The 187,278-nt window shown below is 66.8% G+C and carries 177 protein-coding genes, 1 tRNA gene and 4 pseudogenes (1 of these 182 cut by a window edge); 108 read left to right on the forward strand and 74 right to left on the reverse strand.

The features are described from left to right. From yegS to FM069_RS09995, 3 genes are all read left to right on the forward strand, one after another. Positions 1-66, forward strand: the final stretch of a protein-coding gene (yegS, locus tag FM069_RS09985; protein ID WP_143488152.1) for a lipid kinase YegS. Its footprint begins 843 nt before the window's first position; only the last 66 of its 909 coding nucleotides appear in the window; its start codon lies beyond the left edge, outside the window; it ends in the stop codon at positions 64-66. Between the two features lie 127 nt (positions 67-193). Then, positions 194-1,123, forward strand: coding sequence for a chemotaxis protein CheV (locus tag FM069_RS09990; RefSeq protein ID WP_143488153.1), 930 nt, complete (start codon positions 194-196; stop codon positions 1,121-1,123). A 75-nt stretch (positions 1,124-1,198) separates the two neighbouring features. Beyond that, positions 1,199-2,002 carry an MOSC domain-containing protein gene (locus FM069_RS09995; protein ID WP_143488154.1) on the forward strand — a complete coding sequence of 268 codons (804 nt, stop codon included), beginning with the start codon at positions 1,199-1,201 and terminating at the stop codon, positions 2,000-2,002. A 147-nt stretch (positions 2,003-2,149) separates the two neighbouring features. Here the strand turns inward: FM069_RS09995 and FM069_RS10000 are convergent, their stop codons facing one another. Continuing rightward, positions 2,150-4,075: a transglycosylase SLT domain-containing protein gene (locus FM069_RS10000; protein ID WP_143488155.1), complete on the reverse strand. Its 1,926-nt coding sequence runs from the start codon at positions 4,073-4,075 to the stop codon at positions 2,150-2,152. 171 nt (positions 4,076-4,246) lie between these two features. Here FM069_RS10000 and FM069_RS10005 point away from each other — a divergent pair, with 171 nt between their 5' ends. Further along, entirely contained in the window at positions 4,247-6,166 is a 1,920-nt protein-coding gene (locus FM069_RS10005; RefSeq protein WP_143488156.1) for an ATP-binding cassette domain-containing protein, read from the forward strand. A 13-nt stretch (positions 6,167-6,179) separates the two neighbouring features. After that, a complete protein-coding gene (locus FM069_RS10010; protein ID WP_143488157.1) occupies positions 6,180-6,866 on the forward strand; it encodes a DUF6901 family protein in 687 nt (228 codons plus the stop codon). Between the two features lie 39 nt (positions 6,867-6,905). Here FM069_RS10010 and FM069_RS10015 read toward each other — a convergent pair whose 3' ends face one another. After that, positions 6,906-7,346, reverse strand: coding sequence for a universal stress protein (locus tag FM069_RS10015; protein ID WP_143488158.1), 441 nt, complete (start codon positions 7,344-7,346; stop codon positions 6,906-6,908). An 83-nt stretch (positions 7,347-7,429) separates the two neighbouring features. Here FM069_RS10015 and FM069_RS10020 point away from each other — a divergent pair, with 83 nt between their 5' ends. Then, positions 7,430-7,867 (forward strand): hypothetical protein, encoded by a 438-nt coding sequence (locus FM069_RS10020; RefSeq protein ID WP_143488159.1) that lies wholly within the window; start codon positions 7,430-7,432, stop codon positions 7,865-7,867. Positions 7,868-7,884: 17 nt separating this feature from the next. On the opposite strand, the gene FM069_RS10025 is transcribed toward FM069_RS10020, so the two are convergent. After that, positions 7,885-8,688 carry a hypothetical protein gene (locus FM069_RS10025; RefSeq protein WP_143488160.1) on the reverse strand — a complete coding sequence of 268 codons (804 nt, stop codon included), beginning with the start codon at positions 8,686-8,688 and terminating at the stop codon, positions 7,885-7,887. 431 nt (positions 8,689-9,119) lie between these two features. Here FM069_RS10025 and fadB point away from each other — a divergent pair, with 431 nt between their 5' ends. The 6 genes from fadB to FM069_RS10055 all read left to right on the forward strand — a co-directional run bounded on the left by fadB (position 9,120) and on the right by FM069_RS10055 (position 16,544). Next, positions 9,120-11,267, forward strand: coding sequence for a fatty acid oxidation complex subunit alpha FadB (gene fadB, locus FM069_RS10030; protein WP_143488161.1), 2,148 nt, complete (start codon positions 9,120-9,122; stop codon positions 11,265-11,267). Positions 11,268-11,285: 18 nt separating this feature from the next. Further along, positions 11,286-12,461, forward strand: a complete 1,176-nt coding sequence (gene fadA / locus FM069_RS10035) for an acetyl-CoA C-acyltransferase FadA (protein ID WP_143488162.1) — start codon at positions 11,286-11,288, stop codon at positions 12,459-12,461. A gap of 95 nt (positions 12,462-12,556) precedes the next feature. Then, positions 12,557-12,793 carry a DUF1653 domain-containing protein gene (locus FM069_RS10040; protein WP_143488163.1) on the forward strand — a complete coding sequence of 79 codons (237 nt, stop codon included), beginning with the start codon at positions 12,557-12,559 and terminating at the stop codon, positions 12,791-12,793. A 118-nt stretch (positions 12,794-12,911) separates the two neighbouring features. Beyond that, complete coding sequence (gene topA, locus FM069_RS10045) at positions 12,912-15,521, forward strand: type I DNA topoisomerase (protein ID WP_143488164.1); 2,610 nt, start codon at positions 12,912-12,914, stop codon at positions 15,519-15,521. 113 nt (positions 15,522-15,634) lie between these two features. Beyond that, positions 15,635-16,159 (forward strand): DUF6586 family protein, encoded by a 525-nt coding sequence (locus FM069_RS10050; protein WP_143488165.1) that lies wholly within the window; start codon positions 15,635-15,637, stop codon positions 16,157-16,159. 151 nt (positions 16,160-16,310) lie between these two features. Further along, entirely contained in the window at positions 16,311-16,544 is a 234-nt protein-coding gene (locus tag FM069_RS10055) for a hypothetical protein (protein ID WP_143488166.1), read from the forward strand. A gap of 20 nt (positions 16,545-16,564) precedes the next feature. Here FM069_RS10055 and sulA read toward each other — a convergent pair whose 3' ends face one another. Both sulA and lexA read right to left on the reverse strand, forming a co-directional pair. Further along, positions 16,565-17,041, reverse strand: a complete 477-nt coding sequence (sulA, locus tag FM069_RS10060) for an SOS-induced cell division inhibitor SulA (protein ID WP_143488167.1) — start codon at positions 17,039-17,041, stop codon at positions 16,565-16,567. Positions 17,042-17,049: 8 nt separating this feature from the next. Continuing rightward, positions 17,050-17,658, reverse strand: a complete 609-nt coding sequence (lexA, locus tag FM069_RS10065) for a transcriptional repressor LexA (protein WP_143488168.1) — start codon at positions 17,656-17,658, stop codon at positions 17,050-17,052. Positions 17,659-17,890: 232 nt separating this feature from the next. On the opposite strand from lexA, the gene FM069_RS10070 reads away from it, so the two are divergent. The 3 genes from FM069_RS10070 (at position 17,891) to FM069_RS10080 (ending at position 20,494) form a co-directional block, all read left to right on the forward strand. Beyond that, the gene (locus tag FM069_RS10070; protein ID WP_143488169.1) at positions 17,891-18,598 is read left to right on the forward strand and encodes a TetR/AcrR family transcriptional regulator; all 708 of its coding nucleotides are present in this window, start codon (positions 17,891-17,893) and stop codon (positions 18,596-18,598) included. A 145-nt stretch (positions 18,599-18,743) separates the two neighbouring features. After that, entirely contained in the window at positions 18,744-19,748 is a 1,005-nt protein-coding gene (gene nagZ / locus FM069_RS10075) for a beta-N-acetylhexosaminidase (RefSeq protein WP_143488170.1), read from the forward strand. Between the two features lie 8 nt (positions 19,749-19,756). Further along, entirely contained in the window at positions 19,757-20,494 is a 738-nt protein-coding gene (locus tag FM069_RS10080; RefSeq protein ID WP_143488171.1) for an S-methyl-5'-thioinosine phosphorylase, read from the forward strand. A gap of 1 nt (position 20,495) precedes the next feature. On the opposite strand, the gene FM069_RS10085 is transcribed toward FM069_RS10080, so the two are convergent. From FM069_RS10085 to mfd, 3 genes are all read right to left on the reverse strand, one after another. Beyond that, complete coding sequence (locus tag FM069_RS10085; RefSeq protein ID WP_143488172.1) at positions 20,496-23,102, reverse strand: DEAD/DEAH box helicase; 2,607 nt, start codon at positions 23,100-23,102, stop codon at positions 20,496-20,498. 19 nt (positions 23,103-23,121) lie between these two features. Continuing rightward, the gene (locus tag FM069_RS10090) at positions 23,122-23,631 is read right to left on the reverse strand and encodes a CsiV family protein (RefSeq protein ID WP_143488173.1); all 510 of its coding nucleotides are present in this window, start codon (positions 23,629-23,631) and stop codon (positions 23,122-23,124) included. Positions 23,632-23,708: 77 nt separating this feature from the next. Beyond that, positions 23,709-27,149 carry a transcription-repair coupling factor gene (gene mfd / locus FM069_RS10095; protein WP_143488174.1) on the reverse strand — a complete coding sequence of 1,147 codons (3,441 nt, stop codon included), beginning with the start codon at positions 27,147-27,149 and terminating at the stop codon, positions 23,709-23,711. Between the two features lie 153 nt (positions 27,150-27,302). On the opposite strand from mfd, the gene FM069_RS10100 reads away from it, so the two are divergent. From FM069_RS10100 to sthA, 4 genes are all read left to right on the forward strand, one after another. Further along, a complete protein-coding gene (locus FM069_RS10100; protein WP_143488175.1) occupies positions 27,303-28,751 on the forward strand; it encodes a glyceraldehyde-3-phosphate dehydrogenase in 1,449 nt (482 codons plus the stop codon). Positions 28,752-28,845: 94 nt separating this feature from the next. Continuing rightward, positions 28,846-30,237 (forward strand): amino acid permease, encoded by a 1,392-nt coding sequence (locus FM069_RS10105; protein WP_143488176.1) that lies wholly within the window; start codon positions 28,846-28,848, stop codon positions 30,235-30,237. Positions 30,238-30,258: 21 nt separating this feature from the next. Then, the gene (locus FM069_RS10110) at positions 30,259-31,281 is read left to right on the forward strand and encodes an FAD:protein FMN transferase (protein WP_143488177.1); all 1,023 of its coding nucleotides are present in this window, start codon (positions 30,259-30,261) and stop codon (positions 31,279-31,281) included. A 160-nt stretch (positions 31,282-31,441) separates the two neighbouring features. Next, complete coding sequence (sthA, locus tag FM069_RS10115; protein WP_143488178.1) at positions 31,442-32,836, forward strand: Si-specific NAD(P)(+) transhydrogenase; 1,395 nt, start codon at positions 31,442-31,444, stop codon at positions 32,834-32,836. Between the two features lie 36 nt (positions 32,837-32,872). On the opposite strand, the gene FM069_RS10120 is transcribed toward sthA, so the two are convergent. Beyond that, complete coding sequence (locus FM069_RS10120) at positions 32,873-33,595, reverse strand: glycerophosphodiester phosphodiesterase (protein WP_143488179.1); 723 nt, start codon at positions 33,593-33,595, stop codon at positions 32,873-32,875. A 160-nt stretch (positions 33,596-33,755) separates the two neighbouring features. On the opposite strand from FM069_RS10120, the gene FM069_RS10125 reads away from it, so the two are divergent. Further along, positions 33,756-36,017: a hypothetical protein gene (locus FM069_RS10125; protein ID WP_143488180.1), complete on the forward strand. Its 2,262-nt coding sequence runs from the start codon at positions 33,756-33,758 to the stop codon at positions 36,015-36,017. Positions 36,018-36,023: 6 nt separating this feature from the next. Here the strand turns inward: FM069_RS10125 and FM069_RS10130 are convergent, their stop codons facing one another. Both FM069_RS10130 and FM069_RS10135 read right to left on the reverse strand, forming a co-directional pair. Continuing rightward, positions 36,024-36,314, reverse strand: a complete 291-nt coding sequence (locus FM069_RS10130; protein WP_143488181.1) for a phosphodiesterase — start codon at positions 36,312-36,314, stop codon at positions 36,024-36,026. Positions 36,315-36,425: 111 nt separating this feature from the next. Then, entirely contained in the window at positions 36,426-37,010 is a 585-nt protein-coding gene (locus tag FM069_RS10135; protein WP_143488182.1) for a PilZ domain-containing protein, read from the reverse strand. Between the two features lie 94 nt (positions 37,011-37,104). Between FM069_RS10135 and FM069_RS10140 the strand changes: the two genes are divergently transcribed. The 11 genes from FM069_RS10140 (at position 37,105) to murB (ending at position 47,305) form a co-directional block, all read left to right on the forward strand. Further along, on the forward strand, positions 37,105-38,358 hold the full coding sequence (locus FM069_RS10140) for a lipoprotein-releasing ABC transporter permease subunit (RefSeq protein WP_143488183.1): 1,254 nt from the start codon (positions 37,105-37,107) through the stop codon (positions 38,356-38,358). Next, positions 38,351-39,034, forward strand: a complete 684-nt coding sequence (gene lolD, locus FM069_RS10145; RefSeq protein WP_143488184.1) for a lipoprotein-releasing ABC transporter ATP-binding protein LolD — start codon at positions 38,351-38,353, stop codon at positions 39,032-39,034. Before FM069_RS10140 ends, lolD begins: the two co-directional genes overlap by 8 nt. Further along, a complete protein-coding gene (locus FM069_RS10150) occupies positions 39,034-40,278 on the forward strand; it encodes a lipoprotein-releasing ABC transporter permease subunit (RefSeq protein WP_143488185.1) in 1,245 nt (414 codons plus the stop codon). Before lolD ends, FM069_RS10150 begins: the two co-directional genes overlap by 1 nt. 141 nt (positions 40,279-40,419) lie before the next feature. Beyond that, positions 40,420-42,639, forward strand: a complete 2,220-nt coding sequence (locus tag FM069_RS10155) for a DNA internalization-related competence protein ComEC/Rec2 (protein WP_143488186.1) — start codon at positions 40,420-40,422, stop codon at positions 42,637-42,639. A gap of 72 nt (positions 42,640-42,711) precedes the next feature. Then, a complete protein-coding gene (locus FM069_RS10160) occupies positions 42,712-43,392 on the forward strand; it encodes a MotA/TolQ/ExbB proton channel family protein (protein WP_178106710.1) in 681 nt (226 codons plus the stop codon). Beyond that, a complete protein-coding gene (locus FM069_RS10165; protein WP_143488188.1) occupies positions 43,389-43,826 on the forward strand; it encodes an ExbD/TolR family protein in 438 nt (145 codons plus the stop codon). The genes FM069_RS10160 and FM069_RS10165 overlap by 4 nt, the downstream gene beginning before the upstream one ends. A gap of 2 nt (positions 43,827-43,828) precedes the next feature. Then, positions 43,829-44,833: a tetraacyldisaccharide 4'-kinase gene (gene lpxK, locus FM069_RS10170; RefSeq protein ID WP_143488189.1), complete on the forward strand. Its 1,005-nt coding sequence runs from the start codon at positions 43,829-43,831 to the stop codon at positions 44,831-44,833. A gap of 38 nt (positions 44,834-44,871) precedes the next feature. Further along, positions 44,872-45,060, forward strand: a complete 189-nt coding sequence (locus FM069_RS10175; protein ID WP_143488190.1) for a Trm112 family protein — start codon at positions 44,872-44,874, stop codon at positions 45,058-45,060. Further along, entirely contained in the window at positions 45,057-45,821 is a 765-nt protein-coding gene (gene kdsB, locus FM069_RS10180; protein ID WP_143488191.1) for a 3-deoxy-manno-octulosonate cytidylyltransferase, read from the forward strand. The genes FM069_RS10175 and kdsB overlap by 4 nt, the downstream gene beginning before the upstream one ends. Before the next feature lie 3 nt (positions 45,822-45,824). Then, a complete protein-coding gene (locus tag FM069_RS10185; RefSeq protein WP_178106711.1) occupies positions 45,825-46,289 on the forward strand; it encodes a low molecular weight protein-tyrosine-phosphatase in 465 nt (154 codons plus the stop codon). Then, a complete protein-coding gene (murB, locus tag FM069_RS10190) occupies positions 46,286-47,305 on the forward strand; it encodes a UDP-N-acetylmuramate dehydrogenase (RefSeq protein WP_143488192.1) in 1,020 nt (339 codons plus the stop codon). Before FM069_RS10185 ends, murB begins: the two co-directional genes overlap by 4 nt. A gap of 192 nt (positions 47,306-47,497) precedes the next feature. On the opposite strand, the gene rne is transcribed toward murB, so the two are convergent. Next, entirely contained in the window at positions 47,498-50,746 is a 3,249-nt protein-coding gene (rne, locus tag FM069_RS10195) for a ribonuclease E (protein WP_178106712.1), read from the reverse strand. Between the two features lie 560 nt (positions 50,747-51,306). Here rne and rluC point away from each other — a divergent pair. From rluC to sppA, 3 genes are read left to right on the forward strand one after another with little or no spacing between them, the layout of a single operon-like run. After that, entirely contained in the window at positions 51,307-52,263 is a 957-nt protein-coding gene (rluC, locus tag FM069_RS10200) for a 23S rRNA pseudouridine(955/2504/2580) synthase RluC (RefSeq protein WP_143488194.1), read from the forward strand. Further along, positions 52,253-52,948: an HAD-IA family hydrolase gene (locus tag FM069_RS10205; RefSeq protein WP_233282017.1), complete on the forward strand. Its 696-nt coding sequence runs from the start codon at positions 52,253-52,255 to the stop codon at positions 52,946-52,948. Before rluC ends, FM069_RS10205 begins: the two co-directional genes overlap by 11 nt. Continuing rightward, on the forward strand, positions 52,938-53,918 hold the full coding sequence (sppA, locus tag FM069_RS10210) for a signal peptide peptidase SppA (RefSeq protein WP_143488196.1): 981 nt from the start codon (positions 52,938-52,940) through the stop codon (positions 53,916-53,918). Before FM069_RS10205 ends, sppA begins: the two co-directional genes overlap by 11 nt. A 3-nt stretch (positions 53,919-53,921) precedes the next feature. Here sppA and FM069_RS10215 read toward each other — a convergent pair whose 3' ends face one another. After that, positions 53,922-54,500 (reverse strand): Maf family protein, encoded by a 579-nt coding sequence (locus tag FM069_RS10215; protein ID WP_143488197.1) that lies wholly within the window; start codon positions 54,498-54,500, stop codon positions 53,922-53,924. Positions 54,501-54,610: 110 nt separating this feature from the next. Between FM069_RS10215 and FM069_RS10220 the strand changes: the two genes are divergently transcribed. The 13 genes from FM069_RS10220 (at position 54,611) to FM069_RS10280 (ending at position 64,788) form a co-directional block, all read left to right on the forward strand. Further along, positions 54,611-55,138, forward strand: coding sequence for a YceD family protein (locus tag FM069_RS10220; RefSeq protein WP_143488198.1), 528 nt, complete (start codon positions 54,611-54,613; stop codon positions 55,136-55,138). A gap of 13 nt (positions 55,139-55,151) precedes the next feature. Then, positions 55,152-55,334 (forward strand): 50S ribosomal protein L32, encoded by a 183-nt coding sequence (gene rpmF, locus FM069_RS10225; RefSeq protein WP_143488199.1) that lies wholly within the window; start codon positions 55,152-55,154, stop codon positions 55,332-55,334. Between the two features lie 2 nt (positions 55,335-55,336). After that, a complete protein-coding gene (gene plsX, locus FM069_RS10230) occupies positions 55,337-56,356 on the forward strand; it encodes a phosphate acyltransferase PlsX (RefSeq protein WP_143488200.1) in 1,020 nt (339 codons plus the stop codon). A gap of 90 nt (positions 56,357-56,446) precedes the next feature. Further along, the gene (gene fabD, locus FM069_RS10235; protein WP_143488201.1) at positions 56,447-57,385 is read left to right on the forward strand and encodes an ACP S-malonyltransferase; all 939 of its coding nucleotides are present in this window, start codon (positions 56,447-56,449) and stop codon (positions 57,383-57,385) included. 14 nt (positions 57,386-57,399) lie between these two features. Continuing rightward, the gene (fabG, locus tag FM069_RS10240; RefSeq protein WP_143488202.1) at positions 57,400-58,143 is read left to right on the forward strand and encodes a 3-oxoacyl-ACP reductase FabG; all 744 of its coding nucleotides are present in this window, start codon (positions 57,400-57,402) and stop codon (positions 58,141-58,143) included. 182 nt (positions 58,144-58,325) lie between these two features. Next, the gene (gene acpP, locus FM069_RS10245) at positions 58,326-58,562 is read left to right on the forward strand and encodes an acyl carrier protein (protein ID WP_003283670.1); all 237 of its coding nucleotides are present in this window, start codon (positions 58,326-58,328) and stop codon (positions 58,560-58,562) included. A gap of 232 nt (positions 58,563-58,794) precedes the next feature. Beyond that, a complete protein-coding gene (fabF, locus tag FM069_RS10250) occupies positions 58,795-60,039 on the forward strand; it encodes a beta-ketoacyl-ACP synthase II (protein WP_143488203.1) in 1,245 nt (414 codons plus the stop codon). Next, on the forward strand, positions 60,039-60,851 hold the full coding sequence (gene pabC, locus FM069_RS10255; protein ID WP_143488204.1) for an aminodeoxychorismate lyase: 813 nt from the start codon (positions 60,039-60,041) through the stop codon (positions 60,849-60,851). The genes fabF and pabC overlap by 1 nt, the downstream gene beginning before the upstream one ends. Positions 60,852-60,855: 4 nt before the next feature. After that, positions 60,856-61,965: an endolytic transglycosylase MltG gene (gene mltG / locus FM069_RS10260; RefSeq protein ID WP_178106716.1), complete on the forward strand. Its 1,110-nt coding sequence runs from the start codon at positions 60,856-60,858 to the stop codon at positions 61,963-61,965. After that, positions 61,962-62,594, forward strand: coding sequence for a dTMP kinase (gene tmk / locus FM069_RS10265; RefSeq protein ID WP_143488205.1), 633 nt, complete (start codon positions 61,962-61,964; stop codon positions 62,592-62,594). The genes mltG and tmk overlap by 4 nt, the downstream gene beginning before the upstream one ends. Then, complete coding sequence (locus FM069_RS10270) at positions 62,587-63,573, forward strand: DNA polymerase III subunit delta' (RefSeq protein WP_143488206.1); 987 nt, start codon at positions 62,587-62,589, stop codon at positions 63,571-63,573. The genes tmk and FM069_RS10270 overlap by 8 nt, the downstream gene beginning before the upstream one ends. A gap of 35 nt (positions 63,574-63,608) precedes the next feature. Further along, a complete protein-coding gene (locus FM069_RS10275; protein ID WP_143488207.1) occupies positions 63,609-63,965 on the forward strand; it encodes a PilZ domain-containing protein in 357 nt (118 codons plus the stop codon). 43 nt (positions 63,966-64,008) lie between these two features. After that, a complete protein-coding gene (locus FM069_RS10280) occupies positions 64,009-64,788 on the forward strand; it encodes a TatD family hydrolase (RefSeq protein WP_143488208.1) in 780 nt (259 codons plus the stop codon). A gap of 74 nt (positions 64,789-64,862) precedes the next feature. Here FM069_RS10280 and FM069_RS10285 read toward each other — a convergent pair whose 3' ends face one another. Further along, positions 64,863-65,996 (reverse strand): aminotransferase class V-fold PLP-dependent enzyme, encoded by a 1,134-nt coding sequence (locus FM069_RS10285; RefSeq protein ID WP_143488209.1) that lies wholly within the window; start codon positions 65,994-65,996, stop codon positions 64,863-64,865. Positions 65,997-66,070: 74 nt separating this feature from the next. On the opposite strand from FM069_RS10285, the gene FM069_RS10290 reads away from it, so the two are divergent. The 4 genes from FM069_RS10290 to FM069_RS10305 all read left to right on the forward strand — a co-directional run bounded on the left by FM069_RS10290 (position 66,071) and on the right by FM069_RS10305 (position 69,017). Continuing rightward, positions 66,071-66,709 carry a TetR/AcrR family transcriptional regulator gene (locus tag FM069_RS10290; RefSeq protein ID WP_143488210.1) on the forward strand — a complete coding sequence of 213 codons (639 nt, stop codon included), beginning with the start codon at positions 66,071-66,073 and terminating at the stop codon, positions 66,707-66,709. 85 nt (positions 66,710-66,794) lie between these two features. Next, positions 66,795-67,763 carry a GTP 3',8-cyclase MoaA gene (locus tag FM069_RS10295; RefSeq protein WP_143488211.1) on the forward strand — a complete coding sequence of 323 codons (969 nt, stop codon included), beginning with the start codon at positions 66,795-66,797 and terminating at the stop codon, positions 67,761-67,763. A gap of 78 nt (positions 67,764-67,841) precedes the next feature. After that, a complete protein-coding gene (locus tag FM069_RS10300) occupies positions 67,842-68,444 on the forward strand; it encodes a DUF4823 domain-containing protein (RefSeq protein ID WP_143488331.1) in 603 nt (200 codons plus the stop codon). 9 nt (positions 68,445-68,453) lie between these two features. After that, the gene (locus tag FM069_RS10305; RefSeq protein ID WP_143488212.1) at positions 68,454-69,017 is read left to right on the forward strand and encodes a DUF1285 domain-containing protein; all 564 of its coding nucleotides are present in this window, start codon (positions 68,454-68,456) and stop codon (positions 69,015-69,017) included. Positions 69,018-69,199: 182 nt separating this feature from the next. On the opposite strand, the gene FM069_RS10310 is transcribed toward FM069_RS10305, so the two are convergent. Beyond that, positions 69,200-70,852 (reverse strand): electron transfer flavoprotein-ubiquinone oxidoreductase, encoded by a 1,653-nt coding sequence (locus tag FM069_RS10310; protein ID WP_143488213.1) that lies wholly within the window; start codon positions 70,850-70,852, stop codon positions 69,200-69,202. 324 nt (positions 70,853-71,176) lie between these two features. Between FM069_RS10310 and FM069_RS10315 the strand changes: the two genes are divergently transcribed. The 5 genes from FM069_RS10315 to FM069_RS10335 all read left to right on the forward strand — a co-directional run bounded on the left by FM069_RS10315 (position 71,177) and on the right by FM069_RS10335 (position 75,045). Next, a complete protein-coding gene (locus tag FM069_RS10315) occupies positions 71,177-71,926 on the forward strand; it encodes an electron transfer flavoprotein subunit beta/FixA family protein (protein WP_143488214.1) in 750 nt (249 codons plus the stop codon). Continuing rightward, positions 71,927-72,856, forward strand: coding sequence for an electron transfer flavoprotein subunit alpha/FixB family protein (locus FM069_RS10320; protein ID WP_143488215.1), 930 nt, complete (start codon positions 71,927-71,929; stop codon positions 72,854-72,856). 195 nt (positions 72,857-73,051) lie between these two features. Then, entirely contained in the window at positions 73,052-73,879 is an 828-nt protein-coding gene (locus FM069_RS10325) for a substrate-binding periplasmic protein (protein ID WP_143488216.1), read from the forward strand. Between the two features lie 9 nt (positions 73,880-73,888). Continuing rightward, positions 73,889-74,245 (forward strand): DUF4398 domain-containing protein, encoded by a 357-nt coding sequence (locus FM069_RS10330; RefSeq protein WP_143488217.1) that lies wholly within the window; start codon positions 73,889-73,891, stop codon positions 74,243-74,245. Further along, positions 74,242-75,045 (forward strand): OmpA family protein, encoded by an 804-nt coding sequence (locus FM069_RS10335; protein ID WP_143488218.1) that lies wholly within the window; start codon positions 74,242-74,244, stop codon positions 75,043-75,045. Before FM069_RS10330 ends, FM069_RS10335 begins: the two co-directional genes overlap by 4 nt. A gap of 36 nt (positions 75,046-75,081) precedes the next feature. On the opposite strand, the gene FM069_RS10340 is transcribed toward FM069_RS10335, so the two are convergent. Together FM069_RS10340 and FM069_RS10345 are read right to left on the reverse strand one after the other, a co-directional pair. After that, positions 75,082-75,492, reverse strand: a complete 411-nt coding sequence (locus FM069_RS10340) for a PA2817 family protein (RefSeq protein WP_143488219.1) — start codon at positions 75,490-75,492, stop codon at positions 75,082-75,084. Between the two features lie 71 nt (positions 75,493-75,563). After that, on the reverse strand, positions 75,564-78,011 hold the full coding sequence (locus tag FM069_RS10345; protein ID WP_143488220.1) for an acyl-CoA dehydrogenase: 2,448 nt from the start codon (positions 78,009-78,011) through the stop codon (positions 75,564-75,566). A gap of 409 nt (positions 78,012-78,420) precedes the next feature. Here FM069_RS10345 and FM069_RS10350 point away from each other — a divergent pair, with 409 nt between their 5' ends. The 3 genes from FM069_RS10350 (at position 78,421) to FM069_RS10360 (ending at position 80,813) form a co-directional block, all read left to right on the forward strand. Then, on the forward strand, positions 78,421-79,041 hold the full coding sequence (locus FM069_RS10350; RefSeq protein WP_143488221.1) for a glutathione S-transferase family protein: 621 nt from the start codon (positions 78,421-78,423) through the stop codon (positions 79,039-79,041). Between the two features lie 66 nt (positions 79,042-79,107). Further along, a complete protein-coding gene (locus FM069_RS10355) occupies positions 79,108-80,040 on the forward strand; it encodes an ABC transporter ATP-binding protein (RefSeq protein ID WP_143488222.1) in 933 nt (310 codons plus the stop codon). After that, complete coding sequence (locus FM069_RS10360; protein WP_143488223.1) at positions 80,037-80,813, forward strand: ABC transporter permease; 777 nt, start codon at positions 80,037-80,039, stop codon at positions 80,811-80,813. The genes FM069_RS10355 and FM069_RS10360 overlap by 4 nt, the downstream gene beginning before the upstream one ends. Here FM069_RS10360 and FM069_RS10365 read toward each other — a convergent pair. Further along, complete coding sequence (locus tag FM069_RS10365) at positions 80,788-82,170, reverse strand: heavy metal sensor histidine kinase (protein ID WP_143488224.1); 1,383 nt, start codon at positions 82,168-82,170, stop codon at positions 80,788-80,790. The two genes, FM069_RS10360 and FM069_RS10365, sit on opposite strands and share 26 nt — an antisense overlap. Further along, complete coding sequence (locus FM069_RS10370) at positions 82,167-82,847, reverse strand: heavy metal response regulator transcription factor (protein ID WP_143488225.1); 681 nt, start codon at positions 82,845-82,847, stop codon at positions 82,167-82,169. Before FM069_RS10370 ends, FM069_RS10365 begins: the two co-directional genes overlap by 4 nt. Positions 82,848-83,034: 187 nt before the next feature. Here FM069_RS10370 and FM069_RS10375 point away from each other — a divergent pair, with 187 nt between their 5' ends. Next, the gene (locus tag FM069_RS10375; RefSeq protein WP_233282023.1) at positions 83,035-83,535 is read left to right on the forward strand and encodes a cupredoxin domain-containing protein; all 501 of its coding nucleotides are present in this window, start codon (positions 83,035-83,037) and stop codon (positions 83,533-83,535) included. 84 nt (positions 83,536-83,619) lie between these two features. Then, positions 83,620-84,453, forward strand: a complete 834-nt coding sequence (queF, locus tag FM069_RS10380) for an NADPH-dependent 7-cyano-7-deazaguanine reductase QueF (RefSeq protein WP_143488227.1) — start codon at positions 83,620-83,622, stop codon at positions 84,451-84,453. 34 nt (positions 84,454-84,487) lie between these two features. On the opposite strand, the gene FM069_RS10385 is transcribed toward queF, so the two are convergent. The 5 genes and pseudogenes from FM069_RS10385 to FM069_RS10400 form a co-directional block, all read right to left on the reverse strand. Further along, positions 84,488-85,084: an NADPH-dependent FMN reductase gene (locus FM069_RS10385; RefSeq protein WP_143488228.1), complete on the reverse strand. Its 597-nt coding sequence runs from the start codon at positions 85,082-85,084 to the stop codon at positions 84,488-84,490. A 154-nt stretch (positions 85,085-85,238) separates the two neighbouring features. Further along, positions 85,239-85,463 carry a hypothetical protein gene (locus FM069_RS10390; protein ID WP_143488229.1) on the reverse strand — a complete coding sequence of 75 codons (225 nt, stop codon included), beginning with the start codon at positions 85,461-85,463 and terminating at the stop codon, positions 85,239-85,241. 95 nt (positions 85,464-85,558) lie between these two features. Next, positions 85,559-86,443: a methyl-accepting chemotaxis protein gene (locus FM069_RS22290; protein WP_407681575.1), complete on the reverse strand. Its 885-nt coding sequence runs from the start codon at positions 86,441-86,443 to the stop codon at positions 85,559-85,561. Continuing rightward, positions 86,426-87,040, reverse strand: a pseudogene (locus FM069_RS22295) (HAMP domain-containing protein); the annotation flags it as partial. The pseudogene FM069_RS22295 and the gene FM069_RS22290, both read right to left, overlap by 18 nt. Before the next feature lie 134 nt (positions 87,041-87,174). Beyond that, a complete protein-coding gene (locus tag FM069_RS10400; RefSeq protein ID WP_143488231.1) occupies positions 87,175-88,008 on the reverse strand; it encodes a TatD family hydrolase in 834 nt (277 codons plus the stop codon). Between the two features lie 247 nt (positions 88,009-88,255). On the opposite strand from FM069_RS10400, the gene FM069_RS10405 reads away from it, so the two are divergent. Both FM069_RS10405 and FM069_RS10410 read left to right on the forward strand, forming a co-directional pair. Further along, entirely contained in the window at positions 88,256-89,677 is a 1,422-nt protein-coding gene (locus tag FM069_RS10405) for an MltF family protein (protein ID WP_143488232.1), read from the forward strand. A 93-nt stretch (positions 89,678-89,770) separates the two neighbouring features. Beyond that, positions 89,771-90,205 (forward strand): DoxX family protein, encoded by a 435-nt coding sequence (locus FM069_RS10410; RefSeq protein WP_143488233.1) that lies wholly within the window; start codon positions 89,771-89,773, stop codon positions 90,203-90,205. A gap of 37 nt (positions 90,206-90,242) precedes the next feature. On the opposite strand, the gene FM069_RS10415 is transcribed toward FM069_RS10410, so the two are convergent. Then, positions 90,243-91,283 (reverse strand): lipase secretion chaperone, encoded by a 1,041-nt coding sequence (locus FM069_RS10415; RefSeq protein ID WP_143488234.1) that lies wholly within the window; start codon positions 91,281-91,283, stop codon positions 90,243-90,245. A gap of 48 nt (positions 91,284-91,331) precedes the next feature. After that, a complete protein-coding gene (locus FM069_RS10420) occupies positions 91,332-92,279 on the reverse strand; it encodes a triacylglycerol lipase (RefSeq protein ID WP_143488235.1) in 948 nt (315 codons plus the stop codon). Positions 92,280-92,829: 550 nt separating this feature from the next. Here FM069_RS10420 and FM069_RS10425 point away from each other — a divergent pair. Then, positions 92,830-93,138, forward strand: a complete 309-nt coding sequence (locus tag FM069_RS10425; RefSeq protein WP_143488236.1) for a class I SAM-dependent methyltransferase — start codon at positions 92,830-92,832, stop codon at positions 93,136-93,138. A 15-nt stretch (positions 93,139-93,153) separates the two neighbouring features. On the opposite strand, the gene greB is transcribed toward FM069_RS10425, so the two are convergent. Genes greB through FM069_RS10440 form a run of 3 tightly spaced genes read right to left on the reverse strand, consistent with a single transcriptional unit; the run spans position 93,154 to position 96,873 of the window. Further along, complete coding sequence (greB, locus tag FM069_RS10430; protein WP_143488237.1) at positions 93,154-93,651, reverse strand: transcription elongation factor GreB; 498 nt, start codon at positions 93,649-93,651, stop codon at positions 93,154-93,156. A gap of 34 nt (positions 93,652-93,685) precedes the next feature. Continuing rightward, a complete protein-coding gene (locus FM069_RS10435) occupies positions 93,686-96,190 on the reverse strand; it encodes an ABC transporter permease (protein ID WP_143488238.1) in 2,505 nt (834 codons plus the stop codon). Continuing rightward, a complete protein-coding gene (locus tag FM069_RS10440; protein WP_143488239.1) occupies positions 96,187-96,873 on the reverse strand; it encodes an ABC transporter ATP-binding protein in 687 nt (228 codons plus the stop codon). The genes FM069_RS10435 and FM069_RS10440 overlap by 4 nt, the downstream gene beginning before the upstream one ends. 10 nt (positions 96,874-96,883) lie before the next feature. On the opposite strand from FM069_RS10440, the gene FM069_RS10445 reads away from it, so the two are divergent. From FM069_RS10445 to FM069_RS10455, 3 genes are all read left to right on the forward strand, one after another. Further along, positions 96,884-97,492 (forward strand): arylesterase, encoded by a 609-nt coding sequence (locus FM069_RS10445; RefSeq protein WP_143488240.1) that lies wholly within the window; start codon positions 96,884-96,886, stop codon positions 97,490-97,492. Positions 97,493-97,644: 152 nt separating this feature from the next. Next, positions 97,645-97,926 carry a hypothetical protein gene (locus FM069_RS10450; RefSeq protein ID WP_143488241.1) on the forward strand — a complete coding sequence of 94 codons (282 nt, stop codon included), beginning with the start codon at positions 97,645-97,647 and terminating at the stop codon, positions 97,924-97,926. Between the two features lie 70 nt (positions 97,927-97,996). Further along, positions 97,997-98,968, forward strand: a complete 972-nt coding sequence (locus FM069_RS10455) for a L,D-transpeptidase family protein (protein ID WP_143488242.1) — start codon at positions 97,997-97,999, stop codon at positions 98,966-98,968. 62 nt (positions 98,969-99,030) lie between these two features. Here the strand turns inward: FM069_RS10455 and oprI are convergent, their stop codons facing one another. Next, positions 99,031-99,282 carry an outer membrane lipoprotei OprI gene (oprI, locus tag FM069_RS10460; protein WP_143488243.1) on the reverse strand — a complete coding sequence of 84 codons (252 nt, stop codon included), beginning with the start codon at positions 99,280-99,282 and terminating at the stop codon, positions 99,031-99,033. 342 nt (positions 99,283-99,624) lie between these two features. Here oprI and FM069_RS10465 point away from each other — a divergent pair, with 342 nt between their 5' ends. Both FM069_RS10465 and FM069_RS10470 read left to right on the forward strand, forming a co-directional pair. After that, positions 99,625-100,893, forward strand: coding sequence for a hypothetical protein (locus FM069_RS10465; RefSeq protein WP_143488244.1), 1,269 nt, complete (start codon positions 99,625-99,627; stop codon positions 100,891-100,893). Between the two features lie 17 nt (positions 100,894-100,910). Next, a complete protein-coding gene (locus FM069_RS10470; RefSeq protein ID WP_143488245.1) occupies positions 100,911-101,195 on the forward strand; it encodes a GNAT family N-acetyltransferase in 285 nt (94 codons plus the stop codon). 64 nt (positions 101,196-101,259) lie between these two features. Here FM069_RS10470 and FM069_RS10475 read toward each other — a convergent pair whose 3' ends face one another. Then, positions 101,260-102,336 carry a 3-deoxy-7-phosphoheptulonate synthase gene (locus FM069_RS10475; RefSeq protein WP_143488246.1) on the reverse strand — a complete coding sequence of 359 codons (1,077 nt, stop codon included), beginning with the start codon at positions 102,334-102,336 and terminating at the stop codon, positions 101,260-101,262. A 224-nt stretch (positions 102,337-102,560) separates the two neighbouring features. Here FM069_RS10475 and FM069_RS10480 point away from each other — a divergent pair, with 224 nt between their 5' ends. The 3 genes from FM069_RS10480 to cysB all read left to right on the forward strand — a co-directional run bounded on the left by FM069_RS10480 (position 102,561) and on the right by cysB (position 104,693). Continuing rightward, positions 102,561-102,926, forward strand: a complete 366-nt coding sequence (locus FM069_RS10480; protein WP_143488247.1) for a thioredoxin family protein — start codon at positions 102,561-102,563, stop codon at positions 102,924-102,926. 180 nt (positions 102,927-103,106) lie between these two features. After that, the gene (locus tag FM069_RS10485) at positions 103,107-103,607 is read left to right on the forward strand and encodes a universal stress protein (RefSeq protein ID WP_143488248.1); all 501 of its coding nucleotides are present in this window, start codon (positions 103,107-103,109) and stop codon (positions 103,605-103,607) included. A gap of 111 nt (positions 103,608-103,718) precedes the next feature. Continuing rightward, complete coding sequence (gene cysB / locus FM069_RS10490; RefSeq protein ID WP_143488249.1) at positions 103,719-104,693, forward strand: HTH-type transcriptional regulator CysB; 975 nt, start codon at positions 103,719-103,721, stop codon at positions 104,691-104,693. 13 nt (positions 104,694-104,706) lie between these two features. On the opposite strand, the gene FM069_RS10495 is transcribed toward cysB, so the two are convergent. Together FM069_RS10495 and pabB are read right to left on the reverse strand one after the other, a co-directional pair. After that, the gene (locus tag FM069_RS10495; RefSeq protein ID WP_143488250.1) at positions 104,707-105,441 is read right to left on the reverse strand and encodes a phosphoadenylyl-sulfate reductase; all 735 of its coding nucleotides are present in this window, start codon (positions 105,439-105,441) and stop codon (positions 104,707-104,709) included. Positions 105,442-105,575: 134 nt separating this feature from the next. Further along, a complete protein-coding gene (gene pabB / locus FM069_RS10500) occupies positions 105,576-106,919 on the reverse strand; it encodes an aminodeoxychorismate synthase component I (protein ID WP_143488251.1) in 1,344 nt (447 codons plus the stop codon). 163 nt (positions 106,920-107,082) lie between these two features. Between pabB and FM069_RS10505 the strand changes: the two genes are divergently transcribed. After that, the gene (locus FM069_RS10505) at positions 107,083-109,770 is read left to right on the forward strand and encodes a LuxR C-terminal-related transcriptional regulator (protein WP_233282018.1); all 2,688 of its coding nucleotides are present in this window, start codon (positions 107,083-107,085) and stop codon (positions 109,768-109,770) included. Further along, a complete protein-coding gene (locus tag FM069_RS10510; RefSeq protein WP_143488252.1) occupies positions 109,767-112,466 on the forward strand; it encodes a LuxR C-terminal-related transcriptional regulator in 2,700 nt (899 codons plus the stop codon). The genes FM069_RS10505 and FM069_RS10510 overlap by 4 nt, the downstream gene beginning before the upstream one ends. Before the next feature lie 36 nt (positions 112,467-112,502). Here FM069_RS10510 and FM069_RS10515 read toward each other — a convergent pair whose 3' ends face one another. After that, the gene (locus FM069_RS10515; protein WP_143488253.1) at positions 112,503-113,000 is read right to left on the reverse strand and encodes a DUF934 domain-containing protein; all 498 of its coding nucleotides are present in this window, start codon (positions 112,998-113,000) and stop codon (positions 112,503-112,505) included. Then, positions 112,984-114,642, reverse strand: a complete 1,659-nt coding sequence (locus FM069_RS10520; protein WP_143488254.1) for a nitrite/sulfite reductase — start codon at positions 114,640-114,642, stop codon at positions 112,984-112,986. The genes FM069_RS10515 and FM069_RS10520 overlap by 17 nt, the downstream gene beginning before the upstream one ends. 240 nt (positions 114,643-114,882) lie before the next feature. On the opposite strand from FM069_RS10520, the gene FM069_RS22065 reads away from it, so the two are divergent. Beyond that, a complete protein-coding gene (locus tag FM069_RS22065) occupies positions 114,883-115,005 on the forward strand; it encodes a hypothetical protein (protein WP_267904181.1) in 123 nt (40 codons plus the stop codon). Positions 115,006-115,043: 38 nt separating this feature from the next. Here FM069_RS22065 and FM069_RS10525 read toward each other — a convergent pair whose 3' ends face one another. Then, positions 115,044-115,265: a DUF2970 domain-containing protein gene (locus FM069_RS10525; RefSeq protein WP_143488255.1), complete on the reverse strand. Its 222-nt coding sequence runs from the start codon at positions 115,263-115,265 to the stop codon at positions 115,044-115,046. Between the two features lie 73 nt (positions 115,266-115,338). Then, complete coding sequence (locus FM069_RS10530; protein ID WP_143488256.1) at positions 115,339-116,100, reverse strand: SDR family oxidoreductase; 762 nt, start codon at positions 116,098-116,100, stop codon at positions 115,339-115,341. Between the two features lie 229 nt (positions 116,101-116,329). Between FM069_RS10530 and FM069_RS10535 the strand changes: the two genes are divergently transcribed. Next, positions 116,330-117,337: an NADP-dependent oxidoreductase gene (locus FM069_RS10535; RefSeq protein ID WP_143488257.1), complete on the forward strand. Its 1,008-nt coding sequence runs from the start codon at positions 116,330-116,332 to the stop codon at positions 117,335-117,337. Between the two features lie 36 nt (positions 117,338-117,373). On the opposite strand, the gene pyrF is transcribed toward FM069_RS10535, so the two are convergent. Further along, a complete protein-coding gene (pyrF, locus tag FM069_RS10540) occupies positions 117,374-118,072 on the reverse strand; it encodes an orotidine-5'-phosphate decarboxylase (RefSeq protein ID WP_143488258.1) in 699 nt (232 codons plus the stop codon). A gap of 257 nt (positions 118,073-118,329) precedes the next feature. Between pyrF and eat the strand changes: the two genes are divergently transcribed. From eat to FM069_RS10560, 4 genes are read left to right on the forward strand one after another with little or no spacing between them, the layout of a single operon-like run. Beyond that, complete coding sequence (eat, locus tag FM069_RS10545) at positions 118,330-119,694, forward strand: ethanolamine permease (RefSeq protein ID WP_143488259.1); 1,365 nt, start codon at positions 118,330-118,332, stop codon at positions 119,692-119,694. Positions 119,695-119,709: 15 nt separating this feature from the next. After that, a complete protein-coding gene (locus FM069_RS10550; protein WP_143488260.1) occupies positions 119,710-121,104 on the forward strand; it encodes an ethanolamine ammonia-lyase subunit EutB in 1,395 nt (464 codons plus the stop codon). Beyond that, positions 121,101-121,919, forward strand: a complete 819-nt coding sequence (gene eutC, locus FM069_RS10555) for an ethanolamine ammonia-lyase subunit EutC (protein WP_143488261.1) — start codon at positions 121,101-121,103, stop codon at positions 121,917-121,919. Before FM069_RS10550 ends, eutC begins: the two co-directional genes overlap by 4 nt. A 44-nt stretch (positions 121,920-121,963) precedes the next feature. Beyond that, a complete protein-coding gene (locus tag FM069_RS10560; protein ID WP_143488262.1) occupies positions 121,964-122,131 on the forward strand; it encodes a DUF2897 family protein in 168 nt (55 codons plus the stop codon). 76 nt (positions 122,132-122,207) lie between these two features. Here the strand turns inward: FM069_RS10560 and FM069_RS10565 are convergent, their stop codons facing one another. Further along, the gene (locus FM069_RS10565; protein WP_143488263.1) at positions 122,208-122,933 is read right to left on the reverse strand and encodes a sulfite exporter TauE/SafE family protein; all 726 of its coding nucleotides are present in this window, start codon (positions 122,931-122,933) and stop codon (positions 122,208-122,210) included. A gap of 123 nt (positions 122,934-123,056) precedes the next feature. Between FM069_RS10565 and FM069_RS10570 the strand changes: the two genes are divergently transcribed. Continuing rightward, positions 123,057-123,950, forward strand: a complete 894-nt coding sequence (locus tag FM069_RS10570; RefSeq protein ID WP_143488264.1) for a LysR substrate-binding domain-containing protein — start codon at positions 123,057-123,059, stop codon at positions 123,948-123,950. Positions 123,951-124,100: 150 nt separating this feature from the next. Here the strand turns inward: FM069_RS10570 and FM069_RS10575 are convergent, their stop codons facing one another. Both FM069_RS10575 and FM069_RS10580 read right to left on the reverse strand, forming a co-directional pair. Next, the gene (locus FM069_RS10575) at positions 124,101-124,334 is read right to left on the reverse strand and encodes a hypothetical protein (protein WP_143488265.1); all 234 of its coding nucleotides are present in this window, start codon (positions 124,332-124,334) and stop codon (positions 124,101-124,103) included. A 1-nt stretch (position 124,335) separates the two neighbouring features. Then, positions 124,336-125,391: an RNA methyltransferase gene (locus FM069_RS10580; RefSeq protein WP_143488266.1), complete on the reverse strand. Its 1,056-nt coding sequence runs from the start codon at positions 125,389-125,391 to the stop codon at positions 124,336-124,338. 662 nt (positions 125,392-126,053) lie between these two features. On the opposite strand from FM069_RS10580, the gene FM069_RS10585 reads away from it, so the two are divergent. From FM069_RS10585 to FM069_RS10595, 3 genes are read left to right on the forward strand one after another with little or no spacing between them, the layout of a single operon-like run. Beyond that, positions 126,054-127,313: a DUF6531 domain-containing protein gene (locus tag FM069_RS10585; protein ID WP_178106713.1), complete on the forward strand. Its 1,260-nt coding sequence runs from the start codon at positions 126,054-126,056 to the stop codon at positions 127,311-127,313. Between the two features lie 14 nt (positions 127,314-127,327). After that, positions 127,328-130,114 (forward strand): RHS repeat-associated core domain-containing protein, encoded by a 2,787-nt coding sequence (locus FM069_RS10590; protein WP_143488268.1) that lies wholly within the window; start codon positions 127,328-127,330, stop codon positions 130,112-130,114. A gap of 7 nt (positions 130,115-130,121) precedes the next feature. Then, positions 130,122-130,352 (forward strand): hypothetical protein, encoded by a 231-nt coding sequence (locus FM069_RS10595; RefSeq protein ID WP_143488269.1) that lies wholly within the window; start codon positions 130,122-130,124, stop codon positions 130,350-130,352. 814 nt (positions 130,353-131,166) lie between these two features. Here the strand turns inward: FM069_RS10595 and metH are convergent. The 14 genes from metH to FM069_RS10675 form a co-directional block, all read right to left on the reverse strand. Further along, a complete protein-coding gene (gene metH / locus FM069_RS10605; protein WP_143488270.1) occupies positions 131,167-134,859 on the reverse strand; it encodes a methionine synthase in 3,693 nt (1,230 codons plus the stop codon). Positions 134,860-135,028: 169 nt separating this feature from the next. Continuing rightward, positions 135,029-135,343 (reverse strand): RebB family R body protein, encoded by a 315-nt coding sequence (locus FM069_RS10610; protein WP_143488271.1) that lies wholly within the window; start codon positions 135,341-135,343, stop codon positions 135,029-135,031. Between the two features lie 34 nt (positions 135,344-135,377). After that, the gene (locus FM069_RS10615; RefSeq protein WP_143488272.1) at positions 135,378-135,701 is read right to left on the reverse strand and encodes a RebB family R body protein; all 324 of its coding nucleotides are present in this window, start codon (positions 135,699-135,701) and stop codon (positions 135,378-135,380) included. A gap of 572 nt (positions 135,702-136,273) precedes the next feature. Continuing rightward, positions 136,274-136,822: a hypothetical protein gene (locus FM069_RS10620; protein ID WP_143488273.1), complete on the reverse strand. Its 549-nt coding sequence runs from the start codon at positions 136,820-136,822 to the stop codon at positions 136,274-136,276. Between the two features lie 84 nt (positions 136,823-136,906). Further along, a complete protein-coding gene (locus tag FM069_RS10625; RefSeq protein ID WP_143488274.1) occupies positions 136,907-137,119 on the reverse strand; it encodes a hypothetical protein in 213 nt (70 codons plus the stop codon). A gap of 38 nt (positions 137,120-137,157) precedes the next feature. Beyond that, positions 137,158-137,358 (reverse strand): hypothetical protein, encoded by a 201-nt coding sequence (locus tag FM069_RS10630; protein WP_143488275.1) that lies wholly within the window; start codon positions 137,356-137,358, stop codon positions 137,158-137,160. Next, complete coding sequence (locus FM069_RS10635) at positions 137,351-139,528, reverse strand: hypothetical protein (protein ID WP_143488276.1); 2,178 nt, start codon at positions 139,526-139,528, stop codon at positions 137,351-137,353. Before FM069_RS10635 ends, FM069_RS10630 begins: the two co-directional genes overlap by 8 nt. Positions 139,529-139,622: 94 nt before the next feature. After that, complete coding sequence (locus tag FM069_RS10640) at positions 139,623-140,006, reverse strand: hypothetical protein (RefSeq protein WP_143488277.1); 384 nt, start codon at positions 140,004-140,006, stop codon at positions 139,623-139,625. Between the two features lie 40 nt (positions 140,007-140,046). After that, the gene (locus FM069_RS21850) at positions 140,047-140,790 is read right to left on the reverse strand and encodes a hypothetical protein (protein WP_233282019.1); all 744 of its coding nucleotides are present in this window, start codon (positions 140,788-140,790) and stop codon (positions 140,047-140,049) included. A 43-nt stretch (positions 140,791-140,833) separates the two neighbouring features. Further along, positions 140,834-141,070, reverse strand: a complete 237-nt coding sequence (locus FM069_RS10655; protein ID WP_143488278.1) for a RebB family R body protein — start codon at positions 141,068-141,070, stop codon at positions 140,834-140,836. Between the two features lie 101 nt (positions 141,071-141,171). After that, positions 141,172-141,726, reverse strand: a complete 555-nt coding sequence (locus FM069_RS10660; RefSeq protein ID WP_143488279.1) for an RNA polymerase sigma factor — start codon at positions 141,724-141,726, stop codon at positions 141,172-141,174. An 83-nt stretch (positions 141,727-141,809) separates the two neighbouring features. Then, positions 141,810-142,520 (reverse strand): Crp/Fnr family transcriptional regulator, encoded by a 711-nt coding sequence (locus FM069_RS10665; RefSeq protein WP_143488280.1) that lies wholly within the window; start codon positions 142,518-142,520, stop codon positions 141,810-141,812. 279 nt (positions 142,521-142,799) lie between these two features. Further along, a complete protein-coding gene (locus FM069_RS10670) occupies positions 142,800-143,969 on the reverse strand; it encodes an MFS transporter (RefSeq protein ID WP_143488281.1) in 1,170 nt (389 codons plus the stop codon). 90 nt (positions 143,970-144,059) lie between these two features. Continuing rightward, the gene (locus FM069_RS10675) at positions 144,060-145,052 is read right to left on the reverse strand and encodes a GlxA family transcriptional regulator (protein ID WP_143488334.1); all 993 of its coding nucleotides are present in this window, start codon (positions 145,050-145,052) and stop codon (positions 144,060-144,062) included. A 231-nt stretch (positions 145,053-145,283) separates the two neighbouring features. Here FM069_RS10675 and FM069_RS10680 point away from each other — a divergent pair, with 231 nt between their 5' ends. The 4 genes from FM069_RS10680 (at position 145,284) to nfuA (ending at position 148,185) form a co-directional block, all read left to right on the forward strand. Continuing rightward, on the forward strand, positions 145,284-145,475 hold the full coding sequence (locus FM069_RS10680) for a hypothetical protein (protein WP_143488282.1): 192 nt from the start codon (positions 145,284-145,286) through the stop codon (positions 145,473-145,475). Positions 145,476-145,568: 93 nt separating this feature from the next. Continuing rightward, positions 145,569-145,988 (forward strand): hypothetical protein, encoded by a 420-nt coding sequence (locus tag FM069_RS10685; protein ID WP_143488283.1) that lies wholly within the window; start codon positions 145,569-145,571, stop codon positions 145,986-145,988. 522 nt (positions 145,989-146,510) lie between these two features. After that, positions 146,511-147,533: an acyltransferase family protein gene (locus tag FM069_RS10690; protein ID WP_143488284.1), complete on the forward strand. Its 1,023-nt coding sequence runs from the start codon at positions 146,511-146,513 to the stop codon at positions 147,531-147,533. A 70-nt stretch (positions 147,534-147,603) separates the two neighbouring features. Continuing rightward, a complete protein-coding gene (gene nfuA / locus FM069_RS10695) occupies positions 147,604-148,185 on the forward strand; it encodes a Fe-S biogenesis protein NfuA (RefSeq protein WP_143488285.1) in 582 nt (193 codons plus the stop codon). A gap of 51 nt (positions 148,186-148,236) precedes the next feature. On the opposite strand, the gene queD is transcribed toward nfuA, so the two are convergent. After that, positions 148,237-148,605 carry a 6-carboxytetrahydropterin synthase QueD gene (queD, locus tag FM069_RS10700; RefSeq protein WP_143488286.1) on the reverse strand — a complete coding sequence of 123 codons (369 nt, stop codon included), beginning with the start codon at positions 148,603-148,605 and terminating at the stop codon, positions 148,237-148,239. A 147-nt stretch (positions 148,606-148,752) separates the two neighbouring features. Further along, entirely contained in the window at positions 148,753-150,288 is a 1,536-nt protein-coding gene (gene norR / locus FM069_RS10705; protein WP_143488287.1) for a nitric oxide reductase transcriptional regulator NorR, read from the reverse strand. Positions 150,289-150,444: 156 nt separating this feature from the next. On the opposite strand from norR, the gene hmpA reads away from it, so the two are divergent. From hmpA to FM069_RS10720, 3 genes are read left to right on the forward strand one after another with little or no spacing between them, the layout of a single operon-like run. Continuing rightward, positions 150,445-151,623, forward strand: a complete 1,179-nt coding sequence (gene hmpA, locus FM069_RS10710; RefSeq protein WP_143488288.1) for an NO-inducible flavohemoprotein — start codon at positions 150,445-150,447, stop codon at positions 151,621-151,623. A gap of 5 nt (positions 151,624-151,628) precedes the next feature. Continuing rightward, positions 151,629-151,892 carry a transmembrane sensor/regulator PpyR gene (locus FM069_RS10715; protein WP_143488289.1) on the forward strand — a complete coding sequence of 88 codons (264 nt, stop codon included), beginning with the start codon at positions 151,629-151,631 and terminating at the stop codon, positions 151,890-151,892. After that, positions 151,879-153,069: an NnrS family protein gene (locus tag FM069_RS10720; protein WP_143488290.1), complete on the forward strand. Its 1,191-nt coding sequence runs from the start codon at positions 151,879-151,881 to the stop codon at positions 153,067-153,069. The genes FM069_RS10715 and FM069_RS10720 overlap by 14 nt, the downstream gene beginning before the upstream one ends. A gap of 13 nt (positions 153,070-153,082) precedes the next feature. Here the strand turns inward: FM069_RS10720 and FM069_RS10725 are convergent. Beyond that, a pseudogene (locus tag FM069_RS10725) lies at positions 153,083-154,161 on the reverse strand (patatin-like phospholipase family protein). 153 nt (positions 154,162-154,314) lie between these two features. Here FM069_RS10725 and FM069_RS10730 point away from each other — a divergent pair. The 4 genes from FM069_RS10730 to FM069_RS10745 are packed head-to-tail and all read left to right on the forward strand — an operon-like array spanning position 154,315 to position 156,936. After that, positions 154,315-154,620: a PepSY domain-containing protein gene (locus tag FM069_RS10730; RefSeq protein WP_143488291.1), complete on the forward strand. Its 306-nt coding sequence runs from the start codon at positions 154,315-154,317 to the stop codon at positions 154,618-154,620. Then, on the forward strand, positions 154,620-154,931 hold the full coding sequence (locus tag FM069_RS10735; protein ID WP_143488292.1) for a PepSY domain-containing protein: 312 nt from the start codon (positions 154,620-154,622) through the stop codon (positions 154,929-154,931). The genes FM069_RS10730 and FM069_RS10735 overlap by 1 nt, the downstream gene beginning before the upstream one ends. Beyond that, positions 154,931-155,599, forward strand: coding sequence for a response regulator transcription factor (locus tag FM069_RS10740; RefSeq protein WP_143488293.1), 669 nt, complete (start codon positions 154,931-154,933; stop codon positions 155,597-155,599). The genes FM069_RS10735 and FM069_RS10740 overlap by 1 nt, the downstream gene beginning before the upstream one ends. Beyond that, entirely contained in the window at positions 155,596-156,936 is a 1,341-nt protein-coding gene (locus FM069_RS10745; RefSeq protein WP_143488294.1) for a sensor histidine kinase, read from the forward strand. Before FM069_RS10740 ends, FM069_RS10745 begins: the two co-directional genes overlap by 4 nt. A 22-nt stretch (positions 156,937-156,958) precedes the next feature. On the opposite strand, the gene FM069_RS10750 is transcribed toward FM069_RS10745, so the two are convergent. Together FM069_RS10750 and FM069_RS10755 are read right to left on the reverse strand one after the other, a co-directional pair. Continuing rightward, positions 156,959-157,222 carry a DUF4404 family protein gene (locus FM069_RS10750; protein WP_143488295.1) on the reverse strand — a complete coding sequence of 88 codons (264 nt, stop codon included), beginning with the start codon at positions 157,220-157,222 and terminating at the stop codon, positions 156,959-156,961. A 103-nt stretch (positions 157,223-157,325) separates the two neighbouring features. Next, positions 157,326-158,054: an HAD family phosphatase gene (locus FM069_RS10755; RefSeq protein ID WP_143488296.1), complete on the reverse strand. Its 729-nt coding sequence runs from the start codon at positions 158,052-158,054 to the stop codon at positions 157,326-157,328. Positions 158,055-158,200: 146 nt separating this feature from the next. Here FM069_RS10755 and FM069_RS10760 point away from each other — a divergent pair, with 146 nt between their 5' ends. Beyond that, complete coding sequence (locus tag FM069_RS10760) at positions 158,201-158,902, forward strand: MlaA family lipoprotein (protein ID WP_143488297.1); 702 nt, start codon at positions 158,201-158,203, stop codon at positions 158,900-158,902. Between the two features lie 62 nt (positions 158,903-158,964). On the opposite strand, the gene FM069_RS10765 is transcribed toward FM069_RS10760, so the two are convergent. Then, the gene (locus FM069_RS10765) at positions 158,965-159,264 is read right to left on the reverse strand and encodes a PilZ domain-containing protein (RefSeq protein WP_143488298.1); all 300 of its coding nucleotides are present in this window, start codon (positions 159,262-159,264) and stop codon (positions 158,965-158,967) included. 217 nt (positions 159,265-159,481) lie between these two features. On the opposite strand from FM069_RS10765, the gene rssB reads away from it, so the two are divergent. Beyond that, positions 159,482-160,666 (forward strand): two-component system response regulator RssB, encoded by a 1,185-nt coding sequence (gene rssB / locus FM069_RS10770; protein WP_143488299.1) that lies wholly within the window; start codon positions 159,482-159,484, stop codon positions 160,664-160,666. Continuing rightward, complete coding sequence (gene rssC / locus FM069_RS10775; protein ID WP_143488300.1) at positions 160,663-161,145, forward strand: anti-sigma factor antagonist RssC; 483 nt, start codon at positions 160,663-160,665, stop codon at positions 161,143-161,145. The genes rssB and rssC overlap by 4 nt, the downstream gene beginning before the upstream one ends. A 66-nt stretch (positions 161,146-161,211) precedes the next feature. Here the strand turns inward: rssC and tal are convergent, their stop codons facing one another. Further along, the gene (tal, locus tag FM069_RS10780; protein ID WP_143488301.1) at positions 161,212-162,138 is read right to left on the reverse strand and encodes a transaldolase; all 927 of its coding nucleotides are present in this window, start codon (positions 162,136-162,138) and stop codon (positions 161,212-161,214) included. Positions 162,139-162,428: 290 nt separating this feature from the next. Between tal and dusA the strand changes: the two genes are divergently transcribed. Together dusA and pvdP are read left to right on the forward strand one after the other, a co-directional pair. Further along, positions 162,429-163,433 (forward strand): tRNA dihydrouridine(20/20a) synthase DusA, encoded by a 1,005-nt coding sequence (dusA, locus tag FM069_RS10785; protein ID WP_143488302.1) that lies wholly within the window; start codon positions 162,429-162,431, stop codon positions 163,431-163,433. 121 nt (positions 163,434-163,554) lie between these two features. Continuing rightward, the gene (gene pvdP, locus FM069_RS10790; RefSeq protein ID WP_143488303.1) at positions 163,555-165,171 is read left to right on the forward strand and encodes a pyoverdine maturation tyrosinase PvdP; all 1,617 of its coding nucleotides are present in this window, start codon (positions 163,555-163,557) and stop codon (positions 165,169-165,171) included. A gap of 10 nt (positions 165,172-165,181) precedes the next feature. Here pvdP and FM069_RS10795 read toward each other — a convergent pair whose 3' ends face one another. The 4 genes from FM069_RS10795 to FM069_RS10810 all read right to left on the reverse strand — a co-directional run bounded on the left by FM069_RS10795 (position 165,182) and on the right by FM069_RS10810 (position 170,845). After that, positions 165,182-166,591: an efflux transporter outer membrane subunit gene (locus tag FM069_RS10795; protein ID WP_143488304.1), complete on the reverse strand. Its 1,410-nt coding sequence runs from the start codon at positions 166,589-166,591 to the stop codon at positions 165,182-165,184. Between the two features lie 8 nt (positions 166,592-166,599). Then, positions 166,600-168,582 (reverse strand): MacB family efflux pump subunit, encoded by a 1,983-nt coding sequence (locus tag FM069_RS10800; protein ID WP_143488305.1) that lies wholly within the window; start codon positions 168,580-168,582, stop codon positions 166,600-166,602. Continuing rightward, on the reverse strand, positions 168,582-169,733 hold the full coding sequence (locus tag FM069_RS10805; RefSeq protein ID WP_143488306.1) for an efflux RND transporter periplasmic adaptor subunit: 1,152 nt from the start codon (positions 169,731-169,733) through the stop codon (positions 168,582-168,584). Before FM069_RS10805 ends, FM069_RS10800 begins: the two co-directional genes overlap by 1 nt. 119 nt (positions 169,734-169,852) lie before the next feature. After that, a complete protein-coding gene (locus tag FM069_RS10810) occupies positions 169,853-170,845 on the reverse strand; it encodes a FecR family protein (RefSeq protein ID WP_143488307.1) in 993 nt (330 codons plus the stop codon). Between FM069_RS10810 and FM069_RS10815 the strand changes: the two genes are divergently transcribed. The 4 genes from FM069_RS10815 to FM069_RS10830 all read left to right on the forward strand — a co-directional run bounded on the left by FM069_RS10815 (position 170,844) and on the right by FM069_RS10830 (position 176,062). Further along, positions 170,844-171,503: a sigma-70 family RNA polymerase sigma factor gene (locus FM069_RS10815; protein ID WP_143488308.1), complete on the forward strand. Its 660-nt coding sequence runs from the start codon at positions 170,844-170,846 to the stop codon at positions 171,501-171,503. The two genes, FM069_RS10810 and FM069_RS10815, sit on opposite strands and share 2 nt — an antisense overlap. Positions 171,504-171,617: 114 nt before the next feature. Then, positions 171,618-172,955: a lysine N(6)-hydroxylase/L-ornithine N(5)-oxygenase family protein gene (locus tag FM069_RS10820; RefSeq protein ID WP_143488309.1), complete on the forward strand. Its 1,338-nt coding sequence runs from the start codon at positions 171,618-171,620 to the stop codon at positions 172,953-172,955. Between the two features lie 66 nt (positions 172,956-173,021). Continuing rightward, a complete protein-coding gene (pvdQ, locus tag FM069_RS10825; RefSeq protein ID WP_233282020.1) occupies positions 173,022-175,325 on the forward strand; it encodes a bifunctional acylase PvdQ in 2,304 nt (767 codons plus the stop codon). A 62-nt stretch (positions 175,326-175,387) separates the two neighbouring features. After that, the gene (locus FM069_RS10830) at positions 175,388-176,062 is read left to right on the forward strand and encodes a hypothetical protein (protein WP_325063567.1); all 675 of its coding nucleotides are present in this window, start codon (positions 175,388-175,390) and stop codon (positions 176,060-176,062) included. Between the two features lie 38 nt (positions 176,063-176,100). Here the strand turns inward: FM069_RS10830 and FM069_RS10835 are convergent, their stop codons facing one another. Continuing rightward, a complete protein-coding gene (locus tag FM069_RS10835; RefSeq protein WP_143488310.1) occupies positions 176,101-177,384 on the reverse strand; it encodes an NAD(P)/FAD-dependent oxidoreductase in 1,284 nt (427 codons plus the stop codon). A 180-nt stretch (positions 177,385-177,564) separates the two neighbouring features. On the opposite strand from FM069_RS10835, the gene FM069_RS10840 reads away from it, so the two are divergent. After that, positions 177,565-177,641: transfer RNA gene (locus FM069_RS10840), tRNA-Val, on the forward strand. A 662-nt stretch (positions 177,642-178,303) separates the two neighbouring features. On the opposite strand, the gene FM069_RS21855 is transcribed toward FM069_RS10840, so the two are convergent. The 5 genes and pseudogenes from FM069_RS21855 to FM069_RS10860 all read right to left on the reverse strand — a co-directional run bounded on the left by FM069_RS21855 (position 178,304) and on the right by FM069_RS10860 (position 181,983). Continuing rightward, positions 178,304-178,582 carry a hypothetical protein gene (locus FM069_RS21855; RefSeq protein WP_233282021.1) on the reverse strand — a complete coding sequence of 93 codons (279 nt, stop codon included), beginning with the start codon at positions 178,580-178,582 and terminating at the stop codon, positions 178,304-178,306. A gap of 342 nt (positions 178,583-178,924) precedes the next feature. Then, on the reverse strand, positions 178,925-179,653 hold the full coding sequence (locus FM069_RS10850; RefSeq protein WP_218570292.1) for a haloacid dehalogenase type II: 729 nt from the start codon (positions 179,651-179,653) through the stop codon (positions 178,925-178,927). A 227-nt stretch (positions 179,654-179,880) separates the two neighbouring features. Beyond that, a complete protein-coding gene (locus FM069_RS22300) occupies positions 179,881-180,312 on the reverse strand; it encodes a methyl-accepting chemotaxis protein (RefSeq protein ID WP_407681576.1) in 432 nt (143 codons plus the stop codon). 108 nt (positions 180,313-180,420) lie between these two features. Further along, positions 180,421-181,197, reverse strand: a pseudogene (locus FM069_RS22305) (PAS domain-containing protein); the annotation flags it as partial. A gap of 147 nt (positions 181,198-181,344) precedes the next feature. Further along, complete coding sequence (locus FM069_RS10860; RefSeq protein ID WP_143488313.1) at positions 181,345-181,983, reverse strand: hypothetical protein; 639 nt, start codon at positions 181,981-181,983, stop codon at positions 181,345-181,347. A 505-nt stretch (positions 181,984-182,488) separates the two neighbouring features. Between FM069_RS10860 and FM069_RS10865 the strand changes: the two genes are divergently transcribed. Further along, a complete protein-coding gene (locus tag FM069_RS10865; RefSeq protein WP_233282022.1) occupies positions 182,489-184,810 on the forward strand; it encodes a TonB-dependent siderophore receptor in 2,322 nt (773 codons plus the stop codon). Positions 184,811-184,887: 77 nt separating this feature from the next. Here the strand turns inward: FM069_RS10865 and FM069_RS10870 are convergent, their stop codons facing one another. Beyond that, positions 184,888-185,394, reverse strand: a complete 507-nt coding sequence (locus FM069_RS10870) for a GNAT family N-acetyltransferase (RefSeq protein WP_143488315.1) — start codon at positions 185,392-185,394, stop codon at positions 184,888-184,890. A gap of 314 nt (positions 185,395-185,708) precedes the next feature. Between FM069_RS10870 and FM069_RS10875 the strand changes: the two genes are divergently transcribed. Together FM069_RS10875 and FM069_RS10880 are read left to right on the forward strand one after the other, a co-directional pair. Next, complete coding sequence (locus FM069_RS10875) at positions 185,709-186,263, forward strand: putative glycolipid-binding domain-containing protein (RefSeq protein ID WP_143488316.1); 555 nt, start codon at positions 185,709-185,711, stop codon at positions 186,261-186,263. Positions 186,264-186,428: 165 nt separating this feature from the next. Then, complete coding sequence (locus FM069_RS10880) at positions 186,429-187,040, forward strand: hypothetical protein (protein ID WP_143488317.1); 612 nt, start codon at positions 186,429-186,431, stop codon at positions 187,038-187,040. A gap of 54 nt (positions 187,041-187,094) precedes the next feature. On the opposite strand, the pseudogene FM069_RS10885 reads toward FM069_RS10880, so the two are convergent. Beyond that, positions 187,095-187,278, reverse strand: a pseudogene (locus FM069_RS10885) (threonine ammonia-lyase, biosynthetic); the annotation flags it as partial.

The raw sequence follows: 187,278 nt of genomic DNA on the forward strand, positions 1-187,278 counted from the left end.
CGTTTCGCCGTGCGCACCGGGGCGCTGCGCATGCACCTGCCGCCCGGTTCGCCGCTGCTCGGCTGACGCCTGTGGCGGCTGGTGCCGGCCGGAACCCTGGGGCATGATGGCGAAGCGGGCAGGGCCGGGGCGACCGCCGACCGTGGATTTTCACCGGCCTGGGCTAGACTCGTGGAAACGACAGGAGCAGACGATGGCCGGCATTCTCGACAGCGTTGACCAAAGAACCCAGCTGGTGGGTGAGAACCGGCTGGAAATCCTCATGTTCCGCCTCACCGGTCGCCAACTGTTCGCGATCAACGTGTTCAAGGTCCAGGAAGTCCTGCAGTTGCCCAAACTGACCCTGATCCCGCAGCGCCATCCGGTGGTGTGCGGGGTGGTCAACCTGCGTGGCCAGACCCTGCCGGTGATCGACCTGTCCCAGGCCATCGGCATGCGTCCGCTGGTGCCGGACCAGAACAGCACCATCATCGTCACCGAGTACAACCGGTCGATCCAGGCGTTCCTGGTGGGGGGCGTGGACCGCATCCTCAACCTCAACTGGGAAGCCATCCTGCCGCCCCCGGGCGGTGCAGGCCGCCAGCACTACCTGACCGCCATCACCAAGGTGGACGACCAGATCGTCGAAGTCATCGACGTGGAGAAGGTCCTGGCGGAAATCGTGCCCATGAGCACCCGGGTTTCCGAGGACCGCCTGAGCGACCCGGTGCTGGAGCGGGCCCGTGGGCGCGAGGTGCTGCTGGTGGACGACTCCAGCGTAGCCATCTCCCAGCTGCGCGATACCCTCACCCAGCTGGGCATGAAGCTGCACGTGGCCAGCGACGGCCTCAAGGCGCTGAACCTGCTGAAGAAGTGGGCCGATACTGGCGAAGTGATGACCGACAAGCTGCTGATGATCTTCACCGACGCGGAAATGCCGGAAATGGACGGCTACCGGCTGACCACCGAGATCCGCCAGGACCCCCGCCTGCGGGGCCTCTACGTGGTCATGCACACGTCCCTGTCGGGCAGCTTCAACGATGCCATGGTGAAGAAGGTGGGCTGCGACAACTTCCTCTCCAAGTTCCAGCCCGACAAGCTGGTGGACGTGGTGCGCCAGCGCCTGCAGCTCGACATTACCTGATCCCCGGTGCCGCCGAGACCGGCGGCACCCGCCTGGGGTAGCATGGCGAGGTCCGTGTCCGACGAGTAGCCCGCCGTGCCCCGAGTCTCCGCGCTGTACCGCTATCCCCTCAAATCCGCCATCGGCGAACGCCTGCCGGCCGTCGAGCTGGACGCGCTCGGCGTGGCGGGCGACCGCCGCTGGATGCTGGTGGACGAAGCCAGCGGGCGCTTCCTCACCCAGCGGGCGTTCGCCGTCATGGCCCACTTGCTGGCGCGCTGGAACGAGAGCGGCGGGCTGCGCTTGTCGGCACCGGGCCTACCCGATCTAGACGTGCCGCTGCCCTCCGCGGATGCCGAGCTGCGTGGCGTGCAGATCTGGACCGACATGGTGCGCGTTTCGGATGCCGGCGATGCTGCGGCCGAGTGGCTCAGCCCCTTCATCGGCAAGCGTTGCCGGCTGGTGTACATGCCGCCGGAGCGGGCCCGGATCGTCAAGGACGCCCTGGGCCCCGAGGAGAAGGTCGCCTTTCCCGACGGCTTCCCGCTGCTGCTGATCGGCCAGGCCTCCCTGGATGACCTCCAGGCACGCGTGGGGCGTCCGCTGGACATGCGCCGCTTCCGTCCCAACCTGGTGGTGGAGGGGGCGGCGGCCTTCGCCGAGGACGGCTGGACGCGCATCCGCATCGGCGATCAGGTGTTCCGCGTGGCCGGCGGCTGTTCCCGCTGCATCCTCACCACCATCGACCCGGACCTGGGCGAGCGCAGCACCGACCGCGAGCCCCTCACGACCCTGAAGACCTACCGCGAACGGGACGGCCAGGTGTACTTCGGCCAGAACCTCGTCCACGAAGGCCGCGGGCGTATCGAAGTGGGCATGCCGGTGGAAATCCTCGATTGATCACGGAGCTTGGTGGGCGGCGACCGGCGTTTGCAGGTGGCTCACTGTCCTGCCCGCCCGGGTGGGTACAGCCCGGACGATTCCGGCCAGACCGAACAGCCGAAGGAATGGGCAGGACCGTTGCGTCCTGCCCAGTCTTTACACGCGTCAGATGTCGTCGAAGAAGCGTTCGTGCCAGTCCACGATGGGCTGGGGCGCGTTGAGCTTCTGCCCGTAGATCACCGCGTAGGACAGCACGTTCTGCACGTACTGGCGGGTCTCGTCGAAGGGAATGTTCTCCACCCAGACGTCGAACGCCAGGTGATTCGCGCCCTTCAGCCACTGACGCACCCGCCCGGGCCCGGCGTTGTAGGCGGCGGAGGCGAGCACCCGGTTGCCGTTGAACTGGGCATGGACCTGGCTCAGGTAGGCGGCGCCCAGCTGGATGTTCAGGTCCGGGTCGATGGCCTGCTGCGGCGACGCCAGGGGAATGCTGAACTTGCGCGCGGTGTCCTTGGCGGTACCCGGCATCAGCTGCATCAGGCCCATGGCGCCCACCGGGGAGCGGGCATCGTCCATGAACGCGCTTTCCTGGCGGGTGATGGCGAACACCCAGCTGGAGTGCAGCCCGCGCACCTTGGCCTGCTGCACCAGGCTCGCGCGGTGGGCGATGGGGAAGCGGATGTCCAGGTCGTCCCAGTACTGGGCCTGGCTGATGGTGCGGATGGCCGGGAAATACCACTGCAGGTCATAGGCCAGCTTCGCCTGGGCGACCATCTCGTCGCGGCTGAACAGCCGGCTGACGTGGTACCACTCGCGCCGGCCGTTGACGATCTCGCCGCGGTCGTGGAATTCCAGGGCACGGCGGATGCCGGGGGTGTTGCGCACCTTCTGTACCACCCGCGGGTCCAGGGCCAGGGGTTTGTTGTTCAGGCTATAGGGGGTCTGGATGCGGTCGGCGGCGAGGAAGCCGTAGAAGTCCCGCTCCTTGGCCACCGGCTGGAACAGCGCCTGGGCTTCCGCGCTCTGCGGTTGCGCCAGCTGCAGGCTGCGGGCGCGCCAGTAGCGCCAGCGGTTGGTGTCGGCCAGGGACGGCGGCATCTGGGTGGTCAGGCGGTATACCTCGTCCCACCGGCCCAGGCGCATCAACAGCCGGGCGCGCCACTCGGAGACGGTGTCGTCCCGCAGCTCCGGGTCGTACTGGGTCATGATTGACAGCGCGCGCGGGTCGAATTTCTTCGCCAGGGTCAGGCCCACCTCGCGGGCGATGGACACCTTCTCTTCCTTGGAGAAGGGCAGGCGGGTCGCGTACTGGTTCAGCAGTTGCAGCGCCTGCTCCGGGTCCTGCCGCGCCAGGCGACGAAGGCCGAGCCCGACCACGTCGGCCATGGCCCGGTCGGCCGGGGTGAAGAGACCCGGCTGGTTGAGCATCTGCGGTTTCTGCGCCACGTCCACCAGCAGCTTGCCCTGGTTGGCGAGGGTGGGCATGCCTTTCGCCAGCTGAGTGGCGAGGCCGTAGTTACGGGCCTCGGCGGCGAGCTTGGCGCGCTGCCAGCGCTTCTCTTCGGTGAGCTGGCCGTCGGCGCTCCACAGACCGAACAGGCCTTCGCAGGCGTCGGGTTGGGACTTGCCCACCAGCCAGAGCTTCTCGGCGGTCTGGTAGCCCTCGGCTTTCAGGCCGTGCTGCAGCTGGTACTGGCCGTACAGGCAGTCCAGCTCGGTAAAGTTGAGCTTGGGATCGTAGTAGGTGACGAAGGTCTTCCAGTCGCCGCGGTCGGCCAGCCAGCGCAGCCAGCGCAATTTCATCCAGCCCGCCTGGGGCAGGTCGCCGTGCTGGGCGAGGAACGCCTCGATCTCCTGGTTGCTGGCGGATTTCAGACGGGCGGTCAGCTCGTCGTAGGCCAGGTAGGGCTCCAGGGGGTAATCGCTCAGGGCATTGGCGTAACGCCGGTAGGGTTCGCCGTCGCCCTTGGCCAGGGCACGCTTGGCCTCGTCGTACATCTGGCGCTGCTGGGCCAGGCTGGCGGCCTGGGCGCCGCCGAGGGAAAACAGGGAAAGGAACAGGCAGGAGAACAGAAACAGACGACCGCGCATGACACTTCCGCAAGAAAAAGAAGCTGGAGGACTGGGCACATCGGCGCCCCGGACAGCTAGCTTAGCCGCTGGCCAGGGGTGGCGAAACCCACGGCTGCATCGGGGAAAAAAGGCCAGCATGCCACAGGTGCATGCCGGTAGAATGCGCCGCAGTTTTTTCCGGAGGTGCCCATGGCCCTGCTCAAGTTCACCGACGTCGCCCTGGCCTATGGCACCACACCCTTGCTGGACGGCGTTTCCTGGCAGATCGACCGCGGCGAGCGAGTCTGCGTGATCGGCCGCAACGGCACTGGCAAGTCGAGCCTGCTGCGCCTGGTGAAGGGCGAGCAGATGCCCGACGACGGCGAGATCTGGCGGGCGCCCGGGCTGAAGATCGGCGAGCTGCCCCAGGAACTGCCGCCGGCGGACGAGCGTACCGTGTTCGACGTGGTGGCCGAGGGGCTGGCCGGCGTCGGCGAGCTGCTCGCGCGCTACCACCACCTCAGCCAGCACATCCACGACCAGGCCGACCTGGATGCGCTCACCCATGTCCAGCAGGAACTGGAAGCCCGCGATGGCTGGCGCCTGCAGCAATTGGTGGACAGCACCCTGAGTCGCCTGCAGCTTCCGGCGGACAAGACCCTCGCCGAACTCTCCGGCGGCTGGCGGCGGCGGGTCCTGCTGGCCCAGGCCCTGGTATCGGAGCCGGACCTGCTGCTGCTGGACGAGCCCACCAACCACCTGGACATCGGCGCCATCGCCTGGCTGGAAGAGGCGCTGCTGGGCTACAACGGTGCCGTGCTGTTCATCACCCACGACCGCTCCTTCCTGCAGAACCTGGCGACCCGCATCCTCGAACTGGATCGCGGCCACCTGATCGACTGGAACGGCGACTACGCCAGCTTCCTCGTGCACAAGGAGCAGCAACTGGCGGCGGAAGAGACCGCCAACGCGCTGTTCGACAAGAAGCTGGCCCAGGAGGAGGTGTGGATCCGCCAGGGCATCAAGGCCCGCCGTACCCGCAACGAAGGCCGCGTGCGCGCCCTCAAGGCGATGCGCAGCGAACGCAGCGAGCGACGCGAGCGCCAGGGCAAGGCCAGCTTCCAGCTGGAAACGGCGGACAAGTCCGGCAAGCAGGTGATCGTCGCCGAGCACGTCGACTATGCTCATCCGGGCGGCCAGCCATTGATCCAGGATTTCTCCCTGGTGCTGCAACGGGGCGACCGCATCGGCCTGCTGGGGGCCAACGGGACCGGCAAGACCACGCTGCTCAAGCTGCTGCTGGGTGACCTGCAACCTACCCGCGGCACCATCGCGGTGGGCACCAAGCTGGAAGTGGCCTACTTCGACCAGCTGCGTCAGCAGCTGGACCCTGAGAAGACGGTGATCGACAACCTCGCGGAGGGCCGCGATTTCATCGAGATCGACGGGCAGAACCGCCACGTGCTGAGCTACCTGGGCGACTTCCTGTTCAGCCCGCAGCGGGCACGGACCCCGGTCAAGGCGCTGTCCGGTGGCGAGCGGGCGCGGTTGCTGCTGGCCCGGCTGTTCAGCAAGCCGGCCAACCTGCTGGTGCTGGACGAACCCACCAACGACCTGGACGTGGAAACCCTGGAGTTGCTGGAGGAAGTCTTGCTGGGCTTCCAGGGCACCGTACTGATGGTCAGCCACGACCGGGCGTTCCTCGACAACGTGGTCACCAGCACCCTGGTGTTCGAGGGGGAAGGCCGGGTCCGCGAATACGTCGGTGGCTACCAGGACTGGCTGCGCCAGGGCGGTTCGCCACGCCTGCTGGGTGTGGGCGACGCCAAGCCGCCACGGGGCGAGGCCCAGGCCGGCGCCCCGGCGGCCAGCGAGGCGCCCGCGCCGGCCGTGGCGAAACCGGAGGTGGCGAAGAAGAAACTCAGCTACAAGCTGCAGCGCGAACTGGACGCCTTGCCGGAGCAGATCGACGCGTTGGAGCGGGACCTGGCGGCGGTCCAGGCGGAGACCGCCGACCCGGCGTTCTACCAGCGGCCGGCGGCGGAAACCACGGCGGCCCTGGCGCGCCTGGAGACGCTGCAGCAGGAGCTGGACCGGTTACTGGAGCGCTGGGCCGAACTGGACGGTTGAGGGCGAGCTGAGCATGGCTATCGAATACCGCATCACCCTGGATGACGATCACGAGTTCAGCTATCGCATCGAGATCGACCGGGAATACGACGAGGAACGGGCCGCCATCGCGCCCAAGTGGACGCGGTTGGACTACCACCAGTGCAGCAACTGCCCGCTGAGCGTGGCGACCCATCCCAACTGCCCGGCGGCGGTGGACCTGCATCGGGTGATCGAGGATTTCCACGGCCTGCCGGCCTTCAAGAAGGCGGTGGTCTGGGTGCGCACCCCGGAACGGGAGTACGTGAAGACCGTGGGCCTGGAGGAGGGCCTGCGGGCGCTGCTGGGGGTGATCATGGCCACCAGCGCCTGCCCGATGCTGGGCAAGCTCAAGCCCATGGCCCAGCAGCACCTGCCGTTCGCCAGCAACCGGGAATTCATCCTGCGCACCGTATCCATCTACCTGGCGCGGCAGTACTTCAACATGCGCGAAGGGCGCCATGCGGACTGGGAACTGAAAGGGCTGGTGCGGCTGTTCCAGCAATTGCAGCTGGTCAACCAGGCGTTCTGGCAACGCATCCACGACACCTGCGAGGGCGATTCCAACCTCAAGGCGTTCCTTACCTTCTTCTCCATGGCCTCCAGCATGACCTATTCCCTGGAAACGCAACTGCAGAAGATCCGGCCACTGGTGATGAGCGCCGGCGAAGGCTTCGACTGACGGGGAAGGCCGCCGGCAGGCCGGCGGCGGCGTAACGGCTTACTCGGCTTTCTTCAGGCGCACGGCCAGCACGTCGCAGGGCGCGCCGTGCAGCAGGTCGTTGGCGGTGGAGCCCAGCAGCAGGGCCAGGCCGTGGCGGCCATGGCTGCCTACCACCACCAGGTCGCAGCGCTGCTCGGCGGCAAGCCGGTGGATTTCCTGGCGCGGCTGGCCGTAGGCCAGGTGGCGCTGGTCGGGTTGCAGCTCGGGGTAACGCGAGGCGAAGGTGTCTAGGCGTTCCCGGGCCTGTTCGAATTGCTGCTGCTGCAGCATCGACAGGTCCATCGGCACGTCACCGCCGAAGGCCATGGCCATGGGCTCGACGATGTGCACCAGGGACAGCTTGGCGTTGTTGGCCCGGGCCAGGGACTGGGCGCGCTCGATCACCGGGTGACAGTCTTCGGTGAGATCGACGGCGATCAGGATGTGCTGGTAGGTCATGGGGGTGTTCTCCTGAAGGACGGGGGAGGGGTACATGGCCGTGGGGCCATGGAAAACGGATTCGATGGCAGCAGGATAACCAAATGAGCATGGGCTGGGTGTTGCTGTTCGTTGCGCTGGCGCTGAGCCCGCTGGTCTGGCTCGTGCCGTCGCGCCGGCAGCGGGGCAGCATGGAGGTGCGCCTGCAGGCTCGTCGCCTTGGGCTGGCCATGCAACTCGTGCCCCAGGCGTGGCCGTTCTGGCTGGAGCGCGAGCTGCCCGGCAGTTGCCCGCAGTACCACCGGCCTCGCCTGCGTGGCCACGTCGACGCCTGGTGTTATTGGCAACTGGCCGAGGGGACCTGGCTCAACCAGTGGCGCGAGCCCTGCGAGGACCCGCGCCTGGTGGAGCATCTCGCCCGCCTGCCGGCCGACGTGTACAAGGCCGAAGCCACGCCGCAGATGGTCGCCCTGTGCTGGGGCGAGCGGGGAGGCGAGGAGGCCTTGCAGCGCGTGGACGCCTTCCTGCGCGCCCTGGCCTGACGCCAGCAGCGCTGCGTTCACTTGGCCATCGCCGCGTACTGGCCGGCGAGCGTCTCCAGCCCCTCGACGATCTGCCCCGCATAGCTGTTCACCACCATGGGTGCGCTGTTCTCGTCATGGTTGCGCAAGGTGGGCTGCAGGTAGCGCCAGGTGGTTTCCACGCGCTGCAGGGCCTGGCGGGTGGCATCGGTGTTCTCCGTCGCCTGGGCCAGGGCGTGCAGGCGCTTGTCGAACTCGTCCACCTGGCGATCCAGCAGGTCACTGCCTTTACCGCTGGCCCCGCCGCCCACCGAGGCGTTGCGTGCCGCATAGGCGGTGGCGATGTCGGCCATGAACAGGCCCAGGTCTCGGGCGCGCTGGGTCAGGGGTGGGACCTGCCAGGCCGCGTCCTGCTCGATCTTCAGGTAGAGGGCGTCCGCTTGTTGGCGCAGGCGGCGCTGCCGGGACACCGTGTCGGTGACCGGCTGCGGGTCGGTGAACCCCTGGCTGCGGTAGGTCTGCACCAGGGTGGTCAGATGGCTGGCATAGTCCTGCCAGGCCTGCCGCAGCGGGTCGACCAGGGCCCGCGAGCCGTCGCCCGGCAGCTCCCCCAGCTGATCCAGGGCCGTGGATGCGGCCTTGGTGGAGTCATCCAGCGCCTGGGCGTAGCGCCGATCCCCCTCCATTCCGCTGAACAGGTAGAAGTCGGTCAGGCTCTGCTGGCTGGCGACGCGCATCCGCTGCAACGCGGCGAGGCTCGCGGACGGGTCGGCCGCCGATGCCGGCGGGCAGCAGAGGCCGAGGGTCAGGCTCAACAACAGGACCGGCAGGTGGCGCGTCATGGGCATCTCCGGGAACCCGTGCAGGGTTTCGTTGTTGTTATCCTCAGGACGGGCCGATTCCGTCCATTGGAAAAATCGACTGTAGCGTCGGGTCGCCGGTTTATCCAGGCAGGGCCGGGCGGTCGCTAGAGTCTGGCGACCGCAGCGACTGCGACGACGCGTCGCGGTGGTTTCCGGCACGTGGTGCGCCGCGCCAGTCGCTTTCAGTGCAATTGACAATCGCACGCTTTTCCCCGAAGGTGTGCGGACCCCAATCAAACGGGCGTATGAATTGAGCGTTTGCTCCCTGGCAAGCGCCGTCACGACCCGATTTACCGCGTCGGCGGGTATGCCGTACGGATTGCGCCAAAGCCCACGGCACGTGCCTTGGGCGGCTCGCCGAAGGTGTCCGATGTGAAACTGTCCAGCTTCCATACCGTGGAGATCAGTTGATGATTTACGAAGGTAAAGCCATCACGGTTAAAGCTCTTGAGGGCGGCATCGTCGAATTGAATTTCGACCTCAAGGGTGAGTCCGTCAACAAATTCAACCGTTTGACCTTGAACGAACTGCGTCAGGCAGTGGACACGATCAAGGCCGACGGTTCGATCAAAGGCGTGATCGTCACCAGTGGCAAAGACGTGTTCATCGTCGGCGCCGACATCACCGAGTTCGTCGACAACTTCAAGCTCCCCGACGAAGAACTGGTGGCCGGCAACCTCGAAGCCAACAAGATCTTCAGCGATTTCGAAGACCTGGGCGTGCCCACCGTGGCGGCCATCAACGGCATCGCCCTGGGCGGTGGCCTGGAGATGTGCCTGGCCGCGGATTACCGCGTCGCCTCGGAAACCGCCAAGATCGGCCTGCCGGAAGTCAAGCTGGGCATCTACCCGGGCTTCGGCGGCACCGTGCGCCTGCCGCGCCTGATCGGTACCGACAACGCCATCGAGTGGATCGCCTCCGGCAAGGAGAACAGCGCCGCCGATGCCCTGAAGGTCAGCGCCGTCGATGCGGTGGTGAAGCCCGAGCTGCTCAAGGACGCCGCGCTGGACCTGGTCAAGCGCGCCATTTCCGGCGAGCTGGACTACAAGGCCAAGCGTCAGCCCAAGCTGGAGAAACTCAAGCTCAACGCCATCGAGCAGATGATGGCCTTCGAGACCGCCAAGGGCTTCGTCGCCGGCCAGGCTGGCCCGAACTACCCGGCCCCGGTCGAAGCCATCAAGAGCATCCAGAAAGCCGCCAGCTTCGGCCGTGACAAGGCCCTCGAAGTCGAGGCCACCGGTTTCGTCAAGCTGGCCAAGACCCCGGTCGCGGCAAGCCTGATCGGCCTGTTCCTCAACGACCAGGAACTGAAGAAGAAGGCCAAGGACTACGACAAGCAGGCCAAGGACGTGAAAATGGCGGCCGTGCTGGGCGCCGGCATCATGGGCGGCGGCATCGCCTACCAGTCCGCCGTCAAGGGCACGCCGATCCTGATGAAGGACATCCGCGAGGAAGCCATCGAACTGGGCCTCGGCGAAGCCTCCAAGCTGCTCGGCAAGCGCGTCGAGAAAGGTCGCCTGACCCCGGCGAAGATGGCCGAGGCCCTCAACGCCATCCGCCCGACCCTGTCCTACGGCGACTTCGCCAACGTCGACATCGTCGTCGAGGCGGTGGTGGAGAACCCGAAGATCAAGCAATCGGTCCTGGCCGAGGTGGAAGGTGCGGTGAAGGAAGACGCGATCCTCGCGTCCAACACCTCCACCATCTCCATCAGCCTGCTGGCCCAGGCGCTCAAGCGTCCGCAGAACTTCGTCGGCATGCACTTCTTCAACCCGGTGCACATGATGCCGCTGGTGGAAGTGATCCGTGGCGAGAAGTCCGGTGAGACCGCTGTCGCCACCACCGTTGCCTACGCCAAGAAGATGGGCAAGACCCCGATCGTGGTCAACGATTGCCCGGGCTTCCTGGTCAACCGCGTGCTGTTCCCGTACTTCGGCGGCTTCGCCAGGCTGGTCAGCGCCGGCGTGGACTTCGTCCGCATCGACAAGGTGATGGAGAAGTTCGGCTGGCCCATGGGCCCGGCCTACCTGATGGACGTAGTCGGCATCGACACCGGTCACCATGGTCGCGACGTGATGGCCGAGGGTTTCCCGGACCGCATGAAGGACGACCGCAAGTCCGCCATCGACGCCCTGTACGAGGCCAAGCGCCTGGGCCAGAAGAACGGCAAGGGCTTCTACGTCTACGAGACCGACAAGCGCGGCAAGCCGAAGAAGATCTTCGACGAGTCGGTGCTCGAAGTGCTCGCCCCGATCGTGTACGAGAAGCGTGAGGTGACCGACGAGGACATCATCAACTTCATGATGATTCCGCTGTGCCTGGAGACCGTACGCTGCCTGGAAGACGGCATCGTCGACAGCGCCGCCGAGGCCGACATGGGCCTGATCTACGGCATCGGCTTCCCGCCCTTCCGCGGGGGTGCACTGCGCTACATCGACAGCATCGGCGTGGCCGAATTCGTCGCCCTGGCGGACAAGTACGCCGACCTCGGCCCGCTGTACCACCCGACCGAGAAACTGCGCGAAATGGCCAAGAACGGCCAGAAGTTCTTCGGTTAATCGAGCGAGAGTGAAGATATGAGTCTGAATCCGAGAGACGCCGTCATTGTCGACTTCGGCCGTACCCCGATGGGTCGTTCCAAGGGTGGCATGCACCGCAACACCCGCGCCGAAGACATGTCCGCGCACCTGATCAGCAAGCTGCTGGAGCGTAACGAGAAGGTCAATCCGGCCGAAGTGGAAGACGTGATCTGGGGCTGCGTGAACCAGACCCTGGAGCAGGGCTGGAACATCGCCCGCATGGCGTCGCTGCTGACCCAGATCCCCCACACCAGCGCCGGCCAGACGGTCAGCCGCCTGTGCGGTTCGTCCATGAGCGCGCTGCACACCGCGGTGCAGGCCATCCAGACCGGCAACGGCGACGTCTTCGTCGTCGGCGGCGTGGAGCACATGGGCCACGTCGGCATGATGCACGGCGTCGACCCGAACCCGCACCTGTCGCTGTACGCTGCCAAGGCCTCCGGGATGATGGGCCTGACCGCCGAGATGCTCGGCAAGATGCACGGCATTACCCGCGAAGCCCAGGACCAGTTCGGTGTGCGTTCGCACCAGCTGGCCCACAAGGCCACCGTTGAAGGCAAGTTCAAGGATGAGATCATCCCGATGCAAGGCTACGACGAGAACGGCTTCCTGAAGGTGTTCGACTACGACGAGACCATTCGTCCCGAGACCACCCTGGAAGGCCTGGCCTCCCTGAAGCCGGCGTTCAACCCCAAGGGCGGTACCGTGACCGCGGGCACGTCCTCGCAGATCACCGACGGCGCCTCCTGCATGATCGTCATGTCCGCCCAGCGCGCCCAGGACCTGGGTATCCAGCCCATGGCGCGGGTACGGGCCATGGCGGTGGCGGGCGTCGACCCGGCGATCATGGGCTACGGCCCGGTGCCGGCCACCCAGAAAGCGCTGAAACGCGCGGGTCTGACCATCGAAGATATCGACTTCTTCGAGCTCAACGAAGCGTTCGCCGCCCAGGCCCTGCCGGTCCTCAAGGACCTCAAGGTACTGGACAAGATGGACCAGAAGGTCAACCTGCACGGCGGCGCCATCGCCCTGGGTCACCCGTTCGGCTGTTCCGGTGCGCGGATTTCCGGCACTCTGCTCAACGTGATGAAACAGAACGGCGGTAACCTGGGCGTGGCCACCATGTGCGTGGGCCTCGGCCAGGGCATCACCACCGTGTTCGAGCGCGTCTGAGGAACACCGCCGCGGCGTCGCAAGGCGCCGTGACGGCAGAGCCGGGGCCCAGTGCCCCGGCTTTCGTTTTTTCGCGAAACAGCCGAGGAGGGAACATGACCGTGCAACCGGGACTCTATCGTCATTACAAAGGCCGCCAGTACCGGGTGTTCGGCGTGGCCCAGCACTCGGAGAACGGCGAGCAGGTCGTGGTGTACCAGGCGCTGTATGGCGATTTCGGTCTCTGGGTGAGGCCGCTCGAGATGTTCGCCAGCACCGTGGAAGTGGAGGGCGAGGTGATCGCTCGCTTCGCCCTGCTGAGCGAGGAACCCGATCCCTTCCCGCGGGCCTGATCTCCTTTCTCCCGAGGCGGCGCCCTTGACCTGCCGGGAGTCGCCACTATATATAGCGGTGCCGCGCCAGGCGGCTCCCGCCTCTTTCTCCTCTTCGCATTCAGGAATCTTCTGATCCATGGGCAAATCGCTGGTCATCGTGGAATCCCCGGCCAAGGCCAAGACCATCAACAAGTACCTGGGCAACCAGTACGTGGTGAAGTCGAGCATCGGCCATATCCGCGATCTGCCCACCAGCGGATCCGCCAGCGCCGCCAAGGAACCGGCCAAGCGTGGCAAGGCCGCGGCCGCCGAAGCGCCCGCGCTGTCGCCCAAGGAAAAGGCCAAGCGCCAGCTGTTCGCTCGCATGGGCGTCGATCCCGAGCATGGCTGGAAGGCCAAGTACGAGATCCTGCCGGGCAAGGAAAAGGTGATCGACGAATTGCGCCGCCTGGCCAAAGAAGCCGACACCATCTACCTCGCGACCGACTTGGACCGCGAGGGGGAAGCCATTGCCTGGCACCTGCGCGAGTCCATCGGTGGCGACGAGAGCCGCTACCGGCGCGTGGTCTTCAACGAGATCACCAAGAAGGCCATTCAGGATGCCTTCTCCCAGCCGGGCGAGCTGGACATCAACCGGGTCAACGCCCAGCAGGCGCGGCGTTTCCTCGACCGCGTGGTGGGCTACATGGTGTCCCCGCTGCTCTGGCAAAAGATCGCCCGGGGCCTGTCCGCCGGCCGGGTGCAATCGGTGGCGGTGAAACTGGTGGTGGAGCGCGAGCGGGAAATCCGCGCGTTCGTCCCGGAGGAATACTGGGAGATCCACGCCGACCTGGGCACCGCCAAGGGGGCCAACGTGCGCTTCGAGGTCGCCCGGCAGAACGGCGAGGCCTTCAGGCCGCTGAACGAGGCCCAGGCCATGGCGGCGCTGGCGATCCTCAAGGCCTCCAGCTATAGCGTCGTCAAGCGCGAGGACAAGCCCACCAGCAGCCGTCCTTCCGCCCCGTTCATCACCTCCACCCTGCAGCAGGCCGCCAGCAACCGCCTGGGCTTCGGGGTGAAGAAAACCATGATGATGGCCCAGCGCTTGTACGAGGCCGGCTACATCACCTACATGCGTACCGACTCCACCAATTTGTCCGCCGATGCGCTGGCCATGGCCCGCAGCTTCATCGAGGACGAGTTCGGCAAGCAGTACCTGCCGGCTAAGGCCAACGTCTATTCCAGCAAGGAAGGGGCCCAGGAGGCCCACGAGGCGATCCGTCCTTCCGACGTCAACCTGCGTCCGGCCCAGCTCTCGGGCATGGAGCGGGATGCGGAGCGCCTGTATGAGCTGATCTGGCGCCAGTTCGTCGCCTGCCAGATGCCGCCGGCGGAATACCTGTCCACCAGCGTCACCGTGAAGGCCAGCGAGTTCGAGCTGCGTGCCAAGGGCCGCATCCTCAAGTTCGATGGCTACACCCGCGTGCTGCCGCAACAGAGCAAGCCTGGCGAAGATGCGGTGCTGCCGGATATGAAGGAAGGCGAGGGACTCGACCTGCTCAAGCTCGACCCGTCCCAGCATTTCACCAAGCCGCCGGCGCGCTTCTCCGAGGCCAGCCTGGTCAAGGAGCTGGAAAAACGTGGCATCGGCCGCCCGTCGACCTACGCGGCGATCATCTCCACCATCCAGGAGCGCGGCTACGTCACGGTGCAGAACCGCCGTTTCTATGCCGAGAAGATGGGTGACATCGTCACCGACCGGCTGAACGAGAGCTTCGCCAACCTGATGGACTACGGCTTCACCGCCGGCATGGAAGAGAACCTGGACGACGTGGCCCAGGGCGAGCGTGACTGGAAGCACCTGCTGGACGAGTTCTACGGCGACTTCAAGAAGAAGCTGGAAGTCGCCGAGGTGTCGGAAAAGGGCATGCGCGCCAACCAGCCAACCCTGACCGATATCCCCTGCCGCGAGTGCGGCCGGCCGATGATGATCCGTACCGCCTCCACTGGAGTGTTCCTCGGCTGTTCCGGTTATGCGCTGCCCCCCAAGGAGCGCTGCAAGGCCACCATCAACCTCATTCCCGGCGACGAAATCGCCGCGGATGACGAGGGCGAGTCGGAGTCGCGGGTGCTGCGCAGCAAGCACCGCTGCCCGAAATGCGGCACTGCCATGGACGCCTACCTGCTGGACGAGACCCGCAAGCTGCATATCTGCGGCAACAACCCGGACTGCTCCGGCTACGAGATCGAGCAGGGCCAGTACCGCATCAAGGGCTACGAAGGCCCGAGCCTGGAGTGCGACAAGTGCGGTAGCGAAATGCAGTTGAAGACCGGCCGCTTCGGCAAGTTCTTCGGCTGCACCAACCCGGCCTGCAAGAACACCCGTAAGCTGCTGCGCAACGGCGAGGCGGCACCGCCGAAGATGGACGCGGTGAAGATGCCGGAGCTGAAGTGCGAGAAGGTCAATGACACCTATGTGCTGCGTGACGGCGCGTCCGGCCTGTTCCTGGCTGCCAGCCAGTTCCCGAAGAACCGCGAGACCCGGGCGCCCCTGGTGAGCGAATTGATCCCCCACAAGGACGAGATCGATCCGAAGTACCACTACTTGCTGGATGCACCGCAAAAAGACCCTGAGGGCCGGCCTGCAGTCATCCGCTTCAGCCGCAAGACCAAGGAGCAGTACGTGCAGTCCGAGGTGGAGGGCAAGCCCTCCGGCTGGCGGGCCTTCTACGACGGTGGCCGCTGGAAGATCGAAGACAAGCGCTGAGTTTCGGTTGTTCCACCGGCGAGTCGCCCCGTGCGGCTTGCCGGTTCGACTCGACGCCGATGGCCTTGGCGCGCTAGGGTGCTTCGCCGGACCCAACGGGAGGAGTCGCCGCCATGGCCAACGAGCTGTATACCCGCACCAACCAGAAGCTGTACTTCGCCGGACTGGCCCTGGAGGCTTGGCGCAAGGCGGAACAGGGGCGTCCCATGAACGCCCAGGCACTGATCCAGGCCGAGCGCGAAGTGGCGCTGTTCCACCTGTACGGCGCCGTGCTGGGGTTGTGTCATGAAATCACCGGGTACTACCGCTTACCGCAGGCAAACGTCCTGCAGGTGGAGGCGTTGCTGACCGCTGAGGTGCTGATCGCCGCGCCTAACCCGGAATTGGCGGAACTGGTGGAGCTGGCCCAGCATAGCGAAACCTGGCTGGCGCAGTTGCTGGCTGCCTACCGCGGCTTGTTTCTGCCACCCCGCGAGACGAAACCGGCCAAGTCTGCGCCTGCGGATGAGCAGAGTGGGTTGATCGAGGCGGTCGCCCTCGACGAATCGGCCGACCCTGGTCACGTCGAACTGGAAGCCTGGCGGCAGTCTCTCAAGGCCTTGGCGCTACGCTACCGCGCGGCTCTGTCCGAATGCTGATGATCCGCTGACGACAAGGCGTGTTTTCCATCGTCATTCCTGCCTGTCTGACCCCCATGGACGGGCGCCGGGCGGGCTAGGGGCCGCGTAGCGCTGCTGCTACAATGCGCGCCCTTGCAAGGTGCCGTTCCCGCGTGGAGAAGAAGTCCGAATGCCAACGTCTTTCCTGGAAATCGTCGAATTGCCCGACGGGCGCATCATCCTGCGTCGCGCCGAGGACGAGGAAGTGCTCGTGACCCTGGATTTCTCCGCTGACGCCAAGGCATTTCTCCAGGGCCACCACGTGGAAGTGGCCAAGGCCATGTTCAACGTTGGTGTGCAAATGGCGGGGCGTCTGTCGGACGACGACCTGGAGCAGGACTACGAACCCCGGGTCCTCCACTGACCCAACGCGTTCGGTCCGGCTTATCGAAGTCGGACGTTGAGGCTCTGCGAGCGGCCCAGGCGAGCCGCCTGGACCAGTTCCTGGCGGGCCAGGCGATCCAGCGGGTCAAGCCAGCTCACCACGGTATGGCTGCGGCCCAGTCGCAGCGCCTCACAGGCCAGCTGCAGCGCCGTCTGGTTGCCCCGCGGGTTCAGCATGAGGATGCGCTCGCGGTTGGCACCGGCACGGCGCAGCCAGTCCTGGGTCTGCCCCGCGGGCGGCGCGATGAGGGTGAGCCAGCGAGCATCCTGGTCTTCGCTGAGGGCGCGGAGGATCGGCGCCAGCAGGTGCTGGCAGTTCCCGGCGCTGCCTCGCAGGGAGACTTCGCTGAAGGTTTCGCCCTCGTCCAGCCATTCATCCGGCAGCGTATCCGGCGACAGCGAGGTCACCGGCTGGCTGAACAGTGCTTCCTGGAACAGCGACAACTGGCCCCGGTCCAGGGACTGCGGAAACTGCATACGGCCTCCTAGCGGCGGATCACGCCGACACTCAAACCTTCGATCACCAGGTCCTGCTCGCGCAGGTCAACCTCGATGGGCGCGAATTCCGGGTTCTCGGCGATCAGCCAGACTTTTTCGCCTTCGCGCTTGAAGCGCTTGACCGTCACCTCGTCATCGAGGCGGGCCACCACGATCTGGCCGTTCCGTGCTTCCCGGGTAACGTGCACCGCGAGCAGGTCGCCGTCGAGAATGCCCACGTCCTTCATGCTCATGCCGCGTACGCGCAACAGGTAGTCGGCTTTCGGATGGAAGAAGGTGGGATTGATTCGGCAGGATTCCTCGATGTGTTGCTGCGCCAGGATAGGGGCACCGGCAGCGACGCGGCCGATGACCGGCAGGCCGTCGCTCTCGCCACCCGGCTCGAAACCGGGAATGCGGATGCCCCGGGAGGCGCCCGGGGTCATCTCGATGGCGCCCTTGCGAGCCAGGGCCTTGAGGTGTTCCTCGGCGGCATTGGGTGACTTGAAGCCGAGCGCCTGGGCAATTTCCGCCCGGGTAGGCGGGAAGCCGTTATCTTCCAGGCTGCGCTTGATGAACTCCAGGATTTCGGCCTGGCGGGGCGTGAGTTTCTGCATGGCGGCGCTCTGTCTTTTTATACAGTGGCTGGGATTATATACAGGAGAAGCTCCTGCGCAATGCCCGGATCGACCGACGGAGGGGTGACCGCCGGGGAAGCACGGTGGTGCATGGGGCGGCTTTGGTTTACAAGGGGTGTGACCGTTGCGTCGAAACATGAGGCATGAGACTTGACAAAACTGCAGCCTGAAACGTATGTTTCAAACAAGTGTTTGTCTGGTGGCTCTCCCCATGGCTCAATCGGAAACCGTCGAGCGTATCCTCGACGCGGCGGAACAATTATTCGCGGAGAAAGGTTTCGCGGAAACGTCACTGCGCCTGATCACGAGCAAGGCGGGAGTCAACCTGGCAGCAGTGAACTACCACTTCGGCTCGAAGAAAGCGCTGATCCAGGCGGTCTTTTCTCGCTTCCTCGGGCCGTTCTGCCAGAGCTTGGAGCGTGAGCTGGACCGCCGCCAGGGCAAGGGCGAGACTAGGGCCTCCCTGGAAGAACTGCTGGAAATCCTGGTGGAACAGGCCCTGGCGGTGAAACCCCGTAGCGGCAACGACCTGTCTATCTTCATGCGCCTGCTGGGCCTGGCGTTCAGCCAGAGCCAGGGCCACCTGCGCAAATACCTGGAAGAAGTCTACGGCAAGGTGTTCCGCCGCTACATGCTGCTGGTCCACGAGGCCGCGCCGCGTCTGCCGCCCCTGGAACTGTTCTGGCGTGTGCACTTCATGTTGGGGGCCGCGGCGTTCAGCATGTCCGGGATCAAGGCGCTGCGGGCCATGGCCGAGACCGATTTCGGCGTGAATACCTCCATCGAGCAGGTCATGCGCATGATGGTGCCGTTCCTCGCGGCCGGCATGCGCGCCGAGACCGGCGTCGTCGACGAGAGCCTCGTCAGCGCCGCCTTCAAGCCCCGCAGCAAGGCGCCAGCCGCCCCCGCCAAAGCCTGACCATGGGCGTGTCCGCCGGCATCGGCTAAGCTAGCCCGCCGGAACGGCCGCCGCGCTCCGCGCCGATGCCCGGCGCCGTTTCCTTTACTGCAGCCTCGGCCCGTCCGCCCGGTCGGGCCGTTTCGTTTGTCGAGGATTCGTCTGTATGAGCGTACAAGGCTCCCTGATGCTGGATGTGGCGGGCACCTGGCTGACCGCCGAGGATCGCCAGATCCTGCGCCAGCCGGAAGTGGCCGGCTTGATCGTCTTTGCCCGCAACATCGAGCATCCCCGGCAGGTGCGTGAGCTGTGCGATTCCATCCGCGCCGTGCGACCTGACCTGCTGCTGGCGGTGGATCAGGAGGGCGGCCGCGTGCAGCGCCTGCGCCAGGATGTCCTGCGCCTGCCGGCCATGGGCGAGCTGTCAGCCCAGCCCAGGGCCGAGGGTCTCGCCGAGCACTGCGGCTGGCTGATGGCGACGGAGGTGCTGGCGGTGGGGCTCGACTTCAGCTTCGCCCCGGTGCTCGACCTGAACCATGGCCGCAGTGGCGTGATCGGCACCCGGGCGTTCGACGGCGATCCGCAGCGGGTGGTGGACCTGGCCGGCGCGTTCGTCCGCGGCATGCAGGCCGCCGGCATGGGGGCCACCGGCAAGCATTTCCCTGGTCATGGCTGGGCCGAGGCCGATTCCCACGTGGCGATTCCGTCCGACGAGCGCACCTTGGAGGCGATCCGCGCCGCCGACATGCTGCCCTTCGCCCGGCTTGCCGGGGCGCTGGACGGCGTGATGCCGGCCCACGTCATCTACCCGGCGGTGGACGCCCGTCCCGCCGGCTTCTCCCGGCGCTGGCTGCAGGACATCCTGCGCGGCGAGCTGGGCTTCGACGGGGTCATCTTCAGCGATGACCTGTCCATGGCCGGTGCCCACGTGGTGGGCGATGCCGGCGAGCGCATCGAGGCGGCGCTCGCCGCCGGTTGCGACATGGGCTTGGTCTGCAACGACCGCGGCGCGGCGGAGCTGGCCCTGAGCCGGTTGCAGCACCTGCGGGCCACGCCGCCCGCCCGCCTGGCGCGGATGCGCCGGCGGGCCTTTCCCGGTAGCGAATACCGCAGCGATCCCCGCTGGTCGACCGCCGTCGCCGCGTTGCGCGACGCCCATCTGCTCGTTTGAGGTAGCCCATGACTGTCTACGCCATCATCGGCGGCACCGGCCTGACCCAGTTGGAAGGCCTGGAAATGAAAGCCCTGCTGAGCCCGGACACGCCGTTCGGCGCGCCCTCGGCGGGCATCGCCCGGGGTGTCTTCGCCGGGCGCGAAGTGCTGTTCCTCGCCCGCCACGGCCATCCCCATCGGATTCCGCCGCATCAGGTGAACTACCGCGCCAACCTGTGGGCGCTTAAGGAGGCGGGGGCCGAGGCCATCGTCGCGGTGAACGCCGTCGGCGGCATCCAGGCCGACATGGGCACCGGCCACCTGACGGTGCCGCACCAGTTGATCGACTACACCCACGGGCGCATCGGCACCTTCCACGAAGGCGAGCTGGACCACGTGACCCACATCGATTTTTCCCACCCTTACGACGACGCGCTGCGCGGGCGCCTGCTGGACGCGCTGCGGGCCTGCCGCTTTGCCCACAGCGACCATGGCGTGTATGGCTGCACCCAAGGACCGCGCCTGGAGACCGTGGCGGAGATCGCCCGGATGGAGCGCGATGGTTGCGACATCGTCGGCATGACCGGGATGCCGGAGGCGGCTCTGGCCCGGGAACTGGGCCTGCCCTATGCGTGCCTGGCACTGGTGGTGAACCCGGCGGCCGGCAAGAGCAGCGGGATCATCACCATGGCCGAGATCGAGGCCGCCCTGGCCGAGGGCATTGGCCGCATCCGCGAGGTCCTGACCTACCTGCTGGCGGCTTGACTCAGGCGCGGGGCAACGGGGCGAGGAGGGCGTCGATGTCCTCGTCCCGCAGTTGCCAGTCGCCCTCGTTCTTGCCTTCCAGGATGCTCGCGGCCAGCGCGGCCTTGTCCCGTTGCAGCGCCTGGATCTTTTCCTCGACGGTGCCCCGGGCGATTAGCTTGTAGACGAATACCGGCTTGTCCTGGCCGATCCGGTAGGCGCGGTCGGTGGCCTGGTTCTCCGCGGCCGGGTTCCACCAGGGGTCGTAGTGGATCACGCTGTCCGCGGCGGTGAGGTTGAGGCCGACGCCGCCGGCCTTCAGGCTGATCAGGAACACCGGCACCTCACCACGCTGGAAGCGTTCCACCGGTTCGCGGCGGTCGCGGGTGGAGCCAGTGAGTAGCACGTAGCCGATGTCGCGGCGCTGCAGCTCCTCCTCGATCAGCGCCAGCATCGAGGTGAACTGGGAGAACAGCAGCACCCGGCGGCCCTCGGCGAGCATTTCCCCCAGCAGGCGCATCAGGCTGCCCAGCTTGCCGGCCGGCTCGGCGTTGCCGCGGGCGGCCGTGGCCGCCCCGGGCTCGGCGAGGCGCAGGTCGCAGCACACCTGCCGCAGCTTCAGCAGGGCGTCGAGGATGACGATGCGGCTGCGGGCCAGGCCCTTGCGGTCGATCTCCTCGCGGATCTTGCGATCCATGGCCAGGCGCACGGTCTCGTAGAGATCGCGCTGGGCATCGCTCAGCTCCACCCAGTGGACGATCTCGGTCTTCGGCGGCAGCTCGCTGGCCACCTGCTCCTTGCGCCGGCGCAGGACGAAGGGCCGGATGCGGCCGTTGAGATGGGCCAGGCGCAGGGCGTCGCCGTGCCGCTCGATGGGCGTGCGGTAGTCCCGGGCGAAGCGCTTGGCGTCGCCGAGCCAGCCAGGCATGAGGAAGGTGAACAGCGACCAGAGCTCCCCCAAGTGGTTTTCCAGGGGCGTGCCGGACAGGCACAGGCGCTGCTCCGCCTGCAGGCGCACCACGGCCTGGAACGCCTTGCTGGCGGGATTCTTGATGTACTGCGCCTCGTCCAGGACCAGCACCGAGAAGGCTCGCCCCGCCAGGACGTCGGCGTCCCGTGGCAGCAGGGCGTAGGTGCTCAGCAGCAGGTCATGGTCGTCGATCCGCGGGAGCAGCTTGCGCCGTTGCGGGCCGTGCAGGGACAGTACCCGCAGCGACGGGGCGAAGCGCGCGGCCTCGTCCTGCCAGTTGGGGATCAGGCTGGTGGGCACGATCACCAGGGCCGGCCGGGCCAGGCGGCCGGCCTGCTTCTCGCCCAACAGGTGGGCGAGGGTCTGCAGGGTCTTGCCCAGGCCCATGTCGTCCGCGAGGATGCCGCCCACCTTCAGCTCCCGCAGGGTCTGCATCCAGCGCAGGCCCTGCAACTGGTAGGGGCGCAGGTTCGCCTGCAGGCCCTCGGGCGCGGCTACCGGGCGTGCCTGGAATTCCCGCAGGCGGCGGGCGAAGTCGCGCTGGCGCTCGCCACCCTGCCAGTCCAGGGCCAGCCCATCGAGGGCCGCCAGGCGCGCGGCATCGGGGGCCGCCAGGCGCAGCGCGTCGCCTTCGATCTGCTCGCGCAGGTAGAGTTCGCCGAGGGTCGCCAGCACCGGTTTGAGGCGGCCGAATGGCAACGCCACCTGTAAGGGGCGGCCTTCCACGCCGGTGACGTCCAGTTGCAGGCGCAGTGGCTCATCGTCGGGGTGGCGTTGCAGCTGGGCCGGGGCGAGCAGTTCGGGATAGCGGCGGATCAGGCGCAGCAGCACCGGCAGCAGGCTGATCCGTCGGCCCTCGACGATGATGCCCAGCTCGAGGTCGAACCAGTCGTGCTGGGGGGCCTCGTCCAGGTGGGCGTACCAGTTCTCCACGGTGCTCAGGTCGAACTGGAAGCCGGGGCGGATATCGATCCGCCAGCCGGCTTCCCGCAGGCCCGGCAGGTCGCGCTGGACGAACGCCTGCCAGTCGGCATCGCCGGGCAGCTCGAACATCTCCGCGGAGTCCTTGGGCAGGGCACCGCTCTGCCGCAGCGCCGGACGGAAGCCCAGGCCCAGCAGCGTCTCGCGCAGCGCCTGCTCGGCCTGGGGCTGGCGCCGCAGGGTGCTCACCTGCAGGCCGACGCGGCGCTCCGGCCCATGCACCTGGCGTTCGCCATAGCGGAACGACAGCCCGGCGCGGTGCTGGGGCTGGGTGAGCATGCGCCGGCTGCGGGCGTCGTAGTAGGTATGGGGGTGGCTGCCCAGGGCCAGGCAGGGCTGCGGCGCGCCCGCCTGGGGCGGCGTGGCCGGAGGCGCGGAGCGGGCATCCTCTTCCGGCGGCGCCAGGCTTTCCAGGTGCAGCAGCACCGCCGCGCAGTGCTTGCAGTTGTAGGCGACCGGGCAGGTGCAGGTCGCATTGACCGTATCGCCCATCAGCAGGATGTTCTGCCTGTAGAGGCGCTCCTGGCTGCTTCGGCAGTGGGCGAGGACCTGGCGCTCGCCCAGGGAATCCAGCCCTACCCGGCGCTCGTCGGCGTAGGCCTGGGCGCGGGCCAGGCTGCGGGCGTCGAAGGCCGCGCGCCAGGGCACGTGGGCAAGCAGGTCGTGGAACGAGGGCACGAACGTGGCCACCGACGCCCTAGAGGGGCGAGACCTTGATCAGCAGGCCCAGGCTGCCCTGGTCCAGGTACGTCAGCTCCCCGGGCTGCAGGCGCACCTCCTGGCGAAAGCGTTCGCTGGCAGTGAGCAGGCCGTTGGCATCGAAGCGATTGACCCACAGCCGGACCCTTGCCGGGATGGGACGCCCGTCATCCAGTTCAAGGTTGCCCTCCACGGGGAAGTGACCAAGGCGCTGTTCACCGCCGTCCAGCGCCACCCGCGCGCCCTGCTTCCAGGCCTTGTGCAGCAGTACCCGGTAGCCCTTGGCCGGCTGCAGGCGAGCCACCGCCTCGTCGAGGCGGGTGGGCAACTGGTTGGCGGGCGAGGGCGGCAGTGCGCCGGCGGCCCAGTCGTCCGGTGCCGCCGGGTGATCGACCGCCTCCTGGCCGGCCTGGCGGAACAGCACCAGTTCCACCTGGTAGGCGCCCTCGGCGAAGGCGCCGGTGGCCAGCAGTGAGGCGGACAGCACGAGGAAACGGGCGAGGCGCATGGGACTCCTTCAGCGAGATGCCCGGTGGCCCGGGCGGGCGCCGGGCGCCGCAGGCGCGAGGCCTGCGGCGGACCGGTTCAGGCGGCTTTCACCGCCAGGCGTTCCAGCAACGCCTCGAGGGTGTTGAAGCGTTCTTCGGCGCGTTCCATGGGGACCTGGAATTTGAACAGCGTAGCGCCTTCGAACTTGTAGCGTTTCGGCTGGCTCTGGATCAGTTTGATCAGCACCAGTGGGTCCACCTGGGTGTCGGCGGCGAACTCGATGCGCCCACCCTGGGGGCCGGCGTCGATCTTGCGGATGCCGAGCACCTCGGCGCGCAGCTTGAGCAGGGTCAGGCGGATGAGGCTTTTGGTGGGCTCGGGCAGCAGGCCGAAGCGGTCGATCATTTCCACCTGCAATTCCTTGAGGGCCTCTTCGTCCGCCGCCGAGGCGATGCGCTTGTAGAGGATCAGCCGGGCATGCACGTCCGGCAGGTAGTCCTCGGGGATCAGCGCCGGCAGGCGCAGGTTGATCTCCGGCCCCCCGCCCAGGGGTTGCTCCAGGTTCGGCTGCTCGCCCTTGCGGATGGCCTTGACCGCCCGCTCCAGCATTTCCATGTAGAGGGTGAAACCCACCGCCTGGATCTGCCCGCTCTGGCCGTCGCCCAGCAGTTCGCCGGCGCCGCGGATCTCCAGGTCATGGGTGGCCAGGACGAAACCGGCGCCCAGGTCCTGGGCGTTGGCGATGGCTTCCAGGCGCTTCTCGGCGTCCGGGGTCATCTGCTTGCGCGGTGGCGTGAGCAGGTAGGCGTAGGCTTGGTGGTGACTGCGCCCGACCCGGCCGCGCAACTGGTGCAACTGGGCCAGGCCGAACTTGTCGGCGCGTTCGATGAGGATGGTGTTGGCACTGGGCACGTCGATGCCGGTCTCGATGATGGTAGAGGCCACCAGCACGTTGAAGCGCTTGTGGTAGAAGTCGCTCATCACCCGTTCCAGGTCACGCTCGTTCATCTGCCCGTGGCCGATGCCGATGCGCGCCTCGGGGACCAGTTCGGCCAGGTCGGCGGCGCACTTCTCGATGGTCTTCACGTCGTTGTGCAGGTAGTACACCTGCCCGCCACGCAGCAGCTCCCGCAGCAGCGCCTCCTTGATCACGGCGTTCTGCTGCTCCATGACGAAGGTGCGGACCGACAGGCGGCGCGCCGGCGGCGTGGCGATGATGGACAGGTCGCGCATGCCGGAGACCGCCATGTTCAGGGTGCGCGGGATGGGCGTGGCGGTGAGGGTGAGGATGTCCACCTCGCTGCGCAGCGCCTTGAGCTGTTCCTTCTGGCGCACGCCGAACCGGTGTTCCTCGTCGATGATCACCAGGCCGAGGTTGTGGAAGCGCACGTCGCCCTGGAGCAGCTTGTGGGTGCCGATGACGATGTCCAGCTTGCCTTCGCCGAGTTTTTCCACGGCGTCGTCCACTTCCCGGGCGGTCTTGAAGCGGCTCATCACCTCGACCTTCACCGGCCAGTCGGCGAAGCGGTCGCGGAAGCTGTTGTAGTGCTGCTGGGCCAGCAGGGTGGTGGGCACCAGCACCGCCACCTGGCGGCCGCTATGGACCGCGACGAAGGCGGCGCGCATGGCCACCTCGGTCTTGCCGAAGCCCACGTCGCCGCACACCAGGCGGTCCATCGGCCGCGGCGCCAGCATGTCGGCCAGCACCGCGTCGATGGCGGTCTGCTGGTCGGGCGTTTCCTCGAACGGGAAGCCGGCGCAGAAAGTGGCGTAGTCGGCCTTTGGGTCGGTGAAGGCGAAGCCTTCCCGGGCGGCGCGGCGGGCATAGATGTCCAGCAGCTCGGCGGCCACGTCGCGGACCTGCTCGGCGGCCTTGCGCTTGGCCTTCTGCCACTGCTCGGAGCCGAGCCGATGCAGCGGCGCCAGGGCATCGTCGCTGCCGGTGTAGCGGGCGATCAGGTGCAGGCTCGCCACCGGGACGTAGAGCTTGGCCTCGTCGGCGTACTGCAGGGCGAGGAACTCGGCGGCCTGGCCGTCGAACTCCATGGTCACCAGCCCCAGGTAGCGGCCGACGCCATGGTCGATGTGAACCACTGGCGCGCCTTCGCGCAGCTCGGTGAGGTTCTTGATGACGTTGTCGCCGCCGTCACGGGTCTTCTCCCGGCGTCGGCGTTGCATCACCCGCTGGCCGAACAGCGGGCTTTCCGCCACCAGCGCCAGGCCGTCCAGCAGCAGGCCCTGGTCGAGGGGGGCCACGCAGATGCCCAGGCGCTGGTCGCCGTCGACGAAGGCCGGCCAGCCGGACACCTCGGTGGGCTTCAGCTTGAGCCGGGCCAGCAGTTCCAGCAGCACCTCGCGGCGACCGGCGGTCTCCGCGGTGAACAGTACCCGGCCGTCATAGCCGTCGAGGAACCGGCGCAGGGCACCCAGGGGCTCGCTGGCCTTGGCCTCGATGGCCAGTTCCGGCAGCGGACGGGCGTCGAAGCGCTCGCGGCCGATGCCGGTCTCCACATCCTCGGCGCTGGCCACCACCCGCGGCCAGCCCTTGAGCCGGGCGAAGCAGTCCTCCACCGGCAGGAACAGCTCGGCGGGTGGCAGGATCGGCCGCTCCAGGTCGCCGCGGCGGTCCTCGTAGCGGTTGCGCACGTCGTTCCAGAACTGTTCGGCGGCCTGCTCGATGCCCGGCAGGGAGAACACCTGTGTGTCCTCCGGCAGGTAGTCGAAGAGGGTCGCGGTTTCCTCGAAGAACAGCGGCAGGTAGTACTCGATGCCCGCCGGGGTGATGCCGCTGGCCAGGTCCTGGTAGATCGGGCAGCGGCGGAAATCCACGTCGAAGCGCTCGCGGAAGCGGCCGCGGAAGTCCGTCACCGCCTTCTTGTCCAGGGGGAATTCCCTGGCCGGCAGCAGGCGGATCGATTCCACCTTGTCCACCGAGCGCTGGGTCTCCGGGTCGAAGGTGCGCAGGGTCTCGATCTCTTCGTCGAAGAGGTCGATCCGGTAAGGCACCTTGCTGCCCATGGGGAAGATGTCGATGAGCGCGCCGCGCACGGCGAACTCCCCGTGCTCGTACACCGTGTCGACGCACCGGTAGCCGCCGGCCTCCAGGCGCGAGCGGGTAGCGGCGACGTCCAGCTTCTGGCCCACGTCCAGCACCAGGCTGCCGCCCAGCAGGAAGCGGGTCGGTGCCAGCCGGTGTAGGGCCGTGGCGATGGGGACTACCAGCACCCCGTGGCGCAGCTCCGGCAGCCGGTAGAGGCTGGCGATGCGCTGGGAAACGATGTCCTGGTGGGGGGAGAACAGGTCGTAGGGCAGCGTCTCCCAGTCCGGGAAGTGCAGCACCGGAAGCTCGGGGGCGAAGAAGCCGAGTTCCTGTTCCAGGCGCTCGGCGCTCTGGCTGTCGGTGGTCAGAAGCAGGGTGAAGCGGCGGGCGGCGCTGGCGGCCTCGGCGATCGCCAGGCTGAGCGCAGCGCCCGGCAGGTTACCCCAGTGTTGTTTGCCGGCCGCGGCGGGCAGGCTCGGAAGGCGCAATACGGGCACGGGCAGGCGGGACTCCGGTCGATTCGAGCGCGTCGATTGTAACGATCGGAGTGCGCCGCTGTCAGTGTCTCGTCCGCTGCAGATTGCCGGCGAATGCGTGCGCCGTCATAATGTAGCCCCTTTTTTCAGCCCCTACATGTGGAAGGTACTGCCGTGACCCAGAAGCCCGACCAGTGTCTTGGTGAATGGATCGATCGTGAAGCCCTCGCCGAGGCGATGATTCCCCTGATCGGTCAGCTCTACCGCAACAACAACGTGGTGACCTCGATCTTCGGCCGCAGCCTGATCAACCGGTCGGTCATCTCGATCCTCAAGGCACACCGTTTCGCACGTCACCGCATGGGCGACGACACCGAGCTGTCGGTGCACGACTCCTTCCAGATCCTCAAGGCCATGAGCGAGTTGAAGCTCGGCACCGCCTCGGTGGACCTGGGCAAGCTGGTGGCCAAGTTCAAGCGTGAAGGGGAAGGGCGCGGGCTCGAGCAGTTCGTCCGCGAAGAACTGGCGGACGTGGCCGGCAAGCAGAGCGACGTCAAGCGCAAGGGCACCGACGTGGTGCTCTATGGTTTCGGCCGCATCGGCCGCCTGCTGGCGCGCATCCTGGTGGAGAAGACCGGTGGCGGCGACGGCCTGCGCCTGCGCGCCATCGTCGTGCGCAAGGGCGCCGACAATGACCTGGTGAAGCGCGCCAGCCTGCTGCGCCGTGACTCGGTCCACGGTCCGTTCGACGGCACCATCGTGGTGGACGAGGCCAACAATACCCTCACCATCAACGGCAACCTGGTGCAGGTCATCTACTCCAACGACCCGGCCAGCGTCGACTACACCCAATACGGCATCGAGCACGCGCTGCTGGTGGACAACACCGGCAAGTGGCGCGACGCCGACGGCCTGGCCCAGCACCTGAAGTGCCCGGGTGTGAACCGCGTGGTGCTGACCGCACCCGGCAAGGGCAAGTTGAAGAACATCGTCCATGGCATCAACCATGGCGAGATCACCGACGACGACAAGATCATCTCCGCGGCGTCCTGCACCACCAACGCCATCGTTCCGGTGCTCAAGGCGGTGAACGACAAGTACGGCATCGTCAACGGCCACGTCGAGACCGTCCACTCCTACACCAACGACCAGAACCTGATCGACAACTTCCACAAGGGCGATCGCCGTGGCCGCAGTGCCGCGCTGAACATGGTGATCACCGAGACCGGCGCCGCCACTGCCGCCGCCAAGGCCCTGCCGGAACTGGCCGGCAAGCTGACCGGCAACGCCATCCGCGTGCCGACGCCCAACGTCTCCATGGCGATCCTCAACCTGAACCTGGAGAAGGCCACCAGCCGCGAGGAAATCAACGATTACCTGCGCCACATGGCCATGCACTCCGACCTGCACAAGCAGATCGACTACGTGAACTCCCAGGAAGTGGTGTCCACCGACTTCGTCGGCTCGCGCCACGCCGGTGTGGTGGACGCCGAGGCGACCATCGTCAACGACAACCGCGCCGTGCTGTACGTGTGGTACGACAACGAGTTCGGCTACAGCTGCCAGGTCGTGCGCGTGATGGAAGACATGGCTGGGGTTAACCCGCCGGCATTCCCGCGCTAAGCTGCGCGCACCAGGGAAAACGGGGGCTTCGGCTCCCGTTTTTCATTCCACGAGACACTCGCAGTCCCACCTCATTCTTCCGGGGAGCCCTCGAATGGATGGACACGCTTTGCAATCGGGTCCGCTGACGCGCGGCCTGAAAAATCGCCATATCCAGCTGATCGCTTTCGGGGGCGCCATCGGTACGGGGCTGTTTCTCGGGTCCGCCGGGGTGCTCAAGTCCGCCGGGCCGTCGATGATCCTCGGCTACGCCATCACCGGCCTGATCGCCTTCCTGATCATGCGCCAGTTGGGCGAGATGATCGTGGAAGAGCCGGTGGCCGGCTCCGTCAGCCACTTCGCCCACCGCTACTGGGGCGGTTACGCCGGCTTCCTGTCCGGCTGGAACTACTGGGTCCTATACGTGCTGGTGGGCATGGCCGAGCTGACCGCGGCGGGCAAGTACGTGCAGTTCTGGCTGCCCGAGGTGCCCACCTGGGCGACAGCGGCGGCGTTCTTCGTGGTGATCAACCTGATCAACCTCAGCAACGTGAAGGTCTTCGGCGAGGCGGAGTTCTGGTTCGCCCTGGTGAAAGTAGTGGCGATCATCGCCATGATCCTGCTGGGCGCCTACCTGCTGGTGAGCGGCAACGGCGGCGAGCAGGCGGCGGTGAGCAACCTGTGGAGCCACGGCGGCTTCTTCCCCAATGGCTTGGAAGGCCTGGTGATGGTCCTGGCGATCATCATGTTCTCCTTCGGCGGGCTGGAACTGGTGGGCATCACCGCCGCCGAGGCGGCCGAGCCGCGCAAGGTGATCCCCAAGGCCATCAACCAGGTGATCTATCGCATCCTGATCTTCTACATCGGCGCCCTCAGCGTGCTGCTGATGCTCTACCCGTGGGACAAGCTGCTGGAAACCCTGGGCGCCGCCGGCGACCCGTACAGCGGCAGCCCGTTCGTGCAGATCTTCTCGCTGATCGGCAGCGACACCGCCGCCCACGTCCTGAACTTCGTGGTGCTGACCGCCGCCTTGTCGGTCTACAACAGCGGCGTCTACTGCAACAGCCGGATGCTCTACGGCCTGGCGGAGCAGGGCGATGCGCCCAAGGTCATGTCCAAGGTGGACCGCCGCGGTGTGCCGGTGATGGCCATCGGCGTGTCCGCGCTGATCACCCTGCTGTGCGTGGTGGTGAACTACCTGGCGCCCCGGGAAGCCCTGGAGCTGCTGATGGCCCTGGTGGTGGCGGCGCTGATGATCAACTGGGCGATGATCAGCCTGTCGCACCTGAAATTCCGTCGCGCCCTGGTCAGCCAGGGCATCGAGCCGGGCTTCAAGGCGTTCTGGTCGCCCTTCACCAACTACCTGTGCCTGGCCTTCGTGGTGTTCATTCTCGGCACCATGCTGCTGATCCCCGGCATCAACGTGTCGGTCTATGCGATCCCGGTCTGGCTGCTGTTCATTTATGGCTGCTACCGGGTGCGCTGCGCCCGCGCACGCCGGGCCTGACGGGCCGGGCAGGGCGCGTCGATGACCGCGGGGCGCCGACGCCCGTTCGCCATCGGCGCCCTGGCCGTGGGGCTGTCGCTCCTGGCCGGCTGCGGGCCGGCCCTGGAGCGGCTGGAAGGCCCCACCATGGGCAGCCGCTATTCGATCCAGTATGTGGCGGTGGCAGGCGCGCCCTCCCGGGACGCCGTGCAGCACCAGGTGGACGACCTGCTGGCGGAAATCGACCGCGATTTCTCCACCTACCGCGGTGATTCCGCCGTCTCGCGCTTCAACGCTGCGTCGGCTGGCGCCTGCCTGGAGATGCCCGGCCCTGTGCTGCATCTGGTGCGGGTCGGCGAGGCGCTGTCCCGTGCCAGCGACGGGGCCTTCGACCTCACGGTGGGGCCGCTGCTGGACCTCTGGGGCTTCGGGCCCCAGTCCCGGGACGAGCGGGTGCCCAGCCAGGAAGAGCGCGTGGCGGTCGCCCAGCGGATCGGCTACCCACACCTGCACATCGACGGCAAGACGCTGTGCAAGGATGCAGCGACCCAGTTGGACTTCAATGCCATCGCCGCCGGCTACGCGGTAGACCGGATGGCCGCCCGCTTCGAGGCCCTGGGCATCCACGACTACCTGGTGGAAATCACCGGCGAGCTTAAGGCCAGCGGCCGGCGACCGGACGGCGGTCCCTGGCGGGTGGCCATCGAGGCGCCCCGCAGCGACCGGCGCGAGGCCGAGCGGGTGCTGGCGCTGGCGGGCTACGGCGTCTCCACCTCCGGTGACTACCGGCACTACTTCGAGCGCGATGGCCAGCGCTATTCCCACACCCTGGACCCCCGCAGCGGGGCGCCCATCGCCCACGGGCTGGCCTCGGTGACGGTGGTGGATCGTTCCGCCCTGCAGGCCGATGGCCTGTCTACCCTGCTGATGGTGCTGGGCCCGGAGCAGGGCCTGGCCTTCGCCGAGCGCCAGGGCATCGCCGCGTTGTTCGTCAGCCATCGCGGCGAGGGGTTCGTGGAACGGGCCAGCACGGCTTTCGAGGCCTTGCCCAGGGCCGAACCGTGAGCGAACCAGGGGCGGCTTTTGGCCATGTAGTGGACGCGACGCTCGCCTACGCCGGCGCCAGGCGCTAATGTGCAGCGCTTTGCCGCGAGGCTAAGCTGCGAAGAGCGAGGGCGCCGAGCGGCCAGGCCCGCGGCGGCGCCGTAACGAAGGGGAGAGACAGATGGCGGTCTACAACTACGATGTGGTGGTGCTGGGCTCGGGCCCGGCCGGCGAAGGTGCGGCGATGAACGCCGCCAAGGCCGGACGCAAGGTGGCGGTGGTGGACAGCCGGCGCGTGGTCGGCGGCAACTGCACGCACCTGGGCACCATCCCGTCGAAGGCCTTGCGCCACTCGGTGCGGCAGATCATGCAGTTCAACACCAACCCGATCTTCCGCCAGATCGGCGAACCGCGCTGGTTCTCCTTCCCCGACGTGCTCAAGAGCGCCGAGAAGGTCATCGCCAAGCAGGTCACGTCCCGCACCGGCTACTACGCCCGCAACCGCATCGACACCTTCTTCGGCACCGGCAGCTTCGCCGACGAGCAGACCGTCGAAGTGGTCTGCCTGAACGGCGCGGTGGAGCGTCTGGTGGCCAAGCAGATCATCATCGCCACCGGCTCGCGTCCCTACCGGCCGGCGGACATCGACTTCAGCCACCCGCGGGTCTACGACAGCGACACCATCCTCACCCTCAGCCACACGCCGCGCCGGCTGATCATCTACGGCGCCGGAGTGATTGGTAGCGAATACGCTTCCATCTTCAGCGGGCTCGGGGTGCTAGTGGACCTGATCGACACCCGCGACCAGTTGCTCAGCTTCCTCGACGCGGAAATCTCCCAGGCCCTGAGCTACCACTTCAGCAACAACAACGTGCTGGTGCGCCACAACGAGGAGTACGAGCGGGTCGAGGGCCTGGACAACGGGGTGATCCTGCACCTGAAGTCCGGCAAGAAGATCAAGGCCGACGCCTTGCTCTGGTGCAACGGCCGGACCGGCAACACCGACCGGCTGGGGCTGGAAAACATCGGCATCAAGGTCAACAGCCGCGGGCAGATCGACGTGGATCAGACCTACTGCACCGGGGTTTCCAACATCTACGCGGCGGGCGACGTGATCGGCTGGCCGAGCCTGGCCAGCGCCGCCTACGACCAGGGCCGCTCGGCGGCCGGCAGCATCGTCGACAATGGCAGCTGGCGCTTCGTCGACGACGTGCCCACTGGCATCTACACCATTCCGGAGATCAGCTCCATCGGCAAGAACGAGCGGGAGCTGACCCAGGCCAAGGTGCCCTACGAAGTGGGCAAGGCGTTCTTCAAGGGCATGGCCCGGGCGCAGATTTCCAGCGAGCCGGTGGGCATGCTGAAGATCCTCTTCCACCGCGAGACGCTGCAGGTGCTGGGCGTGCACTGCTTCGGCTACCAGGCCTCGGAGATCGTGCACATCGGCCAGGCGATCATGAACCAGCCGGGCGAGGCGAATACCCTCAAGTATTTCGTCAACACCACCTTCAACTACCCGACCATGGCGGAAGCCTATCGGGTGGCGGCGTTCGACGGCCTCAACCGGCTTTTTTGAGCGGCTCCGGCCGGTGGCCTGAGCCGGCCGGAGGCATCAGCGATTCCCGAGGGTGGCGGTGGCCAAACCGGGAAAGTCTGTGATCAGGCTATCCACACCGAAATCGGCGAGCCGGCGCATCAGGGCCGGCTCGTTCACCGTCCACACCGACACGTGCAGCCCCTGCTTCTGGGCCTTGGCCAGGCGCTCGGGCGTGCATAGCGTCCAGTTCAGCGCCAGCAACCCGCAGCCGTAGTGGTCGGCCACCTTCAACGGGTCCAGCCAGGCGTACTCGGCCACCAGGCCACGCTGCAGGTGCGGCGCCTCCCGTTGCAAAGCCCGCAGCACTTCCCGCGAACTCGACGTGACGCAGACCTTGTCGGCCAGGCCGTGGCGCTCCACCAGCGCGGCGATGGCGGTCACCGTGCGGGCGGCGCGCACCCGCGAAGCGCTCTTCACCTCCAGTTGCCAGTGCTCGAACGGGCAGCGCTCGAACAGCTCCTCCAGCCGCGGGATCGGGCAGGGCTGCAAGGCGCCGGGACCGCCGAGGCGGGCGTCGTAGGTGACCAGGTTGACGGCGTCATGCTCCACCACCTTGCCACGGCGGCCGGTGGTGCGTTTCAGGGTGGGGTCGTGGATCACCATCAGCTCGCCGTCGCGGGACAGGTGCAGGTCCAGCTCGCAGCGACGGACCCCATGTTCCAGGCAGCGCTGGAAGCTGGCGAGCGTATTCTCCGGGACTTCGCCTTTGGCGCCGCGATGGCCATAGATCAGGGTCATGCCGATTCCTCGAGGGTGAGAAGATCGCAGTCTGCATAAAAACGCGACGGGCGTGTAGCGCCCGCCCGGTCAATTGTGGGCGAAGCCGTGGCGAAGGCATACTCCTGCGATTTTCCCCGCGCCGGCCTGACAGGGCGCGTGGTGCCATCGAGGACCCTGGATGTACCGTTTTCTGCTGTTCAGCATCGCCTGCCTCGCCGCGCTGCCGGGGTGCTCCCCGGACGTGCCGGAGGCCGATCACCCAGCCATCGGCTTCATCGATACGCCGGCGTCCGGGCAATTCACCCAGGGCCGCGTGGAGCTGGTGGGCTGGGCGGTGGACACGGATGGCCTGCAGGCGGTGGAAATCCTGGTCAACGGGCGCGACCTGTACGTCGCCCAGACCGGCCTGGAGCGGACGGACGTGGCGGCGGCGCGCCCTGACCTGAAGGATGGCCTGCACGCCGGCTTCCGTTTCTCCGCGGACCTGACAAAGACCCTGTCCGGCCAGGACACCCTGGAGGTCCGGACACTCGACCGACACGGGCATCGCACCACCCTGGCGACCCTGGCCTACACGGGAACGCCCCCTTCGCCCTGGGCGGAGCTGGCCGCGCGCCATCCTGAGTGGAAGGACGACCCGTTCTACCTGGCGGTGGGCACCAGCGGCCTGACCGATGCGCAGCTGGAGGACTTCAAGGCGGAATATGCCGGCCTGGACGGTGCCACCGTGCGCTTCGGCCTGCGGGTGCCGATCCTCTACATGCGCACCACCCTGGGCGCAGCGGCGGACTGGACGTTCGATCCGGCGTTCGATGTGAGCACCCGCCAGGACGACAAGGTGGTCGCGGAAGACGCCCTGAACCCGGTCATCGCCCTGGCCATCGCCCACCGCGTACCCATCCTCTTCACCCTCAACGGTGGCGTCTGGGCCGATGCCCGGGCCACGGCCCCGGCCTGGGACCTGAACGATCACCTGGAAGAGGATCGGGCCAACTGCCAGTGGAGCGAGAAGGGCGAGGTGTTCCCGGACGACTACCTGAAGAACCTGCCCGGCTCGGAAAGCTCGCCGGAGCTGGCCAATTCCCTGACCCTGAACGTCCATGCCGACACGGTGCGTGCCTACAAACGCCGCAACCTGCAGGCGGCGGCGCGGATCATCCAGCGCTTCGCCCAGGCGCATCCCGAGCTGTTCATCGGTGTCAACCTCGACCCCGACGTTTACCTCAACCCGTTCTTCTCGCGGAAGGCTTGGTTCGACTACAACCCGGGCGCCGTGCAGCAGTTCCGCGAGTGGCTGAGCGCCAGCGGCCCGTACGCCGAGGGCGGACCCCTGGCCGCCTACCGGCGTGCGCCGATCACCCTGGAACAGGCATCCGCCCTGGCCGGCAGGCCGTTCGCCGACTGGACCCAGGTCGCTGCGCCGCTACCCACCGAGCAGTTCTGGAAAGATCCCTGGTTCGGCCTCTGGGAGCAGTTCCGTCGCCACCTAGTGGCGCTGCACTACGAGGACCTGGCCCGCTGGGTTGCGGAGACCGGGATCGATCGGGCGAAAATCTTCTCCTCCCAGGGCTTCAACCCGACCCGGCAGGCCGACACCGCGATGCCGGTCTTCATCGACAGCCCGACCAAGCCCTACGACACCGCGGGGGTCAGCATCGAGGGGGCCAAGCCCACCCATGGGCACCTGGGGGCAATTCTCTACGGCGACAGTGCCCGGGATGCCATTCCCATGGAGAACGGCGGCACCCTGTTCGCCACCCTGCAGGCGTTCGACCCCGACTGGGGCATTCCGGAATTCAACCTGGCCGACCTGGATCGCCCACAGCAGGTCGTCGATGCGGACACCGCCTACCGGGCGCTGCTGGGCATCGCCAACAACGGCGTACGGTTTCTCTCGCCCATGGCCTGGAACGGCTCCAACGGGCTGTTCCAGGGGCAACCCGGGTTCGTCGCCTACACCTCCTGGCGGCACACGCCCCAGGAAACGGTGTTCAAGGACCTGGCCATCCAGCGCCAGGGCCTGCCTCGCTCGGCCAAGTTGTGGCCGTTCGGCCTGCGCCTCAACGATGCGCTGGATGGCTGGCAGGGCGAGGCCGGCACACGGGTGACGGCGGGAAGAGGGGCCTTGCAGGCGACCCCGGGCGGTGGCGCGGCGACCCTGCTGTCGCCGCCCCTGGTGCTGGATCCACAACGGCCGCAGCTGCTGGTGCTCGCGGTGGAAGGAGCGCCTGGCGGGTCGCAGGTGGAAGTGGCGTGGCTGGGGGAGGGCGAAGCGCGCCAGACCCTGCTGCCCCCCACGGCGCTCGACGGATTCCCCCGCAGCGCGGCCGGCTATGCCCTGGCGCTGCCAGCCACCGGTTCCCGGGCCGGCCGGCTGTGGATCCGCGTCGAGAGCCAGGCGACCCTGGTCATTGACCGGGTCGCCCTGATTCCCCGCTGAGATCCTCTAGCGGCTGGCGGGGGCGGCCGGCTGGTGGTGCACCACGCTGTCGATCACCCGCCCGCTCTCGAAATACACGGAGAACGTCCGGTAATCCCAGCGGGTGATGGGCGGTCGGCCTACGGGCGGATGTTCCTCGTCCGCCAGGCCGAAGCGCGACAGCACCGCCTTCTGGCTTTCGCCGCGCGCCGGCACGGACACGTTCGGACTGCCTTGCTGGCCTACGGGGATCGCCAGGGTATCGGCATGGGCGGGGAGGGCGGCCCAGAGGGCAGCGAGCAGGAGCAGGCGGGGCATGGCGACTCCGAAGGAAGGGCATTCAACGGTGGACGGGCCGGCAGGATAGCCAGCCGCCGGCGGGAGATGCTGTGACGTGCTGCAGAGTTCTGCGGCCGGGCGTACCAGGCGTCAGGCATCGCCGACGATGCGCTCCCGGGCCATGCGCCGTTCCAGGGCCTGTTTCTGCATGATGTGGCGGGCCAGCAGCTGGCGCTGGGCATCGGTGACGGACTCGAACTCGGTGCCGATCTCGTACAGCCCGTTGTCGCTCGGCTGGCTGTGGATCACCCGGGCACGCAGCAGCAACCCCAGGGCTTGGGGCATCAGCACCATCTTCAAGCCGAGGTGTGCGCCTACTGTCAGCGGCTGCGGGTGATTGAAGCTGATGCCCCCCTCCGACAGCGACACCTGCCGCGGCAGGCCGATCTCCCGCAGCAGGCTCTGGGCCATGGCCTGCCCGATCAGGTCGATGCGCTTGTTCATCACCTTGAAGTAGCTGGCCAGGGTACGGTCGCGTTCGCCGATGTGGCGCAACAGGTGCTGGGATTCGAAGTCCAGCAGGTGCAGATCGCTCAGCAGGTTGAACAACGGCGAGGCGTCGTGAAGCGCCTCGCTGCCCAGCGCCTCGGCGCCGCTCAAGGGGGTGATTTCCAGTGCGATCGTATCCTCGATGCGATAGTATTCGCGGCGGTCATCCGCGTCTCGTGTCGACATGGCGAACCCAAGGCAGCAGTCACTGGTCCGAGTGTAGACGCTGCCGGTCGAGCGCCGCTACAAGGCGTCCTATCCTTTTCACATAGCTCCCGACATGTTCAGACCCTTGCCTGCATTCCTTGGCACGCGCTACACGCGGGCCAAACGCCGCAACCATTTCGTTTCCTTCATCTCCCTCACCTCGGTCATCGGCCTCGCCCTCGGCGTGGTGGTGATGATCGTTGTGCTTTCCGTGATGAACGGCTTCGATCACGAAATGCGCACCAACGTCCTGGGCATCGTGCCCCAGGCCAGCATCCAGGGCGAGCAGCCCATCGATGACTGGAAGAAAGCCGCCGAACCCATGGCCCGCCATCCCCAGGTGCTGGCCATCGCCCCCTTCACCCAGATGCAGGGGTTGCTGACCAACAACGGCAAGGTCCAGAAGATCCTCATCGACGCCATCGACCCGGCCCTGGAGCCAACGGTCTCCACCCTCGGCAACGCCTTCCACAAGGAGGGTGCCCAAGGTTCCCTGGAGGCGCTGCAACCGGGGCGCTTCGGCATCGTCATCGGTAACCGGGCGGCGGAGAAACTGGGCGTTGGCCTCGGCGACAAGGTTACCTTCGTCGCGCCGGAGGTCTCGGTGACCCCGGCGGGCATGTTCCCGCGGATGAAGCGCTTCACCGTGGTGGGCATCTTCCACGTCGGTGCCGGCGAGATCGACGGCTACATGGCCCTGACTCACCTGGACGATGCCGCCCGCCTCCTGCGCTGGAAGCCGGGCCAGGTCCAGGGGCTGCGGTTGAAGCTGGCCGACCTGTTCGAGGCGCCGCGGGTGGCCTGGGAACTGGCCAAGACCGGTAACTACTACGCCCGCGACTGGACCCGTACCCACGGCAACCTCTACCAGGCGATCCGCATGGAGAAGGCCATGATCGGCCTGCTCCTGCTGCTGATCGTCGCGGTGGCGGCGTTCAACATCATTTCCACCCTGGTGATGGTGGTGAACGACAAGAAGGCCGACATCGCCATCCTGCGCACCCTGGGCGCCACCCCGCGGCAGATCATGGCCACCTTCATGGTGCAGGGCACCATCATCGGCGTGGTGGGTACCCTGATCGGGGCACTGCTGGGCATCCTCGCGGCGCTCAACGTCAGCCGGGCGATCAGCCTGCTGGAGACGCTGATCGGCCACAAGTTCCTCGACGCCGAGGTGTACTTCATCGACTACCTGCCGTCCCAGGTGATGGCCGAAGACGTGCTGCAGGTATGCGGCGCCGCCCTGCTTCTGAGTTTCCTCGCCACCCTTTACCCGGCCTGGCGTGCCGCGCGCACCCAGCCCGCGGAGGCACTACGTTATGAATGACAAGGCCGTTCTGAGCTGCCGCGACCTCGGCAAGCGCTATGAGGAGGGGCCGCAATCGGTGGAAGTGCTGTCCGCCGTGGCGCTCGAACTGTTCCCGGGCGAGCGCGTCGCCATCGTCGGCAGTTCCGGCTCCGGCAAGAGCACGCTGCTGAACCTGCTGGGCGGGCTCGACACGCCCAGCCACGGCAGCGTCTGGCTGGCGGGCGAGGAGCTGTCCGCCCTCAACGAGCGGGCCCGCGGCCTGCTGCGCAACCGCGCCCTGGGGTTCGTCTACCAGTTCCACCACCTGCTGCCCGAGTTCACCGCCCTGGAGAACGTCTGCATGCCGCTGCTGATCGGCACCACGCCGATCCCCGAGGCACGCCAGCGGGCCACCGCCCTGCTGCAGCGGGTCGGCCTCGGGCACCGGCTGGAGCACAAGCCGGCGGAGCTGTCCGGTGGCGAGCGCCAGCGGGTGGCGATCGCCCGGGCGCTGGTGAACAACCCGGCCCTGGTGCTGCTGGACGAACCCACCGGCAACCTCGATCAGCACACCGCCCATGGCATCCAGGAATTGATGCTGGAGCTGAGCGCCTCGTCGCGCACCGCATTCATGGTGGTGACCCATGACCTGCAACTGGCGCAGCAGATGGACCGTGTGCTGCGCCTGGAAGAAGGCCGGTTGGTAGCGGCGTGATGTTCAGACCTCTCTCGATTTTCATCGGTACCCGCTACACCCGCGCCAAGCGGCGGAACCACTTCATTTCCTTCATTTCCCTCACCTCGATGATCGGCCTCGCCCTGGGCGTGCTGGCGATGATCGTGGTGCTCTCGGTCATGAACGGCTTCCAGCGGGAAATGAGCGTGCGGGTCCTCGGCATGGTGCCCCACGCCACTCTGTGGGCCGACCAGCCCCTGGACGACTGGCGCCAGACTGCCGCGGTCGCCCTGAAACACCCGGAGGTGGTGGGCGCGGCGCCGTTCGCCGAGCTGGAGGGCATGCTCTCCTACAAAGGCACCATGCAGCCGATCCAGGTGCACGGCATCGACCCCCGGGAAGAGCCGAAGGTGTCCATCGTCGGCCAGCACATGGTCCAGGGCAGCCTGGAGGCCCTGCGGCCCGGCGAGTTCGGCGTGGTCATCGGCGAGATCACCGCGCGTCGCTTCCACCTCAATACCGGCGACAAGCTGACCCTGATCGTCCCCGAGGCGAGCACCGCCCCCGGCGGCATCACCCCGCGCATGCAGCGCCTGAACGTGGTGGGCATCTTCAAGGTGGGCGCCGAGCTGGACGGTTCCCTGGGGCTGATCCACTACGCCGATGCCTCGGCCCTGCAGCGCCTGCAACCGGGCCAGGTGCAGGGCGTGCGCATCGCCCTCAAGGACCTCTACCAGTCGCCGAAGGTGGCCGGGCAGATCGCCGGCGAACTGGGGGCGGGTTTCCATGCGGAAGACTGGACCCGGACCCAGGGCAGCCTGTTCAGCGCCATGAAGATGGAAAAGACCATGATCGGCCTGCTGCTGATGCTGATCATCGCGGTGGCGGCGTTCAACATCATCGCCACGCTGATCATGGTGGTGTCGGACAAGCGCGCCGACATCGCGATCCTGCGCACCTTCGGCGCCACCCCGGGGCAGATCATGGGGGTGTTCATGGTGCAGGGGTCGGTGATCGGTGCGGTGGGAACGCTGATCGGCGGCGTGCTGGGCGTCATCGCCGCCCTCAACGTCAGCAGCCTGGTGGGCTGGATCGAGCGCATCACCCACCGGCAGATACTCACCTCCGACGTCTACTTCGTGAATTACCTGCCGTCCGAGCTGCAGGCCGGCGACGTGCTGCTGATCTGCGGCGTGGCGCTGCTGCTGAGCTTCCTCGCCACCCTCTATCCCGCCTGGCGCGCAGCCAGCACTCAGCCCGCCGAATCGCTGCGTTACGAATGACGACCCGTCCGGGCGGTTGAGACCGCCCGGGGCTGATCGGGGCCCATCGCGGGCGCGGGGCGCCGATGGCGTCTACGCTGTGCGGCGGGTGGCGCAGGACGCGCCGCCTCCCCGGAACGGATTCCAGGAAATTCTTCGCCGATGCGTATCGCGCTACTCGGGCTCGCCCTGGGGCTGCTGCTCCTGCGCGCCCTCCCGCTTCTGCCGCCCCGCTGGGTGCTGCTGACCCTCGCCCTGCTCGCACTGCCGTTGCTCCTGACGCGCCTGCACCCCCTGGGCTTTGCCCTGCTGGGGTTCGCCTGGGCCTGTCATTCCGCGCAGATGGCCGTGGACGACCGGCTGGACCGGTCTCTCGATGGCCGGGTCGTCTGGCTGGAAGGGCGGGTGGTCGGGCTGCCCGAGCCCCAGGACGGTTCGCTGCGTTTCCAGCTGGAGCAGGCCCACTCCCGACGCGGCGTCTTGCCCGCCCGCCTGCGGCTGTCCTGGCAGGGCGCGCCGGACATGCGCGCCGGCGAGCGATGGCGCCTGGCGGTGAAACTCAAGCGGCCGCGCGGGCTGGTGAACCCCCAGGCATTCGATTACGAGGCCTGGCTGCTGGCCCGGCGCATCGGGGCCACCGGCAGCGTGAAGACGGGGGAGCGGCTCGAAGCGGCCACCGGTATCGCCGCCTGGCGCGACCAACTGCGTACGGCCCTGCTGGCGACGCCGGCCCAAGGCCGGGCCGGGACCATCGCCGCCCTGGTGCTGGGGGATGGCTCGGGCCTGGAGGCCAGCGACTGGCGCCTGCTGCAGGACACCGGCACGGTGCACCTGCTGGTGATCTCCGGCCAGCACATCGTCATGCTCGCCGGCCTGCTGTATGCCGCGGTGGCCTGGCTGGCCCGTCGCGGGCTCTGGCCCCGGGGCTGGCCGTGGTTGCCCTGGGCCTGCGCCGTGGCGTTCGCCGGGGCCCTGGGCTATGGCCTGCTGGCGGGGTTCGACGTACCGGTACGGCGGGCCTGCATGATGGTCGGCGTGGTGCTGGTCTGGCGCCTGCGCTTCCGCCATCTGGGCGTCTGGACGCCCCTGCTGATGGCGATGTGCGCCGTGCTGCTGGCGGAGCCGCTGGCCAGCCTGCAGCCGGGCTTCTGGCTGTCGTTCGCCGCCGTAGGGTTGCTGGCCTGGACCTTCGCTGGCCGCCTGGGAGCCTGGAATCCCTGGCGCACCTGGTGGCGTGCGCAGTGGCTGCTGGCGCTGGGGCTGTTCCCGCTGCTGGCGGGGCTGGGCCTGCCCCTGAGCCTCAGCGGCCCACTGGCGAACCTGCTGGCGGTGCCTTGGGTGAGCGCGGTGAGCGTACCCTTGAGCCTGGCCGGCACGCTGCTGCTGGGCATTCCTTACCTGGGAGATGGCCTGTGCTGGCTCGCGGGCGGTTCACTGGTGGCCCTGTTCGCCGTGCTGGAATGCATCGCCGCCTGGTTGCCCGCCTGGATTCCGGTGGCATTTCCGCTCTGGAGCGGTGTACTGGCGGGCCTGGGCGCGCTGGTGCTGCTGCTTCCCGCGGGCGTGCCCGTGCGCCTGCTGGGCAGCTTCCTGGTGCTGCCGATCCTGTTCCCGATGCTGGATCGACCAGCCCCCGGGCGGGCCGAGGTGTGGATGCTGGACGTGGGGCAGGGGTTGTCGGTGCTGGTGCGCACCCGTGACCACGTACTGCTCTACGACGCCGCGGCCCGCCATGGCGAGTTCGACCTGGGCGAAAAGGTGGTGGTGCCCTCGTTGCGTGCCCTGGGTGTCGCGCAACTGGACCTCATGCTGCTCAGCCACGCCGACAACGACCATGCCGGCGGCGCCCTGGCGGTGAAGAAGGCCCTGGGCACGGGGCGGGTGATCAGCGGCGACGTCGCGGGCCTGCCGGCTCGACTGGGAGCCAAGCCGTGCGTCGCCTCCGACTGGGAATGGGATGGAGTGCGCTTTGCCACCTGGCGTTGGAGCGCGGCGCGCAATGGCAACGAAGGCTCCTGCGTACTGAGCGTCGAGGCCAACGGCGAGCGGCTGCTGCTCACCGGCGACATGGGCCGCGCCGCCGAGGCGGCCTGGCGGGCCGAGCATGAGGAACCCGTCGACTGGCTGCTGGCGCCCCATCACGGCAGCCGCAGTTCTTCATCGGCCGCGTTCGTTCAGGCGACCCGGCCGAGAGCCGTGCTCATCTCCCGGGGCTGGGGCAATGCCTTTGGCCATCCCCACCCGGAGGTGGTGCAGCGCTATCGCACCGCCGGCGCGCTGCTGTACGACAGCGCCGAGACGGGCGCCGTGCGGATTCGCCTGGGGGCGTTCGACGAGCCGCTGAAACTGCGCGATCACGCACGTTTCTGGCGGGAAAAATGAGAACCGGGGCGGTCGGCGGGGGCACCTCCCTATGCTAGAGTGGCGCCACTTTTTTCAAGGGGATTCGCCACTGTGTGGGAGCTGGTCAAAGCGGGCGGCTGGATGATGCTGCCGATCATTCTGAGTTCCATCGCGGCTCTGGGGATCATCGCCGAGCGTCTCTGGACGCTGCGGGCGAATCGGGTCGCGCCTCCCCATCTGCTCGGCCAGGTCTGGCTGTGGATCAAGGAGAAGCAGCTCAACAGCCAGAAGCTCAAGGAACTGCGCCTGTCCTCGCCCCTGGGTGAAGTCCTCGCCGCCGGCCTGGCCAATTCCAAGCATGGCCGGGACGTGATGAAGGAGTGCATCGAGGAAGCCGCGGCCCGGGTCATCCATGAGCTGGAGCGCTACCTCAACACTCTCGGTACCATCGCCGCGATGACACCCCTGATGGGATTGCTGGGCACCGTGTTCGGCATGATCCAGATCTTCAGTTCCTTCACCGGATCGGGGTTGACCAATGCCGGCTCCCTCGCCGGTGGCATTTCTACTGCACTCATCACCACCGCCGCCGGCCTGATCGTGGCGATTCCCGCGCTGTTCTTCCATCGCTTCCTGGTACGCCGGGTGGACGAGCTGGTGGTGAGCATGGAACAGGAAGCCATCAAGTTGGTGGAAGTGGTGCAGGGCGACCGCGACGTCGACCTGAGCGAGTTCCGGGTCGAAGCCAAGGAAACCCGCAAGGACGCCCGCAAAGAGGGTCGGAAAGCGTGAAGTTCCGCCGAAGCTCGCGGATGCGGGAACACGTCGAGATCAACCTGGCGTCACTGATCGACGTGGTGTTCATCCTGCTGCTGTTCTTCGTCGTCACCACCACCTTCACCCGGGAAACCCAGCTCAAGGTGGACCTGCCGGAAGCCGCCAGTGGCACGCCGACCCAGGACACCGAGCTGAAGCAGCTGGAAGTGACCATCAGCGCCGACGGCACCTACGCGCTGAACGGCCAGGTCCTGCTGAAGAGCGACCTGGACAGCCTTATGGCGGCGCTGCAGAAGGAGTCCTCCGGGGACAATAGCCTGCCGCTGACCATCAGCGCCGACGGCAAGACCCCGCACCAGGCGGTCATCACCGCCATGGACGCCGCCGGCAAGCTGGGCTTCGCCCACCTGCGCATCACCACCGTCGAACCGCAACCGGCCAAGCCCTGACGGTGTCCCTCGCCGATCGGTTGCTAGCCGCCTGGTACCGGGGGCATCCCGCCCTGGCGGCGTTGCGCCCGCTGGAGGCTCTCTATCGGCGAGTCGTCGAGGGCAAGCGCCAGGCCTATCTCCAGGGCCGGCGCAGCGCCTACCGGGCACCGGTGCCGGTGCTGGTGGTGGGCAACGTCACCGTCGGCGGGACCGGCAAGACCCCGCTGATCCTCTGGCTGATCGAACACTGCCGGGCGAAAGGGCTGCGCGTCGGTGTGGTCAGCCGCGGCTATGGCGCCAAGCCGCCCCACGTACCCTGGCGGGTGGAATCGGACCAGCCGGCCCACGAGGCGGGCGACGAGCCCCTGCTCATCGTCCGCCGCAGCGGCGTGCCACTGGTGATCGACCCCGACCGCAGCCGGGCCGTGCAGGCCCTGCTGGACAGCGAGACCCTGGACCTGGTGCTCAGCGACGACGGCCTGCAGCACTATCGCCTGGCGCGGGACCTGGAACTGGTGCTGATCGACGCCGCCCGCGGCCTCGGCAACGGCCGCTGCCTGCCGGCCGGCCCGTTGCGGGAGCCGGCCGAGCGGCTGGCAAGCGTGGACGCCGTGCTCTACAACGGCGCCGCCGACGATCCTGCCGGCGGCTACGGGGTCCGGCTGCGGCCGACCGCCCTGGTCAACGTGCGCAGCGGCGAACGGGCGCCCCTGACCCGCTTCCCGTCCGGCCAGACCTTCCATGCGGTGGCCGGGATCGGCAATCCCCAGCGTTTCTTCGCCACCCTCGAAGCGCTAAACTGGCGGCCGATTCCGCACCCGTTCGCCGACCATGCTCGCTACAGCGTCGACGCGCTGGCCTTCAGCCCGCCGCTGCCCCTGGTGATGACCGAGAAGGACGCGGTGAAGTGCAGGGCCTTCGCCGGGCACGACTGGTGGTACCTGGCGGTGGATGCCGAGCCTTCCGCCGCCTTCGTCGCCTGGCTGGATGTGCAACTGACCCGTTTGCTGCCCGGCCGCCTCTGACGCCCCGGGCGACCGTTCCAACGCCCGAGGACTCCGTGATGGACCCGAAACTGCTCGATATTCTCGCCTGCCCACTGACCAAAGGGCCGCTGATCCTCAGCGAGGACAAGACCGAACTGATCAGCCGCGGCGCCGGCCTGGCGTTTCCCATTCGCGATGGCATCCCGGTGATGCTGGAAAGCGAAGCCCGCAGCCTGACCACCGACGAGCGCCTGGAGAAACGATGAGCATCGATTTCACCGTGGTGATCCCGGCCCGCCATGCCTCCAGCCGCCTGCCCGGCAAGCCGCTGCAGGACATCGCCGGCAAGCCCATGGTGCAGCACGTCTGGGAGCAGGCGCGCCGCAGCGGTGCCCGCCGCGTGGTGGTCGCCACCGACGACCCGCGCATCGTAGACGCCTGCCAGGCATTCGGCGCAGAGGCGCTGATGACCCGGGTCGAGCACGCCTCCGGCACCGACCGCCTGGCCGAAGTGGCCACCCAACTGGGCCTCGACGACCGCGCCATCGTGGTCAACGTGCAGGGGGACGAGCCGATGATTCCGCCGTCGATCATCGACCAGGTGGCGGCCAACCTGGCGGCCCACCCGGAGGCGGGCATCGCCACGTTGGCCGAGCCGCTGGAAGACGTCGCGGCGCTGTTCAATCCCAACGTGGTCAAGGTCATCCATGACCTGAACGGGCTGGCCCTGACCTTCAGCCGTGCGCCATTACCCTGGGCGCGGGATGCCTTTGCCCGCGACCGCGACCAGTTGCCCGCCGGGATACCGTATCGTCGGCACATCGGCATCTATGCCTATCGGGCCGGTTTCCTTCACGATTTCGTCGCCTGGGGCCCGTGCTGGCTGGAGGGCACCGAATCCCTCGAGCAACTGCGTGCCCTCTGGCACGGCGTGCGCATCCATGTGGCCGATGCGCTGGAGGCGCCGCCCACCGGAGTCGACACGCCGGAAGACCTGGAACGGGTCCGCCAGCTGTTGGGGGGCTGAGCCGTGCGCGTGCTGTTCGTCTGCATGGGCAACATCTGCCGCTCGCCCACTGCCGAGGGAATCTTCCGTCACCGCCTGCAACGGGCCGGGCTGGCGGAGCGGGTCCAGGTGGATTCCGCCGGGACGGGCGACTGGCACGTGGGCAAGGCCCCCGATGCGCGCGCGTTGTGGGCGGCCGCCGGGCGTGGTTATGACCTGGCGAGCCTGCGGGCGCGCCAGGTGGTTGCGGAGGATTTCTCCCGGTTCGACCTGATCCTGGCCATGGACCACGACAACCTGTATCACCTGGACCGTCTGTTCCCTGGGGAGGACAAGGCCGGCGTGGACCTGTTCCTGCGCCGCTACGCCCTCGACGTGGAAGAGGTGCCGGACCCGTACTACGGGGGCGAAGCGGGCTTCGAGCGGGTGCTGGACCTCTTGGAGCAGGGCTGCGATGCCCTGCTCGCGGACGTGGAGCGCCGCCTGTGAGCCTGCAGGTGCGGGAGGGGGTTTCCCTGGCGCCCTACAACACCTTCGGCATCGACGTGCGTGCCCGTGGCTTTGCCGAGGCTCAGGGGGAGGAGGACGTTCGCGCTGCCCTGGCTGAGGCCGCCGCGCGGCGCCTGCCGCTGCTGGTGCTGGGCGGCGGCAGCAACCTGCTGCTCAGCCGAGACGTCGAAGCCCTGGTGCTGAAGATGTCCAGCCGCGGCGTGCGGGTGCTGGAGGATGATGGCCGGCGCGCCATCCTGGAAGCGGAGGCCGGCGAGCCCTGGCATCCCTTCGTGCTGGATACCCTGGCGCGAGGTTTCGCCGGCCTGGAAAACCTCAGCCTGATTCCGGGCACGGTGGGTGCCGCGCCGGTGCAGAACATCGGTGCCTACGGCGTGGAGCTGAAGGACGTATTCGCCGGCCTGACGGCCCTGGATCGGCGCAACGGCGAACTCGTCACTTTCGACCGCGAGGCCTGCTCCTTCGGTTACCGCGACAGCCTGTTCAAGCAGGAGCCGGATCGCTGGGTGATCCTCCGGGTCCGCTTCGCCCTGGACCGCCAGGCGCCCCCGCACCTGGACTACGGCCCGCTACGCCAGCGCCTGGCGGAGAGCGGTATCGATACTCCGAGCGCCGTGGATGTCAGCCGGGCGGTGTGTGCCATCCGCCAGGAAAAGCTGCCCGACCCCGCCCAACTCGGCAATGCCGGCAGTTTCTTCAAGAACCCCGTGGTGGATGCCGACAGCGCCAACGCGCTTCGCGCGCGTTACACCGATCTGGTGGCCTATCCGTTGGCCGATGGCCAAGTGAAGCTGGCCGCCGGCTGGCTGATCGAGCGAGCCGGCTGGAAGGGGTTTCGTGAGGGGGACGCCGGTGTCCACCAGCAGCAGGCCTTGGTGCTGGTGAACCATGGTACGGCCAGTGGCGCCGAGATCCTGGCTCTCGCCCGGCGTATCCAGGGCGACATCCTGGCGCGCTTCGGCGTGACCCTGGAGATGGAGCCGAATCTGCTCTGAACGAGGCAGGCTCGCGCCAGACACGCGCGCGGCATTGCGATGAAACGAAGAAGGCGCCATGGGCGCCTTTTTCTTTGCCGAGATGCCAAGCCTGGCCATGTGCGAGCAAAGGCCTCGACCGGAACTCCCAGCCGAGGATTACCGCAGACAAAAAAAGGGCGCCCGGAGGCGCCCTTTTTTCTTCGGCTCGAATCAAGTGTGCGACGTGTCGTCCGCACCATCGGCCTTCTTCTCGCGCGCCTTGGCGTCATCCGCCTCGGCATCGTCCTGCGCGGCGGTTTGCGCCTTTACCTGCTCCAAGGCGCTCACGGCGTCCGGATGGGGCAGCAGGACCGGTTCCTCGGGATTGGCCGGCTGGATCGCCGGACGTTCCACTTTGGTCGGTTCATTGGCCGGTGCGGCCGGGGTTTCGACCTCGGCGACTTCGGCCACCACCGGGGCGGGGGCCTCGGTTTCGACGCGCGGCTCGTCGGCGGTGAAGGTCACGGCCGATACGCTCTCGTAGGGCACGCTGGCCGCTTCCGGACGAATGTTCGACGCTGGCGCATCCTGCGGGGCCTCGGTCTCGGTCTCGCGAGCCAGGCGCTCGGCTTCCCGCTGACGGCGACGCACTTCGCGCGGATCGTTGGGCGCGCGGCCGCCGGCAGACGCGGAGGCCGGAGCCGCTTGCGCGGGTTCGTCGGCGACAGCGGTATCAGCGGGCACCAGTGCCACGTCCGCGGTAACCGGCTCCTGGGCTTCCACGGCACCGGCGGGTGCCGGGGCCTCGGCCAGAGTCTGCGGCGCTTCTACTGGTTCCACCGCATCCGGGACGCGCTGGAGGGCTTCCTCGGCAGGGGCGGCGTCGGTCGCATCGGCTACGTCGGTCACCGGGGCGACGGACTCTGCCTGGGGCTCGGTCGCGGGCTGTGTATCGCTGGCGGCGGCTACGTCGCTCAAAGCGTTGGCTGCGGTGGCGGCGAAGACGGTGCCGGCGCTTTCCTCGGCGGTTTCCGGGAATTCGCCACCGACTTCACGCTGACGCTCGCGACGGTTGCTGCGACGACGCTGGCCACGGGAGCGGCGACGGGGACGCTCGTCATCGCTGCCTTCCGAGAAATCGTCATCCAGCAACTCTTCCTGGTCGGTCATTTCCTCGTCGCTGATCGTAGCCTGCGGGGCACGCGGCGGACGCTCTGCCCGCGGCGGACGCTCGCGGTCGTTGCGCTCGCGACGGCCTTCGGCCTGCTCGCCGGCTTCGCGGGGCTGACGTTCTTCGCGCGGCTCGCGTGGTTCACGCGGCTCGCGGGCCGGGCGCTCTTCACGCGGTTCACGGGCGGAACGGTCTTCGCGGGGGGCGCGTTCCTCGCGCGGCTGGCGCTCTTCCCGAGGCTGGCGTTCTTCACGCGGCTCGCGCGGTTCACGGGCCTGGCGTTCCTCGCGAGGCTGACGCTCCTCACGCGGGGCGCGCTCTTCGCGAGGCAGGCGCTCGGCGCGCTCGCGGCGTGGCTCCTGGCCTTCGCGGGCCTCACGGGCTTCGCGTGGCTGGCGTTCTTCGCGCGGCTCGCGGGATTGCCGCTCCTCGCGGGAACCGCGCTCTTCGCGGGGCTTGCGCTCGTCACGGCCGCCTTCGCGGCGGCGGTTCTGCTGGCGACCGCTGCGACGCTCTTCGCTGCGCGGCGTGCGCTCGGCGGCAGCCGGTTTCTCGGCAACCGGCGGGACTTCTTCTTCCTTGCCGGCGAACAGCCCGACCAGGGACTTCACCAGGCCCTTGAGCAGGCTCGGGGCCGGCTGGGCGTGGTGATGTACCGGCGGGGCGACGGGTGCGGCCGCTGGTGCCTCGGCGCTCTGTACGGGCGGGGCAGGGCGGTCCTGGGCCACCGACTTGACCGCGGCTTCCTGGCGAACCAGGGTGCGGGTCGCGCTGACCGGCTGGACTTCCTCATGCTCCTCGTGGGCCATCTCGTAGCTGGAGAGGCCGGCCAGCACTTCCGGGCTGTCGTCGCGCAGGCGCTGGACTTCGAAGTGCGGGGTTTCCAGATGGTCGTCGGGCAGGATGAAGATGCGCGCACGGGTGCGCAGCTCGATCTTGGTGATGGCGTTGCGCTTTTCGTTGAGCAGGAAGGCGGCCACCTGGAAGGGCACGCGTGCGCGGACTTCCGCGGTGCGGTCCTTGAGGGCCTCTTCCTCGATCAGGCGCAGGATCGCCAGGGACAGGGATTCCACGTCGCGGATGATGCCCTGGCCGTTGCAACGCGGGCAGACGATGCCGCTGGTCTCGCCCAGGGACGGACGTAGGCGCTGGCGGGACATCTCCAGCAGGCCGAAACGGGAAATACGGCCCACCTGGACGCGGGCGCGGTCGGCCTCGAGGGCTTCACGGACTTTCTCTTCCACGGCGCGCTGGTTCTTCGCCGGGGTCATGTCGATGAAGTCGATGACGATCAGGCCGCCGATGTCGCGCAGGCGCAGCTGGCGGGCGATTTCCTCGGCCGCTTCCAGGTTGGTCTGCAGGGCGGTTTCTTCGATGTCGCCACCCTTGGTGGCGCGCGCCGAGTTGATGTCGATGGACACCAGGGCCTCGGTCGGGTCGATGACGATGGAGCCGCCGGACGGCAGCTTCACTTCGCGCTGGAAGGCGGTCTCGATCTGGCTCTCGATCTGGAAGCGATTGAACAGCGGAACGCTGTCCTGGTAGAGCTTGATCTTGTTCTGGTACTGCGGCATCACCTGGCGGATGAAGCTCAGGGCTTCTTCCTGGGCCTCGACGCTGTCCACCAGCACTTCGCCGATGTCCTGGCGCAGGTAGTCGCGGATGGCGCGGATGATGACGTTGGATTCCTGGTAGATCAGGAACGGAGCGGAACGGTCCTGGGACGCTTCCTTGACGGCGGTCCACAGTTGGAGCAGGTAGTCCAGGTCCCACTGCAGCTCTTCGCTGCTGCGGCCCAGGCCGGCGGTGCGGACGATCAGGCCCATGTCGGCCGGGGCGTCCAGGCCGTTCAGCGCTTCACGCAGTTCGTTGCGCTCTTCGCCTTCGATGCGACGAGAAATGCCCCCCGCGCGCGGGTTGTTGGGCATCAGGACCAGGTAACGGCCGGCGAGGCTGATGAAGGTGGTCAGGGCTGCGCCCTTGTTGCCACGTTCTTCCTTCTCGACCTGGACGATGACTTCCTGGCCTTCGCTCAGGACTTCCTTGATGTTGACCCGGCCTTCGGGGTTCTTCTTGAAGTATTCCCGGGAGATTTCCTTCAGCGGCAGGAAGCCGTGGCGATCGGCGCCGAAGTCGACGAAGGCGGCTTCGAGGCTGGGCTCGACGCGGGTGATGCGGCCTTTATAGATGTTGGCCTTCTTCTGCTCGCGGGCACCGGATTCGATGTCCAGGTCGTACAGGCGTTGGCCGTCGACCAGTGCTACACGCAACTCTTCGGGCTGAGTCGCGTTAATCAGCATTCTCTTCATGTGATACCAAATGGTTTCCGGGGCTGCCGGAGACGACGTTCGGCACACACGACTCTCACGGTTGGTGTCGGGCGCGCGTCAGGGGCGGTCGGGCCGCCTCTGGGTCTAGCGATCGCCGGCCAGAAGGGCCGACGACGCGACAGCGTTTCCTGGTCGCTGGTGTGGCAACAAAAGCGCTTGGTTCAGGAGGAGGAATCAGCCGACGACAGCGGACGAAATGAAGCGTCTGTAAAAGCCTGTGCTACGCAGTCCGACGGCTGTGCATCTCCACCCTACACGTAATCCTTGAAAATCGGGTGCCGCTCGCAGAATCCGGAGCGGGTTGCATTTACCGTAATCGACCCTGGGGCAGATCACGCGTCATGGCTCAAGGCTTTGTTTTCGGAGCGCTCCAGGCGATGCGCTGGAGGTCGCGTCGGACGGCCTGACGTCCTCAATGATTGCAGGTGGCCGGAATGCAACGTGAGGCATCCGCTGGCCTGGCCGCTTTTGGCGGCGTTGCGAATATAGCAGCAATCATTAAGTGCTTCAATTCAATAAAAAATTGTTATGATGTCGCGATGACGACTCCCGCCCCCTCGACCTCGGCCGTTCAACTGCTTGAGGTCGCGCCGGAATACGCCGGCCAACGCATCGACAATTTCCTCCGCACCCAGCTCAAGGGTGCTCCCAAGACCCTAATCTACCGCATCCTGCGCAAGGGCGAGGTGCGGGTGAACAAGGGGCGCATCAAGCCGGATTACAAACTGCAGGCGGGCGACATCATACGCGTCCCGCCGCTGCGCCTGGCGGAGCGCGACGAGCCGGCACCGCTGGCCCAGGGGCTGCTGGAGCGCCTGGAGGCGGCCATCGTCCATGAAGACAAGGCGCTGATCGTCATCAACAAACCGGCCGGCCTGGCTGTGCACGGAGGCAGCGGCTTGAGCTTCGGCGTGATCGAGGCTTTCCGCCAGCTGCGGCCGGACGCCAAGGACCTGGAGCTGGTGCATCGCCTCGATCGGGACACCTCCGGCCTGCTGATGATCGCCAAGAAGCGCAGCATGCTGCGGCACCTGCACGAGGCACTGCGGGGCGACGGGGTGGATAAGCGCTACCAAGCCCTGGTGCGCGGCAGCTGGCCGACCTCGAAGAAGCAGGTCAGCGCTCCCTTGCTGAAGAACAACCTGCGTTCCGGCGAGCGCATGGTGGAGGTCAACCCGGAGGGCAAGGAGGCGCTGACGCTGTTTCGTGTGCTGCGCCGCTTCGGCGAGTTCGCCACCCTGGTGGAGGCGAGCCCGGTGACCGGCCGCACCCACCAGATCCGGGTCCACGCCAAGCACGCCGGCCACGCCATCGCCGGCGATCCGAAGTACGGCGATGAAGAGTTTTCCCGGGAAATCCGCGAGCTGGGCGGCAAGCGTCTGTTTCTCCACGCCTATGCCTTGCGGATCGGCATGCCGGACGGCAGCACGCTGAGCCTGGAGGCGCCGGTGGATGCCCTGTGGTCCGACACCCTGGAGCGCCTGGGTGCAGCCTGACTACCAACTGCTGATCTTCGACTGGGACGGTACGCTGGTGGATTCCATCGGGCGCATCGTCGAGGCCATGCGGGTCGCGGCGCTCGGCTGCGGTCTGCCAGATCGCAGCGAAATGGCGATCAAGGGCATCATCGGGCTGGGGTTGCCCGAGGCGATCCTCTCCCTGTATCCCGAACTCGACCTGGTGGCGCTGGAGCGCTTCCGGGGGCGTTATGTCGACCACTACCTGTCCCTGGAAACTGAGCCCTCGCCGTTCTTTCCTGGCGTGGTGGATGCGCTGGATGATTTCCGCCGGCGGGGCTACCGCCTCGCAGTGGCCACCGGCAAGAGTCGCCGCGGCCTGCAGCGAGTGTTGCAGGCGCATGGCTGGCTGGATTATTTCGATGTCACCCGTTGCGCCGATGAAACGGCCAGCAAGCCAGACCCGCTGATGCTGCAGGAGATACTCATGCATTGCGACGTGCCACCGGCGCGGGCGCTGATGGTGGGCGATTCTCCGTTCGACCTGCGCATGGCTCGCCATGCCGGCATGGACGCGGTGGCGGTGGGGTATGGCGCGCAGCCCCTGACGGTGCTGTGCGAGGAATCGCCGCGGCTGGCGATCCAGTATTTCGATGACCTGCGCGCCTGGCTGGCCGGGCGTGCGATCACGCAACCTGCAGAGGTGAACGAGCATGGCGGATGAGTGGAAGACACCGGCAGCGGGCAGCCCCGACGAGCGGAGCTGGCGGCTGCTGGAAAAGGCGCTGCTGGCCAGCGTGCAGGAACAGCGCCGCTCCCGGCGCTGGGGCATCTTCTTCAAGGTGCTGACGTTTCTATACCTGTTCATCATGCTGGCGTTGTTCACGCCTGCGCTTGATCTGAAGAAAAGCGCCTCTCGCTCGGAGAGCCATACGGCTCTGGTGGAAGTGCGCGGCATGATCGCCGACAAGGAGGCCGCCAGCGCCGACAATATCGTCGGCAGCCTGCGCGCCGCCTTCGATGACCCGAAAACAAAAGGGGTGATCCTGCGGATCAACAGCCCGGGTGGCAGCCCGGTGCAGTCGGGCTACATCTATGACGAGATTCGCCGGCTGCGGGGCGAGCACAAAGACATCAAGGTCTACGCGGTGATCGCCGACCTGGGGGCTTCCGGTGCCTACTACATCGCCAGCGCCGCCGATGAGATCTACGCGGACAAGGCGAGCCTGGTGGGCTCCATCGGTGTCACCGCTGCCAGCTTCGGGTTCGTCGAGACCATGAACAAGCTCGGTGTGGAACGGCGCGTCTATACCTCCGGCGAGCACAAGGCCTTCCTCGATCCATTCCAGCCCCAGAAGGAAGACGAGACCCGTTTCTGGCAGGGCGTGCTGGAGACCACTCACAAGCAGTTCATCGATAGCGTGAAGAAAGGGCGGGGTGATCGACTCAAGGTGGACGGCCATCCCGAACTCTTCTCCGGCCTCATCTGGACCGGCGAGCAGGCGGTTGCGCTGGGGCTCGTGGACAAGCTGGGCAGCACCAGCTACGTCGCCCGTGAGGTCATCGGCGAGAAGGAAATCGTGGACTACACCGTTCAGGACTCGCCCATCGACCGGTTCGCCAAGCGCCTGGGGGCCAGTGTCTCCGAGCACGCAGCGTTGTGGCTGGGCTTCCAGGGGCCCTCGCTGCGTTGAGTCTTAGGGGATCGCCACGCCTTCCTTTATAAGCATGTCCACCAGCCTGATCAGGGGCAGCCCGATCAGGCTGGTGGCGTCAGGGCCTTCGGTGGCGCGGAACAGGCTCACGCCGAGCCCCTCGGCCTTGAAGCTGCCAGCGCAGTCGTAGGGCGTTTCCGCGTGCAGGTAGCGGGTGATGGCGTCGTCGCTCAAGGCTCGGAAATGGACCGTGAACGGCACGCAGTCCACCTGGCAGTCGCCACGCTCGCCGTTGAACAGCGCAAGCCCGGTCAGGAAGCTCACGCTGCCGCCGCTGGCTGCTTTCAGCTGGGCATGGGCGCGTTCGAAGTCGTGGGGCTTGCCGAGGATCCGGTCGCCGTTCACCGCGACCTGGTCCGAACCGATGATCAGGTAGTGCGGGTACCGGCTCGCCAACGCCATGGCTTTCTCCCGGGCCAGGCGCCTGACCAGGGCCTCGGGCGTTTCGCCGGGTCGGTGGCTCTCGTCGATCTCCGGGGCATCCCACTGGAAGGGGAGGCGCAGGCGCTGGAGCAGTTCGCGGCGGTAGGGCGAGCTGGAGGCGAGGAGGATCGGTTGCATAACGGTATTTCCGTCGAGATCGGGCGCTCATTCTAGAAGCGTCAGCCGCGTATCCGACAGGGTGGAAATTGTTTTGACAGGGGGAGGGGTGCTCCCTAGAATACCGCGCCATGTTGAATGGGCCGATTCCACCTCACGTTGACCCGCGCAAGCTGGCCGATCGTGGCGCCACCCTCGAGGGTTCGGTGCCGCTTTCGAACCTGGCGCGCCTGTGCGATCCGCTCGCGGATGACGCAGGCGCTGTGCGGGTAAAACTGCTATTCGATCGCGACGAACGACGCTCCGTGGTCATCCACAGCGAGCTGGACGCCGAGGTCAAGATGGTTTGCCAGCGTTGCCTGGAGTTGGTCAGCCTGCCCCTTCACAGCGAAACCGTGTATGCGGTCGTGAAAGAAGGCGCGGACACCCAGTCGCTCCCCAAGAGCTACGAGGTGCTCGAAGTGGGCGAAGACCCCCTGGATGTGATGACGCTGGTCGAAGACGAGCTATTGCTCGCTCTGCCCATCGTCCCGACCCATGATCCCGATGTTTGCCAGCAGCCGGCGGTTAAAGACGAGCCGCAGTCCAGCGAAGACGAGGTTCCGCGGTCCAACCCGTTCAGCGTACTGGCGCAGTTAAAGCGTGACCCAAACGTTTAGGAGTTAATCGATTATGGCTGTTCAGCAGAACAAAAAATCCCGCTCTGCCCGCGACATGCGTCGCTCCCACGACGCTCTCGAGGGCAACGCCCTCTCCGTGGAAAAGAGCACCGGTGAAGTGCACCTGCGCCACCATGTTTCCCCGGACGGTTTCTACCGGGGTCGCAAGGTGATCGACAAGGGCGCCGACGAGTAATCTTGTCCGCTCCGATCATCGCGATCGACGCAATGGGCGGGGACTTCGGTCCCCGTTGCATTGTCCCCGCCAGCCTCTCCTGCCTGGCTGAAATCCCCTCGCTCCAACTGATCCTCGTGGGTCAGGCTCCCCTCCTCGAATCCCTTATCGCCTGCGAGAAGATCGCATTCGACCGTTCGCGGCTGCATGTCCAGCATGCCAGCGAGCAGATCGCCATGGACGATCGGCCGGCCCAGGTGCTCCGCGGCAAGCCCGATGCATCCATGCGTATCGCCCTCGACCTGGTCCGCCAGGGTGTCGCCCAGGCGTGTGTCAGTGCGGGTAACACCGGGGCGTTGATGGCCTTGTCCCGGCATATCCTGAAGACCCTGCCGGGTGTCGATCGACCGGCCATGGTGCGGGCCGTGCCCACCTCCCGGGGGCCGTGCCACCTGTTGGACCTGGGGGCCAACGTCGATTGCACTGCCGAGCACCTTTACCAGTTTGCCGTGATGGGTGCCGTAGCCGCCGAGGCGCTGGGAACCGAGTCGCCGCGGGTCGCGTTGCTCAACGTGGGGACCGAGGAAATCAAGGGTAACCAAGTGGTGAAGCAGGCGGCAGCGCTCTTGCAGCAGGCGCTTGGCTTGAACTACGTGGGCTTCGTCGAGGGGGATGGCGTCTACCGCGGCGATGCTGACGTGGTGGTGTGCGACGGCTTCGTGGGCAATGTCCTGCTCAAGGCCAGCGAGGGGCTGGTCACCATGGTTTCCTCGCGGATCGAGACCGCTTTTGCCCGAAACCCGATCACCCGCCTGGCTGGCGTGCTGGCACTGCCCGTTCTGCGCCGTTTCAGTCAGGAGATTGCGCCTGCCCGCCACAATGGCGCCAGTTTCCTCGGTCTGCAGGGGATCGTGGTGAAGAGCCACGGGTCGGCAGGCCGCGAAGGCTGGCAGAGCGCGATCCAGCGGGCCTATGCCGAAGTCAGCGAAGACCTGCCTCGGCGCCTGAGCGGGCGGCTCGAGGTTCTGCTGCGGCAGATGTGACCATCGGTCGTAGCCGGCCATCCAAGCATTCAGTTCGACGCCTGGCCACCAGGCGCCGTTTCTCCCGATCGACTGGATAAGGGAACCCTCATGTCCGCATCCCTCGCATTCGTCTTCCCCGGCCAGGGCTCGCAATCCCTCGGCATGCTGGCCGAGCAAGCAGCCCAGTACCCCGGCATCCTGGACACCTTCGGTGAAGCCTCGGACGCCCTCGGTTACGACCTCTGGGCCCTGATCCAGCAGGGGCCCGAAGAGCGCCTGAACCAGACTGACAAGACCCAGCCGGCGATCCTGGCGGCGTCCATCGCACTGTGGCGTCTCTGGCAAGCCGAGGGCGGTGCGCAGCCGGCCTATGTCGCCGGCCACAGCCTGGGTGAATATTCCGCGCTGGTGGCCGCGGGCAGCGTGCCTTTCGCTACCGCGGTGAAGCTGGTCGAGCGCCGCGGGCAACTGATGCAGGAAGCCGTGCCGGCCGGGCAGGGCGGCATGGCAGCGATCCTCGGCCTCGAGGATGCGGACGTACTGGCTGCCTGCGCCGAAGCGGAGCAGGGCGAAGTAGTCAGCGCAGTCAACTTCAATGCCCCGGGTCAGGTGGTGATCGCTGGTAGCGCGGCAGCGGTGACTCGCGCCATCGAGGCCTGCAATGCCCGCGGCGCCCGTCGCGCCATGCCGCTGCCGGTGAGCGTTCCGTCCCATTGCGCACTGATGCGCCCGGCGGCCGAGCGCTTCGCCGAAGCGCTGGAGCGTGTGGACTGGCAAGCGCCGAACATCCCGTTGGTGCAGAACGTGAGTGCCCAGGCGGTGAGTGACGTAGCGGAGTTGCAGCGCAACCTGCTGGCCCAGCTCTACAGCCCGGTACGCTGGACCGAGAGCGTGGTCCGGCTTTCCGAACTGGGCGCGACCCAGGTGGTGGAGTGCGGTCCCGGCAAGGTGCTGAGTGGTCTCAACAAGCGCTGCGTGAAAGGCATCGGCCTCTTCAATCTCGATACCCCCGACGCCTTCGCCGCCGCCCGTGCGGCGCTGGCCTGAACAAGGAGAATTCCATGTCCCTGCAAGATAAGGTGGCGCTGGTCACTGGCGCCAGCCGCGGCATCGGCCAGGCCATCGCGCTGGAACTCGGGCGCCAGGGCGCCATCGTCATCGGTACGGCCACCTCGGAAGGTGGCGCGGCACGCATCGCCGAGACGCTCCAGGCGAACGGAATCCAGGGCAGCGGGCTGATGCTCGATGTCTGCAGCGATGAGTCCGTGGCCGCGGTTCTGGAGCAGGTTCAGCAGCGCCACGGCTCGCCAGCCATCCTAGTCAATAACGCCGGCATCACCCGCGACAATCTGATGCTGCGGATGAAGGACGATGAGTGGTTCGATGTCATCGACACCAACCTGAACAGCCTGTATCGGCTGTCCAAGGCGGTCCTGCGGGGCATGACCAAGGCGCGCTGGGGTCGCATCGTCAACATCGGCTCCGTGGTCGGGGCCATGGGCAATGCCGGTCAGGCCAACTACGCGGCCGCCAAGGCCGGTCTTGAAGGGTTCAGCCGGGCGCTGGCCCGCGAAGTGGGCTCTCGGGCGATCACCGTGAACGCCGTGGCGCCGGGTTTCATCGACACCGACATGACCCGCGAACTGCCCGAAGCCCAGCGCGACGCGCTGCTCACCCAGATCCCGCTGGGTCGTCTCGGCCAGGCCGAGGAGATCGCCCGGGTCGTGGCGTTTCTCGCTTCGGATGGCGCAGCCTACGTCACAGGGGCTACTATCCCTGTGAACGGCGGTATGTACATGAGCTGAATGTGACGAATCCCTGCGGGGGGCTGTCTCAAGGGCTATCTGATCGGTTGAGAACGTGCAACGGGGTTCGGATGGCGGCGAGAGGCTTCCCTCGTGGGTGCCGTTCAGCTTGAAATGCAGAAATCCCTTTCTATACACTGCAGCCCAGCTGCACGGATTTTCCATAGGAGTGAAAACAAGGTATGAGCACCATCGAAGAGCGCGTCAAGAAAATCGTCGCTGAACAACTGGGCGTCAAGGAAGAAGAAGTCACCAACAGCGCTTCCTTCGTCGAGGATCTGGGTGCCGATTCGCTTGACACCGTTGAGCTGGTGATGGCCCTGGAAGAGGAATTCGAGACCGAGATCCCGGACGAGCAAGCAGAGAAGATCACCACCGTTCAGGAAGCCATCGATTACATCAACGCGCACGCGCAATAAGTTGTAATCGTCGCTTTCCGACGCGCAAAAACCGCACGACTCCCATGAGCCGTGCGGTTTTTCTTTAATGGGCCTGTTCATCGTCCCCCGAGCGCTCATCGTCTCGTCCGGGCCAGGGCGGGCAGGCGACGGCACCCTGTCCGTCGCGCCCACGTTCGTCATTCGCGCAGCGCGCGTAGCCGAACGGATGATGGATACCGTAAACGCTTTTTGAGGAATGAAGGAGATCGCTGTGTCGCGTAGACGCGTCGTGGTCACCGGTTTGGGGATGTTGTCGCCGCTGGGTACCGATGTATCGAGCAGCTGGCAGGGGATTCTCGCCGGTCGCAGTGGCATCGCTCCGATCGAGCACATGGACCTTTCCGCCTATGCCACCCGCTTCGGGGGCTCGGTGAAGGGGTTCGATGTCGAGCAATACCTCTCGCTCAAGGAAGCCCGCAAGCTGGACCTGTTCATCCAGTACGGGCTCGCTGCCAGCTTCCAGGCGGTTCGGGATTCCGGACTGGAAATCACCGATGCCAACCGCGAACGCGTCGGCGTGGTGATGGGGTCGGGCATCGGTGGCCTGACCAACATCGAGAACAACTGCCGTGCGCTGATCGAGCAGGGGCCGCGGCGTATCTCGCCGTTCTTCGTGCCCGGCTCCATCATCAACATGGTGTCCGGCTTCCTGTCGATTCACCTGGGCGCCCAGGGTCCGAACTATGCCCTGGCCACCGCCTGTACCACTGGCAGCCATAGCATCGGCATGGCGGCGCGCAACATCGCTTACGACGAGGCGGACGTGATGATCGCCGGCGGGTCGGAAATGGCCGCTTGTGGACTGGGTCTGGGCGGCTTCGGCGCGGCCCGCGCGCTGTCCACCCGAAACGACGATCCCCAGCGCGCCAGCCGGCCCTGGGACAAGGAACGCGACGGCTTCGTGCTTTCCGACGGCGCTGGCGCGCTGGTGCTGGAAGAACTGGAGCATGCCCGGGCCCGCGGCGCGACCATCTATGCCGAGCTGATCGGCTTCGGCATGAGTGGCGACGCCTTCCACATGACCTCACCGCCGGAAGACGGTGCCGGTGCGGCCCAGTGCATGCGCAACGCGCTGCGCGACGCCGGCCTGAACGCCGACCAGGTCCACTACGTGAACGCCCATGGCACGTCCACCCAGGCCGGCGATTTGGCTGAAGTGGCCGCGTTGAAGAGCGTCTTCGGCGATCATGCCTATCGGCTGTCGGTCAGCTCGACCAAGTCCATGACCGGTCACCTGCTGGGTGCGGCCGGCGCAGTGGAAGCGATCTTCAGCATCCTGGCGATCCGCGATCAGGTGGCGCCGCCCACCATCAACCTGTTCGAGCCGGACGACGGCTGCGATCTGGACTTCGTGCCGCACCAGGCCAAGTCGATGCCCATCGACGTGGTGCTGTCCAACTCGTTTGGCTTCGGAGGGACCAACGGGTCGCTGGTGTTCCGCCGGTTCGCCGGCTGATGCTCGCCTGGGTCGACGGCCTGCAGGCGACCGGCCTGTCCTTGAACGATCGCGGGCTGACCTACGGCGATGGCCTGTTCGAGACCATCGCCGTGCGTAACGCGGAGCCGCGCCTGCTGGCACGGCACCTGGCGCGGCTCGAGGGCGGTTGTCGGCGCCTGGCCATTCCCCTGGACAGCGACGAGGTCGCACGAGAAATCCGTGCCTTCTCGGCGGTCCTGGGCCACGGCGTAGCCAAGCTGATCGTGACCCGGGGCGAGGGGCAGCGGGGCTATGCCGCGCCCCGGCCCGCGCGGCCGGTGCGCATCCTGCAGGGTAGCGCCGCTGCCGCTTATCCGGCGGGCCATACCCAGGAAGGCGTCGCGCTATTCCCTTGCCGCACCCGCCTTGCCGAGCAGCCTGCGCTCGCCGGCCTCAAGCACCTCAACCGCCTGGAGCAGGTCCTCGCCCGCAACGAGTGGCAAGGGGAGGAAGTGGAGGGCCTGATGCGTGATTGCAGCGGGCGAGTGATCGAGGGCGTCTACAGCAATCTGTTCCTGGTGCGGGACGAGGTCTTGATGACCGCCGACCTGTCGCGTTGCGGCGTCGCCGGGGTGATGCGGGCGGAGCTGCTGCACCAGGCGGAAGGCCTCGGATGGCCGGTGCAGGTCTGCGACATCGCCTACGACGAGCTGCTGCGGGCCGACGAAGTCTTCCTCTGCAACAGCCAATACGGCATCTGGCCGGTACGGGCGCTCGATGGACATCATTGGCCGGTCGGCCCGCTGACCCGTAAACTGCAGGCCATTGTCCGGGATCGGGTGGACGGCTGACGTGGTGATACGCAAATTTCTGGCGCTGGTGGAAGTGCTGCTGGTCCTCGCCGGGCTGGCCGTGGCGGCCGGTGGGTGGTGGCAGCGCCAGGCACTGCAGCAGCCGCTGGCGGTCGAGCAGGAACGCCTGATCGAGGTACCCGCCGGCTCGACCCCCGGGGGAATTCTCAACCGCCTGGAAGAGGAGGGCGTCCTGCACGACGCCTTTCTGCTGCGCCTGTACTGGCGCTTCAACCTGGCTGGCCAGGCGTTGCACAGCGGCGAATACCGCCTGACCCCCGGTATGCAAGCGTCCGGCCTTCTCGATCTGTGGCGACGCGGAGACGTCGTCCAGTACGCCGTGACCCTGGTGGACGGCTGGACCTTCCGCCAGGTGCGGGCGGCCCTGGCGAAGCAGGCCAAGCTGGAGCAGACCCTGTCGGGTCTGACCGATGACGAGGCGATGGCGCGCCTGGGCCAGCCAGGTGTGCACCCGGAAGGGCGTTTCTACCCCGATACCTACAATTTCGTCCGTGGCACCCGCGACGTCGACCTGCTCAAGCAGGCGCGCCAGCGCCTGGACAAGGTGCTGGACGAGGAATGGCAGGCGCGGGCGGACAGTCTGCCGTACCGCGATGCCTACGACGCGCTGATCATGGCGTCCCTGGTAGAGAAGGAAACCGGCATGCCCGCCGAGCGTCAGCAGATCGCCGGTGTCTTCGTGCGTCGCCTGCAGCGCGGCATGCTGTTGCAGACCGACCCCACGGTGATCTATGGCCTGGGTGAGCGCTACAACGGCAAGCTCACCCGCGCTCACCTGCGCGAGCCCACCTCCTACAACACCTACGTCATCGCCGGATTGCCGCCGACGCCCATCGCCATGGTCAGCCGCGATGCGATCCATGCCGCGCTGCACCCCGACGCGGGCAGCAGCCTGTATTTCGTCGCCCGCGGCGATGGCAGCCATGCCTTTTCCGACAGCCTGGATGCCCACAACCAGGCGGTGCGCGACTACCAGCTCAAGCGCCGTGCCGACTACCGGTCCAGCCCGGAACCGCTGCCCCGGTCCAAAGACGGCGCGCCGACGGAACCCTCGTCGCCCATCCCCGAATCCGACCCGAGGAGCGCCCAGTGAGCGGCCTGTTCATCACCCTGGAAGGCCCCGAAGGCGCTGGCAAGAGCACCAACCGCGACTACCTGGCGGAGCGTCTGCGCACCCATGGCGTGGATTGCGTACTGACCCGCGAGCCCGGCGGTACGCCGCTGGCGGAGCGGGTCCGCGAACTGTTACTGGCACCCTCCGACGAAACCATGGCGGCCGATACCGAACTGCTGCTGGTCTTCGCCGCCCGCGCCCAGCATCTCGCCCAGGTCATCCGCCCGGCCCTGGCGCGGGGCGCGGTGGTCCTTTGCGACCGCTTCACCGATGCCACCTACGCCTACCAGGGCGGGGGGCGCGGCCTGGACAGGGCGCGCATCGCCCAGCTGGAAACGTTCGTCCAGGCCGACCTGCGTCCCGACCTGACCCTGGTGTTCGACCTGCCGGTGGAAATCGGCCTGAGCCGGGCCGCGGCCCGCGGGCGTCTGGATCGGTTCGAGCAAGAGGCGGCGACATTCTTCGAGGCGGTTCGCCGCACCTACTTGCAGCGGGCCGCCGCCGAGCCGGGTCGTTACCGAATCCTGGACGCCGCCCAGCCCCTGGATCAGGTGCAGGCCGCCCTCGATGCGTTGCTGCCGGACCTGCTGGAGGGCTGCCGTGGCTGAACATTATCCCTGGCAGGCCTCCCTCTGGCAGCAGCTCGCCAGGCGCAGCCGTCATGCCCATGCCTACCTGCTCCATGGCCCGGCGGGAATCGGCAAACGTGCCCTGGCCGACCGCTTGATGGCCCGGTTGCTGTGCCAGCGTCCCGAGGGGAACGAGGCCTGCGGCCAATGCAAGGGATGCCAGCTGCTGGCCGCGGGTACCCATCCCGATCACTTCCTGCTGGAGCCGGAAGAAGCGGACAAGCCCATCAAGGTGGACCAGGTCCGCGAACTGGTGGAATTCGTGGTGCAGACGGCCCAACTGGGTGGGCGCAAGGTGCTGCTGCTGGAGCCCGCCGAGGCCATGAACCTGAATGCCGCCAATGCCTTGCTCAAGAGCCTGGAGGAGCCGTCCGGGGACACGGTGATGCTGCTGGTCAGCCACCAGCCCAGCCGGTTGCTGCCGACCATTCGCAGCCGCTGCATGCAGCAGGCCTGCCCACGGCCGGATCGCGCGGCCAGTCTCGACTGGCTGGCGCGCGCTTTGCCCCAGGCATCGCCCGACGAGCGCGAGACGCTGCTGGCTCTCGCGGGTGGCTCGCCGTTGACGGCGCTGCGCCTGCAGGAGCAGGGCGTCCAGGCGCAGCGGGCGAAGGTGGTGGAGGACGTGAAGAAACTGCTGAAGCAGCAGGCTACCCCGAGCCAGCTGGCCGAGGGCTGGAATGCCGTCCCGCTGCTGCTGCTGTTCGACTGGTTCTGCGACTGGGCCCAGGCGCTGCTGCGCTACCGGCTGACCGGCGACGAGACGCAGCTGGGGCTGGCCGACATGCGCAAGGTGGTGCAGTACCTGGCGGACAAGAGCCGGCCGGAACGCATCCTGGCAATCCAGGACTGGCTGCTGCTGCAACGCCAGAAGATCCTCGGCAAGGCCAACCTCAACCGTGTCCTGCTTCTCGAAGCCCTGCTGGTGCAGTGGGCAAGCCTGCCGGGACCGGGCTAGAATCCGCCCCATCGAGAGCCAGCCAGGAAAGCCGCATGAGCCTCCCCCCGAACTTGGGTCCGCGTAACGGAATTCTGTCCCTGACCATCAAGGACAAGTCCGTGCTCTATGCCGCCTACATGCCGTTCGTGAAGAACGGCGGACTGTTCATCCCCACCAACAAGAGCTACAAGCTGGGCGACGAGGTCTTCATGTTGCTCAACTTGATGGATGAGCCGGAGAAGATCCCGGTGGCTGGCAAGGTGGTGTGGATCACCCCCAAGGGCGCCCAGGGCAACCGGGCGGCCGGCATTGGCGTCCAGTTCAACGATGGCGACGCCAGCGCGCGCAACAAGATCGAGACCTATCTGGCCGGTGCGCTGAAGTCCGATCGCCCCACCCATACCATGTGATCCACCGGGCGCCTCCGCCCGGTACCGCCAGACGAGACACGCCATGCTGGTCGATTCCCATTGCCACCTCGATCGCCTCGACCTCGCCAGCCATGGCGGTTCGCTGGAGGCGGCGCTCGACGCGGCCCGTGCCCGGGGCGTGGGGCATTTCCTCTGCATCGGTGTCAGTGCCGACAATGCTGCGGCAGTCAAGGCGCTGGCGGACACCCATGCCGACGTTCACTGCTCCGTCGGGGTACATCCGCTGGACCTGGAGCCCGGGCATGACCTGGCGCTGGACTGGTTGCTGAACGAGCTGGACCACCCGCGGGTGGTGGCCATCGGCGAGACTGGCCTGGACTATCACTACGAGCCCGACGCCGCGGTGCGCCAGCAGGAGGCGTTTCGCCTGCACCTGCAGGCGGCGCGGGTGACCGGCAAGCCGGTGATCGTGCACACCCGCGAAGCCCGTGCCGACACTCTGGCGCTGCTGCGCGAGGCCGACTTGCCCCAGGCGGGGGTGCTGCACTGTTTCACCGAGGACTGGGAAATGGCCAAGGCCGCCCTTGACCTGGGGTTCTACATCTCCCTGTCCGGCATCGTGACGTTCCGCAATGCGGACGCCCTGCGAGAGGTGGCGCGCCAGGTGCCGGCCGATCGGCTGCTGGTGGAGACCGATTCTCCTTACCTGGCGCCCGTTCCGCACCGCGGCAAGCCCAACCTGCCGCAGTACGTCCGCGAGGTGGCGGAATTCCTCGCCGCCCAGCGTGGCGTGTCCTACGAGGAACTGGCCGCCACCACCACGGCCAATTTCTATCGGCTGTTCCCGCTGGCCCAAGGCTGATCCGCCGGCGTTCGCGTCGCTCACGCTTTGGAGCCAAGTGCGCCTTTCGCGAGGAACTGCGGGCCGACTCCGGATCAGCGACCCGCCAGCTGGCGAATGTGGCCCAGGGTATTTTCCAGGACGCTGTCCGGCGTATAGAAATGGGGCGATAGGCGAATCCCGCCGCCGCGCTGGGCGCACACCACCTGCCGGTCTTTCAACTGCTCGAACAGCCTCCCGGTGTCCACACCCTCCAGGTCGAACGTGACGATGCCCGCTCGGCGAGTGGGCGAAGTGGGGCTGTGCAGGCGTATGCCTGGCAGCGATCCCAAGGCCTCCAGCAACCAGTCCACGCGATTCTCCAACTGCCCGGCCACCGTGGGCAGGCCGGTTTCCTCCAGCAGCGACAGGCTGGCATCCAGAGCCACCGCGCCGAGCATGTTGGGGCTGCCGCATTCGAATCGCCGGGCCGTGGCGGCGGGTTGCCAGTCGGGCCGGGTGTAGTCGCCGGCATGCTCCAGCATGTGCCAGCCGTACTCGTGGAGGGTCAGCTGTTCACGCAGGTCGGCGCGGCAGTAGAAGACCCCGAGCCCTTCGGGGCCGAGCATCCACTTGTGCCCATCGGCCATGGCGAATGCGCAGTCATAGCGCTGGACATCGAAGGGCAGGGCGCCCAGGTGCTGGATGGCGTCCACGCAGAAAAGCACGCCACGGGTGCGACAGCCCGCCCCCAGGCGCTCCAGGTCGAGCCGCAAGCCGCTGGCGTACTGCACCGCGCTGATGGCCAGCAACCGGGTACGCGGCCCGCAGGCGTGCAGCAGGCCTGCCTCTGGGTTTTCGTTGTCGAGGCTCACTGGGATCACCTCGACCCCCAGGGGCCGCAGGGCTTCCCACACCACCCGGTTGGAAGGGAATTCCTGGTCGCTGATCACCACCTGGTCGCCCGGCTTCCAGTCCAGGCCGAAGGCCACGAAGGACAAGGCTTCCGAGGTGTTCTTGACCAGCGCCAGGTCGGCGCTGTCCGGGGCGTTCAGCAGGCGGCCCAGGCGTTCCCTCAGGCGTTGCTCGATGCGCAACCAGTCCGGGTAATCGCGGGCGCCGTGCTGGACGTTCTGCTCGGCGAAGGCGGCCACGGCCCGTGCGGTACGCCGTGGCCAGGGCGCCACCGCCGCGTGATTGAGGTAACACAGCCCCGTGTCTTGGGGAAATTCGTCGCTCAGCGGGCTCATAATCGGATGATCCGTGCAATTTATCGCTGGTTTGGCATAATACGCGGCTTGATTTTCGACCCCGTACTCCTTCTATGCAGAAAGAACCCCGTAAGGTCCGTGAGTTTCGTCGCCGCGAGCAGGAAATCCTCGATACCGCGCTCAAGCTGTTCCTGGAGCAGGGCGAGGACAGCGTAACCGTTGAGATGATCGCCGACGCGGTGGGGATCGGCAAAGGCACGATCTACAAGCACTTCAAGTCGAAGGCAGAGGTGTACCTGCGGCTGATGCTCGACTACGAGCGGGACCTGAATGCGCTGCTGCACTCGTCGGACGTCGATCGCGACAAGGAAGCCCTGTCCCGGGCGTATTTCGAGTTCCGCATGCGCGATCCCCAGCGCTACCGCCTGTTCGACCGCCTGGAAGAGAAGGTGGTGAAGGGCAACCAGGTGCCGGAACTGGTGGACCAGTTGCACAAGATCCGCGCCTCCAACTTCGAGCGCCTGACCCAGTTGATCGAAGGGCGGATCTCCGAAGGCAAGCTGGAAGACGTACCTCCGTACTTTCACTACTGCGCGGCCTGGGCGCTGGTGCATGGCGCGGTGGCGCTCTACCACTCGCCGTTCTGGAGCAACGTGCTGGAGGATCAGGAAGGGTTCTTCCAGTTCCTCATGGACATTGGCGTGCGCATGGGCAATAAGCGCAAGCGCGACGGCGACGCCCCGGGCAACTGACCGCTGGTGTCGCGAACCGGTGGTGCGCCTGGGCGCTGCGCATCGCCGGCCTATATACTCCGTCTCTGTCCCGACGGAGCTTCCCATGATCGTTGATCGCCAGGGGCGGCGATTCCGCAACCTGCGGATCAGCCTGACCGCCGCCTGCAACTATGCCTGCACCTACTGCGTACCCAACGGCAAGCGCCTGGTGGCGGCCCAGGACGAATTGTCCGCGGACGCCATGGCCCGCGCGGTGGCGTACCTGGTGGAGGCCGCGGGCATCGAGCGCCTGCGGATCACCGGGGGCGAGCCGCTGGTGAGTCCACGCCTGGAACCTTTCCTCGAGGCGATCGGCCGGCTACCCCTGGAGGACATCGGCCTCACCACCAACGGCCAGCTGCTGGCGCGCAAGCTGCCGGCGCTCCAGGCCGCCGGCATCCGTCGGCTGAACGTCTCCCTGGATACCCTCGATCCCGACGCCTTCCGCCGCATCGCCCGGGGCGGCGACCTGGACACCGTGCTGGCGGGCCTCGACGCGGCTCGGGCGGCTGGCTTTCGCATCAAGCTGAACATGGTGCCGCTGCGCCAGGAGAACCTCGACCAGGTACTGCCGCTGCTGGACTACTGCCTGGCGCGGGGCTACGAGCTGCGCTTCATCGAGCTGATGCGCATGGGTCACCTCGCCCGGGCAGGCACCGATTTCCAGCAGCAATTCGTCAGCCTGGGCGACCTGCTGGCGCTGATCGGCGACCATCATCCCTTCGTCCAGGCCGAGGCCCCGCTGGATGCCACGGCCCTTCGTTACGAGATCCCGGGTCGTGGCCACTTCGGCATCATCGCCAACGAAAGCGTGCCGTTCTGCCGGACCTGTTCCCGGCTGCGGCTGTCGTCCACCGGTTGGTTGCACGGCTGCCTGTCGTCGGGCAACCGTCATTACATCGGCGATCTCCTGGACAAGCCTCGCCACCAGGCGCTGCCGGCCCTGCAACGGCTGCTGGTGAAGGCGCTGGGCGACAAGCAGGATCTGGCCTTTTCAGGGGGCGCGACGGTAATGAAGATCATCGGCGGCTAGCAAATGCGTCCCGCTGGCGCGGAAGCTGCAATGACCCGGCACGCGTCGTTTTTCCGTCATTCCGTGGGAGGTCCCGTGATCCGAGCACTCATCCTGTCGCTGGCCATCGTGGGCCTGGTAGGCTGCATGAAGGTCAGCGATCTCGCCGAGGGTACCCGCTACCAGCTCAGCGACGCCGGTTTCCTGGATCACAGCAGCACCTACCGCGCCAGCAACTGGCGCCTGCAGGCCGATTCCTTCATTTATATCGCCCAGGGCCACTTCGTCCCGCCCGGCAAGGCCTATCCGCGGCCCAACGTGGTGGCCGAGGAAGCCTTCAAGGGCTTCGTCGAATACTTTCCCCTGGTGCGCCGGGCCAGTGGGCCGGTCGGCCTGGAAGAGGCCATGTCCCAGGCGCGCGCGGTAGGCGCGCACTACCTGCTCTATTCCCGCTTCGCCTACGCGGATGACCGCATCGGCAACGAGGACGAGTGGGCGGACGAGGAAGCCGTGGATCGCTTGGGAACCGACCGCAGCGTGATCCAACTAATGCTTATCGAAACCGGAACCCGCTACCTGGTGGATACCGCGAGAATCCGCAGCCGCGGCGGTTTCCTGACGTTCTATGATGCCAAGCCCGAAGATCTCATCGGTGCGCCGTTGCAGGAGTATGCGCGGCACCTGCTTGGCCTTACCGACTGAGGACCCTGCATGAGCCGTGACGCCAGACCCGATGACCTGCTGGCCCATCTGCCCAAGGACAAGAAAGGCGCGCCGCCGGTCCATCTGTGGAACCCGCCGTTCTGCGGCGATATCGACATGCGCATCGCCCGCGACGGCACCTGGTACTACCTGGGCACGCCGATCGGACGCAAGCCCATGGTGCGCCTGTTCTCCGGAATCCTCCGCTGCGATGGCGACGCCTATTTCCTGGTCACGCCGGTAGAGAAGGTCGGCATCCGGGTAGACGATGCACCGTTCGTGGTCGTTTCCCTGCGGGTCGAGGGAGAGGGCGAGTCCCAAGTGCTGCACTTCACCACCCAGGTGGATGACGACGTGGTGGCCGGCCCCGAGCATCCGTTGCGGTTTGAGCTGGACCCTGTGAGCCAGGAGCCGTCGCCCTATGTCAACGTGCGGGCGAACCTCGAGGCGCTGATCCATCGCAACGTCTTCTACCAGTTGGTGGAACTGGCAGTGCCTCGGGACATCGACGGACAGACGTGGCTCGGCGTCTGGAGCGGGGGTGCGTTCTATCCCATCGGTCCCCAGGACTAGGTTCTGTACGAAAAGTGCCTGCGCTCAGTGATGCTGCGTTAAAAACAGACTCAGACTGCTCATTTACAGCACGTAAACGCCGCTTCTTCGCCTGTTTTTGCCTTGCCTGACCTTCGCTCGACGACTTTTCGTACAGAACCTAGAAAGAAGAAAGGCTCCCGAAGGAGCCTTTTTCACGTCGCTTACATATTGGGGTAGTTCGGACCGCCGGTGCCTTCGGGCGCCGTCCAGGTGATGTTCTGCGCCGGGTCCTTGATGTCGCAGGTCTTGCAGTGGACGCAGTTCTGGGCGTTGATCTGGAAGCGCTTGCTGCCGTCGTCGTTGCTCACCACCTCGTATACACCCGCCGGGCAGTAACGCTGGGCCGGCTCGTCATACAGCGGCAGGTTCTGGGCGATGGGGATGCTCGGGTCGGTGAGCTTGAGGTGACAAGGCTGGTCTTCTTCGTGGTTGGTGTTGGAGAGGAACACCGAGCTGAGCTTGTCGAAGCTGAGCTTGCCGTCCGGCTTCGGGTAATTGATCTTCGGCGCTTCCGAGGCCTTCTTCAGGCTGGCGTGGTCCATCCGCGTGTCGTGCAACGTGAACGGCAGCTTGCTGCCCAGCAGGTTGTACTCGACGAAGCTGAAGGCAGGGCCGAGCAGCGGGCCGAACTTGTGCATCGCCGGGCCGAAGTTGCGGTTCTGGTACAGCTCCTCGTACAGCCAGCTGGCCTTGAAGCCATCCACGTAGTGGTTCAGCTCATCGCCTTCGCGGCCCTCAGCCAATGCCTGAGCGATGGCCTCCGCCGCCAGCATGCCGGACTTCATTGCAGTGTGGCTGCCCTTGATCTTGGCCGCGTTCAGGGTGCCGAGGTCGCAGCCGATCAGCGCGCCGCCGGGGAAGACCATCTTCGGCAGGGAGTTGAAGCCACCCTTGACCAGGGCGCGGGCGCCGTAGGAAATGCGCTTGCCGCCTTCCAGGTACTGCTTGATCACCGGGTGGTGCTTGTAGCGCTGGAACTCGTCGAAGGGGGAGAGGTGCGGGTTGCTGTAGGCGAGGTCGACGATCAGGCCCACTACTACCTGGTTGTCTTCCAGGTGATAGAGGAACGAGCCACCCGGGTTCTCCTTGTCCAGCGGCCAGCCGGAGGTGTGGATCACCAGGCCCTGCTCGTGCTTGGCTGGGTCGATTTCCCACAGTTCCTTGAGGCCGATGCCGTAGTGCTGGGGATCGGCATCGGCTGCCAGGTCGTAGCGCTTGCCCAGCTGCTTGCCGATGTGGCCGCGGCAGCCTTCGGCGAACAGGGTGTACTTGCCACGCAGTTCCATGCCGGGGGTGTACACGCCTTCTTTCGGGTTGCCGTTATGGTCGACGCCGAGGTCGCCGGTGACGATCCCGCGCACCACGCCGTTCTCGTCGATCAGGGCTTCCTGGGCGGCGAACCCGGGGTAGATTTCGACCCCGAGGCTCTCGGCCTGCTGCGCCAGCCAGCGGCACAGGTTGCCGAGGGAGATGATGTAGTTGCCCTCGTTATGCATCGGCTTGGGCACGAAGAAGTTGGGCACCTTGGACGCGTGCTCGGCGTTGCGCAGCAGGTAGATGTCGTCGCGCTTGACCGGCGTGTTCAGCGGCGCGCCGAGTTCTTTCCAGTCGGGGAACAATTCGTTCAGGGCACGCGGTTCGAAGACGGCGCCGGACAGGATGTGGGCACCGACCTCGGAGCCTTTTTCCACCACACAGACACTGATTTCCTGACCAGCCTCGGCGGCTTTCTGCTTCAGTCGGCACGCGGCGGACAGGCCGGAGGGGCCGGCGCCGACGATGACGACGTCGAATTCCATAAACTCGCGTTCCACAGACAATCTCCTACTCAAGGCTCATCGGTACTTTTATGATTGGCAGAGCTAGGCTTTATCAGACCCGGGTGGGGCATTATATGCATACCTTCCCGGTGATCCAATACAAACGTTTGTTTGAAATCCCCTGAAGCCTGATACCATCGCGGTTTCGAGGCCGTTCCCGCGCCCATCCCGATGTATTGACCGGAATAGGTGTTGCGGTCAAGATACGGGCGGTTTTGCCCTCGCCGTATAACGCCGACCGTTGGTTTCCAACCGACACCCGCCAGCCCCGCCTGGCCCAGGCGACAATCCTATTCACCGGAGAGTAACGAGGAATCCATGAAGGTTCTTGTAGCTGTCAAACGAGTGGTCGACTACAACGTCAAGGTTCGCGTCAAGGCGGACAACTCCGGCGTTGACCTCGCAAACGTCAAGATGTCGATGAACCCCTTCTGCGAAATCGCCGTGGAAGAAGCCGTCCGCCTGAAAGAGAAGGGCGCGGCCAGCGAGATCGTCGTCGTCTCCATCGGACCGAGCGCCGCTCAGGAACAGCTGCGTACCGCCCTGGCCCTCGGCGCGGACCGCGCGATCCTGGTGGATACCGCCGAAGAGCTGGGTTCCCTGGCCGTGGCCAAGCTGCTCAAGGCTGTGGTGGACAAGGAGCAGCCGCAACTGGTCATCCTCGGCAAGCAGGCCATCGACAGCGACAACAACCAGACTGGCCAGATGCTCGGCGCCCTGACCGGCTACGCCCAGGGGACCTTCGCCTCCAAGGTGGAGATCGCCGGCGACAAGGCCAACGTGACCCGCGAGATCGACGGCGGCCTGCAGACCGTTTCGCTGACCCTGCCGGCGATCGTCACCACCGACCTGCGCCTGAACGAGCCGCGCTACGCGTCGCTGCCGAACATCATGAAGGCCAAGAAGAAGCCGCTGGAGACCGTCACTCCGGACGCGCTGGGCGTTTCCGTCGCATCCACCGTGAAGACCCTGAAGGTCGAGGCACCGGCTGCCCGCAGCGCCGGCGTCAAGGTCAAGTCCGTGGCTGAACTGGTCGAGAAACTGAAGAACGAGGCGAAGGTAATCTAAATGACTATCTTGGTTGTTGCTGAACACACGAACGCCGCCCTGGCGCCTGCCACCCTGAACGCCGTCGCCGCGGCGCAGAAGATCGGTGGCGACATTCATGTGCTGGTCGCCGGTCAGGGCGTCGGCGCCGCCGCCGAAGCCGCCAGCAAGATCGCCGGCGTATCCAAGGTGCTGGTCGCCGACAACGCCGCCTTCGCCCACCAGCTGCCGGAGAACGTCGCTCCACTGGTCGCCGAGTTGGGCAAGGGCTACAGCCACATCCTGGCCGCCGCAACCACCAACGGCAAGAACGTGCTGCCGCGTGTTGCTGCCCAGCTGGACGTCGACCAGATCTCCGAGATCATCGCTGTCGAGAGCGCCGATACCTTCAAGCGCCCGATCTATGCCGGTAACGCCATCGCCACCGTGCAATCCAGCGCTTCGGTGAAGGTCATCACCGTGCGTACCACCGGTTTCGACCCGGTCGCCGCCGAAGGCGGCTCGGCTGCCGTCGAAGCGGTGAGCACCGGTTCCGACGCGGGCAAGTCGTCCTTCGTCGGCGAAGAGCTGGCCAAGTCCGACCGTCCCGAACTGACCGCTGCCAAGATCGTCATTTCCGGCGGCCGCGGCATGCAGAACGGCGACAACTTCAAGCACCTCTACGCCCTGGCCGACAAGCTGGGCGCGGCGGTGGGCGCGTCCCGCGCCGCCGTGGATGCCGGCTTCGTGCCCAACGACATGCAGGTCGGCCAGACCGGCAAGATCGTCGCGCCGCAGCTGTACATCGCGGTCGGTATCTCCGGTGCGATCCAGCACCTGGCGGGGATGAAGGACTCGAAGGTGATCGTCGCGATCAACAAGGACGAAGAGGCTCCGATCTTCCAGGTGGCCGACTACGGCCTGGTGGGCGACCTGTTCGAGATCCTGCCGGAACTGACCAACCAGGTCTGATCCGTTCGCCGGTCTCTGAAAAACCCGCTCTCGAGCGGGTTTTTTTATGGGCCGGTGGGCGCTGTCGCAGCCGTCTGCGTCATTGGCCGGCTGCGGCGGATGACCTCGTTGTCATGAGGTCGGGGAATTGGCATAAGCTAGCATGTGAAGAAAAGGGACCGCAGTCGCGACCCTCACGACAGGCGAGAAGTAAGCATGCGCGCTAGCTCTTCACGGAAACGGTCCCTCGTCCTGCTGGTTCTTGGCCTCCTTCCGGTACTGGCGGTGGCAGCGGAGCGATGTGAGCGCATCGTCGCTACCGGCAATCCCGAGTATCCGCCCTACCTCTGGCGCGACCCGCACAACCCCCAGCAACTGATCGGCGCCAATGCCGACCTGCTCGCGCGCATCGCCTCGGAAATCGGGGTGCGCATCGACGTGATCTATACCGGTCCGTGGTCCCGGGCCCAGGAGGAAGTGCGTAACGGTCGAATCGATCTGGTGGCCGGCGCCTTTCTCACCCTGCCGCGTCTGGAGACCATGGATTTCGTCCACCCCGCGATGTTCGTCACGCCCAGCGTCGTATGGGTCCGCTATGGTTCGTCGTTCGCCTACAGCACCTGGCGCGACCTGCGCGGGCATCTGGGCGGTACCCTGGTGAACAACAGCTTCGGTCAGGAATTCGATCGCTACGCCAAGGACAACTTGACCCTGGAGACCGTGCCGAGCCTGACCCAGGCCTACCAGAAGCTGATGCTGGAGCGCACCGAGTACGTGCTCTACGAGCTCTACCCGGGCCTGGCCCTGGCGGAGTCCATGGGCATGACGGATGCAGTGCAGCCGCTGGAGCCGCCCATTTCCAGCGAAGGCCTGTACCTGGCACTGTCCCAGCGCTCCGCCTGTAACGAGCCGTGGCTGCGCGGACAGTTGGCGAAAAAGATGACAGAATTGACCGCCGCCGGGGTGCCGGAAACCCTTCTGCAGCGCAACCTCGAGCGGTGGCGCAGCCAGCATCCGCCACCGGCGACCGTTCCGAATCAATAGGATGCCTTCGTGATCGAGAAACGCTTACTGGCGATCGGCCTGTCTGGCCTCGCGCTGGCCGGCTGCGCCAAAGACCCGCAGCCCGTCGAACAGTTCCGCCTGAGCGAGCAGGTGTTGCAACAGGCCAAGGCCGTCGGCGCCGACGACCAGGTCGAGGAGCTGAAGCTGGCCGAGGACAAGTTCGCCCGCGCCAAAGAAAACATGGACGACGAGGATTACAAGCGCGCGCGGGTCCTCGCCGAGCAGGCCGAGCTGGATGCCCGCCTGGCGGAGGCCAAGGTGCTGACCCGCAAGAGCCAGGAGCAGGTGGACGAGCTGGAGCGCCGTATCGAGCGCCTGCGCAAGCAAGTGGGAGAGCAGCCATGAAGGTCCGTCACGGTTTCGCTGCCGCGATGCTGCTGGGCGCCCTGGGTGGCTGCGCGTCCCAGCAGTCCGACGAACAGGTGCTGGACGCCGCCCGCGAGCGCTTCCAGACAGTCAAGGAGAATACCGACGTCCTGCGTAGCGCGCCGCGCGACGTCCTGCGTGCCGGCGAGTCCCTGGCCCGGGCGGAACGCCTGGCCACTTACTGGGGCAACGGCTCGGACGTGGAGCACTACGCCTACCTCAGCCGTCGCTACAGCGACATTGCCTGGGAGCACAGCCAGGCCGCGCTGAACCAGGACCGGCTGGCCAAGCTGCAGCTGGAGCGCGAGCGCCTGCAGCTGGCCTTGCGCGAAGCCAAGCTGCTCAGCGTGCAGCAGCAGGGGCAATGGCTGGAGGAGCAGATGGTCAGCCTGGCCACGGAGACCGAGCGCGGCCTGGTGCTGACCCTGGGCGACGTGCTGTTCGATACCGGCCATAGCGAGCTCAAGCCGGCCGCCAACCGCACGGTGCTGAAGGTGGTGCAGTTCCTCCAGCTCAACCCGAAACGGATCGTGCGGATCGAGGGCTACACCGATAGCAGCGGCGACCGTGAGGAAAACCTCAAGCTGTCCCGGGCTCGCGCCCAGTCGGTGGCGGACGTGTTGATCGACCTGGGGGTCGATCCGAAGCGCATTACGGTGGACGGCTACGGCGAAGCGTATTCGCTGGCGGAAAACGCTTCCAGCCGCGGGCGTGCGCAGAACCGCCGGGTGGAGGTGGTGTTCTCCGACGAGAAGGGCAAGCTGGACGCCCCTCGCTGAGGGAGGCGGGCGGCCTTGCGCCGCCCGTTCGTCAAATCAGTGCTTGCTGGCGTCGGACGGTAGCGCCAACAGCTGTTTTTCCCGGTTCCAGTCGAACGGTTCGCCCCGTTGCTCGGCGTCGTAGCGACGCTCCTCCAGGGTCTGGAACAGTTCGATTTCCTCGTCTGGCATGAAGTGCAGGCAGTCGCCGCCGAAGTACCACAGCAGGTCGCGGGGAACCAGGTGGGCGATCTGGGGGTAGCGGTGAAAGATCTGGCTGAGCAGGTCCTGGCCGAGATAGCGACTGCCTTCCGGGTCGCCGGGCAATTCCGTGAGCAGTTCGTCGAAGCGTTCCAGGAACAGGCCGTGGGTGTCGTCCGGCACCTGCTCGGCCTCGCCGAGGGCCACCAGGATGCCGCGCAGGTGAGTGAGCAGGGCGAGGGGTAGGTCGAGGTCGGTGGACGCCATGGCGATGCTCCAGCAATGAAAACGGGCGCGGGAGTATAGAACTCCTCGCGCCCGCTGTCCGTTCCGCCGAATCAGCGGACGGCGTTCTCGCCCAGCTTCAGGCTCTCCTTGTCGAAGTCATCGACGTCGATCACCTTGCGCCGCGCCACTTCGGCGTCGCGCAGCAGTTGCGCTTCTTCGGCGCTGATCAGCTCGGCCTCGTGGGCAGCCTCGATCAGCGGCTGGCCCGGCGCGGCCTTCACGCGGCCTTCCTTGTGGGCCTTGTGCAGCTTCTTCTGCAGCGGTACGGCCTTGTCCAGACGGTCCACGGCATGCTGCAGCGCGCCAACGGCATCGTTTGGGTCCTGGGGACGGAAGCAGCCGCTGAGCAGGTCTTCCAGCGCCGCGTCGCCTCGCGGACGACCGATGATGGCCGCCACGTCGGCATCCAGGGCATCGGACGGGCCCTGGTGGCGGCGTCCCAAGGGGAACACCACCAGCCGAAGCAGGGCGCCGAAGAAGCGGTTGGGGAAGTTGTGCAGCAGGTCGTCCAGCGCCTGTTCAGCCTTGCCCAGGCTTTCCTCCATCGCCCAGTGGACCAGGGGCGCCAGGTGTTCCGGCTGGTCCTGGTCGTGGTAGCGCTTGAGCGCCGCCGAGCCGAGATAGAGGTAGCTCAGGGCGTCGCCCAGGCGTGCGGAGAGTCGCTCGCGACGCTTCAGCTCGCCGCCCAGCAGCATCATGCTGAAGTCGGCGAGCAGGGCGAAGGCGGCGGCCAGGCGGTTCAGTGAGCGGTAGTAGGGACGCGCCAGCGCGTCGCCCGGCACCGAGCTGAAGACGCCGAAGCCCAGCCCCAGCAGCAGGGTACTGGCGGCGTTGCTCACGGCGAAGCCGATGTGGCGCAGCAGCAGGTCGTCGAACTCCCGCAGGGCCTGGTCCTTGTCCTCGCGGGTGGCCAGGGCCATTTCCTTGAGCACGAACGGATGGCAGCGGATGGCACCCTGGCCGAAGATCATCAGGTTGCGCGACAGGATGTTGGCGCCTTCCACGGTGATGAAGATCGGCGCGCCTTGCCAGGAACGGCCCAAGTAGTTGTTCGGGCCCATGATGATGCCCTTGCCGCCATGAATATCCATGGCATGGGCGATGCACTCGCGGCCGCGCTCGGTGAGGTGGTACTTAAGGATCGCCGAGAGCACCGAGGGCTTCTCGCCCAGGTCCACCGCATTGGCGGTGAGTACGCGGGCACTGTCCATCAACCACGCGTTACCGCCGATGCGCGCCATGGCTTCCTGGATGCCTTCGAAGGCCGACAGGGGGACGTTGAACTGCTCGCGGATACGGGTGTACTGGCCGGTGACCAGGCTGGTGTACTTGGCTGCGCCGGTCCCCACCGCCGGCAGGGAGATGGAGCGCCCCACGGACAGGCAGTTCATCAGCATCATCCAGCCCTTGCCCAGCATCGGCTGCCCGCCGATGAGGTAGTCGAGGGGCACGAACACGTCCTTGCCGTGGTTGGGGCCGTTCATGAAAGCGGCGCCCAGGGGCAGGTGGCGACGGCCGATGTTGACCCCGGGGGTATCGGTGGGCACCAGCGCCAGGCTGATCCCCAAGTCCACTTCGTCACCCAGCAGGTGATCCGGGTCGTACGCCTTGAAGGCCAAGCCCAGCAGCGTGGCGACCGGGCCCAGGGTGATGTAGCGCTTCTCCCAGGTCAGGCGCAGGCCAATGACTTCCTCGCCCTGCCACTGACCCTTGCAGATGATCCCCACGTCGGGCATCGCGCCGGCATCGGAGCCGGCCAGTGGGCCGGTGAGGGCGAAGCAGGGAATGTCGTCGCCACGGGCCAGGCGCGGCAGGTAATGGTTGCGCTGCTCGTCGGTGCCGTAGTGCAGCAGCAGCTCGGCGGGGCCGAGGGAGTTGGGCACCATCACCGTGGACGCCAGGTCACCGCTGCGGGTGGCCAGTTTCATGGCGACCTGGGAGTGGGCGTAGGCCGAGAAGCCCTTGCCGCCGTATTCCTTGGGAATGATCAGAGCGAAGAAGCCATGCTGCTTGATGTGCTGCCAGGCTCGTTCCGGCAGGTCCAGCTGCTGGCCCACTTCCCAGTCGGTGACCATGGCGCACAGCTCTTCCGTGGGGCCGTCGAGGAAGGCCTGTTCCTCTTCGGTGAGCCGCGGTTTCGGGTAGCTCAGCAGCGTGTTCCAGTTCGGGCGGCCGCTGAACAGCTCGCCATCCCACCAGACGGTGCCCGCCTCGATGGCGTCCCGCTCGGTTTCCGACATGGGCGGCAGCACTTTCTGGAACCAGTGGAATAGCGGGCCGCTGAACAGCCGCAGGCGCAGGTCGACGAAGATCAGCGGGATCGCCACGGCCGCCAGCAGCAGCCAGAACACCACCATCAGCCAGGTGGGCGCGTGGCTGAAGATACCCATCAGGATCAGGTAGGCGCCCACGACGCCCAGGGCCGGTAGCGGCGAAACGCGCCGATGGGCCAGGAAGGCGATGCCCAGCACCAGTACGACTAACCAAAGCAGCAACATGCAGAATCCTCCGTGATGACGGCGGGGCAGGGGCGACGGCCGTCATGGCTTGGCGTCCTCGCGCGGGTGCGGCGAGGGTGGACCGGGTTCGCTGCCGCTGCGGGCCCGATCGCTAAGGGAGCGGCCCGGCCGGTGTGGCTGGGCGGATGCGAGGCATGCGCCACCGCCCGTCGGCAGCCGGCCGCTTCGTGGATAGTGACCGCCCTCGGCGGATTCCGTTCGACCTGTCGTACGTTTGCCCGGGGGGCCGGGAGCGGACCGGGCGGTCAGCTCTGGCGCGGCGCTCGCCGGTCGCACGAGTGCAGGATGAATGCCGTCGATAGCCATCATCGGCGCATCGCCCCTTTTTTCCGGCGGCGAGGATAGGTAGGGTGCTCGACTGACCTCCCGCGGCCAAAGGAACGCTTCGATGCTGAAAATCTGGGGACGCAAGAATTCGTCCAACGTGCGCAAGGTCCTCTGGTGCGCCGAGGAAGTGGGCGTGGCCTACGAGAACATCGAGGTCGGCGGTGCCTTCGGCCAGGTGGACGAGCCCGCCTACCGGCAGAAGAACCCCAACGGCCTGGTGCCGACCCTGGAGGATGGCGAACTGGTGCTGTGGGAGAGCAACGCCATCGTCCGCTACCTGGCGGCTCGCTATGGCAGCGGCCAGCTGTATGCGGACGATCCCGCCGAGCGGGCCCGGGCGGACCGATGGATGGACTGGACCACCTCCAGCCTGGCGACGCCCTTCCGGCCGCTGTTCTGGGGCATGATGCGCACCCCGCCGGAACAGCGCGACCAGCAGGCCATCGCCGCGGCGCTCGACCGGTGCGGTGCGCTGCTGGCGATTCCCGAACGTGCCCTGGTGACGCAGCCGTACCTGTCGGGCGAGGCCTTCGGCATGGGCGACATCCCCCTGGGTTGCTTCATCTATGGCTGGTTCGAGATGCCCATCGAGCGGCCCGAACTGCCTCACCTGGCGGACTGGTACGCGCGTTTGCAGCAGCGCCCGGCGTTTCGCCGCGCGGTGATGACGCCGCTCACCTGAACCCGCGGTTGTAATGACCGGCCTCAACCCTCATCTAGCTTCCTTCTTTTTCCTGGCGTGCATTCCATGAGTTCTGCTCTGTCCATCCGGCAGTTGACCAAGACCTACGGCAACGGCTTCCAGGCCCTCAAGGGCATTGACCTGGATGTCGCCGAAGGCGATTTCTTCGCCTTGCTCGGCCCCAACGGGGCCGGCAAGTCCACCACCATCGGCATCCTTTCCACCCTGGTGAACAAGACCAGCGGCACGGTGAACGTCTTCGGCCACGACCTCGACCGCGAACCGTACGCGCTCAAGCGCTGCCTGGGGGTCGTGCCCCAGGAGTTCAACTTCAACCAGTTCGAAAAGGTCTTCGACATCGTCGTGACCCAGGCCGGCTACTACGGCATCCCGGCCCGGGACGCCAAGGCCCGCGCCGAGGAGTACCTGACCCAGCTGGGCCTGTGGGACAAGCGCAACGAGCAGTCCCGGACCCTGTCCGGCGGCATGAAGCGGCGCCTGATGATCGCCCGTGCGCTGGTGCACCGGCCGCGGTTGTTGATCCTCGACGAGCCCACCGCCGGGGTCGACATCGAGCTGCGCCGGTCCATGTGGGGCTTCCTCACCGAGCAGAACCGGCAGGGCATCACCATTATCCTCACCACCCACTACCTGGAGGAGGCGGAGCAGCTCTGCCGCAACATCGGCATCATCGACCACGGCACCATCGTCGAGAACACTGGCATGCGCGAGCTGCTCGGCAAGCTGCACGTGGAGACCTTCCTGCTGGACCTGAAGACCCCGCTGGCTGTCGCCCCGGCCCTGGGCGGTTACCCGTCGCGGCTGGCGGACGCCCGTACCCTGGAGGTGCAGGTGGACAAGAGCCGCGGCATGACCGAGCTGTTCCGCCAATTGGCGGAACACGGCATCGACGTGCTCAGCCTGCGCAACAAGACCAATCGCCTCGAGGAACTGTTCGTCTCGCTGGTGGAAAAGAACCTGTCGAAGGTAGCCGTATGAGCGAACTGCGTCCGAACCTGGTAGCCCTCAACACCATCGTCTACCGCGAGGTGCGCCGCTTCATGCGCATCTGGGCGCAGACCCTGCTGCCGCCCGCCATTACCATGGTGCTGTACTTCGTCATCTTCGGCAGCCTGATCGGCCGGCAGATCGGCGAGATGGACGGCTTCACCTACATGGAATACATCGTGCCGGGCCTGATCATGATGTCGGTGATCACCAACGCCTACGGCAACGTGGTGTCCAGCTTCTTCGGCAGCAAGTTCCAGCGCTCGGTGGAAGAACTGATGGTGGCGCCGGTGTCGCCCCATACCATCCTCCTGGGCTACACCATCGGCGGCGTGCTGCGCGGGTTGGCGGTGGGGGCGATCGTCACGCTACTGTCGCTGTTCTTCACCCACCTGCAGGTGCACCACCTGGGCATCACCGTGCTGGTGGTGGTGCTGACCGCCACGGTGTTCTCCCTGGGGGGCTTCATCAACGCGGTGTTCGCCCGCAACTTCGACGACATCTCCATCATCCCGACTTTCGTCCTGACCCCGCTGACCTACCTGGGCGGCGTGTTCTACTCGATCCACCTGCTGCCGCCGTTCTGGCAGACCGTGTCCCTGGGCAACCCGATCCTGCACATGGTCAACGCGTTCCGCTACGGCATCCTCGGGGTGTCCGACATCGACATCGGTGTCGCCATCGGCCTGATGCTGTTCACCACGGTGGTGCTCTACGTATTCTGCGTGCGCCTCTTGGTCAGTGGTCGCGGGATGCGCACCTGAGGTCGTCCGCCGGGGCAGGCGTCTCGGCGAACCTGAGGATGAAGCGGGTCCAACCCGGGTCGGACTCGCAGTGGATCTCGCCGCCATGGGCGAGGACGATGGAACGGGTGATGGCCAGGCCCAGGCCGGCGTGTTCGCGACCACCCTCGCGGCGTGCCGGGTCGACCCGGTAGAAGCGATCGAACAGGCGCGGCAGGGCGCCGGGGTCGAGCGGGGTGCCCTGGTTGGCCACCACCAGGCGCACGCCGCCGTCGAAGGGTGTCAGGTCGAGGCGGACTTCGCCGCCGTCCGGGGTGAAGCGCAGGGCATTGTCCAGCAGGTTGGACAGGGCACGGCGGAGCATGCCGCGGTCAGCCGGCCAGGTCGCCTGGCCATGGCGGCTGAGGACGAGACCACGCTCCTCCGCCAGGGGAGCGAAGTACTCCAGCATCGCATCCAGTTCTTTTTCCAGCCGCAGCGGATGGCGATCCGGGGCCAGCAGGCCGTGGTCGGCCTTGGCCAGGAAGAGCATGTCATTAACCATCTGCGCCAGCCGCTGCAGCTCCTCCAGGTTGGAGTGCAGCGCCTCGCGGTAGTCCTCCAGCGGGCGCGGCCGGCCCAGCACCACCTGGGTCTGGGTGAGCAGGTTGGACAGCGGCGTGCGCAGCTCGTGGGCGATGTCAGCGGAGAATGCGGAGAGCCGGGCGAAAGCGTCTTCCAGGCGGGCCAGCATGGCATTGAAGGTGACGATCAGCTCGGCCAGTTCTGCCGGGGCCCCGGCCTCCGGCAGGCGCTCGGTGAGGGACCGGGCGGAGATGCGCGAGGCCAGCTCGGTCATCTGCCGCAGCGGACGCAGGCCACTGCGGGCGACCCAGGCGCCCAGCAGCGCGGTGGCCAGGGCGGACAGCCCCACGGTCAGCCAGATCAGGCGCTGCATGCGTTCGAGGAAGTGCTGGTGGTGGGTGATGTCCAGCAGCAGGGTCAGCTGTGGCCCGTCGGGTTGCTGCGGGTCGAGGGGCGCGTCCAGGCTGCGCACGGCAGTGGCCTCGGACATGCCGCCAGAATGCTGCTCGCCACCCGGTTGCCGCTCCAGCCACGGTTCGCCCCGGAGGCCCCGCACCTCCAGGCCCAGGTCGGGGTGGCGGGCCAGTTCGGTGTCCAGGGCCACACGTCGCGTCGAGAGCGCCTGGGGCGAGTCGACGCCTGCCAGCACCTCGCGAAAGCCGGCCAGGCGGCTGGTCAGCAATTCCCGGTCGAGCTCGATGAAGTGGGCTTCGCTGGCCCGGTCGAAGAGGGTGCCGGCGATGAGCGACACCGCACCGGTGCAGAGCGCGAACAGCAGGCCCAGACGGGCGCTCAGGGACAGGCGGCGCATCAGGCTTCGCGGGCCTCGAGCACGTAACCCATGCCGCGTACGGTGTGGATCAGCGGCTGGGCGAAGCCGTCGTCCACCTTGTTGCGCAGCCGGCGGATCGCCACTTCAATGACGTTGGTGTCGCTGTCGAAATTCATGTCCCAGACCTGGGAGGCGATCAGAGACTTGGGCAGCACCTCGCCCTGGCGCCGCAGCAGCAGTTCCAGCAGGGCGAATTCCTTGGCGGTCAGGTCGAGGCGCTTGCCGTCCCGTTCCACCCTGCGGCGCAGCAGGTCCACCTGCAGGCCTGCGCAGCGCAGCGCGGTCTCCTGGGTCTGGCCCTGGCCGCGACGCAGCAGCGTGCGCACCCGGGCCAGCAGCTCGGCGAAGGCGAAGGGTTTCACCAGGTAGTCGTCGGCGCCGTGCTCCAGGCCGCGGACGCGGTCTTCCACCGCGTCGCGGGCGGTGAGGAACAGCACCGGCACCGCCAGCCCGGCCGCGCGGATCGCCCGCAGCACCTGCCAGCCGTCCCGGCCCGGCAGCATCACGTCCAGCACGATCAGGTCGAAGTCGCCGGTCAGCGCCAGGTGCTCGCCATCCAGCCCGTCGCAGGCCAGTTCCACCCCGAAGCCGGCCTCGGCCAGGCCCTGGCGCAGGTACTGGCCGGTCTTCGGCTCGTCTTCGACGATCAGCAGCTTCATGGGGGTCTCCCGGGGCGTTCCAGGCTGCTTTATACCCCGTGGGGCCGCGCACGGGCGAACCTGACGGTTTTGTCATGTGGCGGTCAGCTGACCGCCAGACGCGGCGCGCTAGGCTGCAATCATCGTCACCGTTCTGGAGCCTGCCATGGCTGTCATCCGTTTCTCCCTCGCCGTCCTGTCCTTCACCATGCTGGCCGCCACCGCCCAGGCCGATGCGCCGGCTGGCGGTTTCGCGTTCGGCGAGCCGGCGCCGGCCGCCAAGGCTGACCGCACCGTGGAGATCGTCATGGGCGACATGTTCTACCGGCCGGCCAGCCTCGACGTTAAGGCCGGCGAGACCGTGCGGTTCGTGTTGAAGAACGAGGGTGCGCTGCTGCACGAATTCAACCTCGGCGACGCCGCCATGCACGCCCATCACCAGCAGGAAATGCAGAAGATGCAGCAGGCCGGCCTGCTCACGCCGACGGCGATGAAGAGGGATGGGCACATGGCCGGCCATGACATGGCGGGCATGGAGCACGGCGGGAAGCCCATGCGCCACGATGACCCCAACAGCGTGCTGGTGGAGCCGGGCAAGCGCGCCGAGCTGACCTGGACCTTCAAGGAGGCCAGCGGCCTGCAGTTTGCCTGCAACGTGCCGGGGCATTACCAGGCCGGCATGGTGGGTTCGCTGAACGTCCAGCCCTAGGCGCGCGCGATCGGGTGGAAAGGCGGGCGGCCGGCGAGCCGCCCGTTATAATGCCGCCCCCGTGAGCCACACCGGTCCGCCGCCATGCAACATCCTGCCGAGCACTCGCCTCTGGGCAAGGCCAGCGCCTACATCGCCGACTACACGCCCTCCCTGCTGTTCCCCATCTCCCGCGCGCCCAAGTGGCAGGAACTGGGCCTGGCGGCCGATCGGCTGCCCTACCAGGGCGTCGACTACTGGACCTGCTACGAGCTGTCCTGGCTGACCCCGTCGGGCAAGCCGGTGGTGGCCATCGGTGAGTTCGCCATCCCGGCCGACTCGCCGAACATCATCGAGTCCAAGTCCTTCAAGCTGTACCTCAATTCCCTCAACCAGAGCGCCTTTGCGGATGCCGAGGCGCTGACCGCCGTACTACGGCGCGACCTGTCGGCCGTCGCCGGTGCGCCGGTAGCGGTGCGGGTTCGTACCCTGGCAGAGGTGGAGGCCGAAGGCGTGGCGGCCTTGCCGGGTCGCTGCATCGACGAGCTGGACGTGGCCATCACTCACTACGAACATCCGCGCGCGGAGCTGCTGCGCAGCGAGGCGGGCGAGGCAGTGGACGAGGTGCTGCACAGCCATTTGCTGAAATCCAATTGCCCGGTCACCGGCCAGCCGGACTGGGGCTCGCTGGTGGTGGCCTATCGCGGTTCGCGGCGGCTGGAGCCCGCCAGCCTGCTGGCGTACCTGGTGAGCTTCCGCCAGCACGCCGATTTCCACGAGCAGTGCGTGGAGCGGATTTTCCTCGACCTGTTGGCTCTGCTGGCGCCGGAGCACCTGACGGTGTACGCCCGCTACGTGCGGCGCGGCGGCCTGGACATCAATCCCTACCGCAGCACCCACCCGTTGCAGACCGACAACCGGCGCCTGGCGCGCCAGTGAGGCAATGCGCCGGGCGCATCGGCCCGGCGTGGCGTCACATGCCGTTGGCGAACACCGGGTTGCCCATGTCGATGGCGGCGCGCACCGGCTTCAACGCCTCGGCGTAGCGGGCCAGGATGTCCAGGGCATAGTCGGCGCGTTCGCGAATGCGACGGTCGTCCTCGCTCGCCGCGTCTGCGTCGTTCAGCACCTTGTCCACATGGCGGACGATGAGGTGCTCGGGCAGATAGCACAGGCGGCAGTTCTTGTAGCCGGAGGCGCGCAGCTCGCTGATGGGGTAGGCGCCACCGACACCCGAGGAGATCCCCACCAGCAGGCCCGGCTTGTGGGCCAGTTCGGTCTTGGTGGCATAGAGGAAGAAATTCTTCAGGGCCGGCGAGGCCATGCCATGGAACTCTGGCGCGACCACTACCACCGCATCGGCCGCCTGCAGCTTGGCGGCATGCTCCGGCCAATGGGCGGCGCCGTCGCTGGGCCACTGGGGCAGCGGGTCCTGGCCCAGGTCGATGATGCTGCTGTGGGTCTCGCTGCTGAGCCCGAGGGCGATCAGGCGCTGGCGCAAGTAGCGCGCGACCTTGCCCGACTGGCTGTTGGGCCGGCTCGAACCGGCGACGAGGGCAATGTTTTGCATGAGGCGACTCCGCTCGAAAAGTCGCTGAAGGCTAACGGCCAGCAGCCGTGGCGACAAGCATGTTCCCGGCCGCTCATGCCAGAGCATGATGAAACGGGCCGGCGCGGTGTGGGCAACCCACGCCGCGGGCCAGTCGAAGACAGAGAAGTCGCTGTCAGGCGGAGTGGCCGACCTGCCCTGGGTGGCGGGACACCTGGACCTGCAGACTGCGGGCAGCGGCCATGGTGATCAGGCCCAAGGCCAGGGCGACGGGGCTCGCCTGGCCAAGGCCCAGCAGCACGCTGAGCGTGCCCGGCACGAACAGTGCGGCGGCCAGCAGGGACACGGGCGAATCGGTGAAACCGGTCGGCTGCCGGGCCAGGTGAAGTCGTTGCAGCATGGCGCGTTCCTCCTCGAAATACCCCGTCACTCTAGGGAGTCGAAGCGGCCCGGACGAAATCGATCCTCGCTATCGCCCGGATAGCACCGCTGCCATCAGAGCTTCAGTTGCCGGATGGCCCGGGACAGCTCGGCGGCCAGAGCGGCCAGTTCCTTGCTGGTGGTGGCGGAGTCGATGGTCTGGCGCACGGTGAGTTCGGTGACGTCGCGGATGCCCACCACCGAGCGGGTCATCTCCTCGGCGACCTGGCTCTGCTGCTCCGCGGCCACGGCGATCTGGGTATTGCTCTCGCGCATCAGCGCCACGGCCTCGGTGATGGCGGACAAGGCGGAGCCCGCGGCGTTGGCCTCTTGTACGCAGTCATCCGCCTTCAACGAACTCTCCCGCATGAATTCCACCGCGTCGCGGGTGCCGGCCTGCAGGGTGCCGATCATCTGGGTGATCTCGTCGGTGGAGTCCTGCACCCGCTTGGCCAGGTTGCGCACTTCCTCGGCCACCACGGCGAAGCCGCGGCCCTGCTCGCCCGCCCGGGCGGCTTCGATGGCAGCGTTCAGGGCGAGGAGGTTGGTCTGCTCGGCGATGCCATGGATCACGTTGACCACGCCACTGATCTTCTGGCTGTCCTCCGCCAGCTGGCCGATCATCTCGGCGGTCTGCTGCACGCCCCGGGACAGTTCGGCGATGGAGCGCTCCACCTTGCCCACGACTTCCTTGCCGGCGCCCGCCAGCCGGTCGGCGGATTCGGACTGACTCCGAGTGTCCCCGGCGTGCTGGGCGATGTTGTGCACGGTAGTGGACATCTCGTTGATGGCGGTGGCGGCCTGATCGGTCTCGCTCTGCTGGCCGAGCATGCCCTGGCGGACGTCGTGCATGTTGTCGGCCAGCCGCGAGGCGCCGTCGTCGAGGCGCGCCGCCGCCTGCGTGACGGTACCCACAACCCGCTGGTAGCCGGTTTGCATGGCATTGAAAGCGGTGGCCATCTGGCCCACCTCGTCGCGGCTGTCCAGAGGGACCCGGGCAGACAGGTCGCCGGATTTCTCCACGTGGAGCATGACGTCCTTCAGGGTGTTGAGGTGGGACAACAGGAAGCGGATCAGCAACTGGGACGCGGCCAGCAATGCCAGCATCAACACGAACACCGCGCCGGCGTAGTTGATCGCCCGCTCGGCGAACACTTGGGTCAGGCTCATGCCACGGGCAAGCACGGCCAGGCGCTGGCCGTTCGGCAGGTCCTGGACCTGGGCGCCGATCAGCGGGTCATCGCCGAACCAGTGGTCGTAGCCCAGTTCGACCCAACCGTTGGCGCTGGTCAGCTCGGGCAGCGCCTGGCTGCCGTCTCGCGGCGTGGTCCCCGGTGCGAAGTACAGGAGGTCGTGGCGCTGCGGCAGCGCCTGGGGCGCCGGCCAGGCCCTCAGCAGATCGGCCTGGGCTGCCGCTGACTGGTGGGCCAGCTGCTCGCGGGCGTCCTGCTCCAGGTGCATGGCATACAGCACCAGGGCGAGGGTGGTGAGGAACGCGACCGCGTTGACGGCCCAGAACTTGTAGCGGAGGGAAATATCGCGAATCCAAGCGCCCATGTTTGTTCTTGCTCTCGGCTGAGGTGATCTTCTGGCACGGGGCCAGCAGTCTGGTGGAAAACAGTGCCACCCTTGTTGATCTCTATCAACGGGCGTCGACGCTCCTGAGTCGCCTCGTCACAGCATAGTGGGCTTCAATCGCCTGTCTGCGTTCCGCTGTCCGGCAGTGGATCGGGCAGGTCAAAAAAGCGTCGCGCACAGTCATGGGTATGCAAGGCCAGTTCCACTTCTGACTCGCCCCGGTGCCGGGCCACCTCGCGTAGCACCTCGGGCAGGTAGGCCGGCTCGTTACGCCCGTCCCGTGGCCGGGGCTGCAGGGTGCGGGGCAACAGGTACGGCGCATCGCTTTCCAGCATCAACCGGCCCTTGGGGATTTCGCCCACCAGCGGGTGCAGGTGGGTGCCGCGGCGCTCGTCGCAGATCCAGCCGGTGATGCCGACATGCAGGTCCAGGTCGAGGTAGCGGTAAAGCGCCCGTTTCTCGCCGGTGAAGCAGTGGACCACGGCAGCGGACAGGTGGTCGCGATAGGTCCTGAGGATCGCCAGCAGGCGCTCGTCGGCATCGCGCTCATGCAGGAACACCGGCTTGCCCAGGCGCGCTGCCAGGGCCAGTTGTTCCTCCAGTGCCTTTTCCTGTTGTGGCCGGGGCGAGAAGTCGCGGTTGAAGTCCAGCCCGCATTCGCCCACCGCACGGACTTCCGGCTCGGCCAGCAAAGCCTCCAACCGACGAGCGGTCTCGGCGCTCCAGTGGCTGGCTTCGTGGGGGTGCACCCCGGCGGTGGCGAACAGCCGGGTTCCGGTACCGTCGAGCGCGCGGCAGAGCGCCAGCGCCTGTTCGCTGTCCTCGGCATGGGTGCCCGTCAGGACCAGTTGCTCCACGCCCACCGCCCGGGCGCGCGCCAGTACGGCGGCCCGATCACTGTCGAAGCGGGCGTGGGTGAGATTGACGCCGATATCGATGAGTTGCATGGTGGCAGCCTCGAACTTGTCGCGAGGCAGCATATCAAAGCCCCGGGCTTTTTAAGAAAGCCAGTATTTACAAAAACTTGACACTGTTTCTTGAAGTCGTTACTGCGACCGGTCTGGCGCGGTGCGGCGTGCTGTGAGACCCTCCGCGCCTTGGCGCGCCCGGGAATACATTGGCGAAGACAGTTGAGGGCGTGCCGGACGAAGTGGGTCTCTTACCCGCGCCGGCATTTTTGGCCCTGGAGAACAGATGACCCGACCGCTGCTGCTTCTTATTTGTCTGGTGCTGCTGCCGTTCCCGGCGGCGGCCCGCCTGGTAGGCCCGCCCGAGGCCTGGCAGATTCCCCCCGGCCATACCCGCGACCTGGCGGACATCCGCAGGAGCGGGGTGTTGCGGGTCCTGGTGAATCAGAGCCGCAACAGCTCCGGTGAAGTCGGTGGCGAGGCCATCGGCATCGAATACAACCGCCTGCGTGCCTTCGAGCAGTTCCTCAACCGGGACGGCCGTGATGGGCGCGAGATTCGCCTCAAGCTCATCCCCAAGGCCAAGGATCAGTTACTGGCCGCGTTGCAGCGCGGGGAGGGCGATATCGTCGCCCCGGGCGAACTGCTCAACCCCCATGGTGGGCTGGATATCCGCGCCAGCACGCCGATCCGCCGCGACGTACCCATGGTACTGGTCAGCCGGCAGGGCGAGCGCCGCTACAAGCGCCTGGAGCAGCTCGCCGGCCGCACCTTGGTGCTGCCGGTGGGCAGCACCGCGGGCGAGGCGTTGCACGGGGTCAATCAACGCCTCGGCCAGCGCAAGCTGGCACCCATCGGGGTGGAGTGGATCGATCCGAGCCTGGCGGTGGAGGACGTGCTGGAGATGGTCCAGGCCGGCATCTTCAGCATGACCGCGGTGGAACAGCCCATCGCGGAGCGCTGGGCCAAGGTCATGCCGAAGCTGCGCATCGAGCGCCACCTGGTGCTGGACAATGGCGGCGACATGGTCTGGTTCACCCGTCGCGACGCCGGCATGCTCCAGGCCAGTGTCGACCGCTTCCTCACCGGCTACTGCGCACCGGCCAATCAGGACGTGGCCTTCCAGCGCGTCTACCGGCGCCTCTACCAGGTCCATACCCCCTTGCAGCGGGCCGACCGCCAGCGGCTGGAGAAGCTGCGCCCGGTGCTGCAGCGCTATGCCGGGCAGAATCAGCTGGACTGGCTGAACCTGGCGGCCCTGGCGTTCAAGGAGTCGAGCCTGAATCCCCAGGCGCGAGGCGCCAGCGGCGCCACCGGCTTGATGCAGATCACCCCGAGCGCCGCCACCAGCGTCGGCATCAGCGACGTGCGCGGCCTGGACGGGAATGTCCAGGCGTCCGCCAAGTACCTGGCGCAGCTGCGCCGGACCTATTTCGCCAGCCCGCGCTTCAACGAGCGGGAGCGCATGGCCTTCATCCTCGCCGCCTACAATGTGGGCCCCCAGCGGGTGCAGAGCCTGCGGGCGGAGGCGAAGCGGCGTGGCCTGAACCCGGACCAGTGGTTCTTCCAGGTGGAACGGGTAGCGGCTGAGCAACTCGGGATGGGCGTGGTCAGCTACGTCAACAGCGTGAACAAGTACTACCTGGCCTACGATCGCGAGCGTGACCGCCTGGAACCCCGGGAGAAGTACGCCAGCACCGCGAAGTGATCGAATAGGGCGATCATGATCACGCGGTTTTTGCGGTTTTAATATCGACTCAATCGAATAGCATGGCGCCACCTACTTATCAGGAGCTGCGCCATGACCTTCACCCTTCGTTCCCTGTTCGCCACCCGCGCCGGTTTCGGCATTGCCTTGCTGCGTATCGTCACCGGGCTGACCTTCATGGCCCACGGTTCCCAGAAACTGTTCGGCCTGTTCGGCGGCTACGGACTGGCCGGCACCGGCCAGTGGATGGAGTCCATCGGCCTGCATCCGGGCTACCTGATGGCGCTGCTCGCCGGCAGCGCGGAATTCTTCGGCGGATTGGCTCTGGTGGTGGGCCTGCTGGTCAGGCCCGCGGCGGTGGCGCTGATCGTCGCCATGCTGGTGGCCATCGCCAGCGTGCACTGGGCGGCCGGCTTCTTCATCACCGAGGGCGGCTTCGAGTACGCCATGATCCTGATGCTGATCGCCGCCACCTTGCTGGTGGAAGGCGCCGGTCCGCTGTCCCTGGATCGTCGCCTGGCCCGTTGAGCCAGTGGAACGGCCGGCCCAGGCGCCGGCCTCGTCCTCACGGTTTTCTCGCCGCCGCCCGGGCCTCGGCCAGTTCTTCGGCGGCGTCCAGCCGCAGGCGCTCCCGCGTGTCGAAGCGCTCTTCCGCCAGTCGCTGAATGGCCGCCTGCTTGTCCGCTTCGCTCAGGCCCCGCGTGGTCTGGATGGCGCGCTTTTCCTGCTGGTACTGCTGCAGGCGCCCCTGCCAGGCGGCGCGCTGGTGGTCCAGGCTCTCCAGGCGCTGCGTGGCCTCGGCACCGACGATCTGCAGGCGTGCCTGGCGCACGCTTTCCGCGGAGGCTCCTTCCGCCCGCAGGCGATCGGTCTCCGCCTGCAGCTCGCTGTGGAGCTGGGTCAGCACCACGTCCCGCAGGTTTTCCGGAAGGGCGTCCCGCAGCCGGTCGATGGCCGCGGCCTTGGCGGCGTCGTCCAGGCCCGGTGCCTGGCGGATCGCCAGCCGCTCCAGGGTGAAGCCGTTGTAGGCTTCTTCGTCGGCGAAGAACGCCTGGTGCGTCTCCGCGCTGAACAGCCGGGCGCGCAGTGCATGGACCGCTGTTTCCCGCTGGCGCAGGGTGTCCAGGTCGGGCCGTTGCGGCCAGTCCTGTTCCAGGCGCACCAGCTCGCGCTTGTAGTCCAGGTATTGGTTCAACAGCGCCAGGGCCTGGTCTCGGGCCGGGGCGCCCAATTGCGCGGCGATGTAGGCGCGCAGGCGGGTCAGGCTGCGGGCCAGGGGCTCCTCGCCCAGGGTGCTGAGGAAGTAATCGAAGAGGTGGCGGATTTCCTCGCCGATCACCAGGTTGCCGGCGGCGTCCACGCGGAAGTGGCCATCCACCTCGGTGCCGTCGAAGGAACGGGGCAGGGCGGAGGTGGCCGTCTTTGCCGGGGTCGATGCGGCGACCGGTTCGCCCCGTGGCGGCGTCGAGGCCTCCGGGGCCGGGGTCTTCTGGATGGAAGGCGGAGCCCGGCGCGCCAGGTTGGGGGCGTCGGCCGACGGCAGGTTCAGCGGCACCACAAGGCTGATGCCGAACACCAGCGGAAGGAGAAGCAACAGTTTCTTCACGGTTTCATCCCTGCAAGCACACCGGGGCCCGAAGGCCCCGGTGAACGGTCAAAGCCCCTCGTTCTTCAGGCGGTTGGCGTGTTGCCGGTAGACGCTGACCGGATCGGTCTCGAACAGGCTGGTGAGGCCGAAGGTCTGGTTGACCTCGTCGAGGTGGTTCATCCGGTAATCGTCGCGGATCACCTTGCCCATATGGGAACTACAGCGACCCACCAGACCGTCGTTGGCCTCCTTGAAAGTCAGGGAGGTGGCGCCCAGCAGGATGTCGCTGGGGTCCAGCAGGTTGGTCAGCGGGCTGGTGCCGCCCCAGGAGTAGTAGCGCACGCCATTCACCTGGTAGGCACCCTCGCCACAGGCGCTGGCGGGAATACCCTGGGGATACTTGGCGTTGAAAGCCGCAGCGCCGACGCTGTTGAGGGATTCCAGCGAGCCCAGGGCGTTCTGCGGGGTGGTGGTGCGGCTGCCGGAGAGGAAATTGATCAGCGCGCCGAGGCCATTGGTGATGCCGGCCAGGATCGCTTCACCGGCGGAATCCTTGGGTACCTTGCGCAGGAAGTCGGCGGTGGCCGAGCCCTTGTGGGGCGAGCCGACGCTGGTCACCGAGGCCACCAGGTCCGGGCGGATCGCCGCCAGGTAACGGATGGTCGGCCCCCCGTGGCTGTGGCCGATCAGGTTGACCTTGCCTTTGCCGCTGATGGCGGCGATCTCTTCCACCTGCTCCAGCAGTTCCTCTCCCCGGGCCTCGGAGGTGTTCAGCTGGCTGACGTGAGTGACGTAGACCGTGGCGCCGTCCTTGCGAAGCGCCGAAGGTATGCCATACCAGTAATCGATCCCCAGGATATTGTCGAAGCCCAGCATGCCGTGGGTGAGAACGATCGGGTACTTGGTCTGGGTGTAGCCGGACGAAGCCGACAGGGCAGTTTGAGGGATACCGGAGGCCGTAATGCCGAGGCCTGCTCCGATCAGGAGCGCGAGCAAATTCCTGTTTTTTTTCATGGCACTCTCGTTCTGGTTGGTTATGGAGCGTCCTTGCACGATGCCGCGGCGTCCTGGCTACGGACATCGAGGGTCACGGCGCAGAAAGCGTGCCAAACGCCGTCCCCCTTGAAGGGACGGCTCTGGGATGGGGTTTACGAAGTCGATCGCAGGAGAAAGGGATGAATCCGGGACGTTCGTTTTGTTACGGGGCGAAACGAGAGGGTGTGACCGACTGCCGCCTACGGGAACGTTTCGCGACGCTGGACGTGGTTACGGTTCCACGTCTGGCAGCCGCGCGAGCAGCGCCCGGGCCGGGAGGCCCAACGAAAGGAGGGGGTAAAGCCGCCGGAGCGACCGACGTTCCATTGACAGCGCGAGACGAGCCGGTGGATGGCGCCTTGACAGCACCGCGCCGGCTTTTTAGGATTTCCGCCATGCGCCGATTTAGACAGCTACTTGCGGGGCGCCTGGACCCTCTGGCGAGGATCCGAAATACCGCTAAAGCGCTGGTTCGGTGTCGCCTCTCACCGCTGCCCAGCGGGATTCTCGAGGCGGAAGCATGACCACCATGAACGCTCCCCAACCCTTCATCCGACTGGCCCCGATCACTTCCGGGCTGATCCAGCGCAATCCGCGCATCCTGCTCGGCGGCAATCACCAGCCCACCCTGCTGCGCTACCTGGATGGCTGGCCTAAGCGCTGGGCCGGGCCCCGCACCTTCCTCATCCAGTTCGTCCGCGAGGAGCAGTCGCTGGCACGCTTCGCCGACGACAGCTTCGACTTCGCCGTACTGCCCGCGCCGCCTGCCCACGGGCTCGAAGCGAGCATCGCGGAACTGGTGCGGGTCGCGCGCCAGGGGCTGATCGTCCGGCGGTAAGCGCCAAGCGTGGGGTCAGGGGTAGTCGATCTGCACCACGTACCAGCATTTCTCGCCGGTGGGCGTGGCGACCCTGACCTCGGCGTCCAGCGCCTTGCCCACCAGGGCGCGTGCCAGGGGCGAGTCGATGCTGATGAGGTTCTGCTTCAGGTCCAGCTCATCGGGGCCGACGATGCGGTAGCGGGCTTCCTGTCCCCCCTCGTCCTCCAGCGTGACCCAGGCGCCGAAATACACCTTGTTCGGATCGCTGGGGCGCTCGCTGACCGCCTTGAGCTTCTCCAGGCGCTTGGTGAGGAAGCGAACCCGGCTGTCGATCTCCCGCAGCATCTTCTTGCCGTAGATGTATTCGGCGTTTTCCGAGCGGTCGCCCAGGGCCGCGGCCTCGCTCACCGCCTGGGTCACCTGGGGCCGCCTGACGTGCCACAGCTCATGCAGCTCGGCGCGCAGGCGGGCTTCGCCTTCCGGGGTGATCAGGGGCGTTCCGGCGGTGCGGGGCGGGCGATAGCGACTCATGGCGATCCTGCGGGACGAAGGAGCGCGAAGCCTATCAGGCTTCGCGCAGCACCGTCAGCGGGCTGGCGGTGAGGGCGCGGCGGGTGCCGAACAGCCCGGCAGCCATCACCAGGGCGGCCCCCAGCACCGGTAGCAGCAACAGCCAGGGATGGGGCCGCCAATGCAGGTCGAAGGCGTAGGTATAGAGCAGGCTGCTCACCACCTCGCAGCCCAGGGCCGCCAGTACGCCGCTGGAGGCGCCCAGCAGGGCGAACTCGGCGCTGCGGGCACGCAATAGCAAGCGTCGCTCCGCGCCCAGCGCCCGCAGCAGGGCGCCCTGGCGAATGCGCTCGTCCAAGGTCGCCTGCAGGCCGGCGAACAGCACGGCCAGGCCTGCGGCCAGCACGAACAGCAGCACGAACTCCACCGCCAGGGTCACCTGGGCGAGGATGTCGCGCACCTGGGCGAGGATCGCCTCCACCTGCAGCAGGGTGACCGCGGGAAACGCCCGGGACAGCTCCACCAGCTCCCGGTCGTGACCGGGTGGCAGGTAGAAGCTGGTCATGTAGGTAGTGGGCAGGTCGGCCAGCGTGCCCGGCTGGAAGATCATGAAGAAGTTGGGCTGGAAGTTGTCCCAGTTCACCTCCCGCAGGCTGGTCACCCGGACGTCACGGGTCATGCCTGCGATGTTGAAGGTCAAGCGGTCGCCCAGGGCCAGCCCCAGGTTTTCCGCGAGCCCCGATTCCACCGAGACCCCCGGCAGCTCGCCCGGCCGGACATCCGACCACCAGTCGCCCGCCACCAGGCGGTTCTCTGCCGGCAAGTCCGCCGCCCAGGTCAGGCTGAGGTCGCGCTGGGTGGCTCGCTCGCCGCGGCTGTCCTTGCTGACCCGGGCCTTGACCGGTTCGTCATTGATCTGCACCAGGCGCCCGGGGATCACCGGGTAGAGCGGCGCGTGACGGGGCGACAACGCGGCGACCCGTGCCTCGAAGGCATCCTTCTCCGCCGGCAGCACGTTGAGCACGAACTGGTTCGGCGCGTCGGCCGGCAGGCGTTCGCGCCAGCTGTCCAGCAATTCGCCGCGCAGCAGCGCGATCAGCGCCATGGCCAGCAGGATCAGGCCGAAGGCCAGGGACTGGCCGGCGGCCGCCAGGGGATGGCGGAGCAACTGGCCGAGACCCAGCCGCCAGGGCAGCGCCGAGCGCGCCATGAGCCGGCGTAGGCTGCGCAGTCCCAGTAATAACAGGCCGCCCAGGAGCAGGCTGGCCGCCAGGCCGCCACCCAGCAGCGCCAGGGTCAGGCGCAGGTCGAGGCTCAGTCGCCACATGATCAGGCCGAGGGCCAGCAGCGCGGCGCCGTAGACGGCCCAGGACGCCAGGGGCACCGGCAGCAGGTCGCGGCGCAACACCCGCAGGGGTGGAACGCGGCCAAGGGCGGCCAGGGTCGGCAGGGCGAACCCCGCCAGGGCCACGAGGCCGGTGGCGATGCCGGCCAGGGCCGGCTTCAGGCCACCGCCGGGTACGCCCATGGGCAGCAGGTCGCCCAGCAGGACGAAGAGAGCGCTCTGGGCGAGCCAGCCAGCGAGGGCACCCACCAGGCTCGCCAGCAGGCCGATCAGGGTCAGCTGCAGGCCGAACAGGCCCAGGGCCTCGCGGCGGGACAGGCCCAGGCATCGCAGCAGGGCGCTGGCATCGAAGCGGCGGCTGGCGAAGCGGTTGGCCGACAGCGCCACCGCCACGCCCGCCAGCAGGATCGCCGCGAGGCTGGCCAGGTTCAGGTAACGCTCGGCACGCCCCAGGGCTCCGCCGATCTGCCGGTTGCCGCTGCGGGCATCCTCCAGGCGCTGGTTCGGTGCGAGACCGGGCTTCACAGCCTGTCCATAGCGACCCAGCGCGTCCGCTGGTCCGCTCCAGAAATCCAGGTAGCGCACCCGGCTACCGGGCTGTACCACCTTGGTGGCCTGCAGGTCGGCCAGGTTCATCAGAACGCGCGGGGTAAGGCTGTAGAAATCGCCGGCGCGGTCCGGTTCGAAGGTGAGCACGCGGCTCAGGCGCAGCGACTTCATGCCCACGTCGATGCTGTCGCCGATCTTCAGGTCCAGGGCGGTCAGCAGGCGCGCCTCGACCCAGGCCTCGCCCGGCGCCGGTCCGCCACCAATGTGCTCTTCACCGAGAGGCTGCAAGGCACTGCGCAACGTGCCACGCAGGGGGTAGGGGTCATCCACCGCCTTGACGCTGCTCAACTGGATGCCGCCATCGCCCGCGATGACGCTGGAGAACTCCACCCCCTGGGCATGGCGAAGACCAAGGCGGGTGCCACGTTCCAGCTGCTCGGGGGTGGCGGGGGTGGAGCCGCTGAGGAGCAGGTCGGCGCCGAGGAATTCCGTCGCACGCAGCAGCATGGCGCCGTTGAGCCGGGCTCCGAAATAGCCGATGGCGGTGCTGGCCGCCACCGCGATCAGCAGGGCGAAGAACAGCACGCGCAGCTCGCCGGCACGGGCATCGCGCAGCAGTTGGCGCAGTGCCAGGCGCAGCAGGCGAGGAAGGGAAAGAGGACTCATGGCGCGTTCGTGGACGCCACCAGGCGGCCGCCTTCCAGGCGGATCAGCCGATGGCAGCGTTGGGCCAGGCGCTCGTCATGGGTCACCAGGACGAGCGTGGTGCCGCGCTCACGGTTCAGCTGGAACAGCAGGTCGCTGATGCGCTCGCCGGTCTGGCTGTCCAGGTTGCCGGTGGGCTCGTCGGCGAACAGCACGTCGGGCTCCGCGGCGAAGGCTCGGGCGATGGCGACCCGCTGCTGTTCGCCGCCGGACAGTTGCCGCGGGGTGTGGTGCAGGCGCTGGCCGAGGCCGACCCGCTGCAGCAGGTCGACGGCACGCTCCCGGGCGTCGTGGCGGCCGTCCAGTTCCAGGGGCAGCATGACGTTTTCCAGGGCGTCCAGGTTGTCCAGCAACTGGAAGGCCTGGAAGACGAAGCCCACGTGTTCCGCGCGGACGCGGGCGCGGCGGTCCTCGTCGAGGGTTTCCAGGGCATGGCCGGCCAATTGGACACCCCCGGTGCTGGGCAGGTCGAGGCCGGCCAGCAGGCCGAGCAGCGTGGACTTGCCGGAGCCGGAGCGGCCGACGATGGCCAGGCTATCGCCGGCGGCGAGTTCGAAGGAGAGGTCGTGGAGGATGGCCAGTTCGCCTTCCGTGCTGGTGACCACTTTGCTAAGGTTCCGCGCAACAAGCATGCTCGCGCCCATGGAGAATCCAATGCGTAAGGGGTTGATGCGGAGCTGCCTGCTGGCGCTGGTGGTATTCGCCCAGCAGGCAACGGCGGGGACCGTTCTGGTCGTCGGCGATAGTATCAGCGCGGCTTTGGGGCTGGATACCAGCCAGGGCTGGGTCTCGTTGCTGGATCGCAGGCTGCAGAAAGAAGGCAAACCACAGACCGTGGTGAACGCCTCCATCAGTGGCGACACCAGTGCGGGCGGGCTCTCGCGGCTGCCCACGCTGCTCACGCAGCACCGTCCGGACTTGGTGATCGTGGAGCTGGGCGGCAACGATGGGCTGCGGGGACAACCCCCCGCGCAATTGCAACGAAATCTTGCCGCGATGATCGAGGCGTCCCAGGCGAGTGGGGCGAAGGTGCTGTTGCTGGGCATGCGCCTGCCGCCCAACTACGGGGCGCGCTATGTGCGGGAGTTCGCCCAGGTTTACCAGGACCTGGCCGAGGAGAAGAAGGTGGCGCTGGTGCCGTTCTTCCTCGATGGCGTTGGCGGCGTGCCCGGGATGATGCAGCCGGACGGCATTCACCCGGCGGCCAGCGCCCAGGACACGCTGCTGGAGAATGTCTGGCCGACCCTGAAGCCGCTCCTGTAATAAAGGGAGGGGCCCGGCCCTTGTGTGGGTTGGCCTGTATTGCGGGTTCGTCCGCTCTGGCAGGGGACTTTCCCTGGCGCCATTCGGTACGGCCGAGGCTTTTCCGGGCAGGCGCTTTCGGCTAAGGTTGCGCGCCTTCCCCGGAGCCCCCCATGCCACGTCCCGCCTGGTCCTTGTTTGGTTACTGCTTGATCGAGCCGGACGAGCAACTGGATCTGTTCGCCTGCCGCGAGGTCCGCTTGCATCTCGTGGCGCGTCAGCTGGAGCTGGGCAGCCATGCCGACCGTACCCTGTGCCGCGGCCTGCTGCCGGCGCGCCCGTTGTGGCGAACCCTGCAGGCCGACGCCTTGCGCGATCCACGCCTGTGCCCCGACTGCCTGAAGGTGTTGCAGGCGCAGCGGCGTGGCCAGCACCCGGACTGGCCCGCCCGCTGACTTCCCCGGCGCTTGCGGCGCCAGTGTACAATCCCGAGCTTTCCGATTAGCCACTCCCAAGGATTCCCGGATGTTGCCGCGCTTGTCCGCCGTCACCCGTTGCCTGTCCATTGCCATGCTGCTCGGCGGCGGTTCCGCCGCCGCCCTGGAATTTCCCCTCCCACCTCCCGGGGAAGACATCATCGGCCAGGTGCAGGTGGTGAAGGCGAAGTACGAGGATACGTTCGCCGACATCGGCACGGCCAACGACCTGGGTTACCTGGAGATGGTGGCCGCCAACCCGGGCATCGATCCCTGGCTGCCGGGGGAGGGCGCCGAGATCGTCCTACCCACCCGCTACATCCTGCCCCCGGGCCCACGCGAGGGGATCGTCATCAACCTGGCGGAGTACCGGCTGTATTACTACCCGAAAGGGCAGAACACCGTGTACACCTACCCGCTCGGCATCGGCCGCGAGGGCTGGGGCTCGCCCATCAGCGCCACCACCATCACCGGCAAGACCAGCAACCCGGCCTGGTACCCGCCCGAGTCGATCCGCGAGGAACACGCGGCCGATGGCGACCCGCTGCCCACCATCGTCCCGCCCGGGCCGGACAACCCGCTGGGCCCGTTCAAGTTCACCCTGGGGCTTCCGGGGTACCTGATCCACGGTTCCAACAAGAAGTTCGGCATTGGCATGCGGGTCAGCCACGGCTGCTTCCGCATGCTGAACAACAACGTTTTGGCGCTGGCGGCCATGGCGCCCGTGGGGACCCCGGTGCGCATCGTCAACATGCCGTACAAGTTCGGCATGAGCGGCGGGAGGATCTACCTGGAAGCCCACGCGCCGCTGAATGACGAAGGCGAGCCGTCCACCGTGGTGGACAAGCATGCGGTAGTGGTCAATGCCCTGCTCAATCGCCAGGATCTGGGCGCCAACCCGCAGCTCAACTGGGAGGTCATCCGCGACGTGGTGGCGGCGGAAGACGGTTTGCCGGTGGACATCGGCGAGCCCAGCGTTCCCGGCGAGCAGGCGGACCTCGCGGCTCCGCTGGAGCCCTGAGCACTGAATCGCAGGCAATAAAAAGCCGACCCGTGGGGTCGGCTTGATAGCCTTGTGGGCTATTACTTGCGGCTGGCTTTTTCCAGCATGCGCAGTGCGCGCTCGTTAGCCTCGTCAGCGGTCTGCTGGGCTTTCTGAGCGGCGGACAGCGCTTCTTCGGCCTTGCGATAGGCTTCATCGGCACGTGCCTGGGCGCGAGCAGCAGCGTCTTCGGTAGCGGTCAGACGAGCTTCGGTTTCCTTGGAGGCGCTGCTGCAACCGGTAGCCAGAACAGCGGCCAGGGCCAGAGCCGAGAATTTCAGAACGTTGTTCATCGTGTTCCCCTTAAAGGTGGACTTTTCCATAAAAGCCATTTCCCGGGCCTGGGAAATAGCGGCCTACATACTACCCGTAACCGGTAGCAAGTAAACTCGCCGAACGCACCAGAAAGCTTTTTTTTCTGATTTGCCCGTTACTTGCGAAAACTAGGACAACGGCTTGCGCAAAAAATGTCCGTTCCTTTGTAATCGCTTGCTTATTGAGCGCTTTCAATCCAACGGGACATTCCTAGGGAAGTTTGGTTTCACCTATAATCGCGCGCTCATATGAGCGGGTTCGACACCACTGTCTTTCTCGACGCTTTTTCCGCAGTAAGTGTTAAGAAGGATGCCTGGTCCATGGCGAAGTTGCTCAAGTGGGGCGCGCTGGCGGTACTCGCGATCGCGCTGCTCATCAAGTTATCGCTCTGGTTGTCGGTGCGCTCGATCATGGATGATGCCATCGCGCGGCTTTCGCCTCTGATGGATGTTACATACACCGGAGTAACCTCCTCCTTCGAAGGGCGCGTGGGGCTCGAGCAGCTCACCATCCGGGTCCCGATGATGGGCGATACTCTGGTGGTCAACCATGCCGAACTGAAGTTCAACGGCCTTGGCGAGTTGCTCCGCTTCAAGGAAAGCCTCGGCCGGGGTGAACTGCCGAAGCAGTTGGCACTTTCCCTGAAAGGCCTGACGCTGCAAGTGCACGGGCCTTTCATGCAGCAATTTTACAGCCAGCCGGCGCAACGCAGCCTGTTGACCGCCATGAGCGACGTGGCCTGCGGCGACGTGCGCACCATCGGGACGGTGCAACTGCTGGAGATGGGCTATCGCACCCTCGAATCCGATGTGGAGCTGGCCTATCGGTTTCTTCCGGGGACCAAGCAGTTGCTGCTGGACCTGCGTACCGACACACGCGACATGGGCGAAATGCGGGTGGCGCTGGAACTGGCCAACACCTCGGACAAGCCGGGCGACATGGCCGCCAATCCGCCGCGCCTGGCCCACGTCACTTTCGAGCTCAACGACAACCAGTACCAGCGCAAGGTACAGGCCTACTGCGCCGGCAAGCTGGGGCAGAGCCCACAAGTCTACCTGCAGACCGCGATCCAGCATTTCGACCAAGTGGTGCGCAGCCAGCAGGTGGCGCTGGACGACTCCCTGCTGCAGGCCTATGCGCGCTACCTGGAAGACCCGCAGTCCCTGCGCCTGGAACTGACCCCCAGCGAGACCATGCCGTGGGGCGGCCTGAATTTCTACGATCCGCAGGATGTGGTGAGGATGCTCAACCCCAGCGTGGCGGTGAACGGGAAGGCGGTGGAGCCCATCGCGTTCGCCTGGGCCGGCGCACCCGCCGGCAAGCAATACGGGGCAACGGAACGGATCACCGCGGGACCGCAAGCCGAAGAGGTGCGTGTCTCGCCGCGCTACGAGTTCGTCAAAGCGGACGATTTGCCGCAATATGCCGGCAAGCGCTTGCAGTTCCTGACGTACGATGGGGTCTATTACCAGGGCATCCTGCGCAAGATCCAGAACGGCAAGGTGTACATCAGTGTCCAAGTCGGCACGGGGACGGCGGAAATGAATCTCCGCCTGAATAAGATCAACAAGGTAAGGGTCATGCTGTAGGCCCGTAAGGAGAGATGATGAGCGAGACATTGTCCATTCACCATGACCAGGCAGGTCATCAGTTCGAAACCACCGTGGACGGTTATCGCGCTTATCTGTCCTATATGGACCTGGGCAAGCAGACCCTGGACATTTACCGGACCTTCGTACCCAACGAACTGCGCGGGCGCGGTATCGCCGCCGCCCTCACCGAGACCGCCCTCGACTACGCCGAACGCCTCGGCTACACGGTGATTCCTTCCTGCTCCTATGTGGAGCGCTACCTGGAGCGGCGCGACGGGCAGGCCAAGGGCAGCGACTGATTCATATATCGACCGAAGACATGAAAACGCCGGGCTCTGCCCGGCGTTTTCATGTTGGGACGGCTCAGCCGCGCTGGCGGCGAGGCAGCACGTCCTTGAGCTTGGCGTGCATGCTGCGCAGCGTCTTCTCGGTGGTTTCCCAGTCGATGCAGGCATCGGTGATGGACACGCCGTACTTCAGGGCCTTCAGGTCCTTGGGAATCGACTGGCTGCCCCAGCCCAGGTGGCTCTCCACCATCAGGCCGACGATGGAGCCGTTGCCTTCGAGGATCTGGTTGGCGACGTTGTCCATCACAAGGGGCTGCAGGGCCGGGTCCTTGTTGGAGTTGGCGTGGCTGCAGTCCACCATGACGTTCAGCGGAATCTTCGCCTTGTTCAGCTCCTGCTCGCAGATCGCCACGCTCACCGAGTCGTAGTTGGGCTTGCCGTTGCCACCGCGCAGCACCACGTGGCCATAGGGGTTGCCCTTGGTGGTGACGATGGAGACGCCGCCTTCCTGGTTGATGCCGAGGAAGCGGTGGGGGCTGGACACCGACTGCAAGGCGTTGATGGCCACCGTCAGGCTGCCGTCGGTGCCGTTCTTGAAACCGACCGCGGAGGACAGGCCCGAGGCCATTTCGCGGTGGGTCTGGGATTCGGTGGTGCGTGCGCCGATGGCGGACCAGCTGATCAGGTCCTGAAGATACTGGGGCGAGATCGGGTCGAGGGCTTCGGTGGCAGTGGGCAGGCCCATTTCCGCCAGGTCGCGGAGCAGTTGGCGACCGATGTGCAGGCCGTCCTGAATCTTGAAGGAGTCGTCCAGGTACGGGTCGTTGATCAGCCCCTTCCAGCCGACCGTGGTGCGCGGCTTCTCGAAGTACACCCGCATGACCAGGAACAGGCTGTCCGACACCTCTGCCGCCAGGGCCTTCAGGCGCGCCGCGTAGTCGTGGGCGGCCTCGATGTCGTGGATGGAGCAGGGGCCGACCACGATGAACAGGCGGTGATCCTTGCCATCCAGGATGTCGCGGATCACCTGGCGCCCGTTCGCCACGGTCTGCAGCGCGGTAGCCGTCAGGGGAATCTCGCGCTTCAGCTGCGCCGGCGTGATCAGGGTGTCGTTGGAGGCAACGTTAAGGTCGTCGATCGGTAAATCAGCCATCGTGTACTCATCAGGTCGCGTGCCGGCCGCCTGCCAAACCCGTGCAGCGGAGGGGCATCTAAGAAGGCGCAACGGGAGCCGAACCTTAGCGCGATCCGGGAGTCGCCGACAATGGCGAAGGGCCGTTATTCCGCACCACCGGTGCCTCCCGGCTTGCCCGGGTGTCCACTGCGGGCTACCGTCACCCGCCTTTCGATCCACCCCATACGTTGCAGACCAGACCCATGCCTTCAGGCCGTCCCCATCGCCCGCTGCTTGACGCCGTCGCCCTCGACGATTTCGGCGCGGACCGCTACCTGCTGGACGCCCCGGGCGCCACGCTGCTGGTCTTCACCACGCCCGGCTGCGCCGCGTGCCGCTGGGCCCGCCAGAGCCTGCCGGGGATGGCGCTGCCGGTGCAGCGTATCGCCTGGGTGGATGCCGGGGATAACGGAGGCCTGGTGGCGCGCTACGAGGTGATGCGCCTGCCGGCTTTCTTCCTGGTATGCGGCGGCGCCTTCCTCGGAGCCTTAGAGCCCATGGTGCGCGAGGCGGACCTCATCGACGCGGTACGGACCGCCCTGGGGCGCCCGGTGGAAGAACTGCCCTGATCGGTCCGGGCTGCAGGGCGGGCGGACGTATCCGCGGCCCCGTCCAGATGGCCGCTTTCGTTGATCCAGATCGCTTCACCGCCGTCTTTACCGTTTCGTTGCACTGACGTCCCTCGACGGTCTTTCCCGCAGAACCTAAGCTTTGACGAGGCCCGCCAGCCAGGCAGTCGAGGAGGCCGAATGATCCGTTCGATTCTTTATGCCACCGACCTGGGACTCTATGCCCCCTATGTTCTGCAGCATGCCCTGAATCTCACCCGTACCTTCAATGCGGAGCTCTACGTGGTGCACGCGGTGGAACCCATGGGCCTGTTCGCCGAGTCGGTGCTGCAGACTTACCTGGACGAGGCGACGCTCAAGGAGCTGCGCAGTACCGGCCTCTCCACGGTGATGGCGAGCATCGAGCAACGGGTGCTGGAGGGCTTTCGCGACGAGCTGGGCGAAACCCAGCAGGACTACGACCTGATCCGCGCCGTGCGGGTGCTGCAGGGCGACCCGGCCCACGTGATCCTGGAAGAGGTGCAGAAGCTCGCGGTGGACTTGGTGGTGGTGGGCAGCCACAGCCATGGCACGCCGCTGGAGACCCCGCTGGGGCGTACGGCCGCGCGCCTGGTGCAGCTGTCGGAAGTGCCGGTCTACCTGGTGCCGATGCTGCAGCATCGCAGCCGGGGTGACTTCTGAGGATCGCCGGATTACAGGTTGGAACAAAAAAGGTCTAGCTTTCAGATAAAACCATTAATATGGTTATAAATGTCGCCCGGCATCACAGGCGCAGTCACCTGAGAGGTACCCATGAAGCTCCAGCAATTGCGCTATATCTGGGAAGTCGCGCATCACGATCTCAATGTCTCGGCCACGGCGCAGAGCCTCTACACCTCGCAACCGGGCATCAGCAAACAGATCCGCCTGCTGGAGGACGAGCTGGGCGTCGAGGTCTTCGCCCGCAGCGGCAAGCACCTGACCCGGGTCACTCCCGCTGGCGAGCGGATCATCACCACCGCGGGGGAAATCCTGCGCAAGGTGGAAAGCATCAAGCAGATCGCCCAGGAGTTCTCCAACGAGAAGAAGGGCACCCTGTCCATCGCCACCACCCACACCCAGGCCCGCTATGCGTTGCCCGGCGTGATCAGCAGTTTCATCAAGCAGTACCCGGACGTGTCCCTGCACATGCACCAGGGTACGCCGACCCAGATCGCCGAGATGGCCGCCGATGGCACCGTCGACTTCGCCATCGCCACCGAAGGGCTCGAGCTGTTCGGCGACCTGATCATGATGCCCTGCTACCGCTGGAACCGCTGCGTGATCGTCCCCCATGGCCATCCGCTGACCAAGATGGGCCGGCTGACCCTGGAAGCCCTGGCGGAAAACCCCATCGTCACCTACGTGTTCGGCTTCACCGGGCGCTCCAAGCTGGACGAGGCGTTCAGCCAGCGCGGGCTGGTACCGAGGGTGGTATTCACCGCCGCCGATGCGGACGTGATCAAGACATACGTCCGGCTCGGCCTGGGCGTGGGCATCGTCGCCCACATGGCGGTGGACGAGAAGCTGGACGACGACCTGGTGGCGCTGGATGCCAGCCACCTGTTCGAGCCCAGCGTGACCAAGATCGGCTTCCGCCGCGGCACCTTCCTGCGGGGCTTCATGTGCGATTTCATCGAGAAGTTCGCACCGCACCTGAACCGCGACGTCCTGGCCAAGGCCGTGCAGTGCCACAACAAGGCCGAGCTGGAGGCCCTGTTCGAGGGCGCCGAACTGCCGGTCTACTGATCGGCAACCGGCTTCAGGCCTTCACGATCAGGTTGCCGGCGTGGAGGCCGCATTCCTTCTGCGTGGCCTCCTCCCACCACCAGCGACCCTCCCGCTCGTGCTGGTTGGGCAGCACCGGTCGGGTGCAGGGCTCGCAGCCGATGCTGATGAACCCGCGCTCGTGGAGGCTGTTGTAGGGCAGCTCCAGCATGCGGATGTAGGCCCAGACTTCGGCGCTGGTCATGTTCGCCAGAGGGTTGAACTTGTACAGCGGGCGCTCCGGCGTGGAAAACGCGCCGTCGATCTCCAGCACCGCCACCTGGCTGCGGGTGCCGGGGCTCTGGTCCCGGCGCTGGCCGGTGGCCCAGGCCTTCACCCCGGACAGCTTGCGCCGCAGGGGCTCGATCTTGCGGATGCCGCAGCACTCGCCATGGCCGTCCCGGTAAAAGCTGAACAGGCCCTTTTCCCTGACCATGGGCTCCAGCAGCCGCGGGTCCGGCGAGAGAATCTCGATGGGGATGCCGTAGTGCTCGCGGACCTGCTCGATGAAGCGGTAGGTCTCGGGATGCAGGCGCCCGGTGTCCAGGCTGAAGACCTTCACCTGCCGGTTCAGCTTCCAGGCCATGTCCACCAGCACCACGTCTTCCGCGCCGCTGAAGGACAACCACAGCTCGTCGCCGAACTGGGCGAAGGCCAGCTTGAGGACATCCTGGGGGGACTTGGTGGCGTACTCCGCCGCCAGCGCGGCGACGTCGAAGGGGGGATTCATCAGGTGGCTACCTCGGTCGATGGCGCTTGGCGCGCTCTAAGGCCGCGATGGTAACAAACCGTCCATCGCCCCCTTAAATAACCAAGCGGCGACGAAACTCGTCCATTTGGCATAAGCCAGGATTGGTGGAGGGTTCAGAGGGCCTGCAGCGTCTCCAGCAGCACCCGGACCTTGGTCACGGACTCCTGGTGCTCCGCCTCCCATCGGGAGTCCGCGACGATGCCGCCACCGCCCCAGCAGGTCACGGCGCCATCCTTCACCAGCAGGCTGCGGATGGCGATGGAGCTGTCCAATTCGCCCCGCACGTCGAGGTACAGCAGCGAACCGCAGTAGGGTCCGCGGCGGGTCGGCTCCAGCTCATCGATGATCTGCATGGCGCGGATTTTCGGCGCGCCGGTGATGGAGCCGCCAGGGAATGCCCCGGCCAGCAGGTCCAGGGCATCCTTGCCGTCCGCCAGGTGGCCGGTGACGCTGCTGACCAGGTGATGGACGTTGGGATAGCTCTCCAGGGCGAACAGCTCAGGGACCCTCACCGAGCCGGGGGCGCAGCTGCGGCCCAGGTCGTTGCGCAGCAGGTCGACGATCATCAGGTTTTCCGCCCGGTCCTTGGGGCTGGCCAGCAGGTCCGCGGCCTGGGCCTGGTCGTCCCCAGGGGTCAGGCCCCGGGGGCGCGTCCCCTTGATCGGCCGGGTCTCCACGGCCCGCTCCCGGACGCTCAGGAAGCGTTCGGGCGACAGGCTCAGCAGGGCGTCGCCATGCTCCAGCGCCAGGTAGCCGGCGAACGGCGTCGGGCAGGTGCGCCGCAGGGCCTGGTAGGCGATCCACGGGTCGCCGCTGCACGGCGCCCGAAAGCGCTGGGCGAAATTCACCTGGTAGCAATCCCCCGCCTGGATATAGGCCTGGATGCGCTGGATCGCCCGGCGGTAGGCCTCGGGGTCGGTTTCGGCCACGAAGGGGGCGTCGAGGCGGAAGGTCGCAGCGGGTGTCGCTGCGGGCCGATCGAACAGCGCCACCAGGCGACGCCGCTCCGCGTCCGACAGGCCGGGGTGGAACACCAGCTGGCTGGTGCCGCACTGGTGGTCGGTAACCATCGCCCAGGCATAGAGGCCGAGCCGGGCGTCTTCGAGGGCGAGATCGTCCCGTGCGAGGGTAGGAAGCCGCTCCAGGCGACGGCCGAAGTCGTAGGCCAGGTAACCCATCAGGCCGCCGGCGAAGGGCAGTTCGACCCCTTCCGGCAACGTCGCCGGGCCGAGGGTGGCCAAGGCCGTCCGCAGGCGCCTGAGGAAGGCGGCGCCGCTTTCCTCTCGCTGTGGAACCAGCGTCTGCGAGGGCCAGGCGCTGAACAGGTCGAAGCGGCCGCGCTGCGCCTCGGGCCGCCCCGAATCCAGCAGCACCGCCCCCACCGCGTCGCGGAGCAGGGCGAAGCGCTCACCGGGGTCGGCATGGTAGGGCAGGGGGTGGAGCTGGCAGGTCGGCATCGAAACGGTGTCGGAACGGCGGCCGGCGATTGTAGACCGTGTGACTCCGTTCATCCTAGAGCCGGAAAAGCCGGGTTTACTCCGCACAGGTGCGCTGACTAGTATGGAAAGGCTTTGCGGGAGTGCCTTAGCACAAGAACGATAATGAGCAAGGACGCAGGACGTGCGCGCAAGTTCACAACAGATCGCCGACGATGCGTGCTGTGCGTCGTCGACGGCGCTTTCCGGCGCCGACCTTTTTCCAAGACCCCACCTTCAACGGGCGCTGGCGGATCATCCTCACGCCCGCCTGATCCTGTTTTGCGCGCTGCCCGGCGCCGGTAAGTCGGCGGCGCTGCATGCCCTGGCGGAGCGGCACCTGCTGGAAGGCCACGCGATCGCCTGGCTGACCCTGCAGGCCGAGGATGACGAGCCCCTGCGGTTTGCCCGGCGGCTGCTGGACGAGCTGGCGAAGACGTTGCCCGACCTGGCGGAGATCGCCGGGGAAGTTCCTCCCGGGGACTGGGTGGAGCGCCTGCTGGCCACCCTGGCCGCCCACCCGCGCCGCCTGCTGCTGGTCCTCGATGACCTGCACCTGATCGGCCACGAGGCTACCTTCGCTGCCCTCAATGCCCTGGTTCGCTCCGCGCCCCCCGGTTTCGCGGTGGCGGTGGGCAGCCGTACCCAGCCGCCGCTCCACCTGGCCACCCTGCGCGCCAAGGAATGCCTGCTGGAATTCGGTACCGACGACTTGTGCCTGAGCCTCGCCGAAGTAGGCGACTACCTGGCGCGCTGTGGCGTACAGGCGGACGAGGAAGCCCTGACGCAACTGCACGAGCACACCGAGGGCTGGTTCACCGGCGTGCAGTTGGCCTGCCGCTGGTTGCGCCAGCACCCGGAGGAAGCGGAACCCTCCCAGCAATGGGCGGGCGAACAGGCCGCCATGGGCGACTACCTGTTGCACGCCGTGCTGGAACGCCTCACCCCGTACCAGCAGGACACCTTGATGGCCCTGTCGGTGGCCAGCCGCTTCAACGGCGAACTGGCCAATACCCTCACCGGTCGCACTGACGGCCAGCCCCTGCTGGAGCGGCTGGAGCGGCTGCAGATGTTCCTGGTGCCGCTGGACCGCGAGCGCCAGTGGTACCGCTTCCACCAGCCGTTCGCCGACTTCCTCCAGGCGCGGCTCAAGGCCAGCGACCCGGAGCGCTACACCCGGCTGCACTTCAAGGCCAGCCTGTGGTTCGCCAATCACCGCATGCAGGCGTTGGCCATCGAGCACGCCTACCTGGCCGACGACCCGGAAATGCTCGCCGCGCTGGTGGATGCCAGTGGCCTTGAACTGATCAACCGCGGGCAGATGAACCGTATCCACCGCTGGCGCCAGCGGGTGCCCGAGCACATCGCCCGGCGCTTCCCGCTGCTGGTCCTGGCGGATGTCTGGAGCGAGGCCGCTCAGCTCGACTTGCCCCAGGCCAATCGCCTGCTGGACGACCTGCTGGCACGCTGGACGCGCAGCCCGATCCAGGCCCCCTTGGGAGAGGGTTACCTGGCGGCGCTCACGGTGAAAGCCCTGGTGGCCCTGCAGAAGGACGACCTGGAGTGCTGCGTGGCCCTGGCGGCCCAGGCCGAGGCCAGCCTTGGCCAGCATGCCGCGTTCCTGGAGGTGACCCTGCTGCTGGCCGGGGTCCTGGCCCAGACCCTGCTGGCGCAACCGGAGCAGGCTCGCCGCCTGTTGGTGTTGGCGCGGCAGCGCAACCACTTCCTCGAGGGCGCCTACCTGGACATGCAGCTGGGCAGCGTGGAAATCCTCCTGGCCCTGGAGCAGGGGCGGATGCGCGTGGGGCGCCAGGTGCAGCAGCGCCTGGGCGAGCAACTGGCCGGTGGCTTCGAGGAAAAGGCCCGGGTGCGGGCGGTGCCGACCCTCGCCGAATCCCTGCTGGCTTACCACGAGTGGCAACCCGAGGGCCTGGAGGAGCGTCTGGCCTGGGTCCTGGAGAACGGCGACGTCATCTACCCCATCGACCTCCACGCCCAGGGCATGTTGGCCCTGGCCCGACTGCAGCGGCTGGATGGCCGTCCCGGCGAGGCCCTGGTCACTCTGCGGGCGTTGCAGACCCTCAGCAGCCGCAAGGAGGTCTGGCGCTTCCATCTGGAGGCCCTGGCCGAGGAAGTCCTGATGATCCTCCAGGAGGGCGGCCCGGATGCCCTGGGCCGGGCCGATCGCCGCCTGCAGGATGTGGACTGGGAACGCCGTGCCCAGGCCTACGAGGCCCGGGGCTACAACCCGGTGCGCTGGTTGCAGGGGCTGACCCGGGTACGCCTGCAACAGGCCCGTGGCCGCCACAGCGAGGCGTTGCACGAGATTTCCCAGCTGCGCAACCTGCTGCTGGTGTTCTGGCATGGCGTGCAGCGCCTGCGCCTGGACCTGCTGGCAGCCCACAGCCAGTACCGCTTGGGCTACCGCGAACGGGGCCAGGCGCTGCTCGCCAGCTGCCTGCTGGAGGCGGAGCGCGAAGGCATCCGCGGGCTGTTCTACGAAGAGGGCGAACTCACCCGGGAGATGTTGCTGGACCTGCAGGCCCTGGAGCACCTGCCGGTGGTGCAGGGCTTCGTACGCGCGCTGCTGGCCGACTGGCCGGGCCCGGCCTTCGCGGTTCCCGCCACGGCCCAGGGCGAGGGCCTGACCGACCGCGAGCAGAGCATCGTCCGGCTGGCGGCGGACGGGCTGTCCAACGAGGCCATCGGCCTGCAGTTGTCCCTGGCCCTGGGCACCGTCAAGTGGCACTTGCACAACATCTACGAGAAGCTCGGCGTGCGTAACCGCAGCCAGGCGATCCGCCGGGTGCGGGACCTGGGCCTGCTGGCATGAGCACCCAGGCATTACGCGCCCCGCTGCTGCGCACCAAGCTGTTTCCGCCGGATCATCGCGGCCGCGCGCTGCTGCCGCGCCAGGTCCTGATCGACCGGCTGTTCAACGCCCGTGGCCGCCGGGTCATCGTGCTCAGCGCGCCCGCCGGGTTCGGCAAGAGCACCGCGCTCAGCCAGCTCCGTGAACGCCTGCAGGCGGCCGGGGCGAAGGTCGCCTGGCTCAGCTGCGACGAGAAGGACAGCGAGCCGCCGCGGATGCTGCAGTACGTGGCGGCGGCCATCGAAGATGTCTGTCCGGGCTTCGGCCGGCACACCGGGCGGCTGCTCCAGGGCGATGTCAGCCTGCCGGTGGAACTGCTGCTGGAGGCCTTCATCGGCGAATTGCGGCGGATCAACGGCGAGCTGTACCTGGTGTTCGACGACTTCCACCGGGTCAGCCACACCACCGTGGAAACCTGCATCCGCTACCTGATCGAACGCCTGCCGGCGAACATCCACCTGATCGCCAGCACCCGCTTCAGCCCGCGCCTGAGCTTCGAGCCGCACCAAGCCTGCGTGCTGAACGCCGAGGACCTGCGCCTGCGGCCGGCGGAAACCGAGCGCTACCTGCGGGAGCTGAAGCGCTTCGACCTGCAGCCGGGGGAAGTCGACCTGCTGCATGCCCGCACCGAGGGCTGGATCACCGCCCTGCACCTGGCGAGCCTGGCCCTGGCCCGGCACCCGGATCGCGGGGCGTTCCTGGCCGGCCTCTCGGGTACCGAGCGCAACATCGCCGACTACTTGGTGGAGGACGTGCTGAGCCAGTTGCCGGTACCGTTGCAGGCGTTCCTCGAACGGACCTCGGTGCTGGATGAGTTCTGCGCCGACCTGTGCAACGCCCTCACCGGGCGCGACGACGGCGCGGAAATGCTGCAGCGGTTGCAGGCCGAGCAACTGTTCATCATTCCCCTGGACGGCCAGGACGAGTGGTTCCGTTACCACCACCTGTTCGCCGAGTTCCTCCAGGGGCGCCTGACCCGCTCCCTGGACAGCACCCCACTGTTGCTGGCCGCGGCGCGCTGGTGCGAGCGCCACGGGCAGCCCGAGCGGGGTGTGAAGTACGCGCTGCGCGGCCGCGACTACGAGGTCGCCGCCGCCATGCTGGAGCGCCATGGGGCGCGGATCATCGCCGGCAACCGGGTGTACGGCATCCTCGCCGTGCTCAAGGGCGTGCCGGCCGAGGTGATGCAGGAGCGGCCGGTGTTCCAGCTGTTCTATGCCTGGCAATTGGCCTTCGAGCAGAAATTCGCCGAGGCCGAGGCACTGATCAAGGACATCGGCACACGCCTGTCGAAGGACCACGCGGTGGCGCCCCGGCGCGGCCTGGTGGAGCTGCTGGCGGTGGCGCATCTGCTGAAGGCACTGGTGCTGCTCTACCAGGACAAGCTGGACGGCTGCCTGCAGGTGGTGGCGCAGTGGCTGCCCCGGGTGACCCTCGGCCAGCCGGTGTACCGCGCCAGCCTCTACTGCATCCAGGCCGCCGCCTATGCCATGCGTGGTGCCTTCTGCGAGGCTGCGACGGCCATTGCCATGACCCGGGACAGCCTGAAACTGGCCCAGAGCGAATACCTGGATGTGATCACCAGCCTGGTGGAGGCGCTGATCTGCAAGGAACGGGGCGACCTGGTACAGGCCCAGGCCATCGTCGAGGCGGAGCGGGCCCGGCTCGTCCGCCTGTTCGGTCCCCACAGCCCGGTGAGCGGCCCGCTGGTGCTGGTCCACGCCGACCTGCTGTACGAGCGCGATCGGCACCAGTCGGTGCTGGCCGAGCTGCCCGAGGCCCTGGAGGGGCGCGACGTGGCGACCCCCATGGAGTTGATCGCCCGGGGCCGCCTGGTGCTGGACCGGGCCCGCTTCTACCGGGGCGAGACCGGCCCGGCGCTGGCGCAACTGGAGGCCTGGCTGGACGGCCTGCAAGGGCCGGGTAACGAGCGCGCCTTCGCCCTTGGCACCCACTTCCGCGTGCAACTGCTGCTCTGGGTGCGCCGTGTCGGCGAGGCGGAGCGGGCCTGCCAGCAGCTGCAGCGGCACCTGGCGGAGTTGCCCGCTGGCCGTTATCAGGACGTGCACGCCACCCTGGCCCTGAGCGAGGCGCGCCTGGCGCTGGTCCAGGGCCACCCGGAGCGGGCGCAACTGAGCCTGGAGGAATGCCTGGCCCGACAGACCTCGGAATACCAGCGCGACCGGCGCCTGCGCATGTCGTTGCTGCTGGCGGTCGCCTACTGGCGCCAGGGGCGCGAGGAGAAGGCCTTCGGCCTGTTCCGGGCGACCCTGGAGGAAGCCTGGGGCGGCGGCTATCGGCGCCTGCTGCTGGACGACGCGCTCTGGCTGTTGCCGCTGTGGAGCGCCTGGATGCGCCACGCGGCCCACCTGGCGCCGGCCTGGGCAGGGTTCGTCGAGCGGCTGCGGGAGCAATGTCGCACCCTGGCGGTGGACCCGGAGGCGTTCGACGATGCGCCGGCGTTCACGCCGAAGGAGCGCACCATCCTGCGGCTGGTGGCCGCCGGCTTGCCCAACCGCGAAATCGCCAACACCGTGCACCTGTCCGAGGCCACCATCAAATGGCACCTGCACAAGCTGTTCGCCAAACTGGGGGTGCGCAGCCGCACCCAGGCGGTGCTGGAAGGCAAGCGCCTGGGGCTGTTGGGCGAAGGTTGAAGAGCGGGGCGGCTGCGGGGGCCGCCCGCTGATGCATCAGGCGCGGCGGCGGAACAGCGGCAGCGGCTGATCGCTGGACGCCTGGTAGACCTCGGCGAAATCGTCGAACGCCTTGAGCGCGTCCTCGGGGTCGCGGTCCTCGCGCAGGGCGAAGGCATCGAACCCGCAACGGCGCAGGGCGAACAGCTGGTCGCGCAGCACGTCGCCGATGGCGCGCACCTCGCCCTGGTAGCCGTAGCGCTGGCGCAGCAGGTAGGCGGTGGAGGAATGACGGCCATCGGTGAAGGCCGGGAAATTCAGAGCGATCACCTGGAAGTGCTCCAGCTGGTCGGCAATTTCCTCGATCTCCTCGTCGGCGTCCAGCCACACGCCCAGGCCGCCATCGCGGGCCTTCAGTGCATGGGCGTGGTCGCGCCACAGTGCCAGAGGCACGATCAGGTCGTCGCAGTTGGACATCCCCTCCAGGGTGGCGTCCTTGGCCAGGGTGTGCCAGGTCTCGTCGATGATCCGGCCGTCCTTAATGATTCGCTGCATACACGCGCTCCTTGAACGGGTCGATGCCGACACGGCGGAAGGTGTCGAGGAAACGCTCGTCCTCGGTACGGTTTTCCACGTAGACCTTGATGATGCGGTCGATCACGTCGGCCATCTCGTCCTGGGCGAAGGACGGGCCGAGGATCTGCGCCAGGCTGGCCTCGCGGCCGGCGTCGCCGCCCAGGGAGACCTGGTAGAACTCCTGGCCCTTCTTGTCCACGCCGAGGATGCCGATGTGGCCCACGTGGTGGTGGCCGCAGGCATTCATGCAGCCGGAAATGTTCAGGTCGAGGTCGCCGATGTCGAACAGGTAGTCCAGGTCGTCGAAGCGCCGCTGGATGGCTTCCGCCACCGGGATCGACTTGGCGTTGGCCAGGGAGCAGAAATCGCCGCCGGGGCAGCAGATGACGTCGGTCAGCAGGCCGACGTTGGGGGTGGCGAAGCCGGCTTCCCGCAGCTCGCCCCAGAGGGTGAACAGCTGGGCCTGCTCCACGTCGGCGAGGATGATGTTCTGCTCGTGGGAGTTGCGCACTTCGCCGAAGCTGTAGCGGTCCGCCAGGTCGGCCAGGGCGTCCAACTGCTTGTCGGTGATGTCTCCCGGCGCGGCGCCGGTGGGCTTCAGGGACAGCGTCACGGCGGCGTAGCCCGGCTTCTTGTGGGCCACCACGTTGCGCGAACGCCAGCGGGCGAAGCCCGGGTGCTCGGCGTCCAGGTGGGCGAGGGCGTCGTCCTGGTCATCCAGGGCCTTGTAGGCGGGGTCGATGAAGTGCTGGGACACCCGCTGCACTTCCGCATCGGTGAGGGTCAGCGGGCCGTCCTCGAGGTGCGCCCACTCGGCGTGCACGCGCTCGGCGAACACCTCCGGGGTCAGGGCCTTCACGAGGATCTTGATGCGTGCCTTGTACTTGTTGTCGCGGCGACCGTAGCGGTTGTACACCCGCAGGATCGCCTCCAGGTACGACAGCAGGTGCCGCCAGGGCAGGAATTCGTTGATGAAGCTGCCGACGATGGGCGTGCGGCCCAGGCCGCCACCCACCGAGACGCGGAAGCCCAGTTCGCCGGCTTCGTTGTGCAGCGCTTCCAGGCCGATGTCATGCACCTCGATGGCGGCGCGGTCCTGGGCCGACCCATTCACCGCGATCTTGAACTTGCGCGGCAGGTGGGCGAATTCCGGGTGGAAGGTGGACCACTGGCGAATGATCTCGCACCACGGCCGCGGGTCGACCCGTTCGTCCCGGGCGACGCCGGCGAACTGGTCGGTGGTGGTGTTGCGGATGCAGTTGCCGCTGGTCTGGATGGCGTGCATCTGCACGGTGGCCAGCTCGGCGAGGATCTCCGGAACGTCTTCCAGGGCCGGCCAGTTGAACTGGACGTTCTGCCGGGTGCTGATGTGGGCGTAGCCCTTGTCGTAGTCGCGAGCGATCTGGGCCAGCTTGCGTACCTGACGCGAGGAGAGTAGGCCGTAGGGAACGGCGATCCGCAGCATCGGCGCATAGCGCTGGATATAGAGGCCGTTCTGCAGGCGCAGGGGGCGGTATTCCTCGCCCGACAGTTCGCCTGCCAGGTAACGCCGGGTCTGGTCGCGGAACTGCTTGACGCGGTCCTCCACGATCCGTTGATCGTACTCGTCGTATACGTACATAAGTGTCCTGTTTTCAGGCTATTACTGCTTTATAGGCGTGCACGGCCACGCACTTCTCACGGAGCGGGCGAAGATATCAGGTGGGGTTTATTCGTAAAAGTGATGTTTATGAATATTCAAATAACAAATATAGATATACGAAAAGTCGATTTCGGCCCTGCTTGAAGCGTGAGTGGGAGCCGTCTTTACTGCTGGGGGTCAACGCCGTTCCGATCAGTCCAACAATATGAGGAACTGAACATGACCGATCCCTTCCAGACGCCCGATCCCGGAGCCCGCGACAGCGTCGTCGATGCCCGGGCCATCTTCGTCCTGATCCTGATCGCGGTGAGTGCCGCGGTGTTCTGGGTGAGCAACCAGTAGACGCGCCAAGCCCCGGAGGACGTGGCAGTAAGAACTGCTCAGAGCCCGGCGAAATGCAGGATCAGTTGCACCAGGCCATACAGCACCAGTACGAATACCCCGGTGAACAGCAGGCCCAGCGCGATGAAATGGCTGGGCTTGCCGTGGGTGAAGTCGCGCTCGCGGTTCTTGCCGCTCTGCACGCCGAAGGCGGCGGCGAGCACGCTGTGGAGCATCTGCCAGAACGTGGGCGCCTTGTGGTCGCGGGATTCGTCGTTCATCGGGGCCTCCCGAAAAGCTGCGTCTGCGATCCCTTGAGCAAAGCGCAAAACCCGGCGCCTGTCGCCTGCCGCGTCAGATAGCCGTGGCGCCGCCGTCCACCGTCAGGGTGTGGCCGGTGGTGAAGCCCGCCTGGTCGCAGCACAGGTAGAGCACCGCGGCGGCGATTTCCTCCACCTTGCCCACCCGGCCCACCGGGTGCATGGCAGCGGCGAACTCCGCCTTGCGCGGATCGGCCTCGTAGGCGCGGCGGAACATGTCGGTGTCGATCACCGCCGGGCACACCGCATTCACCCGGATGCCCTTCTTCGCGTATTCGATGGCCGCCGACTTGGTCAGCCCTACCACCGCATGCTTGGACGCGCTGTAGATGCTCATCTTCGGCGCCGCCCCCAGGCCCGCCACCGAAGCGGTGTTGACGATGGCGCCGCCGCCCTGGGCCAGCAGGGCGGGGAGTTGGTGCTTCATGCACAGCCAGACGCCCTTGACGTTGACGCCCATGATGGCGTCGAACTCCGCCTCGCTGCCTTCGGCCAGCTTGTGCTGCTCGATCTCGATGCCGGCGTTGTTAAAGGCGTAGTCCAGGCGGCCGTAGGTCTCCAGGGTGGACACCACCAGCGCCGCGACGTCGCTGTCGCGGGTCACGTCGCAGCGGACGAAGGACGCCTCGCCCCCTGCCGTGCGGATCGCTTGCACCGTGGCCTCTCCGCCCTGGGCGTCGATGTCCGAGACCACGACTTGAAGGCCTTCGGCGGCAAAGGCCAGCGCTGTCGCGCGACCGATGCCGGCCCCGGCGCCAGTGACCAGGGCGACGCGCCCGGAAAAACTCATGCCCATCTGTATGCGCTCCCGTGAAGTAGCCCGCCGAGCGGGCGATCGAGCCGCGAGTCTAGGACCGTTTCCGGCATGACGGGCAGCATCATCAGGGCCCCGGTGGGCAGGTCATCGGCGGGGCTGATGGCGATCAGCGAAATCCATGGCGGCCCATTCCGCCCGACGAAATCCCTTGCCCGGCGCGGCCAGGCGCACTATCACCCAGGGTTTCAGCCGAGGAGGACCGTTTCCCATGAGCACGTCCCAGAACCGCCGTTTCCTGCTGGCCCAGCGTCCCAAGGGCGCGGCCACCCGCGAGACCTTTTCCTTCGTGGAGGAGACCGTCGGGCAACCGAACCCCGGCCAGGTGCTGGTGGAAAACCTCTACCTGTCCCTCGACCCGGCCATGCGCGGCTGGATGAACGAGGGCAAGTCCTACATCCCGCCGGTGGCGCTCGGCGAGGTGATGCGCGCCCTGGGTGTCGGCCGGGTGATCGCCTCGCAGCATCCGGACTACGCCGAGGGCGACCACGTCAGCGGTGCCCTGGGCGTGCAGGACTATTTCCTCGGCGAGCCCAAGGGGCTGCACAAGGTGGACCCCAGCCGCGCGCCGTTGCCGCTGTACCTGTCGGCCCTGGGCATGACCGGGATGACCGCCTACTTCGCCCTGCTGGACGTGGGGGCGCCGAAGGCCGGCGAGACCGTGCTGATCTCCGGCGCCGCCGGCGCGGTGGGGGGCATCGCCGGGCAGATCGCGCGGATCAAGGGTTGCCGCGTGGTGGGCATCGCCGGCGGGGCCGAGAAATGCCGCTACCTGGTGGACGAGCTGGGCTTCGATGCCGCCATCGACTACAAGCAGGACGACCTGCCGGCCGCCATCAAGCGCGAGTGCCCCAAGGGGGTGGACGTGTACTTCGACAACGTCGGCGGCGAGGTCCTTGACGCGGCACTGACCCGGCTGAATTTCAAGGCGCGGGTGGTGATCTGCGGCGCCATCAGCCAGTACAACAACAAGGAAGCGGTGAAGGGCCCGGCCAACTACCTGTCGCTGCTGGTCAACCGGGCGCGGATGGAAGGGTTCGTGGTGATGGACCACGCGCCGAAGTTCGGCGAGGCCGCCCGGGAAATGGCCGGCTGGCTGGCCGACGGGCGCCTGAAGAGCAAAGAGCACATCGTCGAAGGGCTGGAGACCTTCCCGGAGACCCTAAACAAACTGTTCACCGGGGAAAACTTCGGCAAGCTAGTGCTCAAGGTCCGCTGAGGCGCGCGGCGAGCGAAGGCCCGCCGCGACCGGTGCTCACGCCAGGTCGGCGACGATGGCCGCCAGGGCGGCGGCGGGGTCCGGCGCCTGGCTGATGGGGCGACCGATCACCAGGTAGTCGGAGCCCTGCGCCAGGGCTTCGCGCGGGGTCAGGATGCGGCGCTGGTCGTCCTGGGCGCTGCCCGCCGGGCGGATGCCCGGGGTCACCAGGCACAGCCCCGGGTGGGCGGCCTTCAGCGCCTGGGCTTCCTGGGCGGAGCAGACCAGTCCGTCGAGGCCGGCCTGGTCCGCCAGGGCGGCGAGGCGCAGCACCTGCTCCTGGGGCTCCACGTCGAGGCCAATGCCCGCCAGGTCCTCGCGCTCCATGCTGGTCAGCACCGTCACGCCGATCAGCAACGGCACCGGGCCGCTCGCCTTTTCCAGAACCTCGCGGCAGGCGGCCATCATCCGCAGGCCGCCCGAGCAGTGCACGTTGACCATCCACACGCCCATGTCCGCGGCCGCCCGCACGGCCATGGCGGTGGTGTTGGGGATGTCGTGGAATTTCAGGTCGAGGAACACCTCGAAGCCCCGGGCCCGGAGGATCTCGACGATGCCGGCGGCGCAGCTGGTGAACAGCTCCTTGCCCACCTTGACCCGGCACAGGCGCGGGTCCAGGCGATCGGCGAGGGCGAGGGCCGCCTCGCGGGTGGGGTAGTCCAGGGCGACGATGATCGGGGTCTGACAGGCGGACATGGAAGCTCTCGGGCAGGACGGAATCGGCGCGCATTGTAGCGGAAGGCAACCCTCGCCGCCGCCCCGTGGCCTGGACGGCGGCGGTGCATCGACCGGGACTGGCGCACCGTCCTGGGTACAGGGGTAGCCTGTCTCGCCAGGGACGGTCCTGTCCGCGACAGGCTACGCTCCGGTTGCGACCACCCCGTTGCGCCTGGCATGCCCGGTGCAACACTGCGACGGACGGCCATGCGGCCAAGGACCACGGAGACGGTGCCATGACGACGCAACTCAAACCCACCCTGGGTACCCTGCACTTGTGGGGCATCGCAGTCGGGCTGGTGATTTCCGGCGAGTATTTCGGCTGGAGCTACGGCTGGGGCGTGGCCGGCACCCTCGGGTTCCTGGTCACCGCCTTGCTGGTGGCGACCATGTACACCTGCTTCATCTTCAGCTTCACCGAACTGACCACGGCGATCCCCCACGCCGGCGGGCCCTTCGCCTACAGCCGGCGGGCCTTCGGCGAGAAGGGCGGGTTGATCGCCGGGCTCGCCACCCTGATCGAGTTCGTCTTCGCCCCGCCGGCCATCGCCCTGGCCATCGGCGCCTACCTCAATGTGCAGTTCCCCACCCTCGACCCGCGTCATGCGGCGGTGGGTGCGTACCTGGTGTTCATGACCCTGAACATCCTAGGCGTGCAGCTCGCCGCTACCTTCGAGTTGTTGGTCTGCGTCCTGGCAGTCATCGAGTTGCTGGTGTTCATGGGCGTGGTGGCGCCGGGGTTCAGCCTGGCGAACTTCGTCGCCCATGGCTGGGCCGGCGCGGACACCCTGAGTGCGCCCGCGGTGGCCGGTATCTTCGCGGCGATTCCCTTCGCCATCTGGTTCTTCCTGGCCATCGAGGGCGCCGCCATGGCCGCGGAAGAGGCTCGCGACCCGCGCCGCACCATTCCCCGGGCCTATATCGGCGGCATCCTCACCCTGGTCGCACTGGCCCTGGGGGTGATGCTGTTCGCCGGCGGCGTGGGCGACTGGCGGACCCTGGCCAACATCAACGACCCGCTGCCCCAGGCCATGAAGGTGGTGGTGGGCGAGCGTTCCGGCTGGCTGCACATGCTGGTGTGGATCGGTCTGTTCGGCCTGGTGGCGAGCTTCCACGGGATCATCCTCGGCTACTCGCGGCAGTGCTTCGCCCTGGCCCGGGCCGGCTACCTGCCGCCGGGGCTGGCCCGGCTGTCGCGCTTCCACACGCCGCACCGGGCGATCCTCGCCGGGGGCGTGGTGGGCATCGCGGCGATCTACAGTGACGGCCTGATCAACCTGGGCGGCATGAGCCTCACCGCGGCGATGATCACCATGGCGGTGTTCGGCGCCATCGTCATGTACATCATGAGCATGCTCAGCCTGTTCCGCCTGCGGCGACGCGAACCGCAGCTGCCGCGGACCTTCCGTGCGCCGGGCTACCCGCTGGTGCCCGGCATCGCCCTGCTGCTGGCGGTGGTCTGCCTGGTGGCGATGGCCTGGTTCAATACCTTGATCGGGCTGGTGTTCCTGGCGCTGATGGGCCTGGGCTTCGTCTATTTCAGCCTGACCGGCCACCATCGCGCCAGCGCGCCGCGGGACGCTATGCTGACGGGAGCTTGAGGCAAGGAGAACGCCATGTCGTACCGTACCGTCATCGGCAGCCAGACCTACCGCTTCGCCGATCTCAAGGGCGTGCTGGCCAAGGCCAGCCCGGCCCGTTCCGGCGATTACCTGGCCGGCCTCGCCGCGGCCACCTACGAAGAGCGCATGGCGGCGAAGATCGTCCTGGCCGACCTGCCCCTGCGCACTTTCCTCGACGAGGCGCTGGTCCCCTACGAGGCCGACGAGGTCACCCGGCTGATCCTCGACCGTCACGACGCGGCGGCTTTCGCGCCCATCGCCCACCTGACCGTGGGCGACTTCCGCGACTGGCTGCTGCTGGACAGCACCGACAGCGCGGCCCTGACCGCCGCTGCCCCGGGCATCACCCCGGAAATGGCGGCGGCGGTGAGCAAGCTGATGCGCAACCAGGACCTGATTCTGGTGGCGAAGAAGTGCCGGGTGGAGACCCGCTTCCGCAACACCATCGGCCTGCCGGGCCACCTGTCGGTGCGGCTGCAGCCCAACCACCCCACGGACGACGTGCGAGGCATCGCCGCCAGCCTGCTGGACGGGCTGCTCTACGGGTCCGGGGATGCGGTGGTGGGCATCAACCCGGCCAGTGACTCGCTACCAACCCTGATGCGCCTCTGGCAGATGATGGACGAGGTGCGCCAGCACTTCGAGATTCCCATGCAGAGCTGCGTGCTGACCCACGTCACCACCCAGATCCAGGCCATCGAGGCGGGTGCGCCGGTGGACCTGGTGTTCCAGTCCATTGCTGGCACGGAGAAAACCAACGCCAGCTTCGGCGTGACCCTGGCCCTGCTGCGGGAAGCGCGGGAGGCTGCCCTCAGCCTGGGGCGCGGGACCCTTGGCGAGAACGTCATGTACTTCGAGACGGGGCAGGGCGCGGCGCTGTCCGCCGACGGCCACCACGGCATCGACCAGCAGACCTGCGAGGCCCGGGCCTACGCCGTGGCCCGGGAGTTCAAGCCGCTGCTGACCAACACCGTGGTGGGGTTCATCGGCCCGGAGTACCTCTACGACGGCAAGCAGATCATTCGCGCCGGCCTGGAGGACCACTTCTGCGCCAAGCTGCTGGGCATGCCCATGGGCTGCGACGTCTGCTACACCAACCATGCCGAGGCCGACCAGGACGACATGGACACCCTGCTGACCCTGCTGGGGACGGCGGGCATCACTTTCATCATGGGCATCCCGGGTGCCGACGACATCATGCTCAACTACCAGAGCACCTCGTTCCACGACGCGCTCTACCTGCGCAGCCTGCTGGGCCTGCGGCGTGCGCCGGAATTCGAGGCCTGGCTGGCGCGCATGGCCATCACCGAACCGTCCGGGCGCCTGCGGGAGGTGGGGCGCGGTCATCGCCTGCTGCGCCAGTTGCCGGCGTTCTCGGGGGCCGCATGAACGAATCCTCTTCCCACACCGACCTGGTCCAGGCCAACCCCTGGGACGAGCTGCGTGCCCACACGTCCGCGCGCATCGCCCTCGGCCGGGTCGGCGCCAGCCTGCCCACCGCCGAGGTGCTGCGCTTTGGCCTGGCCCACGCCCAGGCCCGGGACGCGGTACACCGGCCCCTGGACTTCGAGGCGCTGGACAGCGAGTTGCATGAGGCTGGCTTCCACACCCTGCGCGTGAAGAGCGACGCGACGGATCGCCCGGTCTACCTGCTGCGCCCGGACTTAGGGCGGCGCCTCGACGATGGCTGCCGCCTGCGGCTGCTCCAGGAACCGTCGGCGCCAGCGCTGGCGGTGGTGATCGCCGATGGCCTTTCATCCAGCGCCGTGCAGCGCCACGCGCTGCCGCTGCTGGAGGCATTCCGGACGCGCTTCGACGCGGATTGGGCGAAGGTCCCGGTGGTGCTGGCGGAGCAGGGGCGGGTGGCCCTCGGCGATGGCATCGGCGAAGCGCTGCGGGCCCGGCTGGTGGTCCTGCTGATCGGCGAGCGGCCGGGCCTCAGTTCCCCCGACAGCCTGGGGCTCTACCTCACCTGCCAACCGCGGGTAGGGCGCATGGACAGCGAGCGCAACTGCATTTCCAACGTGCGCCCGGAAGGGCTGCCCTACGACCAGGCGGCGACCAAGCTGGCCTACCTGGCCCGGGAAGCACTGCGGCTGAACCTGAGCGGCGTGGCCCTAAAAGACGACAGCGGCCTGCAGGTGATCGGCGAGGCGGGTGGGAGCCGCCCGCGCGTGGAGGGAACCGTGCCCGACGCGCAATGATCGAACCGGTATACCGCCGATGACCGGCGTTTGAGGAGATACATATGCCCTGGTACGCCTGGTTGATCCTGATTCTGGCCATCGGCTCCGTGGTGGGCGGCCTGCTGATGCTGCGGGATACCGCGAAGAAGGTGCCCCTGACCGACGAGCAGCTCAAGCGCGTCCACGAGCGCAACGCGCAGGCGGATGCCCAGGACGCTCGCGATCGTTGACCGCCTCGACCGGCGGTGCGAACCGCCGGTCTTCCACCTCTCAGTCCTATCCCCCGCTATCCGGCCGCGCCGCATTTCATCCGCTGACCGCGTCCACCAGCCAATGCACCCCCAGCAGCATCAGGCCGACGAAGAACACCCGGCGGAACAGCGCTTCGCTCAGGTGTCCCCGCAGCCACTGGCCCAGCCCCAGGCCCAGCAGGGTCGGCGCGAGCATCACCAAGGACCACCCCAGGTTCTCCGTGTGCAGCGCCCCGTGCCGCCACAGGCCCGCAGCCAGGGCCAGGGTGGAAACACTGAAGGACAGCCCCAGGGCCTGGATCAAGCGCTCCTTGCCCAATTCCAGGGCCTGCAGGTAGGGCACCGCCGGCAGCACGAAGACCCCCGTGGCCCCCGTCACCAGTCCGGTGACCAGCCCCACCGGCAGCGCCACCCAGCGCTCCTGGCGCGGACCGATGCGGGGGCGCCATGGAGTGAGCCCGGACAGCCCGTAAACCACCAGGATCGCCCCCAGCAGGCCGGCTATCCGCTGGTCCTGGCCGTTCACCAGTCCGCCCATGCCCAGCCAGGTGCCCAGGGCGACGCCTGCCAGCAGCGGCCACAGCCGGCGCATCAGCCGAGCGAAGTCGGGGCCGACGAAGGCCTGCCAGAGGTTGGTGGCCAGGGAGGGGATCAGCAGCAGGGCGGCCGCTTCCGGAGCCGGCATGGTCAGGGCCAGCAGGCCCATGGCGACGGTGGGCAGGCCCATGCCCACCACACCCTTCACCGCACCGGCGAGCAGGAAGATCAATGAGACCAGCATGGGACTTCCAGGCAATGGGAGGAATCGCCACGTTGCGGGATGAGCCGCGGCCTCACAATATGGTTCATCAGGAGGTCAGCCTTCGGCCGTTCCGAAGGCTGTGCGCCTGCCGTGGAGAGTTTCATGCGATTCGATTTGTCCGACCTGCGCCTTTTCCTGCATATCGTCGAGGCGCAAAGCATTACCGCTGGCGCCGAGCGTGCGTGTCTGGCCCTGGCGTCCGCCAGCGCTCGGATCAAGACTCTGGAGGATGCGCTGGGCACGCCGTTGCTGGAGCGCCATCGCCGTGGGGTGCGCCCGACTCCGGCGGGCCGTGCCCTGGAGCATCACGCCCGGGGGATGCTGTACCGGCTGGAGCTGCTGGTGGGCGACCTGGGCCGCTACGCCCAGGGGCTGCGGGGGCGGGTACGGCTGCTGGCGAATACCGCCGCCCTGACCGAATACCTGCCGGACCCTCTCGGCGCGTTTCTCCTGGAGCAGCCCCACTTGGACGTAGTCCTGGAGGAGCGCCCCAGCCATGCTATCGCCGAGGCGCTGCTACGCCAGCAGGCCGACCTGGGCATCCTGGCCGCCGAGAGGGCGCCTGAAGGCCTGGAGTCGCGACCATTCCGCGAGGACCGGCTGGTGTGCATCGTGACCCGGGGCGACCCGCGCTTCGCCGACCGGCGCCGGGTACGTTTCAGCGAACTGCTGGAGCAGGCGTTCGTCGGCCTCACCGGCGACAACGCCCTGCAGCAGCATCTCACCCGCAAGGCGGCCCAGGCCGGCGGCCGCCTCAACCTGCGGGTGCGGCTGGCGGGCTTCGAGCCGGTCTGCCGCCTGGTGGGGCAGGGTGTGGGAATCGGCATCGTCCCGGAAACCGCGGCCCGCCGCTGGCGCAGCATTGGCGTGCGCCGCCTGCGCCTGGACGAGCCTTGGGCGTTGCGGCAATTGCGTCTGTGTGCTCCGTCGTTCGATGCCCTGTCACCCCACGCCCGGGCATTGGCCGATCACTTGGCGCCGACGAGGGAGGGGTAGGGCACAGGTGCGGTCGCCGCCGGTGCCGAGGTCGCGCTTTCGACTGTTTCATCGGCTGAATAGGCTGGCCGTACCAAGAGACAAGTCAGGCGAAGTGGCAGGAGATCGAAACGGCCCGCATCTGGCCGGGGCAGGAATGCCGAGGCGGTTTCACGTCACCGGCAGCGTCACCGCCAGCACCCCGATCGTGGCCAACGCGGCCATGCCCGCCAGGCAGGTGCAGGCCTCTTCGAAGGAATCGCTCATCCAGCCGCGGCGCGGGTAGCGCCCCAGGCTGAACAGCTTCACGAAAGGCCAGCCGATCCAGTAGAAGACGGTGCGCACCACCACCTCCATGACCACATAGAGCACCCCGCGCAGCACCGCAACGACGACGTCTTCCACCTCAGGCCCCGAACCGGCCGATCAGCCGGGGTGCCTTCCGCGCGACGCTGACGCCGTCCTGGGCGCGGGCGCGCAGCTGGCCGCAGCCGCCCTCGACGTCCTGGCCCGCCGAATTGCGCACCTTGGTCAGCACGCCGCGGCTGTGGAGGTAGCGCACGATCTCGACGATCCGCTCGCCGGGCGGGCGCTGATAGGTGTCCGCCTCGTGGCTGTTATAAGGGATCAGGTTCATCACGGCGTACTTGCCCTTGAGCAGGCGCAGGATACCGTCCAGTTCCTCCTGGCTGTCGTTGATCCCGTCCAGCAGCGTCCACTGGTACTGGATGGGGTAGCCGATGCGCCGGGCATAGGCTTCGCCCAGGTCCACCAGTTCATCCGGGTCGATGTGGGGCGCGCGGGGCAGCAGTTGCCGGCGCAAGTCGGCGCGGGTGGAGTGCAGCGACAGGGCGAGGGCCGGCTTGATCCGCTCCTCGGGCAGGCGCTCGAACACCCGCCGATCACCCACCGTGGAAAACACCAGGTTCTTGTGCCCGATGCCCCCTTCGCGGCCCAGCAGGTCGATGGCCTCCAGCACGTTATCCAGGTTGTGGGCCGGTTCGCCCATGCCCATGAACACCACCTTCTTTACCGGGCGGAAACGCCGGGCGAGGGCCACCTGGGCGACGATCTCGGCGCTGCCCACCTGGCGCAGCAGGCCGCTCTTGCCGGTCATGCAGAACACGCAGCCCACGGCACAGCCCACCTGGGTCGACACACACAGGCCGTCCCGGGGCAGCAGCACGCTCTCCACGGTCTGCCCATCGGCCAGTTCCACCAGCAGCCGCGCCGAGCCATCGAGCCCGGGATGCTCCGAACGCAACCGGACCAGGCCCTCAAGGGTGCCGGACAACACCGGCAACCCCTCGCGCACGCTCAGGGGCAGGAAGTCCTGGGCCTGCTGGTTGCGGGTACCGGTATCCAGGGGAAGCCCCTTGAGCCAGGCACGGTCGATCCGGCCGATATGCAACGGCTTGGCGCCGAGGTCGGCGAGCTGGCGGTGGACGTCTTGAATACGCATGGGGCGCGGATGCTATCACGGGCGAGGCGATGGTGAGTGCTCATTCAGGCTATGAAGAGGCACAGTATTTAAATTGTACTCGGGCTTGCTCAGAAAATTTTGAGTTGGGTAAAGCAGGCCGTACAGTTGAGGCGGAATTTGCGAGGTATGAATGCGTTGCCGATTTAATGAGGAGCATTTGATTGGTGAAGTTGGCGGTGAAAATTTTGGATCAGTGTGCTCCCTGTTTGGGGACGCAGCGTAATGTGATTTATTAAGTGGTAGTGTTTGATGGTTTTTATGTAGTTAAAAATTTAAGTACTAAAAAGCCAAGCTGTTTGGTTTAGGTGTTGCGATCTGGTTCACAAAAATGGCGAAGTGATTTTGGCGGTATCCGTCTGTCTGGATTATGATCGCGTCAATTATACAGGGAGGTTTTCGTGGCTAGACTCGCTTTCATATTCTTTTCGTTATTGGTTTCTCATGAGCTTTTCGCTGAGCCTTTTTTTTGGATCACGACACTAGGGAGTGGCGCTACCTTCGTAGGTCCTACTCCGAAGGCCTCGTGTGACAAAGCTTTTAACGAAGCAGGTATATATATGGCGCCTGATAGCCAGCTTAAGGGCGTTAGACGTATATCAGACAATCGGTTCAGCTGTGTCATTAACGCTTGGCGTCCTTGGATGGATTATCGAGTCGATTGGGACAATAGTATCTTTAGAGGCGGCGACGGTTGTGAAATCGGGCTGTCCTATAATACCGCTACAGGCGAGTGCGAAGATCCCAAGGTGCCAAGTTCGGATGGTGGAAAAGGCGATCCGAATCTCTCCTGCAATGCGCCCCCGTCTTTCCAGGGAAATCCCATCAACACCGCCAATGGCAATAAATTCCAGCATGAAGTGGACTATGTGGGGAAAAATACGGCTGCAGGGCTGGTGTTCGAGCGTTACTACAACGGTGTCGATGGCGTTTGGCTTCATGGCTACTCCACTCGCCTGGTCATCTCGCCGACGCAGGTGGTGCTCATCCACGCAGATGGACGGCAGAGCCGTTATCAGCTTGTAACTGCCGATAGGTTCGACTCGAAGGACGAAACGGGAAGTTTGGTCAAGCAGGGAGATCAATGGCTCTACTCGGCCCCTGGCAAGACCTATGTTTTCAATGCATCAGGTCAACTGGAGCGTGCGGGAGAGGGTGAGGAAGCAGTGAGCTTCAGCTATCTCGGCGGAAAGGTAATCGTCAAAAACCAGTATGGGAAAGAACTGACTATTACTGAAGACTGGTGGCATCAGCCTCGTTCCGTATCGATCGACGATAAGGAATTCACGTTCACGTACGATTTATACAACCGGCTCGCGCAAGTGGCACGTATCGTGACGAATGTGCCGAGTCAGAAAACCTACCACTATGAGGATCCCATTCACTATCTCGCCCTAACAGGCATCACCGACGAGCGCGGTGTCCGCTATGCAACCTGGGCCTACGACGAGCAGGGGCGCGCCATTTCCAGCGAGCATGCTGGCGGTGCGGAAAAGGTCACCTTGGCCTACAACGCCGATGGGTCGACCACGGTTACCAACGAATACGGCAAGCAGGCCACCTATCGATTTCAGGTGATCCAGGGGGTGAAGCGCATCATTGCCATCGAGGGCGAGCCATCACCCAACTGCCCGAGCAGCAACTCCACCTTTACTTACGATGAGCGCGGCCTGCTCAAGACCCGTCGCGACAACAAGGGCAACCTGACCACCTACGACTACGATGCGCGTGGGCTGGAAGTGTCGCGTACCGAGGCGGCGGGCACGCCCCAGGCCCGCACCGTGACCACCCAGTGGCACCCGACGCTGTACCGCCCGCTGCAGGTGGACGAGCCGGGCCGGGTCACCCGCTACCGCTACGACGCCCAGGGCCGCGAGACCGGCCGCACCGTGACCGAACACTGAACAAGGAAGACCCGATGTCCCCACGGATTCTCCGCGCCGGCCTGGGCGCGCTGGCGCTGGCCTGCGCCCTCGTCACCGCCCACGCAGCCGAACGCAGCTGGAGCTACACCTACACCGCCCAGGGCCAGGTCGAGACGGCCGACGGCCCGCGCACCGATGTCCAGGACATCACCCGCTACGCCTACGATGCCCAGGGCAACCTCACCCAGGTGACCGACGCCCTTGGGCACGTCACCACCCTGGGCGATTACGACGACCGCGGCAAGCCAGGCCGCCTGGTGGACCCCAACGGGGTGGTCAGCACCCTGACCTACACCGGCATCGACGGCTGGCTGGCCTCGGTGACCACCGCCGGCAGCACCACCCGCTTCGACTACGATGCCGTGGGCCAGATCACCCGGCTCACCCGCGCCGACGGCAGCTGGCTGGCCTATACCTACGACGACGCTCGGCGGCTGGTGGCCATTGCCAACAACTTGGGCGAGCGCATCGAGTACGACGTCGACGTCATGGGCAAGCGCACCGCCCAGCGCATGAAGGACGCCAGCGGTACCCTGGTGCAGCAGCAGGCCTGGGCCTACGACGAACTGGGGCGCCTGCTGCGGTCGGCAGGGGCCGGCGGGCAGACCCATGGCTACCGCTACGACCTCAATGACAACCCGGTCGGCGAGACCGATCCCAAGCGTTTCGAGCACAGCCAGGCGTTCGATCCGCTGGATCGTCTGGCCAGCCACCGTGATCCCCTGGGGGGCGTCACCGGCTTCGACTACGACGCCCAGGACAACCTGACCCAGGTGCGCGACCCGCGGGGCGTCACCACCCGCTACGAGTACGACGGCCTGGGCAACCTCACCGCCCTGGTCAGCCCCGACAGCGGCACCACCCGCTACCTCCACGACGAGGCGGGCAATGTGCTGGAGAAGACCGACGCCCGTGGCAACCTCACCCAGTACCGCTACGACGCACTGAACCGCCTGGTGGAACAGCACCACCCGTCCAACCCGGCCCTGGACGTCCACTACCTCTACGACCTGACCGACAACGGCAACAAGGGCATCGGCCACCTCACCGCGGTGGAGGACGGCAGTGGTCGGCTGGACTACCGCTACGACGAACACGGGCGGCTGGTGGAGCAGACCCGGCAGCTCAACGTGGGCGGCCTGCTGCTGCAGGATCGCCTGGGCTATGCCTACGACCCGGTGGGGCAACTTGTCCGCATCGACTACCCGGACGGGCTGGCGGTGAACTACCCCCGCAATGCCGCCGGCCAGGTGAGCGGCGTAACCCTCTCGGTGGACGGTGGCGCCCCCACGGTCATCGCCCGGGACATCGCCTACCTGCCCTTCGGCCCGCTCAAGCACCTGGCCTGGGGCAATGGCATCGCCCTGGACCGTACCTATGACCAGGACTACCAGCTGCTGCGGCAGCAGGTCGGACCCTGGCAGAGCGACTACCGCCACGACGCCAAGGGCAACATCGAACAGATCACCAGCAGCCTGTGGGGCACCCTGGACTACACCTACGACGCCCTCGACCGGCTCACCGAGGAGCGCGATGGCCAACGCCAGCGCACCTATGGCTATGACGCCGTGGGCAACCGGCTGGACAAGACCGAGACCGTGCTCGCCACCCAGGCCAAGGCTCGCACCGCCTACCGCTACGCCAGCGACAGCAACCGGCTGACCGCCATCGGCAGCCAGGCGGTGACCAGCGACGAGACTGGTAGCCTGACCCAGGACCGCGCCAGCCGCCTGCTGGGCTACGACGAACAAGGCCGCCTGAAACAGGTGAACCTGAACGGCCAGTCCGTCGCCGAGTACCGCTACAACGCTCTCGGCCAGCGCGTGGCCAAGCTCACGGCCCAGGGCATCCATGTCTACCTCTACGGCGCCGAGGGCCAACTGCTGGGGGAAACCCGCTACGACGCCACCGGCCGCAAACTGCGCAGCCAGGCCTACTTGTGGCTGGACAGCATACCCCTGGCCAGCCGCTGGGCCAGCTTCAACATCCACGGCATGGCCGTGAACCCGCGGCTGGTGTACCTGCACAGCGACCACCTCGACACCCCGCGCCTGGCCACCGACACCAGCGCCGCCCCGCAGATCGTCTGGCAATGGCAGTCCGATGCCTTCGGTAACGGCACCCCCGTGGCAGCCGACGGCGTGCAGATCAACCTGCGCTTTCCCGGGCAGTACCACGACAGCGAAAGCGGCCTGCGCTACAACTACTTCCGCGACTACGACCCGCAGACCGGGCGCTATGTGGAGAGCGATCCGATTGGGTTGAGCGGGGGGTTGAATACCTACGGATATGCCTTAGCCAACCCACTTCGATACTCTGATCCCAAGGGGAAAAATGTAATAGTGGTTGAAGCCCTAGCCGTTACAGCGGTGACAATAATTGGGGCGGCCATTATCAATAATGCTAACAATACTGCTCAGCAATCAGGTGGCATTGACCCGACAGTCGGTGGTGGAGCAGTACCAATAGGGCTCAGCCCAACGACCGCCCAAGGCGGAGCCAGCAGTAGTACCGAAACGAAAACCGAGAATTGTCCTAAGAACTGCCCACCATGCAGAACTGCGAGCGGCATTGTCCCTGTCGGGACGCTCGGGTACAGGCCGCTTGATGTGATCCCTGACGGCCAAATGCAACATGGCGTCTATGGCTCTCACCACAACATGTTCGTCGCAAACCAAAACCCAAATAACTGCCAATGTTTCTGGCAAAAACAAAACTATGTCTTGAAGCCAGCGCAGCTCCCATTTGGGGCAGTGCCAGTAGAGCCATTCATAAATTGAGGCGAATATGAAATATACGACTGGCGAAGAAATGCAGCTCGGTGACACTGTTCAGCTTGGCAGCAGCGGCGCCGGAATAGTGGTTGGCATTATTGAGGCAGGATCATTTTCAAAAGGCTATCCTGCAGAAGACTGGGCCTATCTAAGTACGGGTGCTCTTATACTTACTCAAGAGATAGGGTTAATTCATTACCTCGAGTCTGATGAAGAACTCAGGCTAATAGAAAGGAAAAAATAGGTTTGTAGGGTTTTATCCTGTACTGAATGTGGCGTTACGGTCTGCTCTAGGTTTTAGTGCTACATTTCTCTGCTTTAGTGAGTCACCTACCGTGTCGATCTCCCTAGTAGGGGGTTCGAATTTTTTCGGTTTTAAATGTAAACCTTGACCAGCACAGTGTTTAGGTTGAGGCGGCGCCTACGTTTGTGGGGCTGGGATTTTAATATGATCCGCTGGCCAGCGTTGATACTTCCAAATCTACACCCATGTGACCATCACTAATCTGCAGGGCATTTACAGCAAGACGCTTCCAACAGCCCAAGGCTCTAATCGCTAAAAGGCAGAGCATCCCATGCGACAGGGTCCATTAACCAAGCTGAAAAATATAATCTAGGTTCTGTACGAAAAGTCGTCGAGCGAAGGTCAGGCAAGGCAAAAACAGGCGAAGAAGCGGAGTTTACGTGCTGTAAATGAGCATTCTGAGCCTGTTTTTAACGCAGCATCACCGATGCGCAGGCACGTTTCGTACAGAACCTAGTAGGTTAGCGTGACCGACGGAAAAAAGAACTCCATACTGCTAGCTGACGGCCGTCAAAACCTTGAATTAGTGCTTCCGGAGTAAAACAAGTTTTTAGAAAAAATCCTGTTTCTGTCGATAGACAGTGGTTAACAAACGCCCAACGAAAGAGCTGATGGATCGGCTGCGGCGAGTGCTTGCCAGATGTGCGTTGATTAGATTCATATCGGAGTGATTTCGAGCGTCCAGGAAGCGTCTACATCAGCTTGAACCAGGATGAACCGCGTGGCTAATTCATCCTGATTCAATGTCGTATTTCTAATTCTCATACCCCAGATTCGGCGCCAGCCAACGCTCGCTGACGTCCAGCGGTTGGCGTTTGCGGGTCGAGTAGCGTTCGACTTGGTCCTTGTCGATCTTGCCCACGGCGAAGTACTGGGCCTCGGGGTGGGCGAAGTACCAGCCGCTGACGGCGGCGGCGGGGAACATGGCGTAGTGTTCGGTGAGGGTTACGCCGCTGTCGCCTTCGGGGTCGAGCAGGTGGAACAGGGTGCCTTTCTCGGTATGGTCGGGGCAGGCCGGGTAGCCGGGGGCGGGGCGGATGCCCTTGTACTGTTCCTTGATAAGCTCTTCGTTGCTCAGGTGCTCGTCGCGGGCGTAGCCCCAGTAGTCCGTACGTACCCGTTCGTGCAGCCACTCGGCACAGGCTTCAGCGAGACGATCGGCCAGGGCCTTCACCATGATGGCGTTGTAGTCGTCGCCCTTGGCCTCGTAGGCCTTGGCGACTTCCTCGGCGCCGATGCCGGCGGTGGTGATGAAGCCCCCCACGTAGTCGGTGACACCGCTGTCCTTGGGGGCGACGAAGTCGGCCAGGGACAGGTTGGGTTTGCCGTCCGGCTTGATGGTCTGCTGGCGCAGGTGGTGCAGGGTCGCCAGGGTCGCGCCGTCCTCGCCATACACCTCCAGGTCGTCGTCGTTCACCTGGTTCGCGGGCCAGAAGCCGAAGACCGCCCGGGCCTTGATCAGCTTCTCGTCGATCAATTTCTTCAGCATCGCCTGGGCGTCGCCGAACAGGGCGGTGGCGGCTTCGCCGACCACGTCATCGGTGAGAATGCGCGGGTACTTGCCGGCCAGGTCCCAGGAAATGAAGAACGGGGTCCAGTCGATGTACTCGGCCAGGGTCGCGAGGTCGATGTCGTCCAGTATCCGGACGCCGGTGAAGGTCGGGGTCGGCGCCTGGTAGGTGGACCAGTCGAAGGCCGGCTTGTTGGCCACCGCCTGCAGGTAACCCAGGCGTTCGGTACGGGCGCTGCGGCTGGCGGTGCGCTCGCGCACTTCAACATAGTCGGCGCGGGTGCGCTCGACGAAGCCTGTCTTCAGTTCCTTGGAGAGCAACTGGGTGGCCACGCCCACGGCCCGGGAAGCGTCGGTGACGTAGACCACCGCGTCGTTGCGGTACTGCGGCTCGATCTTCACCGCGGTATGGGCCTTGGAGGTGGTGGCGCCGCCGATCATCAGCGGCAGGCGGAAGTCCTGGCGCTGCATTTCCCGGGCGACGTGGACCATTTCATCCAGGGACGGCGTGATCAGCCCGGAGAGGCCGATGATGTCGCATTTCTGCTCGCGGGCGGCCTGGAGGATCTTCTCCGCCGGCACCATCACGCCGAGGTCGACGATGTCGTAGCCGTTGCAGCCCAGTACCACGCCGACGATGTTCTTGCCGATGTCGTGGACGTCGCCCTTCACCGTGGCCATGAGGATCTTGCCCTTGGCCTCGGGCTTGTCGCCTTTCTCCTCCTCGATGAACGGGATCAGGTGCGCCACCGCCTGCTTCATCACCCGGGCGGACTTCACCACTTGGGGCAGGAACATCTTGCCCGAGCCGAACAGGTCACCCACCACGTTCATCCCTGACATCAGCGGGCCCTCGATCACCTCGATGGGCCGGGCGCACTGCTGCCGGCACTCCTCGGTGTCCTCGACGATATGGGTGGTGATGCCCTTGACCAGGGCGTGCTCCAGGCGCTTGCCCACCGGCAGCGAGCGCCATTCCTCGCTCTCCACTTCCTTGGTGGCGCCGCCGCCCCTGTAGCGATCGGCGATGGTCAGCAGCGCTTCGGTGGCGTCCGGGGAGCGGTTGAGCACCACGTCCTCGACCTTTTCCCGCAATTCGGCGGGGATCTCGTCGTAGATCTCCAACTGGCCCGCGTTGACGATGCCCATGGAGAGGCCGTTGCGGATCGCGTAGTAGAGGAACACCGAGTGGATCGCCTCGCGCACCGGGTTGTTGCCGCGGAACGAGAAGGACACGTTGGACACGCCGCCCGAGCTCAGGGCGTAGGGCAGGTTGTCGCGGATGTAAGCGCAGGCGTTGATGAAGTCGACCGCGTAGTTGTTGTGCTCCTCGATGCCGGTGGCCACGGCGAAGATGTTGGCATCGAAGATGATGTCTTCCGGCGGGAAGCCCACCTGGTTGACCAGGATATCGTAGGAGCGGGCGCAGATTTCGGTCTTGCGGGCCTCGGTATCCGCCTGGCCGTCTTCGTCGAAGGCCATCACCACCACGGCGGCGCCGTAGCGCTTGCACAGCTTGGCGTGGTGGATGAACGCCTCGACACCTTCCTTCATGGAGATGGAGTTGACGATGCCCTTGCCCTGGATGCACTTCAGGCCCGCCTCGATCACCTCCCACTTGGAGGAGTCGATCATGATCGGCACCCGGGAAATGTCGGGTTCGCCGGCGATCAGGTTGAGGAAGGTGACCATGGCCGCCTTCGAGTCCAGCATGCCCTCGTCCATGTTGATGTCGATCACCTGGGCGCCGGCTTCCACCTGCTGCAGGGCGACTTCCAGGGCCTCGGTGTAGTTCTCCTCGCGGATCAGGCGGGCGAACCTGGCCGAGCCGGTGATGTTGGTGCGTTCACCGACGTTCACGAACAGCGATTGCCGGTCGATGGTGAACGGCTCCAGGCCGGACAGGCGGCAGGCCCTGGGGATGTCCGGGATGGCACGGGGCGGGTACTTGGCGACCGCCTCGGCGATGGCCTGGATATGCCCCGGGGTGGTGCCGCAGCAACCGCCAATGATGTTCAACAGGCCCGACGCCGCGAACTCCTCGACCACCTCGGCCATCTGCGCCGGGGTTTCGTCGTACTCACCGAAGGCGTTGGGCAGGCCCGCGTTGGGGTGTGCGGACACCTGGGTGCCGGCCTTGGCTGCCAGTTCAGCCAGGTATGGACGCAGCTCCTTGGCGCCGAGGGCGCAGTTCAGGCCCACGGAGATCGGATTGGCGTGGCGCACCGAGTTCCAGAACGCCTCGGTGGTCTGGCCGGACAGGGTGCGGCCGGAGGCGTCGGTGATGGTCCCGGAGATCATGATGGGCAGTTCGAGGCCCACCTCCTCGAACACCCCCTGCACGGCGAAGATGGCCGCCTTGGCGTTGAGGGTGTCGAAGATGGTCTCGATCAGGATCAGGTCGGCGCCACCGTCGATCAGGCCGCGGGTGGCCTCGCTGTAGTTCTCCACCAGTTCGTCGAAGGTGACGTTGCGGTAGCCGGGGTTGTTCACATCCGGGGAAATGGAGCAGGTGCGGCTGGTGGGGCCGAGTACCCCGGCGACGAAGCGCGGGCGGTCCGGGGTTTCCGCGGTCTTGGCGTCCGCCACCTGGCGCGCCAGGCGCGCGCCTTCCACGTTCAACTCGTAGACGATCTCTTCCATGCCGTAGTCGGCCTGGGAGACACGGGTGGCGTTGAAGGTGTTGGTTTCCAGGATGTCCGCGCCGGCGTCCAGGTATGCCTTCTCGATGGCCTGGATGATGTCGGGACGGGTCAGCAGGAGCAGGTCATTGTTGCCCTTGACGTCGCTGGGCCAGTCGGCGAAGCGCTGGCCCCGGTAGTCGGCCTCTTCCAGGCGGTAGCTCTGGATCATGGTGCCCATGCCGCCGTCGAGGATCAGGATGCGCGCCGCAAGGGCGTGCTGGAGGGCCTGGAGGCGAGCGCTGCGATCGGACATGGAATACCTGGAAGCGAGACGTGCGAAGAGGCGCGATGATAGCAAAGCCTCGGACGCCCCGACCGGGTCAGCGGTCTGCATGAATCTGGCTCATGTTGCGCCAGATAAAACGAAGGCGACCCTAGGGCCGCCTTCAAAGTGGGTGCTGAAAAGGAAGTTGAAGCGCGCGTCAGGAGCGGAACGAGTTGAGGATGGTGAGCAGGCTGGTGAGGTTGTCGGCGACCCCCAGTTGGCCGATCTTCTCGGACGCACCCGCATCGGCGGAGGTGTCCACGCTGTAGACCTGCATGACGCCCATGTTCGCCGAAGCCAGGGCCAGGGCGTTCTGCTGCTGCTGGGCGGATACGGCGTTCTCGAAGAGGATGCCGGTGGAATGGGCCATGGTCTGGTAGATGGAACCCAGCGCGATGGCGGGCGCCTCGCCCACCACCTTGACGTTGGACTGGGTGACGGCATCGGTGACTTGAGCACTTACAAAAGCCATGAATGTTCTCCTTGGCGATCAGTGGACGCGGCCGTTAGGACTGGAACGAGCGCAGGATGGTCAGCAGGCTGGTGAGGTTGTCGGCGACCCCCAACTGGCCGATCTTCTCGGACGCACCGGCGTCGGCAGAGGTATCCACGCTGTACACCTGCATCACGCCCATGTTGGCGGCGGCCTGGGCCAGGGTGTTCTGCTGCTGCTGGGCGGACACCGCGTTCTGGAAGAGGATGCCGGTGGAATGAGCCATGGTTTGGTAGATCGAGCCCATGGCCATGGCCGGCGCTTCACCCACCACCTTGACGTTGGACTGGGTCACGGCATCGGTGACCTGCTCGTTGACGCTGTTCGGAAACGCCATGATTGAACTCCCTTCTGGTTGGACACGACTCATGTCGTGCTGATGGAGGGAACGAGCCGAACTCGGCGATGTGAATGTGGTGGAAGGAGAGCACCTGGGTGCGCCGCATGATTCGAGCGTAGCGGCTATGGATGATGGCGTACTGCCACCTGACCAGAGGTGGGCAGGGAAAGGCGGGGGCGATGACGCGATAAATCGTTTTCTCGCACATCGCGGGTTCGACGCCATCCGTTTCCAGGCACCAGGCACCAGGCACCAGGCACCAGGCACCAGGCACCAGAAACAATGCCATCGAGCAGGGAACGGCAAGCTGGGGCGCCGGGCACGGCCCCCCAGCCCACGATAGCGAGGCGATGGATGAATCGCGTGGGCAGGCGCGATTACTCGGGCGCGGAGCCGCTTCGTGCGGCCCTAGCCTTACGCGAGGCTGTAACTGGTGCGTACCGCGGGATTGAGTGGGGCTACGGGTCAACGCCCGCCTGTCTGCATGACGAGGCTTGGGGCGGGCACCAGGTCGATGGTGCCGCCCCAAGCCTGCCGACCGGCCTGGCAGGCGAGCGAATGCGCCGCTCTCAGCCGCGGCGATTCGGTGCTGTGGCCGGGTCGGGCGAGCCGGCGCTGCGGTTGGTTTCCTGCAACACCGCCAGGGCGCTTTCCAGCTGGCGCCGCAGGGAACCGAAGTTCTGCTCGAAGCACTGCTGCACTTCGCTCTTCACCAGGTTGGCCAGGCGGTCGGCGATCTGGCTCATGACGATCTGGCTGGTGCCGCCGGGGGCGCCGGGGTTCAGGTTCGAGGGACGCAGGTCGGCGAGGGACGAAGCGGCTTCCACTGCCTGCAGCAGCGCCTGTTCGCCGTTCTGCTGAGCCTGCAGGGCCTCGCTGGAGGCCTGCCGGACAGTGCGCAGGACGTCGGCGATGGAGTCGCGGGTCCGTTGCCGGCCCTCCTCGATGGTTTCTTCGGCCTGGCGGCGCGCCTGGGCAGCGGGGTCGCGCTGCCTTGTCTGGTCGCGCAGGCTGCGCTGGAAGGCCAGCAGGTGCTGGCGCTCCTGTTCGGTCAAGGGGCGCTTGAGCCAGTTCTGGGCCAGCTCGTTCAGGCTTTCGTTCAGCTCGGGGGCGTCCATGGCGGCTCCTGGCGGAGGCGGGCGCCGCGGGTGTGGACGCACCGCTGGAAAGGAGAGGGCGCGGGGAGACCGCGCCCGTTCGTCTCAGTAATTGGTGGAGGGCGGAATGCTGCTCGGGCACAGCACCACGCTGGAGTACAGCGCGTTGCGCACCGCGCTGAGCTGCATGGCCAATTGCGCCAGCTGCCCGACGGTGGATTCCGGCTGGTCGTGGTTGAGCGCCTGCTGCCACTGGGCGAGGCACTCGGCCAGCAGGGTATTGACCCGGCTCTTCAGTTCTTCCAGTTCTTCCTTCATGGGGGTTCTCCGGTGATTGGGGGGTACGGCCTGGTGGATCAGTTGAACAACCGGATCAGGCCGATCAGGCGAAGCAGATCGGCCTCTCCGAGTCTAGGATGCTGGGCGCGTGCCTGCTTCAACAGCTCCGGCGAGACGTCGGCCGGTGGGGGCGCAGGGCAGGTGGGCGAAGGGGCGGCTGGCGTTTCGGCGGGGTCCGACTCGCTGAGCAGCAGGTAGTCGAGGAAGTCGTCAGTCATGGTGGCGCTCCGTGCGGATCAGCACCACCGAGTCGGGCGACTCGAAGCCTTCGAAGCGCTTCAAGACCACCCTCGGTTCGTCCCTGTCGCCGATCTCAATGTCGTTCAGGGTGATCCGCCAGTAGGCCTTGGCAAGTTCGATGAGGAAGCTATAAAGGGCCTCCAGCGGCTTGTGGGGGACGCTCTCCCGGTCCCGGTAGAGGGCGTAGGCCAGCAGCAGCGTCATGCGGACCGCCTCGTCCTGCACGTTGGAGTGCTCCACGCCCTGGCCGTCGGCGCCCAGCAGGTAGGAGCGCCAGTTAAGGACGATGGCGAAGAGGGTGCGGTAGAGCCGATACCGGATGTAGTTGTCCTGCTTCGTCTTGCCGGTGATTTCGCAGAGATGGATCTGATGGAAGAAGAAGCCCTGCAGCACCTTTTTCACCCACTCCGGTACATCACGCCCGGCTACGTTATGGAAAATCTCCTTATCGTTGTCGTCGGGTTCCTGCCGGGATGACATGTCGTGCAGGTAGGTCAGCTGAGCCACGGTCATCCGCTCGGGATTCAGGTAGGAAATGGCCGTGGTGGTGGCCTCCAGGGTGTCGGTGTCCACGTAGCCGTTCAGGTGGCGCAGGCCGCGGTTGAGGCGGTAGGCATTGGCCGAGTCGAACAGGCCGGACGCCCCGGTGATGAAGTTGCTCCCCAGGTTGGTGTCGAAGGTAACCTGGGGGAAACGGGCCGCCACGTAGTTGCGGTAGTAGTAGCCATGGCCGATGCGGACGGTGAACGGGCTTGTCGATTTGATGACCGACTGGCCGGGCTCGACTTCGAGGGCATTGCACAGGTTCATGATGTTGCTGCGGGCGTAGTAGGCGACCAGGCTCTGGGTCGTCGCGCTGGTGATGTCGAAGCGCTGCACCTGGAGCCCGCCCACCGTGAGGCTGCTGTCATGGAACAGCTCGTCGAACAGCTCGCCCACGGGATTGGCCTTTTGCTTGCGGTGCGGCGCATGCCCGCGCTCCCGGGCCTTGGCATCGGCTTCCTGCAGAGTATTGCGGTAGCTGGTGTAGGCATGGTCGACCAGTGCCGGGTAGAACTGCGCGGGGTCGATCAGGCTGGAATTGCGCAGGAAATAGCCGCATAGCGAGCGGTTGTTGTTGGATACGCCCGTGCCTTCCCCGCAATGGATGTGCAGTACGACTTTCTGTTGGCGTATCACCGGTTTCTCGAGATAGGCCTCGAAGACCGCCCTGTTGTCCTGCAACACCTTGAAGAACTCCGCGTAGAAGCCCGTTGCGGTTTCCATGCCCAGCAGGTCGAGGCCGACCAGGGTCGCATAGGGGAAGGCGCCTTCCGTCCGCTGCTCGAACAGGTCGATCAGGGTATCCAGGTCCTTGGCGAACAGCTTTTTGGTGGTGTAGCCGTGGGCGGTATGGGCCAGCAGGGTGTAGTGGGTCTTCCAGGCCTGGTTGAACTGGACGAACAGGTCGTTCAGGAGCGGGATCTCGTCCGCCCCGGTGGCGGTCTGGGTATGGGTGATGCCTTCCCCGTAGAGATAGCCCGCGGTCATCACGGCGAACGCGAGGGGATACAGGTCGCGGATCGCGCCGCGCATCCAGTAGGCGTCGTCGAACGGGGTGTACTTGTTGGCGCTCCAGATCTTGCGGTTGAAGTAACGCACCAGCTGGCCGGTCCGTTCGTCCCGCTTGGTGAGGTCGCGCAACAGGTCCTGAGTGGTCTGGTAGACGTCCGGACGCTCGATGGCCAGGTGGGTCACGCACAGACCGAAGCGGCGCAGGAGAATCACGCAGGCGAGGTAAACGCTCTCGGCGGCGCATTCGCCGCGCAGGTAGGCGTCTTTGTCATAGGCGCGGAACGGGTTCTTCGGTCCCATCATGCGCGCCAGCGCCAGGTCGAAGAGGTGGTAGTGGGCCGCCTGGCGTTTCTCTTCGACGGTAGGCTGGCCGTAGTCCTTGGGGTTTTCGTGAATGAGCAGGCCGACCAGCGACAGCTCCTGGCCTGTATCCAGGGTGGCGTGCTTGTCCGAGGAGGACTTCGGTGTGAACGTGAACGAAGCGGGTTTCCACCTGACGTCGCTTTCCACGGGCAGGATGCCCGCGAAGTGGCTGTGGAAGTCGAACGGGTAGGCGGGAAACCCCACCTCCGTGTTCAGCGTGAAATAGGCCATGGGTCATTCCTCTCGGGCGCAGGTGCCCGCGCCGCTCGGGTGGCGAGCGGCCAGGGCTGGGTTCGGAGCGGGTGCCGGACGCCGACGCGGCGTGTCAGCGTCGGTTGGCGATGAAACGCAGGTGATTGGTCACGGCTCTCACCGGGTCGAACCGCGGCCGCCCGATGGTGCGCGCGACGTCGAGAAAGGCGTCGTCGTACAAGGAGCGCTCCAGCAGCGTCTGCGGCTGGCCATCCGCGCGCCCCGGCACCCGGGTTCCGCGAGTCTCCCGAGGGTCGCCGCCGTGCAGCTCCAGCCAGACGCCCAGCGCCTGCCAGTACTGGTCGAAGGCCCGCAGCTGGCGTGTCGCCAGGGTCAGGCGAACCCGCAGGTCGCTGGGTTCCTGCAACAGGCTGGCGAACTGCTCGCGGCTCATTACCTGGTTCTCCACCAGTAGGGTGCTCATGCTGGCGGCCAGGCCGCTGTCGGTGAAGGACATGACGATCTCCTCGTGAAGGGCGGACGCGACCCGCGACGGGTCAGGGCGTGCCACCCTGGCGGTTGGCCAGGGTGTCGGCGTAGCGGGCGATGCTCTGGTCGATCTTGTCGATGGCGAAGCCGGCGGCGTCCGCCTCCAGGGCCCCGGCGGCGGCCGCGACCGCTGCTGCGGCCCCCATCAGCAGGTCGGTTGCCAAGGCGCCCAGGGCATCCTCGGCGGCCTGGACCGGTTTATCCGCAGCGATGTTCTCGGTCATCTGCTTGAGCAAAATGGCCTGGCTGGCCAGGGCCAGCTTGCTCACCCCGTCGAAGTAGGCGGCCGCGGACTGCGCCACCAGGCCCGCCGCCTGGCTGATCATCATGTCCGGCGCGGTGGCGATCTGGGACGGTGCGTAGCTGGCGGTCTCGGTGTTGGTCAGCTGCACGGCCTGGACGATCTGGCTGTTCAGCGCGCTGCTGTCCGGCGCGGCGGCATCCAGCTTCTGCAGCATGCGTTCGTTCATCGCCGCCAGCGCCGAGGGCCGGCGCGGCAGCGTCACCGGGTCGGGCGTCGGCGTCGGCGTCGGCGTCGGTGTGGGTGTGGGTGTGGGTGTTGGGGCGGGCGCCGGGCTCGGAGCGGGCGTCGCCGGTTGCGCGGCCGCCTCCGCCGGGCGCGGGTCCGCCAGCGGCTCGTCGCCGGCTTCCCGGTGGCCGTCGGACGCGGGCGCCGGGGGCGGCAGCGGTTCTTCCCGTGCCGGGGCCGGAACGTTGCGGGTGAGGGTACGTTTCTTGCCGAAGCCGAACATCGAGGGGCGCTCCTGCTGTCAGGGAGTCGGGCGGCCGTGGCCGTCAGGGCTTGTCGGGGATGGCCATGATCATCGACACCGCCTTGGAGACCACGGCGGTGGAGATCTGGTTGAGGGCATGCTGGTTGTGCACGGCGTTCTGCAACGACAGGCCGGCCGAGTGGCTGGCGACCTGGTAGAGCGAGGCGATGGCCTGGGCCGGGGCCTCGGCGACCACTTTCACGTTGGTCTGGGTGACGGCGTCGGTCACCTGGGCGTTGACTGCCGTGTTATCTGCCATGGGTCTCTCCTTGGGAGGCTGGATTGCGTGCCCTGCCGAGCGCGCCGGAGTGGGCGCTCGTCAGAAGGGAACGCGGGGGCCTTCGGTTCGTGAATGCGCGTTCAGCGCCCGGTGGCGGCGTGGAGGGAATGGCGCAGCAATTGCACCCGCTTGCGCGCCAGGATCGGCGTGACGCCCAGCTCCACGGCGATGTCGGCGTAGGGCCGCTCCTCGATGAAGCGCAGTTCGAACAGCTGGCGCTGCGCCGCCGGCAGGCGCGTCAGGGCCCGCTCGATGAGGCTCAGCTGTTCCTGGCGCTCCAGGCTTTCCAGCACCGAATGAGGTGCCGGGAAACGTTCCTGGGAGTCGTCCTGCAGGTCGATGCTGAAGTCGAACAGCCGTTCTTCCCGCTGCCGCCGCCGCACGCTGTCCAGGTAGACGTGCTCCAGTACGAGGAACAGGAAGCCCTGAGGGTCGCGGATGCGTTCGGGGGAGCGGCGCATGAACAGCAGCGCCTTGAGCGCGGTGCTGGCCAGCCATTCCTCCGCCCGGTCCGGGTTGCCCCGTGCCAGCCGCCGGGCGCGGCGCCGCAGGTTGGGCTGGGCCGCGCGCCAGCTCGCTTCGAATACCTGGTCGATGACCGCGAGCGCGTCGCCCGCCGGGTTGATATCGCCCATGTCGCTACCTCCTTGTAAGCCAGTGGAGGCGGCAGTCTGTGGGGCGCGACCGCGGCGATTCTGTTACCTGGGTGACATCCCCTTCACAGCGGCAAGGCGGCCATGCGTCGCATGCGCGGCAGGTCGTTGATAAGGATGCGATCGCTCTGGCAACTGATCAGCCCCTCGCGCTTCCAGCTCTGCAGCTGGGCGTTGAGCTTCGGCCGGCTGGCATTGAGCATCGCCGCGAGGATGCTCTGGTTGGTGGGCAGCGACGCGCAGGCGTGCCCGGACGGGTCGCCCCCCAGCCCCGCCAGCAGGTAGCGGGCGAGGCGTGACTCCAGTCGGTGCAGGCAGACCGTCTCGACGAAGCTGGAGCTTTCCCGCAGCCGGGCGCTGAGCAGCCGCAGCGCCTTGCCGAGGAACGCCGGGTTGTCCAGCAGCGGACCCAGGTGCCGCCTCGCCAGCATCAGCACCCGGGTGGCGCCGCAGGCATAGGCGGACGTGCCACGCACGCTGGGCTCGATCAAGGCGGTCTCGCCCACTGCGCCGCCGGGGCCGATGCCGTTGATGATCAGCTCGCGGCCGTCCGGGCCGTAGAGCACCGTGTAGATCCGGCCGGTGAGGACGAAGCCGATGAAGTCGTCCGGGTCCTGCTTGAGGAACAGTACTTCCTTGTCGGTGAGGTGCCGTTCCACGCTGTGGACGGCCACGTGATGGATGAGGTCGGTGGGCGTGCCGCCCAGCAGTTCGGATCGTTCCAGCAGGGAGCTATAACGCAGCAGATTGGCTTGTACCCTGTCATTCGCATGCATGCCTGTGCCTCGTGGTGGGCCATTGACCCCGATGAGGCGAATGGCGGTTCCCTCCGCGGGCCCTCAGTGGGACGCGTGCATGACAAGCGCGTGAACCCTCATGCGCAAGGGTTCGGGTTCGGCGGATGACCGGTTGGTTGCGAGGCGGCGGGCGGCCTGCTGCAAAGTGAGGGGAGAGGCGTGGGGGCGGCCGGACGCTGGCCTGCGTTGCAGGCCGCGTGGGCGACGATGGAGGAAGGGATTTTGCCCGGTGCCCGCTCGGGCGGGCACCGGCGAGGTTCAGGCGGCCGCTGGCGTCTCGCGCCGGGCAGCGGCGAGCATCAGCCAGGCCAACAGGACCAGGGGCGGGATGAGCAGATTGATGGCGTTCCAGCCGGCCCCTCCGATCAGTGCCCCGGCGGCGAAGGAGGCGCAGGCCGCCACCAGGCCGTTGCCCAGTTCCATCAGGCCCTGGGCATGGCCGCGTTCTTCGGGGCGATGGGCACGGGCCAGCAGGGTGGTGCCGGCCACCAGCATCAGGTTCCATCCCAGCCCGAGGCAGACCGAACTGAGCAGGAAATGGGTGGCGGTAGACCCGCCCAGGGCGATCGCGGCGCTCGCCAGCAGCACGACGCTGCCCAGCAAAGCCACCCGCCGACCGCCCAGGCGGTCCGCCAGCGGGCCGGCGACGAAGGCCGGCAGGAACATGCCCAGCATGTGGCCGCGCATTACGTCGGCACTGGTGTGCAGGGGCAAGCCGCAGGCGTTCATGGCCAGGGGCGTGGCATTCATCACCAGGATCATCAGGCCGTGGCCGATGGCGGTGATGGCCATCGCCCCGCGCACCGCCGGTCGTGCCAGCAGCGCGGCCAGGGTCCGCCAGCCACCCCCGGCGGGCGCCGGGGCGGTGCCGTCGGGCAGGCGGCCCAGCAACGCCCACGCCGCGGCGGCCAGCACGGCGATGGCCAGGTAGGCGCCGACGAAGGGCAACGGCAGGACATCCTTCGCCCACAGCGCCAGGTCGGGGCCGACCAGGGCGGCGCACACGCCGCCGCCCACCACCCAGGCGGCCGCCCGACCGCGCTGGGTCTCGGCCACCGACTCCAGGGCGGCGAAGCGGTAGTACATGGCCGAGGCCTGGTAGCCACCGATGAGCAGGCAACCCAGGCCGAAGAGCGGGAAACTGGCGGCCGCCACCCCCAGGGCGCAGACCAGGCCGCCGCCGATGCCGGCCAGCGCGCCCCGCCTCAGCCCGGCACGTCGCCCCCGCCGCTGCATGAACAGCGACAGCGGCTGCGCCGCCAGCAGGTTGCCCAGCACCAGCAGCGCCAGGGGCAGGGTGGCGAGGCCGTTGAGCGGCGCCAGCTGCATCCCCACCAGGGCGGTGAGGGTCACGCCGATCATCGAGCAGCTCCAGTACAGGGCCTGGGCGACGAACAGCAGGCGAATCGAAGGGTGGCGCAGCAGCATAGCGGGCTCCAGGGCAGGGCGCCGGCCATGGCCGGCGCGGGGTTCGGGGCAGGGCGGTACGCTCGCCCGCCGGTACCGGCGGGGCGTGGTTCAGGCGAAGCGGTCGGCGTAGTCCTGGGGGCTTACCGAGAGGTGCTTGTGGAAGGTCCGGCGCAGGTTCTCCGGGTGGCGGAAGCCGGTGAGGCGCGCCACCGTGGCCACCGAAGCGCCGCTGTCCTGCAGCAGCAGGCGGGCCGCCTCCAGGCGCATGCGTTCCACGTAGCGACCCGGCCCCATGCCCAGTTCCCGGGCGAACAGCCGCGAGAGGCTGCGGCTGGAGAGGTGGGCACGCTCCGCCAAGGTCTCCAGGGACAGGTCGGCGGCCAGGTTCTGGCCCATCCATTCCAGCAGGCCCAGCAGCCTCGGAGTGCGCTGCGGTTCCGGCGCCAGCAGGGCGCTGAACTGGGCCTGGCCGCCGGGGCGGCGCAGGAACATCACCAGGCGTCGGGCCACCGCCAGGGCGATCGGCCGTCCCAGGTCGTGCTCCACCAGGGCCAGCGCCAGGTCGATGCCGGCGGTCACCCCGGCTGAGGTGAACAGGTGGGCATCGCCCCGGCGGCCCGTGGGGTCATAGGTGTGCAGGCAGTCACCGTCCACCTGGACCTGCGGGTGGCCACGCAGGGCGTCCAGGTCGGACCAGTGGGTGGTGGCGCGGTGGCCGTCCAGCAGGCCCGCCGCGGCCAGGATCAGCGCGCCGGAGCAGACCGATCCCAGGCGTCGCACCTCGGGCTCGGCGTCTCGCAGCCACGCCAGCAGCGGGGCGTTCTCGCGCTGCGCCGATTCCCCGGCGCCACCCGGGATCAGCAGCGTATCCAGGGTGGCCGGGGCGGTCTCGCACCACGCCTGGTCCGCCACCAGCTGGAAACCGGCGGAGGTGGCCACCGGCCCCGCGATCTCGCCCAGCAGCCGCAACCGGTAGAGGGCCCCGCGTCCCTGGCGCTGCAATTCGACGTTGGCCGAGGCGAAGACCTGCAGCGGGCCGCTGACGTCCAGGCTCATGACGTCCGGGTAGATCAGGCAGGCAATGGTCCGGGTGGGCTCCATGGCGGCATCCTCGTGGCGATGTCCGGCAGTCTGCCCCTCGCCGGGGTTGGCGACAATGACAGCCATCCCACGGATCGTGCCAGGTTGCCTGGCATCCGCTTCCCTGGGCGCCCTGTCATCGAGCCAGTAGAACGTCTGCGGTTTTATTGATGACCCAGTCCCCGATTCAATCTTCCCTCCATGAATTGTCGATGGAGGGTCCGGTTGTCATTCAGGGAATAACGAGCACTGATGAGCGCGATCCAGGAGTCCCTGAGTGGGAGGGGCCAAACGGATGACACCCAAACCATTGGCGATGGTTCGAGCGCCATTCAGATGCAGTTCTATCGAATGGAAAAGACGCAGACTGAAGGAACGAGCGGCCGGGGCGGCAATGGCGAGGATGTGACGCACGCCACCCATTCCGCTCTGATGGCCAAATGACTTTCGCTTATGATGCGGACCTTCCGGAAGCCCGGCTACCGGGCCTTTCACGCCAACGCCATCGTCGAGTCGAGTACCAAGGAGCCCATAGGCATGGAGAACAATGCAGATCAGCCCGTCGTGAATGTGAACGACGTACCGGAAGCCGAGCCCGAACTCGCCGCCGCTGAAACGAACCCGGGCGAGGACAAAGGCGACGACAAGGACAAGGGTGCGTCGAGCGTCGGGGACTCCAAGGCGACCGACAAGATCATGTCCTATGTGGCCGTCGCCATCGAGAAGAACAAGTCGAAGGTTCTGCCCCTGCTCAAGAGCAAGACCGGCGAAGCCTCGCTCGCGGCCCTGAAGGAAGACGCCAACGTGGAGAAGCTGGCGCGTGTCGTCTACGCGTTGCTTCCGGGTGTGGTGAGGTTCGCGCTCAAGGAGCAGGTCTTCGTGCAGTTCATGCTGGATAACCGCAGCAAGCTGCTGGACAAGCTCATCCAGGACGAGGCGCTGCAGCTCCAGCCCTGACGCCTGGCCGCCTGGCCCGCATGCCCCTGCGAGGCCGGGCGGTTCGCCAATTTCTCCAACGATTCCCGCAGGTGTCCTGGCGCCAGCCAACATCCTGCTGATCGAGCGCGCCGCGACGCCGCGATGCGGTTTCGCCATTCGCTATCAGCCGATTCGCGGGCTCTTCGAGCTGTATCTGCTGCTGCCTGTGCAAGAAGCCGGGAAATCTCTATCCGCCTTCCCCGTTTCGCCGTCCCTCCTGCCGCTCCTGGGAACGCTTGATCTCCCTCGTGGGGAAGGGATGGCTAGGCGAAAAGAAGCTGTTTTCATTATCCACGATGGCCGTTCGCCTTCCCGTGAGCCCCCTCTTCGAATCCTTCCCGCTCGGATGAAGCGGCGACCTTTCCGCTTCTCCCGCGGTCGGACATTTCGATGACAGTGTCGTTACTGGTGATCGTCAACGCCGACCCACACACAGGGCGCGCGACGATCTCCCGATGAAAACGGACGCCGGACCGGCGTCCCGGCGAGAGGATTTCGCGGATGTTGATTTCGTTGCAGGCGCTCAGGGCCCTGGCCGCCTGGCTGGTCGTGTTCCACCACGTGATGCAGATTTTCTTCGACTTCAAGGCCGACAGTGCATTTGGGCGCTTCTTCGTCGAACGCGGCGCCATCGGCGTTGACATCTTCTTCGTGATCAGCGGCTTCGTCATCTACCTGTCCACCCGCGGCAAGGACATCCAGGCCGGCCGCTTCATGCTCAATCGCTTCCTGCGCATCGTCCCCGCCTACTGGCTGTACAGCGTCATGGTGGCCCTGATCATCGTCTATGCCCGGCCGGTGATGCCGACCCAGAGCTTCGATCTGCACCACTTCCTGCTGTCGCTGCTGTTCGTGCCTTCGGAGAACCCCGCCGGCTACGGTCTCTACCCCACCCTGGCAGTGGGATGGACGCTGAACTACGAGATGTTCTTCTACCTGCTGTTCGCCCTGTCGCTGATCGCGCCGCAGCGCTGGCGGCCCGGGCTGATCGGCGTGGCCCTGGTGCTGGTGAGCACGGTCCTGGCGCGCCAGCCGTGGCTGAGCGATTTCTACCGCAACAGCATCGTCTATGAATTCCTGTTCGGCGTGGCCATCGGCGTCGCCCACAGCCGCGGCTGGTTGCGCCTGGACGTCGGTCTGGCGCTGACCCTGCTGGCGACCTCGATCCTGGCCATCTGCCAATTGGACAGCTCCATGCGGCTGTTCCACTGGGGCGTACCCAGCGCCATGCTGGTGGTGGCCTGCATCGCCCTGGAACCGATGTTCCGCAACGCCCGGCCGCTGAAGGTCCTGGGGGACTGTTCCTATTCGGTGTACCTGGTGCACGTGATCGTGCTGTCCGTGGGCTGGTACCTGCTGGATCGCTATGCGCTGAACACGTATCTGGTCATCGCCGCCTGCCTGCCGGTGATCCTGCTGGCGTCCTGGGCCAGCTACGAATGGATCGAGAAACGGTCCTTCGCCTATGCCCGGCGCTGGCTGGACACCGATCCCCAGCGCCTGCCGCGCCCCCAGCTTTCCTGACTAAAAGACTGGGACTTTGTCGGCCTGGGGCGATTGACGTAGACTGTCGGCCTGTTTGCGAGGAGTTGCCATGAGCGCCATCATCATCACCGAAGCCGCCCAGGACTATCTGGCCGACCTGCTGGTCAAGCAGAACACCTCGGGCATCGGCATTCGTATCTTCATCACCCAGCCGGGCACCCAATACGCCGAAACCTGCATCGCCTACTGCAAGCCGGGGGAAGAGAAGCCCGAGGACACGCCCCTGGCGCTGGCCCGCTTCACCGCCTGGATCGATGCCCTCAGCGAGCCGTTCCTGGAAGACGCCGTGGTGGACTACGCCACCGACCGCATGGGGGGCCAGCTCACCATCAAGGCACCCAATGCCAAGGTGCCGATGGTCAACGAGGACAGCCCCCTGAGCGAGCGCATCAACTACTACCTGCAGACCGAGATCAACCCAGGCCTCGCCAGCCATGGTGGCCAGGTCAGCCTGGTGGACATCGACGAGAACGTGGCCATCCTGCGCTTCGGCGGTGGTTGCCAGGGGTGTGGCCAGGCCGACGTGACCCTGAAGGAGGGCATCGAACGGACCCTGCTGGAGCGTATTCCCCAACTGAAGGGCGTGCGCGACGTCACCGACCATACCAACCGCGAGAACGCCTACTTCTAAGGCGCTCGCGGAAAAGAAAAGGCCACCTCCGGGTGGCCTTTTTCATGTCGCTCAGGGCGTCTCGGCGTCGCCCCGGTATTCGCAGCCGCTGGTGCAGGTCTCGTGGATGCGCACCTTGTACAGTTCCGGCAGCCCCGGTTTGAGCCGCTGCCAGATCCACTGGGCCAGCACTTCGCTGGTGGGGTTTTCCAGGCCGGGGATCTCGTTCAGGTAGTTGTGATCCAGCTGGTCATACAGCGGCCTGAAGATCGCCTTGATCTCGGAAAAATCCCGTACCCAGCCGGTGTGGGGGTCGATCGCGCCGCGGATGTGGATGCCGACCTTGAACGAGTGACCGTGCAGGCGGCCGCACTTGTGCCCGGCCGGGACGTGGGGAAGCCGGTGGGCGGCCTCGAAAATGAATTCCTTGAACAGTTCCACGGGGGATCGCGACTCGCTCGAACGGGCCCGGCGCAGCGGGCGGGGTGGGGCCGGCCGCTGCGGGCCGACGAAGGCGCGCAGTGTACCAGCTGAGACGCGGGCATCGGCTTTGCGGCGCGACTGCCGGATGAGGGGGCGACCGGCTCCTCAGCGCAGGCCCAGGCGCTTCGCCAGGCGGTGCAGGTTGGCGCGGTCCAGGCCCAGTTCGCGGGCGGCGGCGGCCCAGTTGTCGTGCTGCCGCGCCAGGCTGGCACGGATCAACTGCCGCTGGTAGTCGTCCAGGGCGTCCTTCAACGGACCCGCCGGGCGCTCGGCCAGGACCAGGGGTGGCTCATTCTCCGGGCCCGGTGTCGTCGGCAGGTCCAGGTGGCGTGGGAACAGGGTGAGGATTCGCGGGCGCTCCGGGCTGGCCGCCAGGGCCTTGAGCGCGGCGCGACCGATGGCGTGCTCCAGTTCGCGTACGTTGCCCGGCCAGCCATACGCCAGCAGCGCGGGCTGGGCCTCGGGCGCCAGGCGCAGGGCGCGCAGGCCGAGGCGGTGACGGTTTTCCTCGAGGAAGTAGCCGGCCAGCAGCAGCACGTCGCGGCCACGTTCCCGCAGCGGCGGCACCCGCAACGGGTAGACGCTCAGGCGGTGGTAGAGGTCGGCGCGGAACCGCCCGCTGCGTACCTCCTCGGCCAGGTCGCGGTTGGTGGCCGCCAGCACCCGCACGTTCACTTGGTGTTCGCGGTCGGAGCCGACCCGCTGCAACTGCCCGCTCTGCAGCACCCTCAGCAGCTTCGCCTGGACCGCCAGGGGCAGTTCGCCCACCTCGTCGAGGAACAGAGTGCCGCCATCGGCCAGTTCGAACTTGCCGCGGCGCTCGGCCACGGCCCCGGAGAACGCACCACGCACGTGGCCGAACAGCTCGCTCTCGGCCAGGGTTTCCGGCAGGGCGGCGCAGTTGAGGCTGATGAGCGCACGGGCGCTGCGAGGCGAATGGGCGTGCAACGCCTGGGCCACCAGTTCCTTGCCGACCCCCGTCTCGCCCTGGATCAGCACGTTCAGCTCGCTGCCGCCCACCAGGGCGATTTCCTCCATGAGTCGCCGGTGCATGGCGCTCTGGCCGATCATTTCCCGTTCCCGATGCTGGCGGTAGGTCTCCGCCCGCTGGCGCTCGTCCTCCAGGCGCCGGGTGAGGCCGCTGATGCGTTCCCCGGCCTTTACCGTGGCGGCCGCCAGGCTGGCGAAGGCTTCCAGGTTGTCCAGGTCGTTCTGGCCGAAGCGGGACGGGTCGAGGGCATCCAGGGTCAGCAGGCCCCAGGGACGGTCGTCCAGGTACAGCGGGCAGCCCATGCAGTCATGGACTTCCAGGTGACCGCGGTGGCCCTCTACCAGGCCATCGTAGGGGTCGGGCAGCTCGCAGCCGGCGGCGAAGCGGGTAGGGCCGCGACGTTCCAGCAACGCCGCGAGGCGAGGGTGCTCCTCCACCTTGAAGCGCCGGCCCAGGGTGTCGGGGCTCAGGCCGTCCACCGCCAGGGGCACCAACTGGTTCTCGTCCAGGCGCAACAGGGCCACGGCGTCGCAGGGCATCCATTGCCGAAGTGCCTCCAGCAGACGCCGGTAGCGTTCCGATTCGGGCAGGTCGCGGGCCAGGTCGTCCACCAGGGGCAGCAAGGCGCGGAGCAGAGGGTTGGTAGTCATATCGACACGGATTGTCCTGATGACAGCATTCGCTGGTAGTCGCAACGACAATAGTAGAGATAAATCCCTTGTAAAACAGCCTGCTGGCGATTGGCACGGATCGTGGTGGGACAACCCCAGGCAACCTTGAACGAAAATAACGCCTGGAGTCCTTGCATGCTCAGTCCAGAACAACGTGCCCTCGTCAAAGCCACCGTGCCCCTGCTGGAGCAGGGCGGCGAGGCACTCACCACCCACTTCTACCGCGTCATGCTGGCCGAATACCCCCAAGTCCGGCCCTTGTTCAACCAGGCCCACCAGGCCAGTGGTGCCCAGCCCCGTGCGCTGGCCGAGGGTGTACTGGCCTACGCCCGCCATATCGACCGGCTGGACGCCCTCGGCCCGCTAGTGGCGCGCATCGTCAATAAGCACGTCTCGCTGCAGGTGCTGCCCGAACACTACCCCATCGTCGGTACGTGCCTGCTGCGCGCCATTCGCGACGTGCTGGGAGCGGCAGTGGCCACCGATGCGGTCATCGACGCCTGGTCGGCGGCCTACGGCCAACTGGCCGATCTGCTGATCGGCGCGGAGGAGGAAGTCTATGCCGCCCAGGCAGACGCCACGGGCGGCTGGCGCGGGGCGCGGCGCTTCGTGCTGGCGCGGCGGCAGGCGGAGAGCGAGGAGATCACCTCCTTCTACCTGCGCCCCGAGGATGGCGGCCCGCTGCCGGCCTTCGAGCCGGGGCAGTACATCGGCCTGCGGGTGCTGCTGGAGGGCGAGGAGCTGCGCCGCAATTACTCGCTGTCCGCCTTGAGCGACGGCCGTGAGTACCGCATCAGCGTCAAGCGCGAGCCCGGCGGCCGGGTCTCGGGCTACCTGCACGAGCGCTTCGCCCCGGGCGACGTGATCGAGCTGTTTCCGCCGGCCGGGGAGTTCGTGCTGCGCGCCAGCGACCGGCCCCTGGCACTGATCACCGCCGGGGTAGGCATCACGCCGGCCCTGAGCATGCTGGAGGCTGCCCTGGCCACGGGGCGCCCGGTGCATTTCATCCACTGCGCGCGCCACGCCGGTGTGCACGGTTTCCGCGAATGGGTGGATACGCTGGCCGCGCACCACCCGCACTTGCATTGCCATTACTGCTACAGCGAGCCGCGTCCGGGCGACGTGGCGGACGCCCAGGGCCTGCTGGATCGAGAACGGCTGGCCCGCTGGCTGCCACACCCTGCCGCCATGGACGCCTATTTCCTCGGTCCGAAACCGTTCATGGCCCAGGTCCGCCGCCACCTGCGGGAGCTCGGTGTGGCGGAGGACCGTTGCCACTATGAATTCTTCGGACCGGCCAGTGCCCTGGAGTGAATGCCATGAACAGCCTCGACCTGTTGGAATGCCCGCAACGCGCGCTGCATCTCGCCAATCGCCTGCTGCTGTCGGGTGCCGCGCTGGGCACCGGTGGCCTGGTAGCCGCCTATGGCCTCGACACCTGGCTGCCGATTCCCGCGCTGGTGCTCGCTCATGGCCTGACGGTGGTTGGCCCCGGGCTCTTGAAGATCGGTTATGTGATGCGCCTGCTGAGCCAGGCGCGCTTGCGTCGTTTCGACGGGGAGGTGTGTTGTGTTGAAGCTTGAAACGAGTCGGACGCCCTTACCGGCGCCGTTGTGGCGACTGGGCTTTCGTCCGTTCTTCCTCGCCGGCGCGGCCTTCGCCGCGCTGGCGGTATTCGCCTGGCTGCTGGCGCTGAACGGCTTGAGCGGAAGCTGGCAGCCCACCGGCGGCTGGCTGGTCTGGCACCGCCACGAGATGCCGTTCGGCTTCGGCATGGCGATCGTCGCCGGCTTCCTGCTCACCGCGGTACAGAACTGGACCGGCCAGCCCGGCCTGCGCGGGCGTCCGCTGATGGCCCTCGCCGTGCTCTGGCTGGCCGCGCGCCTGGGCTGGCTTGCGGGCATGCCGGCGCTGCCCCTGGCGCTGCTCGACGGGGCGTTCCTGCCGGCGGTGGCCTGGGCCATCGGCCGCAGCCTGTGGGCGGTGCGCCAGCGTAACAACTACCCGGTGCTGCTCCTGCTGAGCCTGCTGGCCGCCTGCGATGGGCTGGCCTTGGCCGGCGTGGTGACGGACGACGCAGCCTGGCAACGGCAGGCCGCCTTCGCCGCGTTGTGGCTGCTGGCAGCGCTGATGAGCATGATCGGCGGACGGGTGATTCCCTTCTTCACCCAGCGCGGGCTGGGCCTGGCGGCGCCGGTGAAGCCCTGGCCCTGGCTGGAGCGGCTGACCCTGGGGCTGTCGATGCTGGCGGCCCTGGCCAGCGCCACGGGCTTCGGCGTGCTGCCACACCCGTGGCTGGTCCCGCTGTTCGCCGCCCTGGGCGCCTGCCAGGCGTTGCGCCTGGCACGCTGGTATTCGCCGGGGATCTGGCGGGTGCCGCTGCTCTGGTCGCTGCACCTGGCGTTCGCCTGGCTGGTGCTGGCCGCCTCCGGCGCCGCGCTGTGGCACGCCGGTTTGCTGGACAACGGCAGCCTGCCGCTGCACGCCCTGGGGGTCGGCGCCATGGGGGGGCTGATCCTCGGCATGCTGGCCCGGGTCAGCCTCGGCCACACCGGCCGGCCGCTACAGCCGCCAGCGGCCATGGGCGTGGCTTTCGCGGCCCTCAACCTGGCGGCGCTGGCCCGAGTGTTCCTGCCGCCGCTGTGGCCCCAGGGCGCCCTGTGGCTGGCCGGCGCCTGCTGGATGCTCGGCTTCGCGCTGTTCGTCGGCTACTACGGGCGGATGCTGTGGACGCCGCGCGCCGACGGCATGCCCGGCTGAGCGGGCGGCCCGTTCAGAGGGGCAGCAGGCGGTCGCCCAGGTGGCCGCCTTCGACGAGTTCGAGGAATGCATCGCCGAGCCGCTGGCTCTCCGCCATGGCCTGGCGCCAATAGCGCTCGCGCCCCGCGTCGTCCCCCCGTAGCGATAGAAATCCTTGCGGTCGGGCAGCTTGCCGTGGGGCAGGCGTGCCAGGTACTCCCGGGACGGCGCCACCAGCAGCACGTCCTGCAGCCGGCCGGCGTCGCCGCGGCGCCATGGCAGGCCCTTGTCGAACCAGCCGGGGATCACCCGGTCGGTGAAGTGGGGGTAGAGCACCACCCCATCGCCGGCGTAAGGCAGGTCCAGGTGATAGTCCAGCAGGCCGCCATCCCGGTAAGTGCCCGGGCCGACCCCGGGGATGTCGCGGATGGCCTCCATCACCAGCGGAATGGAGCCGGACGCCAGCAAGGCCTGGCGCAGGTTGCCGGCGTCCAGGGCGTGGTAATGGGAGCGGAAGTCGTCCAGGGGCGCCAGGGGCGGCGCCTGCCGGGCGTCGTGTAGGATCACCCGCTCGAAGTGCTGTCCGATGTGCCGGCGTCCCAGCAGGTTGGCGCCGATCACCGAGGACAGCCCCAGGCCCAGGGCACCGCGGTGGTCGCCGGCCAGCAAGCCGTTGCTCTTCACCACCATCACGTTCAGCCGGTAGTAGGGGTTGGCCAGCAGCGCGGCGTCCTGGCCGTCCAGCAGGTCCTCCAGCAAGCGCACGCAACTGCGGGACACCTCCGCCATGCTCACGCCCTTGCGAAAGCGCTGCCCGGTGTACAGCTCGCCGAGCCGGCGGATGCCCGCCGCGGCATCCGGCAGGCAGGCGGCGGCGAAGCGCCAGGAACCGATGGACGCGCCGATCAGCGTGCGGGGGCGCGGGTCCCGCGGCAGCCAGTCGGCGAACAGCGCCAGGTCCAGGCCCTGGATGCCCAGCCCCTTGGGACCGCCGGCGGCGCCGGGCAGGATGGCGACGTCGGCCGGCTGCAGGCCCTGTTCGCGGATGCGCTGCAATGCGCGGCGCCCGGCGCGCAGGGTAAGGGCGGGGTAGGGAATCCTGATGGCGCTCATGCGGCCTCCTTCGAGCGAGGCGGCGATTATAGGCCCATGGCGGGGTGACTTCAGGGCGTGAATACCGCCCCTGTGGCCACGAGCCATCGTTCAGCTTGAGTTAAGTCGTGCCCGGTAGGGTTGAAGCCGTACCCCCCTTTACTGGAGAACGCCATGAAAACCCTGACCGCTCTGTTCGCCGCCGCCCTCGTCGGCCTGTCCGCCACCGCCCAGGCCCGCGACCTGGGACCCGACGAGGCGCTACGCCTGCGCGATGCGGGTACCATTCGGCCTTTCGACGATCTCAACGCCGCGGCCATCGCCCTGCACCCGGGTGCCACCGTGGCCGAAACCGAGCTGGAGGAGGAGTATGGCCGGCACATCTATCAGGTCGAGTTGCGCGATCCCCAGGGCCTGCAGTGGGACCTGGAGCTTGACGCCCGCACCGCCCAGGTTCTCAGGGATCACCAGGACGACTGATGTCTAGGCGGGTGTGCCGCAGCGGCCTGGCGGCGATCCTCGCCGGGCTGTGCACCCTGGCCACCGATGCCCGCGACCTGGATCAGGACGAAGCGCTGAAACTGCGGGAAACCGGCACCATCGCGCCCCTGGACCGGCTGCTGCAGTCGGCCCTGACGCGATACCCCGGCGCGACGCTGCTGGAGGCCGAGCTGGAAGAGGAGCACGGCGTCTACGTCTATGAAGTGGAACTGCTCACCCGCGAAGGCGTGGTGCGCGAACTGGAGTTGGACGCCCACGATGGGCGGCTCCTGAAGGATGAGGAGGACTGATGCGCCTGCTGCTGGTGGAGGACCACGTGCCCCTGGCCGACACGCTGCTCGCCGACCTGGGGCGCCAGGGCTATGCGGTGGACTGGCTGGCGGATGGCCGCGACGCGGCCCATCAGGGCCTTTGCGAACCTTACGACCTGATCGTGCTGGACTTGGGCCTGCCCGGCCGGCCCGGGCTTGACGTGCTGCGGGACTGGCGCGCCGCCGGCCTGGCCACGCCAGTGTTGGTGCTGACGGCGCGGGACGCCTGGGCGGAGCGGATCGACGGCCTCAAGGCCGGGGCGGACGATTATTTGACCAAGCCGTTCCACCCGGAGGAGCTGGCCTTGCGCATCCAGGCCCTGCTGCGCCGGGCCCATGGGCTGGCCAATCAGACGCACCTGGAGGCCGCCGGCCTGTGCCTGGACGAATCGCGCCAGCGGGTGCGGCGGGGTGAGCGGGAGGTGGAGCTGACCGCCGCGGAATTCCGCCTGCTGCGCTACTTCATGCTGCACCCCGGCCAGCTGCTCTCGAAGACCCAGCTGGCCGAGCACCTCTACGACGGCGAGACCGAGCGGGATTCCAATGTGCTGGAGGTCCACGTCAACCGGTTGCGCGGCAAGCTGGGCCGGCAGGTCATCGAGACCCGTCGCGGCCAGGGCTACCGTTTCGCCGGTGACGGCGCTTGAGGTCCATCCAGCGTCGCCTCAGTCTGGGCCTGGTGGGCATGCTGCTGCTGGTGGGCATCGGCCTGGCCCAGGGCAGCCTGTGGCTGTTCGACCGGGCGCTGCGGGACTCCCTGCACAACGACCTGCGGGACCGCGCCCAAGGGCTGCTGATCGCCCTGGTGCGCGGTCCCCAGGGCATGCAGCTGGACGAGCAGCGGCTCGATCCATCCTACAAACGGCCCTTCTCGGGGCGCTACTTCCGTATCGATTTCGCCGACACCCACTGGCGCTCGCGGTCCCTGTGGGACCGAGACCTGACGGAGCCCGGGAGCGCCGGGCTGCAGGGCGAGCTGGGCGAAGGGCCTCGCGGGCAGCGCCTGCTGGTCTACCGGGCGGACTATCGGCGTTTCGGCCAGGACGTGGCCATCACCGTGGCGCTGGACTACACGCCGGTGCTGGCGCGCTTCGATCATGTGCGCTGGCTGGGGCTGGCTCTGGGCGCGGCCGCGCTGCTGGTCCTGCTGCTGGCGCAGCGCTACACGGTGCACCGCGCCCTGAGGCCGCTGGAGCGAGTGCGTCGGCAGATCGCCCAGTTGCAACAGGGCCAGCGTGCCGAGCTGGACCGCGACGTGCCGGAGGAACTGGAGCCCCTGGTGGCCCAGGTCAATCACCTGCTGGGCCACACCGAGGACACCCTGCGCCGCTCCCGGCATGCCCTGGGCAACCTCGGCCATGCCCTGAAGACACCCCTCGCGGTGCTGGTCAGCCTTAGCCAACGCGAGGCGCTGCGCGCGTACCCGGACCTGCAGGCGACCCTGGGGGAGCAGTTGCAGCAGATCGAACGGCGCCTGGCCCGGGAGCTGGGGCGGGCGCGCCTGGCCGGGGAGGCGTTGCCCGGGGCCCATTTCGACTGCGCTGAAGAGCTACCGCCGCTGTTCGCCACGCTTCAGATGATCCACGACCGTGGCCTCGACCTGAGCTGGCGGGCGCCCGACGGCTTGCGGCTCCCCTGGGACCGGGAAGACCTGCTGGAGCTGCTGGGCAACCTGTTGGACAACGCCTGCAAATGGGCCGTGTGCAGGGTGAGCCTGACGCTGGAGCCCGAGCCGACCGGGTATCGCCTGCGGGTGGATGACGACGGTCCCGGCGTGGCCGAGGCGCGACGCCAGGCGGTGCTGGGCCGCGGGACGCGGCTGGACGAGCAGGTGGACGGCCACGGGCTGGGCCTGGGCATCGTGCGGGACATCGTCGAGTCGTGGCAGGGCCGGCTGACCCTGGAAGACAGCCCCTTGGGCGGGCTGCGGGTGGCGATCTGGTTGCCTGCGCCATCGGTCGGGGGCGAACGCCCGGTTGCCTGAGCGTCGCCACCGACGGCGAGGGTCACACCCCCATGCTGACCAGGCTCTGCATGATGTTGCGCAGGGTCACCGCGAGGGTCGGGTGCTCCACCTCGAACCGTTCGACGGCCAGGTTGACGCCATCCACCACGTTGGCGTCGGGGACGCTGGTCTCGTTCTGCAGTTGCGCCTCGATGCGCTGGGCGAGTGCCTCGAGATGGCTGCGGTCCTCGGCGCTCATGGGGGCGCCGCTATCCAGCTGCAGGCGCAGCTGGGCCAGTTGTTCACGTAGGTCTTGCACGGCCATGGGCTGTCTCCCTGTTGGTGGCTCAGCAATTGACCCCCGGCCGGGGCCAAAGGTTTGCACAGGGTAATCCAGCCCCGGGGCCGTCGTCCCGCCCCGACGGGTGTCAGGGTTTTTCGCCTTTCGCCCGCCGGCTCGCCAAGTCCGCCAGGCAGGGACCCAGCTCGGCCAGGTGGTCGATCACCGAATGGGCGCCGCAGCGGTAGAGCTGCATGGTCGCCTGGGCGCGCCGGCGGTCCCGTTCCAGGCGGTCCATGGCCAGCCACTCGGCTGGCGCCAGGCCGCACAGCGGTCCGCTGGCCGCCAGCCCGACGGTCCACAGCCCGGCGTGCAGGCCGGCTTGCAGCAGGCGCGGGTCGCCGCTCACCAGCAGGCAACCTTCCAGGCGATCGACGTCGAGCCCGATCAGCGCATTGAGGCAGGCGTCCGGCGCCGGCCAGGGGCGGTTCGCCACGGGCAGCGTGCAATCGGGCGACGGCAGTCGACGGGCCAGCACCTCCAGCACCAGGGGCGGCAGTTCATCCAGGTAGGTCCAGGGAATACCGCTCTGGCTCAGCTCCTCGAGGGCCTCCAGGGCGCCGGGAGTCGGCTCGTCGTGCAGGTAGGCCAGGCGCAGCAGGTTTTCCTCCAGTCGCTGCAGGTCCTTGGTGGACGGGCTGTGGCCCAGGCAGGCCTGCAGGGCAGTGGCCGGTGGCGCCACCAGGGGTTCCAGCGGCGGGTGGCCGCTGGCGGCGAGCAACGCCTGGGGCAACGTACGGGCGCCGAAGTCCACCAGGCAGCCGGAAAGACCGAACAGCACGGCGCGGAAGGGGAGCAGGAGGTGGTCGTGGGGCATGACAGGGGTCCTGGGAAATGCCGCCAGCCTAGCCACATCCTGTGACGATCGGATTACCTCGCCGGGCGCTGCGCAAGGGCCGTGGCTGACCGTATACTGGGCGCCTTTTTGCGGGTGCCGCCCGCCGCCATTCGAGGAGAGCCGCAATGCGTAACAGGATCGCTCACTGGACCGACCATGTCGGCCGCGTGGCCCTGCTGGCCTACCTGGGCTGCCTGCCCGCCGTGGCCGGCGCCGCCGAAGAGGATCCCTGGGAGGGCGTCAACCGGGCGGTCTTCCGCTTCAACGACACCCTCGATACCTACGCTTTGAAGCCCATCGCCAAGGGCTACCAGGCAGTGACCCCGCAGTTCCTGGAAGACGGTATCCACAATGTCTTCGGCAACGTCGGCGACGTGGGCAACCTGGCCAACAACCTGTTCCAGGCGAAATTCCACGATGCGGGCGTCGATACCAGCCGGCTGATCTTCAATACCACCTTCGGCGTGCTGGGCTTCTTCGACGTGGCCAGCCGCATGGGGCTGCAGAAGAGCGACGAGGACTTCGGCCAGACCCTGGGCGCCTGGGGCGTGAACAGCGGGCCGTACCTGGTGCTGCCGCTGTTCGGCCCGAGCACCGTGCGCGACGCGGTGGCCCTGGTGCCGGAAAGCTACGTCGGCCCCTACCGCTACATGGGCCACGTGCCGACCCGCAACGTCACCCGCGCCGTCGAGGTGGTCGATACCCGCGCCAGCCTGCTGTCGGCGGAGAAGATGATCACCGGGGACAAGTACATCTTCCTGCGTAACGCCTACCTGCAGAACCGTGAGTTCCGGGTCAAGGATGGCCAGGTGGAAGACGACTTCTGATTCGATGCGGACATGAAAAAGGCGGCCCTGGGGCCGCCTTTTTCATGTCATGGACGAAACGCTCAACTCACCTTCACGAACGCCAGGCCCAGGGAGTGGAGCCCGTCGCCCAGGTCGGCGGACCGTACCACTTCGGCCTCGGCCTCCAGGCCAGGCAACTCGGCGTGTTCCGACGGAATGTGCACACGGACTTTCTCACCGATCTCGACGGAGGCTTTCACCTCCAGTTGCATGCCCGTGCTGGACAGGTTGAGGCTCTTCCCGGGGATTTCCTGCCCGGCATGGTAGAGCACTACGGTGGTTTCGACTTGCATGCGAATGAAGTCCCGCTTTTCGCTGTAAGTTCGATCGTTCTGGCTCATGGCGACGCGGTCCTCGTTGTTTTGGTTGCGCTCCAATGGGCACTTATAACCCCCGCCGATTTCGGGTGTAAAGGCGGGCCACGACGATCGGCGCACGCTTGAATCGACAGGCGGATGGGAGTACCGTCTGCGCCGTGAAGCGAACCCCGTATACACGCTACGGTCTTGGGCCGACGCTTATGTCAACCAGCAACCCGGCGTCGTTCCTGGATACCTCATGCGCAATCCCAGTGCCACGCTGCTGATCATCGATGACGACGAGGTCGTGCGTGCGAGCCTCGCAGCCTATCTCGAAGACAGCGGTTTCGACGTTCTGCAGGCGGAAAACGGACTCCAGGGGTTGCAGGTCTTCGAGCAGCAACGGCCGGACCTCGTGGTGTGCGACCTGCGCATGCCCCAGGTGGATGGCCTCGAGCTGATCCGCCGCATCGGTGACGTCGATGCCGAGATGCCGGTGATCGTCGTATCCGGCGCCGGGGTGATGAGCGATGCGGTCGAAGCATTGCGCCTGGGCGCCGCCGACTACCTCATCAAGCCCCTGGAAGACCTCGCCGTCCTCGAGCATTCGATCCGCCGGGCGTTGGACCGGGCGAATCTGCGCGCCGAGAACCGACGCTACCGGGAGAAGCTGGAAGTCACCAATCGCGAGTTGCAGGCCAGCCTGCACTTGCTTCAGGAAGACCAGAACGCCGGTCGCCAGGTGCAGATGAACATGCTGCCGGTGACGCCCTGGACGGTGGATGGCCTGCATTTCGCCCACCAGATCATTCCCTCTCTTTATCTGTCCGGTGACTTCGTCGATTACTTTCGGATCGACGAGCGTCGCGTGGCCTTCTACCTGGCCGACGTTTCCGGGCATGGCGCGTCGTCGGCCTTCGTCACCGTGCTGCTGAAGTTCATGACCACGCGCCTGCTTTATGAGTCGCGGCGCGGCGGCGCGATGCCTGAGTTCAAGCCCTCCGAAGTGCTCGGCCACATCAACCGTGGCCTGGTCAACTGCAAGCTGGGCAAGCACGTGACCATGCTCGGCGGTATCATCGACGAGACCGCCAACACCCTGACCTACAGTATCGGCGGGCATCTCCCGCTGCCGGTGATGTTCGCCAACGGCGAAGCTTCCTACCTGGGGGGGCGTGGCCTGCCCGTCGGCCTGTTCGACGAGGCGACCTACTCCGACCACGTGATGGAACTGCCGCAGTCCTTCAGCCTGACCCTGCTTTCCGACGGTATCCTGGACCTTTTGCCGGGGGACACCCTCAAAGAGAAGGAAGCCACGCTACCGCGTTTCGTGAGCTCGGCTGGCGGCACCCTGGATGGGTTGCGCCACGTGTTCGGATTGGCCAAGCTCGGTGAGATGCCGGATGATATCGCCTTGCTGGTGTTGAGCAGGAACCTTGCATGAGTACTGGTAAAATCCAGTTCGCTGAACAGGACGGTACCTTCGTCCTCAAGTTCGTCGGGGAAATCCGTCTGACGCTCTGCTCGGCGCTGGATTCCACCATCGAAAAGATCTTCACCGCCCTCAATTTCTCGGCGATCGTCATCGATCTGACGGAAACCCACAGCATCGACAGCACCACCCTGGGCCTGCTGGCCAAGCTGTCCATCCTGTCGCGGCAGAAGGTCGGTCTGTTGCCTACCGTGGTCACCACGCACCCGGACATCACCCGCCTGCTGCAGTCCATGGGCTTCGACCAGGTGTTCAACATCGTCGGCCAGCCCCTGCCGTGCACCGACTGCCTGGAAGACCTGCCGCCCCAGGATCAATCCGAGGAAGTCGTGCGCGGCAAAGTGCTGGAAGCGCACCGCATTCTCATGGGGCTCAACGAGTCCAATCGCGAAGCGTTCCACGATCTGGTCAGCGCCCTGGAACGCCACTGACGCGTTCCGTCCGTTTCCCCCTTATGATCTAACGCTCGCCTCCAGGGCAGGCGGCGAGCGTGTTCCTCAGCGCTTGTCCGTCAGCAGCGCTTCGAGCTTTTCCTGATCCCGTGCGAACTGGCGAATGCCTTCGGCGAGCTTCTCCGTGGCCATGGCATCTTCGTTAAGGGCCCAGCGGAAGTCCGGCTCGTCGAAGGCATGGCGCGGTTCCGCTTCGCCGCCGGCGGTCAGGACGCGGGGGAGCGGGGCGTCTTCGTCCGAGAGACGCTGCAGCAGGTCGGGGCTGATGGTGAGGCGGTCGCAGCCTGCCAGGTGCTCGATCTGGCCCAGGTTGCGGAAGCTGGCACCCATCACTACCGTCGAGTAGTCGTGGGCCTTGAAGTAGCGGTAGATGCGGGTCACGGACTGCACGCCCGGGTCATCGGCGCCCTGGAAGTCCTTGCCTTCGCTTTTTTTGTACCAGTCGTAGATGCGCCCCACGAACGGGGAGATCAGGTAGGCACCGGCATCGGCGCAGGCTACCGCCTGGGCGAAGGCGAAGAGCAGGGTCAGGTTGGTCTGCACCCCGGCGCGCTCCAGGCGCTTCGCGGCGCGGATGCCCTCCCAGGTGGCGGCGATCTTGATCAGCACGCGGTCCTTGCCCACCCCGGCCTTCTCGTAGAGTTCCACCAGCCGTTCGGCGCGACGCAGCGTTGCCTCGGTGTCAAAGGACAAGCGCGCATCCACCTCGGTGGAGATGCGGCCGGGGATGACCTTGAGGATTTCCTGGCCGACGGCGACGGCAAAGCGATCGCAGGCCAGGCCCACGTCGCCCTGGCAACCCTGCATGGCGCTGCCCAGCAGGTCGGCGTAGCGGGGCAGGAAGGCAGCCTTGAGCAGCAGCGACGGGTTGGTGGTGGCATCCACCGGCTTGAGGCGGGTGATGGCGTCCAGGTCGCCGGTATCGGCCACCACGGTGGTGAATTGCTTGAGTTGTTCCAGCTTGGAAGTCATGTCGGTGCTGTCCTTTTGGCGGTTCGGCGACCTTACCCGAGCGCGTGGGACCGCTCAACGCCAATGCGCGGCCGGGCAGGCTGTGCCTTGGAGGCGCTGTGGCCGTGGCGGTTCCGAACCGACGCGTGCGCTTACCAAATCTGGTGAACTCGGCTACCCTGCGCGCGCCCGATCCGGTGGGCACGTCGAGCGCCCTGAACGCCGAGGGGCCACGAACCGACGCGCGTTCGTCCCGTGGCAAGGTCGGGCACCCGCTACAGCCGATCCGTCGCAACCGAGTAGTCGCACCCATGTCCCGAACAGTCGAGCCCCTCGCCCCGCGTGCCCCGTTGTCCCGGCGCTTCTCCGTGGCGCCGATGATGGACTGGACGGATCGCCACTGCCGGTTCTTCCTGCGGCAACTGTCCCGCCATGCGCTGCTGTACACCGAGATGGTGACCACCGGCGCCTTGCTGCGGGGCGACGGGGAGCGCTTCCTGGCTCACAGTGTGGCGGAGTACCCGCTGGCGCTGCAGGTGGGGGGTAGTGTGCCGGAGGAGCTGGCCGCCTGCGCGCGGCTGGCGGAGGCGGCGGGCTACGGCGAGATCAACCTCAACGTCGGCTGTCCCAGCGACCGGGTGCAGAACAACCTCATCGGTGCCTGCCTGATGGCGCACCCCGCGCTGGTGGCGGACTGCGTCGCGGCCATGAGAGAGGCCACCACCATCCCGGTCACCGTCAAGCACCGCATCGGCATCAATGGCCGCGATGGCTACGACGCGCTGTGCGAGTTCGTCGAGCAGGTCCGCCAGGCGGGGTGCCGCAGCTTCACCGTGCATGCCCGCATCGCCATCCTGGAAGGCCTGTCGCCCAAGGAGAACCGCGAAATCCCGCCGCTGCGCTACGACGTGGCCGCGCGCCTGAAGGTAGATTTCCCGGACCTTGAGATCATCCTCAACGGTGGCATCAAGACCCTGGAGGCCTGCACCGAGCACCTGCAGGTCTTCGACGGGGTCATGCTGGGTCGCGAGGCCTACCACAACCCCTACCTGCTGGCGACGGTGGACAGCATGCTGTTCGGCGCCCCCGATCCGGTGGCCAGCCGCCAGGAGGCCCTGGCGCGACTGCGGCCCTACGTGGAGGCGCACCTGGCCGAAGGCGGGGCGCTGCACCACATCACCCGGCACGTCCTCGGCCTTGCCCAAGGCTTCAAGGGCGCCCGGCGGTTCCGCCAACTGCTGTCCGTCGAGGTGCACAGGCGCCGCGACTCCCTGGCCCTGTACGACGAGGCGATCGACCTGCTCGCCGGTCATTGAGGCCGCCTCCGCCGGAAACTCCCGTGAGTGACGGGGCCGATGCCCGGGTGCCGTAAATTTGCCCGCCGGCGGTACGTCATTGCTGGGTAACGCGGGTTCCGCGGCGAATGCAGGTAGGGCGATGGCGGTTTCTCGGCGTGGTTTCATGGCGGGCTTGGCGTTGACCGGAGCGGCGATTCCGGCGGCCGTCTATACGCCGCGTCAGCTCATCCGGGTGGACGAGCCGGTCACCCCGGGCGAGGCCAGTGTTGACCTGCCGGATACCGAAGGCATCCGCCTCGCCGACAAGCTGCGCGGGCTCTGGGACGTCCGTTTCTTCGGGCGCGACGCCGGTCTCGCCGGCCTGCCACCGGAAGGTGCCGAGCTGCTCCTCGACGTGGCGCCCCGGGGCCGTGGGCTGACCGGGTGCCTCGGGCTCGGCGAGACCCTGCGCGGGCCTGGCGAAGCGGAGTTCCGCGTGCTGGGTAATCTCTCCGGCAGCACCGCGGCCGAGGTGCGCTGGCAATTGTTCGGCCGCGGTGAGCCGGGCGCGATGCCCAGTCACGAATGCCTGGCGGTGCTGGACGAGGTCTGGGACCTCCAGGGCGAAGCCGGCAGCGCGACCCTCAGCGGGCGTCTCCGGCGCCTGGATGTGCCCCTCAGCGCGCCGGAGGCCGATTGCCGCTTCGTCGCCCACAAGCGCCCATTCCCGGTGGCCCGCGAGCGCATCGGTTTGAGCCCGGCCCTGCTGGACTGGCTCGTCTCGCCCCAGCACCGGCTGTTCCACCAGCTCTGGCACGCCACCCGCGACAAATGGCACCGCCTGCCTGAGAACAAGCGCGAGGCCCTGCGTGGAATCGGCTGGCAACCCGGCCCCCGGGGCGAGGAACGCGATGCTCGCGGGCCGATCAAGCACCGCAACGGCTCCGGCGTGGATTTCTTCTTCATGCACCGCCACATGCTGATGAAGGCGCGTTCCCTGCAACCATTGCCGTCTTGGACGCGCCTGCCGCTGCCGGTGCAGCCGCTGGAATACGACCGCCTGGCCTTCGCCCGCTATTTCGATAACCAGGACGGGTTCTCCGTACCGCCCGCCTGGGTGGCGACGGATGACGACGATCTCAGCGAGTGGCTGCACGACATCAAGAGCGCCGAGACCTACCACAGCAACTTCCAGGTCTGGGAATCCCGCTACCGCGATCCCCAGTACCTGGCGACCCTGACCCTCGGGGCGTTCGGCTCGGAGATGGAGCTGGGCATGCACGACTGGCTGCACATGCGCTGGGCCAGCGTCACCCGCGACCCTTCCAACGACATGCCGGTGATGGGCGACCGCGACCCGGTGGATTTCGCCCCGCGCTGGTTCCGGCCGGAGAACGATTTCCTCGGCGATCCCTTCTCGTCCCACGTGAACCCGGTGTTCTGGCACTTCCACGGCTGGATCGACGACCGCCTGGACGACTGGTTCCGGGCCCACCAGCGCTACCACCCTGGCGAGTTGGTGCCGCTGGAGGTGAACGGCGTGCCGTGGTTCGCCCCGGGGCGCTGGGTGGAGGTGAGCGACCCTTGGCTGGGCGCTTCGACCCATGGTTGCGGCGATGCCGGCGCGGTGCCGGGGCCGAGCATGGAGAGCGACGTCGAGACCATGAAGCTGGCCCTGCGCATCACCTTCAGCGGCGACAGTGATGTGCCCGACCTGCTGCGCCGCACGCCACGGCGCCCGTGGTACGCCCGTCACCTGCGGCTCAGCCGCCGCTGACCGGACCTTCTCAGGCCGGCGGCGGCTCGGCGCGCCAGCCACCGCCCAAGGCCTTGTACAACGCCACGGATGCCTGGGCCCGGGCCAGGTGCAGGCGAACCTGCTCGGTCTGGGCCTCGTAGAGGGTGCGCTGGCTTTCCAGCAGGGTAAGCAGGGTCTCAGCGCCGGCCCGGTAGCGTTCCCCGGCCAGGCGGAAGGCCTCGTGGGCGCTCTCCAGTTCCCGGGCTTGCCCTTCGCGCTGGCGATCCAGACCGTCGATGGCCACCAGGGCGGCCTCCACGTCGGCGAAGGCCGCCACGATGGCCTGGCGGTAGTCTTCCAGCACTTCTTCCTGGCGAGCCTGGACCCGGTCCCGTTCGGCCGACAGCCGCCCATTGTCGAAGATCGGCGCGGCAAGACCGGCAGTCAGGGTATAGAACGGGCTCCGCAGCAGTTGCGAGGCGCGCTCGCCGCCGCTGCCCAGGTTGGCGCCGAGGGTCAGGCTCGGCAGCAGGGCGGCCCTGGCCACCCGCACGTCGGCCTCGGCGGAGGCCAGCCGGGCCTCCGCGGCGGCGATATCCGGGCGGCGCGCCAGCAGCTCGCTGGGCACCCCGGCGTTGGCGGTGGGCCAGCGCAGGTCGGTGAACGGGCCCGGCGCCAGGCGCAACGCCTGCACCGGCTCGCCGAGCAGCGTGGCGAGGGCGATCCGTGCCTCGGCCGCCCGTTGCCGGGCCTCCGGCAGCAGCCGTTGCTGGCGTGCCACCAGGCTGCGTTGCTGGGCCACTTCCAGGGGCGTGGCGGCCCCGGCCTCGTGGCGGGTTTCCACCAGGGCCAGCACTTCGCGGGCGTTGTCCAGGTTCAATGCGGCGATCCGCGCTTGCTCGTCCAGGGCGCGGACATCCAGGTAGCGGTTGGCCACCTCCGCCAGCACGCTCAATTCCACCGCGGCCCGTTCGAAGCGGCTGGCATGCCAGCCCTGAAGAGCGCTGTCACGAGCGGCCTCGAGGCCGCCCCAGAGGTCCACGTCGTAGCGCACGTTGAAATCCGTGAGGAAACTGTCGATCCGCGGATCGTCCTCGCTGGCGTCCAGGTCCCGATTGCCCTGGCCACTGAGCAGGCCTTCGCGGCTCGCCTCGACGCCCGCCCGTACCTCGGGCAGCAGCGGCGCGCCCGCCACCGTGAGCGTCGCCCGGGCCTGGCGGGCCCGGGCCAGGGCGACCGCCACATCATGGTTGCCGGCCCGGGCCCGTTCGATCAGGCCATCGAGGTCGGCGCTGCCGAAGCGCCGCCACCAGTCCCGTTGCAGGGCGGCGTCGTCCGAGGCCATGACGGGCGCCTGCCAGCGGGCCGGCGGCGACGCCCCGGTAGCGACGGGCGCGGGCCGTTCGGCGCAGGCACCCAGCAGCAGGCAGCAGGGCAGGATTGGGATGAGTCGTTTCATGGCGGGGCTCATGGGCGGGTCAGGGCGATCACCGGGTCGAGGCGGGCGGCCTGGCGCGCCGGGGTGTAGCCGAACAGCATGCCGGTGGCCAGGGCGCAGGCGAAGGCGCCCAGGGCCGCGGCCGGGGAGAACACCACGGCCACGTCGGCGAGCCGCAGGCCGGCGCCGATGGCCAGGGCACTGGCGACGCCGGCCAGGCCCCCCAGCAGCGAGAGCATCATGGCTTCGGTGAGGAACTGGCGAAGGATGTCCCGCTGGCGTGCCCCGGTGGCCATGCGGATGCCGATTTCCCGGGTGCGCTCGCGCACGGTCATCAGCATCACGTTCATCACCCCGATGCCGCCCACCAGCAGGGAGATCGCGGCGATGGCGCCGAGCATCAGCGACAGGGAGTTGCGGGTGCGGGCCTCGGCCTGGATCATCGCCGCATTGTTGGTCAGCTCGAAGTCCCGCACACCGCGATGCAGGCGCAGCAGCAAGCGGTCGATGGCCTGCTCGGCCTCATGCACCCGGTCCGCATCGGCGGCGGCGATGATCACGTACTCCGGGTCGTGGCTGCCGAACAGGCGCACGCTGGCGGCGGAGTAGGGCACGACGATGCGTTCGTCGCTGTCGCTGTCCCCCGATGCCGCGCCCTTGGCGGCCAGCAGGCCGATGACCCGGAACGGCACGTTCTCGATCAACAGGTAGCGGCCGATGGGGTCGGCGACATCCTTGAACACCCGTTCCCGGACCTTCTGCCCGATCACCGCCACCGGGGCCGCCGCGGCGTCCTCCTCGGCGGTGAAGAAACGGCCTTCCACCACCGGCCAGTTGAGGATCGCCGGGAAGTCCACGCCGTTGCCGCCGGTGTACATCACGTGGTCGACATTGCCGTAGCGCACCACGGTCTCCGCGCCATTGACCGGCATGATCCTCTTCACCTGGGGCAGGCTGGCCAGGGCCGCCACGTCGTCCAGGCTGATTCGGCCCTCGGGGCTGCGAGGGGTCGGTGAATAGCCGCCCAGGTAGATGATGTTGGAGCCGAAGGCGCCCATCTGGGCCATCACCTGGCGCTTGCTGCCTTCGCCCACGGCGAGCATCACCACCACCGAGGCGACGCCGATGACGATGCCCAGCAGGGTCAGAGCGGTGCGGAAGCGGTTCAGCCATAGTGCCCGCCAGGCGGCGCGCAGGGCATCCATCAGCTCCGCACGCCAGGCGCCGGCGCGGACAGTGCCGCGCGACCCGGCGCGCAGGTCCAGTGGAGGCGGCGCGCAGGCGGGCAGGGGCGCGGCGGACGGCGCGGACGCAGGGCGGTCATCGACGATCAGGCCGTCCCGCACCTCGATGATCCGCCGCGCCCGGGCCGCCACGTCGCGGTCGTGGGTGATCAGGATCACCACGTGGCCCTGGGCGGCCAGTTCGTCCAGCAGCGCCATGACCTCGGTGCCGCTGCGGCTGTCCAGCGCGCCGGTCGGCTCGTCCGCCAGGATGATGTGACCGCCGTTCATCAGCGCCCGGGCGATGGATACCCGCTGCTGCTGCCCGCCGGAAAGCTGGTGCGGGCGATTGCCCAGGCGGCTGCCCAGGCCCAGGCGTTCCAGCAGCGCGGCCGCCCGGCGATGGCGCTCGGCGGCCGGGGTGCCCGCGTAGATGGCGGGCATCTCGACGTTTTCCTGGGCACTGGCCGAGGGGATCAGGTGATAGCCCTGGAAGACGAAGCCGAACGCTTCCCGACGCAGCCAGGCCAGGGTGTCGCTGTCGAAGTCGGCCACGTCTTCGCCGGCGAAGCGGTATTCGCCCGAACTGGGCCGGTCCAGGCAACCGAGGATGTTCATCAAGGTGGATTTGCCGGAGCCGGAGGCGCCGACGATGGCGACGAATTCCCCGGCCGAGAGGGTCAGGTCGATGCCGCGCAACACCTCGACCCGTGGCCCGCCGTCCTCGCCGCCGTAGGCCTTGCGGATGTCGCGCAGCTGGATCAGCGGCACGGCGTCGGGCGTGGTCATCAACCGTCCGCGGCGTCGGGCGCGCCGATCAGCAGGCGTTCGCCTTCGCGCAGGCCGGAGAGCACCTGCACCGCCATGCGGTCGCTGAGACCGGTGCGCACCTCGCGGGTCGCCACCTCGCCATTGGCCGCCACTACCCGCGCCACGTGGCGCCCCTGACCCGCAGGCTGCAGGGCCGCCAGGGGAACGGTGAGCACGTCCCGGGCGCGATCGGCGACGAAGAACACCTGGGCGGTCATCTCCGCCATCAGGGCATGGTCGTCGTTGTCCACGTCCAGCAATACGGTGTAGAGCACCACCCGGCCGCCGCCCGTGGTGCCCAGCGGGCTGCCGCCGCCCTGGCTCATCTGCTCCAGGGGCTTCGGCGGGATCGGCAGGATCTGTCGCACCGTAGCCTCCCAGCGTCGGCCTTCGCCGCTGAGGGTGCTGAAATACGCCGGCATGCCCGGCCGTACCCGGCCGATGTCCGCCTCGGACACCTGGGCCCAGACGGTCATGGGCGAAAGCTTGGCGATGCGCAGGATCAGCGGGGTCTGCTGCTGGGCGTTGAGGGTCTGGCCTTCGCGGGCGTTGAGCGCCACCACCGTACCCGTCATGGGTGCATAGATGCGGGTGTAGCCCAGTTCCGCCTCGTCGCTGCGCAGGGTGGCACGCGCCTGGCGGATCTGCGCCTGGTAGCGGTCGATGCGGGCCTGGGCCGACCGCAGCTGGGCGTGGGCTGCCTGGACGTCTTCCTCACGGGTGGCGCCGCTGGCTGCGAGGCGCTGCTGGCGCCGGTACTGCTGCTCCGCCAGGGCATGCTGGGCGCGTTGTTCGGCCAGTTCCGCCTGCAGGGTCTCGATGGAGTAGCGACCGGCGTCCACCCGGGCCTGCTGCGGGGCCGGGTCGATTTCCACCAACAACTGGCCTTCCCGGACTTCGTCGCCCACCTCCACGTGGAGGGTGCGGATCTGCCCGGATGCCTGGGCGCCGACGTCGACGTAGCGGCGCGGCTGCAGGGTGCCGAGGGCGCTGACACTGCTTTCGATGTCGCCCCGCTGCACGCTGACCGTGCTGCCGGGCGGCGTGGAAGCGGAAAATTTTTGCCAGGCGACCAGCAGCGGAACGAGGGCCAGGCAGGCGATGACGAGGAGGGGGCGGGGAACGCTCATGGGCAGGCTCGGGCGATGGATCGACGCGCCGTGGCTCTGCCCGCGACGCGTAATGCTTACTGACTGACGCGGGGGGAGGCGGGAAATTTAAGCCGGCGGCGCAGCGTCCGCCCGGGGGATCAGCGCCGCGCCAGCAGCGTGGTGCCATCCTCGCGATGGATGAGGCGCACCGGAAGGACCTTGGGCAGGGCGTCCACCAGGGCATCGACGTTGCGGCTGTTGTAGATGCCGCCGACCCGCAGGGTGCCGAGGGTGCCGTCCGCCAGCTGCAGCGGCCGCTGGCGGTAGCGGTTGATCAGCGGCAGCGCCTGGGCCAGGGTCAGGTCGTCGAGGATCAGCTTGCCGCTGCGCCAGGCCAGGGCCTGGGTGGCGTTGGCGGAGCCGATCTGGGGCTGTACGTCGCCGCTGCCGTAGCGCGCCTGCATGCCGGCGGTGAGGCCACTGCTTTGCTCCTGGCGACGATCACTGTTGACCTTCACCGAGCCCTCGGTGACGGTGACCACGACATCGTCGCCATAGGTCCAGACGTTGAAGCGGGTGCCGGTCACGGTGATCGAGCCGGTGCCCGCTTCCACCACGAAGGGATGGCTGGCGTCGTGGCTCACTTCGAAGTACGCCTCGCCACGGTCCAGGGATACCCGGCGGCGATCCTTGAAGTTGGCGAAGGTGAGGTGGGTGTTCAGGTTGAGGCTGGTGTAGCTGCCGTCCGGCAGGGCCACGTCGTGCAGCACGCTGTCGGTCCGGTAGCGCCGGTAGTCGTCCGGCAGCCAGCCCATGCTCCAGCCCAGGTAGGCGCTCGCCGGCAGCACCAGCAGGGCGAAGGCCGCCGCGATGCTACGTCGGCTCCAGGCGCGTCGGGTCCTGCGTGTGGGGGGCGTGGGGGCGGCTGCCACCGGGCGGGCGGCCTCGGCCAGCTGCGGTGCGAGCCACTCGCTGGCCTCCCAGATCTCCAGCATGGCGACGAACTCCCGCGCATGCTCCGGATCGGCCGCGAGCCAGCGCTGGAAGCCCTCGCGCTCCTGCGGGGTGCAGTCCTCGGCGTGGATACGCATGCACCAGTGGGCAGCGTCCTCGGCCAGGGCTTCATGATCGGCGTTCGCGGGCGTGGGCATGTTCATCGGGTTACTGCGATTACCTGTGACCCGCGTTGCAACGAGGCGAAAGCGTCGGGCTTTAAATGTAGATGAGAATTATTATAAATTTAGTGGTTTCATACTGCCAGTATTTGGTCGTAGGCCCACCGCCTGTAGTGTCTCAGCGCAGGCAGGGCAATCGCTGGGAGAGTCAGGGGCTTTGGACAACTACTACGGAGAGCTGGTGAGGTTCCTCACCTCGACGCTGGGCGACCGCCAGTTGGCCGCCGACGTCGCCCACGACGCCTATTTGCGCGTGCTCGAGCGATCCCGTCAAGATGAAATCCAGCAGCCCCGGGCTTTCCTCTACCGAACGGCAATCAATCTGACCATCGACCTGCATCGGCGCAATGTCGCCCGGCGCAGCGAGTCGATGGATGTCCTCGAGTGCGAGGATCAGCGGCCGGCCGCCTCGCCGCACCATTCCCTCTACCAGCGGCAACGGGTGGCCCTGGTCAAGCGCGCCCTGGAAGAGCTGTCGGGGGTCTGCCGCGAGGCGTTCCTGCTGCGCAAGCTGGAGGGGCTGTCGCACCCGGAGATTTCCGCTCGCCTGGGTATCTCCAGGGACATGGTGGAGAAGCACATCGTCAACGCCATGAAGCACTGCCGGCTGCGCATGCGCGAGTGGGAAAGCTGAGCGCCGTCCGGCTTTAAATTTCCCTCGTTACGTCTCGTTACTTCGAGCACGACCCTCGGCAGACAGCCGATTTCCCCGGCCGCCGACGACCTTTTCGCTCGCGAGGATACGCAGATGAACCCGGCCCTTTCTTCCGCCGACAGGCTCCACGATGTGATCGGCATCGGCTTCGGCCCCTCCAACATCGCCCTGGCCATCGCCCTGGACGAGCACGCTCGTCAGCACGGTACCCTGGACGCGCTGTTCCTGGACAAGCAGTCGGACTATCGCTGGCACGGCGACACCCTGGTGAGCCAGAGCGAACTGCAGATTTCCTTCCTCAAGGACCTGGTGTCCCTGCGCAACCCCACCAGCCCGTTCTCGTTCGTCAACTACCTGCACAAGCACGGCCGCCTGGTGGACTTCATCAACCTGGGCACCTTCTACCCGTGCCGGATGGAGTACAACGACTACCTGCGCTGGGTGGCCGGGCATTTCGCCGACCGCTGCCGCTATGGCGAGCAGGTGGTGGCCGTCGAGCCCATCGAGGCTGGCGGGCAGGTGGAGCAACTGCGGGTGGTGTCGGAGGACGAGGAGGGCCGCCGCCGGGTGCGCCGGACCCGCTCCGTAGTGGTCAGCGCCGGCGGTACGCCGCGCTTCCCGCAACCGTTCGCCCACCTGCGGGACGACCCACGGGTCTTCCACCACTCCCAGTACCTGCAGCGCATGGCCACCCAGCCCTGCGTGGACGGCAAGCCGATGCGCATCGCCATCATCGGCGGCGGGCAGAGCGCCGCCGAAGCCTTCATCGACCTGAATGACAGCTTCGCCTCGGTGCAGGTGGACATGATCCTGCGCGGTTCCTCGCTGAAGCCGGCCGACGACAGCCCGTTCGTCAACGAAATCTTCTCGCCGTCCTTCACCGACCTGATCTTCGGCCAGGAGACCGCAGAGCGGGATCGCCTGATCCGCGAGTACCACAACACCAACTATTCCGTGGTGGACCTGGACTTGATCGAGCGCATCTACGCCATCCTCTACCGGCAGAAGGTGTCCGGGAACGTCCGCCACAACGTCCGCTGCCTGTGCACGGTGGATGCCGTCAACGCGACCGACCGGGGCGTCGAGCTGACCCTGCGCGACCTGGCCAGCGGCGCCACGGTGAAGCGACCCTACGATGCGGTGATCCTCGCCACCGGTTACGAACGGCAGGCCCATCGCCAACTGCTGGAGCCTCTGGCGCCCTACCTCCAGGAGTACCAGGTGGGCCGCGACTACCGCATCCAGGCGGTGCCGGGCTTCCAGGCGGCGGTCTACATGCAGGGCTTCTGCCAGGCGAGCCACGGTCTGAGTGACACCTTGCTCTCGGTGCTGCCGATCCGCGCCGAGGAAATCGCCGCGTCGCTCTACGGTTTCGTCGGCGGCCAGTCCAAGGCGTCGCCGGCCCGGGCCGAAGCGCTGTTGGCCGGCTGAGACCAGAACCCTTAAAGGACGCGCCCGTGATCGGGCGCCGTAGACGATCGACAGAAGGAAACGGGTGTGGGCGGGATTCGGTTCGCAGCGGGGATGATGGCGTTGCTCGGCCTGGCCGGTGCGGGTGCGGCGGAGGTTTCCACGCAGATCCGCTGGACCGCCTACGGTGTTCCTCACATCAAGGCGGCGGATGAGCGCGGGCTGGGCTATGGCATCGGCTACGCCTATGCCAAGGACAACCTGTGCCTGCTGGCGGACGAGATCGTCACCGCCCGCGGCGAGCGGGCCCGCTTTTTCGGGCGCGAGGGCCAGTCGTCCGCCGAAGTGGACAACGTCACCTCCGATCTCTTCTTCCGCTGGCTGAACGAGGCGCCCGCGCTTGACCGTTTCCTGAACGCCCAGCGCGAACCGGTGCGGCACCTGCTGCAGGGGTACGTGCAGGGCTACAACCGCTACCTGCGGGATACCGCATTCGCCCAGCAGCCGCTGGCCTGTCGCGGGCAGCCCTGGCTGCAGCCCCTCACCGAGCGTGACCTGGCGAGCCTGACCCGGCGCCTGTTGGTGGAAGGCGGGATCGGTCGGTTCGCCCAGGCCCTGGTGGCCGCTGCGCCGCCCGGGGCCTCGGTGCCGGTGGCCGCACGCGATGCCCGCGGGTTTGACGTCGCGGCGCGTGCCTGGCAGGACTATCCGCTGCAGCGGGGCAGCAACGCCCTGGCGGTGGGGAAACAGCGTTCCGCCAATGGCCATGGCCTGCTGCTGGCCAATCCCCATTTCCCCTGGTCGGGCGCGCTGCGCTTCTACCAGATGCACCTGACCATCCCTGGCCAGTTGGACGTGATGGGCGCGGCCCTGCCCGGACTGCCGGTGGTGAACATCGGCTTCAACCAGCACCTGGCCTGGACCCACACGGTAGATACCTCCGCCCATTTCACCCTGCACCGCCTGGCGCTGGACCCGGCCGACCCGACCCGCTATCGGGTGGACGACCAGACCCTGGCCCTGGAGAAGCGCACCGTGAGCATCGATGTGCGCGAGGCGGATGGCACGCTGACCCGCGTCGATCATGACCTTTATCTCTCGCGCTTCGGGCCGGTGGTGAAGTGGCCGGGCATGCTGGAGTGGGAGGCCGGCCAGGCCTACGCCCTGCAGGACGTCAACCTGGACAACGACCGGGTTCTGCAGCAGTGGCTGGACATGGACCGTGCCACCAGCCTGGCCGAGTTCCGCGGGGCGATCCAGCGCGAGCGGGGTATTCCCTGGGTGAATACCCTGGCGGTCGACCAGCAGGGCGAGGCGCTGTACATGAACGCCTCGGTGGTGCCCGATGTATCGCCGGATGCCCTGGCGACCTGCATGGACAAGGCCTTGGCCGGCCAGGGGCTGCCGGTGCTGGATGGCTCCCGCAGTGCCTGCGACTGGGTGCGTACCGATGGGACGCCCCAGCCTGGCATCGTTCCGGCGGAGCGGATGCCGCAGCTGCAGCGCCAGGATTTCCTGCAGAACTCCAACGACAGCGCCTGGATGACCAACCCGGCGCAGCCGCTGGAAGGCTACTCGCCCCTGGTGAGCCGCGAGGGGACCGCGCTGGGGCTGCGTGCCCGCTTCGCGCTACAGCGCTTGCGGACGCAGGGCGACGCGGCGCTGGACGGTGCATTCCTCAGGTCGCTGGTGGATGACAACCGCGTCTACCTGGCCGAGCTGCTGGGCGATGACCTGAATCGTCTGTGCGACACCGCTCGCCAGGCGGCTGCGCGGCCGGCCTGCGAGGCGATCACCCGGTGGTCGCGCCGTGCCGACCCGGCGAGTAGCGTGGGCTGGTTGTACTTCCAGGCTTTCGCCGAGCGCTTCCTGGCTCTCGACAACGCCTGGCGGGTACCTTTCGACGCCGCCAATCCCCTCGATACGCCCCGCGGCATTGCCCTGGACGCCCCGGCGATCGTACGCGAGCTGACCGCGGCACTGGTGCAGGTCGGTCGCGAGCTGGCGGGTTCACCAGCCTTGTCCCAGGCGCAGCGCGGCGCCCTGCAGGTGGCCATGAAAGGCAACCGGCGCATCCCGATGCCGGGTGGGGCAGGTGAGCTGGGCGTCTATAACGCCATCCAGAGCCGACCGGTCGATGGCGGCCAATGGGCGGTGGTCGGCGGCAGCAGCTACATCCAGCTGGTGAGCTTCGACGAGCAGGGCCCCCAGGCCCAGGGCTTGCTGACCTTCTCCCAGTCCAGCGACCCGGCGTCACCGCATTTCCTCGATCAGACCGACGCGTTTGCCCAGTCGCTCTGGCATCCGCTGCCCTTCACCGAGGCGCAGATCCTCGCCGATCCGGCCTATCGCAGCCTGAGCCTGCGGGAGACGGTGCCGGCGTCACCCTGACGCTGTACCGGGCCAGGGGCGGTCAGTATCATCGCTGACCGTCCCGTCAGAGCGAGAGAATCGTGTCCAAGCCGAAAACGAGCCGTGCGGCGTGTCGTATGCCGGTGATCCTGGCGAGCCTGTTATGGCTGAGCGCCTGCTCGGGACCGGCGTTGTCGCCCAGCGTCCAGGCCCTGCCGGAGTCGGTGGAGCTGTCGGGCGTTCCCTTCTTCCAGCAGCGCGCCTACCAGAGCGCACCCGCGACCCTGGCCAGCCTGCTGACCGCGCAGGGTGAGGTGATCACGCCCGGTCTGCTGGAAAAACCCTTGCATCTCCCGGAAGACGAAAAAGGCCTGCCCGAGCGCATCGTCGAGGTGGCCAACCGCCACGGGTTGGTGGGCTATCCGCTGCAGCCGAACCTCGATGCGTTGCTGGTACAGGTCGCGGCGGGCAACCCGGTGCTGGTGCATCTGGATGAAGGGTGGTTGGGCTCGCCGCGCTTCGCGCTGCTGATCGGTTATGACCGGATGAAACGGCACGTCATTCTTCGTGCGGGTGCCGAGCGGCGGGTGCAGATGACCTTTTCCGATTTCCTGGGAGACTGGCGCGAAGGGGGTCATTGGGCCGTGCTGCTGCAGTCGCCGGTGAACGTGCCGGCGAACGTCGACCGCGCCCGCTGGCTCCAGGGCGCCGATGCGCTCGATCGCGCAGGCCAGGCTAATGCAGCGGCCGTGGCGAGGCGCCAGGTCGGGGGCTGACTTGCCGGCCAGGACCGACGTGGCTTTCACTCGTCGATTCAGATGCCCAGTCGATCCCGTAGGCTGTAGTACCACGCCCCCAAGGCCGTGAAAGGAATGCGGAACAGGCGTCCGCCTGGAAACGGATAGTGGGGCAGGGCGGCGAATGCGTCGAAGCGCTCTGCCTGGCCACGCAGCGCTTCCGCCAGCACCTTGCCCGCCAGGTGGGTGTAGGTCACCCCATGGCCGCTGCAGCCCTGTGAGTAGTACAGGTTGTCGCCCAGACGCCCGACCTGGGGCAGGCGGGAGAGGGTCAGCAGGAAGTTGCCGGTCCAGGCGAAGTCGATCTTGACGTCTTTCAGTTGAGGGAAGGTCTGCAGCATCTTCGGCCGAATGATCGACTCGATGTCCGCCGGGTCGCGTGCCCCGTAGACCACGCCGCCGCCATAGATCAGCCGGCGGTCGCCGGACAGGCGATAGTAGTCCAGCAGATAGTTGCAGTCCTCCACGCAATAATCCTGGGGTAGCAGCTCCCGGGCCAGTGGCTCTGGCAGCGGTTCGGTGGTGATTACCTGGGTGCCACACGGCATGGACTTGGCGCTCAATTCGGGCAACAGGTTGCCCAGGTAAGCGTTGCCGGCCACGACCACGAATTTGGCCCTGACGCGCCCGCGGGGCGTATGGACCAGAGGGTTCGGTCCCCGGTCGATCCGCACCGCCGGCGTCTGCTCATGGATGACGCCGCCCAGGCGCTCCACCGCCGCCGCTTCGCCAAGGGCGAGATTGAGCGGGTGGATGTGGCCGCCGCTCTTGTCGAGCATGCCGCCGAGGTAACGCCCGGTGTTCACGACTTCCCGGATTCGCGTGGCATCCAGCAGTTCCAGCTGGTGATGCCCATGACGTTCCCAGAGGCGTTTCTGGCCTTCCAGATGGCGCATCTGGTTGCCGTTCAGGGCCGCAAACACGCCACCGTCCTTCAGGTCGCACTGGATGCCATAGGTGGCGATACGTTCACGAATGATCCGGCCGCCCTCGAATGCCATCTGACCCAAGAGCTGGGCCTGCTTGGGACCAACCGTGCGCTCGATGACGTCGATATCGCGGCTGTAGCTGTTGACGATCTGCCCACCGTTGCGACCCGACGCGCCGAAGCCGACTTTCGCTGCCTCCAGCACCACCACCTTGAATCCGTACTCCAGCAGGAACAGCGCGGTGGAAAGCCCGGTGTAGCCTGCGCCAATGACGCAAACGTCCGCTTCCGCCCCACCCAGCAGTTCCGGTCGGTCCGGCACTGGATTCGCCGAGGCTGCATAGTAGGAGCGTGGATATTCGGTGTGCGCCATTCTGATCCCCTGTTCTTTATTTTTTACGTTTGGCGATGCTACGCGACGACGGAATCATTGGCTAGCGGCCGTGCGAGATTCGAAACAGCCGGCTGAACGGCAAAAAATCCAGCTTTTCAGGCGGTTAGGTGAAAAAGTGTTGACAGCGATTTTCATATCCGTAGAATGCGCGTCCAACGAAGGCACATAGCTCAGTTGGTTAGAGCACCACCTTGACATGGTGGGGGTCGTTGGTTCGAGTCCAATTGTGCCTACCAAACGCAACCCGCGGCCTGCGGGGCTTAGAGGGCGATCCGAAAGGGTCGCCCTTTTTGTTTTGGGGAATAGATTGGGAAACGAGTACCGGGGCTACAGTTTTTATCCGGCCAGCATCCCGACATAGTGATTTTTTCTTCGCCCCGTGACCGTCCTGGAAGGAGGCGGTCATCTCCTCGTCTGCGTGACCCATCAGAGTCTGGATGTACTCGAAGGGATGCCCCTGCCACTGTAGAGCCAGGCTCCGAGAGCCCGAATTTCATGGACCATCGGGCGCGCCGCCGGATCTGCCAGGTGGACATAAGCGTTGCGCGGGGTCGCGGGCTTCCCAATTCGCTCGCAGCTCTCGGTGATGTCGACGGGTGTTCATTCGCCTCGATCTGTTCGCGCCGGCGCTCGCGGTCCGGCCTCAATATTTCCAGGTCGTTGGCGAACTCCGACAGCCGCACCATCCCCTCAGCCGCATCGGCTTGGCTCCAGTCGCCAGCGCAGGCCATCCGGCTGACAACTGCTCAACGAAGTCCGCTATTCGTCAGGCCCCCAGCCGTTAGCCCTGCGTATCCCTCGCGCCGCTGCGTATTCGGATAGTTGATCAGCCCTAATCGTTTTCTCGATCTATACAGTGCCGGTCGAGACTGGGCATAGCTCGACGTTTCGGCGGTTTCTACGATTCCAGGGAATTCAAGTGCTTCCAGGCACGATGGTATTTCGTGACACGTTGCAGATCGTTATCGGTGACGGCGTTGAGTCGGAGAAGGTTGAGGTTGTCCTCTATGTCCAACAGCTTCACTTTGCGGGCGAGCGGATGAACACCCACGCGTTCGATAAACGCCTCGTAGTGCTCGTCAGGGCGGCGAGTCAGCACCTCCACCGCGTTGACGACGGAATCGGGGAAACCCTCCGCACGCAGATCCTCAGCGGTCGCGTCGCTGTCTTCGATCACATCGTGTAGCAGCGCTACGCACTGACCGGTAGTGTCATTCAGCCGTGCCATCAACCTGAGAGGATGCAAGATGTAGGGGCTATCGCCCTTGTCGATCTTTCCGCCGTAAGCGGTGAGTGCACGCTACAACGCTATTTTGATCAGGTGGCTACCCTTCATCTCTTTCTCTCACTCTGTTCACGCCTGGCATCAATCGACAGCCATCTTCGGGACGGTGCGCTCGAGACGCCCGATGGTAGCTAGCCAAGGACAAGGCTACGCAGCCTGTCCTCGCTTGATCTTCGGCTTCAGACGGTCATTTGCTTGCGCTATGGTCAGATCAGTCAAGCGCAGGGCGGGCACCTATTGCGCTGCCGGCCCTGCTGCTGGGAGAAGCAATGCGGCGGCCTCCTTCAAGTCCGACACCTCCGTATAGGGCAGCCAGTCCGGGTTGCCGGTCTCGCTCCGGCGGTTCACCCAGATGCCACGCACGCCCAGTTCGTGACAGGCCTTCATGTCCCAATACATGCCCATCGCTACATGCACCGTCTCTTCGGGTGTCACGCCCATTTGGTGGTAGGCGTACTCGAAGAATTGGCGTGACGGCTTGTAGGCCTGCGCCTGCTCCGCCGTGATGACATAGTCGAAGGGCACGCCGATACGCGCCACGGTCGGCGCGATGAGGTCGTCGTCGGAATTGGTGAAGATCGCGAGCCTGTAGCGCTCGTGCAGTCGCCGCAGGGCATCCGGGACCTCCGGGTGCGGGCCCATTATCGTCGGGGACGACGCGATGCGTTCGATTTCGTCCGGGCCCGGGTCCAGCCCGTGTTCGCTGAATGCAGCGGCGAACCCGGTGCGCAGGATGTTCTTGTAATGGCGATGGGGCTTCTCAGCCGTCAGGCGCCGTCCCTGGGCGGAAAAGCTGTCGAGAATCCCGGAGGCGCTTGCAGCATCCGCCCCGTGTTCGGCCAGCGTCATGCCGATTTCTCGCAGCAGCACCTCGTACCACTGTACGAGGGTGCCATAGCAATCGAAGGTGATGACGTTCGGTACCGGGTCTAGCCTGAACGGCGTGGGCGTAGATTCGGACATCAGGAGAACCTGCACGATATGGAGATAGGGTGGAATCGATAGTCGCACGCCTCCAGGCTGGCCAAACAGCCTCTGAACCATTCACCTGGTTCTGTCAGGCAGGAAACGGAAGAGGCGATCCGATCGCCACTGTCGTTCTCTTGGGCGATAAACCTTCCGCTCCGCCTGGCAATGAGGGGGGCGACCAATCCAGGGTATCCCTGAGTCCCAGGTGTCAGGGTCAGGTGTCAGGTGGTCAGCTGGTTGGTGAACTGGCCGACGGCTCCGACCACTTTCTGAGCGCCGTCCTGGATCTCCACGATCACCTGGCCCGCCTGGCCTGCGAGTTCCAGGCCCTGGTCCGCCTGGCTTCGGCCTTCCTCGATCAGCGTGACCGCTTCGCTGGCCAGCCGCTGGTTCTGCTTCACCACGTCGACGATCTCTTCGGTCGCCTTGCTGGTCCGCGAGGCCAGTTGACGTACCTCGTCTGCCACCACGGCGAAACCGCGGCCCTGCTCACCGGCGCGGGCAGCCTCGATCGCGGCGTTGAGGGCCAGCAGGTTGGTCTGTTCGGCGATGCCGCTGATGGTCTTTATGATGGTTCCGATGACCTGGGACTGGTTGTCCAGGGCCTCGATGCCGGTCACCGCCTTTTCCATCTTGGTAGCCAACTGCCGCATGACCTCGACCGTCTGCAGCGACACGCCCGAGCCCCGCTTGGCCGCCTCGTCGGTCAGCAGCGAGGTGTCGTATGCCAGGTTGGCGGCCTTAGAGATGGCGTTCTCCCGCTCTACCTGGCCGGTGATCACCGTGGCGAACTTGACCACCTTGTAGAGCCGGTCGTGGGCGTCGAACACCGGGTTGTAGGTGGCTTCCAGCCAGACCTCGTGGCCGCGGCTGTCGACCCGCTTGAAGCGGTCGGCGATGTAGTCGCCACGCCGCAGGCGGTCCCAGAAACGGACGTAGTTATCGGAGGTGTATTCCGACGGCTCGCAGAACATCCGGTGATGCTTGCCGATCACCTGGTCTGCGGTATAGCCCATGGCCTTGAGGAACAGGTCGTTGGCGGTGATGAGGTGCCCTTCGAGGTCGAACTCGGCGACGGCGGTCGAGCGCAGCAGCGCCTTGAGCATGCTTTCGTGCTCGCGGGAGGTCTCGATGGTGCGGGTGAGGTTACTGGAATAGAGGGAAAAGCCCTTGAGGGTGCCGCGCGAATCGCGGATCGGCTGCAGGATGCTGCGTAGCCATGCCTCCTTGCCGTTCCCGCGGATAAGACGCAGGGCGCCGCTGAAATGTTCGCCGTTGCTGATGCACTTGCTGAGGCGCATCCCGAACTCGGAGTTCCTGATGTAGACCGGCACGAGTTCCACCAGCGGGCGGCCGATCACGTCCTGGGCCTTGAGCGCCATTTCGTTCTCGAAGTTCGTGTTGACCGAGTCGATGTGCCCCCGGGCATCGAGATAGACCGCCATCATCTCGTTGTCCAGGCTGTCCTTGACCTGTTCCATCGACGAGAGCTGCTCGCGCAGGGCGTGCAACTGTTTTTTCAAGCGTCCGTTGAACATGGAGCACCTTGCGCGAAGCGAGAAGGAAGGATCGGGGGCTGCGCCCTGGCTCTTCAGGCGGCTGCCGAAGAGGTGATATCGATTAGCCAGACTGCCGGTCAGGCCATTTCAATACTAGGCACGCAACCCGGGGTTTTCCAGAATCACTCAGGGGGTCGACGCCTCGTCCACGCCGTCGAAACGCCATTTGATGGAGCGGAAATTGACCAGCCACGCGTGTTGGGAAAACACCTCTCCGATCCACCAACCGGCGGCGTTATCGGAGTTCCCGAAATCCTTGTCGTGAACGTCGGCATGGTGGAGCGTCTTCCATTTTCCGTGGCGACCCCGGGACCACAGGGTGTACTGGATGCGCTGGCAGGGGGGAAGCACGCGGACTTCCACCCGGTAGGTCAGGGCGTCCTGCAGTTCGAGGGGGCTCTGGGAGTCCTGACCGTGGACGCAATTGCCGGTGGCCCAGTAGCTTTCGATGGCGACGGTATTGGTGTAGTCGGTCTGGGTGCACTCGCCGTTGCAGCCATAGGCGGAGACGTTGCCGATGACAATGCCTTTCCCCTGCAGTGAGGGCTGGCCGGTCTCGGCATCCGTGGTGCGGCCGATGCCGATGGTCAGGTGGCCGATATTGGCTTGGGTGAAATAGTTGGGGCTGCTGAATTCGAAGGACAGACAGGCCTCCTCCGCGAAGGAACGCCCGGTCTGGAAGGCGAGCAGCGCGCCTTCCTGGAGCCCCTGGGGCGTGAACACGTGGTAGGCATCCTTCACGTGGGTGAAGACGGCCCACTTCATCTTGCCGGTCCTGTCATCCGCGGCCGTACGAGCGATCGACTTGCGTATATGTTCCTGGGGCATGGTGTTTCTCCTATGAGGCTTCTGGGGAGTGTCGCTTGGCAGAAGGCAAATGGCAGATGGCAGATGGCAGAAGGGCAGTCCCAAGGATCGGGTTCCCTGCACTGTCGGGCGGGAAGGCTTCACGCTGGAGGATGGTTTCCGGCCCCACTGCCAACACAGGTACGTTGGAGAATCGGCGTCAGGCCGAACCGAGCACACACGTTGAGCGCGAAAGAATTTCACGTTCGCTTTTCCGGTTTGCCAGGCGGTTACGTCTCATAGTGGCTTACAAACGAGTAGCATTCTCAAACGTAGAGTTGCCGCTTCCCTGCCAATACCCAAGGACATCGAGATGTCTGCCGAAACCTATAAATTGTCGCCGCTTTCCCGTGCACTGAATTCCCTTCGCCAGCCGATGACGGCGGCCGCGCTCTTCCTGTCCGTGGGGACGGCAGGAATGGCGATGGCCGCTCCCTTGAACATCCCGGCTCAGTCCCTGGACAGTGCATTGCGCGAACTGGGCCAGCAATCCGGCCTGCAGATTCTGTATTCGCCCGACGTGGTGCAAGGCAAGCGTGCGACGGCAGTACGCGGCGACCTGGAGCCTGAAGCGGCCCTGCGCCGCCTGCTGGACGGCACCGGCCTGCGGTATCAGCTGGACAACGGTACCGTGATCCTCACCAGCGCGGCGGAAGGCGGCTCGCTGGAGCTGGGCGCCACCACCATCAACAGCTCGACCCTCGGCCAGACCACCGAGAACACCAGCTCCTACACCACCGGCGAGACCGGGGCCGCCACCAAGCTGCCCCTGAGCCTGCGGGAAACCCCCCAGTCGGTCAGTGTGGTCACCCGGCAATTGATGGACGACCAGAACCTCAAGACGCTGGACGAGGTGCTGAATTTCACCCCGGGCGTCACCGTGAACCACCGCGACAGCGAGCGCTTCACCTTCTATTCCCGCGGTTTCGCCATCCAGAACTACCAGTACGACGGCATTCCCTCCCAGGTGGTCAACGAGTCCCAGCAATACACCGGCAGCCTGCTGGACATGGCGATCTACGACCATGTTGAAGTATTGCGGGGGGCGTCCGGCCTGATGAGCGGGGCAGGCTACCCGTCCGCGACCATCAACCTGGTGCGCAAGCGGCCTACCTCGGACTTCCAGGGCTACCTGACCGGCGAGGCCGGTTCCTGGGACCACTACCGCACCGAGGGCGACGTCTCCGGCAAGCTGAACGACAGCGGCACCATCCGCGGCCGCCTGGTGGGGGTCTACCAGCAGCAGAATTCCTTCATCGACTACTACAAGCGGGACAAGCGCGTCCTGTACGGCGCCCTGGACGTGGATCTCACCGACGATACCCTGCTGCGCCTCAGCCTGGACTACCAGAACAACAACTCCGACGGCGTCAGCTTCGGCCATATCCCGCTGTTCTTCAGCGACGGCTCCCAGACCAACTTCTCGCGCTCCTTCAACCCGGCGACGCGCTGGAGCTACCTGGACAACACCCACTACACCTTCACCAGCATCCTCGAGCAGAAGCTCGGCTACGACTGGACCCTGAAGGCCGCCTACAGCCACCAGTACTCCTACCGCAAGGGCACGACCGGGTCGGCGAGTGGCGGGCAGCCCGATCCCGACAACGGGGCCGGCGCCTTCATGTACGTCAACCGTCTGGACAGCCACCAGTACCAGGACACCCTGGACGTGTACGCCTCGGGCCCGTTCCAACTGCTGGGCCGCCAGCACGAGCTGGTGGTGGGGGGCAGTACCTCCCGCACCCACCTGAACTACCCCACCTACGAGCGAGCCAACCCGGAGGTGCCTGACATCTTCGCCTGGGACGGCCGGCAGATTCCCAAGCCGCATTTCTCCAAGACCGAGGACAACCTGTCGCGCCTGCGCCAGTCGGGGGTCTACACCGCGCTCAAGCTCAAGCCGTTCGACCCGCTGTCCATCATCCTCGGCACCCGGGTGACCTGGTGGGACGAGCATGACGAAACCAGCGATGCCTTCAGCGGCGAGACCACCGCGCTGGACAAGAACAAGAAGACCGGCAAGGTAATTCCCTACGCCGGGGTCATCTATGACCTGAACGAGAACTACTCGGTCTACGCCAGCTACACCAACATCTTCCTGCCGCAGATGTACTACAAGACCGCCAACAACAGTGCGATCGACCCGCTCGAAGGGGACAACTACGAGATCGGCATCAAGGGCGAATTCTACGACGGCAAGCTCAACACCAGCCTGGCGGTGTTCGAGGTCAAGCAGGACAACCTGCCGCAGTTCGTGGACGTGGACCTAGAGACCGGCCGGGAAACCTACCGGGCCATCAGCGGCACCAAGACCAAGGGGATCGAAACGGAGATCTCCGGCGAGTTGCTGCCGGACTGGAAGATCTTCGGGGGCTACACCTACCGCGAGGCCAAGGACGGCAACCACAAGCGCATCGAGACCAACCAGCCGATGAACCTGTTCAAGCTGGGGACCACCTACCGGCTGCCGGGCGACCTGAATCGCCTGACCGTGGGCGGCAACGTCATCTGGCAGAGCGAGATGTACCACGAGATGTCGTTCGACGACGTGAACCGCAAGGCGACCCAGGACAGCTATGCGGTGGTCGGCCTGTTGGCGAACTATGAGGTCGACCAGCACCTGACCCTGGGGTTGAACCTGAACAACCTGTTCGACAAGAAGTACTACGACGGCCTCGGCACCTTCAACTCGGGGTCCTATGGCGAGCCGCGCAATGCGGTGGTCAGTGCGAAGTGGAAGTTCTGACTTCGCCGACCCGTTGAGCGACGCTGGCCGAGAGCCGGCGTCGTTCTTTTCATCATGTCGCTGAGAGCGATGCCGGCTCAGGCCGGTTGGCCCGGGCGGAGCCGGGCCATGTGGTGCACGTCCACATAGACGCCCTCGCGCAGGGCATAGCGCTTGCTGGTCCCTTCGACGACGAACCCGTACTTGATGTACAGGGCCAGGGCGGCCTGGTTGTCGACGAACACCGTCATCTCGATCCGCTCGACGTTCAGCCAGCCATCGCAGAGTTCGATCATGGCCTCCATGAGCCGCGAACCCACGCCACGGCGCTGGGCCTGAGGCGCCACACCCATGCCGAAGCCCGCCACATGGCGCCGCCGCGGGCGGGTGTTGGTCTCCACGGTCAGCTGCCCCACGACCTGCCCGTTCAGGCACGCCACGAGCTTGTAGACGTGCTCCGTGGGCTGGGACAGGCGCTTCGTCCAGACTTCCTCGGAGGGGAAGGGCAGCTGCAGGGTGTCCCGGTAGACGCTGGGGTGGGCATAGAGCTGATGCAGGGCGGGCGCATCGGCAACTTCGCAATGGCGGATCAGGATTTCGCTCATCGTTTCCTCCTGTATAGGACCTGGGCCAGGGTATCCGAGTGTCCCATGGCATGCATGACGCCTTGAGGAGAGGCCTGCTAGGTTCTGTACGAAACGTGCCTGCGCATCGGTGATGCTGCGTTAAACACAGGCTCAGACTGCTCATTTACAGCACGTAAACTCCGCTTCTTCGCCTGTTTTTGCCTTGCCTGACCTTCGCTCGACGACTTTCGTACAGAATCTAGGCGCCGAAGGCCCATCCGTCCGGCTCGAAGACGCCTGGGTGACGCAGCTATCCTGCCCAAGCGTGCGACTGAATCTGCCGGAGGAAACCCATGAAGCGCCACTACCGTTGGAAAGCTCTGGAGGGTGCGGGGCTGGAACACCTCACCCTAGAAACCAATGCCCTCGGGGCCCGGGCGAACGGCGTGGTGATGGGGGAGCGGGGCGGTCAACCCTATGCGTTCTCCTATCAGGTGCAGGTCGACGAGCGCTGGAGAACCCGCAGGGTGGACATTCAGAGCCTGGACGAGGGCCCGTCGCTGTCCATCGAGGCGGATGGCGAGGGTCACTGGTACCAGCGAGAGGGCGGGGCGCCGTTGCCGCTGCTCACCGGCTGCATCGACGTGGACTTCGCCGCCACACCCTTCAGCAACGCCTTGCCGCTGCGTCGCTACCCATGGCAACCAGGGGAAGTGCGCGAATTCAGCATGGCGTATATCGCCGTTCCCGATCTGCAACTGAGCGCGGTGCCGCAGCGCTATCGGTGCCTGGCGCCTGCCCGGCGCTTTCTCTACGACGCGCTGTTCAGGGACTTCCAGGCCGAGCTGGGCGTCGATGACGACGGCATCGTGGTGAGCTATCCGGGGCTCTTCCAGCGGCTTGCCTGACACACGGCCGGTCCGATGGCGAAATGCCCCTACGCCGAATGAACCGGGCTTTCCCCGGGGCAGTCAGTGAAAGAGCGGCAGGGTCGCAGCGCCCGCCGTCGAACGAATCGCAGCCGTGTAGCCGGGGCGCGACGCGCTCCCATAACGATAACGAGGAAATTGCCCATGGCACGTACATCCCGATACGACCAGGCCCAGGTCCACGAACTTCTGCTCCAGGCGCTGGAAACCGAGCGTGGCGGCATCAAGATCTACACCCAGGCGATCCTGGCCGCCCAGAATGCCGACCTCAAGAAGGAGTGGCAGGAATACCTGGACGAAACCCGGACCCACGAGCAGGTGCTGACGCGGGTCTTCGAGCAATTGGGCATCGACACCGAGGAACCGAGCCCCGGGCGCAAGGTGGTCGCGCACCATGGCGCCTCCCTGGTGGCCGCCATCGAGATGGCCATGGCCGAAGGCGAGCCCGGTGATGCCGAACTGGCCGCGGCCGAATGCGTGGTCTTGGCGGAAACCAAGGATCACCAGAACTGGGAACTGATTGGCCACGTGGCTGAACGGGTGACCGGCGACCTGGGCAAGGTGCTCAAGGCTGCGTTCGAAGCGGTGGAACAGGACGAGGATCATCACCTCTACCACACCAAAGGCTGGACCCGGGAGCTGTGGATCCAGTCCCTGGGTTTCCCCGCCGTCCTGCCGCCCCCGGAAGAGGTCAAGCAGGTGGAAACCGCCATTGGCGCCTCACGAGCCGAAAAGGCCCGTGACAAGATGCTGTGATGCAATGAAGAACGGGCCCTCGGGCCCGTTCTTCATTGTCGCCTGTGAGCCTGCTTACCCCAGGAATAGCCGGTAGGCGGGGTTGTCGGTCTCGTCCCAGTAGGGGTAGCTGATCTGCTCGAGGGCGGCGGGCAGCAGGTGGCGCTCGTCCTCGGGGACCTGCAGGGCGGCCACCACGCGGCCGTCGGCGGCGCCGTGGTTGCGGTAGTGGAACAGGGTGATGTTCCAGCGCCCGCCC

The organism is Pseudomonas mangiferae, assembly GCF_007109405.1.
Classification (GTDB): Bacteria; Pseudomonadota; Gammaproteobacteria; order Pseudomonadales; family Pseudomonadaceae; genus Pseudomonas_T; species Pseudomonas_T mangiferae.

Bases quoted from the DNA above. Each gene is read 5' to 3' on its own strand.
- FM069_RS09990 (WP_143488153.1), top strand. From the start codon at position 194: ATGGCCGGCATTCTCGACAGCGTTGACCAAAGAACCCAGCTGGTGGGT.
- FM069_RS10000 (WP_143488155.1), bottom strand. From the start codon at position 4,075: ATGCGCGGTCGTCTGTTTCTGTTCTCCTGCCTGTTCCTTTCCCTGTTT.
- FM069_RS10005 (WP_143488156.1), top strand. From the start codon at position 4,247: ATGGCCCTGCTCAAGTTCACCGACGTCGCCCTGGCCTATGGCACCACA.
- FM069_RS10010 (WP_143488157.1), top strand. From the start codon at position 6,180: ATGGCTATCGAATACCGCATCACCCTGGATGACGATCACGAGTTCAGC.
- FM069_RS10015 (WP_143488158.1), bottom strand. From the start codon at position 7,346: ATGACCTACCAGCACATCCTGATCGCCGTCGATCTCACCGAAGACTGT.
- FM069_RS10020 (WP_143488159.1), top strand. From the start codon at position 7,430: ATGAGCATGGGCTGGGTGTTGCTGTTCGTTGCGCTGGCGCTGAGCCCG.
- FM069_RS10025 (WP_143488160.1), bottom strand. From the start codon at position 8,688: ATGACGCGCCACCTGCCGGTCCTGTTGTTGAGCCTGACCCTCGGCCTC.
- fadB (WP_143488161.1), top strand. From the start codon at position 9,120: ATGATTTACGAAGGTAAAGCCATCACGGTTAAAGCTCTTGAGGGCGGC.
- fadA (WP_143488162.1), top strand. From the start codon at position 11,286: ATGAGTCTGAATCCGAGAGACGCCGTCATTGTCGACTTCGGCCGTACC.
- FM069_RS10040 (WP_143488163.1), top strand. From the start codon at position 12,557: ATGACCGTGCAACCGGGACTCTATCGTCATTACAAAGGCCGCCAGTAC.
- topA (WP_143488164.1), top strand. From the start codon at position 12,912: ATGGGCAAATCGCTGGTCATCGTGGAATCCCCGGCCAAGGCCAAGACC.
- FM069_RS10050 (WP_143488165.1), top strand. From the start codon at position 15,635: ATGGCCAACGAGCTGTATACCCGCACCAACCAGAAGCTGTACTTCGCC.
- FM069_RS10055 (WP_143488166.1), top strand. From the start codon at position 16,311: ATGCCAACGTCTTTCCTGGAAATCGTCGAATTGCCCGACGGGCGCATC.
- sulA (WP_143488167.1), bottom strand. From the start codon at position 17,041: ATGCAGTTTCCGCAGTCCCTGGACCGGGGCCAGTTGTCGCTGTTCCAG.
- lexA (WP_143488168.1), bottom strand. From the start codon at position 17,658: ATGCAGAAACTCACGCCCCGCCAGGCCGAAATCCTGGAGTTCATCAAG.
- FM069_RS10070 (WP_143488169.1), top strand. From the start codon at position 17,891: ATGGCTCAATCGGAAACCGTCGAGCGTATCCTCGACGCGGCGGAACAA.
- nagZ (WP_143488170.1), top strand. From the start codon at position 18,744: ATGAGCGTACAAGGCTCCCTGATGCTGGATGTGGCGGGCACCTGGCTG.
- FM069_RS10080 (WP_143488171.1), top strand. From the start codon at position 19,757: ATGACTGTCTACGCCATCATCGGCGGCACCGGCCTGACCCAGTTGGAA.
- FM069_RS10090 (WP_143488173.1), bottom strand. From the start codon at position 23,631: ATGCGCCTCGCCCGTTTCCTCGTGCTGTCCGCCTCACTGCTGGCCACC.
- FM069_RS10105 (WP_143488176.1), top strand. From the start codon at position 28,846: ATGGATGGACACGCTTTGCAATCGGGTCCGCTGACGCGCGGCCTGAAA.
- FM069_RS10110 (WP_143488177.1), top strand. From the start codon at position 30,259: ATGACCGCGGGGCGCCGACGCCCGTTCGCCATCGGCGCCCTGGCCGTG.
- sthA (WP_143488178.1), top strand. From the start codon at position 31,442: ATGGCGGTCTACAACTACGATGTGGTGGTGCTGGGCTCGGGCCCGGCC.
- FM069_RS10120 (WP_143488179.1), bottom strand. From the start codon at position 33,595: ATGACCCTGATCTATGGCCATCGCGGCGCCAAAGGCGAAGTCCCGGAG.
- FM069_RS10125 (WP_143488180.1), top strand. From the start codon at position 33,756: ATGTACCGTTTTCTGCTGTTCAGCATCGCCTGCCTCGCCGCGCTGCCG.
- FM069_RS10130 (WP_143488181.1), bottom strand. From the start codon at position 36,314: ATGCCCCGCCTGCTCCTGCTCGCTGCCCTCTGGGCCGCCCTCCCCGCC.
- FM069_RS10135 (WP_143488182.1), bottom strand. From the start codon at position 37,010: ATGTCGACACGAGACGCGGATGACCGCCGCGAATACTATCGCATCGAG.
- FM069_RS10140 (WP_143488183.1), top strand. From the start codon at position 37,105: ATGTTCAGACCCTTGCCTGCATTCCTTGGCACGCGCTACACGCGGGCC.
- lolD (WP_143488184.1), top strand. From the start codon at position 38,351: ATGAATGACAAGGCCGTTCTGAGCTGCCGCGACCTCGGCAAGCGCTAT.
- FM069_RS10150 (WP_143488185.1), top strand. From the start codon at position 39,034: ATGTTCAGACCTCTCTCGATTTTCATCGGTACCCGCTACACCCGCGCC.
- FM069_RS10155 (WP_143488186.1), top strand. From the start codon at position 40,420: ATGCGTATCGCGCTACTCGGGCTCGCCCTGGGGCTGCTGCTCCTGCGC.
- FM069_RS10175 (WP_143488190.1), top strand. From the start codon at position 44,872: ATGGACCCGAAACTGCTCGATATTCTCGCCTGCCCACTGACCAAAGGG.
- kdsB (WP_143488191.1), top strand. From the start codon at position 45,057: ATGAGCATCGATTTCACCGTGGTGATCCCGGCCCGCCATGCCTCCAGC.
- rne (WP_178106712.1), bottom strand. From the start codon at position 50,746: ATGAAGAGAATGCTGATTAACGCGACTCAGCCCGAAGAGTTGCGTGTA.
- rluC (WP_143488194.1), top strand. From the start codon at position 51,307: ATGACGACTCCCGCCCCCTCGACCTCGGCCGTTCAACTGCTTGAGGTC.
- sppA (WP_143488196.1), top strand. From the start codon at position 52,938: ATGGCGGATGAGTGGAAGACACCGGCAGCGGGCAGCCCCGACGAGCGG.
- FM069_RS10215 (WP_143488197.1), bottom strand. From the start codon at position 54,500: ATGCAACCGATCCTCCTCGCCTCCAGCTCGCCCTACCGCCGCGAACTG.
- FM069_RS10220 (WP_143488198.1), top strand. From the start codon at position 54,611: ATGTTGAATGGGCCGATTCCACCTCACGTTGACCCGCGCAAGCTGGCC.
- rpmF (WP_143488199.1), top strand. From the start codon at position 55,152: ATGGCTGTTCAGCAGAACAAAAAATCCCGCTCTGCCCGCGACATGCGT.
- fabD (WP_143488201.1), top strand. From the start codon at position 56,447: ATGTCCGCATCCCTCGCATTCGTCTTCCCCGGCCAGGGCTCGCAATCC.
- fabG (WP_143488202.1), top strand. From the start codon at position 57,400: ATGTCCCTGCAAGATAAGGTGGCGCTGGTCACTGGCGCCAGCCGCGGC.
- acpP (WP_003283670.1), top strand. From the start codon at position 58,326: ATGAGCACCATCGAAGAGCGCGTCAAGAAAATCGTCGCTGAACAACTG.
- pabC (WP_143488204.1), top strand. From the start codon at position 60,039: ATGCTCGCCTGGGTCGACGGCCTGCAGGCGACCGGCCTGTCCTTGAAC.
- FM069_RS10275 (WP_143488207.1), top strand. From the start codon at position 63,609: ATGAGCCTCCCCCCGAACTTGGGTCCGCGTAACGGAATTCTGTCCCTG.
- FM069_RS10280 (WP_143488208.1), top strand. From the start codon at position 64,009: ATGCTGGTCGATTCCCATTGCCACCTCGATCGCCTCGACCTCGCCAGC.
- FM069_RS10285 (WP_143488209.1), bottom strand. From the start codon at position 65,996: ATGAGCCCGCTGAGCGACGAATTTCCCCAAGACACGGGGCTGTGTTAC.
- FM069_RS10290 (WP_143488210.1), top strand. From the start codon at position 66,071: ATGCAGAAAGAACCCCGTAAGGTCCGTGAGTTTCGTCGCCGCGAGCAG.
- FM069_RS10295 (WP_143488211.1), top strand. From the start codon at position 66,795: ATGATCGTTGATCGCCAGGGGCGGCGATTCCGCAACCTGCGGATCAGC.
- FM069_RS10305 (WP_143488212.1), top strand. From the start codon at position 68,454: ATGAGCCGTGACGCCAGACCCGATGACCTGCTGGCCCATCTGCCCAAG.
- FM069_RS10315 (WP_143488214.1), top strand. From the start codon at position 71,177: ATGAAGGTTCTTGTAGCTGTCAAACGAGTGGTCGACTACAACGTCAAG.
- FM069_RS10320 (WP_143488215.1), top strand. From the start codon at position 71,927: ATGACTATCTTGGTTGTTGCTGAACACACGAACGCCGCCCTGGCGCCT.
- FM069_RS10325 (WP_143488216.1), top strand. From the start codon at position 73,052: ATGCGCGCTAGCTCTTCACGGAAACGGTCCCTCGTCCTGCTGGTTCTT.
- FM069_RS10335 (WP_143488218.1), top strand. From the start codon at position 74,242: ATGAAGGTCCGTCACGGTTTCGCTGCCGCGATGCTGCTGGGCGCCCTG.
- FM069_RS10340 (WP_143488219.1), bottom strand. From the start codon at position 75,492: ATGGCGTCCACCGACCTCGACCTACCCCTCGCCCTGCTCACTCACCTG.
- FM069_RS10345 (WP_143488220.1), bottom strand. From the start codon at position 78,011: ATGTTGCTGCTTTGGTTAGTCGTACTGGTGCTGGGCATCGCCTTCCTG.
- FM069_RS10350 (WP_143488221.1), top strand. From the start codon at position 78,421: ATGCTGAAAATCTGGGGACGCAAGAATTCGTCCAACGTGCGCAAGGTC.
- FM069_RS10355 (WP_143488222.1), top strand. From the start codon at position 79,108: ATGAGTTCTGCTCTGTCCATCCGGCAGTTGACCAAGACCTACGGCAAC.
- FM069_RS10360 (WP_143488223.1), top strand. From the start codon at position 80,037: ATGAGCGAACTGCGTCCGAACCTGGTAGCCCTCAACACCATCGTCTAC.
- FM069_RS10370 (WP_143488225.1), bottom strand. From the start codon at position 82,847: ATGAAGCTGCTGATCGTCGAAGACGAGCCGAAGACCGGCCAGTACCTG.
- FM069_RS10375 (WP_233282023.1), top strand. From the start codon at position 83,035: ATGCTGGCCGCCACCGCCCAGGCCGATGCGCCGGCTGGCGGTTTCGCG.
- queF (WP_143488227.1), top strand. From the start codon at position 83,620: ATGCAACATCCTGCCGAGCACTCGCCTCTGGGCAAGGCCAGCGCCTAC.
- FM069_RS10385 (WP_143488228.1), bottom strand. From the start codon at position 85,084: ATGCAAAACATTGCCCTCGTCGCCGGTTCGAGCCGGCCCAACAGCCAG.
- FM069_RS10390 (WP_143488229.1), bottom strand. From the start codon at position 85,463: ATGCTGCAACGACTTCACCTGGCCCGGCAGCCGACCGGTTTCACCGAT.
- FM069_RS22290 (WP_407681575.1), bottom strand. From the start codon at position 86,443: ATGGCCACCGCTTTCAATGCCATGCAAACCGGCTACCAGCGGGTTGTG.
- FM069_RS10400 (WP_143488231.1), bottom strand. From the start codon at position 88,008: ATGCAACTCATCGATATCGGCGTCAATCTCACCCACGCCCGCTTCGAC.
- FM069_RS10405 (WP_143488232.1), top strand. From the start codon at position 88,256: ATGACCCGACCGCTGCTGCTTCTTATTTGTCTGGTGCTGCTGCCGTTC.
- FM069_RS10410 (WP_143488233.1), top strand. From the start codon at position 89,771: ATGACCTTCACCCTTCGTTCCCTGTTCGCCACCCGCGCCGGTTTCGGC.
- FM069_RS10420 (WP_143488235.1), bottom strand. From the start codon at position 92,279: ATGAAAAAAAACAGGAATTTGCTCGCGCTCCTGATCGGAGCAGGCCTC.
- FM069_RS10425 (WP_143488236.1), top strand. From the start codon at position 92,830: ATGAACGCTCCCCAACCCTTCATCCGACTGGCCCCGATCACTTCCGGG.
- greB (WP_143488237.1), bottom strand. From the start codon at position 93,651: ATGAGTCGCTATCGCCCGCCCCGCACCGCCGGAACGCCCCTGATCACC.
- FM069_RS10435 (WP_143488238.1), bottom strand. From the start codon at position 96,190: ATGAGTCCTCTTTCCCTTCCTCGCCTGCTGCGCCTGGCACTGCGCCAA.
- FM069_RS10440 (WP_143488239.1), bottom strand. From the start codon at position 96,873: ATGGGCGCGAGCATGCTTGTTGCGCGGAACCTTAGCAAAGTGGTCACC.
- FM069_RS10445 (WP_143488240.1), top strand. From the start codon at position 96,884: ATGCGTAAGGGGTTGATGCGGAGCTGCCTGCTGGCGCTGGTGGTATTC.
- FM069_RS10450 (WP_143488241.1), top strand. From the start codon at position 97,645: ATGCCACGTCCCGCCTGGTCCTTGTTTGGTTACTGCTTGATCGAGCCG.
- FM069_RS10455 (WP_143488242.1), top strand. From the start codon at position 97,997: ATGTTGCCGCGCTTGTCCGCCGTCACCCGTTGCCTGTCCATTGCCATG.
- oprI (WP_143488243.1), bottom strand. From the start codon at position 99,282: ATGAACAACGTTCTGAAATTCTCGGCTCTGGCCCTGGCCGCTGTTCTG.
- FM069_RS10465 (WP_143488244.1), top strand. From the start codon at position 99,625: ATGGCGAAGTTGCTCAAGTGGGGCGCGCTGGCGGTACTCGCGATCGCG.
- FM069_RS10470 (WP_143488245.1), top strand. From the start codon at position 100,911: ATGAGCGAGACATTGTCCATTCACCATGACCAGGCAGGTCATCAGTTC.
- FM069_RS10475 (WP_143488246.1), bottom strand. From the start codon at position 102,336: ATGGCTGATTTACCGATCGACGACCTTAACGTTGCCTCCAACGACACC.
- FM069_RS10480 (WP_143488247.1), top strand. From the start codon at position 102,561: ATGCCTTCAGGCCGTCCCCATCGCCCGCTGCTTGACGCCGTCGCCCTC.
- FM069_RS10485 (WP_143488248.1), top strand. From the start codon at position 103,107: ATGATCCGTTCGATTCTTTATGCCACCGACCTGGGACTCTATGCCCCC.
- cysB (WP_143488249.1), top strand. From the start codon at position 103,719: ATGAAGCTCCAGCAATTGCGCTATATCTGGGAAGTCGCGCATCACGAT.
- FM069_RS10495 (WP_143488250.1), bottom strand. From the start codon at position 105,441: ATGAATCCCCCCTTCGACGTCGCCGCGCTGGCGGCGGAGTACGCCACC.
- pabB (WP_143488251.1), bottom strand. From the start codon at position 106,919: ATGCCGACCTGCCAGCTCCACCCCCTGCCCTACCATGCCGACCCCGGT.
- FM069_RS10510 (WP_143488252.1), top strand. From the start codon at position 109,767: ATGAGCACCCAGGCATTACGCGCCCCGCTGCTGCGCACCAAGCTGTTT.
- FM069_RS10515 (WP_143488253.1), bottom strand. From the start codon at position 113,000: ATGCAGCGAATCATTAAGGACGGCCGGATCATCGACGAGACCTGGCAC.
- FM069_RS10520 (WP_143488254.1), bottom strand. From the start codon at position 114,642: ATGTACGTATACGACGAGTACGATCAACGGATCGTGGAGGACCGCGTC.
- FM069_RS22065 (WP_267904181.1), top strand. From the start codon at position 114,883: ATGACCGATCCCTTCCAGACGCCCGATCCCGGAGCCCGCGACAGCGTC.
- FM069_RS10525 (WP_143488255.1), bottom strand. From the start codon at position 115,265: ATGAACGACGAATCCCGCGACCACAAGGCGCCCACGTTCTGGCAGATG.
- FM069_RS10530 (WP_143488256.1), bottom strand. From the start codon at position 116,100: ATGGGCATGAGTTTTTCCGGGCGCGTCGCCCTGGTCACTGGCGCCGGG.
- FM069_RS10535 (WP_143488257.1), top strand. From the start codon at position 116,330: ATGAGCACGTCCCAGAACCGCCGTTTCCTGCTGGCCCAGCGTCCCAAG.
- pyrF (WP_143488258.1), bottom strand. From the start codon at position 118,072: ATGTCCGCCTGTCAGACCCCGATCATCGTCGCCCTGGACTACCCCACC.
- eat (WP_143488259.1), top strand. From the start codon at position 118,330: ATGACGACGCAACTCAAACCCACCCTGGGTACCCTGCACTTGTGGGGC.
- FM069_RS10550 (WP_143488260.1), top strand. From the start codon at position 119,710: ATGTCGTACCGTACCGTCATCGGCAGCCAGACCTACCGCTTCGCCGAT.
- eutC (WP_143488261.1), top strand. From the start codon at position 121,101: ATGAACGAATCCTCTTCCCACACCGACCTGGTCCAGGCCAACCCCTGG.
- FM069_RS10560 (WP_143488262.1), top strand. From the start codon at position 121,964: ATGCCCTGGTACGCCTGGTTGATCCTGATTCTGGCCATCGGCTCCGTG.
- FM069_RS10565 (WP_143488263.1), bottom strand. From the start codon at position 122,933: ATGCTGGTCTCATTGATCTTCCTGCTCGCCGGTGCGGTGAAGGGTGTG.
- FM069_RS10570 (WP_143488264.1), top strand. From the start codon at position 123,057: ATGCGATTCGATTTGTCCGACCTGCGCCTTTTCCTGCATATCGTCGAG.
- FM069_RS10580 (WP_143488266.1), bottom strand. From the start codon at position 125,391: ATGCGTATTCAAGACGTCCACCGCCAGCTCGCCGACCTCGGCGCCAAG.
- FM069_RS10585 (WP_178106713.1), top strand. From the start codon at position 126,054: ATGGATTATCGAGTCGATTGGGACAATAGTATCTTTAGAGGCGGCGAC.
- FM069_RS10590 (WP_143488268.1), top strand. From the start codon at position 127,328: ATGTCCCCACGGATTCTCCGCGCCGGCCTGGGCGCGCTGGCGCTGGCC.
- FM069_RS10595 (WP_143488269.1), top strand. From the start codon at position 130,122: ATGAAATATACGACTGGCGAAGAAATGCAGCTCGGTGACACTGTTCAG.
- metH (WP_143488270.1), bottom strand. From the start codon at position 134,859: ATGTCCGATCGCAGCGCTCGCCTCCAGGCCCTCCAGCACGCCCTTGCG.
- FM069_RS10610 (WP_143488271.1), bottom strand. From the start codon at position 135,343: ATGGCTTTTGTAAGTGCTCAAGTCACCGATGCCGTCACCCAGTCCAAC.
- FM069_RS10615 (WP_143488272.1), bottom strand. From the start codon at position 135,701: ATGGCGTTTCCGAACAGCGTCAACGAGCAGGTCACCGATGCCGTGACC.
- FM069_RS10620 (WP_143488273.1), bottom strand. From the start codon at position 136,822: ATGGACGCCCCCGAGCTGAACGAAAGCCTGAACGAGCTGGCCCAGAAC.
- FM069_RS10625 (WP_143488274.1), bottom strand. From the start codon at position 137,119: ATGAAGGAAGAACTGGAAGAACTGAAGAGCCGGGTCAATACCCTGCTG.
- FM069_RS10630 (WP_143488275.1), bottom strand. From the start codon at position 137,358: ATGACTGACGACTTCCTCGACTACCTGCTGCTCAGCGAGTCGGACCCC.
- FM069_RS10635 (WP_143488276.1), bottom strand. From the start codon at position 139,528: ATGGCCTATTTCACGCTGAACACGGAGGTGGGGTTTCCCGCCTACCCG.
- FM069_RS10640 (WP_143488277.1), bottom strand. From the start codon at position 140,006: ATGTCCTTCACCGACAGCGGCCTGGCCGCCAGCATGAGCACCCTACTG.
- FM069_RS21850 (WP_233282019.1), bottom strand. From the start codon at position 140,790: ATGTTCGGCTTCGGCAAGAAACGTACCCTCACCCGCAACGTTCCGGCC.
- FM069_RS10655 (WP_143488278.1), bottom strand. From the start codon at position 141,070: ATGGCAGATAACACGGCAGTCAACGCCCAGGTGACCGACGCCGTCACC.
- FM069_RS10660 (WP_143488279.1), bottom strand. From the start codon at position 141,726: ATGGGCGATATCAACCCGGCGGGCGACGCGCTCGCGGTCATCGACCAG.
- FM069_RS10665 (WP_143488280.1), bottom strand. From the start codon at position 142,520: ATGCATGCGAATGACAGGGTACAAGCCAATCTGCTGCGTTATAGCTCC.
- FM069_RS10670 (WP_143488281.1), bottom strand. From the start codon at position 143,969: ATGCTGCTGCGCCACCCTTCGATTCGCCTGCTGTTCGTCGCCCAGGCC.
- FM069_RS10675 (WP_143488334.1), bottom strand. From the start codon at position 145,052: ATGGAGCCCACCCGGACCATTGCCTGCCTGATCTACCCGGACGTCATG.
- FM069_RS10680 (WP_143488282.1), top strand. From the start codon at position 145,284: ATGAGCGCGATCCAGGAGTCCCTGAGTGGGAGGGGCCAAACGGATGAC.
- FM069_RS10685 (WP_143488283.1), top strand. From the start codon at position 145,569: ATGGAGAACAATGCAGATCAGCCCGTCGTGAATGTGAACGACGTACCG.
- FM069_RS10690 (WP_143488284.1), top strand. From the start codon at position 146,511: ATGTTGATTTCGTTGCAGGCGCTCAGGGCCCTGGCCGCCTGGCTGGTC.
- nfuA (WP_143488285.1), top strand. From the start codon at position 147,604: ATGAGCGCCATCATCATCACCGAAGCCGCCCAGGACTATCTGGCCGAC.
- norR (WP_143488287.1), bottom strand. From the start codon at position 150,288: ATGACTACCAACCCTCTGCTCCGCGCCTTGCTGCCCCTGGTGGACGAC.
- hmpA (WP_143488288.1), top strand. From the start codon at position 150,445: ATGCTCAGTCCAGAACAACGTGCCCTCGTCAAAGCCACCGTGCCCCTG.
- FM069_RS10715 (WP_143488289.1), top strand. From the start codon at position 151,629: ATGAACAGCCTCGACCTGTTGGAATGCCCGCAACGCGCGCTGCATCTC.
- FM069_RS10730 (WP_143488291.1), top strand. From the start codon at position 154,315: ATGAAAACCCTGACCGCTCTGTTCGCCGCCGCCCTCGTCGGCCTGTCC.
- FM069_RS10735 (WP_143488292.1), top strand. From the start codon at position 154,620: ATGTCTAGGCGGGTGTGCCGCAGCGGCCTGGCGGCGATCCTCGCCGGG.
- FM069_RS10740 (WP_143488293.1), top strand. From the start codon at position 154,931: ATGCGCCTGCTGCTGGTGGAGGACCACGTGCCCCTGGCCGACACGCTG.
- FM069_RS10750 (WP_143488295.1), bottom strand. From the start codon at position 157,222: ATGGCCGTGCAAGACCTACGTGAACAACTGGCCCAGCTGCGCCTGCAG.
- FM069_RS10755 (WP_143488296.1), bottom strand. From the start codon at position 158,054: ATGCCCCACGACCACCTCCTGCTCCCCTTCCGCGCCGTGCTGTTCGGT.
- FM069_RS10760 (WP_143488297.1), top strand. From the start codon at position 158,201: ATGCGTAACAGGATCGCTCACTGGACCGACCATGTCGGCCGCGTGGCC.
- FM069_RS10765 (WP_143488298.1), bottom strand. From the start codon at position 159,264: ATGAGCCAGAACGATCGAACTTACAGCGAAAAGCGGGACTTCATTCGC.
- rssB (WP_143488299.1), top strand. From the start codon at position 159,482: ATGCGCAATCCCAGTGCCACGCTGCTGATCATCGATGACGACGAGGTC.
- rssC (WP_143488300.1), top strand. From the start codon at position 160,663: ATGAGTACTGGTAAAATCCAGTTCGCTGAACAGGACGGTACCTTCGTC.
- tal (WP_143488301.1), bottom strand. From the start codon at position 162,138: ATGACTTCCAAGCTGGAACAACTCAAGCAATTCACCACCGTGGTGGCC.
- dusA (WP_143488302.1), top strand. From the start codon at position 162,429: ATGTCCCGAACAGTCGAGCCCCTCGCCCCGCGTGCCCCGTTGTCCCGG.
- pvdP (WP_143488303.1), top strand. From the start codon at position 163,555: ATGGCGGTTTCTCGGCGTGGTTTCATGGCGGGCTTGGCGTTGACCGGA.
- FM069_RS10795 (WP_143488304.1), bottom strand. From the start codon at position 166,591: ATGAAACGACTCATCCCAATCCTGCCCTGCTGCCTGCTGCTGGGTGCC.
- FM069_RS10800 (WP_143488305.1), bottom strand. From the start codon at position 168,582: ATGACCACGCCCGACGCCGTGCCGCTGATCCAGCTGCGCGACATCCGC.
- FM069_RS10805 (WP_143488306.1), bottom strand. From the start codon at position 169,733: ATGAGCGTTCCCCGCCCCCTCCTCGTCATCGCCTGCCTGGCCCTCGTT.
- FM069_RS10815 (WP_143488308.1), top strand. From the start codon at position 170,844: ATGTTCATCGGGTTACTGCGATTACCTGTGACCCGCGTTGCAACGAGG.
- FM069_RS10810 (WP_143488307.1), bottom strand. From the start codon at position 170,845: ATGCCCACGCCCGCGAACGCCGATCATGAAGCCCTGGCCGAGGACGCT.
- FM069_RS10820 (WP_143488309.1), top strand. From the start codon at position 171,618: ATGAACCCGGCCCTTTCTTCCGCCGACAGGCTCCACGATGTGATCGGC.
- FM069_RS10835 (WP_143488310.1), bottom strand. From the start codon at position 177,384: ATGGCGCACACCGAATATCCACGCTCCTACTATGCAGCCTCGGCGAAT.
- FM069_RS10850 (WP_218570292.1), bottom strand. From the start codon at position 179,653: ATGTCCGAATCTACGCCCACGCCGTTCAGGCTAGACCCGGTACCGAAC.
- FM069_RS22300 (WP_407681576.1), bottom strand. From the start codon at position 180,312: ATGCGGCAGTTGGCTACCAAGATGGAAAAGGCGGTGACCGGCATCGAG.
- FM069_RS10860 (WP_143488313.1), bottom strand. From the start codon at position 181,983: ATGAAGTGGGCCGTCTTCACCCACGTGAAGGATGCCTACCACGTGTTC.
- FM069_RS10865 (WP_233282022.1), top strand. From the start codon at position 182,489: ATGGCCGCTCCCTTGAACATCCCGGCTCAGTCCCTGGACAGTGCATTG.
- FM069_RS10870 (WP_143488315.1), bottom strand. From the start codon at position 185,394: ATGAGCGAAATCCTGATCCGCCATTGCGAAGTTGCCGATGCGCCCGCC.
- FM069_RS10875 (WP_143488316.1), top strand. From the start codon at position 185,709: ATGAAGCGCCACTACCGTTGGAAAGCTCTGGAGGGTGCGGGGCTGGAA.
- FM069_RS10880 (WP_143488317.1), top strand. From the start codon at position 186,429: ATGGCACGTACATCCCGATACGACCAGGCCCAGGTCCACGAACTTCTG.